We start from the raw sequence: 209,741 nt of genomic DNA on the forward strand, positions 1-209,741 counted from the left end.
GCCTCGCAGCATCAGAACCCGGAGGAGGCGGTGCAAGGCATGAAATTGTGCAACGCCGCCTATGCGGCCGGTTGCCATTGGGGCACGTTCCAGCTCACCGACGAGCCGATCGACGAGCCCGCACGCAAGCTCGACGAGGCGCTGGAGGCCGAGGGCCTGCCGCGCGAACGTTTTCGCGCCTTGCGGCCGGGCGAGGTCTGGGACGTGCCGCAGGAAGCGGCGCTCTGACCGGGGCCTGCCGCGGCAGGCGGAACCCGAGCGCCACCGGCGCGTTTGTTGAAGGGGCTTCGATTTCTATCGCTTTGCGAGGCATTTCCATGCTCAGATGGATCATCATTCTCCTGATTATCGCCGCCGCTGCGAGCCTGCTCGGCATGCCTGCATTAGCGGGTGCGGCGGCCACCGGCGCGCGCATCCTGATCGGTATCGTGCTGATCATATTCCTGCTGATCGTGCTCGGCGTCTTCGCCGTCACCTGAAGGCGCGATGCACTGGTAATTCCCGCCCTTTTCCGCCATATAGCGGCAAACAGTACGGAATGACCGGAAGAAATGGCAGGCACCGCCCCCTTCGCCAAGATGAACGGCATCGGCAACGAGATCATCGTTGCCGACATGCGCGGCCGTGCCGACCGGGTGACGCCGACAGCTGCGATCGCGCTCAACGCCGATGCCTCGACGCGGTTCGACCAGATCATGGCGATCCATGAGGCGCGGACGCCGGGTACGGCCTATTTCATCGACATATTGAATTCGGACGGCTCGGGCGCGCAGGCCTGCGGCAACGGCATGCGCTGCGTCGTCCAGGCGCTGGCGGCCGAGACCGGACAAAAGACATTCACCTTCGAGACCGTCGCCGGGATCCTCAACGCGCAGGAACATGCCGACGGCTCGATCTCGGTCGACATGGGCACGCCGCGCTTCGGCTGGCGGGAGATTCCGCTCGCCGAGGAATTCCGCGACACCCGCATGATCGAATTGCAGGTCGGGCCGATCGACGCCCCGGTGCTGCATTCGCCCTCGGTCGTCTCCATGGGCAATCCGCATGCCATCTTCTGGGTCGACCGCGACGTCTGGTCCTACGAACTCGACCGCTTCGGCCCACTGCTCGAAAACCATCCCATCTTCCCCGAGCGCGCCAACATCACCATCGCGCAGGTGACCTCGCCCGACAGCATGATCATCCGCACCTGGGAACGCGGCGCCGGCCTGACCAAGGCTTGCGGCACGGCATCCTGCGCCGCCGTCGTGGCTGCGGCCCGCACCCGGCGCACCGGGCGCAGCGTCAATCTACTGACCCCCGGCGGCGGCTCGCTGCACGTCGAATGGCTTGAAAACGACCATGTCATCCTGACCGGTGCGGCCGAATGGGAGTTTTCCGGCAGCTTCGATCCCTCGAGCGGCGCCTGGGCGCGCGACACCGAAAGCGCGGCCTGATGCCCGCTCCTTTCAAGGATGGCGATGTGGGGAAGGGCCCCAATCGCATCGAACTGGTGACCTTCGGCTGCCGCCTGAACACCTATGAATCCGAGGTGATGCGGCGCGAGGCCGAAACTGCGGGCCTCGGTGGGCTGGCTGGCGGCGCCGTCATCTTCAACACCTGCGCCGTCACAGGTGAGGCGGTGCGCCAGGCCAAACAGGCGATTCGCAAGGCGCGCCGCGACAACCCCGAGGCTCGCATCATCGTCACCGGCTGCGCGGCGCAGACCGAGCCGCAGAATTTCGCTGCCATGGACGAGGTCGATCTCGTTCTCGGCAATGAGGAGAAGCTGAAGGCCAATTCCTATCGCGCGCTGCCGGATTTCGGCGTCAACGACAGCGAGAAGGCGCGCGTCAACGACATCTTCTCCGTACGCGAGACCGCCGGCCATATGGTCGATGCCATCGAGGGCAGGGCACGCGCCTTCGTGCAGGTGCAGAATGGCTGCGACCACCGCTGCACCTTCTGCATCATCCCCTATGGCCGCGGCAATTCACGCTCGGTGCCGATGGGCGCCGTGGTCGAACAGGTCAAGCGGCTCACCGGCAACGGCTATGCCGAGATCGTGCTGACCGGCGTCGACATGACCAGTTTCGGCGCCGACCTGCCGGGTGCGCCGAAACTCGGCAGGCTGGTGAAGACGATCCTGCGCCAGGTGCCGGACGTGAAGCGCCTGCGCCTCTCCTCCATCGATTCCATCGAGGCCGACGACGATTTGCTCGACGTCATCGCCACCGAGCCGCGGCTGATGCCGCATCTGCATCTGTCGCTGCAATCGGGCGACGACATGATTTTGAAGCGCATGAAGCGTCGGCATCTGCGCGATCAGTCGATCCGCTTCTGCGAAGACGTGCGCAAGCTGCGCCCCGACGTCGTCTTCGGCGCCGACATCATCGCCGGCTTCCCGACCGAGACGGAGGCGATGTTCGAAAATTCGGCAAAGATCGTCGAGGAATGCGGGCTGACCCACCTGCACGTCTTTCCGTTTTCGCCGCGCGAAGGCACACCCGCCGCGCGCATGCCGCAGGTCCGCCGCGAAGTGGTCAAGCAGCGGGCAGCCCGCCTGCGCGCCGCCGGCGAGACCGCATATCGCCGCCATCTGTCGTCGCTCTCCGGAACGCGCCAGTCGATCCTGATCGAGCGCGACGGGCTCGGCCGCACCGAAGGGTTTACGCTCGCCGCGCTCGCCACCGGCGCGCCGGGCGAGATCGTCGAAGCAACAGTCACCGGTCATGACGGCGCCCGGCTGATCGCGGCCCCGCTTGCCGCCCGCGCCGCCTGAGAAACGCAAGAGATGGCCGGGTTCTTCAAGAAGATATTTTCGTTCGGCAAGAAGGAGGTCGTCGAGGAGCGCGTCGACGAGACCGCCCCGCTGCCGCCGATCAAATGGGATCAGCTCGACACGCTGAAGCCGGCGGCCGAGCAGGCCGTTCCGGAATTCCTGAAGCGGGAGGAGACCCAGGCTCAGCCTCCCGTCGAGCCCGCGCCGCCCGAGGAGCCGACACCCGAGCCTGCCCCGGCCATTCCGCCGGTGCCGGAGCCGACTGTTCCGCCCGAGCCGGAACCGCTGCCGGAGCCGCGGCCGGAGGAGGAACCGGCACCGACGCCCGAGCGCCCGGAGCCGCCGGCACCTGAGGAAGTTCCGACACCTCCGGCCATTCCGGAGCCTGCGCCCGAACCGCGGCCGCAGGAGGTACCGCCGCCAGCGCCCGCCGAGCCGGAAATTGTCCCGTCGCGCCCGGAGCAGCTGCCGGAACCGGCACCCGCCGAAGTACCGACGCCCGCCGAAGTTCCGGTCGAGACACCGGCGCCAATCGAGATTCCTGCGACACCGTCTTCGGCGCAGCCTTCACAGGCCGGCGCCGCCCCTCATCCGCCTGCTGGCACCTTCTCCCCGTATAGTGACGGGGAGAAGGAAGAAGCTGCAACGCCAACGCCTCCCTCTCCCCGTCCTTCACGGGAAGAGGGCGAGGGTGAGGGGCAGCGCCGACCTGTCGAGAACCTGGCACCCAGCGCCGAAACCGCCGCCGAAATCTCGCCGCCGATTCGCCAGCCTGCGCCGATCGAGCCGCAGCCTGTGCGCGCCGAGATCGCGCCGGAACCTGAGGCAGTTCCCGTCCCGCCGAAGGCTGCGCCCGCCCCCGGAAAGGTAACGGTCGCCAGAAAGGTGGAGCAGAAGGCCGAGCCGCAGAAGGCGCCGGAGCCGGCGCCGCGGCGCTCCTGGTTCCAGCGCATGCGGGACGGGCTTGCCCGCTCCTCGCGCGAATTGTCGGGCAACATTGCCGGCGTCTTCACCAAGCGCAAGCTCGACGACGACACGCTGCAGGATCTGGAGGACGTGCTGATCCGCGCCGATCTCGGGCTGGAGACGGCCTTGCGCGTCACCGATTCGCTAGCCGCCAGCCGCTACGGCAAGGATGTCTCCGACGCCGAGGTCCGCACCGTGATGGCGCAGGAGGTCGAGAAGGTGCTGACCCCCGTCGCCCTGCCGCTGGAACTCGACCTCAGCCACAAGCCGCATGTCATCCTGGTGGTCGGCGTCAACGGCACCGGCAAGACCACGACCATCGGCAAGCTGGCGGCCAAACTGACCGATGGCGGCCTGTCGGTGATGCTGGCCGCCGGCGACACCTTCCGAGCCGCCGCCATCGAGCAGCTCAAGATCTGGGGCGAGCGGACGAAATCGCCGGTCATCGCCTCCAAGCTCGGCGCCGATGCCGCCGGCCTCGCCTACGATGCCTTCGAGAAGGCGAAGGAAGCGGGTTCCGACGTGCTGATCATCGACACCGCCGGCCGATTGCAAAACAAGGCCGAGCTGATGGCCGAGTTGGAAAAGATCGTGCGCGTGCTGGGCAAGCTTGATCCGGAAGCCCCGCACACCGTGCTGCAGACGGTCGACGCCACCACCGGCCAGAACGCGCTCAACCAGGTGGAGATCTTCCGCAACATCGCCGGCGTCAACGGCCTGGTGATGACCAAGCTGGACGGCACGGCGCGTGGCGGTATTCTGGTGGCGATCGCGGCAAAACACAGATTGCCGGTCTATTTCATCGGCGTCGGCGAACAGGTCGACGACCTCGAACCGTTCTCGGCAAGCGAATTCGCCAGGGCGATCGCTGGCGTTGCGTAACGGCATGATCCCGGAAGTTGCTTCAACCGGATCGTGCGTAAGAAGGAAGATATGAACCCACCCATTCTCGAACGCGATCCGTCCGACCCGCAGAAAGAGAAGAAGGAAGGCGTCAACCCGCTGCTCAAGCTCGTTCTCGAGCTAGGGCCGCTGCTGGTGTTCTTTTTCGCCAATGCGCGCGGCGAATGGCTGACGCAGAAATTCCCGGCGCTGGCTGAATTCGGCGGCCCGATCTTCGTCGCCACCGGCCTGTTCATGGCCGCCACCGCGATCGCGCTGGTCGCGTCGTGGCTACTCACCCGCACCCTGCCGATCATGCCGATGGTGTCGGGCGTCGTCGTCTTCATCTTCGGCGCGTTGACGCTCTACCTGCAGGACGACATCTTCATCAAGATGAAGCCGACCATCGTCAACACGCTGTTCGGCGGCGTGCTGCTCGGTGGGCTGTTCTTCGGCAGATCGCTGCTCGGCTACGTCTTCGATTCCGCCTTCAGGCTGGATGCCGAGGGCTGGAGAAAACTCACCTTCCGCTGGGGTCTGTTCTTCCTGTTCTTGGCCCTCGTCAACGAGGTGGTGTGGCGGAATTTTTCGACCGATGCCTGGGTTACCTTCAAGGTCTGGGGCATCATGCCGATCACGCTTCTGTTCACCTTCAGCCAGATGCCGCTGATCCTGCGCCATTCGCTGGACGACAAGACCGGCGGCGAAGAGAAGGCCGGCAAGTAAGGCCTGCAAATTGGGGGGAGTGCCATGGAATTCGTTACCACGCGCGAAGAGCTGCGGACGATCTACAAGACGCCGCGTCCGACGGATGGTTCGATCCGCAAGGAATTGAAGGCGCTGGACGGCCATTGCCGCTCCTTCATCGGCAAGAGCCCCTTCGTGCTGATCGGCTCCTCCGACGGCGAAGGCAATGCCGATGTGACGCCCAAAGGCGACAAGCCAGGATTCGCCGCCGTGCTTGACGACAGGACCATCGCCATCCCCGACCGGCCCGGCAACAACCGGCTGGATACGCTGGAGAACATCCTGCTCAACCCGTCGGTCGGGCTGCTGTTCCTCATTCCCGGCATGAACGAGACGCTGCGCGTCAACGGCGACGCCCGCATCACCGTCGACGCGGGTTTGCGCGAACGGCTGGCCGTCGACGGCAAGGAGCCGCAGAGCGTCGTCGTGGTCGCCGTCAAGGCCGCCTACATGCATTGCGCCAAGGCCTTCATGCGCTCCGACTTGTGGAAGCCCAACAGCTGGTACGACCGCGCCACGCTGCCGACGCTCGGTCAGATCCTGCGCGACCAACTGGCGCTCGCCGATTCGGCCGAGGCGACCGACCGCTGGCTGGACGACGAATACAAGCAGACGATGTGGTAGCCTGCGCGGAAGATTCGTCCGAGCGTCGCCTTGCTGAACCTCCTTGCCATTTCCGGCAGCCTGCGGGCGGCCTCCACCAATTCGGGCCTGGTCGCGGCACTGGCGTGGAACGCGCCAGAGGGCTGCCGCGTCGCCATCCATGAAGGACTCGGCCTGCTGCCGATCTTCAACCCCGACGACGAGGGTGAGCGGACGCCGTCCGAAGCGTCCAGGCTGATCGATGCCGTCACCGCCGCCGACGGCGTCATCATCTCATGCCCGGAATATGCGCATGGCGTGCCGGGCGGCCTGAAGAATGCGCTCGACTGGCTGGTCTCGCGCGATGCCGCCGTCGACAAGCCGGCCATGCTGGTGCACGCCTCGCCGCGCTCGCTCTATGCCCGCGCCGCATTGGCGGAGATCATGCGCACCATGTCCTTCGCGCTTCATGACGGCGGGCTGGAGATCGGGCTGCTCGGCAAGAAGCCAGCTGAGGTGGAGGCCGTCCTGGGGGAGCAGGCGAACGCGTTGGCAATGCGAGATGCGTTGTCCGCTTTCGCGGATTTCATTCGCGCGCGTTAGCGCCTACCCTTTTCTCAGCGTCTCGACATCGGTCTTGCCGACATACCAGTCGCGGGCGTTGACCTCCTCGAAGACCACCCAGACATCGTCATTGCCGAGCCCGGTGGCGTCCATGATCGCCGCCGTGACTTTTTTGGCGATGTCGGCTTTCTTGCCGGCCGGATCGGCGGCGATCACTTCCTTGACGATGCGGATGTTGACGAATGGCATGACGTCCTCCCCTTTAATTCAGCTCAGTAGGTCTTGGCGCCGTTCACCATCAGCCGGACCATGTAGAGCGAGGTGGTGCCGGCGATGTAGAGACAGTTCAGCTTGGCGCCGCCGAACACGCAATTGGCCGTCACCTCGGGCACCTTGACCTTGCCGATCAGCGTTCCGTCCGGATCGTAGCAATGGATGCCATCGGCGGCGCTGGTCCAGATGCGCCCGGCATCGTCGAGCCTGAAGCCGTCGAACAGGCCTGCGGTGCAGTCGGCGAAGACTTTTTCACCCGAGACCTTCTTGCCGCCCTCACCGACATTGAATACCCGCATATGCGCCGGGTTCTGCGCGCCATGCGTGCGGCCGGTGTCGACGACATAGAGCTTGCTCTCGTCGAGCGAGAAAGCCAGCCCGTTCGGCCTGACCATGTCGGTGATGACAGCCTCGACATCGCCGGTACCGGGATCGACGCGGTAGACATGGCAGGCGCCGATCTCGCTCTCGGCCTTGTCGCCCTCGTAATCGGTGTCGATGCCGTAGGTTGGATCGGTGAACCAGATCGAGCCGTCCGACTTGACCACCACGTCATTGGGCGAATTCAGCCGCTTGCCCTTCCATTTGGCGGCAATGGTGGTGACCGAACCGTCGAACTCGGTGCGGCTGACGCGGCGCCCCGAATGCTCGCAGGTCACCAGCCGGCCCTGCCGGTCGACGGTGTTGCCGTTGGAATTGCCGCATGGCTGCCGAAACACGCTGACGCTGCCGTCGGTCTCGTCGTAACGCATCATGCGGTTGTTCGGGATGTCGGACCAGACGACATAGCGGCCGGCGGCGAACCAGGCCGGCCCTTCCGCCCATCGGCAGCCGGTGAAGAGCTTATCCACTTGCGCATTGCCGTTGAACAACCGCGCAAAACGCGGATCGAGAATTTCGTAGTCGGCGGCGGCCATTCTTTCCTCCCGGTAACGTTGGCGATCCGGCGGCGATCAAGCCAGCAGGAGATCGATATGGCAAGGTCGGCGCGATGACATTTCCGCAATTTGTAAGACAAAACGACAGGAACCGGCATTCCCATCACGGAAGGGCAATGCGCCGGCGCCGGGGGTGGCGTTCAGGCGCCATTAACCGGCTATGCACATAGCGCAATGGTGCATTGCAACATCTTCTTTTTGCGATGCACTATTCCTATGTCATGCTCCGTATCGATCAAGGGAGGAAGAAACCGGCCGCCAAATGCGGCCCAGAAGGAAACTCGCTATGATCCTCGACAGCCTCTTGACCCGCGCCCGCAGCAGCATTGCCAAGCGCAAGAACTACAACCGCCTCGTCGCTGAAATCGACAGCTTCTCCAGCCGCGATCTGGCCGACATGCGCGCCGACCGCTCGGAAATGCTTTATCAGGTCCACAAGCAGATCTACGGCTGAGCCCGCAACAAGCAGACCAGCGCGCTCCGAGACATTGCTGTTCCTCAACGGTGATGACGAGGGCGCGTGAAAACAGAAGCATTTGACGCGTCGGCGAGCGGCGAACGCTTGTCCTTCAATTGTCGACGCGCCCGAAAGCCGGCACCTCGCCGATGACGGTGCGCCGGTCCTTGCCGCAGGCGAAGGACCGTGCTTTCTCGTCGGCAAGCTTGCGCGCCTGATCGTTGGCGGCAGGATTTCCTGTAGCCAGCACCAGTGCGACCGTGCAGCCGTCGCGCGCATCCATTTGCGCGACCTTGGAGACGAGCAGCACGTCGGTGGGTTTCTTCTCGTCTTCCGGATTGCTGATTGAGCGGCGGTGAATGACCGCGAACGGCACCGCCTTGTCGCCGTCGGTCTCGATGCGCCACTCGATCCTGGCGCCTGAGGAATTGAAGCCGGAGAAACTTTCCCAGACCGATGTCATGTCGCCGCCGGGCGGGAAACCATAAAACAGCGATTCGCGCGCATCGTCATAGGCGATCAGCACCGGATAGCCACGATAGCCCGAACAGGCGAGGTCGGCCCAGTCGCCATCACCGTCCCCGGCCTGCGCATAGGTGACGCAGTCGTTCTTCCAGTCGAGATCGGTGTAGGCGCTCGATATCTCGCCGGCATGCGCTGCCCGGCAGACGCTGGCGAGAACGAGCGGAAGAACCAGGCTGCGCATCGCGGACATCTCCGTTGAAGGTCGCAGCAGCCTATCGCCAAACACTATTTCTTCAAGCTCGCCTCGATCAGCAGATCGGCGTTGATCGCCACCGACGCCGCCGGGCCACCGGCGCCGAACAACTGGCCGCTGATATAGGCGCCTTCGATCAGAAGCAGCAGACCGTCGCCCAGCGTGTCGGCGTCGGCGGCATTCATCGCGGCGGCCATGGCGCGCAGGCGGCGGCGCAGTTCCTGCTTGTTGTCCTCGCTCACCACGCGCGCCGGATGGCCGCGCTCGGGATATTCTACGGCCGCATTGGTCATGCCGCAGCCGCGATAGTCAGGCTTCTGCGTGCGCTTGCCGACGCGGGTCAGGAAGGCTCGGATTTGCGCGCGCGGATCGCTGGGATGGGCGTTCACCGCCTCGTCGAAGCGTTCCCAGAATTCGAGGTCGTATCGGCGCAGATAAGAGGCGGCCAATTCGTCCTTGGAGGGAAAGCTGCGATAGAGGCTGGGCTTGGTGACCCCTGCGCGCCTGACGATCTCATCGACGCCAATTGCCCTGATGCCTTGCCGGTAAAACAGATCGCGCGCCACGCCGAGTATCTTTTCCGCCGCCTTTGGCGGAGCCGACGCGTGAGCGCTGCTGATGGACGGTTCAATTTTATTGTCTGGTGGCATTCGCGGTCTCGGTTGACACTGTTACCGATCGGTACGTATACATGTTTCCATCCTGCAACGTACCGGTCAGTAACATGCTAGCTCAATCCCGTCCATTTGGCCAGCGCTACGCTTTCGTCGTGGTCGCCGTCATCTTTCTCTGCCTGCTGATCGCGGCCGGCCTGCGCTCCGCGCCAGCCGTCATGATGCTGCCGCTGGAGGAAAGTTTCGGCTGGCGGCGCGACGTGGTGTCGCTGGCTGCCGCGGTTGGCATCTTCCTCTACGGCCTGACCGGGCCGTTTGCCGCCGCGCTGATGGAGCGGATCGGGCTGCGGCGCACACTGCTTGCCGCGCTTGTGGTGATGTCGGCCTCCACCGCGCTCAGCCTGCTGATGACCAAGCCATGGCATCTGCTGATCACCTGGGGCGTGTTTTCCGGCGTCGGCTCCGGCGCGGTCGCCACCGTGCTCGGCGCCACCATCGTCAACCGCTGGTTCAAGACCAACCGCGGTCTCGTCATGGGCTTGATGTCGGCCTCCAGCGCCACCGGTCTGCTGGTCTTCCTGCCGCTGCTGGCCTCGCTGGCGCAATCAGGCGGCTGGAAGCCGGTCGTCACCGCCATCTCCGTCGCAACGGCCTGTCTGGTGCCGCTGGTGCTGCTGCTGGTGCCGGAACGCCCGGCATCGATCGGCATGGTGCGCTATGGCGCGGAAGCCGACGACGTGCCGCCGGTACCGCCGGCGGCACAAGGCAATTTCCTGACCCACACGCTGACCACGCTGCGCCGCGCCGCCGGCACGCGCGTCTTCTGGTACCTGTTCGCCACCTTCTTCGTCTGCGGTTTCACCACCAACGGGCTGGTCGGCACGCATCTCATCGCATTTTGCGGCGATATGGGCATCAACGAGGTGCAGGCGGCTGGCCTGTTGTCGATGATGGGCATTTTCGACCTGATCGGCACCACGCTGTCGGGCTGGCTCACCGACCGTTTCGATCCGCGCAAGCTGCTCGGCGTCTATTATGCGATCCGCGGCCTTTCGCTGATCTATCTGCCCTATTCCGGCTTTTCGGCGACTAGTCTGATCATCTTCGCCGTGCTTTACGGTCTCGACTGGATCGCCACCGTGCCGCCGACGCTGCGGCTCGCCAATGAAGCCTTCGGCGACCGCAGCGGCCCGATCGTGTTCGGCTGGATCGTCGCGGGCCATCAGGTGGGCGCGGCAACCGCCGCCTTCTTCGGCGGCACCATGCGCGAACTGCAAGGCAATTACGAACTGGCCTTCCTGATCGCCGGCATGACCGCGATTGCCGCCGCCTGTATCTCGCTCCTGATCAACACCAGCCGGCCGGCGTTCGACCCGGAGCCGCAGGCGGCGTAGTGCGCCTTCGGACGAGGGGCGATCTTTCAATAAGGGGGAGATCGGCAGCTTCGCCAACGGCGCGCAGCCGATCAGTCGGGATAGCAGACTATCGGAACGTTGGGCCAAACCGCGCTATCGCAGTTGGCGCTTTGCTGCCTTTGCTTGAAGGCCGCGCTGACCGGCCCCGTCACCACCGGATCGACCCCATCGGGCGCATCCGCAAAGACCTGTTCGGCGCTCGGGATATCGCTCGGCAGAGCGGGCCGCGCTTCCTTGAGCGTCGCCGCGGATTGAGCGGCGCCGGCAGCCAGCAGCACGGCGAGAGCCGCAGTTGCGAGAATCGGCCGAAATTTGACGACTGCGTTGGTCATGGTGTTCGAACTGCCCGGGCCCGCAAAAGGTTCCCGCCTTGGTTAACAAAACCATTTCACATGGCGATGCTTAAGATTTGATGATTATTTGGTGTCGCGCTTCCTCTTTCGCAAATGCGAAAAACCCTGTATGAGCCGCGCAACACGAAAGAGGCGGCGCCTTTTGGCCTGCTGCCTGCAACGCTCCCGAGACCAGATCATGAACCTCCGCAATATCGCGATCATCGCGCACGTCGACCATGGAAAGACCACCCTTGTCGACCAGCTTCTGAAACAATCCGGCGCCTTCCGCGACAATCAGCGCGTCGCCGAACGCGCCATGGATTCCAACGACCTCGAAAAGGAACGCGGCATCACCATCCTGGCCAAGGCGACCTCGGTCGACTGGAAGGGCACCCGCGTCAACATCGTCGACACCCCCGGCCACGCCGATTTCGGCGGTGAGGTCGAGCGCATCCTGTCGATGGTGGATTCGGCGATCGTGCTGGTCGACGCCGCCGAAGGCCCGATGCCGCAGACCAAGTTCGTCGTCGGCAAGGCGCTCAAGGTCGGCTTGAAGCCCATCGTCGTCATCAACAAGATCGACCGGCCGGACGCCCGCCATGTCGAGGTGGTCAACGAGGTGTTCGACCTGTTTGCCGCGCTCGACGCCACCGACGAGCAGCTCGACTTCCCGATCCTTTATGGTTCGGGGCGCGACGGCTGGGTCTCGGAAAATCCGGAAGGTCCCAAAGACCAAGGCCTGTCGCCGCTGTTCGACCTCGTCCTCAAACATGTGCCCGCGCCGACCGTGCATCCGGGTCCGTTCCGCATGATCGGCACCATCCTGGAAGCCAATCCGTTCCTCGGCCGTATCATCACCGGCCGCATCGAGAGCGGAACGCTGAAGGCCAACCAGGCGGTCAAGGTGCTGCATCATGACGGTACCCAGATCGAAACCGGTCGCATCTCCAAGATACTGGCCTTCCGCGGCCTCGAGCGCCAGCCGATCGAGGAAGCGCAGGCGGGCGACATCGTCGCCATTGCCGGCCTGTCCAAAGGCACCGTCGCCGACACGTTCTGCGACTTGAGCGTGAGCGAGCCGCTGCACGCGCAGCCGATCGATCCGCCGACCGTGACCATGTCTTTTCTCGTCAACGATTCACCGCTGGCCGGCACGGAAGGCGACAAGGTGACCAGCCGCGTCATCCGCGACCGCCTGCTGCGCGAAGCCGAGGGCAATGTCGCGCTCAAGATCGAGGAATCGCCCGACAAGGATTCCTTCTTCGTGTCGGGCCGCGGCGAATTGCAGCTTGCCGTGCTGATCGAGACCATGCGCCGCGAGGGCTTTGAAATCGCCGTGTCGCGGCCGCGCGTCGTCATGCAGAAGGGCGAGAACGGCGAATTGCTGGAGCCGGTCGAGGAAGTCGTCATCGACGTCGACGAGGAGCATGCCGGTGTCGTCGTGCAAAAAATGTCCGAGCGCAAGGCCGAGATGGTCGAATTGCGCCCCTCCGGCGGCAACCGCCAGCGCCTCGTCTTCCACGCGCCGACGCGCGGCCTGATCGGCTACCAGTCGGAACTCTTGACCGACACGCGCGGCACCGCCGTGATGAACCGGCTGTTCCATGCCTATGAGCCCTATAAGGGCGAACTGCCCGGCCGCACCAACGGCGTGCTGATCTCCAACGAGCAGGGCGAGTCCGTCGCCTACGCCATGTGGAACCTGGAGGATCGTGGCCCGATGGTCATCGATCCGGGCGTCAAGGTCTATCAGGGCATGATCATCGGCATCCACTCCCGCGACAACGACCTGGAAGTGAACGTGCTGAAGGGCAAGAAGCTGACCAACATCCGCGCCGCCGGCAAGGACGAGGCGGTCAAGCTGACACCGCCGATCCGCATGACGTTGGAGCGCGCGCTGGCCTGGATCCAGGACGACGAGCTGGTCGAGGTGACACCGAAGACCATCCGCCTGCGCAAGCTTTATCTGGATCCCAACGAGCGCAAGCGCTTCGAGAAATCGTCCAAGGCCGTCGGCGCCGCGTAATTTCTGCTTTCTGATCGTATCCGGGAGGGGCGGAGCACCAGGTGCTTCGCCCCTCTGCCGTTCATCCCCTGGCGGCAGATATGATGGCCTGCCGGTCGGGTTTGCCGGCCAGATCGACGCGGACCGTCGTCCCGTCGCGTGCCGGCTTGCGCAAAGCCTTGGCCCCGTCGCAATCGACAACCAACAGGCCTTTCTCCTCCAGGGCTTGAAGACGCGACCGTGAGATGCCGAGTTCGTTGGCGAGCAAACGATCGAGCCGCAGCGATATCGGCATTTCGAGCCCGAGCCGGAGCTCCAGCACGCTTGCAGCTTCGCTTGTCCCGCCAAGCGCCGTCTTGTGCACGTCGACGTCGGGAAACTCCTCGACACGCCCCACCTGGCCGCGCAGTGCGGTCACATCGAATGCATGGCGCCGGGCAAGTGCTGCATCGTTGCTCTCCAGCGCCCGCAGCAGCGCCGGCTCGATGTCGCGGCGGTTGCGGCGCTCAAAAATGCCGAAATTCCAGGAATTGTCGCAGTTGATACAACGATAGATCAGCCAGGCGTCAATGCGCTTGCCGTTGGCGTTGACGCGGAACTTTCCGCTGCTGCGATAGGCTTTGATGCCGCCGCAGCGATTGCAGGTGGTGAGGGGACGTGGTGCGATTTGAGGCGCGACCGTCCAGCGGATGCGCAGAATAGAAGACATGCCGATAAGCCCTTCCCATCGGGAAGTTCATCAGGTCGGCGATGTCGAGATGCCCAGGCGGGCACGGCGTGGCGGTAGGCTGCGGTTCTTGGGATCAGGCGTCGCGGCGCGCGCGGCAGCGGTTCAGCAGTGCCAAACCGGTCTCGAACCGCCGCCCAGAGGAACACATGAAATGAAAAAAGGCACCGTTGTGGCGGCGCCATGCATTGTGTCGGGGGAGTTGACGAGACCGGCGGTTACGTAGGCAAAGTGAAGCTCGAAATTGTTTTGCGGCGATCTATCTAGCCGCGAGATGCCGGGCCGGCAAGCATGTTGATGCTACCGAAGCTCGATCGCTTGCGCTAATGTCTGGCATTGCTAATGTCTGGCATTGAAGGTTTTCAAGCCGAGATCCTCGCCATGCACCTCACCTCGCTCCTGATCTTCGCCGCCGCGCTCTTCGTGGCCGCCGGTTCGCCGGGTCCTTCGATCGCGGCACTCGTCGCCCGCGTCATCGCCAAGGGATTTCGCGACGTGTTCCCGTTCCTGCTCGCCATGTGGATCGGCGAGGGCATCTGGCTGTCGCTGGCGGTGTTCGGGCTGGCGGTGGTGGCGCAGACTTTCCATTTCGCTTTCGTCATCGTCAAATGGGTCGGCGTCGCCTATCTCGCTTACCTCGCCTGGCAGATGTGGACCGCGCCTGTCGAAGCGAAAGAAGGCGAGATGCCGCGCGAGGACTCGCCCGGCAAACTGTTCTTCGCCGGCATGGCCGTGACGCTCGGCAACCCCAAGATCATGATGTTCTACCTGGCCTTGCTGCCGACCATCATCGACCTTGCTTCGGTGACGGTGGTTGGCTGGATCGAGCTGACGGCGACCATGGCGGTGGTGCTTGTTATCATCGACCTTGCCTGGGTGCTTGCCGCCGCCCAGGCGCGCAAGCTCCTGAAGAGCAAGCGCGCCATGAGAATTGCCAACCGCGTCAGCGCCACCACCATGGCCGGTGCAGCCGCGGCGATCGCGGCGCGCTCGTGACCGTCACATCATTTCGACGATCGGCGCGATCTCGACGCTGAAGGCCGGGTTCATCAGGATCGGGCAATCCCTGGCCTTGGCGACGGCATCGTCGATGTCCCTGGCTTCCACAATCGTGTAGCCGGCGGTCGGGTTGCTGCCGCCATTGTTCTCGACCTTGCCGTCGGGCAGCACCGTCTTCGACATGCCGACCGGATTGCCGCCGTCGACCACGGCCGAGCCGAGCTTGCCGTACCAGCCGTTCCAGGCATCCATCGCGGCTTTGCGTTCGGCCTCCTCGGTCGGCATCTTGCCGGAGCCGTGATAGACATAGAGAAATTTCGCCATGTTCTCCTCCCTTGTTGGCGGCATCGAACCGGCATGCGGTCATGCCGCCCGGCGATCATCGGACCAAACCGGCAAACAAGCAATGAGAATGAGAGGTGGCTAATATATGAGCAGGTAGCCTGCTCGTCACCTTGCCATGGCGTGGTACTCGGGGTTCGGGCGCATATCGATTGCCGCCGCCACCCGGTTCGACATGTTGAAGAAGGCGGCCGTGGAGGCGATGTCCCAGATGTCGCGGTCGGTGAAGCCGGCCATACGCAGGGCCGCTCGGTCGGCTTCGACGATCTTGGCCGGCTCCTCTGTCAGCTTGACCGCGAATTCCAGCATCGCGACCTGCTTCGATGAAAGATCGGCGGCGCGGAAATTCATTACCATCATCTCGCCGAGCGAAGGGTCGCCCGACAGCTGCCGCACGGCGGCGCCATGCGCCGTCAAGCAGTAGTAGCAATGGTTGATGGAGGAGACAGCGACCGCGATCATCTCGCGCTCCAGCTTCGACAGGCCTGAATCGCCCAGCATCAGATCATTGTACATGTCGGTGAAGGCACGCAGCTTCTTGTCGTCGAAGGCATAGGCGCGCAACACGTTGGGGACCAGGCCGAGCTTCTCCTCGCATTTGGTGAAATAGGTCCTGGTCGCATCGCTCAGCTCAGCGGCGGCGAGATCGAGCGCGGTGATCTTGTCGGTCATGGGCATTCCTCCTCGTTTGTCGCCGGCTGCCGCCGAATTGCGATAATTCTTGGCACGCCGTCAAACCTTTGTCGCCAAATAGCGGTCATCTGCTACATAGTCCGCAAAAGCATACGACGGGAGGAAAGAAGCGTCATGGCCAGCGTGAAATCGGCGAGCAGGTCGAAGAAGAAAGCCACGGCGATGCCGAAGACGCAGGAAAGGCCAGCCAGGCTTGCCGACTACCTGCTCGCCCGCGCGCCGGCGGAAGACATTGCCGCCTATGAGGTGGCGGACCTCGAACGCGCCGCGGATCTCGCCGGCCGCGCGGTCGCCGGTCACAAGAAGGGCGCGTGCGCCGTCGCCGTCGATACCGATTCCGGCGTCGTTCGCGAGGGCCGACCCGTCACGATCGTCACCGTCGTCAACGACAATATGCCTTTCCTGTTCGATTCCATACTCGGCGAGATCACCGAGAGTGCCGGCGAGCCGACCCTGGTCACCCACCCCGTCATCACCGTCCGCCATGGCAAGGACGGCGTCGAGGAAATTCTCGGCGACGGCAATTTCGCCAGGGACGACGGCAGCCACGACCGGCTGAGCGTCATTCACGTCCATATTCCCCGGCTGACCCCGGAGCAGGCGAACGGCTTGGCCGAGCGGCTGCGCAAGATACTCGGCCAGGTCCATTCAGCCGTCAGCGACTGGAAGCCGATGCTGGCCCGCCTCGACCAGGCGATCTCGGAATTCCGCTATTCGGCGGTGCCGCTGGACAAGAAGAGCGTGGCCGAGGCGATCGCCTTCCTGGAGTGGCTGCGCGACGACAATTTCACTTTCCTCGGCATGCGCGAATTCACATATGTCGGCGGCGAGGAAAGCGGCACGCTGGAGCGTGCCGACAAGCCTGGCCTGGGCATATTGTCCGATCTGGACGTGCTGGTGCTGCGGCGCGGGACCGAAGCGGTGACGACAACGCCGGAGATCCGAGCCTTCCTGCATGGGCCGGAGCCGCTGATCGTCACCAAGGCCAATGCCAAGTCTTCCGTGCACCGGCGCATCTATCTCGATTATATCGGCATCAAGACCTACACCGCCAAGGGCGCGCTGGCGGGCGAACTGCGCATTGTCGGCCTGTTCACGTCGACCGCCTACACGCGCTCGGTGATGAAGATCCCCTATCTCAGGTCGAAGGCCGAAACCGTCATAGCCAAATCCGGTTTCGACCGGCACGACCATTCCGGCAAGGCGCTGATCAACGTGCTGGAGAGCTATCCGCGCGACGAGCTGTTCCAGGTGCCGGTGCCGATCCTGAGGAAGCATGCCGCGGCCATTCTGGGCCTCGTCGAGAGGCCGCGCGTGCGGGCACTGGTGCGCGCCGACCAGTTCGACCGCTTCGTCTCCATTCTCGTCTTCGTGCCGCGCGACCGTTACGACAGCGTCGTGCGCGAGAAGGTCGGCACCTACCTCAAGACGGTGTTCGAAGGCCGGCTGTCGGCCTACTACCCGGCCTTCCCGGAAGGCGGGCTGGCGCGTGTGCATTTCATCATCGGCCGCTCCGGCGGCAAGACGCCGAAGGTCGAACAGGCAACGATCGAGGCGGCGATCCGCGACATCGTGCGCACCTGGGAGGATGCCCTTTCCGAGGCGGCGGAAACCAGCGGCAGCGACCCGGCGCTGAAGAGGATCGCGGCACGATTTCCGGAAAGCTACCGGGACTCCTTCAGCGCCGGTGTGGCGCTGGTCGATGCCGGGCGTATCGCCAAGATCAGCGCCAGCAATCCGATCGCCATCGATTACTATCGCCATGCCGAGCAGAAGCCGCACCAGGCGGCACTGAAAATCTATCACCATGGCAGCCCGGTGGCGCTGTCGCGGCGCGTGCCGGTGCTGGAAAACATCGGCTTCCGCGTCATCAGCGAGCGCACCTTCGAGGTCGGCGACGACAAGGCCGGGAATAGCGGCCAGCCCGGCATGATCAATAGTGATCAACCCGGCACCGTCTTCATCCACGACATGGAGCTGGAGAACAGCTACGGAAAGCCGATCGACCTCAGCAATGGCGGCGCGCTGTTCGAGGACGCGTTCCTGTCGGTGTGGCGCGGCGACGTCGACAATGACGGCTACAACGGCCTTGCCCAGACCGCCGGCCTGTGGTCGGGCGAAATCACCATCCTGCGCGCCTATGGGCGGTATTTGCAGCAGGCCGGAATTCCGCAGAGCCAGGATTTCATCGCCGCGGCCCTCAACCGCTATCCCGAGATCGCACGCGGCCTGCACGCGCTGTTCATCGCCCGGCTCGGCCCGACAGCCGAGACGGAAGGCGTGGTGGCGGCAAAGCATCTCAAGGCCAAGATCAGGGACGCGCTGGAAGACGTTCCCAACATCGACGACGACGCCATCATCCGCCGCTACCTCAATCTCATCGAAGCCTCGCTGCGCACCAATCATTTCGTTGCCGATACGAAAGCCAAGGGCCAGTCGCTGGCGATCAAATTCGATTCGCGTTCGGTCGACGGATTGCCCGAGCCGCGACCGTGGCGGGAAATCTTCGTCTACGGCTCTGAGGTCGAGGGCGTGCATCTGCGCTTCGGTCCGGTGGCGCGCGGCGGCCTGCGCTGGTCGGACCGCGCCCAGGATTACCGCACGGAGGTGCTCGGCCTGGTCAAAGCACAGCAGGTCAAGAACGCGGTCATCGTGCCGGTCGGCGCCAAGGGCGGGTTCTATCCGAAGAAGCTGCCGATGAGCGCCGGCCGCGACGCCATCTTCGAAGCCGGCACCTCGGCCTACAAGAACTTCGTTTCCAGCCTTTTGTCGATCACCGACAATATCGGCCTCGACGGCGTCATCCCGCCGGCCGGCGTTGTCAGGCGCGACCAGGACGATCCCTATTTCGTCGTTGCCGCCGACAAGGGCACGGCAACTTTCTCGGACACCGCCAACGCCATCAGTGAAAGCCATGGCTTCTGGCTTGACGATGCCTTCGCCAGCGGCGGTTCGGCCGGGTACGACCATAAGAAGATGGGCATCACCGCCAAGGGCGCGTGGGAGGCGGTCAAGCGGCATTTCCGCGAGATGAACCGCGACATCCAGACCACGCCCTTCTCCGTCGTCGGGGTGGGCGACATGTCGGGCGACGTGTTCGGCAACGGCATGCTGTTGTCACCGAAGACAAGGCTGATCGCAGCCTTCGACCACCGCGACATCTTCATCGATCCCGATCCCGACATGGCGGCATCGATGGCCGAGCGCCAGCGCATGTTCGCTCTTCCCCGTTCGAGCTGGCAGGACTACGACAAGAGCAAGCTCTCCGAGGGCGGCGTCATCGTCTCGCGCGGCCAGAAATCGATCACCTTGCCGGCCGCTGCTGCTGCTGCGATCGGCCTCAACAAGACGACCGCCACGCCGGTCGAGATCATGAGCGCCATCCTCAAGGCGCCGGTCGACCTCTTGTGGTTCGGCGGCATCGGCACGTATTTGCGGGCCTCGACCGAGACCAACGCCGAGGTCGGTGATCGCGCCAACGACGCCGTCCGCATCACCGCGCTCGACGTGCGCGCCAAGGTGATCGGCGAGGGCGCCAATCTCGGGGTGACGCAGCGCGCGCGCATCGAATTCGGCATGAATGGCGGGCGTTGCAATTCCGACGCCATCGACAATTCGGGCGGGGTCAACTGTTCCGACGTCGAGGTCAATATCAAGATCGCGCTGGCGTCCGCCATGCGCAAAGGGTCGTTGACCCGGCCTGCGCGCGACAAGCTTCTCGCCGAGATGACCGGCGAGGTCGGCGAGCTGGTCCTGTCCAACAACTACCAGCAGACGCTGGCGCTCTCCATCGCCCGCAAGCGCGGCCTCGCCGACATCGCCCACCAGGCCCGCTTCATGTCGGCGCTGGAAGCACGCGGCCTGCTCGACCGCACGGTCGAGACGTTGCCTTCGCCGGCGGCCCTTGCCGAGCGCGAGGCGCGCGGCGAGCCGCTGACCAGGGCCGAGCTCGGCGTGCTGCTCGCCTATGCCAAGATCGTGCTGTTTTCCGACATCGTCGCAAGCGACGTGCCTGACGAGCCGCATTTCGACCGCGACCTGATGGGTTATTTCCCCGACCGGATGGCGAAGAAATATGCCGCTGAGATACACGGCCATCGCCTGCGCCGCGAGATCATCGCCCGCGTCGTCGCCAATGAGCTGGTCAACCGCGGCGGTCCCTCCTTCGTCAACCGGTTGCGGGAAGCAACGGGGCGCACCGCCGCCGACGTGGTGCGCACCTTCGCCGTGGTGCGCGACGGCTTTGCCTTGCCGGCGCTTTACCGCGAGATCGACGCACTCGACAATCAGATCGACGGCCAGATGCAGCTCGATCTCTACCAGGCGGTCAGCCGGCTGATCTACGTGACCAGCGGCTGGTACTTGAAGAACGACGCCGGCACGGCGCCGCTTGCCCAGCGCATCGCCGAATTGCAGGAGGCTCGCAAGGCGCTGGAGCCGAAACTCGTTTCGCTGCTCCCCGATTATTCGCGCGAACGGATCGACGAGAAGCGGCATGGACTGGTCAAGGCCGGGGCGCCGGACAGGCTGGCAGCGCAACTGGCGCTGGCCGATGTGGCGGAGCTGATCCCCGACATCGCGCTGACGGCGCGAACGGCAGGCGCCGACATCGTCGCCGCGGCGAAGGCCTTCTTCGCGGTCAGCGACGCCTTCCGTATTCCGCGCGTCGAGGAGGCGGCCCGCTCCATCACACCGGCGGACTATTACGACCAGCTCGCCCTGTCGCGCGCCACCGACACGATCGGGACCGCGCGGCGCGGCATCGCGGTGGCGGCACTCGTGAACCACGCCGGGGCAGCCGACCCGGTGGCGGCGTGGCTGGAGGCCGGCGGGGAGAGGATCGGCCGCACCCGCGAACGGCTGCAGGCGCTGACCGAGGGCGGCGACATCACCGTGTCGCGGCTGTCGGTGGCATCGGGCCTGATGAGCGATCTGACAGGGATGTGAGCCATCGCCTGACGTACCCTTCCCAGGCGGGTGCCCTGCGAAGCAGCGGGGAGGGGCGGCGCCGGACGCCACCCGGACCTTCGGTCCGACCTCCCACAAGGGGGAGCTAGGGTCGGCGCCCTTGCTCTCGTCGGAATGAAGGCGGGTAAGCCAAAGAACGGCCGCGCGACTCGTGTTCGTTTGCATGACCAGCGGAAAACATGCAGACATGGGGTGAACCGCCCAACGAAACGAAGGCGACCGGAGGGGACATGGCCGAAGTAGCAGTGCAGCGGGCGTCCGGGCGCGGCATCTGGGGGTGGATGTTGTTCGACTGGGCGGCGCAGCCCTTCTTCACGGTCGTCACCACCTTCATCTTCGGCCCCTATTTCGTTTCGCGCATGGCCAGCGATCCGACCACCGGCCAGGCCGTCTGGGGCTACGGCATCGCCGCGGCCGGACTGGTCATCGCCGTGCTGTCGCCGATCCTCGGTTCGATCGCCGACCAGACCGGGCCGCGCAAGCCGTGGATCGCCTTCTTCGCGGCGATCAAGATCGCCAGCCTGGCGCTGCTGTGGCTCGCCGCGCCCGGCTCGAACCTGTTCCTGATCGTGGCATTGTTCTCGCTGGCCTCGGTGGCGGCTGAATTCTCCACCGTCTTCAACGATTCCATGATGCCGCGCCTGGTGCCGAAGGGCGAGATCGGCCGCATCTCCAACATGGCCTGGGGGCTTGGCTATCTCGGCGGTATGATCGCGCTGATCTTCGTCGTGCTGTTCCTGGCCGGATCGCAGGAGACCGGCAAGACCATCATCGGCCTCGACCCGCTGTTCGGGCTGGACCCGAAGCTCGGCGAGGATGCCCGCGCCACCGGGCCGCTGTCGGCCGGCTGGTATTTCCTGTTCATCCTGCCGATGTTCCTCTTCACTCCCGATGCCATCAAAGGCATCCCGATCAAGCCTGCGGTGCGCGAAGGCCTGTCGGAGCTGAAGTCGACCTTGGTCGAGGTGCGCAGGCGCGGCGGCATCTTCCGCTTCCTCGTCGCCCGCATGATCTATCAGGACGGCGTCAATGCGCTGCTGGCGCTCGGCGGCACCTTCGCGGCCGGCATGTTCCAGTGGTCGATCACCGAGATCGGCATGTTCGGCATCATCCTCAACGTCGTCGCCATCTTCGGCTGCTGGATCGCTGCGCGGCTCGACACCGCGCTCGGCTCCAAGGCGGTGGTGATGATCGCGCTGGTCATGCTTTCGGTCGCCACCATCGGCGTCGTCTCGACCGGCCCCGGCTTCACGCTGCTCGGGCTTATCCAGCTCTCGACCACCGATTCCGGGGGCCTGTTCGGCACCGCCGCGGAAAAGGCCTACATCCTCTATGGATTGCTGATCGGGCTCGCCTTCGGGCCGGTGCAGGCGTCATCGCGGTCCTATATGGCGCGCAGCGTTACGGCGTCGGAATCCGGCCGCTATTTCGGCATCTATGCGCTGGCCGGGCGCGCGACCAGTTTCCTGGCGCCGTTCTTGGTGGCGACCATCACGGCGGTGAGCGATTCGGCGCGGCTCGGCATGGCGGTTATCATCCTGTTCCTGGCCATAGGCATGGCGATCCTGATCAGGACGCCGTATCCGGCGGACCGGGCGGCGGAGTGATTTACCCTCCCCCTTGTGGGGAGGGTCGATCCGCGAAGCGGAGCGGGGTGGGGGACGGCGCTGCCCCCCCGTCTCACGAGCTTTGCTTCGCAAACATCGCTCGCCGACCCTCCCCACAAGGGGGAGGGTGAGGCGCTCAATGTCTGAAGTGTCTCACGCCCGTGAACACCATGGCGATGCCATGCTCGTCGGCGGCGGCAACCACATCGTCGTCGCGCATCGAGCCGCCGGGCTGGATCACCGCCGTGGCGCCGGCCTCGATGGCCGACAGCAGGCCGTCGGCGAAGGGGAAGAAGGCGTCGGAGGCGACGACAGAGCCCTTGGTCAGCGGCTCGGCCCAGCCCGCCGCTTCCGCAGCGTCGAGTGCCTTGCGGGCAGCGATGCGCGAGGAATCGACGCGGCTCATCTGTCCGGCGCCGATGCCTACCGTGGCGCTGTCCCTTGCGTAGACGATGGCGTTCGATTTGACGTGCTTGGCGACGCGGAAGGCGAATTTCAGGTCGGCCAGTTCGGCCGGCGTCGGCGCCCGTTTCGTCACCACCTTCAGTTCGAGGTCGTCGACGACGGCGTTGTCCCTGCCCTGCACCAGCAGGCCGCCGGCGACGGATTTGACGGTTGTGCCGATCGCGCGCGGATCCGGCAGGCCGCCCGCGACCAGCAGGCGCAGGTTCTTCTTCGCGGCCACGATCGCTGCCGCCTCGTCGGTGGCGCCGGGCGCGATAATGACCTCGGTGAAGGTCTTCACGATCTCTTCGGCGGCCTCGGCGTCAAGGATGCGATTGACAGCGACAATGCCGCCATAGGCCGAGACCGGGTCGCAGGCCAGCGCCCTGGCGTAGGCCGCCTTCAGCGTCGAACCCTCGGCGACGCCGCACGGGTTGGCATGCTTGATGATGGCGACGGCGGCCGAGCGCGCCGGGTCGAACTCGCCGGCCAGCTCGAAGGCGGCGTCGGTATCGTTGATGTTGTTGTAGGAAAGCTGCTTGCCCTGGAGCTGGCGCGCGGTGGCCACGCCCGGCCGCTTGTCGCCATTGACATAGAAGCCGGCGCCCTGGTGCGGGTTCTCGCCATAGCGCATCACGGTCTCCAGCCTGCCGCCGAAGGCGCGCCAGGTCGGGTGCTCGATCTCCAGCGCCTCGGCGAACCAGCCCGAGATTGCCGCGTCATAGCTGGCGGTGCGGGCAAAAGCCTTGGCCGCGAGCTTCTTGCGGAAATCCAGCGAAAGCGAGCCGATATTCATCTCCAGCGCATTGAGCACGGAGGCATAGTCGCCGGGGTCGGTGACGATGGCGACATAGGCGTGGTTCTTGGCCGAGGCGCGGATCATCGCCGGGCCGCCAATGTCGATGTTCTCGACGATCGCCGCGTAGTCGGCGCCGGAGCGGCGGACTTCCTCGAACGGATAGAGATTGCAGACGACCAGGTCGATCGGCTCGATGCCATATTTGTGCATCGCCGCGGCGTGATCGGGATCATCGCGAACGCCGAGCAGGGCGCCATGCACCGACGGGTGCAGGGTCTTGACGCGGCCATCCATGATCTCGGGAAAGCCGGTGAGCTCGGAGACGTCGCGGACCGCCAGGCCCGCATCGGCGATCGCTTTTGCCGTGCCGCCGGTCGACACCAGCTCGACGCCGGAAGCGGCGAGCGCCCTGGCGAGATCGATGAGGCCGGTCTTGTCGAAGACGGAGAGCAGCGCGCGACGCACGGGAACGAGGTCGGGAGCGGGAATGTTCTTGGCGGCGACGGCCATGGGCGTGCTTTCACGGCTGGAGGGGCAGGCCCGCGCCGTATCATATGAGATCAGGAAATCAAGGCGCAAGCTCGGTCAGCGCAGGCGCGGTCAGTTGTTTTCGGGATAGCCGGCGATTGAGGTGCGGGTGAGCTGCCAGTGGACTTCGGCGATGTCGGACGGCTTGAAGGCAAGCACGATCTGCCGGCTGCGGCGCGGGCCGCCGAGACCGGCGAAGTAGATCGATTCCTCGACCTCCGGCACCATCTCGGTGCAGGTGAACACCCAGCTATCGGCCTGCTCGGCGGTCAGCACCAGGCGGTCATGCTCGTCCTGCAAAAGGTTGATGTCGGGATGGACGTGGAAGCGCACGGTGACGAAATCGCGGCCATTGTTGCGGATCACCGCACCTCCAGGACGCTGGAAGCGGTCCCTGCCAGTCAGCACATTGCCGTTCGAGGACAGTTTCAGCTCGCGCTCGTGCAGGAAACCGAAGCGCTGGATATAGCCGTCATGGCGGGCGATGAAGCCTTGAACGCCCTTCTGGTCGATACGCTTGCACTGCACATGCTGCGGGCCGCCGATCAAAGGCGACCCCAGAAGATCGTTGATGCGCAGCGAATGGCTGAACCGCGCCGACGAGGTGTCGTTGATGGTGGCGGTCGAATGCGCGGCGGTGGCGCGGGCCAGGGGCCGGAATTCGGCGGCGCCATAGGTGTCGATGCCGGCATTGACGATGTAGTGCTGGCGGCCCGACGACAGCTCGAACGCAAGGCAGCTGGCATGGGCGGCATTGGAGACGTGGACGGGCGGCGGCAGGCCGGTGTCGGCGATGACGGTGACGCCACCCATGGACAGCCGCTCATAGCCCGAATGCGGTGCATGCAGCAGCGGCGAGCCGGCGGTGTCGTCGTGGCGCAGGATGCTGGCGATGCGGTCATGGATGGTGGCGCCCATGCCGTTGAAGCGGGCGAGGCTGCCGTCCTGGTGGCGGAAGAAGCGCAGCGCCGGCAGCATCCTGTCGATGGCGCCGATCAGGGCCTGTGGCGGCGCTTCCGCCTGGTTGGCGTAGGTCTGCCGCAGCGGCAAAAGGTCGGCGAGGATTTCCAGCACCGCCATTGGGTTGCGCGAGATGTGGCCGCCATCAGGAAGGATCTGGCGGTCCAGTTCCTCGGCGAGGTTGCGGGTGGCGCCGCGCAGCGCCGATGCGGGCGCCGGCAGCGACAGGGCGGCGAAGGCGAGGGCGATGCGGGCGCGCAGCCTGTCCTTGCCGTCAGGCATTTCGCGCGCCATCGACCTGAGGTAGCGGATCTGGACGGCCAGCGATTTCAGGAAGGCGCGGTAGAACGGGAATTCAGCGCCTTGCAGCACGATCGAGGAATGCTGCAGCCAGGCGATGATGCGCTTGGCGGCCGTGCCGGGCTCCCAGGCGATGCCGGAAATGTTGTTTCCATGCGTGGCGATCCAGTCGGACACCAGCGCACGCGCATTGGCGGCGGCAAGCTCGGTGCCGGCGGCGCGCATGTGACGCAGCCAGCGAAAGCCATGCAGCGTCTTCTGCCAGCCGTAATTGGGAACGCTGATCTGGAAGGGCGACTTGCCGCCGGTCTCGACCATATGTCCCGACAGGGGATAGCGGCCATAGTAGATCTCGAGCGCGATCTGCGGGTCGGCCAGCCGCAGGTCCGGCGGCGCGATCAGCACCCGTTCGGGCGTGCGGCCGGAATAGCGCCAGCGATAGACCGGTCCGGCACGCAGGCGCCGGCGCGTTTTGCGCCAAAACTCCTTCGCGACAAGCGCCCACAGACGCGTCGTGTTGCCGGCAGCAAGTGCCAAAACCCCTCCTGATCGTCCTCTATCCCAAGGGCAAGCTTATCTGATTCAACGATTCATGCGAAGGCGAATTCCCACGAGCGGTGACGCTGCGCCTGGCTTGGCCGCGGTGGCTCCCCAAAAAAGTCAGCAGCTTCCTATGCTTAAACCTTGGAGCGGTTCAGTGCCCTATGGGCATCCATACTCCGCTCCAGATCCTTGTTCCACGCAATTCCGGACGGAGAATCATCACGCAGCTTTCGTGGAATTGCCCTAGCCGGCGCGACGCATGCGCGCGGCGAAAAAGCCGTCGAGACCGGAACGTTGCGGCGAGCCCAGATCGAGGTCGGCAGGTGTGGTGCGCAACGTGCCTTCCTGCGTCAGGAAGGGATCGATGCCGACGATCTCGCTGGCGCGAAGCGGGTCGGCAACGACGCCAGGCGTCGCGGCGAGGAAGCCACGATAAAGCTCCTCGCCTTCGAGTGGGTCGAGCGAACAGTTCGAAAAGACGATCCTTCCGCCCGGCTTAACCAGGGTGACGGCGCGCGCGAGCAGCCGGCGCTGGAGATCGGCGAGCTTCTCGACATCAGCCACAGTCTTGGTCCATGGCACGTCGGGATGCCGCCGCACCGTGCCGGTCGAGGAGCAGGGCGCGTCGAGGAGGACGGCGTCGAACAGCTCGTCCGGCTCGTACTGGAGGAGGTCGGCCTGCACGATATCCGCCGACAGGCGGAGGCGTTCGAGATTCTGCGCCAGCCGCGCCAGCCGGTTCTTCGAGGTGTCGATCGCGGTGACGCGTGCGCCGGCCACGATCAATTGGGCGGTCTTGCCGCCGGGCGCGGCGCAGAGATCGGCGACGCGAAGCCCGCCGACATCACCGAGCAACCGGGCAGGCAGGCCGGCTGCGGCATCCTGGACCCACCAGGCGCCTTCGGCGAAGCCAGGCAGTTCGGTGACCGGGCCGGCAAGCTTCTCCACCCGAATCGTGCCGGTCGGCAGGGCAATGCCGCCGAGCCTTTCGGCCCAGTGCTCCGGATCGGCCTTGACCGAGAAATCGACAGGGGCCTCCTGGCGGTGGGCGGCGAGTATCCGTCCGGCCTCGTCCACGCCATAGGCGGCCTTCAAACGGTCGGAAAACCATTTCGGCGCTTCGTCGGTGGTAGCAAGGGCCTCTGGAAGTTCAGCCTCCTTGATCCGCGCGAGCGTGCGCAGCACACCGTTGACCAGGCCGGCAAAGCGCAATGTGCGGGGATCGGACTTGGCATGGGTGACGGCGAGGTCGACCGCGGCGCTGTCGGGAATGTCGAGGAACAGGATCTGCGCGGCCGCCACATGCAAAATATGCGACAGCGCGGTGGCATTGGCCGGCAGCGGTTTTTCCAGACGCCGCGCCAGCAGCCCGGCAATGGTCATGCGATAGCGCAGCGCGGTGACCAGAATGGCGCGCACGAGACCGCGATCGCGCAGGTCCAGCGCCTTGTACTGCGGATGGCCGTTTTCATGGTCGGTCAGGCCGTCGAGCGGCGTCCTGGCATCGATGACGGCGGCCAGCAGCCGCGCAGCCGCCTTGCGGGCGGCAAGGCCGGCAACGAACTCGCCGTCCTTTTTGTGTTCCTGACCACCTGTGCGTCGAGGTGCTCTGCCCGCCGCGCTCACGACCACGGGCCCTTGGGCCCGGTCGGATTGCGACCCCATGGATTGGATTTGGGCTCTGCCGAGGGTTCCGGCGCGGCCGGCTTGCCCCACGGTCCTGCCGATTGCGGCTCGTCGGCCTGCGGCGGCACTGGCGCCTGGCGCTGCGGGGACCGCGATACGCCCCCGTCCATGCGCTGCGCCATCGCTTGCAGCGCGGCGATGCGGTTCTCGGTGCTCGGATGGGTGGAGAACAGACTGTCCATGCGCTCGCCGTGCAGCGGGTTGATGATGAAGAGATGAGCCATCGCCGGATTGCGCTCGGCGTCCGGGTTGGGTATGCGTTCGGCGCCGCGGGCGATCTTGTCAAGCGCCGAGGCCAGCCATAGCGGGTGTCCACAGATTTCGGCGCCGCGCCGGTCGGCCTCGTATTCGCGGGTGCGGCTGACCGCCATCTGCACGATCATCGCGGCAAAGGGCGCCACGATCATCGCCGCCAGCACGCCGACAAAACCGAACGGGCTGTTGTTGTCGCGGTTGCCTCCGAGGAAGAAGGCGAAATTGCCAAGCATCGAGATGGCGCCGGCGAAGGTCGCGACGATCGTCATCGTCAAGGTGTCGCGGTGCTGGACGTGGGCGAGCTCGTGCGCCATCACCGCGGCCACTTCCTCATGCGTCAGCCGTTGCAAAAGGCCGGTGGAAGCGGCGACAGCCGCGTTCTGCGGGTTGCGGCCGGTGGCGAAGGCGTTGGGCTGCGGATTGTCGATCAGGTAGGTCCTGGGCATCGGCAGGCCTGCCTGCTCGGCCAGTGCCTGCACGATGGCGTAATATTCGGGCGCGTTCTTCTCGTCGACCTCGACGGCGCGGTTCATCGACAGCACCATCTTGTCGGCGTTCCAATAGCTGAACAGATTGGCGGCGGCGGCGATCAGGAAGGCGATCATCATGCCGCCCGTGCCGCCGATCAGGAAGCCGACGCCCATGAACAGCGCGGTCATCGCGGCAAGAAGCATGGCGGTGCGAAGTGTGTTCATCGTCTGCTCCCGTCCTGGTCGTGATGTAAGGGGGTCGATCCTCGTGGGCTCATCGCTATATGATGGGAAACGCCGGTACCCGTTTCAATCGGCCTGTTTCAATCCGCCGGAATATCGCATGAACGACGAGACCAGTAAAACACCTGCCAGGGATGACGAAGCGCGGCTGAAGACGCTGACGCCCGCCGCTCGCCGCGCGCTTGAAGAGGCCGCGGCGCGGCGCGAGGACTACCGCCGCAAGGAAGCCGCGGTGCCGAAGGAAGTCGGCGGCCGCGGCGGCAAGGAGCCCGGCCGCTACGGCGACTGGGAGATCAAGGGCCTGACCAGCGATTTCTAATATGCCGGCCCAGCAAACAGCTCATTTGCCGGCAATCGGGTGTTTGATTGTCCCACAGCCTAGAAGGCCGCTGCCGCCGCTCGCTGCGGCTCGAGCGCGATCCAGCCGCGCTCGTCGACGGTGACGCCGATGGCGTCGTAGCCAGCGATCGCGGCATGCCGCGTCGCCAGGGGATGCCGGTGGGTGGCGTTTATGACCATGACCGCTGCGCCCGCCGCCTCGGCCGCCGTGATGCCCGCCGGGGCATCCTCGAACACGAGGCAATCGCGCGCATCGACACCGAGCCGCGTCGCGCCGAGCTGAAAGCAGTCGGGCGCCGGCTTGCCGCGTGAAACATCTTCCGCCGCGATCAGCACGGCAGGGACGGGGATGCCGGCGGCCTTCATGCGCAAGAGCGCCAGTTCGCGCGGTGCCGAGGTTACGATCGCCCAGCGCCCCGGCGGGAGCGCGTTGAGAAACGCGGCGGCGCTGGCGATCTGAACAATGCCCTCCAGATCGGCGGCTTCGGCCTTGAGCAAGAGGTCGGCCTCATGCGCCGGATCGACGCCCGGGAGCGCCAGACCGGCGATCGTCTCGATCGCCCGCACGCCATGGATCGTCGGCAGGAAGGCGGCGACGTCGAGCCCTTGCCGCCGCGCCCAGTCGCTCCACACCCGTTCGGCCGAGGCAATGGAATTGATGAGCGTGCCGTCCATGTCGAAGAGGAAGGCGGCGAATTTTCTGCCCGCGTACATGATTTTCCTTGATTTCGGGGAGGTCTTTCGAGGGAGCGCCGATGGTAACGTCCCGGCGTCGGCATTGGAAGCCGCGCGGCCACCTTTTCGGCCAGTCCCCTTTTCCGTAAGTCAGGGAACCGCGATCCGCCTCCGGCGTTTCAACTTCGCTGCTTTTCCACGACCATCGAAGGGGGACGCGATGCTGATTCGGCTCGGCTACGAAATGGCCATTGAATGCGCTGGAGCCACGCCGGTGATTTCAATGCTCGAGATCCACAGGGACAGGCAGGCCGACATCAAGCGGCAGACGCGCATGCTGACGTCGCCCGCGGTTCCGACCAGGCTCTACAGCGATTTGCATGGCAATTCGTGCCGCCGCTTTACCGCACCCGCCGGCACTTTTCGCGTCCTCTACGATGCCGTGGTCGAGGACAGCGGCGAGACGGACGAGGTCAACACGCTGGCACGCGAGGTGCCGGTGGCCGAGCTGCCCGACGAGGTGCTGTTTTATCTGCTGGGCAGCCGCTATTGCGAGACCGATCACCTGAGCCAGTTCGCCTGGGAGCTTTTCGGCCGTTTGCCGTCCGGCTGGGCGAGGGTGCAGGCGATCGTCGATTACGTCCACAACCGGCTGTCCTTCGGCTATGGCTATGCCCGCTCGACCCGCACCGCGGCGCAGGCGCATGAGGAGCAGGTCGGCGTCTGCCGAGACTTCGCCCATCTGGCGATCACGCTCTGCCGCTGCATGAACATTCCGGCACGCTATGTGAATGGCTATCTCGGCGACATCGGCGTGCCGGCCGATCCGGCGCCGATGGATTTCTCGGCCTGGATGGAAGTGTTTCTCGACGGCAAGTGGTACACGTTCGACCCCCGCCACAATGTTCCGAGGATCGGCCGCATCGTCATCGCGCGCGGACGCGATGCCACCGACGTGCCGTTGCTGCACAGTTTCGGCCCGCACCGGCTCAGCCTGTTCAAGGTATGGACCTACGAACAGGAGAACAATCTGTTCAACCCGCCCTACCACGCCATCGACAGGACGGTCACCGCGCAGATGCTGGCCTGAGCCGGGTTTCCATGTATCCCCATACTGCCTCGCTCTGGCACAGGTGCCGCTGTGCCGTGGCGGGACACGGCCGCGCGCCCTGTGCCGCGACGTGCAAGATCGTGGTAAGCGCTTGGTAATGCCGCGCGAACGCAGCATCGGCGTTTACCGGTCATTCACCTTTCCATTCTTGAAAGCGAAGCAAAAACAATAATCTAGTTCCTGGTGCGCGGCCGCTGGCCGCGCCCGGCCGGAATCCTGCATCGATCCGTTTGCCCGGCGACGAGGCCGGGGCGAGCGGAGAGAGAACGATGCGGATTTTCGGGGGTCTTGTGGACGCGGCCGGCGACTTTGCCAGGCATCGCGGCGGGAATTTCGCCATCCTGTTCGGATTCGCCGCCTCGGTCTTGGCGCTGGGCGTCGGCTTCGCCGTCAACATCACCCAGCTCTACAACGCCAAATCGAGCCTGCAGAGCGTGGTCGACGCCGCGGTGACGTCGACGGCGCGGGACCTGACGACCGGCGTCATCAAGGAGGCCGATGCCAACAAATCGGTGCAGGCCTTCCTCGACGCCAACAGCACGGCCGGCATCCTGCAGGCCAACCAGATCGTGCTCGACAGGCTGACGGTCGACAGGACCGCCAGGACGGTGCAGGCGGAGGCCCATGCCGACGTCGCCTTCTATTTCCCGCTGTTCGGCACGCGCGACATGCAGCGCGTTCCCGCCTCGACGACAGCGCTCTATTCGGACAAGCAGATCGAGGTGGCCATGATGCTCGACATAACAGGCTCGATGGCGAAGCGGGGCAAGGTCGACAAGATCGGCGATCTGAAAGCAGCAGCGAAAAACGCCGTTCGGACGATGCTCCGGAACCAGGATCCGAAGAACCCCCGCATCCGCGTCGCGATTGTGCCTTACGCATCCGGCGTGAACGCCGGCAAGCTGGCCGAAAACGTCTATGCCGAGAAGCCAGGGAGCTCTGAGCTGCCACCCGTCGCCGGCAGTTCGCTTCTCGTCGCCAAGACGGGCAAAAATTTGCTGCCGTCCTTCAGCGACTACATCTCCATTGTCGGCGCGGCGATGCCACGCCCCGATAATTGCGCCACGGAGCGCAAGGACAAAAATGGCGACGCGGATTTGAGCGCCGACGGCCCAGATGCTGTTCGCACGGACAAGAACGGCAAGAAGTACTACGCCCTGGTCAACCGGGATGATCATCTCGATGGCGGCGGAATGAACAAGTGCCCCGATGCGGAAGTGATCCCGCTGACCGCCGATTCCGGCGCATTGCTTGGTTCGATCGACGACTTCCAGGCTGAGGGTTATACCGCCGGCGCGATCGCCATTCAGTGGACCTACTATATGCTGTCGCCGCAATGGCGCGCTGCGATCAAGAATGCCGGCCTCGGCAACGGCGCCTCGGACGTCAACGCGAAGAAGATCGCCAAGGTCGCGATCCTGATGACCGATGGCCAGTTCAATACCGCCTTCGCCGGTGCCGCGGGCCGCTACAACAGCCAGGGCAATCTTGCGCGCGGCAACGCCGAAACGCTGTGCGGCAACATGAAAAATGACGGCATCGAAATTTTCACCATCGGCTTCGACCTGAACAACAAGGACATGTCGGCAACCGAGCGGGATCAGGCAAAGGCGGTGCTGAAGGACTGTTCGTCGAAAGATGCCTCCACCGCTCAAAAACACTATTTCGAGGTGTCGACCGGGGTGGAATTGGACGCCGCCTTTCAGGAAATCATCCGCAACACCGAAAAGGTCGCGCTGACGCAGTAGGCCGCACAAGGAAAAGGCCGCCGCTTCTTTCGAAGCCGGCGGCCTTCCGTGTTTCCGTCCATGGCGCGGCTCCTGGCGGCAACCCGAGGGGTCGCCCGCCGCGCATCTCGCGCCTTAACGGGAAGACTGCTTCCCGAAAGTGCAATCCGCTGAGGCCACGTTCTGGAAAACGAAATCACTCGACATCGGATCACCTCCTTTCAGTTTGTTGAACACGCACTGATGATGGGGTGCGTTGCAGCAAAAGACAAGACGCCGGATGGAAAAAGACGTTTTTCCGGCTTGGCCGCGTCCTTTCGTGCAAGCGGGTTGCGGCCAGGGGTTCAAGCGGACAAGATCGGCCTACCGAATGCAGGGGGGACGGCATGGACGCTACCGAAAGAGCAGCACGCATCGTTCGCACGGTCGTCGAGGCGTTGAAGCCGGGCTTTGCCGTCAGGCTTTGGACCGGCGAGCGCATCGGTCCGGCCGGCGGCCCGGTGCTTGCCATCAACGACCAGGACATCGTCTGGCAACTGGCCCGCCGGCCAAATTTCTCGACGCTGGTCGAGATGTGGATTTCCAAGGCGGTCGACGTGGAGGAGGGGTCGCTGTTTGACCTCTACGCGCTGCCTTCACGAGGCAAGCTGCGGTTCAAGGCGCTGCCGAAGCTCGCGATCATGCGCGACCTGCCGGCCGTGCTGTTCTCGCGAAGGCAGATGACGCAACGCGCCGATCTCGCCGGGCAAAATCCCTTTGTCAGCGGCTCCAACAAGCAGGCGATCCAGCATCACTACGACATATCGAACGCCTTCTACCGGCTCTTCCTCGACGAGCGCATGGTCTACAGCTGCGGGTATTTCAAGGATTTCGCCAATGACATCGACCAGGCCCAGGCCGACAAGCTCGAGCATATCTGCCGCAAGCTCCGGCTGAAGCCTGGCGACCGCCTGCTCGATATCGGCTGCGGCTGGGGCGCGATGCTGATCCATGCGGCGAAGCATCATGGCGTCGTCGGCCATGGTGTCTCGTTGTCGGAGGCCCAGACCGGACTCGCCCGCGAACGCATTCGGGCCGAGGGGCTGGAGGACCGGATCACAATCGAGATAAAATCCTATGCCGAGCTCACCGGAAGCTTCGACAAGATATCCTCGATCGGCATGTTCGAACATCTGGGGCTGGCCAACCACGCCGCCTACTTCTCGACCGTCCATCGCCTGCTCAAGCCGGGTGGCATCTATCTGCATCATGCCATCACCAGGCGCAGCAAGGGCAGCATGAAGAAGACCTTGCGCAAGGGCTCGGAATACAAGGCGCTGATCAAATACATCTTCCCGGGTGGCGAGATCGACACGATCGGCATGACGTGCGGCAATCTGGAAGCACATGGCTTCCTCGTCCACGACGTCGAGAATCTGCGCGAGCACTACGCCCGCACCTGCCGGCTGTGGGCAGAGCGCCTGCATGCGCGCTTCGACGAGGCCATCGCCGAAGTGGGAGAAGCCAAGGCGCGGCTGTGGCTGCTTTACCTGGCCGGCTGTTCGATCGCCTTCGATCGTGCCTCGGCGCAGATTTTCCAGACGGTCGCCACCAAGCGGACGCGGGGCCCGAGCGGCTTGCCGCCGACGCGGGCGGACCTTTACCGGTAATTCAGGCGAATCGCATCCCGTCGCCGACCTTGACGCTGGCCGCGCGGTCGACGGTGCAGTAGACGCCGAGATTGTGCGCGTTATGACGCACCAGATTGCGCAGGATCGCCGGATCGTCGTCGAAACCGTCCTGGGCGATGATGGTGAAGCCGCAGCGGCGGCACGGCTCGGAAATGGTCAACAGCAGGTCGCCGACGGCGAGTTTCCTGCCGATCCATTCGGTTTCGGGGAAAGTGCCTTCGACCGCCGCCATGTCGATGACGATGTTGGGACGAAAGCGGCGCGGATCGGGAGTGCCTTGCGGATGCAGCGCCTTCAGGCGCGCCAGGGAGGCGGTGGTCAACAGATGGATCGGCGCCTTGCGGTAGCGCGCCTCGGTCAACGGGCCGGAATAGGCCGGCGGAGCGTTCTCCAGGCCGAACGGACGGATCGAGGCCGGAAAGCCTAGATAGTCGGAAACGGCACGGTCGCTTTCGGCGCCGGGCGCCGCCAGCCAATCTGCGCCGGGAATCGCGATCTCGAGCCTGCGGTCGCCAGTCAGCCGGGTGCGGATGCGCGGCACCTTGTGCCACTTCGGCTCGCGATCGGGACGGGCGATCTCATTGTCGGAGGCATCGACCAGGCCGAACATGCGGTCGCCCTCGATGCTCTCGGTGCCGACCGCGATCGTCTCCAGGCGTTCGCCGGCGAGCGAACTCGCCGGATAGCGCCAGAGTTCGGCAACGCTGCCTATCGCTGCCATGGCCGGTGTCAGCCTTTCTTGTTCTGGCGGTTGGCGACGAGGTCGTCGACGACGGCCGGATCGGCGAGCGTCGAGGTATCGCCAAGGGCGCCGAAATCGTCCTCGGCAATCTTGCGCAGGATGCGCCGCATGATCTTGCCCGAGCGGGTCTTGGGCAGGCCGGGTGCGAACTGGATCTTGTCGGGCGTGGCAATGGCGCCGATCTCCTTGCGGACATGGGCGAGGAGCTCCTTGCGCAAGTCCTCGCTCGGCGTCTCGCCGGCCATCAGCGTGACGTAGCAGTAGATGCCCTGGCCTTTGATGTCGTGGGGATAACCGACGACGGCGGCTTCCGAAACCTTGTCGTGGCTGACCAATGCGGATTCGACCTCGGCCGTGCCCATGCGGTGGCCGGAGACGTTGATGACGTCGTCGACCCGGCCGGTGATCCAGTAATAGCCGTCGGCATCGCGGCGGCAGCCGTCGCCGGTGAAGTACTTGCCCTTGTAGGTCGAAAAATAGGTCTGCACGAAGCGGTCGTGATCGCCATAGACGGTGCGCATCTGGCCGGGCCATGACTCGGTGATGCATAGATTGCCGTCGGCGGCTCCTTCAAGCACCTTGCCCTCGCCGTCGACCAGTTGCGGCTTGACACCGAAGAAGGGCCGCGTGGCCGAGCCAGCCTTGAGGTCGGTGGCGCCCGGCAGCGGCGTGATCATGATGCCGCCGGTCTCGGTCTGCCACCAGGTGTCGACGATCGGCACCTTGGCGTTGCCGACGACGTTGAAATACCACTCCCAGGCCTCCGGATTGATCGGTTCGCCGACCGACCCCAGCACGCGCAGCGATTTGCGCGACGCCTTTTTCACATGATTGTCGCCGGCGCCCATCAGGGCGCGCAGCGCCGTCGGCGCGGTGTAGAAGATGTTGACCTGATGCTTGTCGATGACTTCCCAGAAGCGCGACTGCGAGGGGTAGTTGGGCACGCCCTCGAACATCAGCGTGGTGGCGCCGTTGGCGAGCGGCCCGTAGACGATGTAGCTGTGGCCGGTGACCCAGCCGACATCGGCGGTGCACCAGTAGATGTCGCCATCATGATAGTCGAAGACATATTGGTGCGTCATCGAGACGTAGACGAGATAACCCGCCGTGGTGTGCAGCACGCCTTTCGGCTTGCCGGTCGAACCCGATGTATAGAGGATGAACAGCGGATCCTCCGCCTTCATCTTCTCCGGCTTGCACTCAGCCTTAACGGTCGCGGCCTCTTCGTGGTACCAGACGTCGCGGCCCGGCGCCCAGCCGATCTTGCCGCCGGTGCGGCGGACCACTACTACCTTTTCGACCCTGGTACCGGCTTTTGCCGCGATCTCGATTGCCTTGTCGGTGTTCTCCTTCAACGGGATCGGCTTGCCGCCGCGCAGGCCCTCGTCAGCGGTGATGACGATGGTTGACTTGCAATCGTCGATGCGGCCGGCGAGCGCGTCGGGCGAAAAGCCGCCGAAGACGACCGAGTGGATGGCGCCGATACGCGTGCAGGCGAGCATCGCATAGGCCGCTTCCGGGATCATGGGCATATAGAGGGTGACGCGGTCGCCCTTCTTGACGCCGTGCTTCTTCAGCACGTTGGCGAAGCGGCAGACATGCGCATAGAGCTCATTGTAGGTGATCTTGCGGTCGTCGTAGGGGTTGTCGCCTTCCCAGATGATGGCGGTCTGGTCGCCGCGCTTCTTCAGGTGGCGGTCGATGCAGTTGTAGGAAACATTGGTCTGGCCGTCCTCGAACCATTTGATGGAGACCTTGCCGTCGAAGGAGGCGTTGCTGACCTTGGAGAAGGGTTTGAACCAGTCGATGCGCTTGCCGTGCTTGCTCCAGAACCTGTCCGGATTCTTCACGCTGTCGGCGTACCATTTGAGATAGGTGTCGTTGTCGATCAGCGCATTCTTCTTCCAGGCCGGCTGAACGCGGTGGACATGAACCTCGGACATTTCCTGCTTTTCCTCCCGAAACTAACGCCGGCTTGAACCGCCAGCGGGATCGCGGCGACGCGGCCGCGAATTCGCGCGCATTATTAACAGTTCCGCGATGACGGCAACATTAGACGTTGGGTTTGCGCGGCGGGATGCCGCACATGGGTCCGCGGCTGCTGTCAGCACTTGCACCGGACCGCTGCTAACTTCATGTTTTCGCGTGCTAAAGCCGGTTTCGATCAAGAAAAAATCAATAGACGGTTAAGCAACTGCGCGCACAATCCATTGTTGGGAGGAAGGAGAATCAACCCGGGGAGCAAAAATGCGCGACCAGCTTGAAATGGACCTGATGCTGCGGGGCTATGGCCTGACTACGGCCAATATCCTTTATCATTTCCCAGACCATCCGCATCTGTTGCAGAGCTTCATATGGCAGGACTACGACATCGCGCCGAAGTTTCCGGTGCTGATCCGCTTCATCGAGTTCTGGAAGACCAAGCTCGAGGGGCCGCTGCATTCGGTCAGCTACACGCACCAGAAGCTCATCGCGCCCAACGAGTGGCGCAAGGTCGACGGCGAATTCGTGCTGCATTAGGGGCCGCTGCTTCGAGGCCGTAAGGTCGGCACTCTACGGCGCCCCCCTCTGTCCTGCCGGACATCTCCCCCACGAGGGGGGAGATCGGCAGCTTTGCTAACAGCGCCATCCCTTCACGTTGGAAATTGGCGAAAGCCGAGGTGACATCCAATCTCCCCCCGTGGGGGAGATGTCCGGCAGGACAGAGGCGGGCGCTGCCCCGCTAACCTTCGGCTCTAGCGGTCGGACACGCTCAAACCGCCGGCGGGCTCAGCCGGGCGAAGGCCTCCTGGCGGCGGTAGGGAAAATAAGGGTAGGGCGCGGTGACCTCGCTTGCCGCATCGAGCTTCCCGATCTGCTCCGGCGTCAACGTCCAGCCGACGGCGCCGAGGTTCTGGCGCAACTGCTCCTCGTTGCGGGCGCCGATGATGACGGACGACACGGTCGGGCGCTGCAACAGCCAGTTGATGGCGATCTGCGGCACGGTCCTGCCTGTCTCCTGCGCCACCGCATCGAGGGCCTCCATGACCCGGTAGAGATGCTCGTCCTCGACCGGCGGTCCGAAGCTCGCGGTGTCGTGCAGCCGGCTTTTGTCGGGCAATGGCTGGCCGCGACGGATCTTGCCGGTCAGGCGGCCCCAGCCGAGCGGGCTCCAGACCAGCGCGCCGACGCCCTGGTCGAGGCCGAGCGGCATCAGCTCCCATTCATAGTCGCGGCCGACCAGCGAATAGTAGACCTGATGCGCGACATAGCGCGGATAGCCGTGCCTGTCGGCCAGCCCGAGCGATTTCATCACCTGCCAGCCGGAGAAATTGGAGACCCCGACATAGCGCAATTTGCCGGCGCGCACGAGGCCGTCCAGCGTCGATAGCACTTCCTCGATCGGCGTGCCGGCATCGAAGGCGTGCAGTTGCAACAGGTCGATGTAATCGGTGCCGAGCCGCTTCAGCGCGGCGTCGACGGCCTTGATCAGCCGCGAACGCGAGGAACCATAGTCGGCCGGCCCGTCGCCCATCGGCAGCGAGGTCTTGGTCGAGATCAGCACGGCATCGCGCCGGCCCTTGATCGCCTCGCCGAGCACCTCTTCCGAGGCGCCGTTCGAATAGACATCGGCGGTGTCGAACAGATTGACGCCGGCCTCGAGGCAAATGTCGACCAGCCGCCGCGCTTCCCTGGCGTCGCTGTTGCCCCATGCGCCGAACAGCGGGCCGGAACCGCCGAAGGTTCCCGCTCCGAACGAGAGCACCGGCACCTTCAGGCCCGATGCGCCAAGATTTCGATAGTCCATTTTCTTACTCCTTGTGATTTTGAAAGAAGTCGAATCGATCCGGCTTTGCCGGCGAGCTTCACGACCGAACGCAGACGGGCGCGCCGAGCGCGGTGCCGCGGTCGAGACGCAGGGCCAGTCCCGCCACGGCGAGTGCCGCGACCGGCAGCAGCGCGGCGACCCAGGTGAGCGAACCCAGGCCAAGACCTTGGGCAATGACCGCGCCGCCGAGCCAAGCGCCGGCCGCGTTGCCGAGGTTGAAGGCGGCGATGTTGAAGGACGAGGCGAGGCTCTGGCCAGCACCTTGGGCCTTTTCCAGCACCCACATCTGCAAAGGCGCCACGGTGGCGAAGGCGGCGGCGCCCAGCAGGCCGACATAGATCACGGCCAACACCTGGCTGTGGATAGCAAAGCTCATGGTCGCCAGAACCAGGGCGAGCACCACAAGACTGCCGAGCACCGCCGGCACCAGCCAGCGGTCGGCGATCTTGCCGCCGGCGATATTGCCGGCGATGAGGCCGCCGCCGAAGACGAGCAGGATCGGCGAAACGGCCGCTTCCTGGAAGCCGCTGATCTCGGTCAGCAACGGGGCGATGTAGGTGAAGACGGCGAAGACGCCGGCATAGCCGAGAACGGTGGTGGCGAAGCCGAGCAGGACGGGCGTGCGGCGCAGCACGGCGAGATCGGCGCGCAGGTCGCTCTTCACGGGAGTTGCTTGGCTGCGCGGCACCAGTGCCAGGATGACGGCAAAGGCCGCGAGACCGACCGCGGTCACCGCCCAGAAGGTGGCGCGCCAGCCGAAAGCCTGGCCGAGCCAGGTGCCGAAGGGAACGCCGAGAATGTTGGCGATGGTCAGGCCGGTGAACATGAGCGCGATCGCCGACGCCTTCTTGTTAGGCGCGACCAATCCGGTGGCGACCACCGAGCCGACGCCGAAGAAGGTGCCATGGGCAAAGGCGGTGATGACGCGCGCGCCCATCAACGTCCAATAATCAGGCGCCAGCGCACAGGCCAGATTGCCAATGGTGAAGATCGCCATCAGCGCCAGAAGCATCGTCTTGCGCGGCCAGTTGCCGGTGGCGATCGTCAGCAGAGGTGCTCCGATGACGACGCCCAGCGCATAGCCGGAAATCAGTTGGCCGGCGGCCGAGATCGAGACGCCGAGATCTTTGCTGACGTCGATGAGCAGGCCCATGATGACGAATTCGGTGACGCCGATGCCGAAGGCGCCGGCGGCGAGAGCATAGAGAGCGAGAGGCATGATGTTTCCACTTCGGCGGTGACGGGCGCCCTGTCCAGGCCGCGCCCCGACCGGGAAGATCGTGTGGCCATGCGATGTGAACCAGACTTGCTCCAGGCATACTTTCTGTGAAATAGATTCACAGATGGCGAGATCCGACATCAATCGTTCCGGCGAGATCGAAGTGTTTGTGCGCGTCGTCGAGGCGGGCAGCTTTTCGGCGGCGGCACGTGCCTTGCGCATGACCCCGTCCGCGGTGAGCAAATTGATCGCGCGGCTGGAGGCTAGGCTCGGCGCGCGGCTGGTCACCCGCTCGACGCGCAAGCTGCAACTGACGCCGGAAGGCACTGCTTTCTACGACAGCGGCATGCGCATCCTCGCCGACATGGACGCGGCCGAGCGCGAGGCGGCCGCCGGGGCGGCGCCGCGCGGCCGGTTGAGGGTCAACAGCTACGTGCCGTTCGGCCACCACCGGCTGATGTCGCTGCTGCCTCGGTTTCTGGAGCGTTATCCCGAGATTTCCGTCGACGCCGTGCTGACAGACAGCGTGATCGACCTTCTGGAGGAGCGCGCCGATGTGGCGATACGCGCCGGGCCCTTGCGCGAGTCACGGCTGGTAGCGCGCAAACTGGGGCAGAGCCGGATGGTGCTGGTCGCGGCACCCTCCTATGTCGAAGCGCGTGGGACGCCGCGCACGCTGGCCGATCTCGGGCGTCACAATATGCTGGCCTTCGGCTTTGCGCGGCATATAGACGGCTGGCCTTTTGTCGATGCGGCAGGTGCGCCGGTCATCGTCCCGGTTGTCGGAAACGCAACGCTGACCGACGGCGAGGCGATGCGGCGGATCGCGCTGGCGGGAGGCGGAATCGCTAGGCTGGCGCGCTGGCATGTCCAGCCGGACATCGACGCCGGGGCATTCGTCCCGTTGCTGGAGGAATTCAACCCAGGCGACGAGGAGGCCACCCATGCCGTCTATGTCGGCCAGGGCAAGCATCTGCCTGCGCGGGTGCGGGCTTTTCTCGATTTTCTCTCGGAGGCCGTTCGCCTCTAGAGCAGTTCACCGTTTCGTGGAAACGGCGAACCGCTCTAACTCTTTGTTTTGACGCAATTCTGGACAGAAAACCGCACACACTTTTCTTGGAATTGCTCTAACTGAGAAGCCGCGTACCTAAGGCACGCGGCTTCGAAGCAAGCTCGAAAAGCGATCAGGCCTTCGGCACGAACGGCGCCGGCCGCCGGCCGGCCGCCTGCCGCTCCAGCATCCAGCCGGGATATTCGGCCGGCAGCGCGCTCACCTCGTCCAGTCTGGCGAGATCATCGGTATCAAGTTTGAGGTTCGTGGCGGCAAGGTTCTGTTCGAGCTGATCCATGCGGCTGGCGCCGATGATCACGCTCATCACGAAGGGCTTGGCCAGGACATAGCCTAGTGCCACGGTAGCGACGCTGACGTCATGCTTTTTGGCGATCTCGCGCATGACCGCGACCGCCGCCCAGGCGCGGTCCTCGTTGACCGGTGGGAAGTTGAAGGAGGCGCGGCGGCCCTCGCCATTGCCGGGCGCACCAGGGCCGTATTTGCCGGACAGCAGTCCGCCGGCCATCGGCGACCAGACCATAAGACCGAGCTTCTCCTCGTTGATCAGCGGCACGATCTCGCGCTCGAGATCACGACCGGCGATCGAGTAATAGGACTGGATGGTCTCGAAGCGGGCAAAGCCCTTGCGGTCGGCTATGCCAAGCGCCTTGGCGATGCGCCAGGCCTGCCAGTTGGATACGCCGACATAGCGGACCTTGCCGCTGGCGACGAGATCGTCCAGTGCCCTGAGCGTCTCATCGATCGGCGTCACCGCGTCGGTTCCGTGCAACTGATAGAGATCGATATGATCGAGCTGCAGCCGTTCCAAGCTGGCATCGACCGAGTCCATGATGTGGCCGCGCGAGGAGCCGCGCTGGTTCGGGCCTTCGCCCATGGCGCCGTGAACCTTGGTGGCGACGACCACGCTCGACCTGTCAACGCCGAGATCCCTGAGCGACTGGCCGAGCAGGCGCTCGGATTCGCCGAAGGAATAGACATCGGCCGTGTCGAAGAAATTGACCCCGGCGGCGAGCGAGCGGCCGACGATCTCGTTGACGCCTTTCTGGTCGAGACTGGCGATCAGGCCCCATTGGGCATTCTGGCCGGCTGCACCGAAGGTCATGGTGCCGAGGCAGAGTTCGGAGACGAACATCCCCGTATTTCCAAGCTGGTTGTAATGCATGGCGAAAGCTCCAGAGATTTGTGATGACACAGATCAAATAGGAACGGTACGTTTCGTTTCCAGCGCTGGCGTAATCAGCCGGTAGAACTGGACCATCTTGCCGGTGACAGAAACTTGTCAGAGATGGACCGCTCGGATCATTGTGTTCGGGCGGCGATTGACCTCCTCGACAAATTCGTCATCCCAGACGAGGACGGAGAGAAGATATTGCGCAAGGGAGGGCTTTGCGCCAACCCACCGTTCGTAGTCCTCAACCGCTAGCACCACGGCAGATGGCTGCCCTCGCACCGTAATGGTTTGCGGCCCTTTTTCGCGCGACTGTCTTACCAGCTTCGAGAGGTTGTTTCGTGCGTCCCGCAGCTGCCAGCTCAAGAAGACTACTCCTCGCTTGACTCGCAAGATGTGTTCAGTCCGTCTGTGTATCACAGGCTTAGAACTCACAGACGACAGGGCCAACCCAGGGCGGACGGTTTTATCGACTGCCGAAGATCGCCGAACCGACCCTGACACCGGTGGCGCCGAAGGCGATGGCCGTCTCGTAATCGCCGGACATGCCCATCGACAGTTTGGCGACGCCTGCCTCCCGCGCCAATTTTTCCAGCAGGGCGAAATGCGGGCCGGGGTTCTCGTCCGCCGGCGGAATGCACATCAGGCCTTCGATGGCGAGGCCGTGGACATCGCGGCAGCGGGCGACGAAGGTCACGGCGTCGCGCGGCTCGATGCCGGCCTTCTGCGGCTCGGAGCCGGTGTTGACCTGGACGTAGAGCTTTGGCGCCCGGCCTTGCCGGGCGATCTCCTTGGCGAGTTCGGCGGCGATCTTCTCGCGATCGACCGTCTCGATGACGTCGAACAGCGCCACGGCTTCCCTGGCCTTGTTCGATTGCAGCGGTCCGATCAGATGCAGTTCGACATCGGGGAAAGCCTCTTTCAGCGCCGGCCACTTGCCCTGCGCTTCCTGCACCCGGTTCTCGCCGAAGACGCGCTGGCCTGCCTCGATGACGGGCCTGATGTCGGCGGCGTCAAAGGTCTTGGAAACCGCGACCAGCGTCACTGCGCCAGCGTCGCGCCGGGCTTCGCGCTCGGCGGCGGCGATCTTCGCCTTGACCGCTAAAACCTGCTGAACGGCGTCGCCCATGTCCAAATCCCGCTGTTTTGACCGCGTTTTTTCCAGACGCGATACCCATATGGTTGACGGGTTTGCCAAACCATGGTGAACACCCGGACCACATCCAATGGACTGCCGAGCTGTCGCCCGCAGTCCGCATGCTTTTTAAGTGAAAAACGTCCCATGGCAACCGAACGATACAATCCGCGCGCGTCAGAGCCCAAATGGCAGAAGGCCTGGGCCGACAGGAAGCTGTTCGAGGCGCACAACGATGATCCGCGCCCGAAATACTACGTGCTGGAGATGTTCCCCTATCCATCGGGACGCATCCATATCGGGCATACGCGCAACTATACGATGGGCGATGTGGTGGCGCGCTACAAGCGGGCCAAGGGTTTCAACGTGCTGCATCCGATGGGCTGGGACGCCTTCGGCATGCCGGCCGAGAACGCGGCGATGCAGAACAAGGTCCATCCCAAGGAATGGACCTACCAGAACATCGCCACCATGCGCGAACAGCTCAAGGTCATGGGCCTGTCGCTGGACTGGGCGCGCGAATTCGCGACTTGCGATGTCGACTACTACCACCGCCAGCAGATGCTGTTCCTCGACTTTGTCGAGAAGGGCCTGGTGACGCGCAAATCCTCGAAGGTCAATTGGGATCCGGAGGACATGACGGTGCTCGCCAACGAGCAGGTCATCGACGGGCGCGGCTGGCGCTCGGGCGCGCTGGTCGAACAACGCGAGCTGACGCAATGGTTCTTCAGGATAACCGACTTTGCGCAGGATCTCCTGGATTCGCTCGATCGCCTCGACGAATGGCCCGAGAAGGTCAAGCTGATGCAGCACAATTGGATCGGCCGTTCGGAAGGCCTGCTGGTCCGCTGGCCGCTGGCGGCTCCCGTCGCCGGCGAGCAGGAGCTGGAAGTCTATACGACGAGGCCCGACACCATCTTCGGCGCCTCCTTCATGGCGGTCGCCGCCGACCATCCGCTGGCCAGGAAGGCCGCCGAGACCAATCCGGCGCTGGCGAGCTTTATTGACGAAGTCCGCCATATGGGCACTTCGGTGGCGGCGCTGGAGACGGCCGAGAAGAAAGGCTTCGACACCGGCATCCGCGTCGTGCATCCGTTCGACGAGAACTGGACGCTGCCGGTCTACGTCGCCAATTTCGTGCTGATGGACTACGGCACCGGCGCCATCTTCGGCTGCCCGTCCGGCGACCAGCGCGACCTCGATTTCGCCAACAAATACGGCCTGCCGGTGATCCCGGTGGTGATGCCGGAAGGTGCTGATCCCAAGACCTTCCAGGTCATCGACGAAGCCTATGTCGACGACGGCGTGATGATCAATTCGCGCTTCCTCGATGGCATGAAGCCAGAGCGGGCGTTCGACGAGGTGGCGAAGCTGCTGGAGCAGAAGACGATCGGCAACCGGCCGATGGCCGAGCGCAAGGTCAACTTCCGCCTGCGCGACTGGGGCATTTCGCGCCAGCGCTACTGGGGCTGTCCGATCCCGATGATCCATTGCGAGGATTGCGGCGTGGTGCCGGTGCCGAAGGCAGACCTGCCGGTGAAGCTGCCCGACGATGTCGAGTTCGACCGCCCAGGCAACCCGCTGGACCGCCACCCGACCTGGCGGCATGTCAAATGCCCGCAATGCGGCAAGGATGCGCGGCGCGAAACCGACACGATGGACACGTTCGTCGATTCGTCCTGGTATTTCGCCCGCTTCACCGCGCCCTGGGCGAACGAGCCGACCGACCCGAAGGCGGCGAACGAGTGGCTGGCCGTCGACCAGTATATTGGCGGTATCGAGCACGCGATCCTGCATCTGCTCTATTCGCGCTTCTTCACCCGGGCCATGCGCGAGACCGGCCATCTCGACCTAGCCGAGCCGTTCAAGGGCCTGTTCACGCAAGGCATGGTGGTGCACGAGACCTATCGCGTGGGATCGGCATCGAACGGCCGCTGGCTGGCGCCGACCGAGGTGCGGCTGGAGGACGTCGGCGGCAAGCGCCGCGCCGTCGAGATCGCCACGGGCGAGACGGCGGAGATCGGCTCCCTGGAAAAGATGTCGAAGTCGAAGAAGAACACGGTCAGCCCGGAAGACATCACCGACGGCTACGGCGCCGACACCGCGCGCTGGTTCATGCTGTCGGATTCGCCGCCCGAACGCGACGTCGAATGGACCGACGATGGCGCCGCCGGCGCGCATCGCTTCATGCAGCGCATCTGGCGCCTGGTCTCGACCGCGGCCGAATCGCTGGCCGGCATCGCACCCATAGCGGGCGGTGGCGGTGAAGCCGGGGCGGTTTCCAAGGCCACGCACAAGATCCTGAAAGCGGTCGGCGAAGACATCGAGAAACTCGCATTCAACCGCGCCATCGCCCGCATCTATGAGCTCGCCAACGTGCTGACCACGCCGCTCAATGACGTGGCCGAAGGCAAGGCCGATGCCGCGCTCAAAGGCGCCTGCCGGGAGGCCGTGGAGGTGCTCGTGCACCTGATCGCGCCGATCATGCCGCATCTGGCCGAGGAATGCTGGGAGGCGCTCGGCGGTGCCGATCTCGTCGCCGAACGGCCGTGGCCGATCTTCGATCCGGCGCTGGTCGTCGACAATGAGGTCACCTATCCGGTTCAGGTCAACGGCAAGAAGCGCGGGGATTTGACAATTGCCCGCGACGCGGACCAAGGTGCGGTCGAAAAAGCCGTGCTCGCTCTCGACTTCGTGCAGAAGGCGCTCGAAGGCAAGGCTCCGCGCAAGGTGATCATCGTGCCGCAGAGGATCGTCAATGTCGTTGCCTGATCGGGAGAAGACAGAGCTGAGCCGTTTGCTGCGCCGTGCCGCGCTTGCCGGCCTTGTCGGCTCGCTTGCGCTGGTTTCGGCGTGCCAGGTGCGGCCGCTCTACTCGAGCGCGCCGCTGTCGACCGGCTCAAGCGCCAATGCCGAACTGGCATCGATCGCTATCAAACCCGTCAGGACGCGTTACGGCCAGCAGGTGCGCAACAACCTGATCTTCGGATTTGGGCGCGGCGCCGGCGAACCGGCCTCGCCGGCCTACTCGCTCGATCTCGGCGTGACCGAAGCCGTTGAATCCTCGGCGCTCGTGCAGGTCGGAACCGACCAGGACGAGCCGACCGCGGGTTCGGTGACGCTGACCGCCGGCTACACGCTGACCGATGCCAAAACCGGCGCGGTGATCGCGACCGGCAGGCGGGCGATCACTTCGTCCTTCGACAGGCCGCGCCAGGAATTCGCCGCGTACCGGGCACAGATCGATGCCGAGAACCGCGCCGCGCGCGAGCTTGCCAACGCGCTGCAACTGTCCATCGCCCAGGATCTGGCACGGCACGGCAAGACGACTGGTTAGCGCCGCTCTCCGTTTCACGGTGGCATAACAATCTGGTGCCTGAAGGCCGCCTTTGCCACGGCTCCGGAGCCGGTTCTCCGTTCGCCTTTAGCCGAAGCGCGCGGGTGTGTTGACGATCGTGGGATGACGATCGGCCGCACGGATCCGATCGTCCGACACCGCTGTGAAAGTCACGCTTCGCCGCTCTTGGGGGGCCGACGGGAAGCAACTGTTAACCACTCGCTCTCTATTGCTCAGCAGACATTTCAGCGTGAGTCTTGAGCATGGAATCCAAGCGTTTTCCTCGGGTCAGTTCATTGAAGGCAGCGTCGCCCGATGACCCCGGGGTGAAGCGTTTCACGGGTGTGGACAACAAGGCGGACAGCCAGCGGGCAAGAGCAGCAGGAGCCGGCCCTTCCCCATCCCCTGTCGATCTCGGCGGCAACGAAAGCCCTGCCTGGCAAGACTATTTCTTCCTGGCGCCCAATGTGCGGTTTACGCGCACGCCGGACTATGAAGCCAGCACGCGCCGTCCGCGGGACCAGGCGATTGCCGTCGAGCAAAGCGAATCACCAGCACCGCAGGCACCTGGCCAATCCACCGCGGCTGGGACGTCTTCATCGGCGCCAATACCAAGCCGAAACCTTTCTTCGGGCGCCGCCAGGCCGCCCGTCGGCAACAGAGCCGTGGTGCAACCGGCCCCGGCGCCGGTTCCGTCAGGGCATGCCGGCGAAAAGGCGCGGGCCGCCGCTACGCCTGCGGGCCACAGGATGACTGCGGCGGCGCGGGCATCCGCACCGGCAGCGTCCGCCCAAGCAGCGACAGCCCCGGTCAAGACGCCGAGCCGCGAAAATGTGCGCTGGCCCTATCTGTCGGATCACGTCTTTTTCGAGATCATGGCGCCCTATTTGGTCGAAGGCCCGTCACCCGCGCCTCGGGCCGTTTCGGTTGCACGCACGACCGCGCCTGTGGTCACCGAGCGGATCGACAACCGCCCCGCGCCAACGGCCGATCCGACCGCGTTGTTCCGTGTCATCGAATGCCTTCCCGGGTCGCCAGCTCCGTCCGCCGTGCCGGATGTCCGTCCGGCCAACTCCAACCAGGCCGCGGTTCAGCCGGCGGCGAACCGCGTGCCGCAGCAAGCCCGGGCTCCGGCCGCAATTCCCGCCGTCGCAAGCAATGCCGTTCCGGCACTGGTCACGCAAAGTCTGGAGCAAGCCGTACCGGCTCCGGCTGCGCGCGCATCGTCGCGAGCGCCACTGGTCGGCAGGATCGTGCCGACCGCGACGGGCGAGACGTACGAACTCCCCTCAGAAGAATTGTTGCAGCAGCCGCCGGAGGGACAAGGCTTCTACATGTCGCAGGAGCGGCTCGAGCAGAATGCCGATCTTCTGGAAAGCGTGCTCGAGGATTTCGGCGTGCGCGGCGAGATCATCCATGTTCGCCCCGGTCCGGTCGTCACTCTCTATGAATTCGAGCCGGCGCCGGGCGTCAAATCCTCCCGCGTCATCGGTCTCGCCGACGACATCGCCCGCTCCATGTCGGCGATCTCGGCGCGCGTCGCCGTCGTGCCGGGCCGCAACGTCATCGGCATCGAGCTTCCGAACGAGGCGCGCGAAACCGTCTATTTCCGCGAGCTGATCGAATCGGAGGGCTTCCGCAAGACCGGCTGCAAGCTGGCGCTCTGCCTCGGCAAGACGATCGGCGGTGAGCCTGTCATCGCCGAACTGGCAAAGATGCCCCACTTGCTCGTTGCCGGCACCACCGGTTCCGGCAAGTCGGTTGCCATCAACACGATGATCCTGTCGCTGCTCTACCGGCTGAAGCCGGAGGAATGCCGGCTGATCATGGTCGATCCCAAGATGCTCGAACTCTCCGTCTATGACGGCATCCCGCATCTTCTGACCCCGGTCGTCACCGATCCAAAAAAGGCCGTTACCGCGCTCAAATGGGCGGTGCGCGAGATGGAGGACCGCTATCGCAAGATGGCGCGGCTCGGCGTGCGCAATATCGACGGCTACAATCAGCGCGCCGCCGCTGCCCGCGAAAACGGCGAGACGGTCGTCATGACCGTGCAGGCGGGCTTCGAAAAAGGCACCGGCGAGCCGCTCTTCGAGCAGCAGGAAATCGACCTCGCGCCAATGCCTTACATCGTCGTCATCGTCGACGAGATGGCCGACCTGATGATGGTCGCCGGCAAGGAGATCGAAGGCGCCATCCAGCGCCTGGCGCAGATGGCGCGCGCGGCCGGCATCCACCTGATCATGGCGACGCAGCGCCCCTCGGTCGATGTCATCACGGGCACGATCAAGGCCAATTTCCCGACCCGGATTTCCTTCCAGGTCACTTCCAAGATCGACAGCCGCACCATCCTTGGCGAGCAGGGCGCCGAGCAGCTGCTGGGTCAGGGCGACATGCTGCATATGATGGGCGGCGGGCGCATCGCCCGCGTGCACGGCCCCTTCGTCTCCGACGTGGAGGTCGAGCATGTCGTGGCGCATCTGAAGGCGCAGGGTCGCCCCGAATACCTGGAAACCGTGACGGCCGACGCGGATGAAGAAGAAGACGAAGGCGATGAGGGCGCGGTCTTCGACAAGGGCGCCGTTGCGGCGGAGGACGGCGATACCAGCTATGACGAGGCGGTCAAGGTGGTGTTGCGCGACAAGAAGTGCTCGACGTCCTACATTCAGCGCCGCCTCGGCATCGGCTATAACCGCGCCGCGTCCCTGGTCGAGCGCATGGAGAAGGAGGGTCTGGTCGGTGCACCAAACCATGTCGGCAAGCGCGAGATCATCATGGGCCGGCGCCCGCCGGTAACCGCAGCTGAGGATGACGGCACGGACTGACCGGCCTCTTGATCCGCAGCGCACGAAAAAAGGCCGGTTGCCCGGCCTTTTTTCGTGTCGGATAAAAGCTCGCTCAGCCGATTTTCTGGCCGGTCTTGGCCCAGTCGGCGAGGAAGGCGGCAAGACCCTTGTCGGTCAGCGGGTGGTTGACCAGCGCCTTCAGTGTCGCGGGCGGCGCGGTGACGATATCGGCGCCGATGAGCGCCGCCTGCTTGACGTGGTTCACGGTGCGCACGGAAGCGGTCAGGATCTCGGTCTGGAAATCGTAATTGTCGTAGATCTGACGGATCTCCTGGATCACTTCCATGCCGTCGGAGCCGGTATCGTCGATGCGGCCGACGAAGGGCGAGATGAAGGAGGCGCCTGCCTTGGCGGCGAGCAGCGCCTGGTTGGCCGAGAAGCACAGCGTGACATTGACCATGCGGTTCATCTCGGTGCGGATCGTCTTGCAGGCCTTCAGTCCGTCCAGCGTCAACGGCACCTTGATGGCGACATTCGGCGCGATCTTGGCCAGCACCTCGGCCTCCGCCATCATCTGCTTGTATTCGGTCGCCACGACCTCCGCGGAGACCGGGCCTTCGACGATGTCGCAGATCTGCTTGGTAACCTCGGAGATCTTGCCGCCCGATTTGAGAATCAGAGAAGGATTGGTGGTGACGCCATCGAGCAGCCCCAGATCGATCAGTTCGCGGATTTCCTTGATGTCGGCTGTGTCGGCAAAAAATTTCATGGCGGTCTCCTGACGATTTCGTCGTGCTTGGGAAGGCACGTTCAGCGTTGCCCTTTGATCTAGAGCAAAGTCGGGGCAAGGTCACGCCTCATGATCGAAGATTCGCCCTTTGTCGCAGCCGCACCGGTGCTGGTGCCGATGCCGGCCGAACGCCCCTACACCTATGCCGTGCCCGCCGGCATGCGGGTGGTGCCGGGCTCGATCGTGCGCGTGCCGCTCGGGCCTCGCCAGGTCGCCGGCATCGTCTGGGACGGCGCGGTCGAGACGGTAGACGCGAAAAAGCTGCGCCCGATCGAACAGGTCTTCGATTGCCCGCCGATCGATCGGGCGATGCGCCGTTTCGTCGACTGGGTGGCGCAGTATACGCTGTCGGCGCCGGGCATGGTGGCGCGCATGCTGCTGAGGGCGCCGGAGGCCTTCGATCCGGAACCGTGGATCGAGGGATTGCAGCGAACCGCGGCCGTTCCGGACCGGATGACGGATGCGCGGGCCCGCGTGCTGGAGACGGCCGAGGGCGGACTGGCCTGGACGCGATCCGGCCTTGCCCATGCGGCCGGCGTGTCGTCGACGGTAATCGAGGGGCTGAAGGCGCAAGGCGTGTTCGAAACGGTGATGATCCCGCCGCGGCCCGTGGTGGCGGAGCCTGATCCAGCCTACGCCGCGCCGGAATTGATGCCCGACCAGAACGAAGCCGCAAGGCTGCTGCGCGCCAATGTCGCGGGCGGCGGCTTCAACGTCGCACTGCTCGACGGCGTCACCGGTTCGGGCAAGACGGAGGTTTATTTCGAGGCGGTGGCGGCGGCACTGGACCGGGGCAAGCAGGTGCTGATCCTGCTGCCCGAAATCGCATTGACCCATGCTTTCCTCGAAAGGTTCCAGCAGCGTTTTGGCGCCAAGCCCGCCGAATGGCACTCCGACCTGCCGCCGAGGATGCGCGAACGCGTCTGGCGGCAGGTGGCGGAAGGCGGCGTGCGGGTCGTGGCCGGCGCACGCTCGGCGCTGTTCCTGCCGTTCAAGGAGCTTGGCCTGATCGTCGTCGACGAGGAGCACGACCCCGCCTACAAGCAGGAAGACCGCGTCTTCTACAATGCCCGCGACATGGCTGTCGTTCGCGGCCATATAGGCGGCTTCCCCGTGGTGCTGGCATCGGCAACGCCATCGGTCGAGAGCCGCGTCAATGCCAGCCAGGGCCGCTACGCCAGGGCGGTGCTGTCCGCCCGCTTCGCCGAGGCGGCACTTCCCGACCTGAAAGCGATCGACATGCGGCGCGCGCCGCCGGCACGCGGCGGCTTCCTGTCGCCGGTGCTGATCGACCACATGCGCCGGACGCTTGAGAGGCAGGAACAATCGCTTTTGTTCCTCAACCGGCGCGGTTATGCGCCGCTGACGCTGTGCCGCGTCTGCGGCCACCGCTTCGGCTGTCCGGTCTGCTCGGCCTGGCTCGTCGAGCACCGCTTTCGCGGCCAACTGGTCTGCCACCATTGCGGGCACAATGAGCGCCGTCCGGAAGCCTGTCCGGAATGCGGCACGCTCGATCATCTGGTCGCCTGCGGGCCGGGCGTCGAGCGCATCGCCGAGGAAGTCGTCACACATTTCCCGGATGCGCGCACCATCGTTTTGTCGTCGGATCTGATGGGCGGCGTGCGGCGGCTGCGGCTGGAGCTAGAAGCCATCGCCAATGGCGAGGCCGATATCGTCATCGGCACGCAACTCGTCGCCAAGGGTCACAATTTCCCGAACATGACCTTGGTTGGTGTCGTCGATGCCGATCTCGGCCTTGCCAATGGCGATCCGCGCGCCGCCGAGCGCACCTTCCAGCTGCTTAGCCAGGTGACCGGCCGCGCCGGGCGCACCGGCAAGAAGAGCCTCGGCCTGTTGCAGACCTTCCAGCCCGACCATCCGGTGATGCGGGCGATCGTCTCCGGCGATGCCGACGCGTTCTACGAGCGCGAGATTTCCGAGCGCGAGCGGGCGGCTCTGCCACCCTTCGGCCGGCTGGCCGGCGTCATCGTCAGCGCGGTGACGCGGGCGGAAGCCGAGGGCCATGCACGCGGCCTGCGCCGTGCCGCGCCCGAGGCATCCGACCTGTTCGTGCTCGGGCCGGCCGAAGCGCCGCTGTCGCTGCTCGGCGGCCGTCACCGTTTCCGCCTGCTGATCCAGGGCGAGCGCCGCGCCGACATGCAAAGGTTTATCCGGACCATGCTCGCCAACGGGCCGAAGCAGCGCGGCTCGGTCCGGGTGCAGGTCGACATCGATCCGCAGAGCTTTTTGTAAGGTCGCTCAGCGTTCGCGCGGATTGCTGGTCGTGTCCTTCAGTTCGGGACGTTGCCTAAACTCTTCAGGATAGAGTCGACGGGCGTCCTCGATCGATATCACTATGGCCACGGGGCGTCCCCGCTTGGTGATTGTTGTCGGGCTGCCTTTGCTGGCTTCAGCGACCACGGCGCACAGTTCGCTGCGTGCTTTGCTGCTGGATTTTGTTTTCATCGAGTAGCCCTCAACATCGCCTTGGACTGTATCATAAGTCGCTGCAAGGAAAGGAAACCGTTTTGAAAACCCTTGGCCTTCTGGGCGGCATGAGCTGGGAATCGACGGCGATCTATTATCGCCTGCTCAACGATCTCGTGAGGCAGCGTCTCGGCGGGCTGCATTCGGCGAAATTGCTGCTGTGGTCCTTCGACTTCGCCGAGATCGCCGAGCGCCAGCACAATGGTGATTGGGACGGCGCCGGCGCGCTTCTGGTCGATGCCGCGCGCAAGCTCGAGTCAGCCGGCGCGGAAGGCCTGCTTTTGTGCACCAACACCATGCACAAGCTCGCCGACCAGGTGCAGGCCTCGGTGTCGATCCCGCTGACCCACATCGCCGACGCCACCGCAGCCGCGGTCAAAGCGGCCGGCATGCGGCGCCCGGCGCTGCTCGCAACGCGGTTCACCATGGAGCAGGATTTCTACAAGCGCCGACTTGCCGACACATATGGATTGCAGCCGATCGTGCCGGACCAGGCAGGACGCGACATGGTCCATCGCATCATCTATGACGAGCTCTGCCAGGGCATCGTCACCGAGCCATCGAAAACCGCCTATATCGCCGAGATCAACCGCCTGCGGCGCGATGAAAATGTCGACAGCGTGATCATGGGCTGCACCGAAATCACGATGTTGATCGGCCAGCAGGATTTCGACATTCCGGTCTTCGACACGACGCGCATCCATGCTGAAGCGGCGGTCGCCTTCGCGCTCTCCTGATGCGTTTGGCCTAAAGTGCCGGCCGCCATCTGGCGCGCGGCTTTTCCTCCGCTAGAATGCCCGCGATTTCAGAGCGGCATTTACGAGGGGACATTATGGATTTTGCGTTTCCGTGGCCGGTGAGCCAGGGCGAATGGCTGGCTTGGTCGAGCGCCGTCATCACCGTGCTGCTCGGCCTGGTGCTTTTCCTGGCGCCGGGGCTTGCCTTCCGCATCCTGCGCTTGCAGGTCAAGCCGGAGAAGGCGGCGGCGATCGCCGAAGGCCGCGGCCGCATGTCGGGCTTCTATCTCGGCGTGGGCCTGTGCTGCATCCTGCTGGCGCAGCCGCTGATCTACATGGCGCTCGGCTTCTCCTGGCTGTTCACCGCCTTCGGCCGGTTGCTGTCGATGATGTCGGATGGCGCCAACACGCCCTTCAACTGGGCTTCCATCGTCGTGGAACTGGCGCTGGCGGCGTTGCCGCTTGCCTTTGCCTTCGGCTTCCTGCCCTGAATCCGCAGACAATCCAGGGACTTCGTCCCCGGATGCGACAATAGTGCCTGAAAACCATGCGGAACGACGCATTGCGGTCTTAAAAGGCCTGTGCTAGACGGCAATCGACTTTCGGCCGGGGATAGCGGAAGCCGCGCCTCCGTGCTTGAAAAAATGCAGTAAGGTCAAAGATTTAGCCAGAGTTTTCGCTCGCGCCAACAATCTGCGGCCTGTCAGACAAGAGAAAAGACGGTCCGTGGCCCAATCGTCATCGCCAATCTCAGGTGTCGCAGAACGCTATGCGGGTTCGCTGTTCGAACTGGCATCGCAGGCGAATTCCGTCGCCAAGGTAGAAGCCGACCTCAACAGTTTCGAGGCGATGCTCGCGGGCAGCGCCGACTTGACCCGGCTGATCAACAGCCCGGTGTTCTCCAGCGAGGACCAGGCCAAGGCCATCGCGGCCATTGCCGACAAGGCCGGGATCACCGGCCTGACCGGCAATTTCCTGCGCGTCGTCGCCAAGAACCGCCGGCTGTTCGCCGTGCCCGGCATGATCAGGGCATTCCGCCAGATCGCCGCCGAGCATCGTGGCGAGACGACCGCCGAGGTAACATCGGCTCACCAATTGAGCGCTGCCCAGCAGACTGAACTCAAGGCGGCGCTGAAGAGCGTTGCCGGCAAGGACGTTTCCATCTCCGTCACCGTCGATCCGTCGCTGCTCGGCGGTCTGGTGGTCAGGATGGGCTCGCGCCAGATCGATACGTCGCTCAAAACCAAACTCAATTCGCTCAAGCTTGCACTGAAAGAGGTCGGCTGATGGACATCCGCGCCGCGGAAATTTCCGCAATTCTGAAAGACCAGATCAAGAATTTCGGCAAGGAGGCCGAGGTCTCCGAAGTCGGACAGGTGCTGTCCGTCGGTGACGGTATCGCCCGCGTCTACGGCCTCGACAATGTCCAGGCCGGCGAGATGGTCGAATTCCCTGGCGGCATCCGCGGCATGGCGCTCAACCTCGAAGCCGACAACGTCGGCGTTGTCATCTTCGGCGCCGACCGCGACATCAAGGAAGGCGACACCGTCAAGCGCACCGGCGCGATCGTCGACGTTCCGGTCGGTCCGGGCCTGCTCGGCCGCGTCGTCGACGCACTCGGCAACCCGATCGACGGCAAGGGCCCGATCAAGGCGACCGAACGCAAGCGCGTCGACGTCAAGGCGCCCGGCATCATTCCGCGCAAGTCGGTGCATGAGCCGATGTCGACAGGCCTCAAAGCCATTGACGCGCTGATCCCGGTCGGCCGCGGCCAGCGCGAACTGGTCATCGGCGATCGCCAGACCGGCAAGACCGCCATCATCCTCGACACGATGCTCAACCAGAAGTCGGTGCACGACAACGGCCCCGAGAAGGAAAAGCTCTACTGCGTTTATGTCGCCGTCGGCCAGAAGCGCTCGACCGTGGCGCAGTTCGTCAAGGTGCTGGAAGAGCGCGGTGCGCTCGAATATTCGATCATCGTCGCCGCCACCGCTTCCGATCCGGCGCCGATGCAGTTCCTGGCGCCGTTCGCCGGCTGCACCATGGGCGAGTATTTCCGCGACAACGGCATGCATGCGCTGATCAGCTACGACGATCTGTCGAAGCAGGCCGTCGCCTATCGCCAGATGTCGCTGCTCTTGCGCCGCCCGCCGGGCCGCGAAGCCTATCCGGGCGACGTCTTCTACCTGCACTCGCGCCTGCTCGAGCGCGCCGCCAAGCTCAATGACGACATGGGCAACGGTTCGCTGACGGCGCTGCCGGTCATCGAAACCCAGGCCAACGACGTGTCGGCCTATATCCCGACCAACGTGATCTCGATCACCGACGGCCAGATCTTCCTCGAAACCAACCTGTTCTTCCAGGGCATCCGTCCAGCCGTCAATGTCGGCCTGTCGGTGTCGCGCGTCGGCTCCTCGGCGCAGATCAAGGCGATGAAGCAGGTCGCCGGCTCGATCAAGGGCGAGCTCGCGCAGTACCGCGAAATGGCGGCCTTCGCGCAGTTCGGCTCGGATCTCGATGCCGCCACGCAGCGCCTGCTCAACCGCGGTTCGCGCCTGACCGAGCTCCTGAAGCAGCCGCAGTTCTCGCCGCTGAAGACGGAAGAGCAGGTCGCGGTGATCTTCGCCGGCGTCAACGGCTATCTCGACAAGCTGCCGGTCAACCAGGTCGGCAAGTTCGAGCATGGTCTGCTCAGCCACATGCGTTCGGCTGGCAAGGACGTCCTCGACGCCATCCGCAAGGAAAAGGCGCTGTCGGACGATCTGCGCGGCAAGCTGAAGGCCGAGATCGACGCTTTCGCCAAGACCTTCGCCTGAGCGAAGCGCCAGTCCGGATGAGACAAGACGGGATCAGGTTTGAAGCATGCCTTCATTAAAAGACCTTCGTAACCGTATCGCCTCGGTCAAGGCGACGCAGAAGATCACCAAGGCGATGCAGATGGTCGCCGCGGCGAAGCTGCGCCGTGCACAGGAGGCCGCGGAAGCGGCGCGCCCCTATTCGGAGCGCATGGGTTCCGTGCTGGCCAACATCACCCAGGCGATCGGCGGCGGTGGCGATGCCCCGGCGCTGATGACCGGCACCGGAAAGGACGACGTGCACCTGCTCGTTGTCTGCACGGCCGAGCGCGGCCTGTGCGGCGGCTTCAATTCTCAGATCGCCCGTCTTGCCCGCGACCACATCCGCAGGCTCCTGGCCGACGGCAAGCAGGTCAAGATCATCTGCGTCGGCAAGAAGGGTTTCGATATCCTGCGCCGCGACTATGCGTCGATGATCCTCGACCGGATCGACCTGCGCGAGGTCAAGACGCTCGGCTTCGTCAATGCCGACACGATCGCCCGCAAGGTCATCCACCTGTTCAATGAGGGCGGCTTCGACATCTGCACGCTGTTCTATTCGCAGTTCAAGTCGGTGATCAGCCAGGTTCCGACCGCGCAGCAGATCATTCCGGCCGCTGCTTCGTCCGCTCCGGCCGAGGCTGCTGACGGCGCCAGCGCCGTCTACGAATACGAACCCGAGCCGGGTGAAATCCTGTCCGAGCTCATTCCGCGCAACATCGCGGTGCAGATTTTCCGCGCGCTGCTCGAAAACGCGGCTGGCGAAATGGGCGCCAAGATGAGTGCGATGGACAACGCCACGCGCAACGCCGGCGAGATGATCAACAAGCTGTCGATCACCTACAACCGACAGCGCCAGGCGCAGATCACCAAGGAACTGATCGAAATCATTTCGGGCGCCGAGGCGCTCTAGGCGCGGTTTCCCGGGGTCAACGACCTCGATCCGACCGCGCGAGAAACAAAGGACGAAAAGGGTAAAGACGATGGCGAAAGCAGCGACCCCCAAGACGGCGGCTCCCAAGGCGGCAGCCCCGGCCAAGGCGGCACCGGCAAAGGCTCCGGCCGCAGCAGCGAAGGCGGCTCCGGCCAAGAAAGCGGCAGCGCCGACCAGGGCCGCCGCGGTAAAAACCCCGGCCGTGGCCAGCAAGGCCACCGGCATCGTCGGCAAGGTCCGGCAGGTCATCGGCGCCGTGGTCGACGTGCAGTTCGGCGATCACCTGCCGCCGATCCTGAATGCGCTCGAGACCACCAATGTCGGCAACCGCCTGGTTCTCGAAGTTGCCCAGCATCTGGGTGAAAACACCGTGCGCTGCATCGCCATGGATTCCACCGAAGGCCTGGTGCGCGGCCAGGAAGTACGCGACACCGGCGGCCCGATCGCCGTGCCGGTCGGTCCGGGCATGCTCGGCCGCATCATCAACGTCATCGGCGAGCCGGTCGACGAAGCAGGCCCGGTCGACGCGGTCGAGTTGCGCTCGATCCACCAGCCGGCCCCGGCCTATATCGAACAGTCGACGGAAGCACAGATCCTGATCACCGGCATCAAGGTGCTCGACCTGCTCGCGCCCTACGCCAAGGGCGGCAAGATCGGCCTGTTCGGCGGCGCCGGCGTCGGCAAGACGGTGCTGATCCAGGAACTGATCAACAACATCGCCAAGGCGCATGGCGGCTATTCGGTGTTCGCCGGCGTCGGCGAGCGCACCCGCGAGGGCAATGACCTCTATCACGAGTTCATCGAATCCGGCGTCAACAAGAAGGGCGGCGGCGAAGGCTCCAAGGCGGCGTTGGTCTATGGCCAGATGAACGAGCCGCCGGGCGCGCGTGCCCGCGTCGGCCTGACCGGCCTGACGGTCGCCGAATATTTCCGCGACCAGGGCCAGGACGTGCTGTTCTTCGTCGACAACATCTTCCGCTTCACGCAGGCTGGTTCGGAAGTGTCGGCGCTGCTCGGCCGTATCCCGTCGGCCGTGGGCTACCAGCCCACGCTCGCCACGGACATGGGCGCCCTGCAGGAACGCATCACCACCACCACCAAGGGCTCGATCACCTCGGTGCAGGCCATCTACGTGCCGGCCGACGACTTGACCGACCCGGCGCCGGCGACCTCGTTCGCCCACCTCGACGCGACGACGACGCTCAACCGCTCGATCGCCGAAAAGGGCATCTATCCGGCCGTCGATCCGCTGGACTCGACCTCGCGCATGCTCGACCCGCTGGTGGTCGGCGAAGAGCATTATGCCGTCGCGCGCCAGGTGCAGTCGATCCTCCAACGCTACAAGTCGCTGCAGGACATCATCGCCATCCTGGGCATGGACGAGCTGTCGGAAGAGGACAAGCAGACGGTGGCCCGCGCCCGCAAGATCGAGCGCTTCCTGTCGCAGCCCTTCTTCGTCGCCGAAGTGTTCACCGGCGCGCCGGGCAAGCTGGTCGACCTCGCCGACACCATCAAGGGCTTCAAGGGCCTCTGCAACGGCGACTACGACCACCTGCCGGAAGCCGCCTTCTACATGGTCGGCGGCATCGAGGAAGCGGTCGAGAAGGCACAGCGTCTCGCGGCTGAAGCGGCTTAATCAAGGGAATAGGGAGTAGTCAGTAGTCGGTAGTGAATGGCAGGCAGGTGACCGGGCGCAATTGCCCTTTCCCCTACTTCCCTACTCACTATTCCCTACTCGCTAAATCGACATGGCAGAAGCTTTCAAGTTCGAACTGGTCTCGCCGGAGCGCCTGCTGGTTTCCGCAGAGGTCGAGGCAGTCGTCATTCCGGGTGCGGAAGGCGAGATGACTGTCATGGCGCATCACGCACCGGTCATGACCACGATCAAGCCGGGCGTCGTCACGGTGAAGGCCGCATCGGGCGGTGAAGAGCGTTACGTCGTCTTCGGCGGTTTCGCCGACATCGTTCCGGCCGGCTGTACGCTGCTGGCGGAATCGGCTGTCGCGGTGAAGGATGTCGACCGCGCCGATCTCGCGCGCCGCATCCAGGAAGCCAGGGAAGACGCCGCCGACGCCAAGGACGATCGGTCGCGCACGAAGGCCGAACAATTCCTCAGCCAGCTCACCACGCTGGAAGGCGCCATCCTGCCGGCTTGAGGCTGGCACCAGCTGAAAAGCGGGGCCTTGCCTCGCTTTTTTGTTTTTAAATGCCCAATGCCGCGAAGGCCTGAGCCGGTCCGCCACGGCGCAACTGCTCGAGATGGACGGCCGCAAGGTCCATCAATCCTGGCCGTTCAGGCGCCCCGGTCGCGAAGCCGGCGAGATCGAACACTGCCGCGACGGTTTCGGCAGCGGGCAGATTCCGGTCAATGATCGCCGTCATCGGCATGTCGAGCGGGTCGGTAAAATGGCCGTCGGGCAGGGATTTGCCGCGCGCTTCGCAGGCGGCGATCCAGGCGGCAACCGCCAGCATGAGATGTCCGGGCGCGGCGCCTGAATGGAGGCGCTCGATCGCGGAGGCCATGATGCGCTGCGGCAGTTTCTGGCTGCCGTCATTGGCGATCTGCGCGGTGCGGTGGGCAAGTGCTGTGTTGGAGAAACGCTGGGCAAGCTCTGCCGTATAGCTCGCGGTATCCAGCCCGGCATCGGTGGGCAGCGTCGGGATTGCCTCGGCCCACAGCGCATCGACAAAGCGCCTGATCGCCGGATCGGCGAAGGCGCGGTCGACGGTGGCGTGTCCGCTGAGCAGGCCGAGATAGGCAATGGCCGAATGCGCACCGTTGAGCAGTCTCAGCTTCATGTCCTCGAAGGGCCTGACATCCCCGACCATGGTGACGCCGAACTTTTCCCAGGCCGGGCGGCCTGCCGGAAAATTGTCCTCGACCACCCACTGGCGGAACGGCTCGGTCATGACCGGCCAGGCGTCGTCGACGCCGAGCTCGAGAGCGATCCGCGCCCGGTCGGCATCGGTCGTGGCCGGCACGATGCGATCGACCATGCTCGAGGGAAACGCGACCTTGTCGGCGATATGGCCGGCAAGCCTGGTAGCGCCCTTCTCACCGAGGCTGGCATCGCGCAGCGTGGCGAATTCCACCAGCAGCCTGTGCAAGGTCGCCCCGTTGGCAGGCAGGTTGTCGCAGCAGAGCACGGTGAAGGGTTGCACGCCGGCCGCGCGACGGCGTGCAAGCGCCTCGGCCAGAAAACCATGCGCGGTCTTCGGCAGATGCGGGTTCGCCAGATCGTGGGCGATATCAGGGTGGGCTGCGTCGAGCCCGCCGCCGGCGGCCCGCAGATAGGCTTTCTCGGTGATGGTCAGCGTCACGATGCGGGTGCGCGGATCGGTCAGCGCGGCCAGCACGGCGGCGGGATCTTCCGGCGCCACCAGCATCGCGCCGATGGAGCCGATGACATGAAGACTTTCCTCGCCCCCGCTGCGGATCGCCAGCGTGTAGAGCCCGTCCTGCGGCGCCAGCGCATCGCGCGTCTCGGCACTGCGCAGCGACACGCCGACGATGCCCCAATCCGTTTCTCCGGCAGCCAGGCAATCGTCGACATAGGCTGCCTGGTGGGCGCGATGAAAGGCGCCGACCCCCAGATGCACGATGCCTTGCGTGACCGATGCGCGATCAAAACGCGGCACGGCGATCCTGGCCGGCAACGTCGCGATCGTATCCTTCGAAAGACGCCTGTTCATTGCTGTGCGAAGTCCCCGATTGGCCTTTGGGAGCCGCCCCGTAGGGTCGGCGAAGGAAAACGGCAGCGGCGTAACATCCACTGCCGTCCCACACAATGGCCGGTTCCCGGGTCAAAGTCATCATACAACAATCCATTTTTTGTATGTTGACATTATTTCCTTGCGACCCTACCGATAACGCCTCATGGGAGGATCACCGTGGCACTGACAGATGCGGATTTGCTGCTTAGCACCGACGCGCGTCCACGCTCGCTCGCCCGCACCGGATGCTGACCGAAATGGCCAAGATTGAGCAGGGATGACGGGCTGGTGATGCGCCGGCTCTGAGCCGGCGCCTTGATTTTTGAAAAAGGGAGGAAAGTCATGTTGCATTTTTCGAAATTGACGGCGGCTACATTCGCGTTCGGCTCGCTGCTGATTGGCATCGCCAACGCGCAAACCGTGCTGCGGTCGGCCGACACGCACCCCGACGGCTATCCGACGGTCGAGGCGGTGAAATACATGGGCGAGTTGATCAAGCAGCGCACCGATGGCCGCTATTCGGTCGAGGTCTATCATTCGGCGCAGCTCGGCGAGGAGAAGGACACGATCGAGCAGACCCAGACCGGCGTCATCGACCTCAACCGTGTCTCGATGGGGCCGTTCAACGGCATCGTGCCGGAAACCGCGGTGCCGTCGCTGCCCTATATATTCCGCTCGGTAGAACATATGCGCCATGTCATGGACGGGCCGATCGGCGACGACATACTGAAAGCCTTCGAGGCACATGACCTGGTCGGTCTGGCCTTCTACGATTCCGGCGCGCGCTCCTTCTACAACACCAAGAAGGACATCGCCTCGATCGCCGATCTGAAGGGCATGAAATTCCGCGTCATCCAGTCGGACGTGTTCGTCGACATGGTCAACGCACTGGGCGCCAACGCCACGCCAATGGCTTATGGCGAAGTCTATTCGGCACTTGAGACCGGCGTCATCGACGGCGCGGAAAACAACTGGCCGAGCTTCGAATCCGCCAAGCACTATGAGGTCGCCAAGCACTACACGCTCGACCAGCACCAGATCGTTCCGGAAGTGCTGGTGATGGCGAAGGCGAGCTGGGACAAGCTCTCGCCGGAAGACCAGGCGATCGTGCGCCAGGCGGCCAAGGACAGCGTCGTCAAGATGCGCGAACTGTGGGACGCGCAGGAGAAGAAATCCCGCGACATCGTCGAAAAGGCAGGCGTCAAGGTCAGCGAGATCGACAAGCAGCCGCTGATCGACGCGATGAAGCCGGTCTACGACAAATACCTGTCGACGCCGGCGCTGAAGGACCTCGCCGCCCGCGTCCAGGCAACCAAGTGAAGTCGGCCGCGGGGCGGGCAATGCACGCCGTCCCGCGCCTTCGTGACCGGCCGGCGATCGGGAGGATCAGATGGCGACAATGACAAGCAGCGCGGCGCCGCCACGGTTCAGCGTCGTGCTTTCGAGGATCTGCGACGGGGCACTCTACCTGGCCGGCATCGGCTTGGTCGCCATGACCGCGCTCGTCGCCTATCAGGTCTTCTTCCGCTTCGTGCTCAATTCGTCGCCGAGCTGGACCGAAACCAGCGCCATCATGCTGATGAACTGGTTCATCTTCCTCGGCGCCGCCGTCGGCGTGCGGGAGAACTACCATATGGGGTTCGACGTGCTGCTTTATGTCCTGCCGAAAGGCAGCAAGGGAGCGTTGCGCACGCTGTCCGACCTGATCGTGCTCGGCTTCGGATTCGGCATGGTCTGGTACGGCTGCAAGCTTGTCGGCCTGACCTGGCACACCATCATCCCGGCGCTCGAGCTGCCGGGCGGCTTCGACTATCTGCCGCTGGTCGCCGGCGGCGTGCTGATCTGCCTGTTCTCGGCCGAGCGCATCGCGCTGCGCTGGTCGGGCGTCGATATCGACAAGGACATCAATCTCGAGGACGTGCCGGAGATGCCGGCGGTGCAGGAGGCCTAGATGGAGCTCTGGATCCTGTTCGGCGTCTTCACGCTGCTGATGTTCGGCGGCACGCCGATCGCGTTCTGTCTTGGTGCGGCCTCCTTCGCCACCGTCCTCTATCTCGGCCTGCCGCCCCTGGTCGTGTTCCAGCAAATGAAATCGGGCATGAGCGCGTTCTCCCTGATGGCGATCCCGTTCTTCATCTATGCCGGCGATCTGATGGTGCGCGGCGGCATCGCGCAGCGCATCGTTTCCTTTGCCGGCTCCCTGGTCGGCCATGTCCGAGGCGGTCTCGGCCAGGTCAACATCATCGCCGGCACGCTGTTCGGCGGCATTTCCGGCTCGGCCGTGGCCGAGGCCGCGGCCGTCGGCGGGCTGATGATCCCGCAGATGAAGGCACGCGGCTATGGCGCCGACTATGCCGTCAACGTCACCTCGATGGCGGCGCTGATCGCGCTGCTTTTGCCGCCATCGCAGAACATGATCATCTATTCGATCGCCGGGGGCGGCAAGATTTCGATCGCCGACCTGTTCACCGCCGGCATACTACCGGGCCTTTTGTTCGCCGCCTCGCTGATGGTCACCGCCTATTTCGTCGCCCGCAGCCGCGGCTATCCGGTCGAGGCCTTCCCCGGTTTTTCGCGCGTCGGGCAGCTGGCGCTCATCGCTATTCCGGGACTGCTCCTGATCGGCATCATCTTCGGCGGCGTCCGCTCCGGAATCTTCACAGCGACGGAGAGTTCGTGCATCGCCATTCTCTACGCCCTGCTTGTTACCATCCTCGTTTACCGCTCGATGGGCTGGAGCGATTTCGTCCACGCCACCAAGGGCGCCGTGCGCACCACTTCGATGGTGCTGTTGATCATCGGTACGGCGGCTTCTTTCAGCTGGCTGATGGCCTATCTCAAAGTGCCGGTGCTGCTGATCGCCGGCATGAATGCGATCTCCACCGATCCGCTCGTCGTGCTGCTGCTGCTCAATGTCCTGATGCTGGTGCTCGGCACCTTCATGGACATGGGACCGATGATCATCATCTGCACGCCGATCTTCCTGCCGCTGGTCACGCATTATGGCGTGGATCCCGTGCATTTCGGCGTCATCACCATCCTCAATCTTGGCATCGGGCTGAACACGCCGCCGGTCGGCACGGTGCAGTTCGTCGCCTGCGCCGTCGGCAAGATCACCGTCTGGGAAGCGATGCGCTCGATCTGGCCGTTCTATGGCGCCGGTATCGTGGTTCTCGGGCTGGTGACGTATATTCCGGCCATCTCGCTCTGGTTGCCGAGCGTGTTCAAATAGAGGACGACATGGCATTGGATAGCGCAGCCGACCTCAGGGTCGAGAGAAAACCCAAACTGTCGGAGACCGTCGTCGCGGCAATCCGCAGGCAGCTTCAGGCCGGCGAGATCCTGCCAGGCCACAAACTGCCGACCGAGGGCCAGTTGACCGAAACCTTCGGCGTCAGCCGCACCGTCATCCGCGAAGCCCTGGCCAAGCTCGCCGCCGACGGCCTGGTCGAGCCGCGGCAGGGCGCCGGCGTCTTCGTCACAGAGCACATCTCGACGATGTTCGGGGCGCTCGCGGCCGATATGGGCAGCAAGGATTCGATCGCACTCAACGTGCTCGAAGTGCGGCTCGCCATCGAGATCGAATCGGCCGGGCTTGCCGCGATCCGCCGCAACGCGGCCCAGGAGGCGGCGATCCAGGAAGCCTTCTTCGAGTTCGAGCGGCTGTTGCTCGCCAGCGAGCCGACCGGTCCGGCCGATCTCGCCTTCCATCGCGCCATCGCGAGCGCCACCAATAACCCGTTCTATGTCGAGATGCTCGACGTGCTCGGCCGGCGCGCCATTCCGTGCGACGTGACCTCGCCCTGGTCGACCGAGCTTGTGCAGTCCGACAGCTATCAGCGTGGGCTGCAGCGCGAGCATCTGGTGATCCTGAACGCGATCACATCGGGCGATGCCGAAGCCGCGCGCGAGGCGATGCGCACGCACCTCTCGGCCAGCCAGCAGCGCTATCGCGAGCGCCTGCATGCGCGGCAGGTCTATTATTCCGACTCGGTCAAGGCGGCCGGCGGCGAATGATCCATCTCAAGTCAGGACAGCAATGAGCCAGAACCATACCGACTATACATCGCGCTTTGCCATCGACCCCGCCGCCGCCGCGGCCATGGGGACCGACGAGTTGCGCCACAATTTCCACATCGAAGACCTGTTCCAGCCCGACCGCGTCAGCCTGACCTACACACATTACGACCGCATGATCGTGGGCGGCGCGATGCCGGCCGGCGCGCCGCTTCGGCTGGAGGCAATCAAGCCGACCGGAACGAAAGGCTTTCTCGAGCGCCGCGAGTTGATCGCCGTCAATATCGGCGGCGCCGGCACGATCGAAGCCGGCGGCCAGCTCCATGAGCTGCAGGCGCGCGACATGCTCTATCTCGGCATGGGCACGCAGGATGTGTCATTCGCCTCAGTCGACAAGGCGGCGCCGGCAAAGTTTTATCTGCTCAGCGCGCCGGCGCATCAAACCTTTCCCAACCGGCTGATCCGCATCAGTGACGCCCGGCGTCTCGATCTCGGCAGCAAGGAGGCCTGCAATGAACGCTCGATCTTCCAGTTCATCCATGCCGACGGGGCCAGGACCTGCCAGCTCGTCGTCGGGATGACGCAACTCGCGCCGGGCTCCATCTGGAACACCATGCCGTGCCATGTGCACGACCGGCGCATGGAGGCCTATCTCTATTTCGACCTGCCGGAGGCGGCGCGCGTCTTCCATTTCATGGGCGAGCCGGACGAGACCCGACACATCGTCATGCGCAACGGGGAGGCCGTGCTGTCGCCGGGCTGGTCTATCCATTCAGGCGCCGGCACCTCCAGCTATGCCTTCATCTGGGCGATGGCCGGCGACAATGTCGACTATACCGATGTGGATCCGGTGGCGATGGAAGACCTGCGGTGAGCGATCTTTCCGCCTTCAGCCTGACCGGCCGGCGCATCCTCGTCACCGGCGCCAACACCGGCATCGGCCAGGGCATTGCCGTCTCGATCGCGCGCGCCGGCGGCACGGTCGTCGGTGTCGGCCGTTCCTCGATGGATGAGACGGCCGCAAGGATCGCCGCGGCGGGCGGGCGGTTCGAGGCGGTCGCGGCCGACCTTGCCGACACATCTGCCGCAGGTCCGATGCTGGAGCGCGTGTGGGACGAAAGCGGGCCGCTCGACGGGCTGGTCAACAATGCCGGCATCATCCGGCGCGCCGATGCAATCGACCTTTCTGAGGCCGATTGGGACGAGGTGCTCGACCTCAACCTGAAGACGGCTTTTCTGCTCTGCCAAGGCTTTGCCAGGCGCGTCCTTGCCGGCGGACGCAAAGGCAAGATCGTCAACATCGCCTCGGTGCTGAGCTTCCAGGGCGGCATCCGCGTCGCGTCCTACACCGCCTCGAAGCACGGCGTGCTCGGCATCACCCGGCTGCTCGCCTGCGAATGGGCAGCGAAAGGCATCAACGTCAACGGCATCGCGCCGGGCTATATCGAAACCAACAATACGCAGGCGCTGCGCGCCGATCCCGACCGCAGCGCCTCGATCCTGGCGCGCATTCCGGCCGGCCGCTGGGGCCGGCCGGAAGACATTGGCGATGCGGCGGCCTTCCTGCTGGCGTCGGCGTCGGACTATATGCATGGCGCGGTGGTGCCGGTGGACGGCGGCTGGCTGGCGCGATGAGGATATTGGGATGAGCGAAACGAAAATCTTCTCCCAGGCCGGCGCGGGCGCCTGGACGGCGACGCCGGACGGCAACAGGCGGCGCGTTCTCCTGCACACGGATGAACTGATGATGGTCGAGTTCGCCTTCGACAAGGGCGGCGTCGGCGTCCTGCATTCGCATCCGCATGTACAGGCAAGCTACGTCGCCGAGGGCCGCTTCGAAGTGACCATCGACGGCCGGACCGAAATCCTCGAGACGGGCGGCAGCTTCATCGTGCCGTCCGGCCTGGTGCACGGTGTCAAGGCGCTCGAGGCGGGCCGGCTCGTCGACAGCTTTACGCCGCACCGCGCCGATTTCCTCGCCTGAGGGCCGACCTGCGATGAGCGACAGGCGCTCGTTTCGGCGCGCTGTTTCCAAATGAAAAACCCGCGCCTCCGGAGAGGCGCGGGTCTGTTGCCTGGGCGCTTGCGCGCCGCGGTACTCGAAACGTGGCCGCAGGAGATGGAGCCTGCCGAATCATGGTGAAGATAGGCTTAACGCGCGGACCATGTGATTGCGCCCGCATGTGATCGCGTCGCTGGCGGCGGGCGGTGCACGGCGTTCAAGTCATGTGCCTGAGCAGGCCGAAAAGCCGTTCGAAGGTCTTGCCGTAGGGCGGACGCAGAAGGCTTCCCGCGCTCAAGCGCGACTGCAGGAAAACCGGCTTCTCCTTGCTGAAGGTGCGAAAGCCCCATTCCCCGTGATAGGCGCCCATGCCGCTGGCGCCGACGCCGCCGAAGGGTTGGTTCTCCTGCACCAGATGCAGCATGCAATCGTTGATGGTGACGCCGCCGGCGATGGTCTCGTGCAGAATGCGTTGCCGGTTGCCGCCGTCTCGCCCGAACCAGTAGAGCGCCAGCGGCCGGTCGGCCCGGTTGACATGGGCGATGGCGTCGTCGATCCCGGCATATTCGAGGATCGGCAGCACCGGCCCGAAAATCTCCTCGCGCATCAGCCGCAGGTCGGGATCGGCGTTCCTGACCAGGGTCGGCGGCAATTTGCGGCCTGTGGCGCCGAACGCCTCGCCGGCCGGGTTGATTTCGGTGACATCGGCGCCGGCGTCGCGGGCTTCCGCGATCATGGCCCGCAGGCGCTGATAATGTCGGTCGCTGACGATGGCGGTATAGTCCGGATTGTCGCGCAGGCTGGGGTAGAGCTTCGCCATAGCCGCCGCGAGTTTCTCTGCCACGATGCCTGACTGTCCCTTGGGCACCAGCAGGTAGTCCGGCGCGATGCAGGTCTGCCCGGCATTGAGGAGCTTGCCATAGGCGACGCTGGCCGCCGCCGCATCGAGGTCGCATGAGGGGTCGAAGATCGCCGGCGACTTGCCGCCGAGTTCCAGCGTGACCGGGGTCAGGTTGGCCGCGGCGGCCAGTGCGACCTGGCGGCCGACGGCCGTCGAACCGGTGAACAGCAGGTGATCGAAAGGCATCGACACGAAAGCCTTGCCGACCTCCGCGTCGCCGGTGATGACGCCGAGTTCGTCCGGTGCGAAATGCTCGGCGGCCAGGCGCGCCAGCAGTGCTGAAAAGGCGGGCGTCAATTCGGATGGTTTGACCAGCACGCGATTGCCGGCGGCGAGCGCCGCAATGACCGGCGCGACGGCGAGCTGGAAAGGGTAATTCCAGGGCGATACGATGCCGACGACACCGAGCGGCTGCGCGACGAGCCGGTTCCTGCCCGGTAGGAACGGCAAGGTGGTGGCGACGCGGCGTTCCTGAATCCAGCCTTTCAGGTGGGACAGTGCGTGGCGGATGCCGGCCCGCACCACGAACAGTTCGGCAAGGCGGGTCTCATGCGCCGAGCGGCCGCCGAAGTCGGTGTCGATTGCCGCGCAGATGTCGGCCTCATGCCTCTCCGTGAGCGCCAGCAGCCGGGCGAGGCGATCCTTGCGGACATCGAGGCCCGGAAAGGGCTGCGCCTCGAAGGCGGCGCGCTGCTGCTTGAAGCGTTCGCCGAGAGCATCCTGTCTGGTCTGCAGCATCGCTCTCTCCCTGGTCGTCCCGGGCAAGCTTACATCGCAGCACGTGAGAGAATCCAGCAGGGGTGCTGATGTCGCAAGGGAAGGCAGCCCCGCGCATCCGCGGATAGCGTTCCGGCGATCTTCGCTTTAAGAACGTTGCCTCAGCCAAACGGGGACCATTGCGAGATGCCAATATCGACGGCGAGCGTTCCGCCGGATGCACCAGACCCCAAGCAACGCGTGTTGAAGGACGTGTTCGGCTTCGACGATTTTCGTCCCGGCCAGGCCGAAATCATGGACGCGCTGCTGGGCGGACGCCATGTGCTGGCCGTCATGCCGACGGGTGCGGGCAAATCGCTCTGCTACCAGGTTCCGGCGCTGGTCCTGGGCGGCCTTGCCATCGTTGTCTCGCCGCTGGTTGCGCTGATGCAGGATCAGGTCGCGGCGTTGCGCCTTGCCGGCGTGGCAGCCGATACGATCAACTCCTCGATCGAGCGCGAGGCCAATGTCGCGGCATGGCGCCGTGTCGCCTCCGGCCAGACGCGCCTGCTCTACCTCGCGCCGGAGCGGCTGATGACGGAGCGGATGCTCGACGCGCTGGCCAGGCTCGACGTCAGCCTGATCGCCATCGACGAGGCGCATTGCATCTCGCAATGGGGTCCGGCGTTCCGGCGCGAATATGAGGATCTGTCGCGGCTGCGCTCCATTTTCCCGCAAGTGCCGATCATCGCGCTGACGGCGACGGCGGACGAGGCTACCCGCATCGATATCGAAGCGCGTCTGTTCGCCGGGCGCGCCGAAACCGTGGTGCTGGGTTTCGACCGGCCGAACATCAAGCTTGCCCTTGAGGCCAAGCAGGACAGCAAGCGCCAGTTGCTGCGCTTCGTCGAGCGTCACGCGGGCAAAAGCGGCATCGTCTACTGCCTGTCGCGCAAGAAGACCGAGGAGATGGCGGCTTTTCTCGAGAAGAACGGCGTGACCGCGCTCGCCTATCACGCCGGGATGAGCAAGGAGGCGCGTGAGGCGAACCAAAACGCTTTCATGACGCTCTCCGGCGTCGTCATGGTGGCGACCATCGCCTTCGGCATGGGCATCGACAAGCCCGACGTCGCCTATGTCTTCCACACCGACCTGCCGGGCAGCCTCGAAGCCTACTATCAGGAGATCGGCCGCGCCGGCCGCGACGGGCGGGCAGCCGAGGCGCATATGCTCTACGGGCTCGGCGATATCCGCATGCGGCGCCTGTTCATCGACGACGAAGAATCATCACCTGAACACAAGAAGCGCGGGCATCGCCGGCTCGATACGTTGATCGGCTATTGCGAGGCGGTACAGTGCCGCCGGCAGATCCTGCTCGGCTATTTCGGCGAACAGGCAGCGCCCTGCGGCAATTGCGACAACTGCCTCGACCAGGCGCCGCGCGCCGATGGCGGAGCGGAAGCGCGGATCATCCTGACGGCAGTCGCGCAGACCGGCGAGCGCTTCGGCGCCGCCCATGTCATCGACATACTGCTCGGCCAAGAGACGGAGAAAGTGCTGGCGAGAGGCCATCAAACGCTGACCAGTTTCCGGGCCGGCGCGGCGCATAGGAAAACGGTCTGGCTGTCGCTGATCCGGCAACTGGTCGCTGGCGGATTCCTCGTGCCGGATCCTGACGGCCATGGCGGCCTCGCCATTTCCGAAAGCGGCCGCGCCCTCGGGCGCGGCGAGGTTGCGTTCCATTATCGCGTCGAGACGCGGGACCCTCTCGCGCGCGGCAGGAAGCGTTCCGGGGAAGGCTCCGCCGCCAGCACCGAGGGCGTGGATGCATCGCTGCTGGGCGCGCTCAAGGCGCTGCGGCTGCGGCTGGCCAAGGAGCGGCAGGTGCCGGCCTATGTCGTGTTCTCCGACCGCACGCTGATCGACATGGCCGAACGCCGCCCGCGCGACCTCGACGCGTTCGCCGAGGTGAATGGCGTGGGAGCGGCAAAGCTTAGGGAATTCGGGGAAATTTTTCTCGCCGCGATTGCCGGGCATCATCCGAATTGAGCTGAACCGGTCGACGCGTCACGCACAGGCTACAGCGGGCAAACTGTCACCCATGTCTCCGGGCTGTACAGGAAGCAGAAATGGCGGAGACAACGAGAGAAAATTCGAACCCGCCCGCTGACTGAACCGATCCTGCGAAGCTCGAAGAGCGAAGCAGGATGGCGGAGAGGGAGGGATTCGAACCCCCGATGGGCTTGCACCCATGCCGCATTTCGAGTGCGGTGCATTCGACCACTCTGCCACCTCTCCGCGGTCATGGTCGGCCGTTGCCGGCGCGGCGCACTAGATAACGGCTGAACGGGCAGGTTACAAGGCCAAATCCGCCGGAAAGTCAGCTTGCGTCAGAGGCTGGCCCGGAGCGACGCGGTCCCGACCGCGGTAGACGATGTCAGCCACTTCGCCGGCCAGCAATCCGGCCAAGATTTCGAACTCGGGTTAACGAGGCCTGAGGACGCCAGTCCGGCAGTGCCGGCGACCTCCTAATAGGAATTTTTTCTTGACGGGGTGAAGGCAACTATGGTAGATATCTGATCATGGTGCTGAGTTGCGCCAGGGACCCGCCGCACAGGCGGGTTTTTCCGTTCAAGGCTCCATCACCAGCGCCCCGACGAAGGCTCCGAAGGAACCCGTTAGCCCGGATTCGTTGCCCTGAGAATCTGGCCGTTTGCCTTGACTCGCGACAAACCTTCGGTTAGGGACAGCGCGCAATCGGCGTGGAGGGTTCTTCCGCGCCGCTTGTTTTTTGAACCCGCAGACTGACAAAAAGACGGCCGAACCGCCACAGGCGGTTCATCGAGGCCGACCGAACAGCGAAAGGCAAAAAATGTTCGCAGTCATCAAAACGGGCGGCAAGCAGTATCGCGTCGCCGCCAATGATCTCCTGAAGATCGAAAAAGTCGAAGCCAATGTCGGCGATATCGTCGAGATCGGCCACGTGCTCGCGCATGGCGAGGGCGAGAATGTCACGTTCGGCGCACCGTTCGTCGACGGCGCGGTTGTCACCGCCGAGGTCGTCGAGCAGGGCAAGAACCGCACGGTCATCGCCTTCAAGAAGCGCCGCCGCCAGAATTCGCGCCGCAAGATCGGCCATCGCCAGTTGCTGACCACGGTCAGGATCTCCGAGATCCTGCTGGGCGGCGCCAAGCCGGCCAAGAAGACCGCTGCCAAGGCGGAAGCCAAGGCCGAGGTAGCCGCCGACGCGGCGCCGAAGGAAGCCAAGGCCAAGAAGGACGCCCCGAAGGAAGAGGCAAAGGCCGAGACCGCGGCAGCGCCGCTGTTCAAGGCGCCGAAGGGCGAGCCGGACGATCTGACCGTGATCAAGGGCATCGGCCCGGTCGCCGCCAAGGATCTCAACGAACAGGGCATCATCACCTTCGCCCAGCTCGCCAAGCTGACCGAGAAGGATGTGGCCAAGATCGACGAGAACATGCCGTTCAGCGCCGACCAGATCAAGGACTGGCGCGAGCAGGCCAAGGAACTGGCAAAGAAGTAAGGCGAACCGGCGCGAAACGTCGCCGGATCGGACTTGAAACGGAACGCGAACGCGTTCATAAGACCATTCAAGCGCCCTTGGGCGCATCGGAGTTAGTTAGATGGCACACAAGAAAGCTGGCGGCTCGTCGCGCAACGGTCGCGACTCGCATTCCAAGCGTCTGGGCGTGAAGAAGTTCGGCGGCGAAGCCGTCATCCCGGGCAACATCATCATTCGTCAACGCGGCACCACCTGGCATCCCGGCGTCAATGTCGGCATGGGCACGGATCACACCCTTTTCGCGCTCGAAGCCGGCGCCGTGACGTTCAACAAAAAAGCCAACGGCCGAACCTACGTATCGGTCAACCCGATTACCAAAGCAGCGGAGTAGCCGGTTCCGCACCACAACACCGGCAGCCCATCTCGGGAACCGGTGTCTGGAAGCCAGAAGGTTTGGCAAAGCCAGGAAAAGGATCAGGGGAGATGGGTTTCCATCTCCCTTTTTTCTTGTGCCTGGAGGACTTTGACATGGTTGCCGAAGCGGAAGACTCAGAAGACGAAAGTTATGCGATCGATTGCCCGGTGCTGGTGACCGAGCGGCTGGTGATGCGGGCTCCGCGCGAAAGCGACATCGCGCAATTGGTCGAGCTCGCCGACAACCGTCATGTCGCCGAGATGCTGGCGCGCATGCCGCATCCCTATGGCGAGGCCGAGGCACGCGCTTTCCTGGCCATGACCAAGTCGCGCCGCGCCGGCATCGCCTATGCGCTGACGCTGGCCGGCACCGAAAGCTTCGTCGGCTGCGCCGGATTGAACACCACCGACCGCGGACTGGAGCTCGGCTACTGGATCGGAGAACCCTACTGGAAGCGCGGCTTCGCCACCGAGGCATCGCACGCCCTGGTCGATCTCGCGTTCCAGCGGACAAACATCCAGGTGCTGCATGCCTCGACGCGGGTCATCAATCCGGCCTCGCGCCGGGTGATCCACAAATGCGGGTTCCAGTACGCCGGCCAGGGCATGCTGAACTCGATCGTCGCCGGCCAGGTGCCGGTCGAACGTTACCGCCTCGACCGGAAGACATGGACCAGCCTGCGCAACTGGGTGCATTTTTGATGTGTGCCGATATTCAGGTGAGGCCGGCCTGCAAACGCTGATTTTCTGCGCTTCCGGTGCTCGCGTACTTTAAGTACGCTCCGCTCCGGTTCTCGAAAACCAACGTTTTCGGCTCGGCCTGACCTGAATCTCAGCACACATCGGCGCTGGGCCTCTGGTCAAAGGTTCGGAAAGAATCGTGCATCGATTTGGGCTCAGCCCAGTTCGGCCCATACCGGCAGATGGTCCGAGCCAACAGCCTTTCGGTCGACCCACAGGCGCTTCAGCGACCGGGCAAGCGAGGCGCTGGTGAAGATATAGTCGATACGCTTGTGGCGGTCGGTATTGCCGGGGTCCTTGGGGTCGACCCAGCTGACGAGATCGTCGCCGGCGACATTGAGGCGCACGGCGGCGTCGACGGCGAAATCAGCGGTCAGCGGCATGCCGAATTCGTGGTCCGGCCGGCCGGCGAGTTCGACATATTCGGGCGATCCGGCCAGCATGTTGAAGTCGCCCATGCCGACGAAGGCCTCGGGGTGCGGCAGTTCCGGCAGGCCGATCTCGGCGACGCCGGACAGCGCGCCGCCTTCAAGCGCATAGTTCAACAGGCGCCGGCGCAGGAACTGGATCTGGCTGGCGCGCTCGACCGGGCTGCGGTGATCGAGATGGATGGAATAGAAGCGGATGAAACCAAGCGGCGTCTCGATCAGCGCCTCCAGCGCGCCGCGCTGGAAGTTCATCATCTCGAAGCTGCGGCTGCGCGGCAGGAGCAGGTTGCGCGACAGATGAATGGGCGTCTTCGACAACACCATGTTGCCGAGCTGGAAGGTGGTGGTGATGGCGCGGCCGTTTTCGATGCGCGAGCCGATATTGGCCTCGAAATTGCTGCCATAGACGGCGAAATAGTCGGGCAGCGCTTCGCCGATCTCGGCGACCATGTCGCGTCCGCCGTTCCTGGGATTGTTGCGGGTGACCTCCTGCAGCGCGATGACATCGGCGCCGCGCACGGCGTCGGCGATACGCCCGACATCGTACTGCCCATCGAGGCCGATGCCGTACTGGATGTTGTAGGTTACAAGCTTCATGCCGACATCTCCGGCCAACCCCACGCGGCCACTGTCACAAAACGGCCTCGCCCTTCGCCGCGCCTTGGTTTAGAGCAAGGCGCAAGGTTTAGAGCAATGCCGCAAGGCCAATAAAGAAACTGCTGTCCGATGAAATTTCTCGATCAAGCCAAGGTCTATGTCCGCTCCGGCGACGGGGGCGCGGGTTCCGTGTCGTTCCGGCGCGAGAAATTCATCGAGTTTGGCGGACCGGACGGCGGCGATGGCGGCCGCGGCGGCGACGTCTGGCTGGAAGCGGTCGACGGGCTGAACACGCTGATCGACTACCGCTACCAGCAGCATTTCAAGGCCAAGACCGGCACTCATGGCATGGGCCGCAACATGACCGGCGCCAAGGGCGCCGACGTCACGCTGAAAGTGCCGGCTGGAACGCAGGTGTTCGAAGAGGACAACGAGACGCTGATCTGCGACCTCACCGTGGTCGGCCAGCGCTTCCTGCTGGCCAAGGGCGGCAATGGCGGCTTCGGCAACCAGCACTTCAAGACCTCGACCAACCAGGCGCCGCGCCGCGCCAATCCGGGTCAGCCCGGCGAGGAGCTCAACATCTGGCTCAGGCTGAAGCTGATCGCCGATGCCGGGCTGGTCGGGCTGCCCAATGCCGGCAAATCGACCTTTCTCGCCTCCGTCACCGCCGCCAAGCCGAAGATCGCCGACTATCCCTTCACCACGCTGCATCCCGGCCTGGGGGTGGCACGCATCGATGCGCGCGAATTCGTCATCGCCGACATTCCCGGCCTCATCGAAGGCGCGCATGAGGGCGTCGGCATTGGCGATCGCTTCCTTGGCCATGTCGAGCGCACGCGCGTGCTGCTGCACCTGGTGTCGGCGCAGGAGGAGAACCCCGGCAAGGCCTACAAGACCGTGCGCGCCGAACTCGAAGCCTATGGCCATGGCTTGACCGACAAGGCCGAGATACTGGCCCTTTCGCAGGTCGACACGCTTGATGCGGATGAGCGCAAGAAGAAGGTCGCGTCGCTGAAGCGCGCCGCCGGCCGTGCGCCGATGCTTCTGTCGGCGGTCACCGGCGAAGGGGTCGAAGCGGTGCTGCGCGCGCTGATGGCGGTGGTAGCCGAAGCGCGCGACGCGATCGCGGCGCCGGTCGACACGCGCTGGGAAAAATAGCATGACCGTGCAGTCGCTGAAGAAATACCGGCGCATCACCGTCAAGATCGGCTCGGCGCTTCTGGTCGACCGCACCGCCGGGCTGAAGCGCGACTGGCTGGCCTCGCTGGCCGACGATATCGCCGTGCTGGCTCAAGGCGGCGCGGAAATCCTGGTCGTCTCGTCGGGCGCCATCGCGCTTGGCCGTACCATTCTTGACCTGGGAAAAAGGGCGCTGAAGCTCGAGGAGAGCCAGGCGGCCGCAGCCGTCGGCCAGATCGCGCTGGCCGGCGCCTGGTCGGATGCGCTCGGCAAGGGCGGGTTGAAATCGGGCCAGATCCTGCTCACGCTTGGCGACACCGAGGAGCGCCGCCGCTACCTCAACGCCCGGGCGACGATCTCGACGCTCTTGAAGATGAAGGCGGTGCCGGTCATCAACGAGAACGACACCGTGGCGACCTCCGAGATCCGCTATGGCGACAATGACCGACTGGCCGCGCGGGTGGCGACGATGATGGGCGCCGACCTTTTGGTGCTGCTCTCGGATATCGACGGTCTCTACACCGCGCCGCCGGCGCGTGACCCGGAGGCCAAATTCGTCGCGGTGGTCGATCGCATCACGCCTGAGATCGAAGCGATGGCGGGTGCCGCGGCTTCCGAACTGTCGCGCGGCGGCATGCGCACGAAGCTCGACGCCGGTAAGATCGCCACTGCGGCCGGCACGGCCATGATCATTACCGCCGGCACGCGGCTTTCGCCGCTGATGGCGATCGAGCGCGGCGAGCGCGCCACCTTCTTCCGGCCGAGCGCCAACCCGGTGAAAGGCTACAAGAGCTGGATCGCCGGCCAGCTCGAACCGGCGGGAAGGCTGACCGTCGATGCCGGCGCCGTCGGGGCGCTGACATCGGGCAAGTCGCTGCTGCCGGCCGGTGTGAAGCTGGTCAGCGGCAATTTCTCGCGCGGCGATACGGTGGCGATCCTGTCGCCCGAGGGCCGCGAGATCGCCCGCGGGCTGGTTGCCTATGATGCGGCGGATGCCGTAAGGATCGCAGGCCTGAAGACAACCGAAATCGAGACCGTGCTCGGCTACGAGGCGCGTTCGGCGATGATCCACCGCGACGACCTTGTGGTCAGCCTCGCGGGCGACCAAGTAACGGGCGGAGGATGAGCCATGCTGAAGCTGCATGAAAAATCCCGGAACGATACAGTGGCGACGATGGCCGACCTCGGCCGCCGTGCCCGCGCCGCCGCACGACCGCTGGCCATCGCCACGACAGCCGCCAAGAACGCGGCACTTGCCGCCATGGCGGAGGCGATCATCGCCCGCGAGCGAGCCATACTCGACGCCAATGCCATCGACATCGCGAACGGGCATGAAGCCGGTCTGTCGGCGTCCTCCATGGACCGGCTGAAGCTCAATCCCGCCCGCATCCGCGCCATGGCCGAAGGCATTCGCGAGATTGCCGAACTCGGCGATCCCGTCGGCGACGTGATCGCCAGTTGGGAGCGGCCGAACGGCCTCAGGATCGAACGCGTGCGCACACCGCTCGGCGTCATCGGCGTCATCTATGAGAGCCGGCCGAACGTCACGGCGGATGCCGGCGCGCTCTGCCTCAAGGCCGGCAACCCGGTGATCCTGCGCGGCGGCTCGGATTCGCTGAACTCGTCTTCGGTGATCCACGCTTGCCTGGTCGACGGCTTGAAGGCAGCCGGCCTGCCGCAGGACGCCATCCAGCTTGTACCGACCACCGACCGCGCCGCCGTCGGCGAAATGCTGAAAGGCCTCGGCGGCAATCTCGACGTCATCATCCCGCGCGGCGGCAAGAGCCTGGTCGAGCGGGTGCAGACCGAGGCCCGGGTGCCGGTCTTCGCGCATCTCGAAGGCATCTGCCATCTCTATGTCGACCGCTCGGCCAAGCTCGACATGGCAGTCGGCATCGCCGTCAACGCCAAGATGCGGCGCACCGGTGTCTGCGGCGCGGCCGAAACGCTGCTGGTCGACCGTGCGGTTGCCTCCACCCACCTGGTGCCGATCCTCGACGCCTTGCGCGCCGCGGGCTGCGAGATCCATGCCGATGCCGAGGTGCTGAAGCTGTTCTTCGACGCCAAGCCGGCGACCGATGCCGACTGGGTCACCGAATATCTCGACGCCGTCATCGCGGTGAAGCTGGTCGACGGTGTCGCTGGCGCAATCGAGCATGTCGAGACTTTCTCCTCCCATCACACCGAGGCGATCGTCGCCGAGGACGCGCAGGCGGTGGAACGGTTCTTCAACGAGATCGACTCGGCGATCCTGCTGCACAACGCCTCAACGCAGTTCGCCGATGGCGGCGAGTTCGGCATGGGCGCCGAGATCGGCATCGCCACCGGCAAGATGCACGCGCGCGGGCCCGTTGGCGTCGAGCAACTGACCTCGTTCAAATACCGCGTGCGCGGCTCGGGACAGGTGAGGCCTTGACGCTTTTCGTCCAAAGGGCCTGAAGCTTGCGCCCAGCCACCCCCCTCTGTCCTGCCGGACATCTCCCCCGCAAGGGGGGAGATTGGCTGACATTTTTGGTTTCGCCGATCTTCAATGCTGCAAGATTTGTGCCTTCACCGAAGCTGCTAATCTCCCCCCTTGCGGGGGAGATGTCCGGCAGGACAGAGGGGGGTGCCTAGCGAATGCTTTCCCTGCTTGAGCAACCTATCCCGTCCAGCTACCTCAAAATGCCGCATGCCGGCAAAGGCCTTGCCGTCGGCCTGTTCGGCGGCTCGTTCAATCCGCCGCATGCCGGCCACGCGCTGGTCGCCGAGATCGCGCTCAGGCGGCTGGCGCTCGATCAGTTGTGGTGGATGGTCACCCCGGGCAATCCGCTGAAGAACACGCACGAGTTGGCGCCGCTGGCCGAACGGCTGCGCCTGTCCGAGAAGATCGCCAAGAACCCGAAGATCAAGGTCACCGCCTTCGAAGCGGCGCATCATGTGCGCTACACCGCCGACGCGCTGGCGCTGGTCAAGGCGCGCAATCCCGGCGTCGACTTCGTCTGGATCATGGGCGCCGACAGCTTGCGCGATTTCCACCGCTGGCAGCGCTGGCGCGAAATCGTCATGACCTTCCCGATCGCGGTCATCGATCGTCCGGGCGCGACGCTGTCGTTCCTGTCGTCGGTCGTGGCCAAGACCTTCGACTATGCCCGCATCGACGAAGGCGATGCGCCAAGGCTCGCCCGCATGAAGGCGCCCGCGTGGACCTTCATCCACGGCCCGCGCTCGTCGCTGTCGTCGACGGCTATCCGCGAGCAGGCGAAGGGCTGATCGGTACGCACAGCGCCCTTTCTTCGCAAGGAGGAAGGCAAGTCCGGCAATGTCGCTTTTGCGGCGGCCTTTCGTCATCGAATGGATGATCTTGCGCTGATATGACCACTCTCGTGAAAAACCAAACCGAAACGGAACCGAGGCACGGCGACACGCCCACGCCGCTGATCGCGATTGCCAGCGTCGTGGTGTCGATGGCGCTGATCGCCATCGGCAACGGGCTGATGTTCGCCTACATCCCCGTCCGGCTCGGCGTGGAAGGCTTCGATCCGACCTGGGCCGGTCTGATCGTCACCGGTCTGTCGGCGGGTGGTCTCGCCGGCTGCATCCTGACCGGACCGCTGGTGCGCAGGGTTGGCCATGCCCGCGCCTTCATGGTGCTGTCGGCGCTGATCGCGCTGTCGAATGCCGCAATCGGCGCCGGGCCGCACCCCCTGTTGTGGATCGCGGCGCGCGCGCTCTACGGCTTTGCCATATGCGGGCTTTTCATCGTCGCGCAGAGCTGGCTCAACGATGCCGTGGCCAACGCCATACGCGGCAGGGTAATGGCGGTCTTCTACGTCGCCTATGTCGGCGGGCTCGGCATCGGCTATGCGACACTGGCGCTGGTCGACATCAGGACGGCGGATGCATCGCTGATCGGCATAGCCTTCACCGCGCTATCCATCCTGCCCGTCGGGATGACCCGGCTGGCCCAGCCGCCGGCGCCGCAGGCGGCGTCGGTGGCGCTGCGCCGGGCCTGGCGGATTTCGCCGGTCGGCGTCGCCGGCATGCTGGCGGTCGGTGGCCTGTCCATGTCGATTTCCGGCTTCGCGCCGATCCACGCCACCGCGAAGGGGTACAGCCAGGCCGACGTGGCGCTGCTGCTTTCGGTGATGCCGCTCGGCACGCTGATCCTGCAGGTTCCGCTCGGCTGGATTTCCGATCGCACCGATCGCCGCTATGTGCTGGTCGCGGCATCCGCGATCGCCGCGGCGGCAGGGATGTTTGCGCTCGGCTTCGACGGCGGTACGCTGGCGGTGCTGCTGGTGATTTATGTGATGTGGGACGGCGCCTCGGAATCGATCTACTCGTTGGCCAGTGCCCACGCCGCCGACCGCGCCGGCAAGGACGACATGGTGGCGCTGTCGAGTTCCTTGTTGTTTGCCTGGTCGCTGTCCGGCTTCATCGTGCCGGGCATCGTGACCGCGCTGTCAGCCGTCTTCGGCACGCAGGCCTTCATCTATGTAACAGTGGTCATCGCCTGCGTCTTCTGCCTGTTCGTGCTTTTGCGCGTGTTCACCGCGCGGCCGGTGCCGGCAACCGAAACCGGCAGCTTCGCGCCGATGACGGCGCAAGCGCCATTGCCGGTGGAACTCGCCTTCGCGCCGGACGAACAGCACCGGCACAGGGGCGATTGACTATTGCCGGCGGGTTTCCGGCGCCGGGGCCTGCGGTGGCGGCAGCGGGATCGATATGCGTTCGCGGTCGAATTCCTGCTTGGCCCGCTTGGTGAGGTCGGCCTGGGCGGCGAAGAAATCCACCGATGATGTCCAGTAACGCAAGGTGATCGAGACGGTGCTTTCGCCCAATGCCGCGACAAAGGCGGTCGGCGCCGGCTCACGCTTGACGCGGCGCTCGACGGCGGCGATCGCAAGCAGCGTCTTCTGGGCGCGGTCGATGTCGTTCCAGGAGCCGATCGAGAGGGTGATGTCGCCGCGCCGCACGCCGTTGCGCGAAAAATTGCGCACCGGCTGGTTCCACAGCGTCGAGTTGGGCGCCAGGATGTAGACGCCTTCGGCGCTCCGGAGCTTGGTGGCGAAAAGGCCGATTTCCTCGATCGAGCCGGCAATGGACCCGACTTCGACGGATTCGCCGATGCGGAACGGCCGCAATGCCAAAAGCATGATCCCGGCGGCAATGTTCTGCAGCGTGCCTTGCAGCGCCAGGCCGATGGCCAGGCCGATGGCGCCGATCGCGGCGATGATCGAGGCCGTCTGCACGCCGAACTGGCCGAGCACCATGATGACGACCAGGACGAGGATGGCATAGCGGACGATCTTGGAAAAGAAGTGCCGCAGCGTCTGGTCAAAGCCATGGATGTGGCCCAGGCCGGCAAAGATCGAGCGCTCGGCAAAGCCGGCGACGATGTAGCCGACAACCAGAAGGATGACGGCGCCGACCGCCGAAAGCGAATAGGAGACAATGAGCGCGCTGAGCTGAGAGAGCCCCGCCTGCACGGTCAGGAGGGCATTTTGCGGGTCGATCGGCATAATGGGATTCCGGTTGATCAATCAGCCGATAACCCCTGCGGAACGCCTGGGTTCCGATCTTTTGCGTGTCGCGCGGAACAAGCGGAGCCTCAATGAGTTCGCATGGAAGCGGGGCTCCGTCTTGAAACTGCAACGGAACTCTGCCTATCTAAGCGGTGTCACCCGCTTTCAGGGGTGATTTGGTTGTTCTTGCTGCGAAAGGAAATACACTGAGAACAGCACTGCGGAAGAAGGCCGACATCGTGCCTTCGCCGGCCGGGATCAGCGTAAACGACGCCGTGTCCCGCGCCATCAAGACAGTCCTTGCCAGTCTGGAAGACTCCAAGGCCGAAAACATCGTCTCAATCGACATCCAGGGAAAATCGAGCCTCGGCGACTACATGGTCGTCGCGTCGGGCCGATCGCACCGTCATGTCTCGGCTGTTGCCGATCATCTCCTCAAGGCGTTGAAGGATGCCGGCCTCGGCACGGCGCGCGTCGAGGGGCTGTCCGGCGCCGACTGGGTCCTGATCGATTCAGGCGACATCATCGTCCATGTCTTCCGCCCCGAAGTCCGCGAATTCTACAATCTCGAAAAGATGTGGCAGGCGCCGGACCTCGAGGAAGAGACCTTGCACTGAGCCGGTTGGTTGGATGCGTGCCGTGGTTCCAGGCCCAATGACGATTTGCGGGCGACACGCATCGGCGGCCCTCTGAGGCGAGGATGAAGATTACCGTTCATGCCGTGGGCCGGATGAAAAGCGGCCCCGAGAGAGAACTCGCCGACCGCTATTTCGAGCGTTTCTCCAAGAGCGGCCCGGCTGTCGGCCTCGAATTCTCCGGCATCGCCGAGATCGCCGAAGGCCGCGCCCAGAACGCCGATGAACGCCGGCGCGATGAAGGCGCAAGGCTGCAGGCGCAGTTGCAGCCCGGCTCGGCGCTGATCCTGCTCGACGAGCGCGGCAAGAACCTGTCCTCGGAAGATTTCGCCGGCCGCATCGGCCAGTTGCGCGACGCCGGCCGCAAGGCGCTGGCGCTGGCTATAGGCGGCGCCGATGGCCACGATCCGTCGTTGCGCGCCCAGGCCGAGCTGGTGATGTCTTTCAGTGCGCTGACATGGCCGCACCAATTGGTGCGGGTGATGCTGGCAGAGCAGCTCTACAGGGTCTCGACGATCCTGTCCGGCCACCCCTATCACAGAACCTGAAGGTCGCATCGCACCGAATTCCGCCCCAATGCCGCGCAAGATCACGGCTTCGGGCCGGCTTTCCCTATTTTGCTCACCGGTGTGCGAAACCGCTGCACAGTTTTGGGCGATGCGCATTAATATGGTTGATGGTTCGTTAACGAAGCCGCAGATAGAGTCCATCCCGCATGGCTGAAGGCTGGAAATCGACGACGGGCTCATCGACAGCGGGCTCCTGGCGCGCGCGCTGCGGCATCGCGGCGGCGGTGGTCATCCTTTCGCTCAATGCCGCATGGGCCGAGAACACGCTCGACATGGCCCCCGATCCGGACCAGAGCCGCGCCGAATACGAACAGATCTCCAAGGAGATAAGCCTGTCGTCCGAGCGGCTGGCCAAGCTGGCCGCCGACATCGCCGCGGTCAAGAAGGACCACGCCTCGATCACCGCCGCGCTGATCCAGTCGGCAATGACCGAGCAAAAGCTTGGGCAGGACATCGAGGACATCGGCGCCAAGCTGGAGGGGCTGAAGACCCAGCAGCAGAAGATCCGCGCCTCGCTGATGGCGCGGCGCGACGTGCTGGCGGAGGTGCTGGGCGCATTGCAGCGCATGGGGCTGAACCCGCCGCCGGCGATCCTGGTCAAGCCGGAGGACGCGCTGTCGTCGGTGCGCAGCGCCATCTTGCTTGGCGCCGTGGTGCCTGAATTGCGCCAGCAGACCGACAGGCTCCTGGCCGACCTCAAGGAGCAGACACGAGTGACGGCCTCGATCGAGGCCGAGCGGGCACGGCTGACGGCGGCAGTCGGCGAGCAGACTGCGGAAAAGAAGCGGCTCGGCATGCTGCTGGAAGCCAAGCAGAAGCTCGAAGCCGACACGCAGGCGCAGTTGTCGGCCGAGCGACAGCATTCCGAGGCGCTCGCGGCCAAGGCCAGCAGCCTGAAGGAATTGATCGCCTCGCTCGAAGCCCAGGCCGAACGCAACCGCAAGGCCGCGGATGCCGCAAAGGCCGCGGAGGCCGGCCAAGCCGGCGGCGACAAGGCGGGCGGCGACAAGGCGGGCGGCGATATGACGGCGTCGCTGCCGGTTCCCGAGGCCAACCGGCTTGCCGCTGCGGCACCCTTCTCGGCGCTGCAAGGACAGATCGCGCTGCCGGTCATCGGCCGCATTAAACGCCGGTTCGGCGCCGAAGACGGTAACGGCGCGGTGATGCTTGGGGACATGGTTGCGACACAATCGGGCGCCATCGTCACCGCACCGGCGGATGGGAATGTGCTTTATGCGGGGCCGTTTCGCTCCTACGGTCAACTCTTGATCCTGAATGCCGGCGACGGTTATCATGTCGTCTTGGCGGGGATGAGCAGAATCAGCGTCGCAACCGGCCAATCAGTGCTCGCAGGAGAGCCGGTCGGTGCGATGGGAGAGGCCCGGGTGGCAAGCACCTCGGCTTCGAAGAATGGAAATGCCACGCCGGAGCTCTATGTCGAGTTCCGCAAGGATGGAAAACCCGTCGATCCGACCCCATGGTGGGCGGACCGTTTTTCTGGAAGGACGTGAAATGATGCGGAAACTGTCGCTTCTGTTTGCCGGTGCGCTGATGGGCGCGTCCGCCATGAGCCTGGTCTATGGCGCGCCCGGCTCGGCAGCGAACGCTGCGGGGTCGGAGACCTACAAGCAACTGGCGATCTTCGGCGATATCTTCGAGCGCGTGCGGGCGCAGTATGTGACGCCGCCCGACGACAAATCGCTGGTCGAGAACGCCATCAACGGCATGCTTGCCTCGCTCGACCCGCACTCCTCGTACATGAACGCCGAGCAGGCGCAGGACATGCGCGTGCAGACCAAGGGTGAGTTCGGCGGCCTCGGCATCGAGGTCACCATGGAGAACGATCTGGTCAAGGTGATCACGCCGATCGACGATACGCCGGCCGCCAAGGCGGGCGTGCTGGCAGGCGATTACATCGCCAAGATCGATGGCGAGGAGGTTCGCGGCCTGACCCTGAACGACGCGGTCGACAAGATGCGCGGCCTGGTCAACACGCCGATCAAGCTCACCATCCTGCGCCAGGGCGCCGACAAGCCGATCGAGCTGACGGTGGTGCGCGACATCATCAAGGTCAAGGCGGTCAAGTTCCGGGTCGAGAACGACATCGGCTACATGAAGATCACCTCCTTCACCGAAAAGACCTATGACGACCTCGAGAATGCCATCGACACCATCAAGAAGCAGGTGCCGAACGACAAGCTCAAGGGCTATGTGCTCGATCTGCGCCTCAATCCCGGCGGTCTGCTCGATCAGGCGGTAAGCGTATCGGACGCCTTCCTCAACCGTGGCGAGATCGTTTCGACGCGCGGCCGCGATCCCAAGGACGTTACCCGCTTCGACGCCAAGTCCAAGCAGGTCGACGATATCGGCGGCAAGCCGCTGATCGTGCTGGTCAATGGCGGATCGGCGAGCGCGTCCGAAATCGTCGCTGGCGCGCTGCAGGACCTACGCCGCGCCACGGTGGTCGGAACGCAGTCCTTCGGCAAGGGTTCGGTGCAGACCATCATCCCGCTTGGCGAGAACGGCGCGCTCAGGCTGACGACGGCGCTCTATTACACGCCGTCCGGCAAGTCGATCCAGGGCAAGGGCATCACGCCCGACATCAAGGTCGACCAGCCGCTGCCGCCGGAACTGCAGGGCAGGGACCTGACGCGCGGCGAATCCGACCTCAAGGGCCACATCAAGGGTGCCGACGAGAGCTCGACCGGTTCGGGCTCGGCAGCCTATGTGCCGCCGGATCCGAAGAACGACCTCCAGCTCATCTATGCCGAGCAGCTTCTGCGCGGCCAGAAGACCGATCCGTCCTTCCCGCCCAATCCGCAGAAGGCTGTCCTCAACCAGTAACAGGTGGCGGCCAACAACGGGTCTGGCCGCCCGATGGAAGCAATGCGATGCTGCCGGGGCCGAAAGGTTCCGGCAGTTTGATTCGGGGGTAACGCGAATCCCTCGATACAGGGCGCCAGGGGTGCGCCGGCATGAAGAATTCGCGCATGTCTCTTCGAAAGGTTCCATGTTCGAAGCCATGCGGACGGGGACAGGGCTTGGCTGATATCGGCAAGGACATCGAACGACCGCTCGGACTGACTGTCCGTCCGCCGCGCGCCGCCGGCAAGGTCAGCGTGGGTGCGCTCGTGGCTGCGTTCGTCGTGCTGGCCGTTGTCGGCGTCTCCGGCGCGATCGCGCTCAGGGACAAGCCGTTTCGCAAGCCGCAGGAAGTCGCGGTTTCGACGCCGAAAGTGGTGCCGGAGCCGACCGCTGCGCCGTCCGCTCTAGCGCCGGTCACGACGCCAAAGGCGGAAATGCCGGCCAAGGCTGGAGGCCCGCAGATCATCCATGTGCAGACAGAGGAAGGCGATGGTCCGCCCAAGGCGGCAATCGTCATCCGTGATCCGTCGACCATCGGCCAAAACCTGAAGATCGCGCATATTCCCGACAGGGCGCTGATCGAGGCCGGCGATGCCGGCCCCTTGCCGGTGCGCGCCGCAGACGGGCGGCGGCCCTTCGATGTCTACGCGCGGCCGTGGTCAGGCGCGCGCGGCGCCCGCGTGGCGATCGTCATCGGCGGGCTCGCGGTTTCACAGACCGGCACCCAGGCGGCCATTGCCAAGCTGCCGGCGGAAGTGACGCTGGCGTTCGCGCCGCAAGGCAACAGCATCGGCCGCTGGATGCAGGCCGCCCGGCAGAGCGGCCACGAGATCGTCATGCAGGTGCCGCTCGAACCGTTCGACTATCCCAATGTCAACCCCGGGCGCAACACGCTGACGGTGGCGGCGAGCGCGGAAGAGAACCTGAAGAACCTGCGCTGGGCACTGTCGCGGACGACGAACTATACCGGTGTCATGAACTATATGGGCGCGCGGTTCTCCGCTGACCCGGCGGCAATGGAGCCCTTCATGGCCGAGCTCGGCAAGCGCGGGCTCGCCTATATCGACGACGGCTCGTCGGCGCGCAGCCTGGCGCCGGATCTGGCGCTGAAGGACGGCGTGCCCTTCGTCGCCGGCGACACGGCGATAGACGCCGTGCAGGATCGCGGCGCCATCCTGAAGAAACTGGACAGCCTGGAGGCGACCGCCCGTGCCAAGGGCACTGCGGTCGGCATCGGCTCCGCTTTCGACCTGACGGTCGACACGGTGTCGTCATGGGCGGCCGAGGCCAAGAAACGCGGCATCGAGATCGTGCCGATTTCAGCGGTGGCGATCGATCCGCAAAAGGGCTAGCCACCGGGAAACAGCTTGAAAGACTGAATGATGCCGAAGACGAAGAAGGTCGACCGCGAGACGCTGCCCTACCGTCCCTGTGTCGGGCTGATGATCCTCAACGCCGAGGGCCTGGTCTGGGTCGGCCATCGTATCGCCGAGCCGGACAGCGAATTCGCCGGCACCACGCAGCTCTGGCAGATGCCGCAAGGCGGCATCGACAAGGGCGAGGAGCCGCTGCAGGCGGCGGAGCGGGAGCTTTATGAGGAGACCGGCATGCGCAGCGTCTCGCTGCTCGCCGAGGCGCCGGACTGGATCAACTATGATCTGCCGGACCACCTGGTCGGCGTCGCCTTCAAGGGGCGCTATCGGGGTCAGACGCAGCGATGGTTCGCCTTCCGCTTCCATGGCGATACCAGCGAGATCCAGATCAATCCGCCGCCCGGCGGCCACACCGCCGAATTCGACAAATGGTCGTGGCGGCCGATGCAGGAGCTGCCCGACCTGATCGTGCCGTTCAAGCGCAAGGTCTATGAAGACGTGGTGACGGCGTTCCGTCACCTTGTGCCATAGCCGGACGGGCCGAGGCCGCGGTTCAAACGCCAGCGGTTGCCGCGCCGGTTCGACCGTCTTATTGATGTCCATCCGCCACAAGAAGGGCCGCCATGCACGACGCCCCCAAAAGATCGCTGCCCGAGGAAGCCGACGCCACAAGCGAGGCTGCTGCCGGGGCCATCCTCACCATCGACCTTGGCGCGATCCGCGAAAATTACCGGCGGCTGAAGGCGCGGCTGGGCGGCGTGCGCTGCGCGGGCGTGGTCAAGGCCGACGGCTACGGTCTCGGCGCCGCGCAAGTGGCATCGGCGCTGATGAAGGAAGGCTGCGACATCTTCTTCGTCGCGCTGCTGTCCGAAGGCATCGCGCTGCGCAAGGCGCTGGGGGCCGGACCGGACATCTACGTGCTGAACGGGCTGCCGCCGGGTTCCGAGCCGGAAGCGGTGGCGGCTGGCTTGTGCGCTGTCATCAACAGTGGCGCACAGTTGCAAGCCTGGCGCGCAGCGACACACCGCGCCGGGCGCCGGCTCCCGGCTGCCGTCCAGGTCGACAGCGGCATGTCGCGGCTTGGGATGGCGCCAGCCGAGGTCGAGGCGGCGGCCGGGGATGTCGGCGCTTTCGATGGCATCGACGTCAGATATGTGATGAGCCACCTGGCCTGCGCCGATGAACCGCGCCACCCGGCCAATGAACAGCAGAGGCTGGCATTCGCGCGGTTGCGTGCCATGCTACCCGTGGCGCCGGCCTCGCTTGCCAACTCCTCCGGCATCTTTCTAGGCCCGCTTTATCATTGCGATCTTGCCCGGCCCGGTGCCGCCCTCTACGGCATCAACCCGACGCCTGGCCAAGCCAACCCGATGCTGCCCGTGGTCGGGCTGCAGGCCAAGGTGGCGCAGACGCGCAGTGTCCAAAAGGGCACTGGCGTCGGCTATGGCCACAGTTACCATGCGCAGGGCCCGCTCAGCCTGGCGACGATTTCGTTCGGCTATGCGGACGGCTGGCTGCGCCGCTCCGCTTCGGCCGCATGGTTCGAGGCGGTGCGCCTGCCTTTCCTCGGGCGCGTGTCGATGGATTCGATCATTCTCGACATTTCCGCCTTGCCGCCCGGCCGGCTCGGAGAGGGCGACCTGGTGGAGTTGCTAGGGCCCTCACAGAGCGTCGACGATGCTGCCGACCATGCCGGCACCATCGGGTATGAAATCCTGGCCAGCCTCGGAACGCGTTTTCACCGGCGCTATCTGGGCGGTTGAGCGGTTTGGCCGCGCTTGACAAGCGGGCGCCATTCGGCAAGCTTTGGCACATGAGCAAGCTCGCTTATATCAAAACCTTCTTCAGGGTCTGCCCGATCGCGGGATCGTAGCCCCGGCGCGGCCGCCTTCCGGCGTCCGTCCGTACCGGGGCATCCATACATCCACAATCGCCATCAAGCCGAACAGCCCTTCGCGGCTGCCGGCCTTTCATCACGCCGCCGCCAGCGCGCCGGCAGGCGCGCATCCGCTCGATGCGCCGGTCCATGAGGTTTGCCATGCAACACGCGAAAGAACTGCGTCCAAACAGCCATCTTCTGATCAGCGACGCCGACCATGACAGGCTGACGGGCTTGGCCAGGGCTTTGCTCGATCGCGCGCCCGAGACGGCCGAGGAGCTGCTTTCGGAAATGGACAGGGCCGTCGTCACGAACGCGGCGGCGATGCCGGCCGGTGTGGTGCGAATGGGTTCGACGGTGATCGTGCGCGGCGAAAGCGGCGACGCCCAGCGCATCATGCTGGTCTACCCGGGTGAGGCCGACATAGCCGAGAACCGCATCTCGGTGCTGACGCCGATGGGAACCGCGCTCATTGGCGCGAGTGTTGGGCAGGCGGTTTGCTGGAACGGTCGTGGCGGTCGGGAACTGTCAGTGACCGTCGAGGCCGTCGATGCGCCGGCTTCCGGCCCGCAACGAGCTTGATGGCGAGGCGGTGATGACGAGCACGAATTGTTGCCTGACGACGAAGGACTTCGCCGTTCTCGAAGTCATGCTGGAGCGCCGACGGGCGTTCGCGGATCCGATCGTGCGCATGCTCGAACACAAGCTTTCAGGCGCCGATGTCGTGCCGATCGATTCGGTCGGCCCCGACATCGTTACGCTGAACAGCAGGGTGGTGTTCGGCGTCGATGCCGGTCCCGCCGAAACGCGAACCCTGGTGCAGCACGAGGTGCGCGGGCCGGTCGGCTCGAGCCTGTCGGTCGCAACGAGGCGCGGGCTCTGCATGCTTGGCATGGCGCAAGGCCAGACGGCAACGGTCGAACACGCCGACGGCAGGCGGGAGTCGATCCTGATCAAGGCCGTGCTTTACCAGCCTGAAGCTGCCCGGCGCACGATCAAGCAGAAAGACCAGGCTGACGCGCGGCGACCGCACGGGCCCAGGCTCGTCTACAGTGCCGCAGCCGATTGGCGGCCTCTTGGCGAGACGGCCGGAATGCGGCAGACAGAAGAAGACGACCCCGGTCCCTCGGCGGCGTGAATAGGCAACGGCGCGTGGTCTCGAAGATCGACATCGATTTTCGCTCGGGATCATGCGCAAATCGAAAATACGGCCGCGTCCACGGGCGTCCTGAGGACGCTCGGCGCGGCAAGGAGTGAATGAATGAAAATCATGGTGCTGGGCAGTGGCGTGATCGGGGTGACCACGGCCTATTATCTCGCCGAGGCTGGCCACGAGGTGACCGTGATCGACCGCCAGAAAGGGCCGGGACTGGAAACCAGCTTCGCCAATGCCGGCGAGATTTCGCCCGGCTATGCCTCGCCTTGGGCCGGGCCCGGTATCCCCCTCAAGGCGATCAAATGGCTGCTGATGAAGCATGGTCCGCTGGTGGTGCGGCCGGCCTTCGATCCACATATGTGGACGTGGCTGGTCAAAATGCTGCGCAACTGCACCGCCGAACGCTACGCGGTCAACAAATCGCGCATGGTGCCGCTGGCCGAATACAGCCGCGACACGCTGAAGGCGCTGCGCGAGGCAACCGGCATAGCCTATGACGAGCGGACACAGGGCACGCTGCAGCTGTTTCGCACGCAAAAGCAGCTCGACGGCACATCAGGCGATGTCGAGGTGCTGAAGAGATATGGCGTGCCCTACGAAATCCTCGACCAGGACGGCTGCATCGCGGCGGAACCGGCTCTGGCCGCGGTGCGCGAAAAATTCGTCGGCGGCCTGAGGCTGCCGGGCGACGAGACCGGTGACTGCAAGATGTTCACCGACAGGCTGGCCGAGCTTTGCGTGGCACGCGGGGTCAAGTTCGAATACGACACGACGATATGGCGCGTCATCCGCAGCCGCAACCGCGTCAACAATATGAGCACCAGCAAGGGCTGGCTGACCGCCGACGCCTATGTGATGGCGCTGGGCAGTTATTCGTCGGACTTCATGCGCCGGATGAAGCGGCCGATCCCGGTCTATCCGGTCAAGGGCTATTCGATCACGGTGCCGATCAAGGATGCCGCCGCCGCGCCGGTGTCGACGGTGATGGACGAAACCTACAAGGTCGCGATCACGAGGCTCGGCGACCGCATCCGCGTCGGCGGCACGGCCGAGATTTCCGGGTTCGACCTCCGGCTGCACGAATCGCGACGGCGCACGCTCGAACACTCGGTCGGCGACCTGTTCCCGGGAGCCGGCGCCATGCGGGAGGCGACGTTCTGGTGCGGCCTGCGGCCGATGACGCCGGACGGGCCGCCGCTGATCGGGCGCACGGAGCTTTCCAATCTCTACCTCAACACCGGCCATGGAACGCTCGGCTGGACCATGGCCTGCGGCTCGGCCAAGGTGCTGGCCGACATCATCTCGAACAAAGTGCCCGATATCGACGCCCGCGCGCTGGCGCAGGAGCGCTATCTGAAATAGACGCCGCCCGCTCGCCATCGGCGGGCGCGGCCGGGGGATATCGCGTCAGAACGCCTGTTTCACCCAGCCCTCGTCGAACAGCAGCCGGTAAGCCCACCGGATGGTCACTTCGGTGGCGACCGATTGGAATGGGCGAGATACTCGTCATCTGGCGAAGAAGGCGGGGTCGAGCACCATCATGCCGTTCTCCGTGTCGTGGAAGAAGCTGCGATGGCCGACATGCGTCAGACGAAAAGATTTCTCTCCCGCTCCACCGCCTTTGTGATGAAGGAGGCAACGATCTGGACGCGGCGCAGCGGCCTGACCGATTCGTGATAGACCAGCCAGTAGGCACGGCGGATGGGAGCCACCACGTCGACGGCCACCAGTTCCGGCATCGAGCGGGCGACGAAAGTGTGCAGGATGCCGATGCCGGCGCCCGTCCGCACCGCTTCGGCCTGCCCGAGCGCGGAGGAAATGGCGAAGCTGGTGCGCCAGTCAGCGCTGAATTCGGCGGCGTAGTCGAGCGATGGGCTGACGATGAGGTCTGGCACATAGCCGATCAATGTGTGCCGTCCCAGCTCGGCAGCGGTCTGGGGCAGGCCGTGGGCTTCAGCATAGGCACGTGAGGCAAACAGGCCGAGCGAGTAGTCGACCAGCTTGCCCGCTACCAGCCGGCCCTCGGTCGGGCGCTCGACGGTGATGGCAATGTCGGCCTCGCGGCGAGACAGGGAGAAGGAGCGCGGCACCGGTACGAGCTGAATCGTCAATTCACGGTGCAGCGCGGTCAGTGCGCCGAGGCGCCGGGCGAGGAACGCGACGCCAAACCCGTCCGGCGCGCCGATCCGCACCGTGCCCGAAACGTCGTCGCCTTCGCCTGATATTGTCGAGCGGGCGGCGATCATGTCGCCCTCCATGCGCTCGGCAATGTCGAGGAAGCGCTCGCCGGCGGGCGTCAGCTCGCTGCCGGTGGTCAGCCGGCGAAAGAGTTTCGTGCGCAGCGCGTCTTCAAGTGCGGCGATGCGGCGCGAGACGGTGGCGTGATTGAGTTCCAGGCGCCTCGCCGCGCCAAGGATTTGCCCGGCGCGCGCCACGGCGAGAAAGATGCGGACGTCATCCCAGTTCATGGGGATGGTCCGGATGACAATTTTCAATGTCGCGTTCTGTGGTGAAGGAACTCAACCTGCCAATCCTTGGGCGTCGTCTTCGTGATCCTTCCCATTTGCGAGAATTGATGCTCTCCCGTCAACCGTTGTCTATTTTCCGCACAACGGTTGCGTTCTCCCTCGCGTTGCCATCGGCGTGCCAAAGGCGGACAATGCACCATCACAAACCCAGGGAGAGACATCATGATCGAATACGGTCATTTCATCGGCGGCAAGCGTGTCGCCGGCACCAGCGGTCGCAAGCAGGACGTGATGCAGCCGATGGACGGCTCTGTGCGCGGCACGGTGGCGCTGGCCTCGCAGGCGGAACTGCGCGCGGCGGTCGAGAACGCCAAGGCGGCGCAGCCGAAATGGGCCGCGACCAACCCGCAGCGCCGCGTGCGCGTCCTTATGAAGTTCCTTGAACTGGTCGCCCGCGACTATGACGAACTGGCCGACATCCTGGCGCGAGAGCACGGCAAGACGATCGCCGATGCCAGGGGCGACATCCAGCGCGGCCTCGAAGTGGTCGAGGTCTGCATCGGCGCGCCGCACATGATGAAGGGCGAATTCACCGACGGTGCCGGCCCCGGCATCGACGTCTATTCGATGCGCCAGCCGCTCGGCGTCGTCGCCGGCATCACGCCGTTCAACTTTCCGGCGATGATCCCGCTGTGGAAGATTGCGCCGGCGATCGCCTGCGGCAACGCCTTCATCCTGAAGCCTTCCGAGCGCGACCCGGGCGTGCCGATCCGCATCGCCGAGCTGTTCATCGAGGCGGGCCTGCCTGCCGGTATCCTCAACGTCGTCAACGGCGACAAGGAAGTCGTCGACGCCATCCTTGACGACCCCGATATCAAGGCTATCGGCTTCGTCGGCTCGACGCCGATCGCTCATTACATCTATTCGCGCGGCACTGCGTCAGGCAAGCGCGTGCAGTGCTTCGGCGGCGCCAAGAACCACATGATCATCATGCCCGACGCCGACATGGACCAGACCGTCGATGCACTGATCGGCGCGGGCTACGGATCGGCCGGCGAGCGCTGCATGGCGATCTCGGTGGCGGTCCCTGTCGGCAACGACACCGCCAACCGGCTGATGGAAAAACTGGTGCCGCGCGTCGAAAGCCTGAAGGTCGGCCCCTCGACGGATTCCGCCGCCGATTTTGGCCCGCTGGTCACCGCTCAGGCGCTGGAGCGGGTGAAGGGCTATGTCGATATCGGCGTCAAGGAAGGCGCCAAGCTGGTCGTCGACGGTCGCGGCTTCAAGATGCAGGGCTACGAGAACGGCTACTATATGGGCGGCTGCCTGTTCGACAACGTCACGTCGGACATGCGCATCTACAAGGAAGAGATCTTCGGGCCGGTGCTGTCGGTGGTGCGCGCGCCGACCTACGAGAACGCCATCAAGCTCGCCAATGACCACGAGATGGGCAATGGCGTCGCCATCTACACGCGCGACGGCGACGCCGCGCGAGACTTTGCTTCCAGGGTGCAGGTCGGCATGGTCGGCGTCAACGTGCCGATCCCGGTGCCGATCGCCTACTACACGTTCGGTGGCTGGAAGGCGTCGTCCTTCGGCGATCTCAACCAGCACGGTCCGGACGCGTTCCGCTTCTACACCAAGACCAAGACGGTCACCTCGCGCTGGCCGTCCGGCATCAAGGACGGAGCCGATTTCGTCATCCCGACGATGAACTAGCCGGACGCTTGTCCGATAGCGCGTCCTCGCCTTCGGCTGCGGGCGCGCGGGCCGGCATCAATGACGGGCCGAGTTCGTCATCCCGACGATGAACTAGCCGGACACTTGTCCGCTTGCGCGTCCTCGCCTTCGGCTGCGGGCGCGCGGGCCGGCATCAAGGGCGGCGCCGATTTCGTCATCCCGACGATGAACTAGCCGGACGCTTGTCCGCTTGCGCGTCCTCGCCTTCGGCTGCGGCCGCGCGGGCCGGCAGGACCACCCAAAAATCTGCGGCCCGAGTCCCTGGCTCGGGCCGTTTATTTTGCAAACGCTAATGTGATGGAACCGGCGAGGGCGCCAGGACTTAGAGCTACGATCCTGCCCTGGAGGAGGCATGGCAGGCAACCAGAGCGCCGACGGCTGACCGTTAGCATCGCATCGTCGGGCGCAAGGAGGTGTCCGATGGCACAACGTCTTATGTCCATGCTGCTATGCGCCGCGGCGGCGCTATCGATAGGGCCGGCGAATGCAGCCGGCCAATGTGCGGCACGCGCCGACATCGTCAAGGCGCTCGGCGAGAATTTCCACGAAAGTGAGGCCGGGCGTGGCCTGATCAATCCCAACGTGGTGCTTGAGGTGTTCGTTTCCGAACAGGGCAGTTGGACCGTCCTCGCCTCCGACACCAAGGGCCAGAGTTGCATCCTGTCCGTCGGCGAGGGCTGGGACAGCCCGACGATCAAGGCGGCCTTGTCAGGAGCCTGAGCCTCATCGCGTCGAAGCGGTTCAGGCGACGCGTAGTCTTGGGCATGCACTGTCCTGAACCGGGGTCGGTGTCGGGCGGTATGCTTCAACGTGTGGCGGCCGCCTCGGCATGGGCGCGCAGCAATGCCATCAGCCGCTTGGCATCCTTCGCGGCGGCTTCCTCGTCACCGTCGACAATCGAGCGGATCAGCGCGACGTGATGCTCGGCCGATTCCGCCAGGCCGGTATCGGCCTTGTAGCGGAACCAGAAGCGGCGGCTATGGGTCTGCAGCGGGGCAGCCAGCCTGGCCGCGAACGGGTTGTCGGCAGCCCGCGCCAGCGCCTCGTCCAGCGTCTTGTCGGCCTGGATGAAGGCAAGCACGTTGCCGGAGATGACAGCCTTCTGCATGGCAAGCGCGGCATCGTGGAAGAGGTCGGCTGCGTCGCGGGTGACGAAGCGCGCCGCGGAGCGGGCCAGCACCACCTCGACGCCGCGGCGCGCGTCGAGGACGCGCAGCCAGTCGCCGGGGTGCAGCGGCGCGATGGCGATGCCTGCGCGTGGCCGCACGTCGAGCAGTCCTTCCCAGGCCAGCCTCTGGATCGCCTCGCGCACCGGCGTACGGCCGAGCGCCAGCTTCTCGATCAGGCCGCCTTCAGTGACGAAACTCGCCGGCGCCAGTTCGAGCGTGACAATCATATGCTCGAGCATGCGGTAGGCCTTGGTCGCAGCCGGCTCGAACGCAGCGCTCATTTGCATGGATATCAAAGGCAGTCTCCTGATATATTTTGCATATATCATAGGAGAATCCGTGTTGACAGCGGCTTTCTTAATAGATATACGGCTGATATATCAGAGGAGCGATGACCATGTGGACCGGAGTTTTCCCAGCCGTCACGACTAAATTCACCGCGGACGACCGCCTCGACCATGCCGAGATGGAGCGCTGCTTCGGCTTGCAAATCGAGGCCGGCTGCGACGGCATCATCGTCTGCGGATCGCTCGGCGAAGGGCCGATGCTGTCCCATGACGAAAAGATTGAAGTGCTGAAAACCGCGCAGAAGGTGGCTGGCAAGAAACCGGTGCTGCTGACGGTGAACGAGGCCGGGACACGCGAGGCCGCCAGTATCGCCCGCCGCGCCGCCAAGGAAGGCGCCGACGGCCTGATGGTGGTGCCCAGCCCGATTTACCATACCAATGCGGAAGAGACGGTGGCGGCGCTGCGCGCCGTCGCGGAGGCCGGCGACTTGCCGGTCATGATCTATTCCAACCGGCTCGCCTACCGCGTCGATGTCACCGTCGACCAGATGGAGGAACTGGCGTCGGACAAGCGCTTCGTCGCCATCAAGGAATCCTCCGACGACATCAGGCGCTCGACCGAGATCATCAATCGCCTGGGCAGCCGCTACGACCTGTTTACCGGCGTCGACAATCTCGCTTTCGAGGCGCTGTCGGTGGGCGCCATCGGCTGGGTGGCCGGTCTCGTCACCGCCTTCCCGCGCGAGACGGTGGCGATCTACCAGCTGATGCAGCGGGGCCGCCGCGAAGAGGCGCTCGCCATCTATCGCTGGTTCCGGCCGCTGCTTGATCTCGACGTCTCGACCTATCTGGTGCAGAACATCAAGCTTGCCGAGGTGTTCGCCATTCAAACCAACGACCGCGTCCGCATGCCGCGCCAGCCGCTGTCGGGCGAGCGCCGCAAGGCGGTCGAGAAGATCGTCAAGGACGCACTGGCGGTGCGGCCGACACTACCGGCGTTCTGAGGCTTTCTTCCGAGAGGCGGCGCCGAGGTGACAGGAAGTTCCAAATCGATGGAAGCGCGGCGGCGCCCCGCCCTGCGGGCGTCTTCTCCCCGTGAACAGGGAGAAGAAATAGATATCGCCATCGTCGGCGGCGGCATCATCGGCATCTGCGCGGCGGCGTTTCTTGCCGAGGCGGGGCGAAACGTCACGGTCTACGACCGCACCGGCATCTGCGAGGAGACGAGCTCCGGCAATGCCGCCGCCTTCGCCTTTTCCGACGTGCTGCCACTGGCGCACAAGGGCATGCTCCGGCAATTGCCGAAATGGCTGGCCGATCCGCTCGGCCCACTCGCCATCCCGCCCGCCTACCTGCCGAAGCTGCTGCCCTGGCTGATCCGCTTCTGGCGTGCCGGCTCGGCGAAGCACTACGAGGCTGGCCTGGCGGCGCAGGCCGCAATGATGGCGCTCGCCGAGGCCGAATGGATGGGCCTGCTCGACCGCTCCGGCACGAGGCGGATGCTGCGCGAGGATGGCTCGCTCGAACTCTACGAAAGCGAAGCCGAATTCCAGGCCTCGCTGTCCGGCTGGGCGGCGCGCCAGCGCTTCGGCATCGGCTTCCGCCATGTCGGCGGCGAGGAGCTGGCGGAGCTGCAGCCCGGCCTGTCGCCGCGTTTCGGCAAGGGCACGTTCGTGCCGGGCTGGAAGACGGTCGCCGATCCAAAACTGCTCGGCAAGGCGATCTGGGACTATGCGCAATCCAAGGGCGCGCGGTTCGAGAAGGCCCGCATCGCCGGCGTCGCCGCGGACGGGAACGGCGCGACGTTGACGCTGGCCGACGGCACGACGCGGCAAGCCCGGCAACTGGTCGTCACCGCCGGCGCCTGGTCGCATCTGCTGGCGCGGCAGCTCGGCGACCGCATTCCGCTCGAAACCGAGCGCGGCTACAACACGACGTTGCCAAAGACCGCCTTCGAGGTGAAGCGGATGCTGATCTTCTCCGGCCAAGGCTTCGTGATCACGCCGCTCGACACGGGCCTGCGCATCGGCGGCGCGGTCGAGCTCGGCGGCATCGAGCGGCCGCCCAACTACGCGCGCTCGAAGGCGCTGCTGCGCAAGGCGCAAGACTTCCTGCCGGGCCTCGATCCTTCGGGCGGACGCGAATGGATGGGGTTTCGTCCCTCGCTGCCGGATTCATTGCCTGTCGTCGGCCGCGCATCGGGAAGCCGGCCGGTGGTCTACGCTTTCGGCCACGGCCATCTTGGCCTGACCCAGGCTGCTGCGACGGGACGGTTGATCCGCGAGCTTGTCCTGGGGCAGACTCCGCCGATCGACGTGGCCCCCTTCAGTCCACAACGGTTTTGATTTTTCGAGGAGCGTCATGGCCAGGAAATCCTTCTTCTGCATCGACGGCCACACCTGCGGCAACCCGGTGCGGCTGGTCGCCGGCGGCGGCCCGCTGCTCCAGGGTTCGACGATGATGGAGCGGCGCGCACATTTCCTGGCCGAATATGACTGGATCCGCACCGGCCTGATGTTCGAGCCGCGCGGCCACGATGTCATGTCCGGCTCGATCCTCTACCCGCCGACGCGTGAGGATTGCGACATCGCCATCCTGTTCATCGAGACCTCGGGCTGCCTGCCAATGTGCGGCCACGGCACCATCGGCACGGTGACGATGGCCATCGAGCACGGGCTGATCAAGCCGACGACGCCCGGCCTGCTCAGGCTCGACACACCGGCCGGCCTGGTCATCGCCGAATACAAACAGGTCGGCGAATATGTCGAGGAGGTGCGCATCACCAACGTGCCCTCCTTCCTCCATGCCGAGGGCCTGACGGTCGAATGCCCCGGGCTCGGCGAGATCGTCGTCGACGTCGCCTATGGCGGCAATTTCTACGCCATCGTCGAGCCGCAGAAAAACTATCGCGACATGGCAGACCATTCGGCGGGCGACCTCATCGCCTGGAGCCCGGTGGTGCGGCAGCGGCTCAACGAGAAATACTCTTTCGTGCATCCGGAGAATCCGGGCATCAACCGGCTGTCGCACATGCTGTGGACCGGCGAGCCGACGGTGGCGGGTGCGGACGCGCGCAACGCGGTCTTCTACGGCGACAAGGCGATCGACCGCTCACCGTGCGGCACGGGCACCTCGGCGCGCATGGCGCAGCTCCACGCCAAGGGCAAGCTCAAGGCCGGCGATGCGTTCGTCCATGAATCGATCATCGGCTCGCTGTTCAAGGGCAAGGTTGAAAAAGACGTCACGGTCGCAGGCAAGCCGGCGATCATTCCCTCGATCGGCGGCTGGGCGCGCATGACCGGGCTCAACACGATCTTCATCGATGACCGCGATCCGTTCGCGCACGGCTTCGTCGTCAAATAGGCGATTCATCACGCCGCGGAAGGTCGGGAAGGACAAAAAGGATTGCTGTCACGAGCGCAACAAATCGTCTCATCAACTTATTTTGACGGCGATTTCTTCGAAATGGAGCGCATGATGACGCTTAATCGTCAAAGACATTGCGTTATGCCAATGATAGGGTCCGCGATAGTCCAGGGGGCGGGTGCGAAAAAACGGGCAATCGAACGGCGTGCAGTCGGAAACACGCATGACGATCAAAAAATGACGTTGCAATCCCGTCTCGAAACCTTACGACTAGGGGAAATACGAAAAGGAATGCGTCTGCATGGGCGACATTCCAGGGGAGCCATGTACACATGCAGTATTTTGTCCAGCAGCTTATCAATGGGCTGACGCTGGGATCGATCTATGGGCTGATCGCGATCGGCTACACGATGGTCTACGGCATCATCGGCATGATCAACTTTGCTCATGGCGATATCTTCATGGTGGGCGCTTTCACGGCGCTGATCGTTTTCCTCATCCTGGGCGCCCTGTTCTATTCGGTTCCCGTGGTCATCGCGCTGTTGGTGATGATGATCGTGGCGATGCTGCTGACCAGCCTCTACAACTGGACGATCGAGAAGGTGGCCTACCGGCCGCTGCGCGGCTCGTTCCGGCTGGCGCCGCTGATCACCGCCATCGGGATGTCGATCGCGCTGTCGAATTTCGTGCAGGTGACGCAAGGCCCGCGCAACAAGCCGATCCCGCCGATGGTGTCGAAGGTCTACAACATCGAAGGCATCAGCGTGTCGCTGAAGCAGATCATCATCGTCGTCGTCACCGCGTTGCTCTTGGTGTTGTTCTGGTACCTGGTCAACAAGACCTCGCTTGGCCGGGCGCAGCGCGCCTGCGAGCAGGACCGCAAGATGGCGGCGCTGCTCGGCATCGATGTCGACCGCACCATCTCGATCACCTTCATCATGGGCGCGGCACTTGCCGCCGTCGCCGGCACGCTGTTCCTGATGTATTACGGCGTCATCGCCTTCTCGGACGGCTTCGTGCCCGGCGTGAAGGCATTCACCGCAGCGGTGCTGGGCGGCATCGGTTCGTTGCCGGGCGCGGTGCTGGGCGGCCTTTTGATCGGCTTCATCGAGAGCATGTGGTCGGCCTATTTCTCGATCGACTACAAGGATGTCGCCGCCTTCTCGATCCTGGCTATCGTGCTGATCTTCCTGCCTTCCGGCATTCTCGGCCGGCCAGAAGTCGAAAAGGTCTGAGATCATGGCCGTCACCGTATCTCCCGAGCGCGACACCGTCGCAGCCACGCCCATGCAGCGCGCCTTGCGCGAGGCCTTCTATGCCGGTGCCATCGCGCTCGGCCTGTTCGTGCTGTTTATCGGGCTCAAGACCGACCAGAACATCTCAAACGAGCTGATCCTGGTGCAGCGCTGGGGCCTGCTCGCCGCAGTGGTCATCGCCACGGCCGTCGGCCGCTTCCTCTATGTCGCCTACGGCCAGCCCTTTTTGGCCAACCAGAAGATCGCCGACGTCGCCACCGGCTTGCTGCCGGCCAGCGTGGCGTCGCGCTTCTTCCTCTTTCCAGCCTTCATCGTGGCCGTCATCGTCGCGGCGCTGCTGTTCGTCTTCAGCAGGTCTCTCGCCGGCTGGGTAGGGGCGGAGCCGGCCGGCTATCTGCAATTCCTGCGCGCCCTTGCGGTCATCTACGCGCTGGCCTGCGTGATCTACTATTTCCGCGGCTTCATCCATGCCAACTTCACAAAACTCGGCATCGCCGCACTGGTGCTCTATCCGATCATTGTCGTGGGCATGCTGTCGCTGATGTCGTGGTCGCTCGTCGGCGGGCTGCAAGGATCGCTGAAATGGGTCGATAATTTCGGCATCCAGATCCTGATCTATGTCATGCTGGCCTGGGGGCTGAACATCGTCGTCGGCCTGGCCGGCCTGCTCGACCTCGGCTATGTCGCCTTCTATGCGGTCGGCGCCTATGCCTATGCGCTGCTCGGCACGCATTACGGCCTCTCCTTCTGGATCCTCCTGCCGGCCGCAGGCGCCATGGCCGCCTTCTGGGGCGTGCTGCTCGGCTTTCCGGTGCTGCGCCTGCGCGGCGACTACCTGGCCATCGTGACGCTTGCCTTCGGCGAGATCATCCGGCTGGTGATCATCAACTGGCGCGAGGTGACCAATGGCTCGGCCGGCATTTCCGGCATCCCGAAGGTCACCTTCTTCGGCCTGATGAGCTTCAACGTCTCGGATCCGAACTACATCGGCAAGGTGCTGAACATCGCCACATCGAGCGCCTATTACAAGATCTTCCTCTATTACCTCATCCTGGGGCTGGCGCTGCTCACCGCCTTCGTCACGGTCAGGCTGAGGCGCATGCCGGTCGGCCGCGCCTGGGAAGCCTTGCGCGAGGACGAGATCGCCTGCCGCTCGCTCGGCATCAACACCACGACCACCAAGCTGACCGCCTTTGCCACCGGCGCCATGTTCGGCGGTTTTGCCGGCTCGTTCTTCGCCGCCCGGCAAGGCTTCGTCAGCCCCGAATCCTTCGTCTTCCTGGAATCGGCCATCATCCTGGCCATCGTCGTGCTTGGCGGCATGGGATCACTGGTCGGCATTGCCGTCGCGGCTCTGGTCATGATCGGCGGCACCGAGGTGCTGCGCGAACTCGATTTCCTCAAGCAGGTCTTCGGACCCGACTTCACGCCGGAACTCTACCGTATGCTGCTGTTCGGCATGGCCATGGTGATCGTTATGCTGTGGAAGCCGCGCGGCTTTGTCGGCAGCCGTGAGCCGACCGCCTTCCTCAAGGTGCGAAGGGCTGTCTCCAGTTCCTTCACCAAGGAGGGGCACGGCTGATGAACGCGAACCCCTCCATGAACGACGCCATCCTGAACGTCGAACACCTGTCGATGAAGTTCGGCGGCCTGGTCGCGATCGGCGACCTGTCCTTCACCGCCAGGCGCGGCGAGATCACCGCGCTGATCGGGCCCAACGGCGCCGGCAAGACCACCGTGTTCAACTGCATCACCGGCTTCTACAAGCCGTCGGAAGGCATGATCACTCTCACCCGGCAGGACGGCTCGATCTACCTGCTCGAACGGCTGCCCAACCATGAGATCCCGGCGCGCGCCAAGGTGGCGCGCACCTTCCAGAACATCCGCCTGTTCTCGGGCATGACGGTGCTCGAGAACCTGCTCGTTGCCCAGCACAACAAGCTGATGAAGGCTTCGGGCTATACGGTGCTCGGCCTGTTCGGCTTCAGCGGTTACCGCAAGGCCTCGGCCGAATCCGTCGAACTTGCCAAGCACTGGCTTGAGAAAGCCGATCTGGTCGACCGCGCCGACGATCCGGCCGGCGACCTGCCCTATGGCGCGCAGCGGCGCCTCGAGATCGCGCGCGCCATGTGCACCGGCCCGGAGCTTTTGTGCCTCGACGAGCCCGCCGCCGGTCTCAATCCAAAGGAATCGGCCGCGCTCAACGACCTGCTGATGGACATCAAGAACAACACCGGCACCTCGATCCTGCTGATCGAGCACGACATGTCGGTGGTCATGCAGATCTCCGATCACGTCGTGGTTCTGGAATACGGCCGCAAGATCTCCGACGGCAATCCGCAGTCGGTGCGCACCGATCCGCGCGTCATCGCCGCCTATCTCGGCGTCGACGACGAGGAGGTCGAGACCGTGCTGACCGAAGTCGGCGACGAGGACGTCATCGAGCAACTCGATACCGGTCCCGATGCCGCGCATGGTCCGGGAACATCGTCGTCCTATCTCGCCGGCCCGGTGAGCGACACGGTCGGCCACAGCGAAGGCGAGCGCATCACGGTGTCGAAGGGCGCCTCGAAGGCGGCGCAGGTCGATGCGCGGGCGGCGAGCGTTGCGGCCAAGGCTGTCGCGCCAGCACCTGCTTCGCGGACCAAGCCGGCGGCGAAGCCGGCCACCAAGGCGAGTGTCAAGACAGGGGCCAAGACGCCGGCCGCGAAGGCCGCGGGCATCTCGAACCGCCTCACGGCGCCCCGCGGCGGCAAAGCCGACAATCTCACCCGCATCAAGGGGATCGGCGCGGTCAACGAGAAGAAGCTCAACGAACACGGCATCTTCCACTTCGACCAGATCGGCGCCTGGAAGAAGGCCGATGTCGAGGCCGTCGAAGCGTATCTCGCCTTTGACGGACGCATCGCCCGCGAAGAATGGGTCAAGCAGGCCAGGCTGCTTAGCCAGGGCAAGGACACGGAATTCTCGCGCCGCGTCGACGCCGGCAAGGTGGCGACGAGCCATGCTTCCGGTAAGCAGGCAGCAAAGCCCGCGACAGGAGCGGGCAAGCCCGTTCGGGCCAAGCGCGGAGGGGGCAAGTGATGGCCGGGAAGACGCTGCTCGATATCAAGGGCGTGCAGACCTATTACGGCAACATCCGTGCGCTGAACGGCGTCGACGTCACCGTCAACGAGGGCGAGATCGTGGCGCTGATCGGCGCCAACGGCGCCGGCAAATCGACGCTGATGATGACCATTTTTGGAGCGCCGCGCGCCCGCGCGGGCACCATCACCTTCGCCGGCGCCGACATCACCCAATTGCCGACGCACGAGATCGCGCGCTTGCGCATTGCCCAGTCGCCGGAAGGCCGGCGCATCTTCCCGCGCATGACGGTGATGGAAAATCTGCAGATGGGCGCCAGCCTCGACAACCTCAAGCACTATGACGAGGACGTCGAGAAGGTGTTCGCACTGTTCCCGCGCCTGAAGGAGCGCATCGCCCAGCGCGGCGGCACGCTGTCGGGCGGCGAGCAGCAGATGCTGTCGATCGGGCGCGCGCTGATGGCGCGGCCGAAGCTGCTTCTGCTCGACGAGCCGTCGCTCGGTCTTGCGCCGCTGATCGTCAAACAGATCTTCGATGCCATTCGCGAGCTGAACCGCACGCAGGGGCTGACCGTGTTCCTGGTCGAGCAGAACGCCTTCGGCGCGCTGAAGCTGGCGACGCGCGGCTATGTCATGGTCAACGGCAATGTGACCATGAGCGGCACCGGCAAGGAACTGCTCGCCAATCCGGAAGTGCGCGCCGCCTATCTCGAAGGCGGCCATCACTGAGTTCAGGAGTCCTTACCATGCAAGGCATTCTCTACGAGGAACCGTCCATCTGGCAGTTCTTCTTCGTCACCTGCCTGCTCGGCGGCTGGGCGGCATGGATGACCGGCAAGGCCAGTGCCCAGACCTGGCGCAGCTTCGTCCAGCTGTTCGCCTATCTGCTGGGTCTCGGCATCGGCATCCGCTTCATCCATCATGCGCTGTTCAACGGCACGATGTTCTCGCTGCATTACTATGTCGTCGACACCATCGTACTGATGATCCTCGGCTTCGTCGGCTATCAATACACACGAACCAACCAGATGGTGACACAGTATAATTGGCTCTACGAAAGAGCTTCAATCTTGAGCTGGAAACCGAAAGGTTGACGTTCATCATTAACGCCGTTTCGGGGATGAATCGGCGTGACAAGTGCCTGAAAATCGGCAAACTATGCTTTCTGCGATAAGGGTGGGCATCGCATGAAAGCTTCATCCACGCCCACTCCGTTAATGGGAGCGTTTAAATGAAAAAATCACTTTTGTCCGCCGTCGCCCTGACCGCGCTGATCGCGTTCAGCGGCAATGCGTGGGCTGATCTAATGGTCGGCGTTGCTGGCCCGATCACGGGTCCGAATGCCGCCTTCGGCGCACAGTTGCAGAAGGGCGCGGAGCAGGCGGTCGCCGACATCAATGCGGCGGGCGGCATCAACGGCGAGCAGATCAAGCTCGAAGTCGGCGACGACGTCTCCGATCCGAAGCAAGGCATCTCGGTCGCCAACAAGTTCGTCGGCGACGGCGTCAAGTTCGTGGTCGGCCACTTCAACTCGGGCGTCTCCATTCCGGCGTCGGAAGTCTACGCGGAAAACGGCATCGTCGAGATCACGCCTGCCGCGACCAACCCCCAGTTCACCGAGCGCGGCCTGTGGAACGTGTTCCGCACCTGCGGACGCGATGACCAGCAGGGCGGCATCGCCGGCGGTTATCTGGCGGCCAATTTCAAGGACGCCAAGATCGCCGTCGTGCACGACAAGACCACCTACGGCCAGGGCCTTGCCGACGAGACCAAGAAGGCTATGAACGCCAAGGGCGTGAAGGAAGTCATGTATGAAGGCGTCAATGTCGGCGACAAGGACTTCTCGGCGCTGATCGCCAAGATGAAGGAAGCCGGCGTCTCCATCATCTACTGGGGCGGCCTGCACACTGAAGCCGGCCTGATCATCCGCCAGGCGGCCGACCAGGGCCTCAAGGCGACGCTGGTTTCCGGCGACGGCATCGTGTCGAACGAACTGGCCTCGATCGCTGGCGACGCGGTCGCGGGCACGCTCAACACGTTCGGTCCGGACCCTCGCCTGATTCCGGCCAACAAGGAACTGGTCGAGAAGTTCCGCGCGCAGGGCTTCGAGCCGGAGGCCTATACGCTCTACGCCTACGCAGCCATGCAGGCGATCGCCGAGGCAGCCACCTCTGCCAAGTCCAACGACCCGCAGGAAGTTGCCAAGGCGCTGCATGAAAAGGGTCCGTTCAAGACCGTGCTCGGCGACCTCTCCTACGACGCCAAGGGCGACCCGACGCTGCCCGGCTACGTCATGTACGAGTGGAAGAAGGGCGACGACGGCAAGTACACCTACGTCCAGAAGATGTAAGCCTGTCCGCATTGACTTCACGGAATGCCCGGCGCCTCGCGCCGGGCATTTTCTTTTGCGGAAGCAGCGATCGCGCGTTTATTGTCTGGCAAAGATCCTCGTTTTGAGGACAGCGGCGGCTTTCCGCTGATGTTCAGCCGTTTGGGGCCACGCTCAAGGCGAAGACTCGGGTTTAAATCGGTTTAAACGTGCGTCAAATTTTGTTTGCACTGCAGCATTTTCACGCTAATCATGGCGCCGCTGCTCTTCCCTCCGCTGCTGGAGCCCAATCCTTGGCCATCACGAAGATCCTCGTCGCCAACCGGTCCGAAATCGCCATCCGCGTGTTTCGCGCGGCCAATGAACTCGGCCTCAAAACGGTGGCGATCTGGGCCGAGGAGGACAAATATTCGCTGCACCGCTTCAAGGCCGACGAGAGCTACCAGGTCGGGCGCGGACCGCATCTCGCCAAGGACATGGGGCCGATCGAAAGCTATCTCTCGATCGAGGAGGTGATCCGCGTCGCCAGGTTGTCGGGCGCCGATGCGATCCACCCCGGTTACGGGCTGCTTTCGGAAAGCCCCGAATTCGCCGAGGCCTGCGCCGAAGCCGGGATCACCTTCATCGGACCCAAGCCGGAGACGATGCGCCGGCTTGGCAACAAGGTCGCGGCGCGCAATCTGGCCATCGAGGTCGGCGTGCCTGTCATTCCCGCCACCGATCCGTTGCCGGACGACATGGAGGCGGTCAAGAAACTTGCCACGGAGATCGGCTATCCCCTGATGCTGAAGGCTTCGTGGGGCGGCGGCGGCCGCGGCATGCGCGCCATCCGTGCCGAGGCCGATCTCGCCCGCGAGGTCACCGAGGGCAAGCGCGAGGCGAAAGCCGCCTTCGGCAAGGACGAGGTCTATCTCGAAAAGCTGATCGAGCGCGCCCGCCATGTCGAAGTGCAGATCCTGGGCGATACCAGTGGCAATGCGGTGCATCTGTTCGAGCGCGACTGCTCGATCCAGCGCCGCAACCAGAAGGTCGTCGAGCGGGCGCCCGCGCCCTATCTCAGCGAGGAGCTGCGCCAGGAGCTGTGCGGCCATGCGCTGAAGATCGCGCGCGAAACCAGCTATATCGGCGCCGGCACGGTCGAGTTCCTGCAGGACGCCGACACCGGCAAGTTCTATTTCATCGAGGTCAATCCGCGCATCCAGGTCGAGCACACCGTCACCGAACAGGTGACGGGCATCGACATCGTCAAGGCGCAGATCCACATTCTCGACGGCTTCGCCATCGGCACGCCGGAATCGGGCGTTCCGGCACAAAAGGACATCAGGCTGAACGGCCACGCGCTGCAGTGCCGCATCACCACCGAGGATCCCGAGCACAATTTCATCCCGGACTATGGCCGCATCACTGCCTATCGCGGCGCCACCGGCTTCGGTATCCGCCTCGATGGCGGCACCGCCTATTCGGGCGCGGTCATTACCCGCTTCTATGACCCGTTGCTGGAAAAGGTGACCGCATGGGCGCCGACGCCGGCCGAGACCATCGCACGCATGAACCGGGCGCTGCGCGAATTCCGCATCCGCGGCGTGGCCACAAACCTGACTTTCCTCGAAGCGATCATCAATCACCCGAACTTCGCCGACAATTCCTACACGACCAAGTTCATCGACACGACGCCGGAGCTGTTCGAGCAGGTCAAGCGCCAGGACCGCGCCACGAAGCTGCTCAACTATCTTGCCGACGTCAGCGTCAACGGCCATCCCGAGACGCGCGGCCGGCCGCAGCCGAAAGCCGATGCCGCCGCACCCGTGGTGCCCTACCTCAACGGCAATGTGCCCGGCGGCAGCAAGCAGAAGCTTGACGTGCTCGGTCCGGAAAAATTCGCCGCCTGGATGCGCACGCAAAAAGAGGTGCTGGTCACCGACACGACGATGCGCGACGGCCATCAATCCCTGCTGGCGACGCGTGTGCGCACGCACGACATCGCCGGCATAGCGGGCACCTATGCGCGTGCCCTGCCGCAGTTGCTTTCGCTTGAATGCTGGGGCGGCGCCACTTTCGACGTCGCCATGCGCTTTCTCACCGAGGATCCCTGGGAGCGGCTCTCGCTGGTACGCGAGGCGGCGCCCAACCTCCTGCTGCAGATGCTTCTGCGGGGCGCCAACGGCGTCGGCTACACCAACTATCCCGACAATGTCGTGCAGCATTTCGTCAAACAGGCGGCATCAGGCGGCATCGACCTGTTCCGGGTGTTCGACTGCCTGAACTGGGTCGAGAACATGCGCGTCGCCATGGACGCGGTCGGCGCCGAGGGCAAGCTGATCGAGGCCGCGATCTGCTACACCGGCGATATTCTCGATCCCACGCGGGCGAAGTACGACCTGAAATATTATGTCGGGCTGGCGAAAGAGCTCGAGGCGGCCGGCGCCCATATCATAGCGGTCAAGGACATGGCCGGGCTGTTGAAGCCGAGCGCCGCGCGCGTGCTGTTCAAGGCGCTGCGCGAAGCGACAGACCTGCCCATCCATTTCCACACACACGATACATCGGGGCTCTCAGCGGCAACGGTTCTGGCGGCGGTGGAGAGCGGCGTCGACGCCATCGACGCGGCGATGGATGCGTTCTCCGGCAACACCTCGCAGCCCTGCCTCGGCTCTATCGTCGAGGCGCTGAAGGGCACCGAGCGCGATCCCGGGCTCGACCCGCAATGGATCCGGAGGATCTCCTTCTATTGGGAAGCGGTGCGCAACCAGTATGCCGCCTTCGAAAGCGACCTCAAGGGGCCGGCGTCCGAAGTTTACCTGCACGAGATGCCGGGCGGACAGTTCACGAACCTCAAGGAACAGGCGCGTTCGCTTGGGCTGGAGACGCGCTGGCACGAGGTGGCGCAGACCTATCACGACGTCAATCTGATGTTCGGCGACATCGTCAAGGTGACCCCGTCGTCCAAGGTGGTCGGCGACATGGCGCTGATGATGGTCAGCCAGGATCTCACCGTCGCCGACGTCGAGAACCCGGCGAGGGACATCGCCTTCCCGGACTCGGTCGTCTCGATGCTGCGCGGCGATCTCGGCCAGTCGCCTGGCGGCTGGCCGCAGGCGCTGCAGAAGAAAGTGCTGAAGGGCGACAGGCCGATCACGGCGCGGCCGGGCTCGCTGCTGAAGCCGGCAGACCTCAAGGCCAGCCGCAAGGAGATCGAACGGAAGCTCGAGCGCAAGCTCAGCGAATACGAGTTCGCTTCCTGGCTGATGTATCCGAAGGTCTTCTCGGACTTCGCGGCCGCGCAGGAAACCTACGGTCCCGTCAGCGTGCTGCCGACGCCGACCTATTTCTACGGCATGAAGCCCGAAGACGAGGTGTTCGTGGACATCGAGAAGGGCAAGACGCTGGTCGTGCGCTGCCAGGCGATCGGCGACGTGGACGACAAGGGCATGGTCACCGTGTTCTTCGAACTCAACGGCCAGCCGCGCCGCGTCAAGGTGCCCGACCGGGCGCATGGCGCGTCCGCCGCCAAGGCAAGGCGCAAGGCCGAACCCGGCAACGAGGCGCATGTCGGAGCGCCGATGCCGGGCGTCGTCTCGGCGCTCGCGGTGGCCGCCGGCCAGGCCGTCAAGGCCGGCGACGTGCTGCTCTCCATCGAAGCGATGAAGATGGAAACGGCGCTGCATGCCGAGCGTGACGGCACGGTCGCCGAGGTGCTGGTCAAGGCCGGCGACCAGATCGATGCCAAGGACCTGCTGATCGCCTTCAATTGAGAGCTCGCAAGAGAGAGGCACAGACTGTCGGCTTCTGTCGGCAGCCCTGACGGCCTGTTCGATAACCGCTTGACCCGCGGTCCCTGGTCGGGCATCGAACCGCAGAAATTTGCGGCGGCACGGTTCCCCCGAGTCGCGGCGAAGCACCGATTTTTTTGGAGAAAAACATGGCCGACGATATCACAGAGACCAGCCAGACTGTTGCCGCCGGCCAGTTGCGTGCCTTCATCGAGCGCATCGAGCGGCTCGAGGAGGAAAAGAAGACCATTTCCGACGACATCAAGGAAGTGTTCGCCGAGGCCAAGGGCACCGGCTTCGACACCAAGGCGATGCGCGCGATCATCCGGCTGCGCAAGAAGGACCAGGCCGAGCGCCAGGAGGAGGAGTCCATCCTGGACCTCTACAAGGCCGCCCTCGGCATGGTGTAAGGCGAGGCATCTCGTGACGTCCGGGGTCGGCGATGAGTGAGTTCGACTTCGGTGGCCGAAGGGCCTCGGAGTTCCGCCAACGCGGCTTCTGGACGCTGTTTGCCGAGCGTCACCCGGAAGAAAGAACCCGGCTGGCGAGGCGAGGGCCCTGGTTCTGGCAGCGCGGGCTGCCGGAATTCGCGCTGGTGCTCTCCATGTATGTGGCGCCCAGCGAGAATGTGGTCGGCGTCTTCTTCGGCCGTAACGAGAAGCTTGGCGCAACCGACGTCTGGGTGCGCCTCAAGCCGTTTCAGCCGGCGATCGAGGAACGGCTGAAGCTCAGGCCGGAGCAGAGCGCACAAAACCTCGGCATCAATTCACAGTGGCGGGTCAACTGCTTTGCCGAGGACAATTGGCCGGCCATGACCGACTGGCTGGTGACCGAATGCTCGCGTTTCGAGCGCGCCGTCATCGATGTTCTGGGGCAGGGATAGGTATCCGGTGTTGCCGGGAGTCGCCAGACCCTTCTTTCGCTCACGCTGGCTCGGCCAGGTGCGGCTCGACCGGCTGTTCTGGCGCGATATGGTGCTCGTCGGCACGGCGATCAACGTTGCATCGTCCGTGGCGGCGCTCATTCTGCTGGGATTGAAGATGCCGCTCGGTCTTGTGCTGGCGGTGCATTTCGCGCCGGTGCCCTACAACATCTTCCTGACTTCGGCCGTCTGGCGGACGGCGGAGCGAACCGGTGGCGCCAAGGCCTCCCTTGCTATGCTGGGTTCGGCGCTCTGGCTGATCGCAACAGTCGTCGTCTGACAGTGCTGCACGAAAAAGGGCGGCCGAGGCCGCCCTTCGCAGGAAGCGTTGGCGAGGCCGCGCTCAGGCCGCCGGCTCGAATCTCAGCGCCACACCGTTGATGCAGTAGCGCAGCCCGGTCGGCGGCGGGCCGTCCTCGAAGACGTGGCCGAGATGGCTGCCGCAGCGAGCGCAATGGCATTCCGTGCGGACCATGCCGTAGCTGCGGTCGGTCGTGGTCTCGATGGAACCGGGAACGGGGTCGTTGAAGCTCGGCCAGCCGGTGCCGCTCTCGAACTTCAGCTTGGATTCGAACAGCGGCTGGTCGCAGCCGACGCAAAAGAAGGTGCCGGCGCGCTTTTCGTGAAGCAGCGCACAGCTGCCCGGGCGTTCGGTGCCATGGTTGCGCATGACGGCATATTGCTCAGGCGTCAGCCGGGCGCGCCATTCGGCGTCGGTGCGGGTGACGGGATAGGCGTGGGTGTCCATGCAGAAAACTCCTCGGCCTTGACGGCTCGTTGTTGATCGCAATGTCTATTCGCAACAAGATAGGCGTTTGTTACGAGATTTGCCCGCATTTTCGAGCGTGCCGCCTGCGCTCCTCACGCGATCGCCGTGAGATAGCGCGCAACGGAGGCCGCCAGCGCCTGTTTCGCGCCACCGATAATGTTCTGGTTCCACCACGCGCCGTAGATGTCATCGAATGTGAAAGGCTCCAGCGCGGCCGCGATGCGGCGCACGGCGGCCGCATTGAGCGGGATGTAGTTGGGATAGCTGTACATGAAGCTGACGTGGCGGCGGGTCGGCGTCACCTGCAAGATATCGCCGGCCAGGAGAGCATTGCCGCCTTCGCGCTTCCAGTGCAGCACCTGGCCGCCGGCAAAGTGGCCGCCGCAGCGGATGAGCGTCAACGCCGGGTTCAGGTCCAGTGTCTCGCCTTGCCAGCTGACGATCGACGGGTGCGGCCGCATGATCCACTGCCGGTCGTCGTCATGGAGATAGATCGGCACGCCGCCAAACGCCTCGCTCCATTCGACCATCACCGAATAGTAGTGGCAGTGCGAGATGGCGATCCCGGCAAGGCCGCCGCGGCGATTGATCTCGGCCACCGCCTCGTCGGTCACCATCGAGATGCAGTCCCACAGAACGTTGCCGTGCGGCGTCTGCGTCAGCAGCGCCCGCTGACCGATGGCGAAGCGCGGCTCGATGCCGAAGGCGAGAACGCCGGCATCGCCCTTCATCACAAGCCGATGCCCGGCCGCGAGCTCTTCCGGTGTGGTCCAGGCCTGGCCTTCCCAGCGCACATATTGCCGCTCGTCCTCGCAGATCGGACAGTGCTGTGGGGGCGCTTCGCTCTGCGCGAACTGGACACCGCATTGCAGGCAGAGGAAACAGGTCATGGAACCTCCCGTCATTTTCCCGGCTCAATGCTTGCGCGACAATTGCTTGGTGGCGCTTTCCAGTCCGGCGAGCGTCAGCGGAAACATGCGGCCGCCGAACATGTCGCGGATCATAGCGATCGAATGGGTGAACCCCCAGTTCTTCTGGCTCTCGGGGTTCAGCCATACCGCGTTCGGCCACTGCCGCAGCAGACGGCCGAGCCAGACGGCGCCCGCCTCCGGGTTCCAGTGCTCGACCGAGCCACCGGGATGCGCGATCTCGTAAGGGCTCATCGAGGCATCGCCGACCACGATCACCTTGTAGTCAGGCCCATATTTGTGGAGGAGATCGAAGGTCGGGATCGTCTCGGCATGGCGGCGGCGATTGTCCTTCCACACGCCCTCGTAGAGGCAGTTGTGGAAATAAAAATATTCGAGCTGGCGGAATTCGGCGCGGGCGGCCGAGAACAATTCCTCGACGCTTCTGATGTGGTCGTCCATCGAGCCGCCGACATCGAAGAACATCAAAAGCTTCACCGCGTTGCGCCGCTCTGGCCGCGTCTTGACGTCGAGATAACCGTGCTCGGCGGTGGCGTGGATGGTGCCGGGCAGGTCGAACTCCTCCTCGGCGCCTTCACGCACCCAGCGGCGCAGCCGCTTCAGCGCGATCTTGATGTTGCGGGTGCCGAGCTCGACGGCGTCGTCGAAATTCCCGAACTCGCGCCTGTCCCAGACCTTCACGGCCCGGCGGTTGCGGCTCTCATGCTGGCCGATGCGCACGCCTTCGGGATTGTAGCCATAAGCGCCGAAAGGCGAGGTGCCGCCAGTGCCGATCCATTTCGAGCCGCCTTGGTGGCGGCCTTTCTGTTCCTCGAGCCGCTGCTTCAGCGTCTCCATCAGCTTCTCGAAACCGCCGAGCGCCGCGACCAGCTTTTTCTCCTCCTCGGTCAGGTGCTTTTCGGCCAGCCGGCGCAGCCATTCCTCGGGGATATCAGCGACGTTGACGGCATTCGGACCGCTGAGCGCCTCCACACCCTTGAAGATATGCGCGAACACCTGGTCGAAGCGGTCGATATGGCGTTCGTCCTTCACCAGCGCTGCGCGAGCGAGGTAGTAAAAACCTTCGACGTCATAGTCGACCAGCCCGGCTTCCAACCCCTCCAGCAGCAACAGGTATTCCCGCAAAGAGACGGGAACGCGTGCAGCCTTCAGTTCGAGGAAGAAAGGGATGAACATTTTCTGTCTATAAGAGGTCGTACTCGATGAAGCCGGTGCGGCGCGCGACATGGTCATAGAGCTTGCGCGCCGTGGCGTTGGTTTCGTGCGTCATCCAGTAGACATTCCTGACGCCGATCTTGCCGGCTTCCTGCTTCACGGCTTCGATCAGCGCAGCGCCAATCCCCTTGCCGCGCACTTCGGGGTCGGCGAACAGATCCTGCAAGTAGCAGTTGTTCTTCTCGGACCAGCAAGAGCGATGGTACAGGTAGTGGGTGAGGCCGACAGCCTTGCCGTCGAGGAGGGCGATGAAGCCCTTCGGTTCGAACTCGCCTTGCGTGAACAGGCGCTTCCAGGTGACCTCGTAGACCTCTTGCGGCAGCTTCGTCTCGTAGAAAGCAAGGTAAGCGGTCCAAAGCCGGCGCCAGTCGGCGTGGTCGGATTCTGTGAGCGGGCGGATAGTGATCTCGGCCATTTCGTTCCCTCTGAAGTCTGGAACCCAATCCATACCAACAGAATCGGGATCAGGAACACCCTTGCCTATCCCGCCGGCGAATTATACTCGCGAAAAGCGGTCGCGAGCATGTGCAGCGCCTCTCGTGCCCTTGGCGCCAAGCCGTGCGAATGCAAAACGATCTCGGAAGGGGGAATTGGCGGCAGGCCGAGTTTGCGGCCCACCTCGACCAGGCCGGGCGGCGCGACACGGTAGGCGAGCGCAGCGACGGCGAAGCCGGCCGACACCGCGATATTGACGGCTGCGCCGCCGCCGCCCACGAAAGCCTCGTTCCAGGTAATGCCTGCCTTATCCAGCGTCTCGACAGCTCTCACGCGGTCAGGGCAATTGCATACGGTGCTTAGCAGCGCCAAGCGCAATGGCGTTCCCGGCCGCCATTCGAAGGCCGGGGCGGCGAACCAGCCATAATGGGTGCGCGACAAGGCTTCGCCGCGGCGGCTGTCGTCTTCCTGATGGACAATCACCGCATCGAGCTCACCGCGATCGAAAGCCTCCTCCAGCATGGAGCTCGTATCGATCCTGATGTTGAGCGCGAGCGACGGATCATGGGCATGCAACTGGGCTATCAATATGGACAGCTCGGGCCCGGCGACGTGATCGACAAAGCCGAGAGCAAGCCGACACGGCGCGTCGGAAAATTCCGTGACGGCTCGTTCGTGGGCGGCAAGGAATTCACGCGCCGCCGGGAGAAAAGCCGCTCCCCTTGCCGAGAGGGCCACGCGGCGCGGCGTTCGTTCGATCAGACGCGCGCCGAGCTTCTCTTCCAGCCGACGCAGCTTGACGCTGATCGTCGCCTGGGTGCTGCCCAGCGCGGCAGCCGCACGCGTGAAGCTCTGCAGGTCGGCCACCATGACGAAGGTCCGCACGGCATCGACATCAAGACTGGTCATCTCTAATCATTCCATTTTGTCATTTCTGAAATAGAAATGCATAGTCTTTTTTCATGATCGGAGGCCATTTAAGTCATGTCGACCGCTGTGTGAAGAGCGACGCTCGCAGCCACTTCCGAATGCTCCGACTGAAAGTGACCGACATGACGTTTCCAATCGACCGAAACACCGTTGCTCTTGCGGGGGTCTGCCTCGCCTCGCTGCTGTTCGGCCTCGAAATCTCCAGCGTCCCGGTGATCCTGCCGAAACTGGAAACCGTGCTTGGCGCTGATTTCAAGGATCTGCAATGGATCATGAATGCCTACACCATTGCCTGCACCACGGTGTTGATGGCGACGGGGACATTGGCCGACCGTCTCGGCCGCAAACGCGTGATGGTGGGCACCACCGTCGCCTTTGGCCTCGCCTCCCTGCTATGCGGTCTCGCAACGAGCGCTCCGCTGCTGATCATCGCCCGGTTTCTTCAGGGCCTGGCGGGCGGAGCGATGTTTACCTGCAGCGTGGCGGTGTTGTCCCACCAGTTTCAAGACGGCAGTGAACGCGGCAAAGCCTTCGTCGCCTGGAGCGTCGTCTCGGGCATCGGCCTTGGCTTCGGCCCCGCCATTGGCGGATTGATTGTGACGCTGTCGAGTTGGCAATGGGTGTTCCTCATCCATGTGCCGCTTGCCGTTCTTGCCTTGGCTTTCATCGGCGCCGGTGTCACCGAATCGCGCGATCGCAACGCGCAGAAGCTTGACCGGGCCGGCATACTGACACTGTCGTTCGCGGTGTTCGGCTTCTCCTATCTGATCACGCAAGGGGCCGATCTGGGCGCTGGCGCGCGCATCGGCGTGGCAAGCGCGGCCGTGCTGGCCTTCGTCGCGTTCCTCGTAGCCGAGAAGATCAATCCCTATCCGATGTTCGATTTCTCCGTTTTCCGCATCCGCCAATTCTCGGGAGCGATCATGGGCGGCATCGGCATGAATTTCAGCTACTGGCCGTTCATCATCTATCTGCCGATCTATTTTTCGGGGGTCCTCGGTTACGACAGCACCACGACCGGGCTGTTGCTGCTCGTCTACACGCTACCCTTCATGCTGATGCCGTCGATCGCCGAGCGCCTGCGGGCACGCTATCAGGCGCGGGTGGCGATCCCGCTCGGCTTGTTGACATTGGGGGTCGGTTTCATCGCCATGTGGATAGGTTCCGGGCTCGAGGGCAACTGGCTGACCATGCTGCCCGGCACGCTGATCGCCGGCATCGGCATCGGCCTGACCAATTCGCCGACCACCAACACCACGACCGGCTCGGTGTCACCCGATCGTGCCGGCATGGCGTCCGGCATCGATATCAGTGCGCGGCTGATCACCCTTGCCATCAACATCGCGGTGCTGGGACTGCTGCTGACGCAGGGGATCGTTTCTTATCTGCGCAATGCCTTCGGCACGGCTGTCGACCCGAACGAACTGCGCGCCGTGGCAGAGAAGATCGCAGCCGGCAGTCTCGACGGCCTGGCGCAATACTCGCCCAAGCTTGCGACCCTCGACCCGACGGGCGCCATCGTTCATGCCTCCCTGGTCAACGGTTTTGGCTGGGTCATGCTCTATAGCGGGATCGGCGTTCTGGCTCTTGCCGTCATCAGCTTTGCTATCTTCGGTCCAAAACATGTCGCGCCGCAGCAGCGAAGCGGGCGTCCTGCGCAGGGTGCTGGCGAGGTGCGCTCCTAGCAATGCCTTGCGGCTCGGCCTCAGGACGCCGAGCCGCTCGTCACCCTTGCCGTCTCGCCATGAAGGCCAGCCGTTCGAACAGATGCACGTCCTGCTCGTTCTTCAGCAGTGCGCCGTGCAGCTTGGGCAGCGCGTTCTTCGGGTCGGCGCGCAGATCCTCGGGCGCGATGTCGTCGGCGACCAGCAGCCTTATCCAGTCGAGCGCCTCGGAGGTCGACGGCTTCTTCTTCAGCCCCGGCACGTCGCGGATTTCGTAGAACTGAGTGAGCGCCGCCCGCACCAGATTCTGCTTGATGCCGGGATAGTGCACATCGACTATCCTGTGCAGCGTCTCGACGTCCGGAAAGCGGATGTAGTGGAAGAAGCAGCGGCGTAGGAAGGCGTCCGGCAGCTCCTTCTCGTTGTTGGAGGTGATGATGACGATCGGCCTCACCGCGGCGCGGATCGTCTCGCCGGTCTCGTAGACGAAGAACTCCATCCGGTCGAGTTCCTGCAAGAGGTCGTTGGGAAATTCGATATCGGCCTTGTCGATCTCGTCGATTAGGAGGACGACTTTCTTGCCGGCGGCGAAGGCTTCCCACAATTTGCCGCGCTTGATGTAGTTCTTGATATCGTTGAACCTGGTATCGCCAAGCTGACTGTCGCGCAGCCGCGACACGGCATCGTACTCGTAGAGGCCTTGCTGCGCCCGCGTCGTCGATTTGACGTGCCATTCGATGAGTTCCAGCCCGAGTGCCGCCGCCACTTGCCTGGCAAGCTCCGTCTTGCCGGTGCCGGGCTCACCTTTGACCAGCAAGGGCCGTTCCAGCGCGATCGCCGCGTTGACCGCCACCATCAGATCCTTGTCGGCGACGTAGGCCGCAGTGCCTTCGAAACGCATTTTTGCTCCTTGGTTCAGTACGGACGACCGTAAGGAGACGGCTTGGCCCATGCAAGGGTGGGTTGGCGGCGGCGAAATGTGAAGCCGGCAGGGAAAGAGCGCCAACTCTCTGGCGCCAAGTCTCTGGCGCTTGGGAGGGCATCGGCCTATATTGGGGCTGACGGTCTGCGCTTCCCGGCAGGAGACACTTTTCCCCGGGGCCTTAACGATCCTTAGGGAGCTGTCCCTGGGAAGACCCGTGGGTTTTCTCACACGGCGCCCACCTACTTTGTAGGCACCCGGGATCGACTTCTCCACCGGTTGTGTGGATCGTCACTTATTCGCCACATCCACGTATTTCGTGGATCATGCGATGGAAAGCGTCGCTCCCAAAACGTCCATTCAGGTCTGGCTTTTTCTAGCGTCTGCGCATGACATCCTCAAAAGACCTGAAAAAACAGCTGCGCAAGGAAGCACTTGGCCGCCGCGACGCGCTCGATGAATTCTGGCGGGTGGAAGTCGCGCTCGACATGGCCGAAACCGCGCGCGACCAGCTTGCCATCGAGCCAGGCCAAATCGTGTCCGGCTTCTGGCCAATGCGCTCGGAAGTCGATGTCCGGCCGCTGATGTTCGCCTTGCGCGAAAAGGGCGCACGGCTCTGCCTTCCGGCGATCCTCGACAAGACGACCATGGTCTTTCGCGAATTGGTACGCGGCGCACCGATGATCGATATGGGATTTGGCACCGTCGGGCCGCATGAGGAGGCCGAAGTTCTTGACCCCTCCGTCATGCTGGTGCCGCTCGCCGGCTTCGACGCGCGCGGCCACCGCATCGGTTACGGCGCGGGCTATTATGACCGTGCGATCGCCAAGCTTGTCGACAAGGGGCATGCGCCCCGGCTGATCGGCATTGCTTTCGACTGCCAGGAAGTGACGATGGTTCCCAATGAGGACCATGACGTCATCATCCCGGAAATACTCACCGAGAGCGGGTTGCGCCGGTTCGAGCCAGAATTGTAGATAGTTCTTTGGAACGCATGATCTTTGCCGAAAGTCATGCCACTTTTCGGGGTCAAGCGTGATGAGACTTCTCTTCCTCGGCGACATGGTCGGCAAGACAGGCCGCACGGCGGTGTGGGAGCAATTGCCGGGCCTGATCTCGGACTTCAAGCTCGATTTCGTCATCGTCAACGGCGAAAACGCGGCCGGCGGCTTCGGCATCACCGAGGAGATTTTTCGCGAGACCATCGCGGCCGGCGCCGATGTCGTCACCACCGGCAACCATGTCTGGGACCAGCGCGATGCGCTCGCCTTCGCGCCGCGCGAAGAGCGCTTCCTGCGCCCCTCCAATTTTCCCAAGGGTACGCCAGGGCGCGGCTCGGGCGTCTACATCGCCAGGAGCGGCGCGCGCGTGCTGGTCGCCAACATCATGGGCCGGGTGTTCATGCATCCCGAGCTCGACGATCCCTTCCAGGCTGGCGAGCGCGAGCTTGCCGCCTGTCCGCTCGGCGAGCAGGCGGATGCCGTGGTCATCGACTTCCACGCCGAGGCGACCTCCGAAAAAATGTGCTTCGCGCATTTCGTCGACGGTCGCGCCAGCCTCGTGGTCGGCACTCACACCCACCAGCCGACCGCCGATCACCATATCCTCAATGGCGGCACCGGCTACATTTCCGACGCGGGCATGTGCGGCGATTATGATTCGTCGCTCGGCATGGACAAGGAGGAGCCGCTCAACCGGTTCCTGTCGAAAGTGCCGAAGGGGCGTTTCGAGGCGGCGACCGGACCCGCGACCTTGTGCGGCGTCGGCGTTGATATTTCCGACCGCACGGGGCTGACCGAGAAGATCGCGCCGTTTCGCCGCGGGCCGCGGCTCGAGGAAACGGCGCCGTCCTTCTGGACGTGACATTGATATAGGGGCTCTCAATACCTAACTGCCGGCGACACTGCTCTAGATCGTAGAGGGGACGACCTCCATGCAGCTTATCGAGTTCCTGGCGCCGCACTTCGCCTTCGTGTCCGATCCCACCGCCTGGGTCGCGCTGTTGACCCTGGTGGTGCTCGAGATCGTGCTCGGCATCGACAACCTGATCTTCATCTCGATCCTGACCAACAAGCTGCCGGAAGCACAGCGAGCCCGCGCCCGCCGGCTCGGCATCTCGGCGGCGCTCGTCATGCGGCTGGTGCTGCTCGCCACCATCTCGATTATCGTCCAACTGACGGCGCCGGTCTTCACCGCCCTTGGCCACGGCTTTTCCTGGCGCGACCTGATCCTGATCGCCGGTGGCCTGTTCCTGGTGTGGAAGGCGACCAAGGAGATCCATCACACGGTCGACCCCGACGACCACCAGGACACGATGCTGGGCGAGACCGTGCAGATGAGCCTTGCCGGCGCCATTTTCCAGATCCTGCTGCTCGACCTTGTCTTCTCCATCGATTCCATCATTACCGCCGTCGGCATGACCGACGAGATCGCCATCATGTACATCGCCGTCATCGTGGCGGTCACGGTGATGATGCTGGCGGCTACGCCGCTGGCGAACTTCATCGCCAAGAACCCGAGCATCGTCATGCTGGCGCTGGGCTTCCTGTTGATGATCGGCATGACGCTGATCGCCGACGGCATGGGCTACCATGTGCCCAAGGGTTATATCTACGCGGCGATGGGTTTTTCGGCGCTCGTCGAAGGCCTCAACATGCTGGCGCGGAACCGCAAGAAGGCGAAGTCCGGCGGCGGGCATTGAGCCTGACGACATGGCCAATGCCGAGTTCAGGCTGACTCTTACGAAATTGTACGTACAATATCGTAATCGATGGTGCTGCTTTGCGATTCGAATGGGATGCTGAAAGAGCCAGGCGCAAACTTGCCAAGCTCGGCATCGGATTCGATCTCGCGCAGAAGGTGTTCGATGATCCGCTTTATCTCATCGTGCCCGACCGGTTTGAAGATGGTGAGCAGCGTTGGCACGCTATCGGGACGATCGATGCCGTAGTGGTCATGCTGGTTGTCCACACATATCCTGATCGCGAAGATGAAGGACGAGTTAGGATTGTTGGTGCCCGGAAAGCGACAGCGCATGAAAGGAGGCGCTATGAGCAAGAAGGACCTTGGTCAGGATCAGCGCAACCAGCTCGCCAAGCTGGCTGGTTTGCCTGACAGCGAGATTGATACTTCCGATATTCCAGAAGTTCCGGCGGAGAATTGGATTCACGCTCGTCGTGGACATCTTTACAGACCACTCAAGCAGCCAGTGACAATCAGACTCGATGCCGACGTGCTATCGTGGTTCAAGGAACACGTCGGGGGTGGTTGCCAGACCGAAATCAATCGTGTGCTCCGCCATCACGTGATCGAGCAGGAAAAGCGTAGAACCTGAGCCGGTTCAACTCCCCGGCGCGCCCTTCGGGTGACGGTCGCCGATCAGGCCTAGTGTCAGGCCTTGTTCGAGCCAGGCCTTGGCGCCGGCCAGAACGAGCGTGAAGCCGCCGGTTGAATCGACCGCCTGTTTCACCTGTTCGTCGCCATTGCCGGCAAAGCCGAAATTGCGGACCTCCAGGAAGGTCGCGTCACCTGGCATTTCGGTGAAGGTCCAGATCACCGTGGTCGGCGGATCGCTCCATTGCATGACGATCTTTTCGTTGACGACGATCTCGCTGGCGACCACCGTCGTCGAGACGCCATACATGCGCCACTTCCATTGAACCGGCTTGCCGCCGTCCAACCTGCCGCTGGAATGGGTGAACCAGAATTTCGTGGTGATCTCCGGGTTGACGATGGCCTCGAAAACGTCGGAGACCGGCCGCCGGATCATCATGGCGGCTTCGGCCGTCGGTGTCTCGCGGATTTCCATACCGTTCTCCCCTGCCGAATACGCCTTCACCAAGCGTCGGGCTCCCGCACCATGTGAACGATGTTGGCGGGGCTGGTGATCCAGAAACCGCGGAAGCCTTCTCCCAGCGGCTCGATGGCGTCGCATCGCTCGACGCCGGCCTTGGCGAGATGATCGGCGGCGCCCGGAAAATCCCCGGTGAACAGTCCCAGCCAGATCTCGGCTTGGCCCGGTCCTGCTATGGCAGATTGATCTGCCAGGAAACGCCGAACCTGTCGTTCAGCCAGGCGAAACGGCGGCTGAAACCGTAATTGCCGGTCGGCATCAGAAACGCGCCGTCTTTGGACAAGGCCTCGACGATGCGCTCCAGCTCTTCTTCGGTGGAACAGTCGACGAAGAGCGAGACCGACGGCGTGAAGGTGAAGGCGTGGTGCACAGGGCTGTTGAAGATCATGACCTCCGTGCCGCCGATGGATGCGCGAGCCAGCTTGACTGCCCCTTCGGGTCCGTCCTCGCCTGCACCGTAGCGCGTGAGGTCGAGGACGCGGCTATCCGGAATGGTCTCGCAATAGAAGGCCATGGCTTGCTCGGCCTTGCCTTCGAACATCAGGAACGGGGTTACTTTCACGGCAGGCCTCCCTTCGCTCAAATGTTGGTCTCGTTGGCAGGCTCGCCCTTCATCTCGCTGCGGTAGTAGCCTTCGCGCAAATTGATGCCGTGTTCGACATAGGCCTTCATGCAGGCCAGCATCTGCGACCAGCCCTCGCAATTGAGATAGGACTTCTTCAGGCCGACCGCGTCCTCGTGCCAGCCGGCCTCGGCGATGGTGACGAAGGTGCCGCCGTCGTCGAGCGGCTCGAAATTCATCTCGATGCGGGTCTTGTAGGCCGGCTTTCCCTCTTCGTCGGTGGCATCCCAGCGCAGCACGATGCGGCTGTCCCTGACGATTTCGTCTACTTCGACCGGCACCTTGCCCCACCACACGACATTGGCGCCCGGCACCAAGGGCGCGCTGGCACCGCCGATGGTGGTGAAATAGGAGCTGAGCTTCTTCGGATTGACGACCGCGTCGAAGACGTCGGCGACCGGTTTGCCGATGCGTCCTGAAACCCTGAATCCAAGAGACATATCCACAGTTCCTTCCTTGATTGATAGGAGCTTATGTTATAAAAACATAACATGTCAAGCCGATCGCAAGACGACAATGTTTTCAAGGCGCTGGCGCATCCGCGCCGGCGCGAGATGCTGGATCTGCTGAAGGACGCGCCAAAGACGACCGGCATGCTGTGCGAGGCATTTTCCGATGTCGACCGCTGCACCGTCATGCTGCATCTCAAAGTGCTGGAAGAGGCCGATCTCATCGTCGCGCGGCGCGAGGGGCGCGAGCGCTGGAACCATCTCAACGCGCTGCCGATCAAGCAGATTCACGACCGCTGGATCAGCCAGTACGCCGGCCATGCGCTTAGCATCATAGACCGGCTGAAATCCGATCTGGAGGGGTGAACGGCCGCCACGGCTTTGCCATGCGTGGCAAAGCGCGGCGCGGCTGGACGAATTGAGCCGATTTATCTATAAGCCGGCCATTCCGACAAAGAGCGCCATACGTCCATCGGACGCAGCAGGGACGTTCTGACATTTTGAATTCGAGCATTGCGGAAGGCGGGTCATGCATCTCGCCGCGCAATGCTCTAGCCGAATACGACAGGGGTGCCATGGCTGGCCATTCACAGTTCAAGAACATCATGCACCGCAAGGGCCGTCAGGACGCGGTGCGGTCGAAAATGTTTTCCAAGCTGGCGCGCGAAATCACCGTCGCGGCCAAGAGCGGGACGCCCGATCCGTCGATGAATCCGCGCCTGCGCCTTGCCGTGCAGAACGCCAAGGCGGTGTCGATGCCGAAGGACAACATCCAGCGCGCCATCAACAAGGCGTCGATGGGCGACGCCGAAAATTACGAAGCCGTGCGTTACGAGGGCTACGGTCCCGGCGGCGTCGCCGTGATCGTCGAGGCGCTGACCGACAATCGCAACCGCTCGGCTTCGAATGTGCGCGCCGCCTTCACCAAGGCCGGTGGGGCGATGGGCGAAACCGGCTCGGTGTCGTTCATGTGGGATCGGGTCGGCGAGATCTATTATCCGGCATCGGCCGGCAGCGCCGACAAGGTCATGGACGCGGCGATCGAAGCCGGCGCCGATGACGTGGAGTCGGACGAGGAAGGTCACACCATCTATTGCGCCTTCGAAAACCTCGGCGAGGTGTCGAAGGCACTGGAAGCTTCTCTCGGCGAGGCGGAATCGGTGAAGCCGATCTGGAAGCCGCAGAACAATGTTCCGGTCGACGAGGAACGCGCCCAGTCGCTGATGAAGCTGGTCGCCACGCTCGAGGACGACGATGACGTTCAAAGCGTCTACGCCAATTTCGAGGTCGACGAGGAGACCATGGCCAAGCTCAGCGCTGCGTGAGCAAAGCCTGACATGATCGAAAAACCGCTGCCCACCATCCGCATCACCTATTGCACGCAGTGCCAGTGGCTGCTGCGTGCCGGCTGGATGGCGCAGGAACTGCTGTCGACATTCGGCACCGATCTGGGCGAGGTGACGCTGGTGCCCGGCACCGGCGGCGTCTTCACCATATCGTGCAACGAGGTGCTGGTCTGGGATCGCAAGCGCGACGGCGGCTTTCCGGATGCGGCAAAACTCAAGCAACTGGTGCGCGACGTCATCGACCCGGACCGCGATCTCGGTCATTCCGACCGCAAGGCGAAGAGCTGAGACTTCCGCAGAAGCCGGACGTCATTTTCCTCGCCTCTGCCCGAAAATCGCGCCGATCCCCGCGCCGATTGCTATGCCGATGCCGATGCCGACGGCAGGGTCATCCATCGCTGCGCCACAGACAGCGCCGAGGCCGATCCCCGCGGCAATGCCCAAGGCCATGGTGGAATACGGGTCGTTCACGGCGCTTCTCCCGACAAACACGCCTCGGTCGCCGCGATGCCGAATGCGGCGGACCGAGACATGTCAACGCGCGGCGAACCAGAAGGATGCCAGCGCGGTGATGGCGGTGATGGCGCGCACGTGGTTCCACATCACCCAGTCCCTGAGATAGGTGGTCCATACAGCAGCGCCGTTGCTGCTCGCCGGATCGACGGCGGCCAGCGCGTCGTTGAGCGGCACGTTGAAAACCATCGTCACGATCGGGTTGCCGACGAGATAGATGACTGCGCCGGCCAATAGCCAGAAGGAGCCTGGCTGCTGCCAGCCGATGATGGCGCCGGCGATCAAGACAAGGCAGATCAGGCCGGTGCCGAACAAGGCGGTCATGAACATCGGCGTGATGACGGTGATGTTGATCGAGTTCATGGCGGCGATGCCGCCCGCGGCAGGCAGGCGAGCCATTGCCGGCATGACGAAGTTGGAAAAGGCGAAGAACACGCCGCCAACAACGCCCGAGCCGATAGCGGCGATGAAGATGAGGGTGGGAAGTAATTTCGGGATCATGTCAGTTGCTCCAGATGCCGGTTGCGGCGGTTTCAGTCGCAATGGGCAGAAAAGTTTTGGGGGGTGGCCGGGCACCTGCTCGACGCCTTCAAATCAATTATTCCGTCTGCTTCTTTCAAAATATGAGAAATCCTCATATTTGCAAAACGTGATAAACCCTCGTATTTTGCGAGTCAACTCATTTCTGGGTGGCATTGCCGCCCGGCGTCTGTTGAAGAGCCATGGAAAAAACCGCCACGTCCCCACCGGAACAGGTCGCCACGCCACGCCGCGCGCCGAGCCAGCAGCGCAGCCGTGAACGGGTCGAGCGCATGCTCGCCGCCGCCTCGGCGCTGATTGCGGAGCAAGGCAGCGATGCCATGCGCATGGGCGAGGTGGCGGAGCGGGCTGGGGTGTCGATCGGCTCGCTCTACCAGTTCTTCCCCGACAAGCGGGCGATCGTCTGGGCGCTGGCCGAGCGCTACACCGCCGAAAGCCAGGCCTGCATTTCAGCCGCGCTCAAGAACGTCGGCGACGCCGAGGGCCTTCGGCGGGCGTTCTCGGAACTGGTGGACATTTATTACCACCTGTTCCTGGCGGAGCCGGTGATGCGCGATATCTGGTCGGGCACGCAGGCCGACAAGGCGCTGCGCGAACTGGAGCTCGCCGACAGCCGTGCGAACGCCGAATTTCTCACTGCGACGCTCAAACGCCTGCGGCCCGATGCCGATGCCGTCGCGCTGGAGACGACGGCGTTTCTCGTCTGGCAGATGGGCGAGGCCGCCATGCGGCTGGCGATCTCGGTCGAGCGGAAGGAGGGCGACAGGCTGGTCGCCGCCTACAAGCGCATGGCGCTCAGGGAATTGCTTGCGGAATAGGATGCTCTCACCCGCCCCCTCGTGGGGAGGGTCGCTGCGAAGCAGCGGGGTGGGGGCAGCGCCGACCCACCCGACCTTCGGTCCGACCTCCCACACGGGACCGACAAGGGGGAGGTGGAGGCAAGCGCCAGCGTGAAGGGACGTGCATTGGCCAACAAAAAACCCGCCACGGGGGCGGGTTCTCTGGTCTGCGAAAAGCTGATGAGGCCTAGAGGCCGAAACCTTCGAAGCGCTTCTTGAACTTCGACAGGCGGCCGCCGCGGTCGAGCAGGGTCTGCTGGCCGCCGGTCCAGGCCGGGTGCGTGGTCGGGTCGATGTCGAGGTTCATCGTATCGCCTTCCTTGCCCCAGGTCGAACGGGTCATGTACTCGGTGCCGTCGGTCATGACGACCTTGATGGTGTGGTAGTCGGGATGGATATCGGTCTTCATGGCTCGGTTCCTGGTTTGCCGGGCGCGGCTGACGGGCTGAAAGCCTGCGTCGATGCGCCCCTTTTTAAAACTCGAAGCCGCAGCTATTGAGGAGCCACGGCTTCTAAAACGGTCGGCGAGCCTATACATCAGCCGGAATTGAATCACAAGGCCGCGGCAAGCGCATATTGAGGCGCATAGCTGAAGGCGGCCAAGAGGAAAAGACCAGGATGGCGCAAACCAGCAGCGCAGACGAGCGCCGGCGCTCGCTCAAGCCGCTCAGGCGCCTGTTTCCCTACATCGGCCGCTACCGCACATTGGTGGCGGGCGCCGTCATCTCGCTGATCGTCGCGGCGGTGACGACGCTGGCGCTGCCGCTGGCGGTACGGCGCATGATCGATCATGGTTTCACGCCGTCCGGTTCCTCCTTCATCGCCGAATATTTCGCCGCGCTGGTGGCGATGGCCGCGCTGCTGGCGGCGGCATCGGCGGGCCGCTACTATTTCGTCATCACGCTCGGCGAGCGCGTCGTCGCCGATATCAGGCGCGATGTCTTTGCCCATGTGACGAAACTGTCGCCGGCCTTCTTCGACACTGCCCAGTCGGGCGAGATCGTGTCGCGGCTCGCCGCCGACACCACGCAGGTCAAATCGGCGGTCGGGGCGACCGCTTCGGTGGCGCTGCGCAATGTCATCCTTGGCCTCGGCGCGGTCGCGATGATGGTTTTCACCAGCCCGAAACTGTCCGGGCTGGTCATCGCAGCCATTCCAATCATCGTGCTGCCGCTGGTCGCCTTCGGCCGCTCGGTGCGGCGCAAGTCAAGGCAGGCGCAGGACACGCTGGCCGATGCCACCGCCTATGCCAGCGAGCAGATCGGCGCGGTGCGCACATTGCAGGCCTTCACCAATGAGACGCTGGTCACCGGGCGTTTTTCGGGTGCCGTCGAGGCCGCCTTCGAGGCCGCGCGCGCCTCGATCTTCGCGCGCTCGTTCCTCACCTTCTTCGCCATCTTCACGATTTTCTCCTCGGTCGTGGCGGTGCTGTGGTTCGGCTCGCGCGACGTGCTCGACGGCAATCTGTCGCCGGGCACGCTAGGCCAGTTCCTGCTCTATTCGGTATTCGCCGCCGGTGCGCTCGGCGCGCTATCGGAGGTCTGGGGCGAATTGGCCCAGGCAGCAGGTGCCGCCGAACGGCTGACCGAAATCCTCGCCGAGGAGCCGGCGATCGTGGCGCCTGCCAATCCCAGGCCGCTGCCGGTGGCGAGCAAGGGAGCGATCAGCTTCGAGGCCGTGTCCTTTTCCTACCCGGCCCGGCCCGACCGCGCCGCCGTCCACGGCCTGAGCTTCTCGGTCAAGCCTGGCGAGACTGTGGCGATCGTCGGTCCCTCGGGAGCGGGCAAGAGCACGGTGTTCTCGCTGATCCTGCGCTTCTACGATCCGGAGACCGGCAGGATCCTGATCGACGGCGTCGACATCCGCGAAGCCGACCCCCTTTCGATACGGCAGCGCATCGCCATCGTGCCGCAGGACGTCACCATCTTCGCGGCCAGCGCGCGCGACAATATCGGCTTCGGCCGGCCGGGCGCCAGCGAGTCAGAGATCGAAGCGGCGGCAAAGGACGCGCTGGCCGACGAATTCATCCTCAAGCTCGAGAAGGGCTATGACAGCCAGGTCGGCGAGCGCGGCGTGACGCTGTCGGGCGGGCAACGCCAGCGGGTGGCGATCGCCCGCGCCATCCTGCGCGACGCGCCGATTCTGTTGCTCGACGAGGCGACCTCGGCACTCGACGCCGAAAGCGAGACGCTGGTGCAAATGGCGCTGGAGCGGCTGATGCGGGGCCGCACCACGATCGTCATCGCGCACCGCCTGGCGACGGTGCTGAAGGCCGACCGCATCCTGGTGATGGATGGCGGCCGCATCGTCGAGGAAGGCACGCATCAAAGCTTGGTGACCAAGGGCGGCATCTATGCCCGGCTGGCCAAGCTGCAGTTCGAGACCGGCGCCAGCGCCTTCAGGGGCGCGGCTGAGTAGCGGCTACGCTGGGCGTGCTCACGCGGTTCCATACCGTTTGCGCAGATGGTCGGTGAAATAGACGGCATTGAGCTTTTCACCGGTGGCGCGTTCGAGCAGATCGGGCGTCGACCAGCGCGATCCCTGCGACCATATGTTCTTGCGGCGCCAATCGTTGATGGCACCGAAATTCCCCTTGGCAAGATCGTCATCGGCCGACGGATGCTCCCGCGTCAGCGCCGCCCATTGCTGCGCCGCCATCATCGCGCCCAGCGTGTAGGAGGGAAAGTAGCCAAAGGCGGCAGCAGGCCAATGCACGTCCTGCATCGGCCCATCCGCGGGGTTGTCGATCGTTGAAAGGCCGAGATAGTCGCGCATCCTGGCATCCCAGGCCTCGGGCAGCTCGGCCACCTCAATCCTGCCGGAGACGAGCTCCTGCTCCAGTTCGTAGCGCAGGATGACATGCAGCGGGTACGTCACCTCGTCGGCATCGACACGGATCAGGCCGCGCTCGACATGGTGGACATGCGGCAGGATGTCGTCGAGCGACCAGATTTCGCCGAGATGTTTTTCCACGACCGGCAATGCCCAACGCCAGAAGGCGGGATTGCGCCCGATCTGCTTTTCAACGAACAGGCTCTGGCTTTCATGCACGGCCATGCCGCGCGCCTTGCCGAGCGGCCAGTGCGACCAGGCCTTCGGCAGGTTCTGCTCGTAGAGTGCATGACCGGTCTCGTGCAGCACGCCCATCAGCGCCGACAGGAAATCGGACGTCTTGTAGCGGGTGGTGATGCGCACGTCGCTCGGCACACCGCCACAGAACGGATGGTGCGACACCGACAGCGAGCCGTGCGTCAGGTCGAAGCCGACCGCCGCCATCATGGCGAGGCCGAGTTCGCGCTGCCTGTCGACCGCATAGGTTCCCGAAAGCGGCTTGAGAGGGCGCTTGCGCAGCCGCGCTTCCTGCACCGCCAATGCTTCCGGCACGAAACCCCTGAGAAATGTCTTCAGCTGGGTGAAGACAGGCGTGATATCCGCGGCGCGGTTGCCGGGGTCGTATTGCTCCATCAGCGCGTCGTAGGGGGCGAGGCCGAGGATGTCGGCGCGCAGGGCCGCCTCTTCGCGCACCAGCGCCGCCACGCCTTCAAGCGCCGGCAGGAAGCCCGCCCAGTCGTTCTTGGCCCGCAGGTCGCGCCACAGCTGCTCGCAGCGCATGCGGGCGGTCGTCTGGCGTTCGACGAATTCGACCGGCAGGCAGGTCAGGTTGGTGTATTGCCGCCGCAGTTCGGCCAGCGCCGCCCGCTGTTCATCGTCAAGCGCCTCGCCTTCGGCGGCGGCGATCCAGTCCGCTATTTCCGGCGCGGTCGCCCTGGTGTGGTACATGCCGGCAAGTGCCGCCATGGCCTCGGCGCGCTTCTCGCCGCCACCGACGGCCATGTGGGTCGCTTCATCGGCGCCGAGGATGGCCAGCGCGTGCTCCAGGGCTTCGAGCTTGTGGCCGAGGTCATCGAGTTTTTGAAAGGACATGGCGGCTTCCGTGATTGAGGAAGGGGCGAAAAGATACCAACGCCGGAGCGTTTGCAACCCTCACGCGCCATCCGGCAGATGCACCTTGCGCTGGCGAGCCGACGCGTGAAATGCTGCCCCGACGATACATCACGAGGGAATACGATGATCGGCAACATCCTGGTCGGGCTGGTGGCCTTGATCCATGTCTATATCGTCTATCTGGAGATGGTGCTCTGGGACACGCCGCGCGGGCACAAGGCATTCCGGCTGACGCCGGAATTCGCCAGCGCCTCGAAGGTGCTTGCCGCCAATCAGGGTCTCTATAACGGCTTTCTCGCCGCCGGCCTGATCTGGGCCCTCTACCTCGGCACGGCCGGTTTCCAGGTCAAGGTTTTCTTCCTGCTCTGCGTGGCCGTTGCCGGGCTCTACGGGGCGGCAACGGTCGGTCGCAAGATCCTGTTCGTGCAGGCCGCGCCGGCAGCGGCTGCCTTGGTAGCGGTCTGGCTCGGCTGGTGAGGAAAAGAGGCGCCTGCGGGATTGGGTCCCGTAGACGCCAGGTGGTCCCTTCCTTTTGGGCCGCGATCAGAATGGCCTCAGCCGTTCGGATAGTTCCCGCCGTCGGCGCCGTCGCCCATCAGGAAACCGCTACCGATGTCGACCCTCAGCCGCTGGTCGACATTGTCGAGACGGCGCAGCAGGTCATGATATTGTGCGGCCGGTATCCTGCCGTGATCCGACGAGGCTATCTTCTCCGCCGCCTGACCTATGCGAGCGGTGCGCATCTCCAGGCGCTCCGCCGCGGCCGGGGTGATGTTGTTGGCCTGTCTGGCGGTGATTATGCCCTGATGCACGCCTTGAACCTGTTCAATGAGAGCCTCGACACGCGGGCCGGTCATGTCGGTTGGGTCGGTCGCGTCGAGCGCGCCCTTGTGGTGACCCGCGGCGTAGGCGCCGGCAAGCGGGGCGGCGACAAGAATCGCGGCAAGGGTTGCAGTCTTGAGAGATGCTGAAGAGCGCATGACGGCGCCTCCTTTTGCTGCGGAAAAGAACGGCTCTGCCGTTCCGCTTCCGGACGATGCGGGCCGTCCAGTTCCGTCGCGTCGCGATGGGAGGCATCGCCGGCGGTTCTCGGCCCTGCGCAGCACGCTAGGAGCGCTTTGCGGCGAAGTGTAATTAAAAAAAGATAATCTTTTCAGGCCTTGCCGGTGCACAACTGCGCCCTATAGTTGAGCCGGCGAACAAATTCGCGTGAGATCGCGTGATGATGGATCACCGTTCGGTGAGCTTCAGTTCGATCCGGCGGTTCTTGTTGCGCGCCTCTTCGGTGTCGGCGGGATCGAGCGGCTGGAACTCGCCGAAGCCGGCGGCGACCAGCCGGTTGGCCGGCACGCCGTTCTCGATCAGGAACTTCACCACGGAAGTGGAGCGCGCCGTCGACAGCTCCCAATTGTCGCGATACCGACCGGTGCCGGACAACGGCTTGTTGTCGGTATGGCCATCGACGCGCAGCACCCAGTTGATCTCCGGCGGGATCTCCTTCTGCAACTCGATGATGGCGTCGGCAAGTTTCTTCATCTCGACCTTGCCGGCATCGTTGATCACCTCCGAGCCGGTCGGAAACAACACTTCCGACTGGAAGACGAAGCGGTCGCCGACGATGCGGATGTTCTCGCGGTCGGCGAGGATCTCGCGCAGGCGGCCGAAGAAGTCGGAGCGGTAGCGGTTGAGTTCCTGCACGCGCTGCGCCAGCGCCACGTTGAGGCGACGGCCAAGGTCGGCGATCTTGGTGTTGGAATCCCGGTCGCGGGCCTCGGAAACGTTCAGCGCATCCTCGAGCGCGCCGATCTGCTTGCGCAAGGCCGCGATCTGCTGATTGAGGATCTCGACCTGGCTCAGCGCCTGCTGGCTGATCTGGCGCTGGCTGTCGAGCTCGCCCGTCAGCGCCGCCGCGCGCTGGTTGGCCGCGTCGCCGGCGCCCGCACCTTGCGCCAGCAGCTGCTGGAGCCGGCTCTTCTCCGCTTCGGCCGCCGACAGCGATGCCTGCAGATTGGCGAGCGAATCCTCCTTGTCCTGTGTCGTGGAACGCTCCAGCGCCAGAAGCTGCGTCAGTTCGTTGATCTGCGAATTGAGGCGCGACAGAACGGCGTCCTTGCCGGAGATTTCGCGGCCGAGCAGGAACTGCGCCAGCACGAAGACGGTGAGCAGGAACATGATGGCCAGAAGCAGCGTCGACAACGCGTCGACGAAGCCCGGCCAATAGTCGATGCGGCGGTCGGCGCGCCGGCTCCTGGCGAGCGCCATGCTAGTGCACCCCGGTCTTCTTCAGGGCGTCGGCGATCTTTTCCAGCGTGTTGCGCATCGCCTTTTGTTCATCCGACTGTGCTTCGACCCAGTCGCGCATGATCTGCTGCTCGGAGCGCATGTTCTTGACCAGGCCGGAAATGCCGTCGGCGAGATTGGCCATGGCGGTGGCGACGCGCGGATTGGAACCGCCGCCATTCTCCTGCATGCTGCGCAGCCGCTCCGACAGCAGGCGGATTTCATCGGAAGGCTCGGTCCGGACCGCGTCGGAGACGACGATGTCGGACGACAGGTCGGTGACCGAGGACAGCCAGTTCTCCAGTTCGGTGTAGAAGCGCGTCTGCGCGCGGCCGGCCTGCAGGTCGAGGAAACCGAGAACGAGCGAGCCGGACAGGCCGAACAGCGAGGACGAGAAGGCCGTGCCCATGCCGGCGAGCGGCGCCGACAGCCCTTGCTTCAGCGAATCCAGCACAGCGGCGGCATCGCCCGTGCCGGGATCGAGCGACTCGATGGTCTCGCGGATGGAGCCGATCGTGTTCAGCAGGCCCCAGAAGGTGCCGAGCAGGCCAAGGAACACCAGGAGGCCGACGAGGTAGCGCGAGGTGTCGCGGCTTTCATCGAGCCGCGTGGCGATGGAGTCGAGCATGGTGCGCATCGAGCTGGTCGAAAACGCCATGCTCGACGAGCGGCCGATCATCGCCTTCATCGGCGCCAGCAGCACCGGTTCGGTGATCTCGGAACCGGCGCGGAAGGAGTTGACCCAGCGCACTTCGCGAAACAGCCGCCCGACCTGGACGAAGGCCAAAAGGATGCCGACGGCAAGCACGCCGATGATCAGGCCGTTGAGCCCCGGATTGGTGACGAAGGCGGTCGAGATCTGCCGTGTCAGGATCGCTGCGATGAAGGCGACGATGGCCAGGAAGATGACCATGGTCAGGAGAAAGACCTGCGGGCTCGACAATTTGTGTGGGTCGTAGATCAGCACGTCGGAGCGCCTGCCCATGCCGAAGGATCTGAGAAAAGCCATCCGTGCCCCGTTTCCGATGCCGCTGCCGCCGATCACGTCGTCGGCGACTCTAAACGGAATTGTGACCAAATTGAATGGTGCTTGGCAATATTGCCGCCAGCAGTTTCAGAGACGGTTGATGACCAGGCAATCGACCATCGCCGCCAGATGCAGGCCTGCGCCGGTGACCACGAAACCATGCCACAGCGCGTTGTGGAAGCGCAGCCCCTTCCAGGCGAAGAAGATCACGCCGCAGGAATAGACGACGCCGCCGGCGACGATGAGCACGATCGCCGTCGTCGGCAAGGTAGCGACGAGCGGCTCGACCAGGACGATGCCGCTCCAGCCGATGGCGAGATAGAAGACGATCGCCAGCCGGTCGAAGCGGCCGGGGAAAAACACCTTTATGGCGATGCCGATAATGGCCGCGGTCCAGACCAGGACGATCATCCAGCCGGCCAGCGCCGAGCCGTCGAGCTGCGCGAGAAAGGGCGTGTAGGTGGCGGCGATGAGCAGATAGATCGCAGCGTGGTCGAAACGCCGCAAAATCCATTTCACCGGCGAAGTCACCGGCCATAGATTGTAGGTCAGCGACACCGAGAGCACGGTGAGCAGCGACACGACATAGAAAGCGGCGGCGATGTATTCACCCGGTCCGACCCGGAAGGCGGCCAGCGCCAGCAACGCCGAACCGGCCGCGATCGCCAGCACGATGCCGACGGCATGGACGATGCCGTCGGCGATCATCTCGGCACGCGAATAGTGCCATCGTCCGACAAAGGGGATCTCGATCTGCGGCGGCGTCTTGATCATCATCGTCCTGCGTCAACCCTATCTGGGCAAGCGCCGGACAGTATTTCAAGCTTTGTTTGCGGTTTTGCGACTGCGGCGCTTCAGCGCGGCGGGGATTTGACATTACTCCGCGCTTATTCCTGCTTCAGCGGGCAGCGAGCGGCTTTTTCACGGCCTTCAGGAGGGCGCGCTGGATGATCTCGTTGCCGGCGACGACCGAACCGTTGTCGAGCATATCCTGGCCGCCGTCCATGTCGGAGGCGAACCCTCCTGCTTCACGGATCAGCAACAGGCCGGCTGCGATGTCCCAGGGCGACAGGCCGACTTCCCAGAATCCGTCCATGCGGCCGGCGGCGACGTAAGCGAGATCGAGCGAGGCCGAACCCAGGCGCCGGACGCCGGAAACCTCGGCCATGACATTGCGTAACTCGATCAGGAAATTGCCATGCTGGCCACGCCCCAGATGCGGCACCCCGCAGCCGATGACGGTGTCGATGAGCTTGGTGCGGCCGGCGACACGCAGGCGGCGGTCGTTCATGAAGGCGCCGCCGCCGCGCTCGGTCGTATAGAGCTCGTCCATGGCCGGATTGTAGATCACGCCGGCCACGATCTGGCCTTGGCGCTCGAGCGCGATCGAGACAGCGAAAAGCGGAATGCCGTGCAGGAAATTGGTGGTGCCGTCGAGCGGATCGACGATCCAGCGGTGCTGGCTGTCATCGCCGGCGATCGTGCCGCGCTCTTCCATCAGGAAGCCGTAACCGGGCCGCGCCTTCGACAGTTCGGCAAAGACAATATCCTCGGCCTTGCGGTCGGCCTGGCTGACATAGTCGCCCGGTCCCTTCATCGAGACCTGCAGGTTCTGGACCTCGCCGAAATCGCGCGACAGCGAGCGGCCGGCCTTCATTGCGGCCTGGACCATGACGTTGAGAAGGGCTGAGCGTGCCATCGTAACTCTTCCTGCTGCCCGCGCTTTAACCTTTGTCCTGATGCATGTCGGTGACCCGAAACCTGGGCCACCTCTGGGCGACATGCATCAGTCGGCGCGGCGCATATAAGTGATTTCATTGGTGTCGACGACGATGCGTTCCCCCGCGCCGATGAAGGGCGGCACCAGCACGCGAATGCCGTTTTCCAACACCGCGGGCTTGTAGGAAGAGGCCGCCGTCTGGCCCCTTACCACTGGGTCCGCTTCGGTGATGGTCAGCGTTACCTGGTCGGGGAGCGAAATGCCGATAGGCCTTTCCTCGTAGAGCTGGACCGTCACCATCATGCCGTCCTGCAGGAAAGCGGCGCGGTCTCCGACGAAGTCCTTCGCCAGCTCGAGCTGCTCGTAGCTCTCGGTGTCCATGAACACCAGGGCGTCGCCCTGCTCGTAGAGGAAGGAAAAATCCTTGAGATCGAGCCGGATCTGCTCGACCGTCTCTGCCGAACGGAAGCGCTCGTTCAGCTTTGTGCCGTTGATGAGGTTCTTCAATTCGACCTGGTTATAGGCGCCGCCCTTGCCCGGCTTGACCGTGTTGGTCTTGACGGCCACCCACAGGCCGCCATCGTGCTCGATGACGTAGCCGGGACGGATTTCGTTGCCGTTGATCTTGGCCATGATGATGTGATCCGGGAATGAGATGTTCGCAAGACAGCGATTTCGGGCCTCCAAGACCACAAATCGCCGGAAGAGGCAAGCTGGCGCTGATCGGGCGTCCCGTGGTCGCGGCTCAATCGAAGCGCATAATGGTGCCGCGTTGCGGTGTCTTGTCCTGCGAGAAATCGAGCATGACCTCGTCGACATAGCACCAGCCCCAGGTCTCGGGCGGGTCGTAGGCCTCGATGACCGGATGGCCGGTCGCTCGGTAGTGGCCGGTGGCGTGACGGTTCGGAGAACTGTCGCAGCAGCCGACATGGCCACAGGTGCGGCACAGCCGCAGATGCACCCACCAGGAACCCGTTTTCAGGCACTCCTCGCAACCTTCGGCGCTTGGCGTTACCTCGAGGATGAAGCTGCCATGCGTGCATCGTTTGTCGGGCGAAGCCATTTCATTGCCTCCTTGGAGAAGCGATGCCGTGATATAAACCCTCAACCGCTCTCATCGACAACCGGGCGACCGCTTCGGTAATGATATCGAAGACTTTTGCCAGCCGACGGATCTGCGACGACCGCATGATAGCCATCTGCATGGAAAGATCGAGGTCACTTGCCTCGACGAGCATCGCGCGATGACTTCCGCTGGATTTCCGCTGATCGCGTCAGGGCAGGCGGTTTGCCTTCTGCAGTGCCTGCTTGGTCTGGTCGTCGCTCAATCCTTGCAGGAAATCGTCCATCTCGGGGTCGATGAGGCCGGCGCGGCGGGCGACGATGTACCAGGCGCCGGCAAGCACGAGGTCCGGCTCGGTGCCGATGCCTTGCATATAGAGCTTCGCCAGGCGGTTCTGGGCGGCGACATTGCCGCCTTCGGCGGCCTGCTTCATCCAGCCGAAGGCGGATTTCAAATCACGCCCGCCGCCGCGGCCCTCGATCATCCAGGTGGCGAGGTCGAGTTGCGCGGTGTCATAGTTTTGCCGCGCGGCCTGAGCCAGCAGGCGCCGGGCCTGGGCGTCGTCGCGCGATTTGCCGCCGACGCCGTTGGCATAGATCTGTGACATCGCATACTGGGCGTCGGCGAGGCCGGTCGCCGCGGCGCGCTCGTAATAGGTCACGGCCTTGGCGATGCCGGCGTCGCCGGGGTCCTGCTGGACCAGCATCTGCGCGAAATTGAATTGTGCCAGCCGGTTGCCCGCTTCGGCGGCGGCCTGCATCAGCGCATAAGCTTCCTTTTCGTCCTTTTTGACGTAGCGGCCGTCGAGCAGCATCAGCGCATATTGGAACTGCGATTCCGGCACCCCTTGCTCGGCGGCGGCTGCGTACCATTTCGCCGCTTCGGCCGCATTAAGGGGCACGCCCAGTCCGCGCGACAGGATCTCGGCCACCAGCGTCTGCGCCGCCGGGTCGCCGTTTTGCGCGCGCACCAGCGCGAGGTTGTAGGCGGTCTTGTAGAGCCCGCGCTGGAAAGCGCCGTAGGCCGCATCCGCCGGCTTGGCGCCGAAGCGGTCGGGATTGATCGCGTCGGCCGAAGGCAATGGCGCTGGCTCGGCGGTGGTGGCGGGCTGCGGCAGCTGCTTTTCGATCGGCTTGTCGGTATGCACGCCGGCATCCGGCTTAGGGTGCGGTAAAGGAATCGTTTCGGCGGCAGCGGCCTGGATCATGACCGCAGCAAGCAGGGCCTGAAGGGGAAGCCTTGCCGAAGACACGTCAGTCCTCGAAACGCGGTGCGGTTTCGTCGAGCAGCGCATTGGCCTGCGCGATCGCCGCCTTGGGATCGACACCGTCGGCGAACACCGCACTCGACAGGGCGACGAACTCGGCGCCCGTATCTGCGACGGTTTCGATCGAAGCGAGCTCCGATCCGGCCATGACAATGCAGGGGATCTGAATCATCTGCGCCCACCATTGTCCCAGCGCCACGTTGCGCGGATGCGGATCGGGCTTGTTGTCGTAGCCGAAGCGGCCGAAGAAAATATAGTCGGGCCTGACTTCGCCGAGTTCGAGCGCGTCATCACGCGTCTTGGCGCCGCCGGCGCCGACCATCATTTTTGCCTGGAAATGCTCGACCGTCTCGGCGAGCTCGGCCTTGGAGACCTCGACATGAATGCCGTCGGCCTGGACACGCCCGGCAATGCGCGTATCGCCGGCAATGACGACCGCGATGCCGGCCGCCTGTGCCGCCGGTACGATTTCGGCGGCGAAGGCCTGGAAGGAAGCTTCGTCCATGTCGTTCTGCGGCAGGATGAGCGAGGCGACGTCGCCGCCCTCGAACGCCGAGACGATACGGGCGGCCGGCACGCGAGATGGCGCGATCAGCACGATGCGGCAGCGATTGGGGGGCGTTGCGTCGTTCATGGTCTTCGATCCCGGGTTTCGCCTATGCCGGGCGAAGATGGTTGGATTGCGGCATAGAGCAAAGTGCCCGCTTTGAACAGGCGGGCAGGCGGGATCGCTATTTTTGACCGCCGAAGCGCCGGCGATTGGCGTTACTCGATCGGTTGCGCACCTGCCGCGGCAGGCCTTGGCTTCCACAATTTCCAGCCGAGATTCATGCCGGCGGCCGCGATCAGGATGGCGGCGGCACCGACGAGTTGGCTGAGATGCAGGCGATGGCCGAATGCCGTGACGTCGACCAGGATCGCAACGATCGGGTAGATGAAGGACAGCGACCCCTGCAGGTGCGTCGGCAGCTTCTGGATGGCGCCGTACATCAGGATGTACATCAGACCGGTGTGGACGATGCCGAGCGTCGCCAGCATGGCCCAGCTCCTTGCGTCGGTCGGAAGATGCGAGAGATTGGCGAAGGGCGCCAGCATCAACACGCCGACGCAGACCTGGACGAGCGCGATGAGATGCGGCGGCGTGCCCTTGAGCTTCTTGGTGACGATGGCGGCGACGGCCCAGAAGAAGGCAGCGGCCAGCGCCATGACGATGCCGGCGAAATAGTTGGTGCCGATATCGCCGGCGTCAGGGGCGGCCTCGACGATCAGCACCATGCCGGCGAAGGCGATTGCCAGCCAAGTCAATTTCGTCAGGGTCAGCCGCTCGCCGAAGAAGAGCGCGCCGAAGCCGACCAGCATGAAAGGCTGGATATTGTAGACAGCGGTGGCGATCGAGATCGACGCGCGCGAGAATGCACTAAACAGCAGCAGCCAGTTGACGACGATAGCGGCGCCACCGAGGGCCGCGATGGCGAAAACGCGAAGCGACAGCCTGTTGCGCAACAGGCCGAGGCCGACGCAGATGAAGAGCAGCGTCACCGCGCCGAAAGCGCAGCGCCAGAACACCACATCCATGATAGGCTGGCCGGACAGGACGACGAACCATCCGATCGTTCCCAGAATCGCCATTGCGGCGGACATTTCGATCGTCCCACGTGCTGTATCGCTCACGACAAATCTCCAGATCGTTGCTTGTGCATAATCTCATGCTGATCCTGAGCTTTCCACCCAGCGAGAAAGGTGACATGCTGGTTTTGCCTATTAAAAATAGGCAAATACCCGGAAATCCTGAGAATGTGAAATGCTTGACGATCTCGACCGACGTCTCCTCGAAATCCTGGTGAAGGATGCGCGGACTTCACTGAAGGAGCTGGCCGGCCAGGTCGGGCTGTCATCGCCGAGCGTTTCGGAGCGGCTGAGGCGGCTCGAGGAGCGCGGGGTTATCAGGGCTTTCACCGTCGAGATCGACCCGCTGGCGCTCGGCTATACATTGCAGGCGATCGTGCGCATCAAGCCGCTGCCGGGCAAGCTGCACATCGTCCAGAAGCTGATCGAGGAGATCGCCGAATTCGGCGAATGCGACAAGGTGACGGGGGACGACTGCTTCGTCGCCAGGCTGTTCGTGCGTTCGATCGCCGACCTCGACGGTATCCTTGATCGCATCGCCGACAAGGCCGAGACCAGCACCGCCATCATCAAGGCGCAGCCGATCCGGCGGCGGCCGCCACCGCTCGGCGCATGACCGGTCCGCGTTTCTTGACTCTGCTTGGCGGTGGTGGAAATGCGTGGCGGCTCCGCCAGTCAGGCATATGAACAACGAGGAAAGAACATGGCGCAGAATGTCTATGATCAGCCGGATTTCTTCGCAGGCTACAGCCAACTCGGCCGGTCCGTCGAAGGGCTGGACGGCGCCGCCGAGTGGCCGGCGCTGCGCGCGATGCTTCCCGACGCCAGCGGCTTGCGAATCGTCGATCTCGGTTGCGGCTTCGGCTGGTTCTGCCGCTGGGCTCTTGAACACGGGGCCAAGGAGGTTCTGGGTCTCGACCTGTCGGAAAAGATGCTCGCCCGGGCGCGTGCCGCCGGCCCGGACGCCGGCATCGTCTACGAACGCGCCGATCTCGATGAACTCAGCCTGCCGCCGACGGCTTTCGATCTCGCCTACAGCTCGCTTGCCCTGCACTATGTCAGCGATGCCGCGCGGCTGTTCCAGACCGTGCACCGGTGCCTGGTCCCCGGCGGGCATTTCGTCTTCTCGACGGAGCATCCGATCTATATGGCTCCGACCCATCCCGGCTGGTCTGTCGATGCCGAAGGCCGCAAGACATGGCCCGTCGACCGGTATCTGGTGGAGGGACCGCGCAAGACGGACTGGCTGGCCAAGGGAGTTGTGAAACATCACCGCACCATCGGCACCACGCTCAACACGCTGATCCGGTGCGGCTTCACCATCGAGCATGTCGAGGAATTCCGTCCGACCGACGCGCAGATCGCGGCCAAGCCCGAACTGGCGGAAGAGCTCGAGCGGCCGATGTTCCTGCTGGTCTCGGCCCGGCGATAGGCAGAGCAGAATGGGCCGGCCTTGCTGTGGCGACGCCCACATTTGCTGTCGCTCCGCTCGGGAATCTGGGCTATTCAGGCGTTGACTCGCTTTCCCTCCAGACCAGTCCCTCCTCCATGTCAGGCCTGCTTTCCGATCCGTGGTTCTATGCGGCCGCCGTCCCGGCGGTCATTCTGGTCGGCCTGTCCAAGGGCGGATTTGGCGGCGCGGTCGGTTTCGTCGGCGTGCCGCTGATGGCGCTGACCATGCCGCCGGTGCAAGCGGCGGCCATCCTGCTGCCCATCCTGTGCCTGATGGACATCGTTTCGGTATGGACATGGTGGGGCGTCTATAACAGGAAGATGCTGGTCGACATGATGCCCGGCGCGGTGATCGGTATCGGTCTCGGTTGGCTGACGGCCGCACTGGTCACCGAGGAGGCCGTGCGGCTGATCGTCGGCGCCGTCGCCATCATTTTCGTGCTGCGCTGGCTCTATCTGAAGTACCGCCACGGCGCCGACCATGCGGCGCAGCCCAACCGCGTCGCCGCGGCCCTCTGGGGCACGGTCGCCGGCTTCACCAGCTTCGTCGCCCATGTCGGCGGCCCGCCCTTTCAGGTCTACGCGCTGCCGATCCGGCTCGACCCGAAGGTGTTGTCCGGCACGGCGGCGATCTTCTTTGCCGCCACCAACGCGCTGAAGCTCGTTCCCTATTTCGCGCTCGGCCAGTTCGACAGCACCAATCTGACCGCGTCGGCGGTGCTGATGCCGCTGGCGCCGCTATCCACCATCGCCGGCGCCTGGCTGGTGCGCCGCATGCGTCCGGAGATCTTCTATCCCTTCACCTATGCGACGGTGGCCGTCGTCGCGGTGAAGCTTCTGTGGGACGGGATCGCCGGCCTGATGTAGCCGGGACCGTTTTCGCCTGCCTCAGGCGACGCTCGGCACCATGCGCCTTGGTCGGCCGAGCGCCAGGGTGGCGCCAGCCGCCAACACAAGCCCCATGGCGGCAAGGACCGTGAAGTCGTCGATGGTCGGCTTCAGCACCATGTCGGCGATGATGACCAGCATCACCGCATAGTCGAAGCGCGCCGCCCGCAGGATGCGCTGGCCATAGGCTAGGGCGGCCGGCGTCACGCCATCCCTGGCGATCATCGCGCCCATGCGATCGGCGCTCGGCTTGAAGACGAACATGCCGATTGAAAAGGTGGTCGCGTAGCCGGCAAGGCCGATCAGGATCCACAGTTGCGAGAAGCCGACCCAGAACCAGCACATGATTAGCCCGAAGGCCAATGTCAGCATCGACATCGGCGCGAAGAAGCGGTTTCCCAATTCGCCCGTAGCCCGCATTGCCTGCAGCGTTCCCTGGATGTTTCCCGACCGATCGGCGAGCGTCGCCAGCACCATCAGCGCGAAACCGCCGCCGACCCATAGGGTCGCCGAAAGAATGTGCAGCAATTTAACGATCGAATACCAGTCCATGCTTCTCCTCGGCGCCTGATGTAGCGGAAGGAGCGAATCCTCGCCTGCCGCTTCGATGGCCAAGCGTTTATCGCCGCGCCTGTTTCGGAACGATGTCGTGAAAAAACCAGTTCTGTTTCAAGTGCCGGCTAACGTAAGGAGCCACTGATATTGCGAGCGCGCCATCCGGTTTTCTGCTATTATGAGGGGCGTCCGGGGGCGCGACATCGTCCAGAAACAGTGCCGATGCTAGTGCGCCCGCGCCGGGAGCCCGGTGGCGAGAGCAATCGCCTGACGATCAACCCTTTCCCGAACACGGGAAAGGCAACTCGGGGGAAAGATATGCAAGGGGTAGCACGGAATTTCTTCACGCTGGCCGTTATCTATGCGCTGTGCGGCATGGCGCTCGGCCTGTACATGGCGATCAGCCAGGACCATGGCCAGATGCCGACCCACGCCCATACGATGGTCGCTGGCTGGCTGATGTCGGCGGTCTTCGCCTTCTTCTATCACCTGTTTCCGGCGGTCGGACAGAAGACGGTTGCCGTCGTTCACTTCTGGCTGACCGCAATCAGCGGCATCGGCCTTTTGATCGGGCTCTACTTCCTGCTTGGCGGCGATGCCGCGATCGAACCGCTGGTGGCGGCGTCTTCGATGGGTTTCTACGCGGCCTTGCTGCTGTTTGCCTTCATCGCCTTGCCGGCGGTTTGGAAAACGGCCTGAGCCGAGGCTCGGCACATCCTTCAGGAACTGTGCTGTTACGGCACAGTGGCGCGGGGTTCGCTCAAAAAACATCGGCGCCGTTAAGGGTTCATTAAGCTTTACAGGCGTTTACTATGCGCATCCAGTGATCTGGATTCTTACCGAGTGGTTGGAGCCACTTTGTTTGACGCCTCCCTGTTAAACTCCTGAGAGCCGCCTTATCCGCGGCTCTTTTTTTGTCCGCTTTCCAGCGACACGGTCCGCACCGGATCACGTTAACCTTCTGTTAAACATGTGCTTGCCTTCACCCCGGACGAGGCGCATTTTCAAGCTTCAGTTATGTAGGGTTCCGGGTGTATCGGCAGTAAGCCGAATCGGCCGGTTGCAAGTGCAGGGGCGTATCGATGAACGAGCCTTCGAAGGGCAGCGCGAAAACCGTCAAGCTGGCGGAACGTCGGGTCTTTTCGCACTCCTTCAAACCGCTCTACCAGGAAGGCATGGGGCTAGTCGAACAGGCGGCGGAGTATCTCGACGGCAAGGGCCGGGCCGAGGCCAAGAAGCTGTCGCGGCTGGCGGCCACGCTCTATGCGGCCGAATCGATGCGGCTGACCACCAGGCTGATGCAGGTCGCCTCGTGGCTGCTTCTGCAGCGCGCCGCGAATTCCGGCGAGATGACCCGCGACCAGGTCGCATCGGAAAAGTCCAAGGTGCGCCTCGACACCGCCTCCGCCCATGACGAGGCGGCCGGCTGGGCCGAACTGCCCAAGGATTTCCTCGACCTCGTCAACCGGTCGCTGCGCCTGCAGGCACTGGTGCGCCGCATGGACGAGGAGATCTACGGCGCCGGCGCGGTGGTCGACATGCAGCCCATGAGCCGCCGGCCCAATCCGGTCTCGGACCAGATCAGCCTGCTCAACACGGCTTTCGCCCGAAACTGAACTATTCTGGAACGTTCCCGGTCAGCGCGTTACTGTTTCCGGTTTGTTCACATTTCGCTGGCATCGCTGTCTCCGGGAGATAGAGTAACCGAATGAGGGACGCGATTCGCATCATCGGTATCGATCCGGGGCTCAGGCGCACCGGCTGGGGCATTGTCGAAAGCCTCGGCAATTCGCTGCGCTTCGTCGCGTCCGGCACGGTGCGTTCCGAAGACAAGGCGGCGCTGGCGACGCGGCTGTGCCAGCTGCATGACGGGTTGACTGAAATCCTGCATACGGCCATGCCGCATGAGGCGGCCGTCGAACAGACCTTCGTCAACAAGGATGCGGTGGCGACGCTGAAGCTTGGCCAAGCGCGCGGCATCGCCATGCTGGTGCCGGCACGCGCCGGCCTGGTCGTTGCCGAATATGCACCCAATGCCGTCAAGAAGGCGGTGATCGGCGTCGGCCATGGCGACAAGAAGCAGATCCACATGATGGTAAAGGTGCTGCTGCCGAAAGCGACCTTCGACACCGAACATGCCGCCGACGCGCTCGCCATAGCCATTTGCCACGCGCATCACCGGCAAAGCGTCGCCTATCGGATGGCACTTGCCGGTTGACGATGTTCTTGACTTGTTCCCTTGTCTGTCGTAGGTAATACTTTGAGGTATTACCATGCGCGTCACCACCAAAGGCCAAGTCACGATCCCCAAACAGATAAGGGATCACCTGGGTATCCGCCCGGGCTCCGAGGTGGAATTCGTGGCCACCGATGAGGGTGCTCGGCTTGTGGCCGTCAACGAGAATCTCCCCGAGGAGGAGAAATTGCGCAGGTTCAGTAATGTGCTTGACCGGATGGAGGGGACGTTGGATCTGGGTGGCATGACGACCGACGAGTATATGGAGTGGCTGAGGGGGCCGCGTGAAGATCTCGACGTTGATTGACACAAATGTCCTGATCGACGTTTGGGGGCCGGCCGGACCGCTGACAAAATGGTCGGCGTCTGCAATCGCCTCATGCCGCCGCGACGGCGACTTGGTGGTCAATACGATCATCTGGTCTGAACTGGCGCCGCTGATCGCCTCGGAGGCAGCGCTTCGAAAAGCGGTCGACATGCTCGAGATCGATCGCGAGTTTCTGCCCTGGGATGCGGCCTTCCTTGCAGGTGTGACGCATTCCCGTTATCGCCGTGCTGGTGGAATCCGCGAACGAACCTTGCCGGACTTCTTTATTGGCGCTCATGCGACCGTTGCCGGACATCGTCTTTTGACGCGCGACGCCGCGCGTTATCGCAGTTATTTCCCGGACCTTGACATCATTTCTCCTGAAACGCACCCATGAGGGCCTATCTTCCATGAAAGATTTGGCATGATCGGCAAGCTCAAGGGTATGCTCGACGAGATCGACGAGGATCATTGCCTGGTCGACGTGCATGGCGTCGGTTACGTCGCCTACTGCTCGGCGCGCACGCTTGCCGCGCTGCCTTCGCCCGGCGAAGCGGTGGTGCTGTTCATCGAGACCTATGTGCGCGAGGACATGATCCGGCTCTACGGCTTCCAATCGGTGCTGGAGCGCGAATGGTTCCGGCTCCTGATGACCAATGTGCAGGGCGTCGGCGCCAAGGTGGCACTGGCCATCCTGTCGACACTGGCGCCGGCCGACCTTGCCAACGCGATCGCGCTGCGCGACATCGCCATGGTTTCCCGGGCGCCGGGCGTCGGCAAGAAGGTGGCCGAGCGCATCGTCACCGAGTTGAAGAACAAGGCGCCGGCCTATGCCGGTGCCGCCTCGGGCACGATCGGCTTGAAGCAGGAGCTCGGCGAAGGCGTGGCAGCCGCGCCGATCACAGACGCGGTCTCGGCCCTAGTCAATCTCGGCTATTCCCGCGACACCGCCGCCAATGCGGTGGCGGCGGCACTGAAGACGGCGGGCGAGGAGGCGGACGCGTCGAAGCTGATTCGCTTCGGGCTCAAGGAACTAGCGCGATGAGCGCACGCTTGTCCGGTTCCCGGCCATATGCAAGGAAGGCGGCATGAGCCTTTCCCCCCGTCTGATCGCTCCGGAAAAACGCGGCGAGGATGCCGACCAGAGTTTGCGGCCGCAGACGCTTGACGATTTCGTCGGCCAGGCGGCGGTGCGGGCCAACCTCAAAGTGTTCATCGAGGCCGCCAAGGGGCGCAAGGAGGCGCTCGATCATGTGCTGTTCGTCGGGCCGCCAGGTCTAGGCAAGACGACGCTGGCGCAGATCATGGCGCGCGAGCTCGGCGTCAACTTCCGCTCAACCTCCGGACCGGTCATCGCCAAAGCCGGCGATCTCGCCGCACTCTTGACCAATCTCGAAGAAGGCGACGTCCTGTTCATCGACGAGATCCACAGGCTGAATCCTGCGGTGGAAGAGATCCTCTATCCGGCGATGGAGGATTTCCAGCTCGACCTGATCATCGGCGAGGGGCCGGCGGCGCGCTCGGTCAAGATCGACCTTGCCCGTTTCACCCTGGTCGCCGCCACCACGCGGCTCGGCCTGCTCACCAATCCGCTGCGCGACCGCTTCGGCATCCCGGTGCGGCTCAACTTCTACACGGTCGAGGAACTGGAGCAGATCGTGCGGCGCGGCGCACGCATCCTGCAAATGCCGCTCGGCGATGACGGCGCGCTGGAGATCGCGCGGCGCGCGCGAGGCACGCCGCGCATCGCCGGCCGGCTGTTGCGGCGCGTGCGCGATTTCGCTTCGGTCGCCGGCGATGGTCATGTGAACCGCTTGATCGCCGACGAGGCCTTGACCCGGCTGGAGGTCGACGCGCTCGGCCTCGATGCGCTCGACCGCCGGTATCTTTCGATGATCGCGCGCAATTTCGGCGGCGGGCCGGTCGGCATCGAGACGATCGCCGCCGGCCTGTCCGAGCCGCGCGATGCCATCGAGGACATCATCGAGCCCTATCTCATCCAGCAGGGTTTCATCCAGCGCACGCCGCGCGGCCGTGTGCTGACGGCCAATGCCTGGCGCCATCTCGGCCTCGACGCGCCGAAGGACCTGGCGCAACAGCAGATCAATTTATTCCAGGAAGAATAGCGGCCCCCGGCGGCGGCGTTCGGGCCGGCGATCAAGCGTCGCAACCGCTTTGCGGTGTGCGACCGGAGATCTTGCTGATCGATCCCGGCGGTGTGGAGCAACGGCGCTCAGTGAAGCGACCGGATCACGTCCAGCACATCGTGCTCGGCCTTTTCGCCGTTGAAAGCATCGACGATGCCGAAAGCGCCGCCGTAACTCCAGACCGACCAGGAGAAGCCATGCGCCTCGGCGCGCGCGATCATGTCCCGGACATAGGCGGCACGATAGCCGGCCGGCATCACATAGGGATTGCCGTATTCCTGGCGGATCATGCCGAACTCGCCCAGCGTGACGTTTTCCGGCCTGATGCGGTTGGCCTTCGCCCAGGCATCGACGCCCTTGAATGGGGCGTCCATGAGACCAAGCAGCTTGGCGTCGGTGTCCATGCTGGCTACCTGCTCGTCGAGATAGGCAAGCAGCCCGCCCTGCCGCGCCCAAGGTGCCTCGGTCTTGATCCTGGCGCGGATGGCGTCGAGCGTGACGTCGAGCTCAGCCGGCGGCACCGCGGTCAGCGGGTAGGGCAGGCCGGTCACATAGGGAATGAAATCGCCGGCCCAGGTCGCGCCCTGATGGGTAAGCAGGAACGGATCGTAGGAATGGAAGGTCCAGATGACGTTGTCGTCCGGGATCGCCATCGGATCGATTTTTTCCAGCGACGACGCCGCGGAATAGCAGGCCCCGGTCAGCACAAGCGTCAATCTCGTCGCCGAAGAACGCGCCGCGGCGAACAACCTCTGCTGGCGTTGCGGCCACAGGCTGGTGCCGTCGGCGTCGCAGTCGACGATCGGTTCGTTCATCGGTTCGAAGGCCACTTGCCCCGGATCTTCCCCGGCGAGCGTGTGCGCCATCTTGCGCACCACCTCGACATAGGCATCGAATGTCACCGGGTTGTTCATCACCTCGGCCATGCCGATCTTGCGCCCACTGCCGGCGGGGATCAGATGCATGTCGACGACAACCTTCAGGCCGGCGCGGTTGATCATGCGGACAGAGTCCAGCACGCTGGCATAGAGATCCTCGCGCAAGGCCATCGTATTTTCGGAAAGGAAGGGCGAAGGATCGACCGGCATGCGCAGGAAATCGAAGCCTGCATGCTTCAAAGCCTCGAGATCGTCGTCCTTGAGAAATTTGCGCCATTCCGGGTAGGGCAGGATGGCCTTGGCGTTGCCCCATTGGTCTTCGCCCGGCCAGGTCACCCACTGGTCGAGATTGAGCCCGCGCTTCATGGAGAAGGTCGCGGCCTGGCTCGGCCCGGCCAGAGCCATCACGACGAACAGAGCCATCACCACGAACAGCGCCGTCACCAAGGTCTTGATCATCGCCGTCAACAGTGCCATCCGATGCCATGTCACGCGCGGCACAGGTGCCTTGCCGCGACTGAAAAAGGAAGCGCAATGGACGATCATGGTGAATCCGCGACCTTGCTGGCGGGGATTTCCGGTGCGCTGACGGCGTTCGGCCATCGGCTGATGGCGCGGGTCTACTATGCCGACACCGATTTCTCCGGCGTCGTCTACCACGCCCGCTATCTCGAATTTCTCGAGCGCGGCCGCTCCGACTATCTGAGGCTGAGCGGCGTCCACCACACCGAACTTGCCGATGGCAAGCATGGCGAAAGAATAGTCTGGGTGGTGCGTCGCATGGAGATCGACTTCCGCATCCCGGCCCGCATGGACGACATCCTGACGATCGACACCCGGACCGAGGAAATCTCCGGCGCGCGCATCTTCATGGCCCAGCAGCTCAAGCGCGGCGACGAGGTGCTGGTCGAGGCCAGGGTGGAGGCGGCGATCATAGGCGAGAATGGCCGGCCACGCCGCTTCCCCAGGGAGTGGATAGCAGCGTTCATACCCAAGGCGGGCTAAAAGGCCGACGTCGTTGGTATCGCCGGCGCCGGCTTGAAGCGCGGCAATGCGCCGCGTCTGGTGGACTAACCCATCCTTAACCATAACGGTTCATGAAGAGATTGGTGAAGATTGGCGCTATCCAGCGCCTTCCTTTCACCAACATTTGCCCCGAAAAGGCCGCGAAAGGCACGTTTTGGGGTTGTTCCGGTAGCTTCGCGCGAACCGACCACAAGGGATGCCAGGGGCCAGCCGCCAGCTTCGCTCGGAAATCTTAAGGACGTTACGATGGAAAATATCGCACTCGCCGAACCGGGCGCGCAATTGTCGATTTGGGCGCTGTTCATGCAGGCCAGCTGGGTGGTCAAGCTGGTCATGATCGGGCTGCTCTGCGCCTCGGTCTGGACCTGGGCGATTATCGTCGACAAGCTCGTATCCTATGCCCGCATGCGGCTGGCGCTGAACCGGTTCGAGCAGGTGTTCTGGTCGGGGCAGTCGCTGGAGGAGCTTTACCGCACGTTGGCCGACCGCAAGACATCGGGCATGGGCGCCATCTTCGTTGCTGCCATGCGCGAGTGGAAGAAGAGTTTCGAAAAAGGCGCCAAGACGCCGCTCGGCTTGCAAACCCGCATCGATAAGGCGATGGACCTGGCGCTGACCCGCGAGATGGAGAAGCTCGAAGGCCGCCTCGGCTTCCTCGCAACCACGGGCTCGGCGGCCCCGTTCATCGGCCTGTTCGGCACCGTCATTGGCATCATGACGTCGTTCCAGGCGATCGCCGGCTCCAAGAACACCAGCCTGTCGGTGGTCGCGCCCGGCATCGCCGAGGCGCTGCTGGCGACCGCCATCGGCCTGCTCGCCGCCATTCCGGCCGTCATCGCCTACAACAAGCTGTCATCGGATGCGAGCAAGATCGCGGTGCGCATGGAAGGGTTCTCCGACGAGTTCTCCGCCATACTCTCGCGCCAAATCGATGAAAAAGTAGCGCCGAAGGCCTGAGGAGTAAGCCGATGGGAATGTCCGTAGGCATGGCTGGACGCGGCGGACGCGGCCATAGGCGGCGCGGCCGCCATCATGGCCTCATCGCCGAAATCAACGTCACGCCGATGGTCGACGTGATGCTGGTGCTGTTGATCATCTTCATGGTCGCGGCGCCGCTTTTGACGGTCGGCGTGCCGATCGATCTGCCGGATACGCAGGCCAAGGCGATGAATGCCGACACGCAGCCGATCACCGTTTCGATCAATGCCGCCGGCCAGATCTATCTCCAGGAGACCGAAATCCCGATCGAGGAACTGGTGGCGAAGCTGCAGGCGATCTCGAAGACCGGCTATGACGAGCGCATCTTCATCCGCGGCGACAAGTCCACCGACTATGGCACGGCGATGAAGGTGATGGCCCGCATTTCGGCCGCCGGCTACAAGAATATCGGCCTGGTTTCACTGCAGGAACAGGATCAATAGACCCACTATGAGGACCGGCCTCACCACATCGGTGATCATGCATGCGGCGCTGATTGGCTTCGGCCTGTTCACGCTGTCGGCACCGGCCGCGCTTCCGTCGGCCGACGTCGAGTCGGTCGCTGTCGACATCGTGCCGATCGAAGCCACTGCCCAGGTGCTGCAGGGCGACAAGAAATCGGTGGTGCATGAAAAGCCGGCGCCCTTGCCCACGCAGCGTCCCGATGTGGTGCCGGACGCGCAGAAGGTCGGCGAGAACAGCGTCGATACCGACAAGCCGATAACGCCCGAGGCCAAGCCGAAGCCGGTCGACATGACGTCGGCTCCGCCGCCGGCGCCAACGCCGATCGAAAAGCCGAAGACCGAGGACGTGCCGAAGCCGCAGGAAAAGCCCAAGCCGACGCCGGCCACGGAAGTGGCTCCCGCGCCGCAGCCCAAGGAAGAGGTCAAGCCCGAGCCGGTCAAGCAGACCGAGCCGAAGCCGGCGCCGGCCAAGGAGCCGACGCCCGCACCGCCACAGGACAAGACCGCGGCCATCGAGCCGACGCCCGAGGTGAAGCCGGACGCGGTCGCCCAGGCGATCGCCAAGGACCAGCCTGACGATGCCCAACTGCCGGACTCCGCGCCCGCGCCTCAGGCGCGGCCGAAGCCGCAGCCGGCACAGGCCGAAAGCGCCAAGGCGCCGGAGCGCAAGGACGCCGACAAACCGGTCAAGGAGGCTTCATCCAAGCCGAAATCGGAGGACAAGCAGTTCAATTCCGACGAGATCTCGGCCCTGCTGGACAAGCAGAAGCCCTCCGGCGGCGGCGCCAAGCGTTCGACACAGCAGGCTTCGCTCGGCGGCGAGAAGGACCAGGGCCAGAAGCTGTCGAGATCAGAACTGGGCGCCCTGTCGGATCAGCTTGGCGGTTGCTGGACATTGCCGGCGGGGCTGGAGGGCTCGGAGAATTTCGTCGCCGTGGTCATGTTCAACCTCGACCCCTCGGGCAAGCTGGATGGCCGGCCCACCGTCGAGAAATCGAGCGGGAATCGCCAATTCGATGAAAGCGCCGTGCGTGCGGTTCAGAAATGCAACATGGCCGGCCTTCAGGTTCCGGCGGGCAAACAGGACATCTGGGCCCAGGTCCGTGTCACTTTCGATCCGAGGGAAATGCTTGGCCTTTGAGGCCTGCCCTGCAGAATCAGTGAAGAGAAGCGAGAAGACATGAAATTCATCCTCAAGCCGCTCCTGATGGTCGCGACAATGGCGCTGGGCTCGATGGCCGGCGCCGTCATGCCTGCGTGGGCGCTCGTCGAGATCAACGTCAACAAGGGCAATGTCGAGCCGCTGCCGATCGCCATCACCGATTTCCAGTCGGGCGATGGGCTTGGCGCGCAGATTTCCGGCATCGTCACCGCCGACCTGAAGCGCTCGGGCCTGTTCGCACCGATCGACAAAAGCGCCTTCATCGAGAAGATCGCCAATCCTGACGCAGCGCCTCGCTTCGACGACTGGAAGGTGATCAATGCCCAGGCTCTGGTCACCGGCAGCGTCAGCAAGGAGGCCGACGGGCGCATCCGCGCGCAGTATCGGCTGTGGGACACGTTCGCTGGACAGCAGATGTCGGGCGAACAATTCTTCGCCAACGACGCCAATCAACGACGCGTCGCTCACATCATCGCCGACGCCATCTACGAGCGGCTGACCGGCGAGAAGGGCTATTTCGACACGCGCGTCGTTTTCATCGACGAGTCCGGCGCCAAGAATGCGCGCAAGAAGCGCCTCGCCATCATGGACCAGGACGGCGCCAATGTGCGCTATCTCTCGGACGGCAGGGCGATCGTCTTGACGCCGCGCTTCTCGCCGAACCGGCAGGAAATCACCTACATGTCCTATGAGAGCGGCCAGCCGCGGGTGTATCTCCTGCAGATCGAGACCGGCCAGCGCGAACTGGTCGGCAATTTTCCGGGCATGACGTTTGCGCCGCGCTTTTCGCCGGATGGCCAGAAGGTGATCATGAGCCTGCTGCGCGACGACGGCAATTCCAACATCTTCGCCATGGACCTCAGGAGCCGCTCGACGACCCGGCTCACCAACTCGACCGCCATCGACACTTCGCCTTCCTATTCGCCCGACGGCAGCAAGGTGGTGTTCACCTCCGACCGCGGCGGACGCGCGCAGATCTATGTGATGGGCGCCGACGGTTCGGGCCAGACCCGCATCTCCTTCGGCGACGGGGTCTATTCGACGCCGGTGTGGTCGCCGCGCGGCGATCTCATCGCCTTCACCAAGCAGACCGGCGGCGAATTCCAGATCGGCGTTATGAAGACCGACGGTTCGGGCGAGCGCATCCTGTCATCCGGCTTCCAGCAGGAAGGACCAACCTGGGCGCCGAACGGCCGCGTGCTGATGTTCTTCCGCGATTCCGCCGGCGGCCCGAAACTGGTTTCTGTCGATCTCACCGGCCGCAACGAGCAGTCGATCCCGACCGCGAACTTTGCCTCCGATCCGGCCTGGTCGCCGCTGCTGGAGTGAGGAATTGGAGAAATGAAGAAATGAAGAATTGAGGGATGGAGAGAGAAGCGGGTTACATCAAGCGCGCGAAGGATTTGGATGTCTATAGGCACGCTTATGGGGTTTCCCTCGACGTCCACAAGGCCACGCTTGTTTTTCCGAAAATGGAACAATACGGGTTGGCTGACCAAATGCGGCGATCCAGCAAGGCGATCTGTGCCAATCTGGCTGAAGGATTTGCCAAACAGACCCATTCCAGGCCCGAATTTGCGCGTTTCATTTCGATGGCCATGGGATCATGCAGCGAAGTAGAGACGTGGATTTCGTATGCGTTCGACCTTGGCTACATCACCCACGCGCAGCGCGATGAATGGCTGCAATCCTATGTCCATATCTATGGAATGCTGGTGAATCTCAGGAAGAAGTTGAAATGACCCTTTTCCTCATTTCTTCAATTCCTCAATTCTCCATTTCCACCTCTTTGTCGCGTTTTGGCCGCATTTCCGCCTAGGGTCCGCGCCAACTGTGGCCCGGATCAAAGGGCTGCGGACGGGCGGCCTAAACCAAATTTTAACCGTGTTTCTTGAATGCCGGTTAACCCAAACGTGGTTACTGGGTGATCAACGAAATCACTCGAATGCGAAGGAGAGGCGGCATGAGCCGTATCGCAGCACTTACCAGAAATCCCGTCATGATCGCGCTGGTGGCGATGCTCGCCATTGCCGGTTGCGCTTCGAAGAAGACGCCCAACAGCGCCGCCGATCTCGGCCTCAACGGCGCCGGTGCCGCAACGCCCGGATCGGCGCAGGACTTCACCGTCAATATCGGCGACCGCATCTTCTTCGACACGGACTCCTCCTCGATCCGCGCCGACGCCCAGACGACGCTGTCGCGCCAGGCGCAGTGGCTGAACCAGTACAAGCAGTATGCGATCGTCGTTGAAGGCCATGCCGACGAACGCGGCACGCGCGAATACAATTTGGCGCTCGGTGCCCGCCGCGCCGCCGCCACGCGCGACTTCCTGGTCTCCAAGGGCGTCTCCGCCAACCGCCTGAAGACCATTTCCTACGGCAAGGAACGGCCGGTCGCGGTTTGCGACGACATCTCCTGCTGGTCGCAGAACCGCCGCGCGGTCACCACGCTCAGCGGCGCCGGTTCCTGACATTTTTCGCGCGTCGAGCGACGCGCGAAAAACACGACGGCAAAAATGCAACACAGGTTTGCGAAAGGCGGCTGAAAGGCCGCCTTTTTCATGTTTGGTCCCTTCAAACAAAATTTGGCCGAAGTCTCGCGTCCTGCTATGAGCCGAGGGCGCTTGGCTGGTCCCATACCGATTGGAAGGCGCGAACAAGCTAACGACACGGCGAGAGGCATATGCATTTGAGATCAGTTCTGAGCGGCACGCTTGCGCTGCTGCTCCTTTCAGGCGTCACCGCGATGGCGGGTGGCTTAGGGACTGATGGCACGGGACAGCCAGCCGACAGCGGCTTCTCGTTCCATCTGCCCAGCATCGAGTTGCCTGGCGTTTTCGGCGAAAAGAAGAAGTCGGACCAGGTTCAGTTCGCGCAGCAGTCGACTGGCACAGGCGCCACCGGGCTCGAGGACCAACTGCGCCAGATGAACGGCAAGATCGAGGAACTGAACTTCCAGATCCTGCAAATGCAGGAGCAGATCCGCAAACAGCAGGAAGACAACGAGTTCCGCTTCCAGCAGCTCGAAGGCGGTACGCAGGGTGCGCAGCAGCCGGCCGGGCAGAAGAAGTCACAGGCCGCGCCCGCCGACAGCGATGACAGCGTGGCCGAGGCGCCGGCCACGCAACCGCCCGCGAAGGCTGACAATCGGGCAGCGGCCGGCCAGTCGGCTGGCGGCGGCCAGAGCGTCGAGGACGTCATCGTCGAATCCTCTGACGGTGATCCGGGCAAGGTTATCCCCGGAACGGGAGCGCCCGAAAAGACCTTCGGCAGCATCACCGTCGACAAGAACGGCAATGTGGTCGATGCCGGCGGCAACACGCAGGCGACCGCACCGGCGCAGGATGTCGCTCCAGCCACCGGCGCTCCGGCCAAGAGCGGCAAGTCCGACGGCACGGTGGTTGCGGCGCTGCCTTCCACGAACGATCCCGAGGAGCTCTACCGCAACTCCTACCAGTTCATTCTTTCGGGCGACTACGGCACCGCCGAACAGGGTTTTCGCGACCACATCGCGCGTTTTCCGCGTGACGCGAAAACGGCGGATGCGCACTATTGGCTGGGCGAATCGCTGCTTGGCCAGCAGAAATACCGCGATGCCGCGGAGGTCTTCCTCGCCGCCAGCAAGGACTATCCCAAGGCCAAGAAGGCCCCCGACATGCTGCTGAAGCTCGGCGTGTCGCTGGTCGGCCTGAAGCAGCACGACGTGGCCTGCGCCACCTTCAGCGAGGTCGGCAAGCGCTACCCCGACATTTCCAACACGCTCAAGGAGCGCGTGAAGCAGGAAAAGGCCCTGGCGGCGTGCTAGCCCTTCTCCTGCCTGCCGTTGCCTTGCCCTCGGAGCCGTGTTCGGGCGACATGCATTGATGCTCGACACCGAGCCTGATCTTTCGAAAGACCTTTTTTCGCACATCGACTTTACCAGCGGCGCCGTTGCGGCCGTATCCGGCGGCAGCGACTCGACCGCCCTACTTCTCCTTCTCAAACGACATCTCGACCGAACCGCGCCGTCCGCGAAGCTGCTGGCGGTGACGATCGACCACGGTTTGCGGCAGGGCGCGGCGGCCGAAGCGGAAGCGGTGGCCAGGCTTTGCGCCGCGCACGCCATCGCGCACCGCATCGTCGCCTGGTCCGGACGCAAGCCGTCGACCGGGCTGCCGGCCGCCGCGCGGGAGGCTCGCTACCGGCTGCTGGCCGAGGCGGCGCGGGAGGAAGGCCTCGGTCTGATCGTGACCGGTCATACGGCGGACGACCAGGCCGAGACGGTGCTGATGCGGCTAGTCCGAGGCAAGGGCGCCCGCGGCCTTGCCGGCATGGCGCCGATCACCTTGCACGACTGGCACGAATGGATCGTGCGGCCGCTCCTTGGCATTCGGCGCGCGGCTTTGCGCAACTTCCTGCGGCGCGAGCATGTCGGCTGGGCCGAGGATCCGACCAATGCCGACGCGGCCTTCGAGCGACCGCGCATGCGCGCGGCACTGGCCGGCGCTGACGGTGCGCAGCGCATCGATGACGCATTGACGCTGGCGGCGCGCGAGAGCGAGGCGCGCAGCCGGCTTGGCATCCGCGCCGCGGATTTAATCGCGCGCTTCGCCAGCCAGCCGGCGCCGGGTCTTGTCCGCCTCGATCCGACCCTGCTTTCGGCCGGCGACGATCCGGCGGCCGTCTATGCGCTGCGCATCCTCCTCGCCACAAGCGGGGGCGTTGCGTTTCTGCCGGACCAGGCGCGATGCGAGGCGCTGTTCGGTAGGCTGAAGGCTGGATTTCTTTGCGCCACATTGTCGCGGACGGTGGTCGATTCCAGTCGCGCCGGCATCTTTCTGCGCCGCGAGACGCGAGGCTTGCCGCCTGTGGTCGCGGCCACCGGCGGGCTGCTCTGGGACGGCCGCCGGAACATCACGTTGGACGACGGCGGCAGTGCATTGTTGATCGCGCCGTTCGGGGCAGCGGCGGCGAAGCGTCTGGCAATCGCGGAAGGCGAGACGCCGCGCAGCCTCGTGCGCGCCGCGCTGGCCTGCGAGCCGGCATCGCGGCAAGCCGTTGAAAATCCTGGCCTGCCTCAGGGTGGGCAGGCGTCGCCGGGGTTCACGGCACAGGCCGTCGTCGCCCCCTTTGCCCGCTTCCTGCCGTCCTTCGACCTGGCGCCGGCGCGGGCCGTCGCCGAATTGATCGGCGCACCGTTGCCTCCCGCCCTGCCTTTCAAGCGGCCATAGCGCCGGTCGGTCATGGGCGAAAGCTTAACCCACACGTGCTGTTCTGCTTGGCAAGGGGGGGCGCTCTCCCTATGTTAGGCTCAAGTTTCCTCTCACGACGCGTGTCTGCCCGCGGACACCAACGGGACAATTGATGAATCCGAACTATCGCAACCTCGCGCTCTGGGCGATCATAGCGGTCCTGCTCATCGCCCTCTTCAATCTGTTCCAGACGCCGCAGACGCGTGGGGCTTCGAGCGATGTACCTTATTCGCAGTTCCTGCAGGATGTCGCGGCGGGCCGGGTCAAGACGGTGACCATCGCCGGCGCCCGCATCTCCGGCACCTACACCGACAATTCGAGCGGCTTCCAGACCTATTCGCCCGGCGATCCGTCGCTGGTCTCGCGGCTGCAGGACAAGAACGTCACCATCAATGCGCGGCCGGAGACCGACGGTTCAAACTCGCTGTTCGGGTACCTGATCTCGTGGCTGCCGATGATCCTGATCCTCGGCGTATGGATATTCTTCATGCGCCAGATGCAGTCCGGCTCCGGTCGTGCCATGGGCTTTGGCAAGTCGAAGGCCAAGCTTCTGACCGAGGCGCATGGCCGCGTCACCTTCCAGGACGTCGCCGGCGTCGACGAGGCCAAGGAAGACCTGGAGGAGATCGTCGAGTTCCTGCGCGATCCGCAGAAATTCCAGCGGCTCGGCGGCAAGATCCCGCGCGGCGTGCTCTTGGTCGGCCCTCCGGGAACCGGCAAGACGCTGCTCGCCCGCTCGGTCGCCGGCGAGGCCAACGTGCCGTTCTTCACCATTTCGGGTTCGGACTTCGTCGAGATGTTCGTCGGCGTCGGCGCCAGCCGCGTGCGCGACATGTTCGACCAGGCCAAGAAGAACGCGCCCTGCATCATCTTCATCGACGAAATCGACGCGGTCGGCCGTCACCGCGGCGCGGGTCTCGGCGGCGGTAATGATGAGCGCGAGCAGACGCTGAATCAGCTGCTGGTCGAGATGGACGGCTTCGAGTCCAACGAAAGCATCATCCTGATCGCCGCCACCAACCGGCCCGACGTGCTCGACCCGGCGCTGCTGAGGCCCGGCCGTTTCGACCGCCAGGTGGTGGTGCCGAACCCCGACATCGTCGGACGCGAGAAGATCCTGAAAGTGCATGTGCGCAACGTGCCGCTGGCGCCCAATGTCGACCTCAAGGTCGTCTCCCGCGGCACGCCGGGCTTCTCCGGCGCCGATCTGATGAACCTCGTCAACGAGGCCGCCCTGATGGCGGCGCGGCGTAACAAGCGCCTCGTGACCATGGCCGAGTTCGAGGACGCCAAGGACAAGATCATGATGGGCGCCGAGCGCCGCTCCTCGGCCATGACCCAGGCCGAGAAGGAGTTGACCGCCTATCACGAGGCCGGTCACGCCATACTGGCGCTCAACGTGCCGTCGGCCGATCCGCTGCACAAGGCGACAATCATTCCGCGCGGCCGCGCGCTCGGCATGGTCATGCAGTTGCCGGAAGGCGACCGCTATTCGATGAGCTACAAGTACATGATCTCACGGCTTGCCATCATGATGGGCGGCCGCGTCGCCGAGGAGTTCAAGTTCGGCAAGGAGAACATCACGTCGGGCGCTTCCTCCGATATCGAGCAGGCGACCAAGCTGGCGCGCGCCATGGTCACGCGCTGGGGCTTTTCCGACAAGCTCGGCCATGTCGCTTATGGCGACAACCAGGAGGAAGTGTTCCTCGGCCATTCGGTGGCGCGCACGCAGAACATCTCGGAAGAAACCGCGCAGATCATCGACGCCGAGGTGCGGCGCCTGATCGACGAGGCCTATTCGACCGCGAGGTCGGTGCTGACCAAGAAGAAGAAGGAATGGATCGCGCTGGCGCAGGGCCTGCTCGAATACGAGACGCTGTCGGGCGACGAGATCAAGCAGCTGATCGCCGGCGAGAAGCCCGCGCGCGATCTCGGCGACGACACGCCGCCGAGCCGTGGTTCGGCCGTGCCGAAGTCGGGCCGCCGCAAAAAGGGTCCCGAGCCCGAGGGCGGCATGGAACCGCAGCCGTCGAGCTGAACTCGGCCAAGAACAAATTGAGAAACGTCGCGGTTTGACCGCGGCGTTTTTGTTTGGGGCAGGCTGCTGAGTTTCTCCGTGGCCTGCGCCTGCAAGGTTGGTTAGGCGATTGGCGGAAGCCGGCGTGGCAGCAGCCAATCTTCCCACTTTGTGGAAGATGCCGGGCAGCTCAGCGGGGGCAGCGTCCGCCGACAAATCGAGTTAGGCCTTCCGGGCTGCGGGGGAGGATCTCCCTTGCCGTTCGACGATTCCTCGAGCCACCCTCGCCCAGCTTTTCGTGAATGCGAGGCAACCTGGCCGGAGCAGGCAACGATCCTTCGTGCCCCCCCCTCTGGCCTGCCGGCCATCTCCCCCACGAGGGGAGTTTGCAGCGTCGCCGGCAACGCGCCTCTCGTCAGCGGGGATTCCTGCTGAAGCTGCGGGCAAAAAAGCCCGCGAACCCTGCGGCTCGCGGGCCTTACTTTCCTCAAATAGTGCTGTCGCTCAGCTCTTCAGCTTGGCATTGCACAGGCTGTAGAAGCCGCCGCCCTTCTGGATCCACTTCAAGCCGCCAAGCGTGTTGGCGTCCTTGTTGGCATAGTACTGCTGGAGGCAGGTATGCATGCGGGCCTTGGCCGGGGTTTCGGTGGCGAATTTCGGCGAGATTGCGGTCGGGAAACTCACGCCCTTCGGCGCAGCGACAGTCGGCTTTGCCGGCTCCTTGGTGTAGGTCGCCTCTGTTGGAGCCGGGACGGTATCATCGTCCGAGGCGCTGGCGCCGCATTCGGCCTTCCGGAAGTCGTTCCACTTCATGCCGTTGAGCGTATTGGCGGTCTTGGCAGCCTGGTACTTGCTGCTGCAGTCGGCCATGCTCAGGCCCTTGCCCGAGCTGTCGGTCGCCGCAGCCGTGGTCGCCGCCTTGGTGGTCGCCGGTTTGGTGGCGGCGGCAGCGGATGCGCCGGCGGCAGCGGACGCGCCGGTGGCGCATTCGCTCTTGCGGAAGTCGTTCCACTTCATGCCGTTGAGCGTGCCGGCGGCCTTGGCCGCCTGGTACTTGGTGCTGCATTCCTTTGCGGTCAGGCCTTTGGCTCCGTCGTCGGCGGCGGCCGCAGCCTTGGTCGCCTTGGCCGGCTTCGTATCGGCCGCCTTGGTGTCCGCTGCCTTGGCGTCGGGCTTGGCTGTCGCGGCGGCATCAGTGCCGCACTGCGCCTTGCGGAACTGGTTCCAGGTCTGGCCGGCAAGTGTCCCCGCGTCCTTGGCCGCGTTATACTTCGTGCTGCACTCGGCCATCGTCAGCGCGTTGGCTGGCGCGGCCAGGAATAACGTCGCGACCGCAAGGCCGGTCAAAGTGGCAAGTCGGTGGATGAGCATAGCGTTTCTCCGTTGCAGCAGCCCATTATACGTCCCAGCAAATCAATAACGCTCAACGGTCGGTTGCGCCAGATGCTAAGTGGCGAATACATCGCCGAAACCCGGCTTCTGCCGGCAAGGTGATGAAATCGTTGCCTGTTGCCGGCTGGAAGACAAGAATTTGTGGGTAAATCCATGTCGAATGGTCCACAGGCATGGTATATTGTGGCGAGGCAGCGCCATCACGCTAGGTTGCGCCAGTCTGTGTGCAATGCACAACAAGGGTTTTCTAAAGGATTGGTAACAGATAATCACGAAATGTGATCGTAGTGCGCCGGCCAATTATGGCATGACGTACCGGGCAAGAACCACCGGGGACACTGACTAGCATGGCAGGAAATTATTTCGGCACGGACGGTATTCGCGGGCGCGCCAACAAGTTTCCAATGACGGCGGAAATCGCGATGAGGGTCGGCATGGCGGCCGGCCTGTCCTTCCAGCGCGGCAGCCATCGTCACCGTGTGGTGCTCGGCAAGGACACCAGACTTTCCGGCTACATGATCGAGAACGCCATGGTGGCGGGCCTCTGCGCCGCCGGCATGGACGTGTTCCTGCTCGGCCCCATCCCGACGCCGGCGGTCGCCATGTTGGTGCGTTCGCTGCGCGCCGATATCGGCGTCATGATCTCGGCCTCGCACAATCCTTATTACGACAATGGCATCAAGCTATTCGGTCCCGACGGCTACAAGCTCTCCGACGAGATCGAAGAGCGCATCGAGAGCATGCTGGACAAGGATATCGAACTGGCACTCGCCGATTCCGACGGACTTGGTCGCGCCAAGCGCGTCGATGGCGTGCATGACCGCTACATCGAGTTTGCAAAGCGCACCTTGCCGCGTTCGATGTCGCTTTCAGGTTTGAGGATCGTCGTCGATTGCGCCAATGGCGCCGCCTACAAGGTTGCCCCCGAGGCGCTTTGGGAGCTGGGCGCCGAAGTGGTGGCCATCAATGTCGAGCCCAACGGCTTCAACATCAACAAGGAATGCGGCTCGACCCATCCGGCAGGCCTGCAGAAGAAAGTGCACGAGGTGCGCGCCGACATCGGCATCGCGCTCGACGGCGATGCCGACCGTGTCGTCATCGTTGACGAGAACGGCGCGATCGTCGACGGCGACCAGATCATGGCAATGATCGCCGAGTCCTGGCACCAGAGCGGGCGGCTTGCCGGCGGTGGCGTCGTTTCGACGGTCATGTCCAATCTCGGCCTCGAACGCTTCCTCGGCGACATGAAGCTGCAATTGCACCGCACCAAGGTCGGCGACCGCTATGTCGTCGAGCATATGCGCGCGCACGGGCTCAATGTCGGCGGCGAGCAGTCGGGCCACATCGTGCTGTCGGACTTCTCGACCACGGGCGACGGCCTGGTTTCGGCGCTGCAGGTGCTGGCCTGCATCAAGCGGCAGGGCCGGCCGGTCAGCGAATTGTCGAAGAAGTTCGAGCCGGTGCCGCAACTCCTCAAGAACGTCCGCATCGCCGGCGGCAAGCCGCTCGAGGAAGCTCCGGTCAAGGCTGCGATCGAGGACGCCCGTCAACGCCTCGGCAAGGCGGGGCGGCTCGTCATCCGGCCGTCCGGCACCGAGCCGCTGATCCGTGTCATGGCCGAGGGCGACGACCCGCAGCTGGTCGAGGCCGTCGTCAACGACATCGTTGAGGTCATCTCGGAAACACGCAGCGCCGCCTGATCTCAGGTGCATTCGGAGGGCCGACGCCGCTCTGATTGCTTAGAAGCCCGCCCGTCCGGCGGGCTTTTGTTTGCCTGCGAAACTGGCTCGAGACACGTGGAACCATCCGAATTCCTCAAATGCTCGAGATTCGTGGTTAATAGACAGGGTTAAATGCCTTTTAACCTTTGCAATTCATTATCCACGCCTGAAAGCCAATCTCATTCGGACGCGACCGCTGTTCCGAGGGTTTCTAGGGGTGACAAGCATGTTCAATACAGCAAGAAAGGCCCTGTTCGCCGCGCTGTTCGCGGGCCTGGCATGGCCGGTGTTCGCGGCCGACCTTCCGGAGCCGGTGGTCGAAGAGGCGCCGCCGCCGGTATACGAGCAGCCAGTCGATGTCGGCGGCTGGTACATTCGCGGCGATCTCGACTACCACAAGTCGAAAGTGCGCGGCATCGATTACACGACCTACACCATCGATCCCTGTAATTGTAACGTCATTCCCGGCGACAGGAGCTTCGATTTCGGCAAGCTCAAGGGCGGCTTCTCGCTCGGCGCCGGCGTCGGCTACAAGATCAACGATCATTTTCGTACGGATTTGACCGCCGATTACTGGTTCAAGTCGAACTTCGACGGCGGAACCTCGGACGCTTTCTCGACGTCGACCGAAGTGTCGAAAATGAGCGCCTTGCTGCTGCTGGCCAACGCCTATGTCGATCTCGGCACCTATCACGGCATCACGCCCTATGTCGGCGCCGGCATCGGCGGCGCGCATGTCAGATGGGACGATGTCAGGGACCCGAACACCACCGAGTTCAACCCCGGTGCGAAAAGCTGGCGCTTTGCCTACGCGCTCATGGCCGGCGCTTCCTACTGCCTGACCGACAAGCTGATCCTGGACGCGGGCTATCGCTACAGCCACATCCAGGGCGGCCGCATGTTCGAGTGGGATATCAGCAGCGCCGGGCCGGGCTTCGACCGCGGCATCGACACGCATGAGGTGCGCGGCGGCCTGCGGTACCAGTTCGGCGGCAACAACGGTTGCGCCGCGCCGACGGTGGCCTATCAGCCCGAACCCGAGCCGATCTACACCAAGTAACATCCGACCATCCAACGGTCCGAAACCGCCCGGCATCAGCCGGGCGGTTTTCGCTTGTCTGCCTGCCCGAAATCATTCGCTAACGCTCTGTTAGCCTTAACCCCGACTTAACCACTATGGTTAACAATGCTTCCTGAAACGATGGCTGCCGTCTGGTGGCGCCGAAATCGGGAGCAGGGGATCATGAAACTCACATCGCGTATGGCGCCGGTGCTTGCCACATTCGCCATCATGCCGCTGACGCCTGCGCTGGCCGCCGACTATGATCCCCCGGTCTATGTCGACCAGGCGCCCGACTACGTGCCGGTCGAGGTCGGCTCGGGCTGGTATCTGCGCGGCGATGTCTCCTACCTGGTAGAGAAGAGCTTCAAGAATGAGGATTTCGCCTTCACGCCGGCGAGCTTCGACAACGAGGAAGACCCGGTCTTCGCCAGCATCGGCTTCGGCTACCACTTCAACGATTATCTGCGTGCCGATCTCAATCTGGGTTACCTGCCCGGCAACAAGATCGGCATTGGCTATGACGATTCAGCGACCGCGGCAGAGGCGACCCTAGCGTCGGCGTCCCTGAAGAACTATGCCTTTTCAGGCATGCTCAACGGCTATGTCGACCTTGGTACCTATGTCGGCATAACACCCTATCTCGGCGCCGGCATCGGCATCGTCAGGAGCACGCACAAGCTCTCGGCGAGCTATTTCACCGACAATGGCGATCCAACCGACGACTTCGGCCTGAGTGACGACAAGACCAAGTATTCCTTCGCTTACACGCTGAATGCCGGCCTTGCCTATCAGGTGTCGAAGAATGTTTCCGTCGATCTCGGCTATCAGTATTTCTCGGCGCCCGACGCTGAATATGTGACGGCCGAGAGCCTGACCTCGTTTCCGGTCCACAAGGGAATCAGCAATCATCAGGTTAAGCTCGGGCTACGCTACGATCTCTGGTAGTAGGCTGGCACACATGAACCCTGGCGGCGGATCTCTTCGGTCCGCCGTTTGCGTTTGAAGCTCACGAGATCCTGATCGCGGATCGCCAGTATCCTGCCCGCGACAAAAACTTTCCCCTTGACGCCCGAAGCCCGAGCGCATATCGCCGTCCGTGGGCCACCCCTCCCCAACGAGGGGCCACTATCTGGAAGGATAGACCACGATGACGACGCATACGAAGCCCGGACTCCGTCCGGCAAACCCCAATTTTTCCTCAGGTCCCTGCGCGAAACGTCCCGGCTGGTCGGTCGAGGCGCTGAAAGCTGCCGCGCTCGGCCGTTCCCATCGCGCCAAGATCGGCAAGACCAAGCTCGAACAGGCGATCGCGCTGACGCGCGAAATTCTCCAGGTTCCTGCCGACTACCGCATCGGCATCGTGCCGGCGTCCGACACAGGCGCCGTCGAGATGGCGCTTTGGTCGCTGCTGGGCGAGCGCGGCGTCGACATGGTCGCCTGGGAGAGTTTCGGCTCCGGCTGGATCACCGACGTGGTCAAGCAGTTGAAGCTTGCCGATGTGCGCAAGCTCGAGGCCGGTTACGGCGAACTGCCGGATCTCGGCAAGATCGATTTCGACCGCGACGTGGTCTTTACCTGGAACGGCACGACCTCGGGCGTGCGCGTGCAGAACGGCGATTTCATCCCGGCCGGCCGCAAGGGTCTGACCATCTGCGACGCGACGTCGGCCGCCTTCGCGCAGAAGCTCGATTTCGAGAAACTCGATGTCATGACCTTCTCCTGGCAGAAGGTGCTGGGCGGCGAAGGCGCGCATGGCATGCTGATCCTGTCGCCCCGCGCCGTCGAGCGGCTGGAGAGCTATAAGCCTGCATGGCCGCTGCCGAAGATCTTCCGCCTGACCTCGGGCGGCAAATTGATCGAAGGCATCTTCAAGGGCGAAACCATCAACACGCCATCGATGCTGTGCGTCGAGGACTATCTCGACGCGCTCAGCTGGGCGAAATCGATCGGCGGCCTCGATGCGCTGGTCGCAAGGGCCGACGCCAATGCCGCGGTGCTCGACCGTTTCGTCGCGAAATCCTCCTGGCTTGGCCATCTCGCCGTAGAGCCGGCGACGCGGTCGAACACGTCCGTCTGCCTGTCCTTCACCGACGGACAAGTCGCTGCACTCGACGCCGACGCACAGGCGGCCTTCGCCAAGGGTCTGGTTTCAGCGCTCGACAAGGAAGGTGTCGCCTATGACATCGGTTCCTATCGCGACGCGCCGCCTGGCCTGCGCATCTGGTGCGGCGCAACGGTCGAGACCTCCGATCTCGAAGCGCTGCTGCCCTGGCTCGACTGGGCCTTCGCCGGCCAGAAGGCGTCGCTGAAAGCAGCGGCCTGAAACTCGAACGGTATCATTTTCTGGAATACCCCTCATCCGGCCGCTTCGCGGCCACCTTCTCCCACAAGGGGAGAAGGTGGCGCCTGACCTTCTCCCCCGTGGAGAAGGTGCCTGAGCGAAGCGAAGGCGGGTGGGGTAAGCAACAAGGACCAATCCCATGCCTCGCGTTCTCGTCTCGGATAAACTTTCCACCACCGCTGTTCAGATCTTTAGGGATCGCGGCATCGAGGTCGACTATCTTCCAGATCTCGGCAAGGACAAGGAGAAGCTGCTTGAAGTGATTGACCAGTATGACGGCCTCGCCATCCGCTCGGCGACCAAGGTTACCGAGAAGCTGATCAATGCCGCCACCAGGCTCAAGGTCGTCGGCCGGGCCGGTATCGGCGTCGACAATGTCGACATACCGGCGGCCAGCCGCAAGGGCATTATCGTGATGAACACGCCGTTCGGCAATTCGATCACGACGGCCGAGCATACGGTAGCAATGATCTTCGCGCTCGCCCGCCAGATCCCGGAAGCCAACGCCTCGACGCATGCAGGCAAATGGGAAAAGAACCGCTTCATGGGCGTCGAGATCACCGGCAAGACGCTCGGCGTCATCGGCTGCGGCAATATCGGCTCGATCGTCGCCACGCGCGGCGTCGGCCTGAAGATGCATGTCGTCGCCTTCGATCCGTTCCTGTCGGACAAACGCGCCGAGGAACTTGGCGTCGACAAGGTTGAACTGGACGAGCTCTTCGCGCGCGCGGACTTCATCACGCTGCACACGCCGCTGACCGACAAGACGCGCAACATCATCGATGCCGCCGCGATCGCCAAAATGAAGGACGGCGTGCGCATCATCAACTGCGCCCGTGGCGGGCTGGTCGTCGAAGCCGACCTGGTGGCGGCGCTGAAAAGCGGCAAGGTGGCCGGCGCCGGCATCGACGTGTTCGAGGCCGAGCCGGCCGAACAGAACGCATTGTTCGGCATGGAGAATGTGGTGGCCACCCCCCATCTCGGCGCCTCGACGGCGGAGGCGCAAGAGAACGTCGCGCTGCAGGTCGCCGAACAGATGGCCGACTACCTGATCAAGGGCGCCGTCTCCAACGCCATCAACATGCCGTCGATCACCGCGGAGGAAGCGCCGCGGCTCAAGCCCTTCGTCAAGCTCGCCGAAGTGCTTGGCGCCTTTGTCGGCCAGGTCACCGAGGACCCGATCAAGGAGGTGGAAATCCTGTTCGACGGCTCGACCGCGACGATGAATACGCGCGCGCTGATCAGCGCGGCCCTTGCCGGGCTGATCAGGCCGCAGGTCGCCGACGTCAACATGGTGTCGGCGCCGATCATGGTGAAGGAGCGCGGCATCATCGTCGCCGAGGTCAAGCGCGACAAATCGGGCGTGTTCGACGGCTATATCAAGCTGACGGTCAAGACCGAGCATATGACGCGCTCGATCGCCGGCACTTGCTTCTCCGACGGCAAGCCGCGCTTCATCCAGATCAAGGGCATCAATCTCGATGCCGAGGTCGGCCAGCACATGCTCTACACGACCAATGCCGACGCGCCGGGCATTATCGGCCTGCTCGGCACGGTGTGCGGCGAGAACGGCGTCAACATCGCCAACTTCCAGCTCGGCCGCAACCGGCCGGGGGGCGATGCCATCGCGCTGCTCTATCTCGACGCACCGTTTCCGGAAAAAGTGCTGGAGCAGGTGCGGGCGCACAAATCGATCGATTCGGCCAAGCGGCTGCAGTTCGAGGTCGGCAGCGTGTAGGGCTTGTCTGCTGGGGCAATGCCGCCCCGGCAGTCTCGTCCGACGACGTGGCGGCGGTGCGCAAGGAATTGCAGTAGTCCTGCGAATTGCCGGGCGAGCCGACGCTCTCCTCAAGGCTGACGATCGGGGCGCGAAGTGAGTTTACTGGCGCCTCGGCATGGCTGCCTTGCGGCCGCTATATTCGGCAAGCGCGATGCCGCCCAGCACGAGGACGAGCGCCAACGCCTGGTAGAGCTGGAATGTCTCGCCGACGATCAGCACCGAAAGCAGGGTGCCGAAGATCGGCACCAGGTTGATGAACAGGCCGGCCCGGTTGGCGCCGATCAGCTCATTGCCCCTGATGTAGAATATCTGCGAGACGACCGAGGCGCCGATCGCGGTATAGACGATCACCGCCCAGCCGCGCGCGTCGGGAACGATGACCTTGCCGGCCACGATTTCCCATAGGAAGAACGGCAGCGAGGTGATGAGCGCGGCGAGCGACATGGCCAGCATCAGGCTCTGCCATTGCATGGCCGGCTTCAGCCGCAACCCGACCGAATAGCCACTGTAGAGAATGACCGCGACCAGCATGATGGCGTCGCCGAAATTGAGCTCCAATGTCAACAGCCGGCGCGGATCGCCGTGGCAGGCGGTCAGGATGACGCCGAAGATCGTCAGTACCACGCCGGCGATCTGCGCCCAGTTCACGCGGACGCGGAAGAAGATGAAATTGGCTACGATGATCAGGATAGGCATCGCCGCCTGCTCGATCGAAACGTTGATCGCGGTCGTGTAATTGAGCGCCGTATAGAAGATCGTGTTGAACAAGGTGAAGCCGCTGGCGCCAAGTGCGGCGAGCACGAACCAGTGCCTGCGCACGACGGGCCAATCTCTTTTCAGCGCATTCCAGCCGATCGGCAGCAGGATCGCCACCGCCAACACCCAGCGCAGGAAGACCAGCGTCATCGGTGAGACGTGATCGACCGCCAGCTTGCCGGCCACCGAGTTGCCGCCCCACAGCAAGGTGGTGAGCAGCAGGAACATGTAGGGGCTTCGGTGCATGGCGGGTCGCAGCGGGGAGGAGGTGAATGGGGCGTGCCCGCCGGCCTATTGCCCGCGCCTGGACAAGTAAATGATGTCAAAGCTGAAAATTGTTGTGCCTCAGCCCATTTTCGGCGGCAAAGAAAGGTCGCATCGGCCTGCTCTTGACGTTATAGAGGCCTGTCGTTTCGAACCGTATCCAAGCCGCGCGGCGGCGCCTCGAAGGAAAAGAAACATGGCCAATGTGGTGGTCGTCGGCTCGCAATGGGGTGACGAAGGCAAGGGCAAGATCGTCGACTGGCTGTCGGAGCGCGCCGATGTCGTGGTGCGTTTCCAGGGCGGCCACAATGCCGGCCACACGCTGGTCGTCGACGGCAAGGTCTACAAGCTGTCGCTGTTGCCGTCGGGCGTCGTGCGGCAGGGCAAGCTGTCCATCATCGGTAATGGCGTCGTCTTCGATCCGCACGCATTCGTCGCCGAAGTGGCGAAGCTCAAGGGGCAAGGCGTCGAGGTAACGCCGGAGCGCCTGAAAATAGCCGAAAACACAGCGCTTATCCTGTCCCTGCACCGGGAACTGGACGGCTTCCGCGAGGACGCCGCCTCAAATTCCGGGACCAAGATTGGCACGACCCGCCGCGGTATCGGCCCCGCCTATGAGGACAAGGTGGGCCGGCGCGCGGTGCGGGTGATGGATCTGGCGGATTTGGAAACACTACCCTTGAAGGTCGACAGGCTGTTGACGCATCACAATGCACTGCGTCGCGGCCTTGGCCATGCCGAAGCCACGCATGACGCGGTCATGCAAGAGCTGACCTCGGTCGCCGGCGAAATCCTGCCCTACATGGACCGGGTCTGGAAGGTGCTCGACGACAAGCGCCGGGCCGGCGAGCGCATCCTGTTCGAGGGCGCGCAAGGCACGCTGCTCGACATCGATCATGGCACCTATCCGTTTGTCACCTCGTCCAACACCGTCGCCGGCCAGGCGGCAGCCGGTGCCGGCGTGGGCCCGGGCGCCATCGGCTATGTGCTTGGCATCACCAAGGCCTATACGACGCGCGTAGGCGAAGGTCCGTTCCCGACCGAGCAGCAGAACGAGATCGGTGAATTCCTCGGCACGCGCGGCCATGAATTCGGCGTCGTCACCGGCCGCAAGCGCCGCTGCGGCTGGTTCGACGCGGTGCTGGTGCGCCAGGCCGTCGCCGTCAACGGCATCAAGGGCATCGCCCTGACCAAGCTCGATGTGCTTGACGGGCTGGACGAGATCAAGGTCTGTACCGGCTACCGCCTCGACGGCGAGACGATCGACTATTTACCCGCCAGCCAGGGCGCGCAGGCCCGCGTCGAGCCAATCTACGAGACGCTGGAGGGGTGGAAAGGCACCACCGCCGGCGCGCGCAGCTGGAACGACCTTCCGGCCCAGGCCGTCAAATATGTCCGCCATATCGAGGAGTTGATCGGCGCGCCGGTCGCGCTCCTCTCCACCAGCCCGGAACGGGACGACACGATACTTGTGACCGATCCGTTTCAAGACTAGTTTCTCAAGCCTTTCCGGGCGTTGCGGCTGATTTGCGGAGGCCGGCCCGGAGCACAATACAGGTCGACTGACGCATGGCGAAAGATTTCGTTTCTGCTCTGAGGGATACGATAAACAATTTTGGCGATCCTACGCCGGAGCTGCGGGCCAAAGTCTACGACAAAGCGCGCTCGACGATTGCAAAGAAGATTGCCGAGCGCGAGCCGCCGCTTTCGCCGTCGGAAGCCGAAAGGCAGAAGCGCGGCCTGGAAGACGCCATATCGAGGCTCGAGCGCGAATATGCCAAAAGCGTGCCGGAGACCGATCCGCTTGCCGAACTGGAGCACATATTTTCCTCCATCGATCGCAACAAGAACCAGTCGAACCATACCAAACAGCCGGTAAAGGCGGAGCCGGCCTGGCCGGCAGCGCCTGCCTCGAAGGCTGAACCCTACAAGCCGCCGCCCCCCGCTCCGGAGCCCGACATCTCCAGGCCTGCATCGCCCGCCGCCGAGGTCGAGCCGAACTGGCAAAAGCCCGTACCGGTGCAGCCGGCCACGGAGTTCGACGACAGGGCTCAGCCTGGCATGGATGTGGGTCAGGACGACGAGCATGCCGATGTCTTTGCGAGCGACGAAAAGGCTGCGGCCGCCGACACTTTCCAGCGCTTGCGTCCGGCTGAACGCAAGCGCAGCTATGGCGGGCTGATTGCCGCTGCCGTTGCGTTGCTGGTCATTGCCGGCGGCGGCTATGGCATCTGGCTGAACAAGGATGCCTTCGGCAAGATGCTGGGTCTGGGCGGCGGCAGCAAGGTCGCGACGACCGAGCCGGTCAAATCGACACCCGCCAAGCCGGCGAGCGATGCGGCGGCAACGCCCCCGGCACCTGCGGCTAGCGGTGCCGAGCCCGAAGGGACACCGAAGTTCACTCAAAGACTGACACCGCAAGGAAGCGAGGTCGATCCTGGCCCGGCCGGCGGACAGAGCGGCGTGGGCGAGGGCGAGTCCGTCGCGGCGCTGACGACGCCGCCTTCAGCCACGACCACCCCGGCCTTGTCGGCTCCGGCAGGAGGCACGCCGGCCGCAGGCGCGCCCGCCGGGACCACGCCCCCTGCACCGGGCGCTGCGCCGGCGGCGACCGCACCCGCGGCGCCGGCTGACAACGCCGCCACGCCGCCCTCGCCTGCCGGTGCGCCGACGCAAACCTCTCTGCCGGTCGGCCAGAAGGCGATCTTCTATGAGGAGCGCACCAGCACCGCGCAGGGTTCGGCCGAGCCGGGCAACATCGTCTGGTCGCTGGTGCAGGAATCGCCCGGCGGCGACCTGCCGCCTGAGCCGGCGATCCGCGCCGAGGCGACCATTCCCGGCAAGGACATCCAGTTGCGCATGACCATCCGCCGCAACACTGACCAGACGCTGCCGGCCAGCCACATCATCGAGATGATCTTCCTGACGCCCGACGGTTTCGAAGGCGGCGGCGTCGACAACATCCTGCGCGTGGCCATGAAGAGTTCCGAGCAGGATGCCGGCAGCCCGCTGATCGGCATTCCGGCCAAGATCGCCGACGGCTTCTTCCTCGTCGCGCTCAACGACACCAAGGCCGACGAGGACGCCAACCTGACCTTGCTTCGGGGACAGGACTGGATCGACGTGCCGGTCGTCTACAAGACCGGACGACGAGCGTTGCTGACGATGGAAAAAGGCATTCCCGGCGAGAAGGTGTTCGACGAGGCGATCAAGGCTTGGCAGGCGAAGACGGCGGGCTGAGCCGACGGCAACGGTCGGCTCCGGTCAGAAGCCTTGGAACAGCATGTCGAGCGCGGCGACGATGTCGTCGTGGTGCTTGGAGAGATTTCCCTCGGCATCCGGTAATTCAGTGGCCATCAAGGCAGAGCCGGGGGCCAGGAACGGGGGCTGTGTCGGGCGGCATCAACGGAATGACGACTCTCGTGTTCAGCCTCTCAAGAAGGTCGGACTGAACATCGACAAGGTAACCACTGCCTCCGGCATTCCGATAGAGATCGTAACGGGCCATCAAAACAGCGGGCGTGTGGCCAATGGCAACCCGTTCCGCTCGACATAGGCGTTGGAGCTCACAATCGCCTCAAAGTTCTCCTCTTGCCACCGACGCGTTTTTTCCGCCGCGATGGCCTTCGCAATACCTGCCTCGGCGGCGCGCGAGAGATTGATACCCGACGCTTTGGCGTCTTTGATCAGCTGAGCGTCAATGGATGTATTGACAGACTTTCGCTGAGGTTTTGTCGTCGATTGAAGCACGGAGACAGCCCTCTTTTAAGCGCATAACGCAGCGTATACCATCCTCACCCCTCCATCTCCTCGCGCAACATCTCCAGTTCGAGCCACTCTTCCTCCAGTGCCGCCAGTGCCGCGCGCTCCTTGTCGAGGGCGGCGATGGTCTTCTGGAACGAGGCCGGATCGCGCTCGTAATAGGCCGGATCGGCGATGTTGTTCTCCAGCCGCGAGATCGAGGCTGTCACCGCCTCGATCTTCTTGGGCAGCGATTCCAGCGCGAATTTCTGCTTGAACGAGAGTTTTTTTGCCGGGGCTTTGGCGGTGGCGCTGTCCGCCTTCGCCGTCGGTACGTCGCTTGCATCCGCCTTCGCGCGCGCCTTGCGGTCGTCGAGCCTGGTACCGCCGCGCTGCTCCAGCATGTCGGAATAGCCGCCGGCATATTCGACCCAGCGACCGCCGCCGTCCGGCGCGATCACGCTGGTCACGGTGCGGTCGAGGAAATCGCGGTCGTGGCTGACCAGGATGACCGTACCGGCAAAGCCGGCGACCAGTTCCTGCAGCAACTCCAGCGTTTCCATGTCGAGATCGTTGGTCGGCTCATCGAGCACCAGCAAGTTCGCCGGCCGGGCCAGCACGCGCGCAAGGATCAGCCGTGCCCGCTCGCCGCCCGACAGCTCGCGCACCGGCGTGCGTGCCTGCTCCGGCTTGAACAGGAAGTCCTTCATGTAGGAGACGACGTGGCGCTGCTCGCCATTGATGACAAGGTTCTCGCCGCGCCCGTCGGTGAGATATTGCGCCAGCGTTTCCTGCGGATCGACCGCCTCGCGCTTCTGGTCGAGCGTGGCGATCTCCAGATTGGTGCCGAGCCGCACCGAACCGGCATCCGGCTGCAATTCTCCGGTCAGCATCTTCAGAAGCGTCGTCTTGCCGGCGCCGTTCGGCCCGACGAGGCCGATGCGGTCGCCGCGCTGGATGCGGGTCGAGAACCCCTTGACCACGGTGAGGTCGCCAAAGCTCTTCTCGATGTTCCTGGCCTCGATCACCAGCTTGCCGGATTCGGCGGCGTCGCTGGCCACCATGGTCGCGGTGCCTTCGGCGCCGCGATGGCCGCGAAAACGCTGGCGCATGGTCTGCAATTCGCCCAGGCGGCGCATGTTGCGCTTGCGCCGCGCCGTCACGCCATAGCGCAGCCAGTGTTCCTCGCGCACGATCTGGCGGCCGAGCTTGTGCTGTTCGCGCTCTTCTTCCTCAAGCACCTGGTCGCGCCATTCCTCGAAATGGCCGAAGCCCTTATCCAGCCGGCGCGTCTGGCCCCGGTCGAGCCACACGGTGGCGCGCGATACGCGCTCAAGGAAACGGCGGTCGTGCGAGATGACGATGAGGGCCGAGGAGGTGCGGACGAGTTCCTCTTCCAGCCATTCGATCACCGAGAGATCGAGATGGTTGGTCGGCTCATCGAGCAGCAGGATATCAGGCTCGGGCGCCATGACGCGGGCAAGGGCGGCGCGCCTGGCCTCGCCGCCGGAGAGGTCGCCCGGCTGCTCCTCGCCCGAGAGGCCGAGGTGCTCCATCAGGTAGCTGGCGCGATAAGGATCGTCGGCGGGACCGAGGCCGGCCTCGACATAGGCGCGCACGGTTGCGAAGCCGTCCATGTCGGGCATTTGCGGCAGATAGCGGACGGTCGCCGATGGCTGGCGGAACACCTCGCCGTCCTGCGGCTCGATCAGGCCGGCGGCGATCTTGAGCAGCGTCGACTTGCCGGACCCGTTGCGGCCGACCAGCGCGATCTTGTCGCCGGCCGACGCAGCCAAGTCGGCGCCGTCGAGCAGGGGCGTGCCGCCGAAGGTCAGTTTTATTCCGTCGAGATTGAGAAGAGGCGGCGCCATGTCAGCTTTCTGGCAAGGGATAGGGATGGGCGAGCAGCAGCGCGCGGCCCGCTCCCAGCGCGATCTCGAGCCTGCCCTTGACCTCGTTGGAGATGGTCAGCGACGAGCCGAACGCGACCTTGACGCGGTCAAGCGGCCATTTCGCACCGGCGACGGTCAGCCCTGCAAGCTCGGAAAAACCCAGGATCGAGAACAGGGTGCCGTCGGCATAGTCGAAGCGGGCCGTGCCGTGCGCCAGGGGCACGGCTTCCTGCGCGCCGCTGGTCAACAGCACCTTTGTCCCGGCCCCGGCCAGCCGCAGGGCGAGCGCCATGTGCAGGAAGGCATGGTCGGCGCGCTTGCCGCCGAAGGCGCCGGCGAGCACGAGGCTGGTAGCGCCGCGCTCCAGGGCGGCCGATATCGCGAGTTCTCCATCGGTGGCGTCTTTCTCTGCCGGAAAGGTCCGGCGCGGCACGGCGGCCAACTCATCCGGCAGGCCGGCGGGCACGGAGTCGAAATCGCCGACCCACAGTTCCGGCACAAGGCCGAGCGTCCTCGCATGGCCGATGCCGGCATCGGCGGCGATGACGCGGGTTCCCTCGACCTGACGGTCGAGCCGTGGCGTGCGGACGAGATCGCCGCCAAGCAGGATGGTGAATGTGCTCATATCGTGTGGCCCTTACCAGCCCGGCAGCGGAAACGGAAGGCCGGCAAACAGCCACTTGCGCGGTTCACCGGCCGGGCCTATGTGTCGAGGCGCTCTAACGGGGTGCCGGACGCGATATTTCGCGGACCGGCTGAGAGGCAGTCTCGCCAACCCGCTGAACCTGATCCGGTTTGTACCGGCGGAGGGATTAGACGTTTCGGACAGTCCGACGCCTCAATTCCTTTAACGCGAACGAAGGAGGCGCCGATGCGCACGCTTTTATACGCCCTTGTCTCTGCAATGGTCGTGGTTCTCTCCGGGCCGGCCTTGGCCAAGGACAAACTCACCGTCTACACCTACGAGAGCTTCACCGCCGACTGGGGGCCCGGCCCGGTGGTGAAGAAGGGATTCGAGGCCGAATGCGGCTGCGATGTCGACTTCGTCTCGGTTGCCGACGGCGTCGCGCTGCTCAACCGCGTCAAGCTGGAAGGGGCCGCGACCAAGGCCGACATCGTGCTTGGCCTCGACACCAATCTCACCGCCGACGCCAAGGCCACTGGCCTGTTTGCGCCGCATGGCGCCGTGGCCGGGCTCAATGTGCCGGGCGGCTGGAACGACGACATCTTTGTCCCGTACGACTATGGCTATTTCGCCGTCGTCTATGACACGCAGAAGCTGAAGACGCCGCCCAAGAGCCTGAAGGAATTGGTCGAGGGCAGTGCCGACGACAAGATCGTTATCCAGGATCCGCGCACCTCGACGCCGGGCCTCGGCCTGCTGTTGTGGGTGAAGTCGGTCTATGGCGACAAGGCGCCGGAGGCCTGGGCCAAGCTCAAGGCGAAGGTCTTGACCGTGACGCCGGGCTGGAGCGAGGCCTACGGCCTGTTCACCAAGGGCGAGGCGCCGATGGTGTTGTCCTACACGACCTCGCCCGCCTACCACATGGTTGCCGAGAACACCGAGCGCTACCAGGCCGCTTCCTTCGAGGAGGGCGAGTATCTGCAGATCGAGGTCGCCGGCATCACCACGACGGGAGCCAAAAATCCGCTGGCGGAAAAGTTCATCGCCTTCATGACCGGGCCGAAATTCCAGGATGTCATCCCCGAGACCAACTGGATGTTCCCGGCCGGCAAGACCGACAAGCCGCTCAATCCGGCCTTCGACAGACTGGTCAGGCCGACCAAAACCTTGCTGTTCAGTCCCGAGGAGGTCGCGGCCAACCGCAAGGCATGGGTGGATGAATGGCTGGCGGTGATGAGCAAGTAGTTTGGTCGTATGATCGAATGATGAGTGCTCTACGGCGCCCCCCTCTGTCCTGCCGGACATCTCCCCCACGAGGGGGGAGATTGGCCGTCACGACGGCTTTCGCCAATTGGCGACGTCACAGGAGAGGGTGGAGCGCTGAAGCAGCCAATCTCCCCCCAAGTGGGGGAGATGTCCGGCAGGACAGAGGGGGGCGCGAAGGAACGCGACGCTTGCTAAAGGTCCTTTGGGCGGCCCAGCGTGCAGCGCGCGTCTGACCCCCGCATCTCCGCCGGCATCCTCGCGCTTGCGGCGATCGCGCTGCTGATCGGCGGCGCGTTTGCGGGTCTTCTTTTCGAAGGCGCGAACGATTTCTCCGGAGCCTGGGCGGCCTTCGATCCTTATCTCCTGCGCGTCGTGCGCTTTACGTTGTGGCAGGCGGCGCTTTCGACGCTGCTGTCGGTGGCGCCGGCCCTGTTCGTGGCTCGCGCGCTGTCGCGGCATCCGCACTTTCCCGGCCGCGGCTTCATCCTGCAGCTCTTCGCCCTGCCGCTGGCGCTGCCGGCGATCGTCGCGGCGCTCGGCATCCTGGCGCTCTACGGCCGCGCCGGCTATTTCGCCGGCTTTCTTGGTGCCGTCGGCGGTTACCATTGGCCGGGCATTTATGGCCTCTCCGGCATCCTCGTTGCTCATGTCTTCTTCAACCTGCCGCTGGCCACGCGGCTGTTCCTCGAAGTGCTGCAAACCATCCAAGCCGACCAATGGCGCCTGGCGAGCCAGCTCGGCATGGGTGCCGCACCGGTTTTCCGGCTGATCGAGTGGCCGACACTGCGCGCCGCTCTGCCGGGCGTCGCCGGCCTGGTGTTCATGCTCTGCATCACATCCTTCACGATCGTGCTGACGCTGGGCGGTGGCCCCGGCGCGACGACGCTGGAGGTCGGCATCTACCAGGCGCTGCGTTTCGATTTCGATCCCGCGCGGGCGGTGGCGCTGACGCTGCTGCAGATCGCGCTGACCTTTGTCGTGGTGCTGGCGTTGACGCGGCTCGGCGCCAACACCACCGGTGACGCCAATCTGCCGGTGGCGCCGCGCCGCTACGTCTCGGCCGGCAGGACCGAGACCGCGCTGAATGCCGCGCTCGTCGTGCTGGCCCTTTTGTTCGTCGCCGGGCCGATGACGGCGACGGTGATGTCAGGCCTCGGCGCCGACCTCGGTCGTCTCGCCGGCGAGGCGGCGGTGCGGCAGGCGACGCTGACCAGCGCCGTGCTGGCCTTCCTGTCGGCGCTGCTGTCGGTTGCGCTGTCGCTTTCGCTCGCCATGGCGCGCCGCGTGCTGGCCCTGAAGCGCCGCTCCGGTCCGCGGACCGTGCTCGAACACGCCACCGACACCGGTGCCGGCTTCGTCCTGGTCGTGCCGCCCATCGTCATCGGCGCCGGCTGGTTCCTTCTGCTGCGCCATGTCGGCGATGTCTTTGCCATAGCCCCGGTCATGGTCGTCACTGTCAATGCAGTCATGGCGATGCCTTTCGCCATCCGTGCCATCCGCCCCGCCTATGATGCGGCGAGCGAGCGCCATGAGCGGCTCTGCGCGCTTCTGGGAATAGCGGGCTGGGCCCGGTTGCGGCTGGTCGACTGGCCCTCGCTGCGACGGCCGCTGGCCACCGCCTTCGCGTTTGCCATGGCGCTGTCGCTTGGCGATCTCGGCGTCATTGCATTGTTCGGCAGTGATTCCGTGCAGACCTTGCCCTACCTTCTCCTGGCGCGCATGGGCAGCTACCGTACCGAGGACGCCGCCGGCCTGGCGCTGCTGCTCGGTCTGGTCTGCCTTGCGCTTGTGGTGGCGGCGAGCGGGCTGGGAAGGGGAGAACGAGACTGATGGCTGCGGGCGCCACCAATGGTGCGACAAGGGGAGCCGAGGTGCGGCTGGACACGGTCTCGTTCAGCTACGGCGACGCGCCGCTCGTTTTCGATGTCGATTTCGCCGCGTCGAAAATTACCGCCATCATGGGGCCGAGCGGCTCGGGCAAGTCGACGCTGCTCAATCTGGTGGCGGGCTTCGAGACGCCGCAGGCTGGCCGCGTGCTGATCGGCGGCGCCGATGTCGGCGCGGCGCCGCCTTCGGCGCGGCCGGTGTCGATGGTGTTCCAGGAAAACAATCTTTTTGCCCATCTTTCGGTCGAAGAGAATGTCGGGCTCGGCCGCTCGCCCTCGCTGCGGCTGACCGAGGCCGACCGCGCTGACATCGCGGAGGCGATCGCGCGCACCGGCCTCGCGGGCAAGGAAAGACGCCTGCCGCGCGAACTTTCGGGAGGCGAACGCCAGCGTGTCGCATTGACGCGCGTGCTGGTTCGCAACCGCCCGGTGCTTCTTCTGGACGAGCCTTTCGCTTCACTCGGACCGGCCTTGCGCGACGACATGCTCGATCTTGTCGCCGACGTGCATGCCGAGCGGGGCATGACGCTGCTGTTCGTCACGCACCAGCCACAGGACGCACGCCGTATTTGTGAGGAGGTGGTGTTCCTCGACAACGGCATGGTTGCCGCCAAGGGCAAGGCGGATGATTTCTTTGCCGGGGCTGGTCCTGAAGTTTTCCGGCGCTATGTTGGCACAAGCGCCTGGGAGGCTGGATCACGAGATATTGCCCGGAAGCGGACATAATTTACGCTCAAACCGGCTCCTGGCGACGGGGCGATTGCTTGCCATGACAGAGGTAGTGTGGCTAGGTCCGCCCCGTACCGGTCCGGTGCAGGCCGTGATTTGCCTGCGGCATCCGCCGCGCGTTGGTATGGCGTGGATGCTGTAATGCTTTGATTTGCGCATGAGCCCTTGCGAGGATCGCCCCGATTTTCGCGGGCATGCGCCAGACCCGAAAGGAAGCCGTTCTGCCGACCGGCACGGAAAGACCAAGAGGGAAAATGCTGGCGCGCTTTCTGGCGCTGGCCGGCTTTGTCGTGGCCCTGGCAAGCTGCCAGATGTTCACACCTCCGGAAGTCCAGGAATCCGGCTTCCAGCCTTCCGACAAACCGATCACGGTCGACAATGTCGCGGCCAATAACAAATTGGCCGAACTGGCCAAGGCGCAGCATCCACGCATCCTGGCGACCTATGGCGGCGAATACTCCGATCCCAAGCTCGAGCGCATGGTCGCCAAGGTCGTAGGCAGCCTGACGGTGGTGTCGGCCAACCCGACCCAGACCTATCGTATCACCATCCTCAATTCGCCCAACGTCAATGCCTTCGCACTGCCGGGCGGCTACCTCTACGTCACGCGCGGCCTGCTGGCGCTGGCCAATGATTCGGCCGAGCTCGCCGCCGTCATCGCGCATGAGATGGGCCACGTCACCGCCAACCACGGCCTGCAGCGCCAGCAGCTCGAGGCCGAGGAGGGGCTCGCCACCAAGGTTGTTTCCGACGTGCTCGGCGACAGCCCGACCGCCAAGGCGGCGCTGATCCGCGGCAAGCTGAGACTGGCGCAGTTTTCGCGCAACCAGGAACTGGAGGCCGACGCGATCGGCATCAAGTCGATCGGCGAAGCCGGCTACGATCCTTACGCCGCCGGCCGCTTCTTGCAGTCCATGTCGGCCTACACCGATTTCCGCTCGATCAGCGGCGCCACCGACGCCAGCCTCGATTTCCTGGCAACGCATCCCAATACGCCGCAGCGTATCGACCTTGCGCAACGCCATGCCCGCCAGTTCGGCCCGCCGGGCGTCGGCACCCGCGATCGCGACGCCTTCCTCGCCGGGATAGACGGCCTGCTCTACGGCGACACGCCGGAAGAAGGCTATGTGCGCGGCGAGACCTTTCTGCATCCGGGCCTGGGCGTGTCCTTCTCGGTGCCGGAGGGCTTTATCATCGACAATTCGGCCGCCGCCGTGACGGCGACCGGGCCGGGCGACATTGCGATCCGCTTCGACGGCGTGTCGATCGACAAGAACCGTGCGCTGACCGATTATATCAGGAGCGGCTGGGTGGCCGGTCTCGATGATGCGAGCGTCAGGCAGGAAACGATCAACGGCAACGAGGCGGCGACGGCGCATGCAGGCGCCGAAGGCTGGCAGTTCGATATCGCGGTAATCCGCGCCGGCGGCCAGGTCTACCGGCTGCTGACGGCGGCACCATCCGCCAGCACGTCGCTCGACACCGTGGCGCGTTCCGTCAGCGGCTCGTTCCGCATTCTGAGTGCCGCCGAAAAGGCGGCGCTGAAGCCGCTGCATATCCGCGTGGTCACCGTCCAGCCGGGGCAGACGATGGGTTCGCTTTCGGCACAGATGGTCGGCGTCGACCGCAAACTCGACCTGTTCCGGGTGCTCAACGCGCTGTCGCCGGGGGCCGCGGTTTCGGCCGGCGACAAGGTCAAGATCGTCACCGACAAATAGCCGATAGTCGGCGCTGACCCGCTCTCTCGTTTTTGGGACGAGAAACTTCTAGGTAGTTTTCCTGGAATGGATTTAGGCGGCGGTGGCGAGGAATTCCGGGTTCTGCTTCACCAGCGCCACTTTCAGCTTTTCCATGGCGCGGGCCTCGATCTGGCGCACGCGTTCCTTGGAAATGCCAAGCGTCTCGCCGAGCGCTTCGAGCGTCGCGCCCTCGTCGCTCAGCCGACGCTCCTCGATGATGCGCAGCTCACGCGCGTTGAGTGCGGCAAGCGCCGCCTTCAGCCATATCGAGCGGCGTTCGATATCGATGGTGTCGCTGACGACCTCGTCGGGCAAGGGATCGTCCGACACGAGGAAGTCCATCCGCTCGGTCGCGCCCCCATCGTCGGCAAGCGGGACATTGAGGGAGGAGTCGGGCGCCGAGAGCCGCGAATCCATCAGCGCGACATCGGCTTCGGAGACGCCGAGGGCCGCTGAAACCTCGCGGTACAGCGTCCTGTTCGACAGCGGCTCCGCGGCGCCGTTCGCCAGCCGGGCGCGCAGGCGCCGCAGGTTGAAGAACAGAGCCTTTTGCGCCGAGCTGGTGCCGCCGCGCACGATCGACCAGTTGCGCAGGATGTAGTCCTGCATCGAGGCCCGGATCCACCAGGTCGCATAGGTCGAAAACCGCACTTCGCGCTCCGGCTCGAAACGGGCCGCGGCCTCGAGCAGGCCGACATGGCCCTCCTGGACCAGATCGCCAAGCGGCAGGCCGTAATGACGGAATTTGGAGGCCATGGAAATGACCAGGCGCATATGCGCCACGGTGATGCTGTGCAGCGCGTTCTGGTCGTTGTCCTTTTTCCAGCGCAGCGCCAGCCGCAACTCCTCGTCGCGTTCGAGATAGGGAGCCCTCATTGCCGCGCGGACCATGATCCGTCCTGCCGTGTCTTCCATCATGAGGCACTCCCTGGCTCTGGCGATACGGATGTCATTTCGAAACCCGGCAGCCGCTCGACTTGAAATGACGGCGTCCTGCCCTACAACGAACGCAAAACGTGCCATGCGCGGGAAAGGTTCCGCCGCCGGCGGCGCGGCGTGGAGGCTGCGCGAAAAAACTCCGGGCGGGTTCGAGGCACCGCCAGAAACGTCAGTGGTAGAATCCGATTCCGAATAATGGATGTTTTTGAAATCTCATTCCTTATTTTTTCAACTCACATCTGTCAATTTCCAGCGCTCACACACCATGCCGGATATCAGGCCAGGACGGGATCACAGAAAAATGAAATGGCTCAAGTCGCTCATCGTCGCCGGAACTTTGCAGGTTCTGGCTGTTACCGCAGGCTATGCCGGCGCCAATCTCGACCAGATCAAGCAGGCCGGCGTCATCAAGGTCGGCACGGAGGGCACCTACGCACCCTTTACCTATCATGATGCCGGCGGAGCGCTGGTCGGCTTCGATGTCGAAATCGCCAAGGCGATCGGCGACAAGCTCGGCGTGAAGGTAGAGTTCCTCGAGGGCAAATGGGACGGGCTGATCGCGGGCCTCGATGCCAACCGCTATGACGCGGTCATCAACGAAGTCGGCATCACCGACGCCCGCAAGGCGAAATACGATTTCTCCGACCCCTACATCGCCTCCAAGGCAGTGCTGATCGTGCGCGGCGACAATACCGACATCAAGAGTTTCGCCGATCTCAAGGGCAAGAAGTCGGCGCAGTCGCTGACTTCGAATTTCGGCAAACTGGCCGAGGCCAACGGCGCCGAACTGGTCGGCACCGACGGGTTCGACCAGTCGATCCAGCTGCTTCTGACCGGCCGCGCCGACGCAACCATCAATGACAGCCTGTCCTTCCTCGACTTCAAGAAGCACAAGCCGGATGCCAATGTGAAGATCGCGGCCCAGGAAGAGAACGCCGACTATTCCGGCGTCATCGTTCGCAAGGGCGATCCGGAACTGGTTGCCGCGATCAACAAGGCCCTGGCCGACATCAAGGCCGACGGTACCTATCAGAAGATCGCAGACAAGTATTTCGGCCAGGACGTTTCGAAGTAATTTACGGCCGGGCCGTTGGCGGCCCGCGCGACATCGCCCGGCGGCGGACCGTTTTGACGGCCCGCCGCCTTTCGCGTGATATACGGCAGTCGCAAGAAGGAGCCTTTCGTGCCGCACTGGCTGCAACTCATGCTGGAATCGCTGCCTTCGCTGCTATGGGCCGCGTTGATCTTCACCGTACCGCTGACGCTCCTGTCCTTTGTGCTTGGCTTGAGCGTCGGTCTCGGAACCGCGCTGATCCGGCTCTTCGGGCCAATGCCCCTGGTCGCGGTGGCGCGCTTCTACGTGTGGATATTCCGCGGCACGCCGCTCCTGGTGCAGCTGTTCCTGATCTTCTACGGCCTGCCCTCGGCCGGCATCCTGCTTGACGCGTTTCCCGCGGCGTTGATCGGCTTCACGCTCAATATCGGCGCCTATTCGTCGGAAATCGTTCGCGCGGCGATAGGCGCGGTGCCAAAGGGGCAATGGGAGGCGGCCTATTCGATCGGCATGACCTGGAGCCAGGCGATGCGCCGCACCATCTTGCCGCAGGCCGGGCGCGTGGCGGTGCCGCCGCTCTCCAACACCTTCATCTCGCTGGTCAAGGACACGTCGCTGGCCGCCGCCATCACCGTGCCGGAAATGTTCCAGGCCGCGCAGCGCATCGTCGCCACCACCTATGAGCCGCTGATCCTCTATGTCGAGGCGGCTATCCTCTATCTTGCGATGAGTTCGGTGCTGTCGGCCTTGCAGACGCGGCTGGAGGCGCGGCTCAATCGCTATGGCGGGTTCCTGGAGGCGCGCTCGTGATCGACCTTGCCAACATCGAAAAGCGCTTCGGGGACAATCTCGTGCTGAAGGGCGTGACGGTTACCATCGCCGAAGGCAGCGTCACCGCGCTGGTCGGTCCTTCGGGTGGCGGCAAAAGCACGCTGCTGCGCTGCATCAACCTGCTTGAGATCCCAACTTCGGGCACAGTGCGTATCGGCGATCAGGCGCTGGAGTTCCATCCGGGAGCGAAGGTGGCGGCCCGGGACATTCAGCGGCTGCGGCTGCAGACCGGCATGGTGTTCCAGAACTTCCAACTGTTCCCGCATCGCACCGCGATCGAGAACGTCATGGAAGGGCTGGTGACGGTGCTGAAGTGGCCCCAGGCACGGGCGCGCGAACGGGCGCTCGCGCTGCTGGAAAAGGTCGGCATGGCGCACAAGATCGATGCCTGGCCGGCAACGCTGTCGGGCGGCCAGCAGCAGCGGGTAGCGATCGCCCGGGCGCTGGCGCCGTCGCCAAAGGTGCTTTTGTGCGACGAGCCGACCTCCGCGCTCGACCCGGAACTGGCGCAGGAAGTCGTCGACGTGCTCGGCCGGCTCGCCAGCGAGGGGACGACGATGGTGATGGCCACGCACGATCTGCGGCTTGCTTCAAAGATCGCTCGCGAGGTGGTGTTCCTCGAGGCCGGCATTGTCGTCGAAAAGGGCCCCGCGGCGGTGCTGTTCGGCAATCCGGAGCGCGAACGGACAAGACGGTTCATCGCGACGCTAAAGCAGGAAATGGCGGAGAAGGAGGGTGGGGGAGAAGGCGGCAATTTCTCGTCCTAGGCCTGCGCTGCGCTTGCTCCCTGCCGGGCATTTATCCTCGTGAGCCGCCGTCAGGCACGGTGTTTCTATTTCGATGGACGGGCGTGTCCATGCGCTGCAATAGTGGGGCCGATGGTTCGCAACGTTGCTCTTGTTCTCGGTGGTGGCGGGGCCGCCGGAAATGCCTGGCTGATCGGCATCATCGCGGGCCTCGCCGACACTGGTGTCGATCTGACCGAGGCCGCCGATCTGGTGATCGGAACCTCGGCAGGCGCCAATGCGGCAGTGCAGGTGCGCAGCGGCATACCGCCGGGCGAACTGTTGGCCGCGGTGCTGTCCCCGCTGCCGGTTCAACCGGCCGGACAGAGCCGTCAACCGCCGTTCCCGTCGATGGATAGTGTGTTCGAGCGGATGCGTTCCATTTCCGCCGCCGCTACCTCGGCAGCCGATCTGCAACGGGCGATGGGCGCATTCGGATTGGAGAGCGATGCCAAATTCGGACCTGAAGTGGCCAAACAGCGGCGCGCGCTGGTCGCCGCCAGATTGCCTCGCCATGAATGGCCGGAAAGGCCGATGATCTTGGTGGCCGTCGACGCGCTTACCGGTGAACTAGCTGCGTTCGACCGCGATTCCGGCGTCGAATTGGTTGACGCGGCCACCGCGAGCACCGCGCTGCCCGGTGCGGGGCCCACGCACAGCATCAATGGCGTCCGCTACATCTCGGGTGGCGTGCGCTCCGCCGATAATGCCGACCTTGCCTCGGGCTATGCGAACGTGATCGTACTCTCGCCGTTCAGCGGACGGAGCGGGCCGCTACCGGAAGGCCAGTTCGAGGGCCTGCGCAGACCGCCGGGCGCGGACCTTGCAAGCGAGGTCGAAGCCCTGCGCCAGCAGGGCAGCCGGGTGGTGGTGATCACGCCTGACGTCGATTCCCGCGCCGCAATGGGCACCAACCAGATGGATCTGGCGACCCGCATCCCCGCGGCCCGTGCCGGTTTCGCCCAAGGCAAGAAGGAAGCGACCCGCGTAACGTTCCTGTGACGATTGCACGCCGAGGGCGTGCACTAACTTTCCAAATATTGCCTGCAACAAAAAACCCGGCGCAAGGCCGGGTTTTTCAAAAACTCAAAAGGCGCAAGGCCTCAGGCAGCTTCTTCCTGCTCGGCTTCCTCATTGTCGGCCTTGGCGCCGCGCTTAGGGCCCTTGTTGAGATTGACCTCGATCAAACGCACGGCTTCGGTTTCCGACATGCGGTTGACAGCGGCGATCTCGCGGGCCATGCGGTCGAGCGCGGCTTCGTAGAGCTGGCGTTCGGAATAGGACTGCTCCGGCTGGTTGTCGGCGCGGTAGAGGTCGCGAACAACTTCCGAGATCGAGATCAGGTCGCCGGAATTGATCTTGGCATCATATTCCTGCGCGCGACGCGACCACATGGTGCGCTTGACGCGGGCGCGGCCTTGCACGACCTTCAGTGCGCGTTCGACATAATCCTCTTCCGACAGCTTGCGCATGCCGATCGAGGTTGCCTTGGCGACCGGCACCTTGAGGCGCATCTTGTCCTTCTGGAAATCGATGACGAACAGTTCCAGCTTGTGCCCGGCCACTTCCTGCTCGTCGATCGAGACGATCTGGCCGACACCATGCGCCGGATAGACGATGTACTCGCCGGTCTTGAAACCGTGACGTGCAGCGGTGGACTTCTTCTGCGGGGTGATCGTTGCCATTACGCCCTGAACTCCTTGTTGTGGGCCGGCGGCGGTGCCGGCTGAACTCGCGCGATCGGGTTACCGATCATTAGCCGCACAACAGATGAACCCACCGGAAAAGCCGGGACCGGCAAACCGCACGATTGCGATCACCTGGCCCAGATCGCTCTGGTCCGATATGGGATTTTCACCTTTCAGTGATTTGGGGCGTTAGCGCCATAAATCGACGTTGTGTCACCGGCATGTTTCGCTCATGTAACACAAAAAGTCGGAAGAATCAAGGTTTTGCTGCATAAGCGAAGGCCACAGGTTCACGCCGCCTGTCAAGGCGGTTAATAGGCCGTACCTCTTACGCCACGTCATGCCGGTTGAAACGGCAGCGCTGTCAGTCGCCTTCTCCGGGTTCAGCCGAGAAATATTTCTCGAACTTGCCGGCCTCGCCATCGAAGGCCTTGGCGTCGGCCGGCGGCTCCTTCTTGGCGGTGATATTAGGCCATTTCTCAGCGTATTCGGTGTTTATCTGCAGCCATTTGTCGAGGCCCGACTCAGTATCGGGCTTGATCGCGTCGGCGGGGCATTCCGGTTCGCAGACACCGCAGTCAATGCACTCGTCGGGATGGATGACGAGCATGTTCTCGCCCTCGTAGAAACAGTCGACCGGACAGACCTCGATGCAGTCCATATATTTGCATTTGATGCAATTGTCGGTCACGACATAGGTCATCGATCTGCTCCGGGACGTCCCGTTTTTGTTGGCTTTTTCCGTGAGGTAACGCCTTTGGCGCTCGCTTGCAAGGGCGGCCATTCCGGCCATGTCCGCATTGCCGGGAATGGAATTCCAACGGGTCGGCAATGGCGGGCATCGGTCATGTGCTCGGACCGTTGTGTCGGCGGTGTGGAAGAACATACATGCCTCCGTGCACCGGCGGTCAGTCGTCGCCAAGCAAGCGGTCGGTCTCGCGGCGCTCCTTCTTCGTCGGGCGGCCGCTTCCGGCCTCGCGCAGCCCTGGGATCGCGTCGGGAGGCGCCTCGCCCGTCGGTGCGGCAGGCGGCGAGATGTCTTCGTAGAGCGTGCGTGCCTCCACGGCGGGGCCGCGCCGGCTTCCCGCATCGAGCACCTTCCAGATGAAGATGCGCCGCTCCAGCGTGATGGTCAGGACGTCGCCAGGCTTGACCAGGTCGGAGGCCTGCGCTGCTTTGTCGCGATTGATGCGCACCCGGCCGGCCACGACCAGTTTGGCGGCCAGCGAGCGCGATTTCACCGCGCGCGAGAAGAACAGCCATTTGTCGATACGCTGGCGGTCGGTGGCCATCGGGGCGACCATCGGATCCTGTGCGGCTATTTCTTCAGCTGGTCGCGCAAAGCGGCGAGCTTGGCGAAGGGAGAGTCGGGATCGAAGCGCACCGGGCGCTCCTCGCGCGGTTTTGCCTGAAACGAGGGTTTGCCGCCTTGCGGGCCGCCCTTGCCTTCCGGCCTGCCGCCCGGCCGGCCCTCACGGCGGTCAGAACGCTCGCCCTGCGGCTTTCCCTCCCGCCGTTCCCCGCCTTCGCCTTGCGGCCTGGGCTTGAACTTCGAGCGATCGAAACGTGGCTTGCCGGCGCCATCGCGGCGCCCTTCATGGGCGGGCCGGGTGCCGGGCTGGCCGACAGCGGCATCCGCCGGGGCATCGGAGCGCGCCGCCTGGCCGTTGCGCGGCCGGGCGCGGTTCTCGTGGTGACGGTGACGAGGCCGCTGGTCGAAGCGGCCCTGCCGCCACAACAGGATCGGCTTAGGCTCTTCGGCTTCCGCGGCGGGCACGCCGGCTTCATCCTGTCCCTGTTGGGGAGCGTCGGCGCTGTCACCCCCCTCGCTTCGCTCCGCGACCTCCCCCGTGGAGGGGGAGGTGAGAGCGTCGGCGCTTTCGGCGGCAGAAGTCTCAGGCACGGCTTCTGCTACAGGCGCAACCTCTTGCGTCGCTTCGGCTGGAACTTCGGGTTGTTCTTCCGCAACAGTTTCGGCCGCTTCCGCAATGGGTTCAGCAGGAATTTCGACGGCGGTCTGGGCAGTCGCAGTTTGCGGATCTTCCGCCGATGTCTCCTCAGGCGTGTCCGTCGCAGCCGCCTCCGCCGCCTTGGCCTGCTCGGCGCGCGCGGCCTCTTCCGCTGCCAGCTTGGCCGCCACGGCTTCCCGGGCGGCATTGTCCTGCGCTTCCAGCCGTGCCTTGACTTCGGCCGCCGGCTTCGGCTCGGCACGGTAGCCAAGACCTTTCAGGATTTCTTCCATGTCATCGGCCGTGGCGCCGAGAATCGACATCATCGGCGGCGTCACCATGAAAGACTGGCCGTCATAGGCGCCATCCGGACGCTGGCCGAGGCCGGGCTTCCAGTTGGTCGCCGGGCGGATCAGGTCGGCCAGCCGTTCCAGAATGTCGATGCGCACGGCGCGGCGGCCGAGATTGCGGTAGCCGGCAAGCTTGTAGAAGGCCTTGTCGAAAGCCGGATCGATGACCACCGAGGTGCGGCCCGATGCCAGCGCATGGACGACGTCGCCGAAGCCGGGCTTGTCCTTGCCGTCGTTTTTCAGCGCCCACAGCAACGTCACCAATCCCGCGGGCGCCGGCTTGATCAGCGCCGGCACGAAGACATGATAGGCGCCGAAGCGCACGCCCAGCCGGCGCAATGCCGCGCGGCCTTCCTGGTCGAGCGACTTCATCTCCTCGGCGATGTCGCGGCGATTGATAAGGCCGAAATTCTCGACCAGCTGGAAGGCGATGCCGCGGCCGATACCCGATATCTGCTCGGCATTCTTCAAATCGACCAGCGGCTTCAGCAGGGATTCGATCTGGAAATTGACGAAGCGCTCGGCACGCGCCGCGACCTTGTCACGCGCCGGGCCGGTCAGCTGTTCATCGGCCAAAAGCACCAGGCGCGGCTTCAGCGCGTCCTCGCCGGCAACAAGCGTGCCGATCGGCGCGCCGATCCAGCGCAGCGTGCCGTCGGAACCGAGCGCGATGTCGCCATTGGCGCAGGCGCCGAAGCGTTCGGCGCGTGCCTCGAACTCCGCCGCCAGCGCCTTCTGGGCGGCCGCGCGCACGGCCTTGGCGTCTTCGCCGCCAGCGCTCTGATCGGCGGTGAAACGGAACCCCTGCAACTCGCCGACATGGTGGCCTTCGACGAGGACGGTTCCGGTTGGGCTTATTTCGGCTTCAGGCATGGTATTTTCTCTAAGGCGCCGCATGAGGACGGAAGTCCTGCGGTCTACGAAGCGTTTCGTCAACCGCTCATGCAGCGCATCCGACAATCTGTCTTCGATTTCGCGCGTCTTTTCCTGCCAGTGTGCCTGATCGGCCAGCCAGCCGGGCCGGTTCGACACGAATGTCCAGGTGCGGATCTGGGCGATGCGATGCGACAGCGTATCGATGTCGCCCTCGGTGGTGTCGGCGCGGCGCACCTGCTCGGCCATGTAATTCTCGTCGACATGGCCATGCCTGGCGAGGTCCATGTAGATCGACGCAATGAGGTCGGCGTGCTGGGCCGGCGCTATCTTGCGGTAGTCGGGGAGCGCGCAGGCCTCCCACAGCAGCGCGACGCGCCTTGCGTCGGTGGCGAGCGCCCTGATGTCCTCGTCACGCGACAGGTGCTCAAGCGCCTGCGCATCGACTGCCGGCAGCGCACGGGTCAGGCCTTCCACCGGGGCATTGGTCTCGATCGAGCGCTTCAGCGCGTCGAGGCTGGCGAAATTGAAACGCGCTGTGCGCCACTGCAGAACCTTCACGGGGTCGAAGTCGTGGCTTTCGATCTTCTTGACCAATTCCTCGTCCAGCGGGTCGACCTGGCCGGTGACGCCAAAGGTGCCGTCGCGCAGGTGCCGGCCGGCGCGCCCGGCGATCTGGCCAAGTTCGGCCGCCGTCAGGTTGCGATACTGATAGCCGTCGAACTTGCGGTTCTGGGCGAAGGCGACATGGTCGAGATCGAGGTTAAGGCCCATGCCGATGGCATCGGTGGCGACGAGATAGTCGACGTCGCCCGACTGAAACAGCGCCACCTGGGCGTTGCGGGTGCGGGGCGAGAGCGCGCCAAGCACGACGGCCGCACCGCCCTGCTGGCGGCGGATCAGTTCGGCGATGGCATAGACCTCGTCGGCGGAGAAGGCGACGATCGCTGTGCGCCGGGGCAAGCGGGTCAGCTTCTTCGAACCGGCATAGGCCAGATGTGACAGCCGCGGTCGTGTCACCACCGAGACGCCTTTCAACAGGCGCTGCAAGATGCCGTGCATGGTGGCGGCGCCGAGCAGCAGCGTCTCCTGGCGGCCGCGCAGATGCAGGATGCGGTCGGTGAAGATGTGGCCGCGCTCGAGGTCCCCGGCAAGCTGCACCTCGTCGATGGCGACGAAGGCGGCATCGGTCTCGCGCGGCATGGCTTCGACGGTACAGACCGAATATCTGGCGCCTGGCGGCTGGATCTTCTCCTCGCCGGTGATGAGCGCCACCTTGTGGGCACCGACCTTTTCGCAGACGCGGGTGTAGACCTCTCGCGCCAAGAGCCTGAGCGGCAGGCCGATGATGCCGCTTTCATGCGCCACCATGCGCTCGATGGCGAGATGGGTCTTGCCTGTGTTGGTCGGCCCAAGCACGGCAGTCACGTCGCGACCCGATAGGATCAGCGGCTCGGTGGGTTTCGGATGGATGTTCATCGGCTCGGAAATAAGGCTTTCTGGCCTCTCATTGTCGGGAGCACGCCTCGGGTGGCGCGTATGACAGGCGACACATAGGGATTTCAGGCGCGAAGCGAAAGCGGAATGTTCCGCTGGCGGTTCGAAGTCACCTCCGTCGAGCTTCGGTTCGGCTGCTGATTGAGGGTTGGAACGAGTCTGGAACGAATCGGCGACGAATCGCTGACTCGCCCGGATTCAGGTTTTGTTCACGGCTAGATCTGGAGTTTTGGCTGATGATCCTTACCACATGCTGAATCACGGAATTGGCCCGTTTCATGCTAGGCGAGAGCCGCCGTTAACTTTCGCTGGCAAAGCCGTGTGGCAGCCCGCCTTGCTTCATCCAAGCTTATGAAATTGTTGAACTTTCTTAATAGAAATTAACAGTTTGATAGGCGATTGCAACTGCTCTCGTTAACATTGCGGCCAAACATGGAACGAAAGGGCGACGAATCGGCGATGTCGGGATTTTCCCTGTTTGTTCACGACAAGATGTAGTGTTGCGCACAGGTTTTCCACCGACAATGCACAGCTTATCCAGGCAGTTTTGCACAATACCCGCTGCCGCCATTAACCTTTGCGTGCCGGATTGGAACAGCAGGCCGACAGCCGTCATCGGACGGCGTCACGGACATCCGAAGCGGATGGCGAACGAGCCCTCCTTCAATCGGCACCGGGAAGCCGGCAGCCCGGCGAGACCTCAGGCGAAGTACTGGCCGCCATTGGCGGTGATGGTCGATCCCGTGATGAAGCCGGCGTCCTCGGAGGCGAGGAAGACGACGCAGCGCGCGATCTCCTCCGGCTCGCCGAGGCGCCCGACCGGGATTAGCGGGATGATGCGTTCGTTGAGCACCTTCTCATCGATCGCCCGGACCATTTCGGTGGCGATATAGCCTGGGCAGATGATGTTGACGGTGATGCCCGCGCGGGCTCCTTCCTGGGCCAGAGCCTTCGAGAAACCGATGTCGCCGGCCTTGGCCGCGGAGTAGTTGACCTGCCCGGCCTGGCCCTTCTGGCCATTGATGGAGGAGATGGTGATGACGCGGCCGAACTTGCGGTCGCGCATGCCGCTCCACAGCGGATGCGTCATGTTGAAAACGCCGGAGAGATTGGTGTCGATGACCTCCTTCCACTGCTCACGCGTCAGCTTGTGGAACATGGCGTCGCGCGTGATGCCGGCATTGTTGACCAGCACCGCGACCGGGCCCAGATCGGCCTCGACCTGCTTGATGCCGGCGGCGCAGGCGTCGTAGTCGGCGACCGACCATTTGTAGGTCTTGATGCCGGTTGTGGCCGTGAACTTGCTCGCCGCCTCATCATTGCCGGCGTAGTTGGCGGCAACCGAATAGCCGGCTTCCTTCAGCGCCATCGATATTGCCGCGCCGATGCCGCGCGATCCGCCCGTGACGATTGCAACCTTGGTCATGCGCTCCCTCCCTTTGGTTGGGAGAGTGAACAGGGAGTAGCGAATGACGAGCAGGGATCAGATATCCCATTGCGCCGACGCCGTTCTTCCCTATTCGCTACTCCCCATTCACTTCTCTTTTAGAGCGCTTCGACGCACATGGCGACGCCCATGCCGCCGCCGATGCACAGGGTGGAGAGACCCTTCTTGGCACCTCTTCGGCGCATCTCGTGGACCAGCGTGTTGAAAATGCGCGCGCCAGAGGCGCCGATCGGATGACCGATGGCGATGGCGCCACCATTGACGTTGACGATCGAGGGATCCCAGCCCATGTCCTTGTTGACCGCGCAGGCCTGCGCGGCGAAAGCCTCGTTGGCCTCGATCAGGTCGAGATCGCCGACCGACCAGCCGGCCTTTTCCAGCGCTTTTCGCGAGGCGGGAATCGGACCGGTGCCCATGATCGCCGGGTCAACGCCCGCGGTCGCCCAGGAGACGATGCGCGCCAGCGGGGTGATGCCCCGCCTGGCAGCTTCCGCTTCGCTCATCAAAAGCGCGCCGGCGGCGCCGTCGTTGATGCCGGAGGCATTGGCGGCGGTCACAGTGCCGTCCTTGTCGAAGGCCGGCTTCAGTTTGGTCATGGCATCCAGCGTCGCGCCATGGCGGATGTATTCGTCCTGGTCGACAATTGTATCGCCCTTCTTGCCCTTGATGGTGAAGGCGACGATCTCGTCCTTGAACCGGCCGGCCTTCTGCGCGGCCTCGGCCTTGTTCTGCGAGGCCAGCGCGAACTGGTCCTGGTCCTCGCGGGTGATCTGGAACTGGCGGGCGACGTTCTCGGCCGTGTTGCCCATGTGATAGCCATTAAAGGCATCCCACAGTCCATCCTTGATCATGGTGTCGATCATCTTGTAGTCGCCCATCTTGACGCCAGCGCGCAGATGCTGGGCGTGCGGCGACATCGACATCGATTCCTGGCCGCCGGCGACAACCACCTTGGCATCGCCGGTGGCGATCTGCTGCATGCCGAGCGCGATGGCGCGCAGGCCCGAGCCGCACACCTGGTTGAGGCCCCAGGCGGTGGTCTCCCTGGGCAGCCCGGCGAGGATTGAAGCTTGGCGGGCGGGGTTCTGCCCTTGGGCCGCGGTCAGCACCTGGCCAAGAATGACCTCGTCGACTTCGGCCGCCTCGACGCCGGCGCGCGACAACAATTCCCTTACGACGACGGCGCCAAGCTCGTGAGCCGGGGTGGCGGCGAAAGCGCCGTTGAAGGAACCGACCGGTGTGCGCGCCGCGCTGGCGACGACGATGGCATTGGAAGCGGGCATTCTGTTCTCCAAACTTCAAGCTGATGTTCTGTCATTGAAGACTTTTCTTGCCCTTTCCCAACCCCGAGTCAAACCGGAAATCGGCAGGGCACCCATGCGTCGCAAGCAAGCTGCGCATGGCCGCGACATCAAGCTGTCCGCTGCTGCGCAGCATATTTCACCGGCCATGCAGCGATAATTAATCCCGCACTGCACAAACTGCTTGGAATTGTGACGCTTTTGCGCATATCCTTTGAACGGGCGCAATCGTTACCGGCGGCTTACTCAGGCGCGCCGGTGTCCGGGGAGGATGCAGATGGCTGCGAAAGACGATCCGATCGTCATCAAGAAATATGCCAATCGCCGGCTCTACAACACCGGCACCAGCACCTATGTGACGCTCGAGGACCTGGCCGAAATGGTCAAGAAGGGCGAAGAGTTCACGGTGCAGGACGCCAAGACCGGCGACGACATCACGCATCCGGTTCTGACCCAGATCATCTTCGAATTGGAGAACAAGGACGGGCAGAACATGCTGCCGATCCCGTTCCTGCGCCAGTTGATCGCCTTCTACGGCGACCAGATGCAGATGATCGTGCCGAGCTTCCTCGAACAGTCGATGATCGCCTTCTCCAAGGAACAGGAGCGCTTCCGCGAGCAGATGAAGGGCGCCATCGGCAAGTCACCACTCGACATGATGAAGATGGCCACGCCGATCAAGGCGCTGGAGGAGCAGACGCGCCGCAACATGGAAATGTTCCAGAATGCCATGCGGCTGTTCACGCCTTTCCCGCCGGCAGGCTCGGCACCTGCGGCGGCCCCCGCCGAACCGGCCAGGAAGGAAACGCCGGAAAAACCCGACGATCTGCAGCAGTTGAAGGACCAGATCGCGGCCATGCAGCGCAAGCTCGACACCATGTCGTGAGCGCGCAGCGCTTTTCTTCCGATCCTACGGCAATAATCCCTCATAGCGACCGCGCGGCCTGATGCTGCCGCCGCTCATTGCCTGTTCGACCATGTGGGCGGCCCAGCCAACGCTGCGCCCAAGCGCGAACAGCTGGAACGGCGCATCGCGCGGCAGGTCGAGGCTGCGCGTCAGAACGGCCAGGGCAAAGTCGACGTTCGGGCGGGCGCCGGTCGCGGCAATGGCGGCGATTTCCAGCGATCGCAATGTTCTGTCGGTGTTGTCGATGGCCGCCAAAAGCGCCGTGGCGCGGGGATCGCCTTCGGGATAGAGCGGATGGCCGAACGCTGGCAAAGGCCTGTCATGGCCGAGCCAGCGCCGGATCGCCGCATCGGCGCCGTGCCGCGCCGCATCGTCCGCGAGTTGCATCACCGCCTCGCCGGCGCCACCGTGCCGCGGACCGGAAAGTGTCGCCAGACCCGCGAGCAGGCAGGCGGCGGGCGAGGCTCCGGTCGAGGCCGCGACGCGCGCCGCGAAGGTCGATGCGTTGAGTTCGTGATCGGCAAGCAGCACAAGGGCGCGCCGGATAGCCTGCGCCCCGCCTTCATCCACCGACCAGCCTCGCGCCAACCGCATGTGCACCGGATCTGATCCCGCCGAGGCGCCAAGAGCGCCGGCCAGCACGCCGATCGCGCGCGCGGCGTCGGCGCACAGCGAGGCGGCGCCGCGCCCTAGTGAAGGCCGCCCCTGGCCGGCGAGCATGGCAAGTTGCATGAAGGCCGGGGCTCGGCCGAGTTGTTGGGATTGATCCGAGGCCGGAGCCTCGAAACCCACCGGCTCAGGCAGGGCCCACAGCACGGCGGCGGTCTCTTCGAGCGTGGCATGTTCGGACAGCGCAACGGCGTCGCGGCCCCGATAGACAAGGTGGCCGTGCGAAACGGTCGAGATCGAGGTGACGAGCGAGGGTTCGCCCCAGGCGATGGCGCTTTCGGCGATGGCCGATGGGCTGCGTCCGCGCTCTCTTCGCATCATCAGGGCCGCGATATCGTCGGCGCGATATTGGCTGCGGCGTGGATCGGCACTGTCCGGGCGCATGCCGATGCGCCCGCGACTGACATAGGCGTAGAGCGTCTGCGGCCGCACCTTGAGCCGTTCCAGCGCCTCGTCCCGCGGCAGCCATTCGGACATGTCGGTCCCATATTGATTATGTTGATCAAGATTGATGCGCGTGTTGCCCATCCTTATCCTTAGTGTCGGAAAAGCTCAAGGAGACAAAGCCATGGCGAACGGGCTCGATGATGTGGTGGCGGCGGAAACGGTGCTGTCCGACGTGGATGGGCTGGGCGGCCGCTTGACGATCCGGGGGTACTCCCTGCCGGAACTGGCCGGGCGATGGAACTATCCGCAGGTCGTTCGCCTGCTTCTCGACGGCTTCTTCTACGACCTTCCCGGAGACGCGGAACTGGCCGCGAGACTGGGCCAGGCGCGCGTCGAGGTGTTCGACCGGCTCTTGTCTTGCCTGCCCCTGCTGGCGCCGCTCGACGTCTATAGCGCCATGCGTGCCGGCATGGCGTTGCTGCCTGACGGCGAGACGCTGACGGACGCGCTTGGGCTGATCGCGGCGCCCGCCGTGCTGACGCCGGCGCTGTTGCGCCTGCGGCGCGGCGAGCAGCCGGTCGCGCCGGATGGGAGGGCCGATCATGCCGCCGATATGCTGAGGATGCTCGACGGTTCCGTGCCGACGCCGGCTCTGGCAAGGGCACTCGACACTTACCTCGTGACCGTCTGCGACCACGGCCTCAATGCCTCGACCTTCGCCACGCGCATCGTCGCCTCGACGCAGGCCGGGCTGACATCGTCGGTGCTGGCTGGCCTCGGCGCGCTTAAGGGGCCGCTGCATGGCGGCGCGCCCGGCCCTGTCATCGAGATGCTCGACGCCATCCAGGCGCATGGCGACGCCGCCGGCTGGCTGCGCGGCGAGATCGCGCGTGGTGAACGCATCATGGGCTTCGGCCACCGCATCTACCGCGTGCGCGATCCGCGCGCCGATGTGCTGAAGGCGGTGGTGCGGCAGCTCGGCGGCGAGGGCGAGACCGGTCGCCGGCTGGCCTTCGCCGAGACAGTCGAACAGACGGCGCTCCATGTGCTTCGGATTGCCAAGCCGCAGCGCTCGCTGCAGACCAATGTCGAGTTCTACACCGCGCTGGTGTTGGAAGCGGCGGGTTTTCCCAGCCAAGCCTTCAGCAATGTCTTCGCGGCCGGGCGCGTCGCCGGTTGGGTCGCGCATGCGCGCGAGCAGCAGACGACGGGACGGCTGATCCGGCCGCTGTCGCGCTATGTCGGACCGATGCCGGACCTCGTCGCCTGAGCATCAAACCTGTTTGGAAGATACACCGCGCCCTCCGCCACAAGGCGGAGGGTGTTTCCGCATGATCGAAATTTCATGCGATCACGCGACCGTGCTCGTGTTCTTGCCTTGGTGTGTCCTTATATGCTGCACTGCAACATAGGTCTGCCGTGACGGTGACGTCCCGATTCCCGGGCACGCAATAAGTCAGGCACCGGGATCGACAGGAACGCATGACGAAGAACGGCAAGGCGGAGGAAGTAAAGAAGATCAACATCGCGCTTCAGGGCGGCGGTTCCCACGGGGCTTTTTCCTGGGGCGTGCTCGACCGGCTTCTGGAGGATGGCCGGCTGGAGATCGCAGCGGTGTCCGGCACAAGCGCGGGCGCGATGAACGCGGTGGCGCTGGCCGACGGCTTCGTTCGCGGCGGCGTCGAAGGCGCGCGCAAGAAGCTCGACGACTTCTGGCATGCGGTGGCGGCGAAGGGCCGGTTCAGCCCGGTGCAGCGCATGCCGTGGGACGTCGCCTGGGGCAATTGGTCGATCGAGAACACGCCGGGTTATGTCTTCTTCGACACCATGTCGCGCGTGTTCTCGCCCTATGTCGCCAACCCGCTCGGCCTCAATCCGCTGCGCGACGTGGTCGCGCAGGGGATCGATTTCGACAATGTACGCGCCTGCAAGTCGATGGAACTGTTCATCTCGGCCACCAATGTCGAGACAGGGCAGTTGCGGGTGTTTTCCGATGGCGAGATCGACCTCGACACAGTGATGGCCTCGGCCTGCCTGCCGCAACTGTTCCGCGCCGTCGAGATCAAGGGCGTGCCCTATTGGGATGGCGGTTATGGCGGCAATCCGGCGCTCTATCCGTTCTTCAAGACGGCTGCCACCGAGGACGTGCTTTTGGTGCAGATCAATCCGGTCGTGCGCGAGGGAACGCCCAAAAGCGCCAATGAGATCCAGAACCGCATCGACGAGATCACCTTCAACGCCGGGCTGCTGCGCGAATTCCGTTCGAGCGCCTTCGTCAAGGAACTGATCGCCGCCGGCCGCCTGCCGCGGGGCGAGTACCGGGACATCCGCATGCACCGCATCGACGCCGATGAGGCCTTCAAGGACCTGTCGGCATCATCGAAGGTCAATGCCGAATGGGCATTCCTGGCCTATCTGCGCGATCTTGGCCGCACCGCCGCCAGCGACTGGCTGGAGGAGAACTACGATGCCGTCGGCAAGCGGCCGACGCTCGACCTCTCCGGCGAGCTCGACGACGGCTTCAAGCCGGTGCGGGGTCCGGCACCTGGCCGACGGGTGAAGGAATTCCTGGCCGCGCGCAAGAACCCCGAAGCGGAGCGTCGCCGGGCCTGAACCCGCATCCGTCACACGGGCGTGATCTGCCGCGCGGTGCCAGCAAGTTCCTTCCGGCGCCAGCAACAACCATCGCGTGTGAGGCGCGCATCATCATGCTGACGCCTGCTGCCAGTGTCGTGCGGGCGCCGCTGTTGGGCGCCCTCCCTCGACCGTATCCGGAACGGTGACTGTGGGCGAGGAATACTGCCACGAACAGCACCAGCAGGCGTTTTGTTCGAGGCTATATCATGTCTCAAGCCTAGACGGCGGAACGCGATGGAGCAGACGCATCGAGGCGACCCGTCCTCGCTCCTGGAGCATCCGGCTTGACCAGGGAACGACGATCTGGATCAGAGTTGAACGGTCCGTTCTTCAAACAATTCCAGTGTGTTGCGTGAAATGTCGCACGCCGGGATGGTCCGTCAGGCCGAGGTTATCATCGTGCTCGAAACCCGCGTGGGGTTGAAAATCGCCTCGCGCCGGCGTCGTGCCTCCGAGAGCAGACGCAGGCCCGGCGGCACCGGGCCTTCAACGGCCGATCATCGGTCGCCAACGAGCCCCGCTAAAGCCGCACCCTATTTTGGGCAAAAAAATGCTTCGCGACGGCTATACTCTGTCCAGCTTCGCAATGCTGCTGCAACTTTCCGACTATATTGCGTTGCAAACTTGATGTAGAAGCGCGCTTCGCCGATCACGGCAATTTGAACACGGCCTGGCGCGCACCCATATCGGCGACGCGCTCCTCGAGGAGGACGCAGTCCCGGCCAAACCCCGCAGTGGAAAAAACGACGATGCCGAAAATCAGGTTTCACAAGCTTGCTGCCATTGTTGTGCTCATCGGTTTCGCCGCCTGGATGGCGACGGGCGAGTTTTCATCCGTTGGCAGTGCCGCCGCCGACGCCCAGAGGGCGGCAGAGGCCGAAAAGGCCAAGACGCCGGAGGCCGGCAAGCCGAACACGGCGCAAGCCGAGCCGAAAGCCGCGCCGCGCACCGTCGCGGTGGTGACGCCGCCGCGCAAGACCTATGCGCGCGCTATCCGCATTTCGGGGTTGACCGAGGCCGACAAGCGGGCGGTGCTGGCAACGCGCGTCGCCGGTGTCATCGACAAACTGCCGGTCAGCCAAGGCCAGCACGTCAAGACGGGCGATCTGGTTCTGATGCTGGCGGCCGAAGAGAAAATCTCGAATGTCGACAACGCCAAGCAGTTGCTGGCGCAACGCAAGGCCGAGCTCGACGCCGCCGAACGGCTGGCCAAGACCGGCAATCTGCCGAAGCTGCAGCTCGACACGGCGCGCTCGAATTTGACCTCGGCGCAATCGATGCTGGAGACCGCGCAGGCTGAGCTCGACCGCAACGAGGTCAAGGCGCCGTTCGACGGCGTCATCGACAGGGTGCCGGTGGAACTCGGCAGCTCGGTCATGCAAGGCGGCGAGGTGGCGACCATCCTCAAGCTCGATCCGGTGATCGCCCGCGGCGAAATCAGCGAACGCGACCTGCGCTACATCAAGATCGGCGAAGAGGCCAATGTGCGCCTGGTCAACGACCAGAAGGTCACCGGCACCGTGCGGTATATCAGCCGCGACGCCTCCTCCCAGACCCGCACCTTCCGTGTCGAAGTGGCGATCCCAAATGCGGATGGCAGCATCCCCGCCGGTATGACGGCCGAGATCACGCTCAGCGCCGAGCCGACCGACGCGGTTCTGCTGCCGCGTTCGGTGGTGACGCTGGGTGACAAGGGCGATCTCGGCATCCGCGCCGTCGGCAGCGACGACAAGGTGGCCTTCTACCCGATCGACCTGGTGGACGACACGCCGAACGGTCTCGTGCTCGGCGGAATTCCGAAAGATGCGCGCATCATTGTCGCCGGCCAGGAACTGGTGAAGGAAGGCGATATCGTCAAGCCCGTCGAGGCCGACCAGGCGACCATCAACAAGCTGATCGGCGAAGCCACCGCCGGTACGCAGTAGCGCAAAGCCCGGCGTCGGGATCTCCGGCGCCTCCCGCCAGTTCGCCGCTTCCGAAGAAACAGCAGGCATCAAGTCATGGATATCGTCAGACTCGCAATCCACAACGCCCGCCTCACAATATCCGCCCTGCTGTTCCTGCTGGCGGCGGGCTGGGTCGCCTATCAGTCGACGCCCAAGGAAGCGGAACCCGACGTTCCGATCCCGATGATGTATATCAGCCTGATCTACCAGGGCATTTCGCCGGAGGATTCGGAACGCCTTCTCCTGCGGCCGATGGAAAGCAAGCTGAAGAGCCTGAAGGGCCTCAAGGAGATGCGCTCGGCCGCCTTCCAGGGCGGCGGCTACGTGCTTGTCGAGTTCCAGCCGCAGACCAATCTGGCCACGGCGCTCCAGGACACGCGCAGCAAGGTGCAGGACGCCAAGGCCGACCTGCCGCAGGCGGCCGAGGAGCCGACGGTCAACGAGGTCAACGTTTCCGAGTTTCCGGTCCTCGTCGTCACTCTGTCGGGCGACGTGCCGGAGCGCGTGCTGACGGCGGCTGCGCGCGAACTGCGCGACCGTATCGAAGAGGTACCGGGCGTGCTGGAAGGCTCGCTGCAGGGCGCGCGCGACGATCTGGTCGAAGTGGTCATCGATCCGGTGAAGCTGTCCTCCTACGGGCTGCAGCTCGACCAGCTGATGCAAGGCGTCGGCGCCTCCAACAGCCTGGTCGCCGCCGGCAATCTCGAAGGCTCGGAAGGCAAATACGCGGTCAAGGTGCCGTCGCTGATCGAGACGCCCGAGGACGTGGCCAACCTGCCGGTCGTCGCCACACCCAACGCCGTGGTGCAGGCCAAGGACATCGCCACCATACGCTCGACCTTCAAGGACGCCGAGACGGTCACTCGCCTCGACGGCAAGCCGGCCATCGCCATCGAGGTGAAGAAGCGCATCGGCGCCAACCTGATCGACACGCTGAACCATGTCAGGGAGGTGTCCGACACCTTCATCAAGACGATGCCCGAAGGCATGCATGTCACCTACACGCAGGACAAGTCGGTCTTCGTCAACCAGCTCTTGGGTGACCTCCAGAACCACGTCATGATCGCCGTGATCCTGGTGTTCATCGTCATTCTCTACGCGCTGTCGGGCCGCGCCTCGCTGCTCATCGGGCTGGCCATACCATCGTCCTTCCTGATCGGCATATTGCTGCTTGCCATGATGGGCTACACGATCAACATGATCGTGCTGTTCAGCCTCATCCTGGCTGTCGGCATGCTGGTCGACGACGCCATCATCGTCACCGAGTTCGCCGAGCGGCGCATGAGCGAAGGCATGCCGAAGGCGGATGCCTTCGCGCTCGCCGCCAAGCGCATGGCCGGCCCGGTTATCGCGGCGACGATGACGCGCATCGCCGCGTTCTCGCCGCTGCTGTTCTGGCCCGGCATCATCGGCGACTTCATGAAATACATGCCGATCACGCTGATCGTCACGCTGTCGGCCTCGATGCTCTATGCGCTGGTGTTCGCGCCGACGCTGGGCGCGATCTTCGCCAAGGCGCCGAAGCATCACGAGGACGACAACCGCGACGGCTGGTACATGGCCATCGTCAAGCAGGCGGTGCGCTTCCCGATCACCGTCCTGGTGCTCACCGTGGCGCTGCTGTTCGGCGTCGGCTACGCCTATTCGAAATACGGCGCCGGCGTCGAGTTCTTCCCCAGCGTCGAGCCGGACTACGGCCTGCTCTACGTGCATGCGCGCGGCAATCTTTCGCTGGCCGAGATGGATGCCGCCACCAGGACGGCGGAGAACAGGCTGCTCGGCTGGCCGGGCGTGAAATCGGTCTATACACGCGCCGGCAAGACTCAGGGCGGCGGCCAGGACATTCCCGAGGACGTCGTCGGCGTGATCCAGTACGAATTCGTCGACTGGCGCGAGCGCAAGTCCGCCAACCAGATCCTCAGCGACCTGCGCGGCGTCATGGCCGGCATTCCCGGCGTCGATGTCGAGGTGCGCGTGCCGGAGGCAGGTCCGCCGACCGGCAAGCCGATCCAGATCAGGCTTTCGGCCGCCGATCCCAAGGGGCTCGACGACAAGGCGCGCGCGGTGGCGGCGCGGATCGCCAAGGTGCCCAACGTCATCGACATTTCGGACGGCCTGCCGCCGCCCGGCGTCGACTGGGCGCTCGAGGTCGACCGCGCCAAGGCCGCCCAATACGGCATCAGCCCGACCTCGGTCGGCACCGTGGTGCAGCTGGTGACCAACGGCTTGAAGCTGTCGGAATACCGGCCGGCGGGCGCCGACGATGCCGTCGACATCCGCCTGCGCCTTCCGGAAGACCGGCGCACGCTGTCGACGCTCGACGAACTCAGGGTGCAGACGTCGCAAGGATCGGTGCCGATCTCGAATTTCGTCGTGCGCAAGCCCGAGCCGACGGTCGGCATCCTCAACCGCATCGACGGCGCGCGCACCGTGGTGGTGCAGGCCAATGTCGCCGCCGGCGCGCAGGTCGCCGCCGTACAGGAGCAGGTGACCAAGGCGGTCTCGGACATGGATCTCGGCAGCGGCATACGCTGGAAGCTCGCCGGCTCCAACGAGGACAGCGCGGAAGCGAGCGCCTTCCTCAGCAAGGCCTTCGGCGCGGCGATCTTCCTGATCTTCCTGGTGCTGCTGGCGCAGTTCAACAAGTTCACCAGCGTCTGGCTGGTGCTGTCCTGCGTGGTCATGGCAACGATCGGCGTGTTCCTGGGCCTGCTTCTGACAGGCGAGGCGTTCGGCATCGTCATGTCGGGCATCGGCGTCATCGCGCTGGCCGGCGTGGTGGTCAACAACAACATCGTGCTGATCGACACCTATGACCGGCTGCGCGAGGAGGGTTGGGACAAGATGGAAGCTGTGCTGCAGACCTGCCGCGAGCGTGCTCGCCCTGTGGTGCTGACGGCGGTTTCGGCTATCCTCGGCGTGCTGCCGATCGCCTTCGGCCTCGGTCTCGAGATCTTCCATCATGAGACGACGATCAACGCGCCTTCGACGCAGTGGTGGATTTCGCTGTCGTCGGCGATCGTGTTCGGCCTGTCCTTCGCCACCGTGCTGACGCTGGTGGTGACGCCGTCGATGCTGATGGTGTTCACCCGCGCCAAGGTCAAGCCCGGCGCGCGGCGAGGGTGGTTCAGCCGGCTGTTGCGACGCGGCAAGCGAGAGATCTCGCCGCAGGAGCCAGCGGCCGATGGCGACGCCGAGCCGGCAGTCGCCTTCCCGAAGGCCGCCGAATAGAGCGGTTTCGCAAGGCAGGTCAAAAGGCCGCCCGGGAACTACCGGGCGGCCTTTTGCATTGTTCCCTCGGATTCAACCAGACGGCGAGGGCTCTAAAATGACGATCAGCACGATTCTCATCATCATCCTGATCCTGATCCTGATCGGCGCGGTGCCGGCATGGCCGCATTCGCGCTCCTGGGGCTACGGGCCGTCGGGCATCGTCGGCGTCGTCCTCGTCGTGGTGCTTATCCTGCTTCTGATGGGCCGGATCTGACTGGCAACGATTTGCGGCCGAGCCCGCCGTTCCCGTCTTTTCGGCACGCTCGGCAATCACGCTGCTTGGTGCCAGGCCGGCGCGACGGCGACGCCGATATCCTGCAAGGCTTCGTGCACCGCCTGGTTCAGAGGGGTGTGCGGGATTTCACCGATGATCTCGTTCAGCCGCGCCGAGGCCAGCCGGTGCGCTTCGAAGCGCAGATAGGACATCGAGACGATCTCGCGCCACATCGCCACGAACGGGCTGCCGGCGCGCAGCACCCACCAGGGCATGAAGCTGAGTTTCAGCTTGCGTCCGAGCGCCTTTTCGGCGGCCGTCTTGATCTCGATGTCGGTGACGGCATGGCCCGGAAAATTCAGCGCCTCGTAAGAGCCGAGCTTGTCGAGGTTGCGCGTCAGCGCGACGAAACCGACAGCGAAATCCGGCAGATAGGCCCATTCATGCACCAGATCGGCCGGGCCGGGCGCAGTGTAGATGCCCTTGCTCATCTTGGCGGCCACGACGAGGTCGAACCAGGAGCCGTTGCCGGTGCCGCCGAAGAAATCGCCGGCGCGCAGAATGATCGTGCGCACCCGACCCGCCTCAGCTTCACGGCGGAACAGCGCCTCCATGGCGCAGCGGATCCGCCCTTTCTCGGTTGTCGGGTGGAACGGCGTGTCTTCCGTGATCACCGCCGGCATCGGCGAGCCATAATTGTAGATGGTGCCGGGGAAGAGATGCAGCGTGCCGTTGGCGCGGCAGGCGGCCATGACATTCTCGGCCATCGGCAGGCACTTGCCCCAGTCGGTGTAGATCGGGTTCAGGCCGTTGAAAATGATGTCGACGCCCTGCGTGGCGCGGATCAGAGACTCGCCGTCCAGCGCATCGCCGGCGACGGCCGTCGCGCCTGCAAGCTCAGCCGGCACCTTGCCGGTGCGGGTGATGGCGCGGACATCATAGCCCGCATCGATGAAGGCCTTGGCGACCACGCGGCCGAGCCGGCCATTGGCGCCGAGGATTGCAATCTTGGTCATTCTTCGTCTCCTGTTTGCTGTGAAGCGACGGGACAAGCCCACCGCCTTGGGGATATCTCGGCGTCTGTTCAGCGGTTGCCGAAGAGGTCGCGGTTGCTGCCCTGGACGACCGGCTTCCGGATGATTGCATTCGACTTCTCGATCGATGTGGTGATCGTCTTGTCTTTGCTGGCGACAGGCGTCTGGCTGGCATTGTTCGAGCCGAACTTGTCGCTGCTTGCGAAAGCGGCGTTGGCGGCGATGAGGAGGGCAGCGGCGGTGAGTGCAATCTTGGTCATTTGGGTTACTCCTGGTTGGCTTGTTGCAGGGCGTATCGATGTTTGCAGGCCGAATATGATTGCCTCACCAATGAATTGAAATTGACCATGTGTGCAGTTCTGATATTCAGTTGTGAATGGCTGATATCGACTGGAACCTGATCAAGAGCTTCGTCACGGTCGCTGAGACCGGCAGCCTGTCGGCCGCGGCGAGAAAGCTATCGGCAAGCCAGCCGACGCTTGGCCGCCACATCTCGGAACTAGAACAAGCGCTCGGCGTCATCCTGTTCCGGCGCGGGCGAAGCGGCTACGCGCTGACCGAGGCCGGGGCCACTCTCTTCGCGCGCGGCAAGGCGGTGAGCGAGCAGGCGAGCGCTTTTTCACGGCTGGCGCTGGGTTCGGTCGAAGCGATCGAAGGGACGGTGCGCATCGCCGCCAGCGAGGTGGTGGCGGCCTATGTGCTGCCCGACATGATGGCGCGGCTCGGCATCGAGGAGCCCGGCATCGAGGTCGAGATCGTCGCTTCCAACCAGGTCGAGAACCTGCTGCGCCGGGATGCCGACATCGCCATCCGCATGGTCAAGCCGACACAGAACGAGTTGGTGGCGCGCAAGGTCTGCGATATCGCGCTCTGCGCCTGTGCTTCCCTAGCCTATCTCGACCGGTGCGGCCACCCGCGCGAGCCGGCCGACCTGCTCGACCACGCGCTGATCGGCTTCGACCGGAGCGACGAGATGATCCGAGGCTTTACGCATTTCGGCATACCGGTCACCCGGAACAGTTTTCGCTTCCGGGCCGACAACCAGATCGTGCTTTGGGAGGCGGTGCGGGCGGGAAACGGCATCGGCCTCGGCCAGGAGCCGCTGGCCGAGCGGGACCCCCTGGTGGAGAAGGTGCTGCCGGGCCTGCCGCTGCCCAGCTTGCCGGTGTGGCTGGCCATGCATCGCGACGTGCGCACCAGCGTGCGCATCCGACGCGTGGCGGATTTCCTCCACGAGGAACTGAAACGCTATTCGGCCGGCGCCGCGTCGGGAGCGAATTCGGCGCGGTGAGCCAATCCGGCCATCAGCAGGACGACGATCAGCAGGCCCGACATGGCGATGAAGATCGGGCCGAAGCTGGAATGCTCGGCGACAAAGCCGATCGCGGAGGGCGCCACGAGGATGCCGGAATAGCCCATAGTGGTGACCACGCTCATGCCGGTGCCCGACGACATGCCTTCCTGGTTGCCGCCGGCCGAAAAGATGATCGGCACCATATTGGCGATGCCGAAGCCGCACAGAGCGAAGGCGGAGATGGCAAGCCACGGTGAGGGCGACAGGCCTGCGATCAGCATGCCGGCGGCAGCGATGATCGCCGAACCGCGCAACGTCGTCACGGCCCCGAAACGATTGCGCACGCCATCGCCGAAGAAACGCATGATCGCCATGACGCCGGAAAAGGCGGCATAGGCGAGGCCGGCAATGGCGAGATCGGCGCCAAGTTCCTGCCTGAGATAAAGCGCTGCCCAGTCGAGTACGGCGCCTTCAGAGACCATCGTCAGCAGCGCCATCAGGCCCACGAGGTAGACCAGCGGGTTTCCCGGCAAGCTGAATTTATGATGCTCGGCAGCCTGCGGCCTGCCCTCGGCGACGATATAGGGCACCGCCGCCGCGATCGCCGCTAAGGCAAGCGCCGTCACGACCGCGGCGTGGGCGAGGTGGCCGTAGTTCTGGATGGCAAAGCCGCCAAGGGCACCGCCGGCGAAACCGCCGAGGCTCCAGAAGCCATGCGAGGAGGACATGATCGCGCGCGACAGCCGCCGCTCGACCACCACCGCATTGGCGTTCATGGCGACATCCATGCCGCCGATGGAGCCGCCAAAGATGAACATGGCGACGGCAGCCAGCGGCACGTTGGGCGCCAGCGCCACGACCAGCAGGCCGAGGCTGCCGCAGAGGCCAAACCAGCGCAGCACGGTGCGCGAGCCGTGTTTCGAAATCAGGTGACCGCACCAGGTCATGGCGGTGACGGCGCCGGCGCCGAACAGCAGGATCAAAAGCCCCAGAGTGAACTTGGAAATGTCCAGGCGGGTCAGGAACACCGGGATCTGCGGCGCCCAGCTGCCGGTCAGGAAGCCGTTGGCGAGGAAGATGGCCGCCACGGCCCAGCGGCCGCGAATGGCGGTCTGCATTGCATTCGACGCGTTCATAGGCGAATCCGGTCAGAAAGTGGCTTTGCGCGGCAAATTAGATCGATTCAATTTTCAGTCAAGCGCTGCGCTCGGGAAGCATTTGGGCCAAACGAACGCCTAGGGTAATCGAGGACGTGAGAGACCACCTAGTGGTCTCTGGGTCGCCTGGCCTCGAATTCGGCTTTCTTGGCGTCGGAGGTTTCGGTCTGGTGCAGCGCCTGCCATTGCGCGTAAGGCATGCCGTAGACGATCTCGCGCGACTGGTCCTTGCTGAGATCGACGCCTTCGGCTTCCGCGGCCTCGCGATACCAGTTCGACAGGCAGTTGCGGCAGAAGCCGGCGAGGTTCATCAAATCGATGTTCTGCACGTCGCCACGCTCACGCAGATGCGCCACCAGCCGGCGAAAGGCGGCGGCCTCGAAGTCGCGTTTCTGTTCGTCGCTGAGTTCGGTCATCGAAACCTCCTCATAACGGCCCGGTGCGCGAGCCGAACATCTTCACTTGGTGTATATCGGGACGGCGATCGATCGCGTCAACGATCGGCGCCAGACGCTCAGCCCACGAAAGCGCATCCCCGCCGGTCGCGATCAGGTCCTGGCGGATTTCGATCAGCGCGTGGGCATAGCCGTTGACGATGGCGTGCCTGAACATGGTGTCGCCCCGCAGCGCGCCGTCATAGGGCTCGTTGTCGCCGACAACGAGGTTTTTGTCAGCGGCCAACATGTCGATCAGCGGCCGCGCCACGCGGTCGTCGCGGTCCCACAGCACGCCGACATGCCACGGCCGCTGCCTGCCCTGCATGACCGGCGTGAAGGAATGCACGGAGAAGATGAAGGGTGCCTTGCCGGAAGCCTGCGCGACCGAGGCGATCATGGCGCCGACGGCGTCGTGATAGGGCCGGTAGAAGCGGTCAAGCCGCCTTTCGCGCTCCTCCGGGGCGAGGGGATAGTTTCCCGTCACGACCGTGCCGTCATAGAGCTGACGGATCAGCGTCGGATCATCCTCGCCGCGATTGGGATCAATCAGCAGCCGCGAAAAATTGGCGAGCACCGCTGGCACATCGAGCAAGGCAGCGAGTTCGCGCGTCACCGCCTCGACGCCGATGTCATAGGCGATGTGGCGGTCGAACGCCGCCGCCGGCAGGCCAAGGCTGCCATAGTCTTCAGGCAGGTCGCGGCGGGCATGGTCGGCCAACAGCACCATGCCCCGCTTGCGGTCGCCCTCGACGACATCGAAAGGCGCGAAAACTGTGGATCGGGTCATTGGCGGGAAATGGTCTGTTCGCTGGCTTCCGGGGAGGATGCTATCGTCTTTCCACGAAGACGACGCGGGCGCAATGCCGTTGTTTGGCCAAGGTTTCCGCTGAAATCTGGCAAGGGGCGACGGATCGCGCGCCGGGAGCCTTCTTAAATCGATTGGAATTGGACAAAACGGCGCGTTGACATGCGCCCGGACTTTTCCGAAAAGGGGCGCAGAGAGATGCTGATGTGGTTCTTGAGGGGTTTCAGGATGAGTTCCGCCGGCGGGCGGCGCGTGCGCTTCGCCTTCGCCATGCCGCTCCTGACGCTCGCCGTGGGTTTGTCCGCGATGGTTGCGGCCTCGCCCGCCCGCGCTGATTTCCGCGTCTGCAACGCGACGCAAAACCTGGTCGGCGTCGGCATCGGCTATCGTGCCAAGGCCGGCTGGATCACCGAGGGCTGGTGGCACATCGAAGGATCGAGTTGCAAGACGCTGATCGAAGGGCCGCTGTCATCAAGGTTTTACTATCTTTATGCAGAAGACGCCGAACGCGGCGGACGCTGGGACGGCCCGATCAACATGTGCGTGGCTGAAAAAGAGTTCAAGATCGCCGGCGTCACCGATTGCGTCGCCCGGGGCTTCCAGCGCGCCGGATTCCAGGAATACGACACGGGCGAGCAGGCAAGCTGGATGGTCCAGCTAACCGACGACCCCGCAACGGGAGGCGCGCCAGCCGCCCCGGGAACAAACAGTCAATGAGACGCAGCCGCAAGGTCAAGATCCTAGCCACCATCGGTCCGGCCTCCTCTTCCGAGGAAATGCTGAAGAAGCTGTTCGAAGCGGGCGCCGATGTGTTCCGCATCAACATGAGCCATACCGATCACGAGTTGATGCGCACGCTCGTCGGACGCATCCGCGCCGTCGAGGAGACGGTCGGAAGGCCGATCGGCATCCTTGCCGACCTGCAAGGACCCAAGCTGCGCGTCGGCAAGTTCGCCAACGGCAAGGAGGTGCTGACCGTCGGCCAGACCTTCACGCTCGACGACAATCCCGAGCCCGGCACCGCGGCCAGGGTCTATCTGCCGCATCCCGAAATCCTGAGTTCGGTCGAGGCCGGCCACCGGCTGCTGATCGACGACGGAAAGCTGGAGCTGAAAGCGGTGAAGGCCAATGGCAAGGCGATCGTCTGCACCGTCGTTGCCGGCACGACGATTTCCGACAGAAAGGGCGTCAGCCTGCCCGATACCGACCTGCCGGTCGGCGCGCTGACCGAGAAGGACCGCAGGGATCTCGACGCGGTGCTCGCCACCGGCGTCGACTGGATAGCGCTGTCCTTCGTGCAGCGGCCGGAGGACCTGGCCGAAGCGCGCAAGATCGCACGCGGCCGGGCGCTGATCATGGCCAAGATCGAGAAGCCGCAGGCGGTTGCCCGTCTGGCCGAAATCATTGAACTCTCGGACGCGCTGATGGTCGCGCGGGGCGATCTCGGCGTCGAGATGCCGCTGGAAGCCGTGCCCGGGATCCAGAAGCAGATCACGCGCGCAGCGCGCCGCGCCGGCAAGCCGGTGGTGGTCGCCACGCAGATGCTGGAATCGATGATCACCGCGCCCGTGCCGACCCGCGCGGAAGTCTCCGACGTTTCGATCGCCGTCTTCGAAGGCGCCGACGCCATCATGCTTTCGGCCGAATCGGCCGCGGGCGCCTATCCGGTGGAAGCGGTGGCGATGATGAACCGCATCGCCACCAAGGTGGAAACCGATCCGACCTATGCAGGCATCATCAACGCCCAGCGTTCCGAGCCTGAAGCAACCGGCGCCGATGCGATCTCGCTGGCGGCCCGCGAAATCGCCGAGACGCTGAAACTGTCGGCGATCATCACTTACACGGCTTCCGGCACCACGGGCCTGCGCGCCGCGCGCGAGCGCCCGCAGGTGCCGATCGTGGCCCTGTCGCCGATCGTCAACACGGCGCGGCGGCTGTCGCTGCTGTGGGGCACGCACTGCGTCGTCTCCCCCGATGCCACCGATCTCGACGACATGGTCGATCGCGCCTGCCGCATCGCGCTTGAAGAGGAATTCGGCAAGCCCGGCGACCGCGTCATCATCACCGCCGGCGTGCCGCTAAGGACGCCCGGTTCGACCAATATGCTGCGCATCGCCTATGTCGGTTCGGACTTGGGCACCCGATAAGCCCGCCCCAGGGCTTCACCGCGTTGCGATCTTGAGAGCTCTTGTTGCCGCTGCGGCGTGGTCAATGCGCTGAAGGAAGCGACGCGCGCGGGGTATGGGATCTTGCAGATATTGATCCGGTCCCCGCATCTTTCGCCGATTAAGTTCGGCAGTGTCGAGCAGATCGAAATCGACCTTTTCCAGCGTGCAGTGCCAGTCGGCGCTGTGCGAAGCCCATCCTCGTTTGTGGTGTTCCAGAAGCCGTTCGCGGCTGGAATAGCCATGGTAGTCGAAGGCGATCACGCCGTTGGTCACATAGATATGGTTTCCGGAATCGTTCCCGCTTGGAATGATCCGCTCGCCGTAAAATCCGTCCAGGGGAGGATAGCTGAGAAAGACGCCCGCAAGGATGGGGCAGGCGCCGTAACCGAAGAAGATGCGGTCCGGCAGCGTCCAGAATTTTTCGGGATTTTTCTTTATGCCGTGTTTCAGGACGTACATGCCGCTCTGGCCCCGATACCCTTTTTCGACGACCATTTTCGGAAGACGCACATCAGGTCGGCGCCAACTCCGCTTCGGGTTCCTTGAGGTCGGCGCATTTGCCGACGCCATAGGCATCGCCGGCGATCCGCGCTTCCACCGCCCTTGCCATCGCCTCCAGATCCACACTCCTGCCGGCGGCCTTCTCGATGGCGCCAACGACCAGATCAGACGCGATCCAGTCCGGCTTGTGGCCGAGATTGCGCACCCAGACCAGTTCGGCGCTGGCAATGTTGCGCTCGAGGCCGACCGAATGGATATGGGCGTAGACGACCTTGTCTCGATCGCCCGAGATGACCACGGTCGGCGCCTTGATCTCGGCGTAGCGCGGCGCGGCCCCAAGCGCATAGCGGTAGAGGCCGGCGACATCGCTGGCATTTGCGCGGAAGGCCGACGGTCTCAGCACCAGCGGGATCGAGGCCTCGGCGACATAATTGTCCGGCACTTTGTTGGGCGAGAAGACGCAGGTCGTAGCGTCGGCGATCCGCAGCATTCCTGCCGGATAGCTCAGCGTTTCGGAGAACAGCCGGCCGATCACCGGAATGGTGGTCAGGTCGTAGTACCAGGCGGTTGCGCCGCCGGGCCACGGATGGGTTGCCGGTGCCAGGAATACCAGTCCGAGCGTCTTGTCGGCATGCTCGCGGCCGAAGGCGGTCGTCACCGCGCCACCGAAGGAATGGCCGACGATGATAGCCTGCTTCATGCCGAGATGGTCCATCAGCGCGGCGACGGTGTCGGCCTGCGACCACGGATCCTTGTTGTTGCCGGGCCCGCGTCCCGACCAACCGAATCCCGGCCGGTCGAAGAACAGCAATTCGGCGCGCCCTTCGAGCAACGGCCTGAGCGGCAGCATCTGATCCCTGAGATTGGCGCTGGCGCCGTGGATGAAGACAACAGGCGGCAGGTCGGCCTTGGCGTGGCCAGGAACGTGGACATAATGGATGCGCGCGCCATCGATGTCGATGAATTCGCCGACGGCCGGGTTGCGGCGCTCGATCAGCCAGGAGCCGACGCGGGTGATGCCGACAAGGCCAAAGACGAGCGCCAGAAGGAAGGCGAAGACGGCATAGAGCAGGTTCATGTGGGATATACGAGAAGGAATAGGGGAATAGGGGAATAGGGGAATAGGGGAAT

Annotated in this window: 204 protein-coding genes, 1 tRNA gene, 1 other RNA gene, 1 pseudogene and 1 riboswitch (1 of these 208 cut by a window edge); of the genes and pseudogenes, 130 read left to right on the top strand and 77 right to left on the bottom strand. The window is 64.2% G+C overall.

The genetic code is table 11. The annotated features are described in order from the left end of the window. The 8 genes from FJ949_RS03460 to FJ949_RS03495 form a co-directional block, all read left to right on the top strand. A protein-coding gene (locus tag FJ949_RS03460) for an MBL fold metallo-hydrolase (RefSeq protein ID WP_140492824.1) crosses the window boundary here: on the top strand, nucleotides 1–228 show its end. It extends 792 nt beyond the left edge of the window; the window shows 228 of its 1,020 coding nt (coding positions 793–1,020); the start codon falls outside the window, past its left edge; the stop codon is at nucleotides 226–228. 89 nt (nucleotides 229–317) lie between these two features. Then, on the top strand, nucleotides 318–479 hold the full coding sequence (locus FJ949_RS03465; RefSeq protein WP_140492827.1) for a DUF1328 family protein: 162 nt from the start codon (nucleotides 318–320) through the stop codon (nucleotides 477–479). Nucleotides 480–551: 72 nt separating this feature from the next. After that, complete coding sequence (dapF, locus tag FJ949_RS03470; protein WP_140492830.1) at nucleotides 552–1,436, top strand: diaminopimelate epimerase; 885 nt, start codon at nucleotides 552–554, stop codon at nucleotides 1,434–1,436. Beyond that, nucleotides 1,436–2,761: a tRNA (N(6)-L-threonylcarbamoyladenosine(37)-C(2))-methylthiotransferase MtaB gene (gene mtaB / locus FJ949_RS03475; RefSeq protein ID WP_140492833.1), complete on the top strand. Its 1,326-nt coding sequence runs from the start codon at nucleotides 1,436–1,438 to the stop codon at nucleotides 2,759–2,761. Before dapF ends, mtaB begins: the two co-directional genes overlap by 1 nt. Nucleotides 2,762–2,773: 12 nt before the next feature. Further along, nucleotides 2,774–4,609: a signal recognition particle-docking protein FtsY gene (ftsY, locus tag FJ949_RS03480; protein ID WP_140492836.1), complete on the top strand. Its 1,836-nt coding sequence runs from the start codon at nucleotides 2,774–2,776 to the stop codon at nucleotides 4,607–4,609. 51 nt (nucleotides 4,610–4,660) lie between these two features. Further along, nucleotides 4,661–5,335, top strand: a complete 675-nt coding sequence (locus FJ949_RS03485; protein ID WP_140492839.1) for a septation protein A — start codon at nucleotides 4,661–4,663, stop codon at nucleotides 5,333–5,335. A gap of 24 nt (nucleotides 5,336–5,359) precedes the next feature. Next, a complete protein-coding gene (locus FJ949_RS03490) occupies nucleotides 5,360–5,980 on the top strand; it encodes a pyridoxamine 5'-phosphate oxidase family protein (protein WP_140492842.1) in 621 nt (206 codons plus the stop codon). A gap of 30 nt (nucleotides 5,981–6,010) precedes the next feature. After that, entirely contained in the window at nucleotides 6,011–6,541 is a 531-nt protein-coding gene (locus tag FJ949_RS03495) for an NADPH-dependent FMN reductase (protein WP_140492845.1), read from the top strand. A 3-nt stretch (nucleotides 6,542–6,544) separates the two neighbouring features. Here FJ949_RS03495 and FJ949_RS03500 read toward each other — a convergent pair whose 3' ends face one another. Beyond that, on the bottom strand, nucleotides 6,545–6,751 hold the full coding sequence (locus tag FJ949_RS03500; RefSeq protein ID WP_013892236.1) for a 4-oxalocrotonate tautomerase family protein: 207 nt from the start codon (nucleotides 6,749–6,751) through the stop codon (nucleotides 6,545–6,547). A 23-nt stretch (nucleotides 6,752–6,774) separates the two neighbouring features. Beyond that, nucleotides 6,775–7,692 carry an SMP-30/gluconolactonase/LRE family protein gene (locus FJ949_RS03505; protein ID WP_140492848.1) on the bottom strand — a complete coding sequence of 306 codons (918 nt, stop codon included), beginning with the start codon at nucleotides 7,690–7,692 and terminating at the stop codon, nucleotides 6,775–6,777. Between the two features lie 307 nt (nucleotides 7,693–7,999). On the opposite strand from FJ949_RS03505, the gene FJ949_RS03510 reads away from it, so the two are divergent. Then, on the top strand, nucleotides 8,000–8,167 hold the full coding sequence (locus tag FJ949_RS03510) for a hypothetical protein (protein ID WP_140492852.1): 168 nt from the start codon (nucleotides 8,000–8,002) through the stop codon (nucleotides 8,165–8,167). Between the two features lie 115 nt (nucleotides 8,168–8,282). Here FJ949_RS03510 and FJ949_RS03515 read toward each other — a convergent pair whose 3' ends face one another. Both FJ949_RS03515 and FJ949_RS03520 read right to left on the bottom strand, forming a co-directional pair. Then, nucleotides 8,283–8,876, bottom strand: a complete 594-nt coding sequence (locus FJ949_RS03515; protein WP_140492855.1) for a hypothetical protein — start codon at nucleotides 8,874–8,876, stop codon at nucleotides 8,283–8,285. 44 nt (nucleotides 8,877–8,920) lie between these two features. After that, entirely contained in the window at nucleotides 8,921–9,538 is a 618-nt protein-coding gene (locus tag FJ949_RS03520) for a TetR/AcrR family transcriptional regulator (protein WP_140492858.1), read from the bottom strand. A gap of 74 nt (nucleotides 9,539–9,612) precedes the next feature. On the opposite strand from FJ949_RS03520, the gene FJ949_RS03525 reads away from it, so the two are divergent. Next, nucleotides 9,613–10,896 (top strand): MFS transporter, encoded by a 1,284-nt coding sequence (locus FJ949_RS03525; RefSeq protein ID WP_140880322.1) that lies wholly within the window; start codon nucleotides 9,613–9,615, stop codon nucleotides 10,894–10,896. Nucleotides 10,897–10,967: 71 nt separating this feature from the next. Here the strand turns inward: FJ949_RS03525 and FJ949_RS03530 are convergent, their stop codons facing one another. After that, on the bottom strand, nucleotides 10,968–11,195 hold the full coding sequence (locus tag FJ949_RS03530; RefSeq protein WP_224518939.1) for a hypothetical protein: 228 nt from the start codon (nucleotides 11,193–11,195) through the stop codon (nucleotides 10,968–10,970). 253 nt (nucleotides 11,196–11,448) lie between these two features. Here FJ949_RS03530 and typA point away from each other — a divergent pair, with 253 nt between their 5' ends. Continuing rightward, nucleotides 11,449–13,278: a translational GTPase TypA gene (typA, locus tag FJ949_RS03535; RefSeq protein ID WP_140492867.1), complete on the top strand. Its 1,830-nt coding sequence runs from the start codon at nucleotides 11,449–11,451 to the stop codon at nucleotides 13,276–13,278. Nucleotides 13,279–13,339: 61 nt separating this feature from the next. Here the strand turns inward: typA and FJ949_RS03540 are convergent, their stop codons facing one another. Beyond that, nucleotides 13,340–13,966, bottom strand: coding sequence for a DUF1062 domain-containing protein (locus tag FJ949_RS03540; RefSeq protein ID WP_140492870.1), 627 nt, complete (start codon nucleotides 13,964–13,966; stop codon nucleotides 13,340–13,342). A gap of 399 nt (nucleotides 13,967–14,365) precedes the next feature. Here FJ949_RS03540 and FJ949_RS03545 point away from each other — a divergent pair, with 399 nt between their 5' ends. Then, nucleotides 14,366–14,980, top strand: a complete 615-nt coding sequence (locus tag FJ949_RS03545; protein WP_140493494.1) for a LysE family translocator — start codon at nucleotides 14,366–14,368, stop codon at nucleotides 14,978–14,980. A gap of 3 nt (nucleotides 14,981–14,983) precedes the next feature. Here FJ949_RS03545 and FJ949_RS03550 read toward each other — a convergent pair whose 3' ends face one another. Both FJ949_RS03550 and FJ949_RS03555 read right to left on the bottom strand, forming a co-directional pair. Further along, complete coding sequence (locus FJ949_RS03550; RefSeq protein ID WP_140492873.1) at nucleotides 14,984–15,307, bottom strand: YciI family protein; 324 nt, start codon at nucleotides 15,305–15,307, stop codon at nucleotides 14,984–14,986. A gap of 126 nt (nucleotides 15,308–15,433) precedes the next feature. Beyond that, nucleotides 15,434–15,997, bottom strand: a complete 564-nt coding sequence (locus FJ949_RS03555; RefSeq protein ID WP_140492877.1) for a peroxidase-related enzyme — start codon at nucleotides 15,995–15,997, stop codon at nucleotides 15,434–15,436. A 135-nt stretch (nucleotides 15,998–16,132) separates the two neighbouring features. On the opposite strand from FJ949_RS03555, the gene FJ949_RS03560 reads away from it, so the two are divergent. Both FJ949_RS03560 and FJ949_RS03565 read left to right on the top strand, forming a co-directional pair. Next, nucleotides 16,133–20,965 (top strand): NAD-glutamate dehydrogenase, encoded by a 4,833-nt coding sequence (locus FJ949_RS03560; RefSeq protein ID WP_140492880.1) that lies wholly within the window; start codon nucleotides 16,133–16,135, stop codon nucleotides 20,963–20,965. 251 nt (nucleotides 20,966–21,216) lie between these two features. After that, on the top strand, nucleotides 21,217–22,593 hold the full coding sequence (locus FJ949_RS03565; protein WP_140492883.1) for an MFS transporter: 1,377 nt from the start codon (nucleotides 21,217–21,219) through the stop codon (nucleotides 22,591–22,593). Nucleotides 22,594–22,729: 136 nt separating this feature from the next. On the opposite strand, the gene purH is transcribed toward FJ949_RS03565, so the two are convergent. The 4 genes from purH to htpX form a co-directional block, all read right to left on the bottom strand. Then, the gene (gene purH, locus FJ949_RS03570) at nucleotides 22,730–24,346 is read right to left on the bottom strand and encodes a bifunctional phosphoribosylaminoimidazolecarboxamide formyltransferase/IMP cyclohydrolase (protein WP_140492888.1); all 1,617 of its coding nucleotides are present in this window, start codon (nucleotides 24,344–24,346) and stop codon (nucleotides 22,730–22,732) included. Between the two features lie 90 nt (nucleotides 24,347–24,436). Beyond that, nucleotides 24,437–26,161, bottom strand: coding sequence for a heparinase II/III family protein (locus FJ949_RS03575; RefSeq protein WP_140492891.1), 1,725 nt, complete (start codon nucleotides 26,159–26,161; stop codon nucleotides 24,437–24,439). A 249-nt stretch (nucleotides 26,162–26,410) separates the two neighbouring features. Continuing rightward, a complete protein-coding gene (locus FJ949_RS03580; RefSeq protein ID WP_224646539.1) occupies nucleotides 26,411–27,793 on the bottom strand; it encodes an RsmB/NOP family class I SAM-dependent RNA methyltransferase in 1,383 nt (460 codons plus the stop codon). Then, a complete protein-coding gene (gene htpX, locus FJ949_RS03585; RefSeq protein WP_140492897.1) occupies nucleotides 27,790–28,803 on the bottom strand; it encodes a zinc metalloprotease HtpX in 1,014 nt (337 codons plus the stop codon). Before htpX ends, FJ949_RS03580 begins: the two co-directional genes overlap by 4 nt. Before the next feature lie 118 nt (nucleotides 28,804–28,921). On the opposite strand from htpX, the gene FJ949_RS03590 reads away from it, so the two are divergent. Next, complete coding sequence (locus FJ949_RS03590) at nucleotides 28,922–29,140, top strand: DUF1674 domain-containing protein (RefSeq protein ID WP_140492901.1); 219 nt, start codon at nucleotides 28,922–28,924, stop codon at nucleotides 29,138–29,140. Nucleotides 29,141–29,199: 59 nt separating this feature from the next. On the opposite strand, the gene FJ949_RS03595 is transcribed toward FJ949_RS03590, so the two are convergent. After that, nucleotides 29,200–29,874: an HAD-IA family hydrolase gene (locus FJ949_RS03595; RefSeq protein ID WP_140492904.1), complete on the bottom strand. Its 675-nt coding sequence runs from the start codon at nucleotides 29,872–29,874 to the stop codon at nucleotides 29,200–29,202. Between the two features lie 181 nt (nucleotides 29,875–30,055). Between FJ949_RS03595 and FJ949_RS03600 the strand changes: the two genes are divergently transcribed. The 3 genes from FJ949_RS03600 (at nucleotide 30,056) to FJ949_RS03610 (ending at nucleotide 34,322) form a co-directional block, all read left to right on the top strand. Continuing rightward, nucleotides 30,056–30,925 (top strand): transglutaminase family protein, encoded by an 870-nt coding sequence (locus FJ949_RS03600; RefSeq protein ID WP_140492907.1) that lies wholly within the window; start codon nucleotides 30,056–30,058, stop codon nucleotides 30,923–30,925. 290 nt (nucleotides 30,926–31,215) lie between these two features. After that, nucleotides 31,216–32,694 carry a TadE/TadG family type IV pilus assembly protein gene (locus tag FJ949_RS03605; RefSeq protein ID WP_140492910.1) on the top strand — a complete coding sequence of 493 codons (1,479 nt, stop codon included), beginning with the start codon at nucleotides 31,216–31,218 and terminating at the stop codon, nucleotides 32,692–32,694. Nucleotides 32,695–33,059: 365 nt separating this feature from the next. After that, complete coding sequence (locus tag FJ949_RS03610; RefSeq protein ID WP_140492912.1) at nucleotides 33,060–34,322, top strand: cyclopropane-fatty-acyl-phospholipid synthase family protein; 1,263 nt, start codon at nucleotides 33,060–33,062, stop codon at nucleotides 34,320–34,322. 1 nt (nucleotide 34,323) lies between these two features. Here FJ949_RS03610 and FJ949_RS03615 read toward each other — a convergent pair whose 3' ends face one another. Both FJ949_RS03615 and acs read right to left on the bottom strand, forming a co-directional pair. Continuing rightward, a complete protein-coding gene (locus FJ949_RS03615; protein WP_140492915.1) occupies nucleotides 34,324–35,064 on the bottom strand; it encodes an MOSC domain-containing protein in 741 nt (246 codons plus the stop codon). Nucleotides 35,065–35,072: 8 nt separating this feature from the next. Continuing rightward, a complete protein-coding gene (acs, locus tag FJ949_RS03620) occupies nucleotides 35,073–37,028 on the bottom strand; it encodes an acetate--CoA ligase (RefSeq protein WP_140492918.1) in 1,956 nt (651 codons plus the stop codon). A 304-nt stretch (nucleotides 37,029–37,332) separates the two neighbouring features. On the opposite strand from acs, the gene FJ949_RS03625 reads away from it, so the two are divergent. After that, nucleotides 37,333–37,605 carry an usg protein gene (locus tag FJ949_RS03625; protein ID WP_140492921.1) on the top strand — a complete coding sequence of 91 codons (273 nt, stop codon included), beginning with the start codon at nucleotides 37,333–37,335 and terminating at the stop codon, nucleotides 37,603–37,605. 232 nt (nucleotides 37,606–37,837) lie between these two features. Here FJ949_RS03625 and FJ949_RS03635 read toward each other — a convergent pair whose 3' ends face one another. After that, on the bottom strand, nucleotides 37,838–38,872 hold the full coding sequence (locus FJ949_RS03635) for an aldo/keto reductase (RefSeq protein ID WP_140492924.1): 1,035 nt from the start codon (nucleotides 38,870–38,872) through the stop codon (nucleotides 37,838–37,840). A gap of 58 nt (nucleotides 38,873–38,930) precedes the next feature. Beyond that, nucleotides 38,931–40,112 (bottom strand): MFS transporter, encoded by a 1,182-nt coding sequence (locus FJ949_RS03640; protein ID WP_140492927.1) that lies wholly within the window; start codon nucleotides 40,110–40,112, stop codon nucleotides 38,931–38,933. Nucleotides 40,113–40,236: 124 nt separating this feature from the next. Here FJ949_RS03640 and FJ949_RS03645 point away from each other — a divergent pair, with 124 nt between their 5' ends. After that, a complete protein-coding gene (locus FJ949_RS03645) occupies nucleotides 40,237–41,142 on the top strand; it encodes a LysR family transcriptional regulator (protein WP_140492931.1) in 906 nt (301 codons plus the stop codon). A gap of 154 nt (nucleotides 41,143–41,296) precedes the next feature. On the opposite strand, the gene FJ949_RS03650 is transcribed toward FJ949_RS03645, so the two are convergent. The 3 genes from FJ949_RS03650 to FJ949_RS03660 form a co-directional block, all read right to left on the bottom strand. Then, nucleotides 41,297–42,346 (bottom strand): aldo/keto reductase, encoded by a 1,050-nt coding sequence (locus FJ949_RS03650; RefSeq protein ID WP_140492934.1) that lies wholly within the window; start codon nucleotides 42,344–42,346, stop codon nucleotides 41,297–41,299. 117 nt (nucleotides 42,347–42,463) lie between these two features. Then, nucleotides 42,464–42,718, bottom strand: coding sequence for a type II toxin-antitoxin system Phd/YefM family antitoxin (locus tag FJ949_RS03655; RefSeq protein WP_140492937.1), 255 nt, complete (start codon nucleotides 42,716–42,718; stop codon nucleotides 42,464–42,466). Between the two features lie 100 nt (nucleotides 42,719–42,818). Beyond that, nucleotides 42,819–43,481, bottom strand: a complete 663-nt coding sequence (locus FJ949_RS03660) for a YggS family pyridoxal phosphate-dependent enzyme (protein WP_140492940.1) — start codon at nucleotides 43,479–43,481, stop codon at nucleotides 42,819–42,821. A gap of 153 nt (nucleotides 43,482–43,634) precedes the next feature. Here FJ949_RS03660 and leuS point away from each other — a divergent pair, with 153 nt between their 5' ends. From leuS to FJ949_RS03675, 3 genes are all read left to right on the top strand, one after another. Beyond that, a complete protein-coding gene (gene leuS, locus FJ949_RS03665; protein ID WP_140492943.1) occupies nucleotides 43,635–46,259 on the top strand; it encodes a leucine--tRNA ligase in 2,625 nt (874 codons plus the stop codon). Then, nucleotides 46,246–46,824 (top strand): LPS assembly lipoprotein LptE, encoded by a 579-nt coding sequence (lptE, locus tag FJ949_RS03670; protein ID WP_140492946.1) that lies wholly within the window; start codon nucleotides 46,246–46,248, stop codon nucleotides 46,822–46,824. Before leuS ends, lptE begins: the two co-directional genes overlap by 14 nt. A gap of 263 nt (nucleotides 46,825–47,087) precedes the next feature. Further along, the gene (locus FJ949_RS03675; protein ID WP_140492949.1) at nucleotides 47,088–49,649 is read left to right on the top strand and encodes a DNA translocase FtsK; all 2,562 of its coding nucleotides are present in this window, start codon (nucleotides 47,088–47,090) and stop codon (nucleotides 49,647–49,649) included. Between the two features lie 73 nt (nucleotides 49,650–49,722). On the opposite strand, the gene fsa is transcribed toward FJ949_RS03675, so the two are convergent. After that, nucleotides 49,723–50,379, bottom strand: coding sequence for a fructose-6-phosphate aldolase (fsa, locus tag FJ949_RS03680; RefSeq protein ID WP_140492952.1), 657 nt, complete (start codon nucleotides 50,377–50,379; stop codon nucleotides 49,723–49,725). Between the two features lie 90 nt (nucleotides 50,380–50,469). Here fsa and FJ949_RS03685 point away from each other — a divergent pair, with 90 nt between their 5' ends. Further along, complete coding sequence (locus tag FJ949_RS03685; RefSeq protein WP_140492955.1) at nucleotides 50,470–52,653, top strand: primosomal protein N'; 2,184 nt, start codon at nucleotides 50,470–50,472, stop codon at nucleotides 52,651–52,653. Nucleotides 52,654–52,659: 6 nt separating this feature from the next. Here FJ949_RS03685 and FJ949_RS03690 read toward each other — a convergent pair whose 3' ends face one another. After that, nucleotides 52,660–52,866, bottom strand: coding sequence for a type II toxin-antitoxin system prevent-host-death family antitoxin (locus tag FJ949_RS03690; RefSeq protein WP_140492958.1), 207 nt, complete (start codon nucleotides 52,864–52,866; stop codon nucleotides 52,660–52,662). Between the two features lie 62 nt (nucleotides 52,867–52,928). Between FJ949_RS03690 and FJ949_RS03695 the strand changes: the two genes are divergently transcribed. The 7 genes from FJ949_RS03695 (at nucleotide 52,929) to FJ949_RS03730 (ending at nucleotide 59,548) form a co-directional block, all read left to right on the top strand. Beyond that, on the top strand, nucleotides 52,929–53,624 hold the full coding sequence (locus FJ949_RS03695) for an aspartate/glutamate racemase family protein (protein ID WP_140492961.1): 696 nt from the start codon (nucleotides 52,929–52,931) through the stop codon (nucleotides 53,622–53,624). Nucleotides 53,625–53,719: 95 nt separating this feature from the next. Next, on the top strand, nucleotides 53,720–54,115 hold the full coding sequence (locus FJ949_RS03700; RefSeq protein ID WP_140492964.1) for a DUF4345 family protein: 396 nt from the start codon (nucleotides 53,720–53,722) through the stop codon (nucleotides 54,113–54,115). A gap of 235 nt (nucleotides 54,116–54,350) precedes the next feature. Continuing rightward, complete coding sequence (locus tag FJ949_RS03705; RefSeq protein ID WP_140492968.1) at nucleotides 54,351–54,911, top strand: F0F1 ATP synthase subunit delta; 561 nt, start codon at nucleotides 54,351–54,353, stop codon at nucleotides 54,909–54,911. Beyond that, complete coding sequence (atpA, locus tag FJ949_RS03710) at nucleotides 54,911–56,440, top strand: F0F1 ATP synthase subunit alpha (RefSeq protein WP_140492971.1); 1,530 nt, start codon at nucleotides 54,911–54,913, stop codon at nucleotides 56,438–56,440. The genes FJ949_RS03705 and atpA overlap by 1 nt, the downstream gene beginning before the upstream one ends. A 46-nt stretch (nucleotides 56,441–56,486) precedes the next feature. Continuing rightward, nucleotides 56,487–57,371 carry a F0F1 ATP synthase subunit gamma gene (locus FJ949_RS03715; protein WP_140492974.1) on the top strand — a complete coding sequence of 295 codons (885 nt, stop codon included), beginning with the start codon at nucleotides 56,487–56,489 and terminating at the stop codon, nucleotides 57,369–57,371. 70 nt (nucleotides 57,372–57,441) lie between these two features. Then, complete coding sequence (gene atpD, locus FJ949_RS03725; protein WP_181165201.1) at nucleotides 57,442–59,028, top strand: F0F1 ATP synthase subunit beta; 1,587 nt, start codon at nucleotides 57,442–57,444, stop codon at nucleotides 59,026–59,028. Between the two features lie 112 nt (nucleotides 59,029–59,140). Beyond that, complete coding sequence (locus FJ949_RS03730; protein ID WP_140492977.1) at nucleotides 59,141–59,548, top strand: F0F1 ATP synthase subunit epsilon; 408 nt, start codon at nucleotides 59,141–59,143, stop codon at nucleotides 59,546–59,548. Between the two features lie 46 nt (nucleotides 59,549–59,594). Here FJ949_RS03730 and FJ949_RS03735 read toward each other — a convergent pair whose 3' ends face one another. Beyond that, the gene (locus FJ949_RS03735; protein ID WP_140492980.1) at nucleotides 59,595–61,085 is read right to left on the bottom strand and encodes a mannitol dehydrogenase family protein; all 1,491 of its coding nucleotides are present in this window, start codon (nucleotides 61,083–61,085) and stop codon (nucleotides 59,595–59,597) included. Nucleotides 61,086–61,448: 363 nt separating this feature from the next. Here FJ949_RS03735 and FJ949_RS03740 point away from each other — a divergent pair, with 363 nt between their 5' ends. From FJ949_RS03740 to FJ949_RS03770, 7 genes are all read left to right on the top strand, one after another. Next, nucleotides 61,449–62,426, top strand: a complete 978-nt coding sequence (locus tag FJ949_RS03740) for a TRAP transporter substrate-binding protein (protein ID WP_140492983.1) — start codon at nucleotides 61,449–61,451, stop codon at nucleotides 62,424–62,426. Nucleotides 62,427–62,505: 79 nt separating this feature from the next. After that, the gene (locus FJ949_RS03745) at nucleotides 62,506–63,057 is read left to right on the top strand and encodes a TRAP transporter small permease (protein ID WP_140493500.1); all 552 of its coding nucleotides are present in this window, start codon (nucleotides 62,506–62,508) and stop codon (nucleotides 63,055–63,057) included. Further along, nucleotides 63,058–64,338: a TRAP transporter large permease gene (locus FJ949_RS03750; protein WP_140492986.1), complete on the top strand. Its 1,281-nt coding sequence runs from the start codon at nucleotides 63,058–63,060 to the stop codon at nucleotides 64,336–64,338. It abuts the gene before it with no gap. 8 nt (nucleotides 64,339–64,346) lie between these two features. Beyond that, nucleotides 64,347–65,123 (top strand): FadR/GntR family transcriptional regulator, encoded by a 777-nt coding sequence (locus FJ949_RS03755; protein WP_140492989.1) that lies wholly within the window; start codon nucleotides 64,347–64,349, stop codon nucleotides 65,121–65,123. A gap of 22 nt (nucleotides 65,124–65,145) precedes the next feature. Beyond that, entirely contained in the window at nucleotides 65,146–65,997 is an 852-nt protein-coding gene (gene kduI / locus FJ949_RS03760) for a 5-dehydro-4-deoxy-D-glucuronate isomerase (protein WP_140492992.1), read from the top strand. Next, nucleotides 65,994–66,758, top strand: a complete 765-nt coding sequence (gene kduD / locus FJ949_RS03765; protein WP_140492995.1) for a 2-dehydro-3-deoxy-D-gluconate 5-dehydrogenase KduD — start codon at nucleotides 65,994–65,996, stop codon at nucleotides 66,756–66,758. Before kduI ends, kduD begins: the two co-directional genes overlap by 4 nt. Nucleotides 66,759–66,768: 10 nt before the next feature. Further along, on the top strand, nucleotides 66,769–67,107 hold the full coding sequence (locus FJ949_RS03770; RefSeq protein WP_140492998.1) for a cupin domain-containing protein: 339 nt from the start codon (nucleotides 66,769–66,771) through the stop codon (nucleotides 67,105–67,107). A gap of 235 nt (nucleotides 67,108–67,342) precedes the next feature. Here the strand turns inward: FJ949_RS03770 and FJ949_RS03775 are convergent, their stop codons facing one another. After that, a complete protein-coding gene (locus tag FJ949_RS03775; RefSeq protein ID WP_140493001.1) occupies nucleotides 67,343–68,764 on the bottom strand; it encodes a coniferyl aldehyde dehydrogenase in 1,422 nt (473 codons plus the stop codon). Nucleotides 68,765–68,929: 165 nt separating this feature from the next. Between FJ949_RS03775 and recQ the strand changes: the two genes are divergently transcribed. After that, nucleotides 68,930–70,771 carry a DNA helicase RecQ gene (gene recQ / locus FJ949_RS03780; protein ID WP_140493004.1) on the top strand — a complete coding sequence of 614 codons (1,842 nt, stop codon included), beginning with the start codon at nucleotides 68,930–68,932 and terminating at the stop codon, nucleotides 70,769–70,771. Between the two features lie 159 nt (nucleotides 70,772–70,930). Here the strand turns inward: recQ and FJ949_RS03785 are convergent. Beyond that, nucleotides 70,931–71,020: transfer RNA gene (locus FJ949_RS03785), tRNA-Ser, on the bottom strand. Between the two features lie 574 nt (nucleotides 71,021–71,594). Here FJ949_RS03785 and FJ949_RS03790 point away from each other — a divergent pair. From FJ949_RS03790 to FJ949_RS03800, 3 genes are all read left to right on the top strand, one after another. Next, the gene (locus FJ949_RS03790) at nucleotides 71,595–72,263 is read left to right on the top strand and encodes a 50S ribosomal protein L21 (RefSeq protein ID WP_140493007.1); all 669 of its coding nucleotides are present in this window, start codon (nucleotides 71,595–71,597) and stop codon (nucleotides 72,261–72,263) included. A 100-nt stretch (nucleotides 72,264–72,363) separates the two neighbouring features. Then, complete coding sequence (rpmA, locus tag FJ949_RS03795) at nucleotides 72,364–72,633, top strand: 50S ribosomal protein L27 (protein ID WP_140493012.1); 270 nt, start codon at nucleotides 72,364–72,366, stop codon at nucleotides 72,631–72,633. A 137-nt stretch (nucleotides 72,634–72,770) separates the two neighbouring features. After that, on the top strand, nucleotides 72,771–73,358 hold the full coding sequence (locus FJ949_RS03800) for a GNAT family protein (RefSeq protein ID WP_181171626.1): 588 nt from the start codon (nucleotides 72,771–72,773) through the stop codon (nucleotides 73,356–73,358). A gap of 194 nt (nucleotides 73,359–73,552) precedes the next feature. On the opposite strand, the gene FJ949_RS03805 is transcribed toward FJ949_RS03800, so the two are convergent. Continuing rightward, nucleotides 73,553–74,422 carry an endonuclease/exonuclease/phosphatase family protein gene (locus tag FJ949_RS03805; RefSeq protein WP_140493018.1) on the bottom strand — a complete coding sequence of 290 codons (870 nt, stop codon included), beginning with the start codon at nucleotides 74,420–74,422 and terminating at the stop codon, nucleotides 73,553–73,555. Nucleotides 74,423–74,551: 129 nt separating this feature from the next. Here FJ949_RS03805 and obgE point away from each other — a divergent pair, with 129 nt between their 5' ends. The 5 genes from obgE (at nucleotide 74,552) to FJ949_RS03830 (ending at nucleotide 80,256) form a co-directional block, all read left to right on the top strand. Beyond that, nucleotides 74,552–75,583, top strand: a complete 1,032-nt coding sequence (obgE, locus tag FJ949_RS03810) for a GTPase ObgE (protein WP_140493021.1) — start codon at nucleotides 74,552–74,554, stop codon at nucleotides 75,581–75,583. Nucleotides 75,584–75,590: 7 nt separating this feature from the next. Next, nucleotides 75,591–76,730: a glutamate 5-kinase gene (gene proB / locus FJ949_RS03815; RefSeq protein ID WP_140493503.1), complete on the top strand. Its 1,140-nt coding sequence runs from the start codon at nucleotides 75,591–75,593 to the stop codon at nucleotides 76,728–76,730. A 3-nt stretch (nucleotides 76,731–76,733) separates the two neighbouring features. Further along, the gene (locus FJ949_RS03820) at nucleotides 76,734–78,020 is read left to right on the top strand and encodes a glutamate-5-semialdehyde dehydrogenase (RefSeq protein WP_140493024.1); all 1,287 of its coding nucleotides are present in this window, start codon (nucleotides 76,734–76,736) and stop codon (nucleotides 78,018–78,020) included. 248 nt (nucleotides 78,021–78,268) lie between these two features. Beyond that, nucleotides 78,269–78,856, top strand: coding sequence for a nicotinate-nucleotide adenylyltransferase (locus FJ949_RS03825; protein WP_140493506.1), 588 nt, complete (start codon nucleotides 78,269–78,271; stop codon nucleotides 78,854–78,856). Nucleotides 78,857–78,957: 101 nt separating this feature from the next. After that, nucleotides 78,958–80,256 (top strand): MFS transporter, encoded by a 1,299-nt coding sequence (locus FJ949_RS03830; protein WP_140493027.1) that lies wholly within the window; start codon nucleotides 78,958–78,960, stop codon nucleotides 80,254–80,256. Here the strand turns inward: FJ949_RS03830 and FJ949_RS03835 are convergent, their stop codons facing one another. Continuing rightward, nucleotides 80,257–81,108 (bottom strand): mechanosensitive ion channel domain-containing protein, encoded by an 852-nt coding sequence (locus FJ949_RS03835; RefSeq protein ID WP_140493030.1) that lies wholly within the window; start codon nucleotides 81,106–81,108, stop codon nucleotides 80,257–80,259. Nucleotides 81,109–81,350: 242 nt separating this feature from the next. Between FJ949_RS03835 and rsfS the strand changes: the two genes are divergently transcribed. The 10 genes from rsfS (at nucleotide 81,351) to FJ949_RS03885 (ending at nucleotide 90,950) form a co-directional block, all read left to right on the top strand. Beyond that, a complete protein-coding gene (gene rsfS, locus FJ949_RS03840) occupies nucleotides 81,351–81,728 on the top strand; it encodes a ribosome silencing factor (RefSeq protein ID WP_135902362.1) in 378 nt (125 codons plus the stop codon). Between the two features lie 83 nt (nucleotides 81,729–81,811). Next, nucleotides 81,812–82,294 (top strand): 23S rRNA (pseudouridine(1915)-N(3))-methyltransferase RlmH, encoded by a 483-nt coding sequence (gene rlmH, locus FJ949_RS03845; RefSeq protein WP_140493033.1) that lies wholly within the window; start codon nucleotides 81,812–81,814, stop codon nucleotides 82,292–82,294. Nucleotides 82,295–82,461: 167 nt separating this feature from the next. Beyond that, the gene (locus tag FJ949_RS03850) at nucleotides 82,462–83,826 is read left to right on the top strand and encodes a murein hydrolase activator EnvC (protein ID WP_140493036.1); all 1,365 of its coding nucleotides are present in this window, start codon (nucleotides 82,462–82,464) and stop codon (nucleotides 83,824–83,826) included. A gap of 1 nt (nucleotide 83,827) precedes the next feature. Next, complete coding sequence (locus FJ949_RS03855; protein WP_181165202.1) at nucleotides 83,828–85,159, top strand: S41 family peptidase; 1,332 nt, start codon at nucleotides 83,828–83,830, stop codon at nucleotides 85,157–85,159. Nucleotides 85,160–85,356: 197 nt separating this feature from the next. Further along, on the top strand, nucleotides 85,357–86,532 hold the full coding sequence (locus FJ949_RS03860) for a divergent polysaccharide deacetylase family protein (protein ID WP_140493038.1): 1,176 nt from the start codon (nucleotides 85,357–85,359) through the stop codon (nucleotides 86,530–86,532). 30 nt (nucleotides 86,533–86,562) lie between these two features. After that, nucleotides 86,563–87,084, top strand: a complete 522-nt coding sequence (locus tag FJ949_RS03865; RefSeq protein ID WP_140493512.1) for an RNA pyrophosphohydrolase — start codon at nucleotides 86,563–86,565, stop codon at nucleotides 87,082–87,084. A 92-nt stretch (nucleotides 87,085–87,176) separates the two neighbouring features. Beyond that, nucleotides 87,177–88,316, top strand: coding sequence for an alanine racemase (alr, locus tag FJ949_RS03870; protein WP_140493041.1), 1,140 nt, complete (start codon nucleotides 87,177–87,179; stop codon nucleotides 88,314–88,316). A gap of 275 nt (nucleotides 88,317–88,591) precedes the next feature. After that, on the top strand, nucleotides 88,592–89,014 hold the full coding sequence (gene rnk, locus FJ949_RS03875; protein ID WP_140493045.1) for a nucleoside diphosphate kinase regulator: 423 nt from the start codon (nucleotides 88,592–88,594) through the stop codon (nucleotides 89,012–89,014). Next, nucleotides 88,983–89,570, top strand: a complete 588-nt coding sequence (locus FJ949_RS03880) for a nucleoside-diphosphate kinase (RefSeq protein WP_224646535.1) — start codon at nucleotides 88,983–88,985, stop codon at nucleotides 89,568–89,570. The genes rnk and FJ949_RS03880 overlap by 32 nt, the downstream gene beginning before the upstream one ends. A 123-nt stretch (nucleotides 89,571–89,693) precedes the next feature. Next, entirely contained in the window at nucleotides 89,694–90,950 is a 1,257-nt protein-coding gene (locus FJ949_RS03885; protein WP_140493047.1) for a D-amino acid dehydrogenase, read from the top strand. A 224-nt stretch (nucleotides 90,951–91,174) separates the two neighbouring features. On the opposite strand, the gene FJ949_RS03890 is transcribed toward FJ949_RS03885, so the two are convergent. Further along, on the bottom strand, nucleotides 91,175–92,056 hold the full coding sequence (locus FJ949_RS03890; RefSeq protein ID WP_140493048.1) for a LysR family transcriptional regulator: 882 nt from the start codon (nucleotides 92,054–92,056) through the stop codon (nucleotides 91,175–91,177). Nucleotides 92,057–92,278: 222 nt separating this feature from the next. On the opposite strand from FJ949_RS03890, the gene FJ949_RS03895 reads away from it, so the two are divergent. Then, complete coding sequence (locus tag FJ949_RS03895; protein WP_140493051.1) at nucleotides 92,279–93,775, top strand: CoA-acylating methylmalonate-semialdehyde dehydrogenase; 1,497 nt, start codon at nucleotides 92,279–92,281, stop codon at nucleotides 93,773–93,775. Nucleotides 93,776–94,216: 441 nt separating this feature from the next. Continuing rightward, nucleotides 94,217–94,516, top strand: a complete 300-nt coding sequence (locus FJ949_RS03900; RefSeq protein ID WP_140493053.1) for a hypothetical protein — start codon at nucleotides 94,217–94,219, stop codon at nucleotides 94,514–94,516. A gap of 85 nt (nucleotides 94,517–94,601) precedes the next feature. On the opposite strand, the gene FJ949_RS03905 is transcribed toward FJ949_RS03900, so the two are convergent. After that, on the bottom strand, nucleotides 94,602–95,246 hold the full coding sequence (locus tag FJ949_RS03905; protein WP_224518934.1) for a GntR family transcriptional regulator: 645 nt from the start codon (nucleotides 95,244–95,246) through the stop codon (nucleotides 94,602–94,604). A 116-nt stretch (nucleotides 95,247–95,362) separates the two neighbouring features. Between FJ949_RS03905 and FJ949_RS03910 the strand changes: the two genes are divergently transcribed. The 13 genes from FJ949_RS03910 to FJ949_RS03970 all read left to right on the top strand — a co-directional run bounded on the left by FJ949_RS03910 (nucleotide 95,363) and on the right by FJ949_RS03970 (nucleotide 110,258). Further along, nucleotides 95,363–96,256, top strand: a complete 894-nt coding sequence (locus tag FJ949_RS03910) for a dihydrodipicolinate synthase family protein (protein ID WP_140493059.1) — start codon at nucleotides 95,363–95,365, stop codon at nucleotides 96,254–96,256. Between the two features lie 48 nt (nucleotides 96,257–96,304). Further along, the gene (locus tag FJ949_RS03915; protein WP_181172085.1) at nucleotides 96,305–97,597 is read left to right on the top strand and encodes an FAD-binding oxidoreductase; all 1,293 of its coding nucleotides are present in this window, start codon (nucleotides 96,305–96,307) and stop codon (nucleotides 97,595–97,597) included. A 16-nt stretch (nucleotides 97,598–97,613) separates the two neighbouring features. Further along, entirely contained in the window at nucleotides 97,614–98,615 is a 1,002-nt protein-coding gene (locus tag FJ949_RS03920; protein WP_140493062.1) for a 4-hydroxyproline epimerase, read from the top strand. 335 nt (nucleotides 98,616–98,950) lie between these two features. Then, complete coding sequence (locus FJ949_RS03925; protein ID WP_140493067.1) at nucleotides 98,951–99,853, top strand: branched-chain amino acid ABC transporter permease LivH; 903 nt, start codon at nucleotides 98,951–98,953, stop codon at nucleotides 99,851–99,853. Between the two features lie 4 nt (nucleotides 99,854–99,857). Beyond that, nucleotides 99,858–101,456 carry a high-affinity branched-chain amino acid ABC transporter permease LivM gene (gene livM / locus FJ949_RS03930; RefSeq protein ID WP_140493070.1) on the top strand — a complete coding sequence of 533 codons (1,599 nt, stop codon included), beginning with the start codon at nucleotides 99,858–99,860 and terminating at the stop codon, nucleotides 101,454–101,456. Further along, on the top strand, nucleotides 101,456–102,958 hold the full coding sequence (locus FJ949_RS03935; protein WP_140493073.1) for an ATP-binding cassette domain-containing protein: 1,503 nt from the start codon (nucleotides 101,456–101,458) through the stop codon (nucleotides 102,956–102,958). The genes livM and FJ949_RS03935 overlap by 1 nt, the downstream gene beginning before the upstream one ends. Then, complete coding sequence (locus tag FJ949_RS03940) at nucleotides 102,958–103,686, top strand: ABC transporter ATP-binding protein (RefSeq protein ID WP_140493077.1); 729 nt, start codon at nucleotides 102,958–102,960, stop codon at nucleotides 103,684–103,686. Before FJ949_RS03935 ends, FJ949_RS03940 begins: the two co-directional genes overlap by 1 nt. 17 nt (nucleotides 103,687–103,703) lie before the next feature. After that, entirely contained in the window at nucleotides 103,704–104,051 is a 348-nt protein-coding gene (locus FJ949_RS03945; protein ID WP_140493080.1) for a DUF6867 family protein, read from the top strand. A gap of 137 nt (nucleotides 104,052–104,188) precedes the next feature. Beyond that, nucleotides 104,189–105,307 carry a branched-chain amino acid ABC transporter substrate-binding protein gene (locus FJ949_RS03950; RefSeq protein ID WP_140493083.1) on the top strand — a complete coding sequence of 373 codons (1,119 nt, stop codon included), beginning with the start codon at nucleotides 104,189–104,191 and terminating at the stop codon, nucleotides 105,305–105,307. 272 nt (nucleotides 105,308–105,579) lie between these two features. Further along, nucleotides 105,580–109,038 (top strand): pyruvate carboxylase, encoded by a 3,459-nt coding sequence (pyc, locus tag FJ949_RS03955; protein ID WP_140493086.1) that lies wholly within the window; start codon nucleotides 105,580–105,582, stop codon nucleotides 109,036–109,038. Nucleotides 109,039–109,205: 167 nt separating this feature from the next. Continuing rightward, complete coding sequence (locus FJ949_RS03960; protein WP_140493089.1) at nucleotides 109,206–109,466, top strand: DUF2312 domain-containing protein; 261 nt, start codon at nucleotides 109,206–109,208, stop codon at nucleotides 109,464–109,466. A gap of 32 nt (nucleotides 109,467–109,498) precedes the next feature. Further along, complete coding sequence (locus tag FJ949_RS03965) at nucleotides 109,499–109,939, top strand: hypothetical protein (protein ID WP_140493092.1); 441 nt, start codon at nucleotides 109,499–109,501, stop codon at nucleotides 109,937–109,939. 7 nt (nucleotides 109,940–109,946) lie between these two features. Next, nucleotides 109,947–110,258 (top strand): hypothetical protein, encoded by a 312-nt coding sequence (locus FJ949_RS03970; RefSeq protein WP_224646533.1) that lies wholly within the window; start codon nucleotides 109,947–109,949, stop codon nucleotides 110,256–110,258. 63 nt (nucleotides 110,259–110,321) lie between these two features. Here the strand turns inward: FJ949_RS03970 and msrB are convergent, their stop codons facing one another. From msrB to FJ949_RS03995, 5 genes are all read right to left on the bottom strand, one after another. Next, on the bottom strand, nucleotides 110,322–110,726 hold the full coding sequence (msrB, locus tag FJ949_RS03975) for a peptide-methionine (R)-S-oxide reductase MsrB (RefSeq protein WP_140493098.1): 405 nt from the start codon (nucleotides 110,724–110,726) through the stop codon (nucleotides 110,322–110,324). A gap of 113 nt (nucleotides 110,727–110,839) precedes the next feature. Continuing rightward, nucleotides 110,840–111,637: an MBL fold metallo-hydrolase gene (locus tag FJ949_RS03980; protein ID WP_140493101.1), complete on the bottom strand. Its 798-nt coding sequence runs from the start codon at nucleotides 111,635–111,637 to the stop codon at nucleotides 110,840–110,842. 24 nt (nucleotides 111,638–111,661) lie between these two features. After that, on the bottom strand, nucleotides 111,662–112,852 hold the full coding sequence (locus FJ949_RS03985; RefSeq protein ID WP_140493104.1) for a VWA domain-containing protein: 1,191 nt from the start codon (nucleotides 112,850–112,852) through the stop codon (nucleotides 111,662–111,664). A 7-nt stretch (nucleotides 112,853–112,859) separates the two neighbouring features. Further along, nucleotides 112,860–113,306 carry a GNAT family N-acetyltransferase gene (locus tag FJ949_RS03990; RefSeq protein WP_140493107.1) on the bottom strand — a complete coding sequence of 149 codons (447 nt, stop codon included), beginning with the start codon at nucleotides 113,304–113,306 and terminating at the stop codon, nucleotides 112,860–112,862. Between the two features lie 65 nt (nucleotides 113,307–113,371). Then, on the bottom strand, nucleotides 113,372–114,235 hold the full coding sequence (locus FJ949_RS03995) for a LysR family transcriptional regulator (RefSeq protein ID WP_140493110.1): 864 nt from the start codon (nucleotides 114,233–114,235) through the stop codon (nucleotides 113,372–113,374). A 143-nt stretch (nucleotides 114,236–114,378) separates the two neighbouring features. Between FJ949_RS03995 and FJ949_RS04000 the strand changes: the two genes are divergently transcribed. Continuing rightward, complete coding sequence (locus FJ949_RS04000; RefSeq protein ID WP_224646531.1) at nucleotides 114,379–115,941, top strand: MFS transporter; 1,563 nt, start codon at nucleotides 114,379–114,381, stop codon at nucleotides 115,939–115,941. A gap of 40 nt (nucleotides 115,942–115,981) precedes the next feature. Here FJ949_RS04000 and FJ949_RS04005 read toward each other — a convergent pair whose 3' ends face one another. Next, a complete protein-coding gene (locus FJ949_RS04005; RefSeq protein WP_140493116.1) occupies nucleotides 115,982–116,821 on the bottom strand; it encodes a MoxR family ATPase in 840 nt (279 codons plus the stop codon). Nucleotides 116,822–116,980: 159 nt separating this feature from the next. On the opposite strand from FJ949_RS04005, the gene ssrS reads away from it, so the two are divergent. The 6 genes from ssrS to FJ949_RS04035 all read left to right on the top strand — a co-directional run bounded on the left by ssrS (nucleotide 116,981) and on the right by FJ949_RS04035 (nucleotide 120,176). Continuing rightward, nucleotides 116,981–117,136: non-coding RNA, 6S RNA (gene ssrS / locus FJ949_RS04010), on the top strand. 95 nt (nucleotides 117,137–117,231) lie between these two features. Further along, on the top strand, nucleotides 117,232–117,819 hold the full coding sequence (locus FJ949_RS04015) for a 5-formyltetrahydrofolate cyclo-ligase (protein WP_140493119.1): 588 nt from the start codon (nucleotides 117,232–117,234) through the stop codon (nucleotides 117,817–117,819). Between the two features lie 61 nt (nucleotides 117,820–117,880). Then, nucleotides 117,881–118,705, top strand: coding sequence for a YmdB family metallophosphoesterase (locus tag FJ949_RS04020; RefSeq protein ID WP_140493122.1), 825 nt, complete (start codon nucleotides 117,881–117,883; stop codon nucleotides 118,703–118,705). Nucleotides 118,706–118,775: 70 nt separating this feature from the next. Then, nucleotides 118,776–119,543, top strand: a complete 768-nt coding sequence (locus FJ949_RS04025) for a TerC family protein (protein ID WP_140493125.1) — start codon at nucleotides 118,776–118,778, stop codon at nucleotides 119,541–119,543. A gap of 80 nt (nucleotides 119,544–119,623) precedes the next feature. Further along, the gene (locus FJ949_RS04030; RefSeq protein WP_140493128.1) at nucleotides 119,624–119,956 is read left to right on the top strand and encodes a BrnT family toxin; all 333 of its coding nucleotides are present in this window, start codon (nucleotides 119,624–119,626) and stop codon (nucleotides 119,954–119,956) included. Next, nucleotides 119,892–120,176: a BrnA antitoxin family protein gene (locus tag FJ949_RS04035; protein WP_140493131.1), complete on the top strand. Its 285-nt coding sequence runs from the start codon at nucleotides 119,892–119,894 to the stop codon at nucleotides 120,174–120,176. Before FJ949_RS04030 ends, FJ949_RS04035 begins: the two co-directional genes overlap by 65 nt. Before the next feature lie 6 nt (nucleotides 120,177–120,182). On the opposite strand, the gene FJ949_RS04040 is transcribed toward FJ949_RS04035, so the two are convergent. The 4 genes and pseudogenes from FJ949_RS04040 to FJ949_RS04055 all read right to left on the bottom strand — a co-directional run bounded on the left by FJ949_RS04040 (nucleotide 120,183) and on the right by FJ949_RS04055 (nucleotide 121,757). Beyond that, nucleotides 120,183–120,650: an SRPBCC family protein gene (locus FJ949_RS04040; RefSeq protein WP_140493134.1), complete on the bottom strand. Its 468-nt coding sequence runs from the start codon at nucleotides 120,648–120,650 to the stop codon at nucleotides 120,183–120,185. Between the two features lie 26 nt (nucleotides 120,651–120,676). Next, nucleotides 120,677–120,856: pseudogene (locus FJ949_RS30600) on the bottom strand (hypothetical protein); the annotation flags it as partial. 11 nt (nucleotides 120,857–120,867) lie between these two features. Next, entirely contained in the window at nucleotides 120,868–121,257 is a 390-nt protein-coding gene (locus tag FJ949_RS04050) for a VOC family protein (protein WP_224646529.1), read from the bottom strand. A 17-nt stretch (nucleotides 121,258–121,274) separates the two neighbouring features. After that, a complete protein-coding gene (locus FJ949_RS04055; protein ID WP_140493137.1) occupies nucleotides 121,275–121,757 on the bottom strand; it encodes an SRPBCC domain-containing protein in 483 nt (160 codons plus the stop codon). Between the two features lie 51 nt (nucleotides 121,758–121,808). Between FJ949_RS04055 and FJ949_RS04060 the strand changes: the two genes are divergently transcribed. The 3 genes from FJ949_RS04060 to FJ949_RS04070 all read left to right on the top strand — a co-directional run bounded on the left by FJ949_RS04060 (nucleotide 121,809) and on the right by FJ949_RS04070 (nucleotide 123,400). Continuing rightward, entirely contained in the window at nucleotides 121,809–122,132 is a 324-nt protein-coding gene (locus tag FJ949_RS04060; RefSeq protein WP_140493140.1) for a helix-turn-helix domain-containing protein, read from the top strand. Between the two features lie 209 nt (nucleotides 122,133–122,341). Then, on the top strand, nucleotides 122,342–123,091 hold the full coding sequence (locus FJ949_RS04065) for a YebC/PmpR family DNA-binding transcriptional regulator (RefSeq protein WP_140493143.1): 750 nt from the start codon (nucleotides 122,342–122,344) through the stop codon (nucleotides 123,089–123,091). A 12-nt stretch (nucleotides 123,092–123,103) separates the two neighbouring features. Next, nucleotides 123,104–123,400: a SelT/SelW/SelH family protein gene (locus FJ949_RS04070; RefSeq protein WP_140493146.1), complete on the top strand. Its 297-nt coding sequence runs from the start codon at nucleotides 123,104–123,106 to the stop codon at nucleotides 123,398–123,400. A 21-nt stretch (nucleotides 123,401–123,421) separates the two neighbouring features. On the opposite strand, the gene FJ949_RS30200 is transcribed toward FJ949_RS04070, so the two are convergent. Beyond that, the gene (locus FJ949_RS30200) at nucleotides 123,422–123,583 is read right to left on the bottom strand and encodes a hypothetical protein (RefSeq protein ID WP_181172090.1); all 162 of its coding nucleotides are present in this window, start codon (nucleotides 123,581–123,583) and stop codon (nucleotides 123,422–123,424) included. A gap of 63 nt (nucleotides 123,584–123,646) precedes the next feature. Then, nucleotides 123,647–124,126 carry a DUF1772 domain-containing protein gene (locus FJ949_RS04075; protein ID WP_181172072.1) on the bottom strand — a complete coding sequence of 160 codons (480 nt, stop codon included), beginning with the start codon at nucleotides 124,124–124,126 and terminating at the stop codon, nucleotides 123,647–123,649. A 221-nt stretch (nucleotides 124,127–124,347) separates the two neighbouring features. Here FJ949_RS04075 and FJ949_RS04080 point away from each other — a divergent pair, with 221 nt between their 5' ends. Beyond that, nucleotides 124,348–124,983 (top strand): TetR/AcrR family transcriptional regulator, encoded by a 636-nt coding sequence (locus FJ949_RS04080; RefSeq protein ID WP_140493149.1) that lies wholly within the window; start codon nucleotides 124,348–124,350, stop codon nucleotides 124,981–124,983. Nucleotides 124,984–125,191: 208 nt separating this feature from the next. Here the strand turns inward: FJ949_RS04080 and rpmE are convergent, their stop codons facing one another. Then, nucleotides 125,192–125,413 (bottom strand): 50S ribosomal protein L31, encoded by a 222-nt coding sequence (gene rpmE, locus FJ949_RS04085; RefSeq protein WP_006327661.1) that lies wholly within the window; start codon nucleotides 125,411–125,413, stop codon nucleotides 125,192–125,194. Between the two features lie 209 nt (nucleotides 125,414–125,622). Between rpmE and FJ949_RS04090 the strand changes: the two genes are divergently transcribed. Further along, on the top strand, nucleotides 125,623–127,422 hold the full coding sequence (locus tag FJ949_RS04090) for an ABC transporter transmembrane domain-containing protein (protein ID WP_140493152.1): 1,800 nt from the start codon (nucleotides 125,623–125,625) through the stop codon (nucleotides 127,420–127,422). Between the two features lie 18 nt (nucleotides 127,423–127,440). Here the strand turns inward: FJ949_RS04090 and FJ949_RS04095 are convergent, their stop codons facing one another. Then, a complete protein-coding gene (locus FJ949_RS04095) occupies nucleotides 127,441–128,928 on the bottom strand; it encodes a carboxypeptidase M32 (protein WP_140493155.1) in 1,488 nt (495 codons plus the stop codon). Between the two features lie 144 nt (nucleotides 128,929–129,072). On the opposite strand from FJ949_RS04095, the gene FJ949_RS04100 reads away from it, so the two are divergent. Continuing rightward, on the top strand, nucleotides 129,073–129,426 hold the full coding sequence (locus FJ949_RS04100; RefSeq protein WP_140493158.1) for a DUF1304 domain-containing protein: 354 nt from the start codon (nucleotides 129,073–129,075) through the stop codon (nucleotides 129,424–129,426). Nucleotides 129,427–129,503: 77 nt separating this feature from the next. Here FJ949_RS04100 and FJ949_RS04105 read toward each other — a convergent pair whose 3' ends face one another. From FJ949_RS04105 to FJ949_RS04150, 11 genes are all read right to left on the bottom strand, one after another. Next, nucleotides 129,504–129,929, bottom strand: coding sequence for a hypothetical protein (locus tag FJ949_RS04105; RefSeq protein ID WP_140493161.1), 426 nt, complete (start codon nucleotides 129,927–129,929; stop codon nucleotides 129,504–129,506). Nucleotides 129,930–130,179: 250 nt separating this feature from the next. Next, a complete protein-coding gene (locus tag FJ949_RS04110) occupies nucleotides 130,180–131,211 on the bottom strand; it encodes a peptidoglycan -binding protein (protein WP_140493164.1) in 1,032 nt (343 codons plus the stop codon). A gap of 1 nt (nucleotide 131,212) precedes the next feature. Beyond that, nucleotides 131,213–132,238 (bottom strand): MotA/TolQ/ExbB proton channel family protein, encoded by a 1,026-nt coding sequence (locus FJ949_RS04115; protein WP_140493167.1) that lies wholly within the window; start codon nucleotides 132,236–132,238, stop codon nucleotides 131,213–131,215. A gap of 105 nt (nucleotides 132,239–132,343) precedes the next feature. Next, complete coding sequence (locus FJ949_RS04120) at nucleotides 132,344–133,030, bottom strand: hemolysin III family protein (protein ID WP_140493526.1); 687 nt, start codon at nucleotides 133,028–133,030, stop codon at nucleotides 132,344–132,346. A gap of 124 nt (nucleotides 133,031–133,154) precedes the next feature. Further along, a complete protein-coding gene (locus tag FJ949_RS04125) occupies nucleotides 133,155–133,955 on the bottom strand; it encodes an inositol monophosphatase family protein (protein WP_140493170.1) in 801 nt (266 codons plus the stop codon). Between the two features lie 87 nt (nucleotides 133,956–134,042). Beyond that, nucleotides 134,043–134,609 carry an elongation factor P gene (gene efp, locus FJ949_RS04130; protein WP_140493174.1) on the bottom strand — a complete coding sequence of 189 codons (567 nt, stop codon included), beginning with the start codon at nucleotides 134,607–134,609 and terminating at the stop codon, nucleotides 134,043–134,045. 112 nt (nucleotides 134,610–134,721) lie between these two features. Beyond that, on the bottom strand, nucleotides 134,722–135,039 hold the full coding sequence (locus FJ949_RS04135; protein WP_140493177.1) for a UBP-type zinc finger domain-containing protein: 318 nt from the start codon (nucleotides 135,037–135,039) through the stop codon (nucleotides 134,722–134,724). A 1-nt stretch (nucleotide 135,040) separates the two neighbouring features. Next, nucleotides 135,041–135,214: a hypothetical protein gene (locus FJ949_RS30205; RefSeq protein WP_181172071.1), complete on the bottom strand. Its 174-nt coding sequence runs from the start codon at nucleotides 135,212–135,214 to the stop codon at nucleotides 135,041–135,043. Between the two features lie 36 nt (nucleotides 135,215–135,250). After that, nucleotides 135,251–136,291, bottom strand: coding sequence for a tetratricopeptide repeat protein (locus FJ949_RS04140; RefSeq protein WP_140493180.1), 1,041 nt, complete (start codon nucleotides 136,289–136,291; stop codon nucleotides 135,251–135,253). 1 nt (nucleotide 136,292) lies between these two features. Further along, complete coding sequence (locus FJ949_RS04145; RefSeq protein ID WP_140493183.1) at nucleotides 136,293–136,940, bottom strand: thiamine phosphate synthase; 648 nt, start codon at nucleotides 136,938–136,940, stop codon at nucleotides 136,293–136,295. Nucleotides 136,941–137,071: 131 nt separating this feature from the next. After that, complete coding sequence (locus FJ949_RS04150) at nucleotides 137,072–137,977, bottom strand: DMT family transporter (protein WP_140493186.1); 906 nt, start codon at nucleotides 137,975–137,977, stop codon at nucleotides 137,072–137,074. 130 nt (nucleotides 137,978–138,107) lie between these two features. On the opposite strand from FJ949_RS04150, the gene FJ949_RS04155 reads away from it, so the two are divergent. From FJ949_RS04155 to FJ949_RS04165, 3 genes are all read left to right on the top strand, one after another. Further along, on the top strand, nucleotides 138,108–138,548 hold the full coding sequence (locus FJ949_RS04155; protein WP_140493190.1) for an Lrp/AsnC family transcriptional regulator: 441 nt from the start codon (nucleotides 138,108–138,110) through the stop codon (nucleotides 138,546–138,548). A gap of 87 nt (nucleotides 138,549–138,635) precedes the next feature. Next, a complete protein-coding gene (locus FJ949_RS04160; protein ID WP_140493193.1) occupies nucleotides 138,636–139,364 on the top strand; it encodes a class I SAM-dependent methyltransferase in 729 nt (242 codons plus the stop codon). Nucleotides 139,365–139,480: 116 nt separating this feature from the next. Then, on the top strand, nucleotides 139,481–140,251 hold the full coding sequence (locus tag FJ949_RS04165; protein ID WP_140493196.1) for a sulfite exporter TauE/SafE family protein: 771 nt from the start codon (nucleotides 139,481–139,483) through the stop codon (nucleotides 140,249–140,251). 21 nt (nucleotides 140,252–140,272) lie between these two features. Here the strand turns inward: FJ949_RS04165 and FJ949_RS04170 are convergent, their stop codons facing one another. Then, nucleotides 140,273–140,824 carry a DUF2269 family protein gene (locus FJ949_RS04170; RefSeq protein WP_140493199.1) on the bottom strand — a complete coding sequence of 184 codons (552 nt, stop codon included), beginning with the start codon at nucleotides 140,822–140,824 and terminating at the stop codon, nucleotides 140,273–140,275. A gap of 321 nt (nucleotides 140,825–141,145) precedes the next feature. On the opposite strand from FJ949_RS04170, the gene FJ949_RS04175 reads away from it, so the two are divergent. The 7 genes from FJ949_RS04175 (at nucleotide 141,146) to ruvB (ending at nucleotide 145,496) form a co-directional block, all read left to right on the top strand. Further along, nucleotides 141,146–141,526 carry a cbb3-type cytochrome c oxidase subunit I gene (locus tag FJ949_RS04175; protein ID WP_140493202.1) on the top strand — a complete coding sequence of 127 codons (381 nt, stop codon included), beginning with the start codon at nucleotides 141,146–141,148 and terminating at the stop codon, nucleotides 141,524–141,526. 383 nt (nucleotides 141,527–141,909) lie between these two features. Next, entirely contained in the window at nucleotides 141,910–142,443 is a 534-nt protein-coding gene (locus tag FJ949_RS04180) for a DUF1465 family protein (RefSeq protein WP_140493205.1), read from the top strand. Between the two features lie 92 nt (nucleotides 142,444–142,535). Further along, nucleotides 142,536–143,045, top strand: coding sequence for a crossover junction endodeoxyribonuclease RuvC (ruvC, locus tag FJ949_RS04185; RefSeq protein ID WP_140493208.1), 510 nt, complete (start codon nucleotides 142,536–142,538; stop codon nucleotides 143,043–143,045). Between the two features lie 55 nt (nucleotides 143,046–143,100). Beyond that, nucleotides 143,101–143,370 carry an AbrB/MazE/SpoVT family DNA-binding domain-containing protein gene (locus FJ949_RS04190; protein WP_140493211.1) on the top strand — a complete coding sequence of 90 codons (270 nt, stop codon included), beginning with the start codon at nucleotides 143,101–143,103 and terminating at the stop codon, nucleotides 143,368–143,370. Further along, a complete protein-coding gene (locus tag FJ949_RS04195; RefSeq protein WP_140493214.1) occupies nucleotides 143,348–143,767 on the top strand; it encodes a type II toxin-antitoxin system VapC family toxin in 420 nt (139 codons plus the stop codon). The genes FJ949_RS04190 and FJ949_RS04195 overlap by 23 nt, the downstream gene beginning before the upstream one ends. A gap of 27 nt (nucleotides 143,768–143,794) precedes the next feature. Then, nucleotides 143,795–144,415, top strand: a complete 621-nt coding sequence (gene ruvA / locus FJ949_RS04200) for a Holliday junction branch migration protein RuvA (RefSeq protein ID WP_140493217.1) — start codon at nucleotides 143,795–143,797, stop codon at nucleotides 144,413–144,415. A gap of 43 nt (nucleotides 144,416–144,458) precedes the next feature. Next, nucleotides 144,459–145,496: a Holliday junction branch migration DNA helicase RuvB gene (gene ruvB / locus FJ949_RS04205; RefSeq protein WP_140493220.1), complete on the top strand. Its 1,038-nt coding sequence runs from the start codon at nucleotides 144,459–144,461 to the stop codon at nucleotides 145,494–145,496. A gap of 107 nt (nucleotides 145,497–145,603) precedes the next feature. On the opposite strand, the gene FJ949_RS04210 is transcribed toward ruvB, so the two are convergent. After that, the gene (locus tag FJ949_RS04210) at nucleotides 145,604–146,872 is read right to left on the bottom strand and encodes a cellulase family glycosylhydrolase (RefSeq protein WP_140493223.1); all 1,269 of its coding nucleotides are present in this window, start codon (nucleotides 146,870–146,872) and stop codon (nucleotides 145,604–145,606) included. Between the two features lie 57 nt (nucleotides 146,873–146,929). Between FJ949_RS04210 and ybgC the strand changes: the two genes are divergently transcribed. The 10 genes from ybgC to ftsH all read left to right on the top strand — a co-directional run bounded on the left by ybgC (nucleotide 146,930) and on the right by ftsH (nucleotide 157,293). Further along, a complete protein-coding gene (ybgC, locus tag FJ949_RS04215) occupies nucleotides 146,930–147,400 on the top strand; it encodes a tol-pal system-associated acyl-CoA thioesterase (RefSeq protein WP_140493226.1) in 471 nt (156 codons plus the stop codon). A gap of 267 nt (nucleotides 147,401–147,667) precedes the next feature. Further along, complete coding sequence (gene tolQ / locus FJ949_RS04220; protein ID WP_140493236.1) at nucleotides 147,668–148,378, top strand: protein TolQ; 711 nt, start codon at nucleotides 147,668–147,670, stop codon at nucleotides 148,376–148,378. An 11-nt stretch (nucleotides 148,379–148,389) separates the two neighbouring features. After that, nucleotides 148,390–148,842, top strand: a complete 453-nt coding sequence (gene tolR / locus FJ949_RS04225; protein ID WP_140493239.1) for a protein TolR — start codon at nucleotides 148,390–148,392, stop codon at nucleotides 148,840–148,842. Nucleotides 148,843–148,849: 7 nt separating this feature from the next. Beyond that, entirely contained in the window at nucleotides 148,850–150,004 is a 1,155-nt protein-coding gene (locus tag FJ949_RS04230) for an energy transducer TonB (protein WP_140493242.1), read from the top strand. A gap of 39 nt (nucleotides 150,005–150,043) precedes the next feature. Beyond that, the gene (tolB, locus tag FJ949_RS04235; protein ID WP_140493245.1) at nucleotides 150,044–151,354 is read left to right on the top strand and encodes a Tol-Pal system beta propeller repeat protein TolB; all 1,311 of its coding nucleotides are present in this window, start codon (nucleotides 150,044–150,046) and stop codon (nucleotides 151,352–151,354) included. 35 nt (nucleotides 151,355–151,389) lie between these two features. Beyond that, complete coding sequence (locus tag FJ949_RS04240) at nucleotides 151,390–151,767, top strand: four helix bundle protein (RefSeq protein WP_140493248.1); 378 nt, start codon at nucleotides 151,390–151,392, stop codon at nucleotides 151,765–151,767. 221 nt (nucleotides 151,768–151,988) lie between these two features. Next, the gene (pal, locus tag FJ949_RS04245) at nucleotides 151,989–152,495 is read left to right on the top strand and encodes a peptidoglycan-associated lipoprotein Pal (RefSeq protein WP_140493251.1); all 507 of its coding nucleotides are present in this window, start codon (nucleotides 151,989–151,991) and stop codon (nucleotides 152,493–152,495) included. A gap of 212 nt (nucleotides 152,496–152,707) precedes the next feature. Then, on the top strand, nucleotides 152,708–153,829 hold the full coding sequence (gene ybgF, locus FJ949_RS04250; RefSeq protein WP_140493254.1) for a tol-pal system protein YbgF: 1,122 nt from the start codon (nucleotides 152,708–152,710) through the stop codon (nucleotides 153,827–153,829). A 58-nt stretch (nucleotides 153,830–153,887) separates the two neighbouring features. Further along, complete coding sequence (gene tilS, locus FJ949_RS04255; RefSeq protein WP_140493257.1) at nucleotides 153,888–155,234, top strand: tRNA lysidine(34) synthetase TilS; 1,347 nt, start codon at nucleotides 153,888–153,890, stop codon at nucleotides 155,232–155,234. Nucleotides 155,235–155,367: 133 nt separating this feature from the next. Then, a complete protein-coding gene (gene ftsH / locus FJ949_RS04260; RefSeq protein ID WP_140493260.1) occupies nucleotides 155,368–157,293 on the top strand; it encodes an ATP-dependent zinc metalloprotease FtsH in 1,926 nt (641 codons plus the stop codon). Nucleotides 157,294–157,776: 483 nt separating this feature from the next. On the opposite strand, the gene FJ949_RS04265 is transcribed toward ftsH, so the two are convergent. Continuing rightward, entirely contained in the window at nucleotides 157,777–158,643 is an 867-nt protein-coding gene (locus tag FJ949_RS04265) for a hypothetical protein (RefSeq protein ID WP_140493263.1), read from the bottom strand. A gap of 368 nt (nucleotides 158,644–159,011) precedes the next feature. Here FJ949_RS04265 and glmM point away from each other — a divergent pair, with 368 nt between their 5' ends. The 5 genes from glmM (at nucleotide 159,012) to serA (ending at nucleotide 165,527) form a co-directional block, all read left to right on the top strand. Continuing rightward, on the top strand, nucleotides 159,012–160,364 hold the full coding sequence (gene glmM / locus FJ949_RS04270) for a phosphoglucosamine mutase (RefSeq protein ID WP_140493266.1): 1,353 nt from the start codon (nucleotides 159,012–159,014) through the stop codon (nucleotides 160,362–160,364). A 247-nt stretch (nucleotides 160,365–160,611) separates the two neighbouring features. After that, nucleotides 160,612–161,445, top strand: coding sequence for an outer membrane protein (locus FJ949_RS04275; protein ID WP_140493269.1), 834 nt, complete (start codon nucleotides 160,612–160,614; stop codon nucleotides 161,443–161,445). Nucleotides 161,446–161,628: 183 nt separating this feature from the next. After that, nucleotides 161,629–162,393 (top strand): outer membrane protein, encoded by a 765-nt coding sequence (locus FJ949_RS04280; RefSeq protein ID WP_140493272.1) that lies wholly within the window; start codon nucleotides 161,629–161,631, stop codon nucleotides 162,391–162,393. A gap of 202 nt (nucleotides 162,394–162,595) precedes the next feature. Continuing rightward, nucleotides 162,596–163,771, top strand: coding sequence for a phosphoserine transaminase (locus FJ949_RS04285; protein ID WP_140493276.1), 1,176 nt, complete (start codon nucleotides 162,596–162,598; stop codon nucleotides 163,769–163,771). Nucleotides 163,772–163,928: 157 nt separating this feature from the next. Then, a complete protein-coding gene (gene serA / locus FJ949_RS04290; protein ID WP_140493279.1) occupies nucleotides 163,929–165,527 on the top strand; it encodes a phosphoglycerate dehydrogenase in 1,599 nt (532 codons plus the stop codon). Between the two features lie 141 nt (nucleotides 165,528–165,668). On the opposite strand, the gene FJ949_RS04295 is transcribed toward serA, so the two are convergent. After that, complete coding sequence (locus FJ949_RS04295) at nucleotides 165,669–166,571, bottom strand: DMT family transporter (protein ID WP_140493282.1); 903 nt, start codon at nucleotides 166,569–166,571, stop codon at nucleotides 165,669–165,671. 214 nt (nucleotides 166,572–166,785) lie between these two features. On the opposite strand from FJ949_RS04295, the gene FJ949_RS04300 reads away from it, so the two are divergent. Both FJ949_RS04300 and FJ949_RS04305 read left to right on the top strand, forming a co-directional pair. Continuing rightward, the gene (locus tag FJ949_RS04300; RefSeq protein WP_140493285.1) at nucleotides 166,786–168,084 is read left to right on the top strand and encodes an adenylosuccinate synthase; all 1,299 of its coding nucleotides are present in this window, start codon (nucleotides 166,786–166,788) and stop codon (nucleotides 168,082–168,084) included. Between the two features lie 74 nt (nucleotides 168,085–168,158). Further along, complete coding sequence (locus tag FJ949_RS04305) at nucleotides 168,159–169,829, top strand: hypothetical protein (RefSeq protein WP_140493288.1); 1,671 nt, start codon at nucleotides 168,159–168,161, stop codon at nucleotides 169,827–169,829. Nucleotides 169,830–169,935: 106 nt separating this feature from the next. On the opposite strand, the gene FJ949_RS04310 is transcribed toward FJ949_RS04305, so the two are convergent. The 4 genes from FJ949_RS04310 to FJ949_RS04325 are packed head-to-tail and all read right to left on the bottom strand — an operon-like array spanning nucleotide 169,936 to nucleotide 172,847. Continuing rightward, nucleotides 169,936–170,097 (bottom strand): CcdB family protein, encoded by a 162-nt coding sequence (locus tag FJ949_RS04310; RefSeq protein ID WP_318012521.1) that lies wholly within the window; start codon nucleotides 170,095–170,097, stop codon nucleotides 169,936–169,938. Then, complete coding sequence (locus FJ949_RS04315; protein WP_140493291.1) at nucleotides 170,097–170,339, bottom strand: type II toxin-antitoxin system CcdA family antitoxin; 243 nt, start codon at nucleotides 170,337–170,339, stop codon at nucleotides 170,097–170,099. The genes FJ949_RS04310 and FJ949_RS04315 overlap by 1 nt, the downstream gene beginning before the upstream one ends. Before the next feature lie 44 nt (nucleotides 170,340–170,383). Further along, nucleotides 170,384–172,201: an ABC-F family ATP-binding cassette domain-containing protein gene (locus FJ949_RS04320; protein ID WP_140493294.1), complete on the bottom strand. Its 1,818-nt coding sequence runs from the start codon at nucleotides 172,199–172,201 to the stop codon at nucleotides 170,384–170,386. A gap of 1 nt (nucleotide 172,202) precedes the next feature. Continuing rightward, nucleotides 172,203–172,847, bottom strand: coding sequence for a thiamine diphosphokinase (locus tag FJ949_RS04325; RefSeq protein ID WP_140493297.1), 645 nt, complete (start codon nucleotides 172,845–172,847; stop codon nucleotides 172,203–172,205). A gap of 88 nt (nucleotides 172,848–172,935) precedes the next feature. Then, a riboswitch (TPP riboswitch) is annotated at nucleotides 172,936–173,051 on the top strand. Between the two features lie 42 nt (nucleotides 173,052–173,093). Here FJ949_RS04325 and thiB point away from each other — a divergent pair. The 4 genes from thiB to FJ949_RS04350 all read left to right on the top strand — a co-directional run bounded on the left by thiB (nucleotide 173,094) and on the right by FJ949_RS04350 (nucleotide 178,446). Further along, nucleotides 173,094–174,092, top strand: coding sequence for a thiamine ABC transporter substrate binding subunit (gene thiB, locus FJ949_RS04330; RefSeq protein ID WP_140493300.1), 999 nt, complete (start codon nucleotides 173,094–173,096; stop codon nucleotides 174,090–174,092). Between the two features lie 237 nt (nucleotides 174,093–174,329). Beyond that, on the top strand, nucleotides 174,330–175,943 hold the full coding sequence (thiP, locus tag FJ949_RS04340) for a thiamine/thiamine pyrophosphate ABC transporter permease (protein ID WP_140493306.1): 1,614 nt from the start codon (nucleotides 174,330–174,332) through the stop codon (nucleotides 175,941–175,943). Next, a complete protein-coding gene (gene thiQ / locus FJ949_RS04345; protein WP_140493309.1) occupies nucleotides 175,943–176,725 on the top strand; it encodes a thiamine ABC transporter ATP-binding protein in 783 nt (260 codons plus the stop codon). Before thiP ends, thiQ begins: the two co-directional genes overlap by 1 nt. A gap of 257 nt (nucleotides 176,726–176,982) precedes the next feature. Continuing rightward, nucleotides 176,983–178,446, top strand: coding sequence for a M48 family metalloprotease (locus FJ949_RS04350; protein ID WP_140493312.1), 1,464 nt, complete (start codon nucleotides 176,983–176,985; stop codon nucleotides 178,444–178,446). A gap of 72 nt (nucleotides 178,447–178,518) precedes the next feature. Here FJ949_RS04350 and FJ949_RS04355 read toward each other — a convergent pair whose 3' ends face one another. Next, entirely contained in the window at nucleotides 178,519–179,385 is an 867-nt protein-coding gene (locus FJ949_RS04355; protein ID WP_140493315.1) for an RNA polymerase factor sigma-32, read from the bottom strand. A gap of 322 nt (nucleotides 179,386–179,707) precedes the next feature. Here FJ949_RS04355 and FJ949_RS04360 point away from each other — a divergent pair, with 322 nt between their 5' ends. The 4 genes from FJ949_RS04360 (at nucleotide 179,708) to FJ949_RS04375 (ending at nucleotide 183,078) form a co-directional block, all read left to right on the top strand. Beyond that, entirely contained in the window at nucleotides 179,708–180,481 is a 774-nt protein-coding gene (locus FJ949_RS04360) for an amino acid ABC transporter substrate-binding protein (RefSeq protein WP_140493318.1), read from the top strand. 108 nt (nucleotides 180,482–180,589) lie between these two features. Next, nucleotides 180,590–181,270: an ABC transporter permease subunit gene (locus FJ949_RS04365; protein ID WP_140493321.1), complete on the top strand. Its 681-nt coding sequence runs from the start codon at nucleotides 180,590–180,592 to the stop codon at nucleotides 181,268–181,270. Then, the gene (locus FJ949_RS04370) at nucleotides 181,267–182,058 is read left to right on the top strand and encodes an amino acid ABC transporter ATP-binding protein (protein ID WP_140493325.1); all 792 of its coding nucleotides are present in this window, start codon (nucleotides 181,267–181,269) and stop codon (nucleotides 182,056–182,058) included. The genes FJ949_RS04365 and FJ949_RS04370 overlap by 4 nt, the downstream gene beginning before the upstream one ends. A 111-nt stretch (nucleotides 182,059–182,169) precedes the next feature. After that, on the top strand, nucleotides 182,170–183,078 hold the full coding sequence (locus FJ949_RS04375; RefSeq protein WP_140493328.1) for a patatin-like phospholipase family protein: 909 nt from the start codon (nucleotides 182,170–182,172) through the stop codon (nucleotides 183,076–183,078). Between the two features lie 101 nt (nucleotides 183,079–183,179). On the opposite strand, the gene FJ949_RS04380 is transcribed toward FJ949_RS04375, so the two are convergent. From FJ949_RS04380 to FJ949_RS04405, 6 genes are all read right to left on the bottom strand, one after another. Beyond that, the gene (locus tag FJ949_RS04380; protein ID WP_006327799.1) at nucleotides 183,180–183,761 is read right to left on the bottom strand and encodes a CarD family transcriptional regulator; all 582 of its coding nucleotides are present in this window, start codon (nucleotides 183,759–183,761) and stop codon (nucleotides 183,180–183,182) included. Nucleotides 183,762–184,128: 367 nt separating this feature from the next. Further along, nucleotides 184,129–184,467 carry a ferredoxin FdxA gene (fdxA, locus tag FJ949_RS04385; RefSeq protein ID WP_140493333.1) on the bottom strand — a complete coding sequence of 113 codons (339 nt, stop codon included), beginning with the start codon at nucleotides 184,465–184,467 and terminating at the stop codon, nucleotides 184,129–184,131. Nucleotides 184,468–184,672: 205 nt separating this feature from the next. Beyond that, a complete protein-coding gene (locus tag FJ949_RS04390; protein ID WP_224646527.1) occupies nucleotides 184,673–185,068 on the bottom strand; it encodes an RNA-binding S4 domain-containing protein in 396 nt (131 codons plus the stop codon). A 14-nt stretch (nucleotides 185,069–185,082) separates the two neighbouring features. Then, nucleotides 185,083–188,415 carry a helicase-related protein gene (locus tag FJ949_RS04395; RefSeq protein ID WP_140493336.1) on the bottom strand — a complete coding sequence of 1,111 codons (3,333 nt, stop codon included), beginning with the start codon at nucleotides 188,413–188,415 and terminating at the stop codon, nucleotides 185,083–185,085. 718 nt (nucleotides 188,416–189,133) lie between these two features. Further along, nucleotides 189,134–189,859, bottom strand: a complete 726-nt coding sequence (gene phbB, locus FJ949_RS04400) for an acetoacetyl-CoA reductase (RefSeq protein WP_140493339.1) — start codon at nucleotides 189,857–189,859, stop codon at nucleotides 189,134–189,136. A 119-nt stretch (nucleotides 189,860–189,978) separates the two neighbouring features. Then, entirely contained in the window at nucleotides 189,979–191,163 is a 1,185-nt protein-coding gene (locus FJ949_RS04405) for an acetyl-CoA C-acetyltransferase (protein ID WP_140493342.1), read from the bottom strand. Here FJ949_RS04405 and FJ949_RS04410 point away from each other — a divergent pair. Both FJ949_RS04410 and phaR read left to right on the top strand, forming a co-directional pair. After that, complete coding sequence (locus FJ949_RS04410; protein WP_140493345.1) at nucleotides 191,144–191,341, top strand: hypothetical protein; 198 nt, start codon at nucleotides 191,144–191,146, stop codon at nucleotides 191,339–191,341. The two genes, FJ949_RS04405 and FJ949_RS04410, sit on opposite strands and share 20 nt — an antisense overlap. 117 nt (nucleotides 191,342–191,458) lie before the next feature. After that, nucleotides 191,459–192,067, top strand: coding sequence for a polyhydroxyalkanoate synthesis repressor PhaR (phaR, locus tag FJ949_RS04415; RefSeq protein WP_140493348.1), 609 nt, complete (start codon nucleotides 191,459–191,461; stop codon nucleotides 192,065–192,067). 24 nt (nucleotides 192,068–192,091) lie between these two features. Here phaR and FJ949_RS04420 read toward each other — a convergent pair whose 3' ends face one another. Beyond that, the gene (locus FJ949_RS04420; RefSeq protein ID WP_140493351.1) at nucleotides 192,092–193,234 is read right to left on the bottom strand and encodes a citrate synthase; all 1,143 of its coding nucleotides are present in this window, start codon (nucleotides 193,232–193,234) and stop codon (nucleotides 192,092–192,094) included. 91 nt (nucleotides 193,235–193,325) lie between these two features. Between FJ949_RS04420 and FJ949_RS04425 the strand changes: the two genes are divergently transcribed. The 5 genes from FJ949_RS04425 (at nucleotide 193,326) to FJ949_RS04445 (ending at nucleotide 201,214) form a co-directional block, all read left to right on the top strand. Continuing rightward, on the top strand, nucleotides 193,326–194,414 hold the full coding sequence (locus FJ949_RS04425) for a citrate synthase/methylcitrate synthase (RefSeq protein ID WP_140493354.1): 1,089 nt from the start codon (nucleotides 193,326–193,328) through the stop codon (nucleotides 194,412–194,414). A gap of 212 nt (nucleotides 194,415–194,626) precedes the next feature. Further along, on the top strand, nucleotides 194,627–195,757 hold the full coding sequence (locus tag FJ949_RS04430) for a patatin-like phospholipase family protein (protein ID WP_140493357.1): 1,131 nt from the start codon (nucleotides 194,627–194,629) through the stop codon (nucleotides 195,755–195,757). Nucleotides 195,758–196,530: 773 nt separating this feature from the next. Further along, nucleotides 196,531–197,706, top strand: a complete 1,176-nt coding sequence (locus tag FJ949_RS04435) for an efflux RND transporter periplasmic adaptor subunit (RefSeq protein ID WP_140493360.1) — start codon at nucleotides 196,531–196,533, stop codon at nucleotides 197,704–197,706. A 75-nt stretch (nucleotides 197,707–197,781) separates the two neighbouring features. Then, complete coding sequence (locus FJ949_RS04440; RefSeq protein WP_140493363.1) at nucleotides 197,782–200,958, top strand: efflux RND transporter permease subunit; 3,177 nt, start codon at nucleotides 197,782–197,784, stop codon at nucleotides 200,956–200,958. A 97-nt stretch (nucleotides 200,959–201,055) separates the two neighbouring features. Beyond that, on the top strand, nucleotides 201,056–201,214 hold the full coding sequence (locus tag FJ949_RS04445; RefSeq protein WP_140493366.1) for a DUF3309 family protein: 159 nt from the start codon (nucleotides 201,056–201,058) through the stop codon (nucleotides 201,212–201,214). A 56-nt stretch (nucleotides 201,215–201,270) separates the two neighbouring features. On the opposite strand, the gene FJ949_RS04450 is transcribed toward FJ949_RS04445, so the two are convergent. Further along, entirely contained in the window at nucleotides 201,271–202,230 is a 960-nt protein-coding gene (locus FJ949_RS04450) for an SDR family oxidoreductase (RefSeq protein WP_140493369.1), read from the bottom strand. Between the two features lie 68 nt (nucleotides 202,231–202,298). Next, on the bottom strand, nucleotides 202,299–202,508 hold the full coding sequence (locus FJ949_RS04455; protein ID WP_140493372.1) for a DUF680 domain-containing protein: 210 nt from the start codon (nucleotides 202,506–202,508) through the stop codon (nucleotides 202,299–202,301). Nucleotides 202,509–202,624: 116 nt separating this feature from the next. On the opposite strand from FJ949_RS04455, the gene FJ949_RS04460 reads away from it, so the two are divergent. After that, nucleotides 202,625–203,539 carry a LysR family transcriptional regulator gene (locus FJ949_RS04460; protein WP_140493376.1) on the top strand — a complete coding sequence of 305 codons (915 nt, stop codon included), beginning with the start codon at nucleotides 202,625–202,627 and terminating at the stop codon, nucleotides 203,537–203,539. Here the strand turns inward: FJ949_RS04460 and FJ949_RS04465 are convergent. From FJ949_RS04465 to FJ949_RS04475, 3 genes are all read right to left on the bottom strand, one after another. Continuing rightward, entirely contained in the window at nucleotides 203,497–204,678 is a 1,182-nt protein-coding gene (locus FJ949_RS04465) for an MFS transporter (protein ID WP_140493379.1), read from the bottom strand. The genes FJ949_RS04460 and FJ949_RS04465 overlap by 43 nt on opposite strands. A gap of 128 nt (nucleotides 204,679–204,806) precedes the next feature. Continuing rightward, complete coding sequence (locus FJ949_RS04470) at nucleotides 204,807–205,115, bottom strand: DUF1244 domain-containing protein (RefSeq protein ID WP_140493382.1); 309 nt, start codon at nucleotides 205,113–205,115, stop codon at nucleotides 204,807–204,809. A 10-nt stretch (nucleotides 205,116–205,125) separates the two neighbouring features. After that, nucleotides 205,126–205,923 (bottom strand): N-formylglutamate amidohydrolase, encoded by a 798-nt coding sequence (locus FJ949_RS04475; protein WP_140493385.1) that lies wholly within the window; start codon nucleotides 205,921–205,923, stop codon nucleotides 205,126–205,128. A gap of 246 nt (nucleotides 205,924–206,169) precedes the next feature. Here FJ949_RS04475 and FJ949_RS04480 point away from each other — a divergent pair, with 246 nt between their 5' ends. Beyond that, nucleotides 206,170–206,658, top strand: coding sequence for a DUF1036 domain-containing protein (locus FJ949_RS04480; RefSeq protein ID WP_140493388.1), 489 nt, complete (start codon nucleotides 206,170–206,172; stop codon nucleotides 206,656–206,658). Then, nucleotides 206,655–208,088, top strand: a complete 1,434-nt coding sequence (pyk, locus tag FJ949_RS04485) for a pyruvate kinase (RefSeq protein ID WP_140493391.1) — start codon at nucleotides 206,655–206,657, stop codon at nucleotides 208,086–208,088. The genes FJ949_RS04480 and pyk overlap by 4 nt, the downstream gene beginning before the upstream one ends. A gap of 15 nt (nucleotides 208,089–208,103) precedes the next feature. Here pyk and FJ949_RS04490 read toward each other — a convergent pair whose 3' ends face one another. Next, nucleotides 208,104–208,568 carry a hypothetical protein gene (locus FJ949_RS04490; protein WP_140493531.1) on the bottom strand — a complete coding sequence of 155 codons (465 nt, stop codon included), beginning with the start codon at nucleotides 208,566–208,568 and terminating at the stop codon, nucleotides 208,104–208,106. Between the two features lie 52 nt (nucleotides 208,569–208,620). Next, the gene (locus FJ949_RS04495) at nucleotides 208,621–209,688 is read right to left on the bottom strand and encodes an alpha/beta hydrolase (protein WP_140493394.1); all 1,068 of its coding nucleotides are present in this window, start codon (nucleotides 209,686–209,688) and stop codon (nucleotides 208,621–208,623) included. Nucleotides 209,689–209,741 lie beyond the last annotated feature (53 nt).

Source organism: Mesorhizobium sp. B2-4-1 (assembly GCF_006442185.1).
Classification (GTDB): Bacteria; Pseudomonadota; Alphaproteobacteria; order Rhizobiales; family Rhizobiaceae; genus Mesorhizobium.

What these genes read in the sequence shown, in the direction of transcription:
- FJ949_RS03465 (WP_140492827.1), top strand. Translation starts at nt 318, where the DNA reads ATGCTCAGATGGATCATCATTCTCCTGATTATCGCCGCCGCTGCGAGC.
- dapF (WP_140492830.1), top strand. Translation starts at nt 552, where the DNA reads ATGGCAGGCACCGCCCCCTTCGCCAAGATGAACGGCATCGGCAACGAG.
- mtaB (WP_140492833.1), top strand. Translation starts at nt 1,436, where the DNA reads ATGCCCGCTCCTTTCAAGGATGGCGATGTGGGGAAGGGCCCCAATCGC.
- ftsY (WP_140492836.1), top strand. Translation starts at nt 2,774, where the DNA reads ATGGCCGGGTTCTTCAAGAAGATATTTTCGTTCGGCAAGAAGGAGGTC.
- FJ949_RS03485 (WP_140492839.1), top strand. Translation starts at nt 4,661, where the DNA reads ATGAACCCACCCATTCTCGAACGCGATCCGTCCGACCCGCAGAAAGAG.
- FJ949_RS03490 (WP_140492842.1), top strand. Translation starts at nt 5,360, where the DNA reads ATGGAATTCGTTACCACGCGCGAAGAGCTGCGGACGATCTACAAGACG.
- FJ949_RS03500 (WP_013892236.1), bottom strand. Translation starts at nt 6,751, where the DNA reads ATGCCATTCGTCAACATCCGCATCGTCAAGGAAGTGATCGCCGCCGAT.
- FJ949_RS03505 (WP_140492848.1), bottom strand. Translation starts at nt 7,692, where the DNA reads ATGGCCGCCGCCGACTACGAAATTCTCGATCCGCGTTTTGCGCGGTTG.
- FJ949_RS03510 (WP_140492852.1), top strand. Translation starts at nt 8,000, where the DNA reads ATGATCCTCGACAGCCTCTTGACCCGCGCCCGCAGCAGCATTGCCAAG.
- FJ949_RS03515 (WP_140492855.1), bottom strand. Translation starts at nt 8,876, where the DNA reads ATGCGCAGCCTGGTTCTTCCGCTCGTTCTCGCCAGCGTCTGCCGGGCA.
- FJ949_RS03520 (WP_140492858.1), bottom strand. Translation starts at nt 9,538, where the DNA reads ATGCCACCAGACAATAAAATTGAACCGTCCATCAGCAGCGCTCACGCG.
- FJ949_RS03525 (WP_140880322.1), top strand. Translation starts at nt 9,613, where the DNA reads ATGCTAGCTCAATCCCGTCCATTTGGCCAGCGCTACGCTTTCGTCGTG.
- typA (WP_140492867.1), top strand. Translation starts at nt 11,449, where the DNA reads ATGAACCTCCGCAATATCGCGATCATCGCGCACGTCGACCATGGAAAG.
- FJ949_RS03540 (WP_140492870.1), bottom strand. Translation starts at nt 13,966, where the DNA reads ATGTCTTCTATTCTGCGCATCCGCTGGACGGTCGCGCCTCAAATCGCA.
- FJ949_RS03545 (WP_140493494.1), top strand. Translation starts at nt 14,366, where the DNA reads ATGCACCTCACCTCGCTCCTGATCTTCGCCGCCGCGCTCTTCGTGGCC.
- FJ949_RS03550 (WP_140492873.1), bottom strand. Translation starts at nt 15,307, where the DNA reads ATGGCGAAATTTCTCTATGTCTATCACGGCTCCGGCAAGATGCCGACC.
- FJ949_RS03555 (WP_140492877.1), bottom strand. Translation starts at nt 15,997, where the DNA reads ATGACCGACAAGATCACCGCGCTCGATCTCGCCGCCGCTGAGCTGAGC.
- FJ949_RS03560 (WP_140492880.1), top strand. Translation starts at nt 16,133, where the DNA reads ATGGCCAGCGTGAAATCGGCGAGCAGGTCGAAGAAGAAAGCCACGGCG.
- FJ949_RS03565 (WP_140492883.1), top strand. Translation starts at nt 21,217, where the DNA reads ATGGCCGAAGTAGCAGTGCAGCGGGCGTCCGGGCGCGGCATCTGGGGG.
- purH (WP_140492888.1), bottom strand. Translation starts at nt 24,346, where the DNA reads ATGGCCGTCGCCGCCAAGAACATTCCCGCTCCCGACCTCGTTCCCGTG.
- htpX (WP_140492897.1), bottom strand. Translation starts at nt 28,803, where the DNA reads ATGAACACACTTCGCACCGCCATGCTTCTTGCCGCGATGACCGCGCTG.
- FJ949_RS03590 (WP_140492901.1), top strand. Translation starts at nt 28,922, where the DNA reads ATGAACGACGAGACCAGTAAAACACCTGCCAGGGATGACGAAGCGCGG.
- FJ949_RS03595 (WP_140492904.1), bottom strand. Translation starts at nt 29,874, where the DNA reads ATGTACGCGGGCAGAAAATTCGCCGCCTTCCTCTTCGACATGGACGGC.
- FJ949_RS03600 (WP_140492907.1), top strand. Translation starts at nt 30,056, where the DNA reads ATGCTGATTCGGCTCGGCTACGAAATGGCCATTGAATGCGCTGGAGCC.
- FJ949_RS03605 (WP_140492910.1), top strand. Translation starts at nt 31,216, where the DNA reads ATGCGGATTTTCGGGGGTCTTGTGGACGCGGCCGGCGACTTTGCCAGG.
- FJ949_RS03610 (WP_140492912.1), top strand. Translation starts at nt 33,060, where the DNA reads ATGGACGCTACCGAAAGAGCAGCACGCATCGTTCGCACGGTCGTCGAG.
- FJ949_RS03615 (WP_140492915.1), bottom strand. Translation starts at nt 35,064, where the DNA reads ATGGCAGCGATAGGCAGCGTTGCCGAACTCTGGCGCTATCCGGCGAGT.
- acs (WP_140492918.1), bottom strand. Translation starts at nt 37,028, where the DNA reads ATGTCCGAGGTTCATGTCCACCGCGTTCAGCCGGCCTGGAAGAAGAAT.
- FJ949_RS03625 (WP_140492921.1), top strand. Translation starts at nt 37,333, where the DNA reads ATGCGCGACCAGCTTGAAATGGACCTGATGCTGCGGGGCTATGGCCTG.
- FJ949_RS03635 (WP_140492924.1), bottom strand. Translation starts at nt 38,872, where the DNA reads ATGGACTATCGAAATCTTGGCGCATCGGGCCTGAAGGTGCCGGTGCTC.
- FJ949_RS03640 (WP_140492927.1), bottom strand. Translation starts at nt 40,112, where the DNA reads ATGCCTCTCGCTCTCTATGCTCTCGCCGCCGGCGCCTTCGGCATCGGC.
- FJ949_RS03645 (WP_140492931.1), top strand. Translation starts at nt 40,237, where the DNA reads ATGGCGAGATCCGACATCAATCGTTCCGGCGAGATCGAAGTGTTTGTG.
- FJ949_RS03650 (WP_140492934.1), bottom strand. Translation starts at nt 42,346, where the DNA reads ATGCATTACAACCAGCTTGGAAATACGGGGATGTTCGTCTCCGAACTC.
- FJ949_RS03660 (WP_140492940.1), bottom strand. Translation starts at nt 43,481, where the DNA reads ATGGGCGACGCCGTTCAGCAGGTTTTAGCGGTCAAGGCGAAGATCGCC.
- leuS (WP_140492943.1), top strand. Translation starts at nt 43,635, where the DNA reads ATGGCAACCGAACGATACAATCCGCGCGCGTCAGAGCCCAAATGGCAG.
- lptE (WP_140492946.1), top strand. Translation starts at nt 46,246, where the DNA reads ATGTCGTTGCCTGATCGGGAGAAGACAGAGCTGAGCCGTTTGCTGCGC.
- FJ949_RS03675 (WP_140492949.1), top strand. Translation starts at nt 47,088, where the DNA reads ATGGAATCCAAGCGTTTTCCTCGGGTCAGTTCATTGAAGGCAGCGTCG.
- fsa (WP_140492952.1), bottom strand. Translation starts at nt 50,379, where the DNA reads ATGAAATTTTTTGCCGACACAGCCGACATCAAGGAAATCCGCGAACTG.
- FJ949_RS03685 (WP_140492955.1), top strand. Translation starts at nt 50,470, where the DNA reads ATGATCGAAGATTCGCCCTTTGTCGCAGCCGCACCGGTGCTGGTGCCG.
- FJ949_RS03690 (WP_140492958.1), bottom strand. Translation starts at nt 52,866, where the DNA reads ATGAAAACAAAATCCAGCAGCAAAGCACGCAGCGAACTGTGCGCCGTG.
- FJ949_RS03700 (WP_140492964.1), top strand. Translation starts at nt 53,720, where the DNA reads ATGGATTTTGCGTTTCCGTGGCCGGTGAGCCAGGGCGAATGGCTGGCT.
- atpA (WP_140492971.1), top strand. Translation starts at nt 54,911, where the DNA reads ATGGACATCCGCGCCGCGGAAATTTCCGCAATTCTGAAAGACCAGATC.
- FJ949_RS03715 (WP_140492974.1), top strand. Translation starts at nt 56,487, where the DNA reads ATGCCTTCATTAAAAGACCTTCGTAACCGTATCGCCTCGGTCAAGGCG.
- atpD (WP_181165201.1), top strand. Translation starts at nt 57,442, where the DNA reads ATGGCGAAAGCAGCGACCCCCAAGACGGCGGCTCCCAAGGCGGCAGCC.
- FJ949_RS03730 (WP_140492977.1), top strand. Translation starts at nt 59,141, where the DNA reads ATGGCAGAAGCTTTCAAGTTCGAACTGGTCTCGCCGGAGCGCCTGCTG.
- FJ949_RS03735 (WP_140492980.1), bottom strand. Translation starts at nt 61,085, where the DNA reads ATGAACAGGCGTCTTTCGAAGGATACGATCGCGACGTTGCCGGCCAGG.
- FJ949_RS03740 (WP_140492983.1), top strand. Translation starts at nt 61,449, where the DNA reads ATGTTGCATTTTTCGAAATTGACGGCGGCTACATTCGCGTTCGGCTCG.
- FJ949_RS03745 (WP_140493500.1), top strand. Translation starts at nt 62,506, where the DNA reads ATGACAAGCAGCGCGGCGCCGCCACGGTTCAGCGTCGTGCTTTCGAGG.
- FJ949_RS03750 (WP_140492986.1), top strand. Translation starts at nt 63,058, where the DNA reads ATGGAGCTCTGGATCCTGTTCGGCGTCTTCACGCTGCTGATGTTCGGC.
- FJ949_RS03755 (WP_140492989.1), top strand. Translation starts at nt 64,347, where the DNA reads ATGGCATTGGATAGCGCAGCCGACCTCAGGGTCGAGAGAAAACCCAAA.
- kduI (WP_140492992.1), top strand. Translation starts at nt 65,146, where the DNA reads ATGAGCCAGAACCATACCGACTATACATCGCGCTTTGCCATCGACCCC.
- FJ949_RS03770 (WP_140492998.1), top strand. Translation starts at nt 66,769, where the DNA reads ATGAGCGAAACGAAAATCTTCTCCCAGGCCGGCGCGGGCGCCTGGACG.
- FJ949_RS03775 (WP_140493001.1), bottom strand. Translation starts at nt 68,764, where the DNA reads ATGCTGCAGACCAGACAGGATGCTCTCGGCGAACGCTTCAAGCAGCAG.
- recQ (WP_140493004.1), top strand. Translation starts at nt 68,930, where the DNA reads ATGCCAATATCGACGGCGAGCGTTCCGCCGGATGCACCAGACCCCAAG.
- FJ949_RS03790 (WP_140493007.1), top strand. Translation starts at nt 71,595, where the DNA reads ATGTTCGCAGTCATCAAAACGGGCGGCAAGCAGTATCGCGTCGCCGCC.
- rpmA (WP_140493012.1), top strand. Translation starts at nt 72,364, where the DNA reads ATGGCACACAAGAAAGCTGGCGGCTCGTCGCGCAACGGTCGCGACTCG.
- FJ949_RS03800 (WP_181171626.1), top strand. Translation starts at nt 72,771, where the DNA reads ATGGTTGCCGAAGCGGAAGACTCAGAAGACGAAAGTTATGCGATCGAT.
- FJ949_RS03805 (WP_140493018.1), bottom strand. Translation starts at nt 74,422, where the DNA reads ATGAAGCTTGTAACCTACAACATCCAGTACGGCATCGGCCTCGATGGG.
- obgE (WP_140493021.1), top strand. Translation starts at nt 74,552, where the DNA reads ATGAAATTTCTCGATCAAGCCAAGGTCTATGTCCGCTCCGGCGACGGG.
- FJ949_RS03820 (WP_140493024.1), top strand. Translation starts at nt 76,734, where the DNA reads ATGCTGAAGCTGCATGAAAAATCCCGGAACGATACAGTGGCGACGATG.
- FJ949_RS03825 (WP_140493506.1), top strand. Translation starts at nt 78,269, where the DNA reads ATGCCGCATGCCGGCAAAGGCCTTGCCGTCGGCCTGTTCGGCGGCTCG.
- FJ949_RS03830 (WP_140493027.1), top strand. Translation starts at nt 78,958, where the DNA reads ATGACCACTCTCGTGAAAAACCAAACCGAAACGGAACCGAGGCACGGC.
- FJ949_RS03835 (WP_140493030.1), bottom strand. Translation starts at nt 81,108, where the DNA reads ATGCCGATCGACCCGCAAAATGCCCTCCTGACCGTGCAGGCGGGGCTC.
- rlmH (WP_140493033.1), top strand. Translation starts at nt 81,812, where the DNA reads ATGAAGATTACCGTTCATGCCGTGGGCCGGATGAAAAGCGGCCCCGAG.
- FJ949_RS03850 (WP_140493036.1), top strand. Translation starts at nt 82,462, where the DNA reads ATGGCTGAAGGCTGGAAATCGACGACGGGCTCATCGACAGCGGGCTCC.
- FJ949_RS03855 (WP_181165202.1), top strand. Translation starts at nt 83,828, where the DNA reads ATGATGCGGAAACTGTCGCTTCTGTTTGCCGGTGCGCTGATGGGCGCG.
- FJ949_RS03865 (WP_140493512.1), top strand. Translation starts at nt 86,563, where the DNA reads ATGCCGAAGACGAAGAAGGTCGACCGCGAGACGCTGCCCTACCGTCCC.
- alr (WP_140493041.1), top strand. Translation starts at nt 87,177, where the DNA reads ATGCACGACGCCCCCAAAAGATCGCTGCCCGAGGAAGCCGACGCCACA.
- rnk (WP_140493045.1), top strand. Translation starts at nt 88,592, where the DNA reads ATGCAACACGCGAAAGAACTGCGTCCAAACAGCCATCTTCTGATCAGC.
- FJ949_RS03880 (WP_224646535.1), top strand. Translation starts at nt 88,983, where the DNA reads ATGCGCCGGCTTCCGGCCCGCAACGAGCTTGATGGCGAGGCGGTGATG.
- FJ949_RS03885 (WP_140493047.1), top strand. Translation starts at nt 89,694, where the DNA reads ATGAAAATCATGGTGCTGGGCAGTGGCGTGATCGGGGTGACCACGGCC.
- FJ949_RS03890 (WP_140493048.1), bottom strand. Translation starts at nt 92,056, where the DNA reads ATGAACTGGGATGACGTCCGCATCTTTCTCGCCGTGGCGCGCGCCGGG.
- FJ949_RS03895 (WP_140493051.1), top strand. Translation starts at nt 92,279, where the DNA reads ATGATCGAATACGGTCATTTCATCGGCGGCAAGCGTGTCGCCGGCACC.
- FJ949_RS03900 (WP_140493053.1), top strand. Translation starts at nt 94,217, where the DNA reads ATGGCACAACGTCTTATGTCCATGCTGCTATGCGCCGCGGCGGCGCTA.
- FJ949_RS03905 (WP_224518934.1), bottom strand. Translation starts at nt 95,246, where the DNA reads ATGAGCGCTGCGTTCGAGCCGGCTGCGACCAAGGCCTACCGCATGCTC.
- FJ949_RS03910 (WP_140493059.1), top strand. Translation starts at nt 95,363, where the DNA reads ATGTGGACCGGAGTTTTCCCAGCCGTCACGACTAAATTCACCGCGGAC.
- FJ949_RS03915 (WP_181172085.1), top strand. Translation starts at nt 96,305, where the DNA reads ATGGAAGCGCGGCGGCGCCCCGCCCTGCGGGCGTCTTCTCCCCGTGAA.
- FJ949_RS03920 (WP_140493062.1), top strand. Translation starts at nt 97,614, where the DNA reads ATGGCCAGGAAATCCTTCTTCTGCATCGACGGCCACACCTGCGGCAAC.
- FJ949_RS03925 (WP_140493067.1), top strand. Translation starts at nt 98,951, where the DNA reads ATGCAGTATTTTGTCCAGCAGCTTATCAATGGGCTGACGCTGGGATCG.
- livM (WP_140493070.1), top strand. Translation starts at nt 99,858, where the DNA reads ATGGCCGTCACCGTATCTCCCGAGCGCGACACCGTCGCAGCCACGCCC.
- FJ949_RS03935 (WP_140493073.1), top strand. Translation starts at nt 101,456, where the DNA reads ATGAACGCGAACCCCTCCATGAACGACGCCATCCTGAACGTCGAACAC.
- FJ949_RS03940 (WP_140493077.1), top strand. Translation starts at nt 102,958, where the DNA reads ATGGCCGGGAAGACGCTGCTCGATATCAAGGGCGTGCAGACCTATTAC.
- FJ949_RS03945 (WP_140493080.1), top strand. Translation starts at nt 103,704, where the DNA reads ATGCAAGGCATTCTCTACGAGGAACCGTCCATCTGGCAGTTCTTCTTC.
- FJ949_RS03950 (WP_140493083.1), top strand. Translation starts at nt 104,189, where the DNA reads ATGAAAAAATCACTTTTGTCCGCCGTCGCCCTGACCGCGCTGATCGCG.
- FJ949_RS03960 (WP_140493089.1), top strand. Translation starts at nt 109,206, where the DNA reads ATGGCCGACGATATCACAGAGACCAGCCAGACTGTTGCCGCCGGCCAG.
- FJ949_RS03965 (WP_140493092.1), top strand. Translation starts at nt 109,499, where the DNA reads ATGAGTGAGTTCGACTTCGGTGGCCGAAGGGCCTCGGAGTTCCGCCAA.
- msrB (WP_140493098.1), bottom strand. Translation starts at nt 110,726, where the DNA reads ATGGACACCCACGCCTATCCCGTCACCCGCACCGACGCCGAATGGCGC.
- FJ949_RS03980 (WP_140493101.1), bottom strand. Translation starts at nt 111,637, where the DNA reads ATGACCTGTTTCCTCTGCCTGCAATGCGGTGTCCAGTTCGCGCAGAGC.
- FJ949_RS03985 (WP_140493104.1), bottom strand. Translation starts at nt 112,852, where the DNA reads ATGTTCATCCCTTTCTTCCTCGAACTGAAGGCTGCACGCGTTCCCGTC.
- FJ949_RS03990 (WP_140493107.1), bottom strand. Translation starts at nt 113,306, where the DNA reads ATGGCCGAGATCACTATCCGCCCGCTCACAGAATCCGACCACGCCGAC.
- FJ949_RS03995 (WP_140493110.1), bottom strand. Translation starts at nt 114,235, where the DNA reads ATGACCAGTCTTGATGTCGATGCCGTGCGGACCTTCGTCATGGTGGCC.
- FJ949_RS04000 (WP_224646531.1), top strand. Translation starts at nt 114,379, where the DNA reads ATGACGTTTCCAATCGACCGAAACACCGTTGCTCTTGCGGGGGTCTGC.
- FJ949_RS04005 (WP_140493116.1), bottom strand. Translation starts at nt 116,821, where the DNA reads ATGCGTTTCGAAGGCACTGCGGCCTACGTCGCCGACAAGGATCTGATG.
- FJ949_RS04015 (WP_140493119.1), top strand. Translation starts at nt 117,232, where the DNA reads ATGACATCCTCAAAAGACCTGAAAAAACAGCTGCGCAAGGAAGCACTT.
- FJ949_RS04020 (WP_140493122.1), top strand. Translation starts at nt 117,881, where the DNA reads ATGAGACTTCTCTTCCTCGGCGACATGGTCGGCAAGACAGGCCGCACG.
- FJ949_RS04025 (WP_140493125.1), top strand. Translation starts at nt 118,776, where the DNA reads ATGCAGCTTATCGAGTTCCTGGCGCCGCACTTCGCCTTCGTGTCCGAT.
- FJ949_RS04035 (WP_140493131.1), top strand. Translation starts at nt 119,892, where the DNA reads ATGAGCAAGAAGGACCTTGGTCAGGATCAGCGCAACCAGCTCGCCAAG.
- FJ949_RS04040 (WP_140493134.1), bottom strand. Translation starts at nt 120,650, where the DNA reads ATGGAAATCCGCGAGACACCGACGGCCGAAGCCGCCATGATGATCCGG.
- FJ949_RS04055 (WP_140493137.1), bottom strand. Translation starts at nt 121,757, where the DNA reads ATGTCTCTTGGATTCAGGGTTTCAGGACGCATCGGCAAACCGGTCGCC.
- FJ949_RS04060 (WP_140493140.1), top strand. Translation starts at nt 121,809, where the DNA reads ATGTCAAGCCGATCGCAAGACGACAATGTTTTCAAGGCGCTGGCGCAT.
- FJ949_RS04065 (WP_140493143.1), top strand. Translation starts at nt 122,342, where the DNA reads ATGGCTGGCCATTCACAGTTCAAGAACATCATGCACCGCAAGGGCCGT.
- FJ949_RS04070 (WP_140493146.1), top strand. Translation starts at nt 123,104, where the DNA reads ATGATCGAAAAACCGCTGCCCACCATCCGCATCACCTATTGCACGCAG.
- FJ949_RS04075 (WP_181172072.1), bottom strand. Translation starts at nt 124,126, where the DNA reads ATGATCCCGAAATTACTTCCCACCCTCATCTTCATCGCCGCTATCGGC.
- FJ949_RS04080 (WP_140493149.1), top strand. Translation starts at nt 124,348, where the DNA reads ATGGAAAAAACCGCCACGTCCCCACCGGAACAGGTCGCCACGCCACGC.
- rpmE (WP_006327661.1), bottom strand. Translation starts at nt 125,413, where the DNA reads ATGAAGACCGATATCCATCCCGACTACCACACCATCAAGGTCGTCATG.
- FJ949_RS04090 (WP_140493152.1), top strand. Translation starts at nt 125,623, where the DNA reads ATGGCGCAAACCAGCAGCGCAGACGAGCGCCGGCGCTCGCTCAAGCCG.
- FJ949_RS04095 (WP_140493155.1), bottom strand. Translation starts at nt 128,928, where the DNA reads ATGTCCTTTCAAAAACTCGATGACCTCGGCCACAAGCTCGAAGCCCTG.
- FJ949_RS04100 (WP_140493158.1), top strand. Translation starts at nt 129,073, where the DNA reads ATGATCGGCAACATCCTGGTCGGGCTGGTGGCCTTGATCCATGTCTAT.
- FJ949_RS04105 (WP_140493161.1), bottom strand. Translation starts at nt 129,929, where the DNA reads ATGCGCTCTTCAGCATCTCTCAAGACTGCAACCCTTGCCGCGATTCTT.
- FJ949_RS04110 (WP_140493164.1), bottom strand. Translation starts at nt 131,211, where the DNA reads ATGGCGCTCGCCAGGAGCCGGCGCGCCGACCGCCGCATCGACTATTGG.
- FJ949_RS04115 (WP_140493167.1), bottom strand. Translation starts at nt 132,238, where the DNA reads ATGGCTTTTCTCAGATCCTTCGGCATGGGCAGGCGCTCCGACGTGCTG.
- FJ949_RS04120 (WP_140493526.1), bottom strand. Translation starts at nt 133,030, where the DNA reads ATGATCAAGACGCCGCCGCAGATCGAGATCCCCTTTGTCGGACGATGG.
- FJ949_RS04125 (WP_140493170.1), bottom strand. Translation starts at nt 133,955, where the DNA reads ATGGCACGCTCAGCCCTTCTCAACGTCATGGTCCAGGCCGCAATGAAG.
- efp (WP_140493174.1), bottom strand. Translation starts at nt 134,609, where the DNA reads ATGGCCAAGATCAACGGCAACGAAATCCGTCCCGGCTACGTCATCGAG.
- FJ949_RS04135 (WP_140493177.1), bottom strand. Translation starts at nt 135,039, where the DNA reads ATGGCTTCGCCCGACAAACGATGCACGCATGGCAGCTTCATCCTCGAG.
- FJ949_RS30205 (WP_181172071.1), bottom strand. Translation starts at nt 135,214, where the DNA reads ATGCTCGTCGAGGCAAGTGACCTCGATCTTTCCATGCAGATGGCTATC.
- FJ949_RS04145 (WP_140493183.1), bottom strand. Translation starts at nt 136,940, where the DNA reads ATGAACGACGCAACGCCCCCCAATCGCTGCCGCATCGTGCTGATCGCG.
- FJ949_RS04155 (WP_140493190.1), top strand. Translation starts at nt 138,108, where the DNA reads ATGCTTGACGATCTCGACCGACGTCTCCTCGAAATCCTGGTGAAGGAT.
- FJ949_RS04160 (WP_140493193.1), top strand. Translation starts at nt 138,636, where the DNA reads ATGGCGCAGAATGTCTATGATCAGCCGGATTTCTTCGCAGGCTACAGC.
- FJ949_RS04165 (WP_140493196.1), top strand. Translation starts at nt 139,481, where the DNA reads ATGTCAGGCCTGCTTTCCGATCCGTGGTTCTATGCGGCCGCCGTCCCG.
- FJ949_RS04170 (WP_140493199.1), bottom strand. Translation starts at nt 140,824, where the DNA reads ATGGACTGGTATTCGATCGTTAAATTGCTGCACATTCTTTCGGCGACC.
- FJ949_RS04175 (WP_140493202.1), top strand. Translation starts at nt 141,146, where the DNA reads ATGCAAGGGGTAGCACGGAATTTCTTCACGCTGGCCGTTATCTATGCG.
- FJ949_RS04180 (WP_140493205.1), top strand. Translation starts at nt 141,910, where the DNA reads ATGAACGAGCCTTCGAAGGGCAGCGCGAAAACCGTCAAGCTGGCGGAA.
- ruvC (WP_140493208.1), top strand. Translation starts at nt 142,536, where the DNA reads ATGAGGGACGCGATTCGCATCATCGGTATCGATCCGGGGCTCAGGCGC.
- FJ949_RS04190 (WP_140493211.1), top strand. Translation starts at nt 143,101, where the DNA reads ATGCGCGTCACCACCAAAGGCCAAGTCACGATCCCCAAACAGATAAGG.
- ruvA (WP_140493217.1), top strand. Translation starts at nt 143,795, where the DNA reads ATGATCGGCAAGCTCAAGGGTATGCTCGACGAGATCGACGAGGATCAT.
- ruvB (WP_140493220.1), top strand. Translation starts at nt 144,459, where the DNA reads ATGAGCCTTTCCCCCCGTCTGATCGCTCCGGAAAAACGCGGCGAGGAT.
- FJ949_RS04210 (WP_140493223.1), bottom strand. Translation starts at nt 146,872, where the DNA reads ATGGCACTGTTGACGGCGATGATCAAGACCTTGGTGACGGCGCTGTTC.
- ybgC (WP_140493226.1), top strand. Translation starts at nt 146,930, where the DNA reads ATGGACGATCATGGTGAATCCGCGACCTTGCTGGCGGGGATTTCCGGT.
- tolQ (WP_140493236.1), top strand. Translation starts at nt 147,668, where the DNA reads ATGGAAAATATCGCACTCGCCGAACCGGGCGCGCAATTGTCGATTTGG.
- tolR (WP_140493239.1), top strand. Translation starts at nt 148,390, where the DNA reads ATGGGAATGTCCGTAGGCATGGCTGGACGCGGCGGACGCGGCCATAGG.
- FJ949_RS04230 (WP_140493242.1), top strand. Translation starts at nt 148,850, where the DNA reads ATGAGGACCGGCCTCACCACATCGGTGATCATGCATGCGGCGCTGATT.
- tolB (WP_140493245.1), top strand. Translation starts at nt 150,044, where the DNA reads ATGAAATTCATCCTCAAGCCGCTCCTGATGGTCGCGACAATGGCGCTG.
- FJ949_RS04240 (WP_140493248.1), top strand. Translation starts at nt 151,390, where the DNA reads ATGGAGAGAGAAGCGGGTTACATCAAGCGCGCGAAGGATTTGGATGTC.
- pal (WP_140493251.1), top strand. Translation starts at nt 151,989, where the DNA reads ATGAGCCGTATCGCAGCACTTACCAGAAATCCCGTCATGATCGCGCTG.
- ybgF (WP_140493254.1), top strand. Translation starts at nt 152,708, where the DNA reads ATGCATTTGAGATCAGTTCTGAGCGGCACGCTTGCGCTGCTGCTCCTT.
- tilS (WP_140493257.1), top strand. Translation starts at nt 153,888, where the DNA reads ATGCTCGACACCGAGCCTGATCTTTCGAAAGACCTTTTTTCGCACATC.
- ftsH (WP_140493260.1), top strand. Translation starts at nt 155,368, where the DNA reads ATGAATCCGAACTATCGCAACCTCGCGCTCTGGGCGATCATAGCGGTC.
- FJ949_RS04265 (WP_140493263.1), bottom strand. Translation starts at nt 158,643, where the DNA reads ATGCTCATCCACCGACTTGCCACTTTGACCGGCCTTGCGGTCGCGACG.
- glmM (WP_140493266.1), top strand. Translation starts at nt 159,012, where the DNA reads ATGGCAGGAAATTATTTCGGCACGGACGGTATTCGCGGGCGCGCCAAC.
- FJ949_RS04275 (WP_140493269.1), top strand. Translation starts at nt 160,612, where the DNA reads ATGTTCAATACAGCAAGAAAGGCCCTGTTCGCCGCGCTGTTCGCGGGC.
- FJ949_RS04280 (WP_140493272.1), top strand. Translation starts at nt 161,629, where the DNA reads ATGAAACTCACATCGCGTATGGCGCCGGTGCTTGCCACATTCGCCATC.
- FJ949_RS04285 (WP_140493276.1), top strand. Translation starts at nt 162,596, where the DNA reads ATGACGACGCATACGAAGCCCGGACTCCGTCCGGCAAACCCCAATTTT.
- serA (WP_140493279.1), top strand. Translation starts at nt 163,929, where the DNA reads ATGCCTCGCGTTCTCGTCTCGGATAAACTTTCCACCACCGCTGTTCAG.
- FJ949_RS04295 (WP_140493282.1), bottom strand. Translation starts at nt 166,571, where the DNA reads ATGCACCGAAGCCCCTACATGTTCCTGCTGCTCACCACCTTGCTGTGG.
- FJ949_RS04300 (WP_140493285.1), top strand. Translation starts at nt 166,786, where the DNA reads ATGGCCAATGTGGTGGTCGTCGGCTCGCAATGGGGTGACGAAGGCAAG.
- FJ949_RS04305 (WP_140493288.1), top strand. Translation starts at nt 168,159, where the DNA reads ATGGCGAAAGATTTCGTTTCTGCTCTGAGGGATACGATAAACAATTTT.
- FJ949_RS04310 (WP_318012521.1), bottom strand. Translation starts at nt 170,097, where the DNA reads ATGGCCCGTTACGATCTCTATCGGAATGCCGGAGGCAGTGGTTACCTT.
- FJ949_RS04320 (WP_140493294.1), bottom strand. Translation starts at nt 172,201, where the DNA reads ATGGCGCCGCCTCTTCTCAATCTCGACGGAATAAAACTGACCTTCGGC.
- FJ949_RS04325 (WP_140493297.1), bottom strand. Translation starts at nt 172,847, where the DNA reads ATGAGCACATTCACCATCCTGCTTGGCGGCGATCTCGTCCGCACGCCA.
- thiB (WP_140493300.1), top strand. Translation starts at nt 173,094, where the DNA reads ATGCGCACGCTTTTATACGCCCTTGTCTCTGCAATGGTCGTGGTTCTC.
- thiQ (WP_140493309.1), top strand. Translation starts at nt 175,943, where the DNA reads ATGGCTGCGGGCGCCACCAATGGTGCGACAAGGGGAGCCGAGGTGCGG.
- FJ949_RS04350 (WP_140493312.1), top strand. Translation starts at nt 176,983, where the DNA reads ATGCTGGCGCGCTTTCTGGCGCTGGCCGGCTTTGTCGTGGCCCTGGCA.
- FJ949_RS04355 (WP_140493315.1), bottom strand. Translation starts at nt 179,385, where the DNA reads ATGATGGAAGACACGGCAGGACGGATCATGGTCCGCGCGGCAATGAGG.
- FJ949_RS04360 (WP_140493318.1), top strand. Translation starts at nt 179,708, where the DNA reads ATGAAATGGCTCAAGTCGCTCATCGTCGCCGGAACTTTGCAGGTTCTG.
- FJ949_RS04375 (WP_140493328.1), top strand. Translation starts at nt 182,170, where the DNA reads ATGGTTCGCAACGTTGCTCTTGTTCTCGGTGGTGGCGGGGCCGCCGGA.
- FJ949_RS04380 (WP_006327799.1), bottom strand. Translation starts at nt 183,761, where the DNA reads ATGGCAACGATCACCCCGCAGAAGAAGTCCACCGCTGCACGTCACGGT.
- fdxA (WP_140493333.1), bottom strand. Translation starts at nt 184,467, where the DNA reads ATGACCTATGTCGTGACCGACAATTGCATCAAATGCAAATATATGGAC.
- FJ949_RS04390 (WP_224646527.1), bottom strand. Translation starts at nt 185,068, where the DNA reads ATGGTCGCCCCGATGGCCACCGACCGCCAGCGTATCGACAAATGGCTG.
- FJ949_RS04395 (WP_140493336.1), bottom strand. Translation starts at nt 188,415, where the DNA reads ATGAACATCCATCCGAAACCCACCGAGCCGCTGATCCTATCGGGTCGC.
- phbB (WP_140493339.1), bottom strand. Translation starts at nt 189,859, where the DNA reads ATGACCAAGGTTGCAATCGTCACGGGCGGATCGCGCGGCATCGGCGCG.
- FJ949_RS04410 (WP_140493345.1), top strand. Translation starts at nt 191,144, where the DNA reads ATGGCATTGGAAGCGGGCATTCTGTTCTCCAAACTTCAAGCTGATGTT.
- FJ949_RS04405 (WP_140493342.1), bottom strand. Translation starts at nt 191,163, where the DNA reads ATGCCCGCTTCCAATGCCATCGTCGTCGCCAGCGCGGCGCGCACACCG.
- phaR (WP_140493348.1), top strand. Translation starts at nt 191,459, where the DNA reads ATGGCTGCGAAAGACGATCCGATCGTCATCAAGAAATATGCCAATCGC.
- FJ949_RS04420 (WP_140493351.1), bottom strand. Translation starts at nt 193,234, where the DNA reads ATGTCCGAATGGCTGCCGCGGGACGAGGCGCTGGAACGGCTCAAGGTG.
- FJ949_RS04425 (WP_140493354.1), top strand. Translation starts at nt 193,326, where the DNA reads ATGGCGAACGGGCTCGATGATGTGGTGGCGGCGGAAACGGTGCTGTCC.
- FJ949_RS04430 (WP_140493357.1), top strand. Translation starts at nt 194,627, where the DNA reads ATGACGAAGAACGGCAAGGCGGAGGAAGTAAAGAAGATCAACATCGCG.
- FJ949_RS04435 (WP_140493360.1), top strand. Translation starts at nt 196,531, where the DNA reads ATGCCGAAAATCAGGTTTCACAAGCTTGCTGCCATTGTTGTGCTCATC.
- FJ949_RS04440 (WP_140493363.1), top strand. Translation starts at nt 197,782, where the DNA reads ATGGATATCGTCAGACTCGCAATCCACAACGCCCGCCTCACAATATCC.
- FJ949_RS04445 (WP_140493366.1), top strand. Translation starts at nt 201,056, where the DNA reads ATGACGATCAGCACGATTCTCATCATCATCCTGATCCTGATCCTGATC.
- FJ949_RS04450 (WP_140493369.1), bottom strand. Translation starts at nt 202,230, where the DNA reads ATGACCAAGATTGCAATCCTCGGCGCCAATGGCCGGCTCGGCCGCGTG.
- FJ949_RS04455 (WP_140493372.1), bottom strand. Translation starts at nt 202,508, where the DNA reads ATGACCAAGATTGCACTCACCGCCGCTGCCCTCCTCATCGCCGCCAAC.
- FJ949_RS04460 (WP_140493376.1), top strand. Translation starts at nt 202,625, where the DNA reads ATGGCTGATATCGACTGGAACCTGATCAAGAGCTTCGTCACGGTCGCT.
- FJ949_RS04465 (WP_140493379.1), bottom strand. Translation starts at nt 204,678, where the DNA reads ATGAACGCGTCGAATGCAATGCAGACCGCCATTCGCGGCCGCTGGGCC.
- FJ949_RS04470 (WP_140493382.1), bottom strand. Translation starts at nt 205,115, where the DNA reads ATGACCGAACTCAGCGACGAACAGAAACGCGACTTCGAGGCCGCCGCC.
- FJ949_RS04475 (WP_140493385.1), bottom strand. Translation starts at nt 205,923, where the DNA reads ATGACCCGATCCACAGTTTTCGCGCCTTTCGATGTCGTCGAGGGCGAC.
- FJ949_RS04480 (WP_140493388.1), top strand. Translation starts at nt 206,170, where the DNA reads ATGAGTTCCGCCGGCGGGCGGCGCGTGCGCTTCGCCTTCGCCATGCCG.
- pyk (WP_140493391.1), top strand. Translation starts at nt 206,655, where the DNA reads ATGAGACGCAGCCGCAAGGTCAAGATCCTAGCCACCATCGGTCCGGCC.
- FJ949_RS04490 (WP_140493531.1), bottom strand. Translation starts at nt 208,568, where the DNA reads ATGTACGTCCTGAAACACGGCATAAAGAAAAATCCCGAAAAATTCTGG.
- FJ949_RS04495 (WP_140493394.1), bottom strand. Translation starts at nt 209,688, where the DNA reads ATGAACCTGCTCTATGCCGTCTTCGCCTTCCTTCTGGCGCTCGTCTTT.